The following is a 230,686-nucleotide window of genomic DNA, read 5'->3' as shown; positions in this document are numbered from 1 at the left end:
AGGCATCGTAGCAAAGCTCTCGCAGCGCCGGGCCGGACGGCACGCTCGGCGGCTGCTTGCCTGGGAAGAACTGGCGGCACTGGCCAAAGCTGGTTTGAATCCGTGCGCCAGTCGCCACGACTTGCGCTGGGCTCTGTGCCGCGCTGGACAATCCGATCTCTGTCAGGATTGGACCAATCGGAATCCGATCAAGAAGCTGCGGATTGATCGCGCAACTGGCGACGACAAACGATACAGCGAAAGATACAAAAAACGCCCGACTACGGCTACGGACGCTCTTTTTGGGCTTTGTTGGGCGGCGGCGCGACTTCTTTCTACTCATGCGGTGATTGTGCACACCATTCTGCTTGGGCTAACCTAATTCAAAGCTGGTCACGCCAAATATACGCTGCGTGGCGATGTCGGGAGAATAACGGTTATACATGCGGGCAGTACCGAACACTTCGTGCATGCCCAGACCGGTAGCCAGGCGAATCGCTTCCTTATTCACTTCAGGCACGTCCAGATAGATCGAGTCCTGATCCGGGAGCCCGTCACATAACGCCAGCAGCAGGTGCTCTGCGATGCCTGGATGATCTGCAAATAAGGGGCCGACCTTCCACCCTTCGCGGCATTGACGAATGGCTCCGTAGCCACGTATCGCTTCGTTTTCTTGCCACACTAGCGTGACTGAATCAGGCTGCTGCGTCCAGGCTTCTAGAAAATCCGGGCGCGGTACTGAAAAACACAACCGATCATAGCTTGTCAGCGTATCCATGCGGACCTGATCGACAGGAACGATGAAAGGCGTTGTTGTTGGTCCAGCAGGTACACGCTTATTCCAGACATAGCGGATATTGCTGTACGCCAGATTGAATCCGGATTTTCGATAATTGTCTTGCTGATCCTTGACGCCATCCAGACCGATATTTCGTGTGCCGAATTGTTCAAGTGCGCGATCCCACAGGGGCAGACCATAGCCGCGCCCACGGCATTCAGGGACGACGATATAGAAACCCAGAAAACCGAACCCTTTGCCGTAATGCAAGCCCGAGCCATCAAGCACGCACCAAGCCTCAAAGCCTAGCTGCGGCTTCCAAATGCCTTGGCAATCTTCTGGTCGGTCTTGTACTGACTCAGCGCATACACAGCCCAAATAGCCGCAGGCACCCAACCGATAAGCGTAATTTGCAAGATCAGACAAAAGATACCGGCGAACGGCCGTCCGATTGTGAAAAACGTAAGCCAAGGTAGCAACAGCGCAATAAGAAGTCGCATGGTGATTCCAGAAAATTTAACAAGGAAATTTTACCTTAGATGCTTTCACGGGGTGGCTGATACCGCCCCGCCAATGGCCACTCCTACCGTAATGTCGACGGTATTTTGTTTTATCTTGATCGAACCGGTTCTTGACCTCCATACCGCCATCAGCCGCTGCAGGCGGCAAGGTATGCTTCCGATTGGATTGAGCATCTGCCGCCAGGCATGATGATGTCCTGCGTTGACACTTGCTTGACACCCAAGCCGCAAACAACAAAAAAGCCACCGCATCGGGTGGCTTCAATGTCCTGATTGAACAGGGAAAATCTGGTGGCGCATCAGGGAATCAAACCCCGGACCCGCGGATTATGATTCAGCTTGATTGTGTATCATTGGCGTTGATTCATTTTTTAAATCAACTGGTTAGATTACTTATCCGTCGCTATGGATGCGCTATTTTTTGCTATACAGTTGACGCTTTTTTGACACTGAAATACTACTTTGAAGAAAGCCGAACAGTTGCCAGCGACAGAAACAGGGTCAGCGGTGAATCAGGCAAATCAATGAAGCCATGGTGTCGATAAAAGGCTGAAGCCGCATCGTCCTTGGCATCCACCGTCATGGCAAAGGCGGCAATCTCAGCGCGGGCAGCACGATCAAGCGCATCAGCCAGGAGCGCACCACCGAGTCCCTGTCCCTTGAACGCCTGATCAACGGCTAGGCGGCCCATGCGAACCGCTGGCACAGTCGGATAGCGCGGCAGTTTTTTGCCGATATTGGCGGGAATATCAGTCAGCAAAACACTTGATGAAGCCAGGGTGTAGTAGCCTGCAATGCGTTGCTCATCAGTCAATGCGACATAGCAAGCAGCAACACGGCGGCGAACATCCTGTGTGGCCTGCGTCTGCAAGTAGCGGTTTAAGGGTTCTGAATCACTATTGAATGCAGCGCGGTCGTGCGTGCTATCCAACAAGGCAAGCCGGAACGACGTACTGCTCATTCAGCACTCAGGAGTTTGCTGCGGCGAGCAAAAGCACGCTTCAAGGCGGGTGTTTGCTTAGGTGGTGACAACAGCGCCTGTGCAAAGCACTCCTGATCGGCCATCGACAAACGGATAACCCCAGCCTGCTCAATGGCGCGTTGTGCGGCGTCCTGGACGGCGGTGACCACGAAGTCAGTCATAGTACGCCCCTGAAGCTCAGCGGCGCGTTTGAGCATCGAATGCAGGTCAGTGCTGATTCGAGCTTCGAGACGGGCGGTAGAGATGGCTACAGGCATGATGATGTCCTCCATGAGAAAATGGTACGGCAATTTGCCGGATGAATCAAGTGATCTGATCGGCGGCGCCACCGTCGAGCACTGGTACCAGCCATTCGTCGCACAGCGCGTCTCCGAGCTGTCAGGAAAATCCTGCGTTGACACTTGGTTGACACCCAAGTAGCAAACAACAAAAAAGCCACCGCAGCGGGTGGCTTCAATGTCCTGATTGAACAGGGAAAATTTGGTGGCGCATCAGGGACTCGAACCCCGGACCTGCGGATTATGATTCTGAAAAAATGTTGTTTTTCGATCAATCCGCATCAACATAGAATTTTCAAAAACTATTGTTTTTCAATAGCATAGATAAATCCTACACAAATCCGTAGGTTGATCGATGTTGATCTAAATGCTAATCTAAAGTCTACATGGTGGCTACATGGGTGCCATGTAGACTTTGGAGAGGCACAACATGAGCAAGCAGCAAGATCGGGTGAATCTACGCCAGGGAACGGTCAGCAAGGCGACATGCCCTGATGGTAAGCAGCAGGTTTTTTTACGCGACAGCGAGCAGAGGGGATTCGCCCTGCGGGTGACTGCCGCCGGATCGAAAAGCTACGTCTACGAGGGCAAGCTGGCGGGGCGCAATATCCGCGTCACGCTGGGCGATCCGTCCGCCATGACGCTGGATCAGGCCCGGCGGCGCGCCAGCGAAATTAGGATCATGATTGACGATGGCCGCGATCCGCGTGTGGTGAAGGCGGAACAAATCGCCGCTGATGCTGCCAAGCGCCGCCAGACGAAGCTGGATGCCACGCCAGCCCTGGACGCATGGCAGGCGTACATCAAGGCCAGGGCGGGGCATTGGAGTGACCGGCACAAGGCCGACCACGAAACCATGAGCCGCGAAGGTGGCGAGAAGATCACGCGGGGGCGTCGGGCTGGCATGGCTGCCGAGAAAGAGCCGGGAATCCTGCGGCCTTTGCTGGAACTGCCGCTGCAAGAGATTACCCGCGACCGGGTGGCCGCATGGCTGGAAGAACATGCGCAAGCGCGACCGACCCGCGCCCGGCTGGCGGTATCGTTGCTTGGCGCGTTCCTGAACTGGTGCAGCGATCAACCGGACTGGCGCGACCGGGTACAGCCTGATGCTTGCGTGCGCATGAAGAAAGACCTGCCGAGGCCGAAAGCTAAGGATGATTGTCTACAGCGGGAGCAGTTGAAGCCGTGGTTCGCTGCCGTGCGTCGCATTCCCAATCCGGTGCAGTCCGCGTATCTGCAAGTGGCGCTGCTGACCGGGGCCAGGCGCGAGGAGGTGGCGAGCCTGCGCTGGGAGGACGTGGACTTTCAGTGGAAAAGTCTGACGATCCGCGACAAAGTGGAGGGCGAGCGCACCATTGGCCTGACCCCGTATGTGGCGGCGCTGCTGCGCGATCTACAGCGCAGGCAAGCTAAGCCCATCGTGCACCGCCTGGACGGCCAGGACAAGCCCGCCGAGCCGTCGCCCTGGGTTTTTCATAGTCCTACCAGCGCTACGGGCCGGATACAGGAACCACGCATTTCGCACAACAAGGCACTGCAAGCCGCTGGCCTGCCGCATTTGACGATCCACGGTCTGCGCCGGTCTTTCGGTACACTGGCAGAATGGGTTGAGTGTCCGGCAGGGATTACCGCGCAAATCATGGGCCACCGCCCAAGCGCGATTGCAGAAAAGCACTACCGCCGCCGCCCGCTGGATCTGCTGCGCATGTGGCACACCAAGATCGAGGGCTGGATTTTGGAGCAGGCTGGGATTGAACAGCCTGCCGTCGAGGCCCAGCAAAAGAGCATCACCGCCGCCTGACGGGTTCAGGCAAAGCGGGGCCGGTGGCAGTTACAGTGCCAGCGACCCCTGACCATCATCACTACCAAGGAGTAAACGATGGCTACCAACACTGTAAACCAGCAGGAAGCAGAAGAGCTTGACCGCTTGTATGAACAGGTCATGACGTGCGAACCGGCGATACCGAAAGATCAAGTAGACGATCTCGCTGATATGGTTTTCAACAAAGAGCTTTTCATTCGCCAATGGCGTTTGACGGCGGTTCTAGCAGGTGAAGGCGGGGCCTTCTATGCCGACCTTGCGGAAGATGAAGAAAAAGCCAGGGTTTTTGCTCCATTGACCGGTGTGCTTGATGATTTCGCAAAAAGACTGAGGGGCATGGCCGAAATAGCAGAAAGCGCATCGGCCCGAATAATGGTTGCTGGTTGCAATCACGAAAATTTCATTGCTTGGGCTGAAGAGGCCGCCTAACCCTTGCGCCAGCACCTACCGCGACGGCGGGAAAAGCCGGGTAGTCCACCGGCTTGGTGCTGACGTCAATTTTTGGACCGTATGAGGTCAGTACAATGAGCGAGAGCGAAGAGCACCAACAAAGAGGGCAGGCAGTCTTTGGCCCCGGCCAGCAACAAGAAATTGAATTGGCGCGGCAGGGGGATAAACTCGCCTTTTCGAGGCTGTACCGGCTGGCAGGCGTATTTCTGGCGGCGGGCTTATCGTTGCCTGATGAACTAGCCGCGTTCATGGCTGAGCGCATGGACGCCATTGGTAGGGCGCTGGAGCAGGCAGATACCCGCAAGGCGCTACCTGATGCTGTTGCGCCTAGGCTCAAGCGTGGCAGGCCAGCGAAGCGCGTGGATATGCTGGTCGAGGTCGCAAAGGCCGCGAATGATCTGCACCGGCCCGGCGGCCCAATGGGACTAAAAAAACAGATCGTCTATGGGCTGGCTGAGCAGTACGGATTTGATCCGGAGGCTGTCAAAACGACGACGCATGTGGTAAAGAGAAAAAGGTAATCTGACGAGTTTCATTACCCATTATTCGCTTTAAATCAATAGGTTACGCAGGGACAATAGCAACAAGCCGAAATTAAACGGCATTGATCGGTAGCTGGGCATTCATTCGGCCCGCCTTGCAACCGTGACATGCCGTAGCACCGGAGCTGTTGCTATGACCATCACCATTGCCGCGCAAGGGCTGACTACTGATCAGCTCGCCGCACAACTTCAAATCAAGCCGCAGACCTTGCGGGCCGCCCTGTGCCGTGATGGCGCATATTTCGGGGTTCGCCCGCACAAGATGCCCAATCGCCGCCTTCTGTGGCCTGTGGACGCCGCCGCCCGCCTGATGGGTAAAGGGGACGCGCAATGACCGGCCCCACAAAAGGCAACGCCCGGCGGCAACCGGGCGAGGCGACAAACCAAAACATCAAGCGAGATCATTCTACCAAGCAAGACATGATCGCAGCAATCCTGCGCGCCCGCAGCCTGAACACGTTCGAGGCTATCCGGGAAGGTGACACGTGCTTGCACTCGACTGTCAGCACACTGCGCGGCCTAGGCTACGTCATTCACGACCAATGGGAGGACGTGGAAACAAGGTTTGGGCGCACCGTCAGGGTAAAACGCTATCGCGTCCTGCGCGGCCCGGAGGTGTAGGCATGAGCGCGATTGCATATCTGCTGATTCAGGCTTGGCGCTGGCTGCGGGGGGTGCGGAAATGGATCTGATCCACGCCGAAACCTTGGACGCTGCCTTGGCCCAGGTCGGCCTGCCGTGCCCGTCAAACGTGGAGATCCGCGCCGGATCGTTCTGCCGGTTCGATGATCCCGAAGGCAAGCGGGGCAACTTGGCCGCCTGGTGTCGTCCGTTTCCTGATGGGCAGGGGGCTGTGTTTGGCAATTGGCGCACTGACCAGACCTTCACCTGGCAGAAGTCCCACAATCGAGCCATGACGAAGGTCGAGGCTCAGGCGTTCCGTCAGCAAGTCGAGACCGCCCGGGCTGACGCCCTGGCCGCCCGCGAAGCCGAGTATCAGGACGCCGCCGTCAAGGCCAGCCAGCAATGGGACGCCGCTGTCCCGGCCACCGATGCCGCATACCTGGTCAAGAAGGCTATCCAGCCGCACGGCACACGACAGCAAGGACAATCTCTGCTGGTGCCGGTCTACAACGCCCGGGGCGAGATCCAGAGCCTGCAGACTGTCCAGCCTGATGGCGCCAAACGGTTCCATCCCGGTGGCCGCATGGCTGGCGGGCGGTTCTGGATCGGCCATCCTGGGCCGGCCATCGTGATCTGCGAAGGGTTCGCCACCGGGGCAGCAATCCATGAGGCTGCGGGCTTGCCGGTCTGCGTGGCGTTCAATGCCGGCAATCTGCTGGCTGTGGCCCAGGACCTGCGCCGTCAGCACCCGGACGTACGGATCATCCTGGCAGCCGACAACGACATCAAGCCGGATGGCCCCAACGTAGGCCGCCAGAAGGCCCAGGAAGCCGCGAAAGCAGTCGGGGGTACTGTGGCCCTACCTGAACTGAACGGGGCCGCCTGCGACTGGTGGGACGTGCGCCATGAACAAGGTGATGCTGCCCTGGTGGCTGTATTCAATCCGCCGCCCAGGTTCAAGCTGCTGAACCGTGACGAACTGCGCAGCCTGCCGGATCTGGAATGGCGAATCGACAACGTGCTGCCCATGACCGGGATCGGCCTAGTTATCGGCCAGTCCGGGGCCGGTAAATCCTTCGTCACCCTGGATCTGCTGGCCCGCGTGTCACTTGGCCTGCCGTGGTTCGATCACGGCACCCGGCCTTGCAAGACGGTCTATGTCGGGCTGGAAGGCCGCGCCGGGATCAAGCGCCGCATCGAAGCATGGGAGCGCCAGAACAATGCCCAGGTGCCCGATGGGTTCGCCGTGGTGCTGGACACGCTCAAATTGACTGAACAGCAGGATGTACACGACCTGGCCCGCGCCATTCTGAATGCGGGTGGCGACGGCGGCCTGATCGTGATCGACACGCTAGCCCAGGCAAGCCCAGGAATCGACGAAAACAGCAGCGCCGATATGGGGGTACTGATCGAAGCATTGCAGCGCCTACAGGCCATTACAGGCGGTCTGGTGCTGGCGGTTCATCACATGGGCAAGGACACGACACGAGGCGCACGCGGGCACAGTTCGCTGTATGCGTCCTGTGATGTGGTGCTGGCCGTCACGACAGGCCCCCAGGGCCGCAGCGTGAACACTGAAACCGGCGACGGCGGGAAGTCGAAAGACGCTGAACCCGTCTCGCACGCTTTTGATTTGGGTCGCGTGGTGCTTCACACCTTGGCCGATGGCCACGAGATCGCCGGGGCCTGCGTGGTGCCGATGGAGGTCGCCCCCAGGGCCGCGCTGCCGAAGTCACCCAAAGGCGGTAACGCCAAGATCGTATGGGATCACCTGGGCCACCTGCTACGGGACGCTGGCGACGTGCGCCCGGCAGACGCGCCGGCCAATCTGCCCGATGGCCGCCCCTCGATCAAGCTGGAGGCCGCCATTGAACAGATAGGACCGCAACTGACCTGCGAACCGAAACGGCGCACCGAGCGAACCCGCGCTGCCATTACAAGCTTGGTCACCAGTGGACTGATCGAACATTCGGAGGGCTGGCTGTGGATCAAGTAATTTCCACAACCCAAATTGTCCCGGTCTTTCCCGTTTCCCGTCCCCCTTATAGGGGGAACGGGATGGACGGGATGGCAGACGTTCCCGAAGTTTCCCGTTTCGGGCAGAACGGGAAGAACGGGAAGGCGTCTTTTCACGGTGGCGTGGGGTAGGGCAAAACCTTGAGGCCATGCCAAACCTAGACCGGCCGCTTCCCCTTCATTTCATAAACGTCCAGAAAAAAAGCAAACCTATTTTCAGGAAAAACCGATGAACCAAAAGAAATTTAAATCTGTCCTGGCGGCCCACCTCAAGCGCGAATTCGAGCGGCACATTCGGTTCGACAAGGGTGCATCCAAGTCCGTAGCCGAACGTGCTGCGCATGAGTGCCCAATGGGGACCATCCGTGCCCGCCTGCCGTGGCGTCGCAAGCTGCGGGCCTACTGCAAAGCTTTGCGCGTGTGGTGGGCGCGATGATTTCCACCGATCTAGAACAGCGCGTTGCCTCAACGACCGAAACCTATTTGCAATGGATTGAGCAACACGGGCGGCAAATCACGCCAGACGGGCGCGTAGGCGAAGCGCTGGCCGCCGATCTTGTCGGGGCGTCAGCCAAGACCCTGAGAAGTATGCGGGGCCAGGGACTGGGGCCGACTTTTCACAAAACTGCTGGCCGCGTCACGTATCGAGTCGCAGATTTGGCGCTGTGGATCGAGCGCGGTCGACAACCCACTCTTGAAACTTTGGAGCTTTGAACATGGATGCAATCAAGCGATTTGTGGCAGCCGCTGGGCCTGCCGTTGAGGAGTTTCTGGCGGCGATGCCCGAGCAGGATAAAGCGCGTGCCGCCGGACTGCTGGCGGCTGGAAATGGGCTGTCTATTTCGATGGTGGTGCAGGCAGACGGGGCAACTACCGTTCTCTTCGAGGCGGTCCTGCCCGACGGGACACGGCAGGTTCTGGCCCACGTATGTGCCGCACAAACCACAATGCAATAGCCAGAAATGTCCCGGCTTGTCCGTGTCTGGCCCGTCTTGGCCCGAATCGTCCCTGAATGATTCGCGGGGGCGTATCCCGTGGGCCAAGATTAGGGTGTCCATTATTTTTTTAGGAACTGTCATGGCCGGAATTGATCAAGTTGAACAGATGAATAACGAAATCCGCCGATTCGGTGACGCCGTGCGGGGGTATCGTGAGGATATTGCAAGCGTGAATTCGCGCATGAATGCTATCGAGCAGGAACTGGTAGCGCAAGGCGGCGTCGCCCCGCGATCCGGTGCGCGTTCGGGCGGGATGGGGTCTGCGCTACGCGCCGCTATCTCGGATGATGCGAGCTTCGAGCACCTGGCGGCGTGGAATCAAGGCACGGCACGCCTGACGCTGGATGGCCTGTCTATCCAATCCGCACTGGTGAACGAGCCTTACGATCCTTCGCCTTCGACAAATACCGGAATGCCAAGCCAGCCCGAGCGTGGCGGTATCGTCGGGCCGGTGATCGCCCAGCCGCGTTTGCTGAATTTCCTGCGCACCCGCCCGGTGACCGCTGATTCCGTCGAGTTTGTCCAACTGAGCACGACTGATGATGTGGGTTATCAGGAGGGTGAAGGGGCCGAAAAGCTGGAATTGATTTTCGATGGCACCAAGCGACGGGCGAACATTGCAACTATCGCGGGCCATACGACCGTATCGCGTCAGGTGCTGGGCGATCATGCCGCACTGTCCGGAGTTATTGATTCCGTGCTTCGGGCCAAGTTGCTGAACAAGCTGAGCTTTGAAATTATCAACGGAAACGGCGTTACGGATGGCGTGGGCGAAGCGTTCCATATCGCTGGCCTCACCGTGCAAGGTACGGTCATGACGCTGCCCGTGTCAGCTACATTTGCCGATCGCGTCGGGGAAGCTGTGGTGCGTCAATCGAACCTTGGATTTCAGCCTGGACTGATCGTCATCAATCCGCTGACCTGGTTTGCCGAGATCGGTACAGCCAAGACCCAAACTGAAGGGATCTACCTGTTTGGTAGCCCTGCTAGCCCGATCCCGCCCGCGTTGTGGAACCTGCCTGTAGCACTCGAGCCCGGCCTGCCCCAAGACTACGCCTTGGTGCTGGATCTGAACTACATCACGGTTCTGGATCGTGAGCGGCCCAGCGTCCTGCTTTCGAACTCGCACGGGAACAATTTCACCAAAAACTTGGTGACGGTCCTGGGCGAGTTGAGGGCTGGCCTGGAACTGCTGGACGCGGGAGCCGTGTTTATCGTTGAGCCGAGTAGCGTGTAAGGGCGATTCGAGGCCGTAAGGCTTCGATCTGTACCCTGGCCGAGTGGGGCGGCAATGCCGGTAACTCGGACACGATCAGACGGCGAGTGCGTGATGACAAAACCCCGTCAGCCGGTGGCAGTGCCCATAGACGCTGCGCGACTGGCAGCCCCACCGGTTCAGGCATGGCTAGTGGGGCATTCTTTTATGAGGACGGTGCTACCCGTATAGCGCATCACACGGGCACTGACTGCGATCATGAGCGCGACGTATGGGGATGATCCAAGGTGGTCTGATGCGCCCGTCACCACGCTACAGGTGGCCGGACAACGAGCATGTAGCAGGGGGGGCACTACAAAACCGTACAGGTTCGCCGGATCTAGACCGGCCGCTTCCCTCATTCAGAGATTTTTCCCCTTTTTGGTTAATTGTTAATCAAACCAAGCAGACCAATCCCTGCGAAAGCCCCGAGAACAAAGCCCTGCGCGGCTTTGGGGCCGATGTTCATGGTTAACAGATTTGAATTCAACGAGAGCCATCGACCCAGCCAAGCGCCGGGTTTTTCACGCCCACCGGTGGTGGAAGTCAGAGTTCAGTAGAGCGGCGAGAAGGGACAGGATTCAAAATTGAATCCTGTCTGTAGATCAACAACTTATTCAGCGGGAACGGTGCGCAATCTTGGTCGGATTTCAAATCTGACCAAGCCGAACCTGAGAAAGGCGGGATTCCGCCTATCGCGGTCGATAATAACGACCGCGATACCGCGCCCCACGCGCACGCAGGGACGGGGTCTCGTTTCCATGAACGACACCATCACGGCTATCCGGCAGGACGCAGAGGGCCGCTTCTGTCTGAATGATCTTCACCGTGCGGCGAAGTCTCGCAACAAGGCCACAGTGTCGCAGCGGCCGGGGACATTTCTCAAGCGGCCCGAAACCAAGGGGCTTGTAGCCGCTCTGAAAAAGCGATGCACCACACAGTGCATCGACCCTGTTCTGACGATAAGGGGCCAATAGCCGCCTTCCGGTTAATTACGGAAATTCCCGGAGGTCCCCGCCGCTGGTGTAGATCCGGCCGCCATCGGCGGATGGAGGCTTATCCTTCGTTGCATGGGAAGGGTGTGATTTGAGATCCGATCCTTTTCCTCAATCTGAGGATATCGAGGCCGGGATTGATCGCCAAAGTCTACATGGTGGCTACACGAACGCCACAAAGCAAAACACCAACCCCGAAGGATTGGCGTAAGTGCTTGATTCTACTGGTGGCGCATCAGGGACTCGAACCCCGGACCTGCGGATTATGATTCCGTCGCTCTAACCAACTGAGCTAATGCGCCAAAGAGCGAAATTATAGCAAGTTTTTTTAATCTTGCAAGCCACCCTGCCAGCCACATGGCTCCGGCAGCCCAACTATAGTAGGCTAACCACATCACAGGCAGTCATTTCGAGTGCTATCAACACAGGAACCCGGGATGCTTATCCGGCCACGCTCACGCATCACCCTACGCCAACTGGTGCTGATTCTGTCTATCGGCAGCGTACTGATCATGCTGATTGCAGGCGCGATCGGCGTTTATCATGTGCAGCGTGAACAACTGATGGATGACACCCTGATATCCAATCAGGCCTTTGCGGAAAAACTCGCTGCATCTACCTCGAACCTGCTGGAACAGGCGCAGCAGGACTTGGCCTATACAGCCGAGCGCATCGTGCAGTCCCGTCAACAGCCAAGCCAGTGGCAAAGCGAAGTCGATCGTCTGCGCGCCCAAGGGGTGGGATTCAATACGGTCTCACTCACCGATAGCCAGGGGATTATTTCCACGGTATCGCCGCGCTCTCGAAATCTGCAAGGCAAGCGCATTGACCAGAACTCTCCAAACGCCGGGCTGCGCCACCAGACTCCCACCATCAGCAGCCCTCTCACCACCACGCTGGGTAACCTGGCCATCCAGCTGACTCACCCCTTGTATACCCAGTCCAACCAGTACCTGGGCTATCTGACCGGGACCATCTATCTGAAATCCGATGGCGCCCTGGCCCGTCAGTTGGGCGAGCACTTCTTTCGTAACGACACCTACGTGTACGTGGTGGATTCGGCCCGACGCCTGCTGTACCACCCGAAGACAGACCGCATTGGCACCACAGTGACCATCAATCCCGTGGTCGATGCCGTCTTGAATGGCCAACATGGCATGCAACGCATCACCAACAGCCAGGGGGTGGATATGTTGGCGGGCTTTGCCTACGTCCCAGAAGCAAAATGGGGCATCGTCGTCCAACGACCCACCCTGGTGACGCTATCCCAGCTCAGCAAGCTCATGCGGAACATGCTCTGGCAGTTGATGATTCCCGTGGCTTTGCTATTGGCCCTGCTATGGTATCTATCCAATCTGGTCTCGCGCCCCTTGGGCGAGTTGGCCCAAATTGTTCAAAATGGCTATGAAGACCAGATGGTGCAGCGCATCCGATCCGTGCGCTGTTGGTATTTTGAAGCCGACCACCTGCAGGGCGCCCTGCTGTCGGGCCTGGGGGCGGTCGGCCTGCAACTGGGCCAACTACAAGAGGCCGCCTACCAAGACCCCATGACCGGCCTGGGCAACCGCCGGGGACTTAGTCTGGCACTACAAGCCTGCCTGTCCATGAACCAGCCTTTTTCCGTGATCGCGCTGGACATTGATTTTTTCAAAAGCATCAACGATACCCACGGGCATGATGTGGGCGACCAGATCATCTGCCAGATAGGCGACCGCATGCGCAGCCAGGCGCGCGAGGGCGATGCGCTATTCAGGATGGGGGGCGAGGAATTCCTGGCGATTCTACCCAATACCCAGGCGGATATCGCCACTGTCATTGCCGAACGCCTGCGCTCCAACATCGAGCAAGCGACGATTCTGCCTGACCGCAACGTAACCGTGTCCATTGGGGTGGCAGGATGGCGACCAGGCCAGGACACCACCGGTGAGCACATCATCAAGACAGCCGATCAAGCGCTATACCAAGCCAAGCAAAGTGGCCGCAACCAAGTTATCTGCCATCAGAACGATATGGATTGAAGTACTGGCCCGGAAACCCTCTGGCGCGTATGCATTTGTGGATGCACAAATTTAAAGGCCCCACCTCTTGGTGGGGCCTTACTGCCACTGGGGCAGCGGCACTGCATGGGCGCAGTGCGAAGTCAACGCCTGTATGGCGATGAAGCACTACCACTTGGTAGCAGCTTCAGTATAAGCAAGCAGCCCCTAGGCCGCAAGACTGGGATTTACCCTAGCCATGCGCCAGCGCATAATCCAGCGCAGCCCGCACTGCAGCCACCTGGGCAGCATTGCATTGTTCGGCGCTGGCCAGAGGACTATCCGGGTAGACCTCTGTGGTCGTTCGATAAGGGGCGTCTGTAATCCCTGCGCACAGGCCCAAAGGCCGCAGGGCATAGCGGATGACACCCGGTGCAACCACCGTAGAGCCAATGATCTCACCCCGTTCATCCGCTGGTGCAATATGCGTGACACGCCGCACTGCCTGGATCACGGCATCTTGGAATTCGGGCTGAGGCGAGTCGGTATCGTCCACCAGATAAAAACCGTCCGGGATACCGCCGGGCGTGAAATCCAGACCGTCCCTAGCGGCCAGGGCTGGGCGAAACTCGGATTCATCCGTATCAGTGGTTTCATGCAGATCGATATGCACCCGGACCCGATCCGCAAAAGGCGCGACCCATTGCATCAAGGCAGCGGATTCGCCCGCTGGACTATTGGCACGGAACGAACGATTAGGGTCCAGTGCCGCCGGGTTCCAGCGATGGATGCGCTCGAACCCCCACGGGCTGACACAGGGCACGATCGCAATATCCAGGCGCCCTGCATAATCCCGCACATGATCAGCCGCGAATTGCAGCGCCCCAAAGACGCCGCTGGACTCATAGCCATGCACACCGCCCGTCACCAGGGCCACTGGCCGGTCTGCATGCCAATCCCGGCTGCGCAGCCCCATCAAAGGATAGGTATCGGGCGCATAATCCAACTGACCGTATTGCTCGACATCCAGATGATCGCGCAATTGCTCCACGGCGGCCAGCACCAGATCGGCATAACTGCGATGACGTGTTTGACGGGCCAGCCAAAGCGATTTTTCATTGGCCCCCCAGGCTGTGCCCGGTGTCCCGATGGGGTAGAACTGCATAGGGTTGCTCCTTGACGAATATGAGGTCACTGTAGCACGCAGCCACCCTGCTGGAATCCCTCACAATCGTCTCACTGCGCTGCAGGCCGCAAGCACACGCCTTGCTTTTACATCGGGCGAGATCGCATACTAAGGGTCTTGCTTTTTGTCGAATGGAACTCACCATGACTGACACCCTCCCCACCTTCGAGCAACGCGCCCGCGGCGCACTGATGGGCGCCTATATTGGCGACGCCCTGGCACTGGGGCCGCACTGGTACTACGATCTGGATGCCTTGCGCCACGATTATGGCAACTGGATCACGGACTACACCGATCCGCGCCCTGATCGCTACCACGGCGGCATGAAGGCTGGCCAGTCATCCCAGGCGGGCGTCATCCTGGACTTGCTGACCGATTCCCTGGTCACACAGAACGGCTACCAGGAAGACGACTTCTGCCGTCGGCTGGATCAGGATTTATTCAGCCAACTGGACGGCACCCCCATGAACGGCCCAGGCGGCTACACCAGCCAGTCCATCCGCGAAACCTGGCGCTTGCGGGTGCACGAACACCATCCCTGGGGACAAGTATCAGGCTTGGCCGACACCACTGAAGCCGCTGAACGCATCCCGGCATTGGCCATCCGCTACGCCCGCCAGCCGGATCAATTGGCTCGCCTGGCCTCAGCCAATACGGCACTGACCCAGCACGATACAACTGTCATGGCCATGACGGTGGCATATGCCTGTGTGCTGGGCAGCCTGGTGCGCGGCGAATCCCTGGATGCTCAAACATCCGACCGCTTGATGGCCATGGTGCGCGAAGGCACTCTGCCCTTTCATTCAGTCACCGGCCATGGCGAGCAGGTCCCGCCAGCAGGGCCCGAGGCCTCGCGCCGCGCCGGCCAGTTTCCATCGCCGGATGCGCTGCTGACGGCATCTTGTATCGTACGTGCCGCCCAAGATCCCGATATCCGCATCGAGCCCGCCTGGAAGGCATCCCTGGTCTATGGCATGCCCTGCGCCGTATACCATCAGTTTCCGGCAGCCTATTACCTGGCCGGGCGTTTTCAGGGGGATTTCGAATCCGCCGTGCTGCACGCGGTCAATGGCGGTGGCCAGAACATGGCGCGCGCCATGCTGACCGGCGCCTTATGCGGCGCGATTGGCGGTATCCAGGCAATTCCAGATCGTTTTCTGCAGGGGCTGGAACATGTCGACCAACGTCTGGCCTGGGCCGAACAACTGGCCCAGCAGGCTGTCTGACTCAATACTGACGAGAACGATCCACCACCCCGGTAATGGCCTCGCCACGCCCCAGGGCCTGGATCTTGTCTGCGATTTGCTGCACAGACAAGGACAACAGGCTGGCCCCCGCCACATGCGGCGTGACGTGAATGCGCCGATCATGCCAAAAAGCATGATGAGCCGGCAAGGGTTCTTGGGCAAAAACATCCAGTGCCGCACCACGCAAACGCCCAGCCTGCAGACTGGCCAATAAGTCGGATTCAACCAAGTGCGCGCCCCGCGCAATATTGATCAGATAGGCATCCGGCAAGAGCTGATCGAACAGGGCCTGCGACAAAATACCCTGGGTCTGATCCGTCAAGGGCAGCACATTGACCAGCACTCGGGTACGCGCCAAAAATTGATCCAATTGATCTGCTGCATAAACCTGGGCGCCGGGCACCGGGCGTCCGCTGCGCGACCAAACCGCAACCGGATAATCCAGGGCGGCACAGGCCTGGGCCACCCGCGCACCCATGACCCCAGCCCCCATCACGCCAACCGACCAAGCATCGCGATCAATGTCCGGCAAAGGCCGCCAACAGGCCTGTGCCTGCAGCTCTGCATAGCGGTCCAGATCCCGGGACACACGAACCAGGTAATGCAGCACATACTCGGCCATCTGCACCGCCATGCCGCCGTCTTCCATGCGCACCAGGGTAATGTCGTCGGGCATCCCCGGCAGCGGCAGCAGCGCATCCACCCCAGCCCCCAGATTGAACACATGCGTCAGACGGGGTTCATGCTGAAAGAGTGCCGTCGGCGGCGCCCAGACCACGGCCATCTGAGCCTGCCCCGAGGGTCGGCCTTCATCCCAGGCACGCACCTGATGCTCGGGCAGCGCCTGTTGCAAGGCATTGACCCACGCCTGGGGTTCAGATTCATGGCGGGAAGAAAAAACGATTTCCATGCGGCAATACCTGCTCAAAACAGCCTGTTCAAGCTGCAATTAAAGGACGTTTGGACTTTAGCACAGGGGGCTCAATACCCTTCAAGCAGCCATTCTGCGTCGCCAGAACACGTCATCACACCAGCGTGATTGCTGACGATAGTAAAAATTCCGTTGAGCCACGTACTGCTGCCAGCGCCGATCCTGGTGCGCCATATATTGGCGTATGTAAGATTGATCCTGGCCGACCGGCGCATCGGCCTGAAGCTGATAATGCACCAGGTGCCCCGCTTCGCTGCCACTATCCAAGGCCTTCCAGATGCCTTGCGACGACAATGGATCATAGGCCTGGGCCGCATCCCCCACTGCCAGCCAATCCGCCCCGCCAAAATCCTGCAGACGCTGACTTCCTGCCGAGGCCCCCCGGATAGGCATATCATCGGGCAAATAACCCTTGGATTGCAACAAAGGCCCCAAATGCGTCGAAGCCCCCAATAACGCGTCAAAGCCCGCCTTGCGAGCGGCTGTCCTGGCGGTGGGCAGGTCACTGTCCGTATGAAACACCAGCAGACGCCGCGCTGCAGCCCCAGGCAGGCGATTGCTATACCACCACCCAGCAGGCCCCGATTCAATCCGGGTATGGCAATCCCGATCTTCGATTGTGCTGTCGTACCACTGGGCATAGGCAAACAACGTATCCACCACCTGCGCAGCCACACCCAACGTCCGTCCCACCACGGCGGCGCGCCCAGAGGCATCCAGCAAAAAACGCGTCCGATGCACCGACTGTCCGGTAGACTGAGCCAAGACAACTTGCCAGCGCAATTGCCCCTCGGTCAAGCGGCTACAGCTGACAAAGCGTCCGCCCGCCATGATTTGAGCGCCTGCCACCACGGCACGATCACGCAGGGCCTGATCAAAGAGCAGCCGATCGACACACTGACCGTGCTGACTGGGGGTGTAAAAAAAAATCCGTCACCTCAGGCTGCGGTCCTGACCACACAGAGACATTGCCGGCAGTCCGAAAACAGGCCTGCGCCTGACCAGGCGTATCATCCAAAGGGCCTAAAAATTGCCGGACCAAGCCCATCGCCCCAGGGGCGATGGATTCACCAAGCTTGAAGCGCGGCGCGGTGCGCGGCTCGGCCAGCAGCACCCGCCAGCCAAAGCCAGCCAAGGTGATCGCAGCGGCGCAGCCCGCCGGCCCCGCCCCCACGATGACAACATCCCAGGTAGCACCCAAGGCGGGCGCACCAGCAGACATCAGCTGGCTTTGCCCGGTGGTGGTCGATCCAGGGCCGGATCGCGCTCTTGTTCCACGTAGACGACCTCGCCGTTATCCAGCAAGAACTGACCGTCCGGCGTCTTCAAGGGCAAGACCATACCCAATTTAGGCCAGGCGTACAGCATCTGATCATAGCCATCGGTAGATGACAGGGGTTCGCCGGCTTCGTCGTACCCCCGGAACCATTCGCGGTGGGTGCGATCCTGGGTCTTGCTGTCGTACTGGAACACGATATCCGGGCGCTGGGTAGGCCACCACGCCGTATTGCAAGACCAGAAATCCCCCTGCCAGGGGCTGGACATATAGGCGCTGAGTTCACCTGGCTCGATATCCGACGCCACCCGAAAGGCACCGGCGAATTTATCGCGGTAAATAATCAGGTACGGAAACTCGATGCCCGGGTGAAATCCGCCGCCAATGGTGGGTTCCAGAGCAGCCGCATCCAAAGCATGCGGCTGCTGGTCAACGGGCAAGCCATCCAATGCCAGCGGTGCCTGCAAGGAACCGGTCTGGAAATTGCCATCGGCCCAGTCCTTCAGATGGCGTAACTGCCAGTCCGTCAAGCTGAGAAACTGATTGGGGAAGTTATCCCCCAGTTGCTGGTTTTGCAGGGGCTTGCCACCCGAACCCCAGAGCTTGGGCATCTTGTGCTCGTCGGTCTTGTCGGCGAACTTCGGATCCTGCCAACTGGTGGGCCGCAAAGGCGGCGCCGGCAGCAGTGAATCCACCAGACGGCTACGCTGGCCGGCAGAATGCCGCATCAGATCGTAGATACGTTGGCGCAAAGGCTTGAAGTCATCACCAGGATTGGACAAAGCCGTGACATAAGCCGGACTGAGTAAATTACCCGGCTGTTTGGGCCCATGCGCCAGGTTTTTTGTGCTGGCATCCACCCCGGCAGCCTGGGCGCTGACCCAGCCATAATTCACCGCCTTGGAGAACAAGGGATAAACATCCCGATAAAAATCGGTCTGCTGGCCCGTATAGGGATAGGCCTCCGGGAAGGCCTCGTAGACTCGGTCGAGGATAGACACGACATGCATCATGTGCGGGGCGTATTTTGGAGGTGCCGTCACCACCCATGCGCCACGCAAGGGATTGCGGGTGCCTTCGTCAGCAGCGGTTTTCACGCCATCCCGCGTACTCAGCACTGTGCCGTCCGCCAGGGTGACCGTCACATCGATCTCGCCCCCGCAGGTGTCATCCCACCAGCCTGGAATATTGAAGTATGCAAACTGATTGGTCAGGGGGTCTGTGCCGTTATCCGGGCCATTGGGCGGATTGTGAAATTCGCTGGGGTTGGACAGCGCGACCTTGGGGGTAGTGACACATTCGGCCTTACCGGGCGATGCGATGAACAGCAGGCGGTCTGCCTTGTCCAGCCGCAACTGGCCCAGTTCGATGCCGTGCGCGGGGGTATAGGTGACATCGACCTCCTGGTTGATGTCGGCCGGGGTGTACCCCTCGAAGCGCAAAGCGCCGGGCAGCTTGCCCTTATCGATACCCGTAAAGACATCGCCCTTCATGACGACGGCCTGGTCCTGTCCCGAAGCAATCGTATGAACGCCTGGGTCAATGATCAGCTGATTGCGCTGGCCGGGCTTCAGGCCGGGCTGGATGCCGGCATTCCGCAGTTTATCGGGATCAAATAGGTAAGCGCCTTGAAAAGCATAATTGGCGGCTTTCATATTGCGCACATGAACGCGCCAATGCAGGGATTTGACCTGATCAGAATCAGTGGAGAGTTCACCGATGACCTGGTCATTGGCATCGTAGGCATAAACACGGTAGCGCTGTGCCTGGCGTTTCAGGCGCATATCAGCATCACGATACGTGCCGCCCTCAGGCCCAGGGCCGCCTTGCCCGCCAGGATCAGCCACCACGCCGGGGGCTTCGGGGCCGATGAAAAATTCGTCGCTGTCGCCCATGCGGGCCATCCCGATACCAGGATGAATACGAATGCTTTTAATGGCAGTAGACATAGATTTTTCCAATCAGGACTTGCCGGACACGACAGTCCAGTCAAACAGGTTATCGGACACCACCACATAACGGCTGTCGGCATGGCCGATCGTGGCCTGAATACGCCCTGACTGCCGGGACTGCCGATAGACCACAAAACCACCGCCAAACCCGGCCTTGATGGATTTTTCAATCTGAGTGGAAGTTACCTGGTCCAATGCCCCGCCAGACCTGTCTGTCGACCAGGCTGAAGCCAACCTCGGGACTAGTGATATACCTGCCGTTCCCCCACAGACCTGCATAAAGGCCCTGCGCCTGATATTCATCTTGTTCTCCTGGTGTCAGCATGCATTAAGCATCCATATTATGGGCATGGATATTATGGCAGATTGTCATGACACTACAACTCGAACAACCACACCACCAGCGGAATCAGAATCGCTGCCAATGCACTGTGCAAACCCATGCCCAGTCCGGCAAATGCGCCCGCCTGATCGTTATGTTCAAACGCGCGCGCCGTGCCAATCCCGTGTGCGGTCACCCCCAAGGCAAAGCCACCGGCGATCGGATCTTTCTTGATCAGGCGCCCCAGCAGCGGTACGCCAAAGGCAGCGCCCAGCACACCTGTAATCACGACAAACACCACGGTCAGTTCGGCGCTGCCGCCAATCTGGTCAGAGACCCCCATCGCGATCGGCGTGGTGATGAAACGCGGCAACAGCGACAGCATGATGGCGCCATCCACCCCCATCACCCAGCACAGCGCCACCGTAGACAAAATCCCGACCAACGACCCCACCAGAAGGGCCACCAACAGCGGTACCAGACTGCGTCTGAGCGTGGCCAGTTGCTGAATCAGTGGCACGGCCAATGCCACGGTGGCAGGGCCCAGCAAAAAGTGAATGAATTGCGCCCCCTCGAAATACTGATCGTAATCCGTGCCCGTTAGCAGCAGCAAGCCGACAATGGCCCCAATGGACACCAGGACCGGATTGAATAAGGAGAAATTTCCGGCGGTTGCATAAAGCTGTTTTGCCAACCAGAACACCGTGACGGTCACCGTTAACCAAAGCAGTGGCTGCCTGGCCAAATACACCCAAATCACATCAAGCGGCATGCCTTACTCCTGTTGGCCACTGAGGCGGGTACGCCCCAATAGCCAGTGCAGCGTGAATGCCGTCACGACCAAAGTAATCGCCACTCCCAGCACCAACACAATGGCAACCCGCCCTGCCTGATCGGCCATCTCATGCCAATGCGCAATAACGCCCACCCCTGCTGGCACAAACAGCAGCGACAGATTTTCCAGAATCGACTGTGTCGTGCGCAAAAGAGGTTTTGGAACCCTGCCACGCCACCATAAATAAATAAACAGCAGCAACATGCCCACGACCGGCCCCGGTAATGGAATATGCGTAAATTGCACCAGCAAAGTGCCTGCCAGCTGCATCAGCAACAGTGCAGCAATCGCGCCCACCATGATCTTTTATCCTTTACTCAGCTACGGCATCAAGCCTGTCATCCCTCAGGCGGATATGAATGAGCCCTGATAAAAAACAGATTGACAGCACCCGGCTCAATCGAGAACAGCCGCCGTGACGGAGCTTCCGGCGTTCCAGGGTCCAGCACAACCGTCGCGGCTCCGTGACGGTGCATATCTGCCTCGATCTTGAAAGTCTCGCCATCAGGCAGCACCACCCGAATATGCGATGTATCAAGCCGCTGCCCATCAGCGGTATAAAACTCAAGCGTTGTATCCGCCATTGCGCTTTCCTTTTCTCCGTCTGTTTCACGCAGAGTCTGACAGATTCAGCAGTAAGAGGGCAATATCCGAACGCCTGGCCCGCCCCATCCATATGGGGACACACTCCCAGGCCTTCAGGTCGACCCTGAAGATCTGCTGATGCAACGCTTCTGTGGGTCAGTCTTCACATACCCAAACAGATACCTAAAACGTGAGGCTTGGCTTTTTCCCCGGCCAAAAAGGTCGCGCGCACGCGCCCTGCTGCCGAAAGGTACGTTATAACAGGCTGGTTTCGTAGGAAAGCCTTTTCCTATGCGGACACTACCCCGTGCCCTACCGGAGACCCCATGAACGATGAACAGCAGCTGGTGATCTTTGAAGGTGACGCCGGGCAGGTGGAAGTGCGGCTGGAAGGGGAAACCGTCTGGCTGACCCAACGACAGATGTCCGATCTATTCGACACGACGCCTGAAAACGTGTTGATGCACTTGAAAAACATTTACGCAGCCGGCGAATTGACCGAATCGGCAACTGCTAAGGATTTCTTAGCAGTTCGAACCGAAGGCCGCCGTCAGGTACAGCGCAACCTCAAGCACTACAACCTCGACGCCATCATCTCCGTGGGCTACCGCGTGAATTCAAGCCGCGCTACGCATTTCCGCCAGTGGGCCACCCGCACCCTGCGCGAGCACCTGACGCAAGGCTACACCCTGAATCGCCAACGCTTCGAGCAAAATGCAGCCGAACTGGAAGCCGCCCTGACGCTGGTAAAGAAGGCTGCAGCCGGTGATGCCCTGACCACCGACCAGGGACGCGGTCTGGTGGACGTGATCGCTCGATATACCCACACATTCCTGTGGCTGCAGCGCTATGACGAAGGCCTGCTGACCAAACCATCTGGCAGCCCTGGCGGCACGCTACCCTCGCCTGTCGAGGCCCGTTCCGGCATTGCACGACTGAAGGCCGATCTCATGAGCCGCAGCGAGGCCACGGCCTTGTTCGGCAACGAGCGTGAGGACGACTTTGTCGCCACCTTGGGCAATCTGGACCAAACCGTATTCGGCGAACCCGCCTACCCCACGGTGGAATCCAAAGCGGCCCACCTGCTGTACTTCATCATCAAGAACCATCCGTTTTCGGATGGCAACAAACGCATCGGCTCCTATCTGTTCGTCGATTTTCTGGCCCGCAACGGTCGCCTGCAACGTGATGGCGAGCCAGTCATTAATGATGTCGGTCTTGCTGCCTTGGCTTTGTTGATTGCTGAATCCGACCCGAAGGCCAAGGATGTGATGATTCGCTTGATCGAGAATATGCTGGCGCCCAGCCAGAGCTGAACACCTGCGCGACTGGTCCTTCAAGCGCCAGCTGATGCTGGACGAATTGGCAGCATATCGCTGAGCGAGGGAGAAAACTATTAGCCGCACGCTCTTCCTGACCGACAGTGCAGAAGCGGATTTGGCGGTGGATTCCACTAACCCACCAACCGAGCACACAACATCCTGACCACTCCTCGGCCCGATTGCGGCCTGGTGAATGCAGCCCATCGCTGGAGCACTATTTCGGCATCAAGCGCTTCAACCGTCACGGCCTGGACTGGGATGCCACCGTTGCCGCCCGCCGGTCCTTTCTGGGCCAGTGTCCGGCAGCAGCTGATCCCGGCATGCCGGAGCGGGGGCCTTGGAGCAGTCCAGCATTCTGTTGCAGGACACCGGCATCAGGCCCAAAGCGGTCTATGCCGATCTGGGGTATCGGGGCGTCGATGCGGAGATCCCGGAATACGCCCTGAAGCATCGAGGGAAATTCAAACGCCTGACGCCCAAAGAGCAGCAGTTGCTCAAACGCCGCCAGGCGATTGAACCGATCATCGGGCACCTGAAAAGCGATCACGGTATGAACCGCTGTCATTTAAAGGGGCAAATTGGGGATGCCATCCATGCGGTGCTGTGCGCGGCAGGTTTCAATATGAAATGGCTGCTGCGCATGATTGCCCGAAAGGGCATCCGCCCTTTTTTTGTTCCTTATTTTTTGGCCTGGATCTGGCAGCGGATCCAGAAATTATCCCTATGGGGTGAGCTACCCCGCCAGAATTCGTGGCCTCAGATCGCCGGAAATCCGGCGTGATGGTGAGAAATGAATTCTTCAGGGACGACCAATTCACGAAACGGCGGAAATGACAATTGATGCATACGAAGCCGCACTGGAGCTGGGCAATCCGTAAACTACAGCCACCTGGCAATAGAAAGCCATACCCGTATCGGGTATACTCAAAGGAAGCTTGATGGGCTTGATTCTGAAGAGAAAAGACTTTGCTCATTGGCAGTCGGCAGAAAAACTGCCAGATTCTGCGCTATGCAAGGCCGTCGAGGAGATGGAAAGCGGTCTGATCGATGCCGATCTGGGCGGCATGCTCTACAAAAAGCGCATTGCGCGGCCAGGCGGCGGCAAAAGTGGTGGATTCCGTACCCTGCTGTCTGCCAGGATCGATGATCGGTATGTATTCCTGCATGGGTTCGCGAAAAGCGACAGGGCCAACATCACGCAGGACGAAAAAAAGGCCCTCCAATACGCTGGCAAAGTCTTCCTGGAACTGCCAGCACACGCCTTGTCCAAGGCACTGGAATCCGGGGTATTACTAGAGGTGCATTGTGAGCAAAATCATTGAATCCCTGCGCGGCGATCTGGCCACGCTTCACAAAGCCGGGGCCATCGACAAAGTGACGATGCGCGAATTCGATGCCGTCTGCCCGCCGCCCGTGCACGATCTCACACCCAGCGACATCAAAAGCCTGCGTGAAAAACTGAAATTCAGCCAGCCGGTGTTCGCGCACCACCTGCACACCACGGCATCGACCGTCCGAAAGTGGGAGCAAGGGGATACCCGCCCAACAGGCCCGGCACTGAAGCTGCTGAACGTCATCGCAAACAAGGGACTACAGGCCATCTTGTAGTCATTTCCCCGCAACCGCGCCGGCTTGGTGGAAATCCGCTGGCCTATTGGTGTGCATCAGATGTTCAGACGGTGCCCGACTGGTGTCGGCGTGGTGTATCGCCGGTGTGTCTACGGTGTTGCCAGGCGGTACCGCTGGTGTATGAATGGTGTCCCCCACCACTCTGGCTACCGTCTACGCGCCATTCGGCCACAGGCGTGGCCGCCGTTCTCCCTGACGGATCAATGGCTTGCACCATTCCAGTGCCCTATCTGTCCTACATCGCCAAAACCGGCCATCTCCTGGCAAGCCATTGACCCACAACGCCTTTCCCCTCCCCGCCAGGGGTGCGTCATGTGTGGGACGTTTAAGGCCACAAAGGAGCGCAGCGAATTTGGGGACTGAACGGCCCAGCCTGACCGGAAACCGGACAGGCAGCGTCACAACACGGGGCCCCAGGCGAAGCCTGGGAACAGGCCTGGCGTATCAAATCTCGGGCGATGGGGTACCGGACGGCAACACGACAAGATGAAGGCCTTGTCCAGATGGCAAGCTATAGGCGGCATCTCGCGGCTTCGCCTTGCGGGCTGCCAGGTCAGATAATTGTTTGGCGATTTTGGGCATGTCGGGTCTTTAATTGGGCCATCCTTGGGTATGTGAGTTTTAACATACCCAAACACATACCCAAAAACGTGGGATTGTCTGACCCGCCCTGATTCACACAGACATGAAAAAACCCGCAAGAACTTAATGTTCATGCGGGTTTCCGGTACTTTCTGGGCTGTCCTGGAACAGCCTGATTTATATCTGTGGTGCCGTCGACGAGACTCGAACTCGTACAGCTTTCGCCACTACCCCCTCAAGATAGCGTGTCTACCAATTCCACCACGACGGCTTCGCCTACTGCGAAAGACGCAGATTCTAGCATGAAGACAGATTATTTGCTGTCGCCAGGTTTTTGATCCCCGGGCACCGACGGCACGGAGGCAGCCGAATTGGCCGCTGCAGGTACGCTGGCATCAGCGGCCGGCTGACTGGATGGCACGGCAGGAACGGATGGCACCACCGAGCCCAAATTCGGAACAGCACTGCCTGTCGGCGGCACAGGGGCTTCTTCAGACGACATAAAGCCCTGCATGATGCCGGATTCCAGCGGCGCGCCACTGGGGTGGTGCGACACCCAGGCCAACCCCAAGGTGGCGGCAAAAAACAGCACGGCGGCCCATTTGGTGGCACGCGACAGGAAGTTGGCGGCACCAGCCGAACCAAACACACTGCCTGCTGAACCACTGCCAAAGGCGGCGCCCATATCGGCACCCTTGCCTTGCTGCAGCAGGACCAGCAGAATGACCAACAGAGAAGAGATAATCTGCAGTGTCAGCAGGACGGAAGAAAACAATTGCATGATGTAAGGACTCCGGGAGTCTTAAGCGACCGCAGCCGCGATATTCAGGAATTCGTCGGCGATCAGGGCCGCACCCCCCACCAGGGCGCCGTCGATATCCGGCTGGGCAAACAGCGATGCCGCATTGGCGGCCTTGACGCTGCCGCCGTAAAGAATGCGGGTATTCGCCGCCCCGTGTCGGGCCAGTGCGGCACGCACGAATGCATGGATGGCCTGGGCCTGCTCGGGCGTGGCGGTGCGCCCCGTGCCTATGGCCCAGACGGGCTCGTAGGCAATGACCAGGCGCGCCAGGGCCTCAGCCCCCAGTGCCAGCACCGGAGCCAGTTGCTCGGCGATCACGGCTTCGGCCTGGTCGGCGTCACGCTGAGCCAGGGTCTCGCCCACACAAACCACCGGCGTGATGCCTGCGGCCAGGGCAGCAACCGCCTTGTCGGCCACCTGGGCGCTGGTTTCGCCATGTAGCGCACGGCGTTCGGAGTGCCCGCACAGGGCCCAGCCAACACCAAAATCAGCCAGCATTGCGGCGGAAACCTCGCCCGTATAGGCCCCACGATCATGGGCGCTGATGTCCTGTGCACCCCAACTGATCACAGATCCGCTCAGGGCCTGGCGCACCTGGGCCAGATAAGGAAAAGGCACACAAACCGCCAATTGGGCAAGCCCTGCACGCTGCACCCCAGCCACCAGACCATCCAGCAGCGCGGCATTATCTGCCAGGCTGCCGTGCATTTTCCAGTTGCCCATGACTAGGCGCGTACGAGGTTGATCCATGGGATGCTTGCCTGTATAAAATTTAAATCAGGTAACTCTTGATTGTAGCGTGTTTGCCAAATTTATAGTGGTGCTCCCAGCCGGAATCGAACCGGCACGCCCGAAAGCGAGGGATTTTAAGTCCCTTGCGTCTACCTATTCCGCCATGGGAGCCTTGCGCAAGGCCAACATTGTACCCGTATGCGCTCAACGTCGAAGCTGCCCCGTTTATTTATTCCCCATCATCGTCCTGGGTAGCCAAGTGGCCAATTCAGGCACCAGCAACACCAGGATCAGCACCGCCACCATCAAACCGATATACGGCAAGGAGCCCCGGATAATGGGCGCTAGTGTCGACCCCGTAATCGCCTTGATGGTAAATAGATTCATGCCCACGGGGGGTGTGATCAGGGCGATTTCCAGATTGATCACCAGTAACACGCCATACCAGATCGGATCGATGCCCAGCTGATGCATGGCCGGCAAAATCACCGGCGTTGTCACCAGAATGATGGAAATAGACTCCAGGAACATCCCCAACACGACGATCAACAACATCAGGGCAATGATGAAGCTGATGGCCCCCATGTTCATGGCGGTCAGGGATTCCACAATTTCTTGCGGAATCCGCATCTTGGTCATCACGTGGCTGAATACCGCCGCCCCCGCCAGTATCATGAACAGCAGGGCCGACAGGCGGCAGGCCTCTTGGGCGCTGGCCCATATATCGCGCCATCCCACCGTCCGATAGATAAAGACGGTGACCAGCAAGGCCAACCACACCCCGGCGGCGGCGGCCTCGGTGGCAGTAAACACCCCCATGTACATGCCGCCCAGCACGAACACCGGCAAGGCGATCGACCAGACGGACTTGCGCAGGGCCTGGCGCATCTCTGCCCAGGATGCCCGCGTATCCCGCTGCACGGCATTACCGGCCGATGCGCACTGAAACATGACCCAGGCCATGAATACCAGGGCCATGATGAGCCCCGGCACAATGCCGGCAATGAACAGGCTGCCAATGGATGAGTCCGTGGTGATGCCATACAGAATCATGGGGGCCGAGGGTGGAATCAAAATCCCCAATGTTCCCCCAGCCGCCACGACGCCATAGGCGATTTTCGGGGAATAGCCATAACGCAGCATCTGCGGAATGGCGACGGCGCCGATCGTCAGCGCTGTGGCCACGCTGGATCCTGAAATCGCGGCAAACACCGTGCAGGCCATGATGGTGGCCACCGCCAGCCCTCCGGGCAGATGGCGCGTAAAGGTATAGGCGGCATCGTACAGGTCATCTACGATCTTGCCGCGGATCATGACGTGTGCCATGAAGGCAAATAAGGGAATAGCCACCAATAGATACTGGTTGAGCTCGGTAAAGATAATGCTGGCCAAAGATCCCAGGTTGCCTTGCACGGCCAGCAGCATGCCGCTGCCAAACAGCGTCAGTCCGGCAAAAATAGGAATCCCTGTGAACAGCAGGGCCAACAAGGCCAGCAGCATGAAGAAAATAGTCATGCGACACCTGTCAGCGTAGAGGGCGCAGGACGCTGAGCCGACACCGTTAAGACGCGCCACAGCAGTTCCAACGCCACCAACCCCAGCAATACCCCGCCCACGGGCAGGAACAGCTGCAAGGCCCAGATGGGGATTTCCAGTTGGCCTTCCGTCAGTTGCCCGATCATGTGGGCCAGGGCAACGGCCTTCCAGCCATTGACGATCAGCCCCCCCGCCACCAGCAGCACCGACAGGCAAGACCAGGCGGCAGCCCAGCGCGCCATGCGTGGCGACAAACAGCCCACCAGCATGTCCACCCCGATGTGTCCATTGCGCCGCAACACATCCGGGGCAGCCAGCATGACCAGGGCCGTGACGGAAAAACCGACCAATTCGTCACTGCCCAGCAAGGCCGTGGAAAATACATAACGCAGCAGCACCGCTGCACCAATCAACAGCAGGTCAATGATGATCAGCGCCGACGCCAGCCCCAGGGCCAGCCGACTGAGCCAAGCCACCACGCACGCAAAGCGGCGCAGGCCGGGGCCGTCAAGATCGAGATTGGGCAATTCGGAATCTGCACTCATGCTTATGCCTATTTACATGGCCTTGATCAGATCGATCAGTTCCTGACCCTTGCCGCGCGTGGAGTTCAGGAACGATTCCAGCACCGCAGGCTGCATGGCGCTTTTAAAGGCTGCTATTTGCTGCGGGCTCAAGGCCACGGCCTGCATCCCGGCCTGATTCAGCTGGGCCAGTTCCTCGGGATTGATGTTCTCGTCGGTAATGATGGATTCCTGGGCAGCCTTATCCGCCGCACGGGTAATGCCGCCGCGCACGTCCTCTGGCAGACCATCCCACCAGGCGGGGTTGACCACCAGATTGTCATAGACCAGCACGATGGGCGAAGCCGCACCGAATTGCTGTACTTCATAGTATTTGCGCGAATAGGCCGCCTTGGTGGCCGTCACGGCGGCATCGACAACTTTGGTCTGCAAGGCCTGGTAGACCTCTGAACCCGCCATCGCGACCGGCACTGCCCCCATGGCGATCAGGCCCGCATCAAACAAGCGGTTCAAGCCGCGCATCTTGACGCCTTCGAACTTGGATGGCTCGTCCAGCAACTGCGTGGATGACGTAAACATCAGGTCATTGGTGTCCACCATCCAGCTGATGTTGCGCACCCCTTTTTCCAGCATCTTCTGATCCAGCAGCTGTGCTGCCTTGGACCCCAGGAAAGCCTTTTGCTGGGCGGGCGCACTCATCAGATAGGGAATCTGCGTCACGGCGATTTCGGGCAAGCTGCCACCCCATTGGATGGACAGGATCAGGGCAGATTCGATCTCTCCACCTGCCACGGCGGCATGATGCTGGGCCGGACGATACAGCTGGGCAGCGCCAAACAGCTGGACTTCGACCTTGTTGCTGGTTTCCTGAGCCACATCCTTGGCGAATTGCTCCATGCGCTGTGCACTGGGGTGGGAGGGTGGAAACTGATGGCTGACACGCATGGTGTAATCAGCTGCCTGAGCCAAGCCCATGGGCAAGGCCACGGCCAAAGCCACGGATAACAGTCGGGAAGTCAATTTCATGGGATGGTCTCCAGTCAAATAAAATTCAGGCCACGCATCCACGCGCCTGGGCAATATCAGCAGCACTCAGCCCCAGGGCCGACAATACCTGATCGGTGTCCCGACCAGGCGCAGCCACGTCACCTGCGGCATCCAGCAGTCGGCCATCGACTTCAAACGGCAGGGCCGGGGCCCGAAACGAAGAACCATCGGCACAATGCGACTGCAGCAAGCCGCCGGGACGCATAACGTGAGGGTCATCATACATATCGCAGGGCCGGGCCACCGGCGCAAACGGGATACCCAAGGATTCCAGTCTGGGTCCCAGAATGCTCATGTCGATGCCGGCAATTTTTTCGGCCACCAGCGGAATCGTCCACTGGCGAGCCCGAATGCGATCCATTCGGGTCTTCAGGCGCGTATCGTGCAGGAAAACCTGCAAGTTCAGTTCCAGGCACATGGCATGCCAATGGCCTTCGGTGACGACGCCGAGAAAATACGGCTTATCGTGCACATCATTGAAAATATCGTAGATCGGCCAGGAGAATTCGCGTTCCGGCATGGGCGGCGGGTTTTCGCCCTCTAGTTCGTACTGGACCATATGCTGCGCCACCAGCAGCAGGCAGTTCTCGAACAGGCCTGTGCGCAGGGCGCGTCCCTGGCGGGTGTGCTGACGCTCCAGCAGAGCCGCCAGCACAGAAAATGCCGCGAACAATCCACCCATGATGTCATTGGCCGATGAGCCCACCCGCAGGGGGCGCCCGCGGGGGCCCGTCATGTAGGCCAGGCCAGTCATCATCTGTACTGTCTCATCCAGTGCGGTGCGCTGCTGGTAAGGGCCGGATAAAAAACCCTTGCAGGAAGCAATGATCAACTGGGGATAGCGCGTGCGCAACTGGGCCGGGTCGGCCCCCACAGACTGCAGAGAGCCATCCCGGAAATTCTCGACAAAAATATCGGCGCCCGCCAGCAGGCGATGCAAGGCATCCTGCCCGGCCTGGGACTTCAGATCCAGTTGCACACTGAGCTTGCCACGATTGCACAGTGGAAACATGGGCCGTCCCATGCCCCCCAGGTTGCGGGTCTTGTCCCCGCCGGGCGGTTCGATCTTGATGACCTCGGCACCCAGAAAGCCCAGGAACATGCCGCACGACGGCCCCATGATCATGTGACTCATTTCGATAACCCGTAGGCCGGCCAGCGGTGCAAATGTCTCGTCCATCTTTCTGATTCCATCCTCTGGCGAGGAAGGTTAGCATTGATTAATCAATCAGAAAATTATATTGTTTGGGATTCTGTATTCTATATTTTCGAATTCATGGACACGCGCCAGCTTCAGGCCTTTATTGCCATCTACGAATCGGGCGGCATTTCGCGCGCAGCCGAACAGGCCCGCACGGCACCGTCTGTACTCAGCCATCATCTGGCAAATCTGCAGGCTCAGTTTTCCAATCCCTTGTTTGTGCGCCACCCGCGCGGCCTGTTGCCCACGGAATATGGCAAACGTCTTTACCTGCATGCCACACAAATCGTGCAGGCCATGGAGCGCGCCCATGAAGACCTGGAAAACATGGCTGGCGATGTGCGCGGACGCGTGGTCATCGGCATGGCCTATACCGCCTTGACCTCGGTCGGACGGCATCTGATGCGCATCGTCCTGCAGCAACATCCGGGGATCACCCTGGTGCTGACCGAGACGCTGTCCGGCAGCACCGTCAACCAGATGATGGATGCCCAGGTAGACCTGGCCCTGGCCTATAACCCGGCACAGGATTCACGCATCCACGCGACCGCCCTGTTGGAGGAACGCATGCTGTGCATCGGCAAAAAGCAAGTAATCGGCAATACGACCAAGCCGATTACCGTCAAGGCGCTGCTGGATCTGCCCTTTGTGCTGCTGCGTCGCGGCACCCTGGGCCGCTCGGTCATGGACGACCAGAATCTGCAAAAGCAGTTCGAAAGCCAGGCCCGCCTGCAAGCTGATAGCGTCCAGGCGGTCAATCTGTTCGTCCTGGAAGGCCACGGTTGTGTAATCGGTTCGCAGTCCTATCTGCGCGACCAACTGGCCAGCGGCGAGGTGTCGTGCCGCCCCATCATCAAACCCATCATGCGCCGCACCTTGTTTTTATGCGAACACCGGGACAAGCCCGCCTCCCGGGCCGTCGAGTTGGTGCGTACCCTGGCGCTGCAATTGGTGGCCGATGAGGTGCGGGCAGGAACCTGGGACTGTGAGCGGATATTGTTTGGATCGGATCACGGAATCACGTTGCCTGCAGCCGCTGCGCAAGATGCCCCCCCAGTCGGTGCGCCAGTGCCATGATGGTCAGCGTCAGATGTTTATCAGGCAGGATGGGCACCACCCCCCCATCACAGACATAGAGATTGTCCAACCCATGCGCCTTCAGGTCGGCATCGACAACACCATCGCGTGCCGTATCCGACATGGCTGTCGTGCCGGCATAATGGATGCCCGTGCCGCTATTGTCCCGTGTGGTATGCAACAAAGTGGCCGAAGAACGGCGCAAGACCTTGTGCCCCCAGGCCATCATGGCATCCATCTGCCGATGGGCCTGTGGCGGAATCGAAAAATTGATGGCCAGTTGCGGCACACCCCACATGTCCTGGGTGTCCCCCGGCATGACACGATTATCCGCCAGGGGTTCGCCGGCACAGAACAAACCCAGTGTCATGTAACTATGAAACATGGCGCGTGCGCGGTTGTCCTTTAACCCGGCCCCCAGATGACGCATAAAGGTCAGATAATGCGGTGTCGTAGGCAGTCCATGAATGGCATGACCGATAAAAGGAAACTCAGAGCCATCGGGCAACAGCCCCCGGGACATCAAGATCAAGTGATCCCCATAGCCGATATCGTAATCGCGGCGTTTGCCCCAGAGCTTATATAAAGACGTGGACAGGACGACCTTGGGGTTGTCCTGCAGGCGCCGTCCCAGTTGGTCTTCCTGATTGGCCATCCCTTGCGGGTGATCGGGCGTGGCCGAATTGAACAAAATCCTGGGGGATTCGATGGCCCCCGCAGCCAGCACCACATACCGCGCCCGGACTCGATGGCGCTGGCCTGTTTCGGTATCCAGATACTCGACTGCAGAAACATGCTTGCCATCGGCATCCGCCACCAGGCGCAAGACCTTGGCCTGGGTACGCAATTGATAGTTGGGACGCTGCGCAATCTGCGGCAGCAAACGCACTGAAAACTTATAAACTGCGCCAACCGGGCAGCCCGACGTACATATCCCGCTGGAAATACAGCTATGCGGCGTGCCTTTAATCGTATTGATGGCCTTGCGATTGGGAATGGCATGCGAATGCGGCTCGCCCAAAGAACGCACAGCGTCGACGATCATCTGGTCTGCCGGGCGCAGGGGCTTGGGCGGAATAAAGCAGCCATCCGGCAATTCGGGGATATTTTCACAAGTGCCACACACGGTAATCAATTCTTCTACTGCACCGTAATGTGGTTCCAACACGGAGTAATCAATCGGCCAGGGTGCAAGATCCTGAGGCGAGAACCGCACGCTGACGCCATTCCAGAGATTCTGCAGACCATTGAGCGCCAGAATCTGAAAATGCTGGAACTGCCCAGATTGCCGCGCAGTAGACCCATGCTGCCCATCGGCAAACAAGGGATGGATGAACAGGCCATCATGCGGGTCACTGGGCCAGACGGTGTTCGGCCCTATGCCCAGGGCATCCCCGCCATCCGGCGGCGTGATGCGTGTGAACTGGTCATCCGGCAACGCAGCGCCTTGTTCCAAAGAGATCACGTTGACCCCGGCTTGAGCCAGGGTGTACGCCAGGATGCCGCCACCGGCCCCCGTACCCACCACGCAGACTTCACAATCGTAATCAGCCATGAAGGGCCCCCTTGGTGGCGGGGCCTTCGCCCACAGAGGTCAAAAAAACCGGCGAGGCATAGCGTATGTGCTCCAGAAACATCATCAGAACAGTTTTCTGGGCGCCCAGTGCGCGGTGGCTGCCGACTGCTGCACCCTGGCGCTGCCAGAGGGCATACAGCGCTACGCGGACCTGATGATTGTCATACGCCAGCAGCGTGATCTTATCGGCCAACGGCTGTAAATCCTGACGATAGGGGCTCAATTGAATCAGGGCATGAATCAATTGCCCAGCCTGCTCACGGGTCAGTGCCAGACTGTCCTGGACCGCCTGGGGACTGGGCGGCTGCGCCGTCAGACTGGGGCGCAACAAGCGCAGCGCCTGTCCTGACGCCAGGTGGGCTTCGATGGCCTCTAACGGAACGCCGTTGGTCTCGGGTACATAGCGCCGCGTAAAAAACAAACCGGCAAAACACACCAGCGCGTAGAACGCAAATACCCCACCCAGACCAATCGTGGACACGAGTACCGGAAACGAAAAGACCACGACAAAATTCAGGCCCCAGTTAGCCAGTGTGGCGACGCTCATGCCCAGGGCGCGAATGTGTCGGGGATAGACCTCGGACATCATGACATAGGGCAAAGGCCCCAGGCTGGCGGCAAACGCAGCAATGTAAATCACCAAACCCAGCACCGCCACGACATCCAACCAGGGGATCTCTGTCCAGGCGCCCAAGGCGATCATGCTTAAGCTGAGGGCTGCCCCTAAAAACCCGATATATAGCAGCGGCTTTCGTCCGATCCGGTCAATCAGGGCCATCCCCACCAACGTCATCAAGACATTCACGACGCCAATACCGATCGTGGCCATGATCTGGGTACCATGAGAATCAAAACCGACTTCCTGGAATACCGTGGGCGCGTAGTAGATGACGGCATTGATGCCGCTGAACTGCTGCAAGGCAAAAAGCCCCACCCCAACCACCAGCGCGGGTCGCACATGCTGGGCGAGAAGCTCACCCCAGCCCGTGGTTTGCTGTCCTTCTGCCGTTTGGTCGGATACCATGATCTGGGCCAGCTCAGCCTGAACCTGGGGGCCAGAAACCGGTAATCCACGCAAACGCGCCAAGGCATGGCCCGCCGCATCACGGCCTCGGCTGCCCGCCAGCCAACGCGGCGTATCCGTCAAAAACAGCATCCCGATGAACAAACCCAGGCCGGGAACGGCGCCCAGGAAAAACATCAAGCGCCAATTGTCATCCAAGACAAAGTTAGTGATGTAGGCCCCGAGTATGCCCAAGGTGACTGCCAACTGGTAGATCGAAACCAGCATGCCCCGCTGCTTGGCCGGTGCGCTTTCAGCGATATACAAGGGGGCCACCAGTGCCGCAACACCCACGGCAAACCCCAGCACCAAACGGGCGATACTCAGCATCCAGACGGCAGTAATCAAACTGGCGGCGACTGCCCCCAGCATGAACAACAAGGCGGCCCCCAGCAGCGAACTGCGCCGCCCAAAGCGATCGGCTGCCCGCCCGGCCACTGCGGCACCAAACAAGGCCCCCAGGGGAACAGCGGCAGTCATCAGCCCTTCATTGCCCGGAGAGATATCAAAGGTATGACGCAGGTAGCCCAGGGCACCAGCAATCACGCCTTCATCAAAACCAAACAAAATGCCGGTCAGGCCGACGACGGCAGCAACAAAATAAATCATGACAAGACCCCCGCAGCAACCTTTTTCAAGGCGGTGATCATGTCATGGATATCGGCCTCGGTGAGGCAAGATGCAATCGCCAGCAAGGCACCACGGGATTGAAAATCATCGCAGCACGGCAGCGCCCCGGCCTGATAATCGTAGCCATGGGCAAAAGCATTGGCGGGATGGGTCCAGGGGTAGCCATCCCGACTGTTGGAGCGCCGATTCAGCAAGCTGGGAATATTGGAATACCAATGCATGCCCCATTCGCGCAAGGTCAGGCAGGCCAGGCTACCGGCGGGGCCGACCATGCCCTCGGCCCGCAAAGCCGCCACAAAGCGGGTAGCTTTTGCTGCGTCGGGCAGCAACATCAGCAAAAATGGTCCGGTATCACCCTGGGGATCCACAATATGACGAAACACCAAGCCGGGAGTGCCTTCCAGGGCTGACCGAATACGCCATTTGGCCGTCCGCATGGCCGCAGTGATGTCCCCCAGTTTACGCATCTGCGCCAAGGCCATGGCACCGGACAGTTCGTTCATACGCGCCCCCATTCCCCAGAGCTGGATGTTGGGGTCGCTGGTGTCCAGTCGGCCTGCCGGTGTGCGCGGATAGCCCAGATCATGCAATGCCACGATACGGCGATACACGGTTTCGTCCTTGCAGACCAGCAGCCCTCCATCACCCGACGTCATGTTCTTATTCAGCTGGAAGCTGAAGGTGCCGATATCGCCATAACGACCAACCGGCAGGCCTTTAAAACTGCCGCCTGCCGCCTGGGCGCAGTCTTCGATCAGTGCCAGGCCACGCGTCCGGCAGATGTCGGCGATGCGATCAATATGCCCGGGCGCACCGCTCATGTGCACAACCAGCACAGCCCGCGTGTGCGAGTTGATTTTGGCTTCAAGATCATCAGGATCAAGGCAGAACGTATCATCAATATCCACCAGCCTGGGAATGGCTCCCGCGCGAACCACCGCCGACATGCAACTGACCCACATATACCCAGGCACCATGACCTCGTCACCCGGCCCGATATCCAGGGCAGACAGCGCAATCGTCAGGGCCGCCGTGGCCGAGGACACTGCCAAGGCATACGGATGGCCAAATGCCGCTTTCCATTCGGACTCCAGCGTATTCACCATCCCTTGCAGGTCTGGGCCATAAAAGCGAAAGGGGCTGCGGGCCATCACGACCCGCTCGACCAATTGGCGCTCTTCCTCGCCGATCCAGTGGGCTCCGGGCAGTTCCCAGGGCAAGGGATGCGTACGTACAGGGGTACCTCCATCAATGGCCAGCCTACCAAAATCCGGCGCCGACATGGTGGTTTCTGTGTTGCTGCTCATGGAAAGCTCCTTGGGAAACTGTCTTGCCTGACAACAGGCCGACACTTATTGATGACAGGCAGATCCGGCGACAGACATGAATCAAACATTAAGTCTGGTATTCAATTGCTGAATTCCAGGATTATGATCTTTCAAGGCTACATACATCTGATTGCCCTGCTCTATACAATAGAGCTCATGTAGTATGTGCCGATTTAATCTGCAAGGGATATAAATTTTTAAAAGGCCATATTATAAAAATCAAAATACAGCATGTCTCCTGATAATTTCTACCAGATTCTGTCATATTGCTGCATAGCAATATTATGAGAAGGCCAGGCAAAAATCCGCGTCAATAAAACAAATTTTAAGTACAATAATTTAAACATGTAAAGACTTTTTTACATGCCCATACCTCAAGCTCAGCCTTCATATCATCAGCTCCAACCGCCCAACAGGCACCCCATGATCATCTACGCGCCCCCCCCTATTTTGCGGCTTGCTTTTCTGGTCTCCTGTACCGGCGTCCTGTTTGGTTATGGCATCACATCCATCGCCGGCGTGCTGGACGTCCTGACCCCACAATTTGGCCTCAGCCTGCACCAAACCCAATTTCTGGTCTTCATCTTGGTGGCTGGTTGCTTTGTCGGCGCAATCGTGGCGGGTCCGGCCTCCACTCGCTGGGGGCGGCGGCCCGTCATGGGGCTTGCCACGCTGATATCCCTTGGGGCTTATGGCTTCATACTGACCGCGCCCTCGTGGGCCGGGCTGCTGACCGCACGCGCCCTGACCGGCGTATCCATTGGCCTATATTCCATGGTCGTTCCCATGTATGCCGCCGAAACCGTGCACACACCCCGGCGCGGCGCTATCGTGGCCCTGTTCCAGTTGGCCATTACGGCAGGCATTCTTTTATCCTACGGTCTGGCCTTGTGGCTGGACAGTCCCCAGCAGTGGTATCTTGTCTTGGCATTTGGCTTGGCGCCCAGTCTGCTGGCCGTCGCTGGGCTGGCCGCCTTGCCGGAAAGCCCACGGTGGCTGTCGTTACATGCCCATCCCCGACAGGCCAGCATGGCGGCGCACAGGCTGGGCCTGGAAGACGAATGGCAGGCCATTACCCAGGCAGAAGCCCGGATCCCCCATGCTGCCAGCAAGTCCCTGCGACAGGGCAGCGTCCTGAAGGTCATGCTGCTGTGCAGCAGCCTATTTATCCTGCAAAATCTCAGCGGCATCGATGGCATTCTGTATTACGCCCCCCAGATATTTAAAGGGCTGGGTTTTTCTGCCGGCACCGCCGCACTGGCCGCTACATTCGGCCTGGGGGCCGTCAACTTCCTGGCCACCCTGGCCAGTGTTTCCCTGGTTGATCAACTGGGCCGCCGCCGCCTATGGATAGTAGGCTCAGCCGCCATGGTGTTCGGCCTGGCCATGGTTACCATCGCGGCGGCAAACGATCATCCCTGGCTGGGATTGGTCGGCCTGTGCATTTATATCCTGGCGTTTGCCCTCAGCCTGGGCCCCCTGCCCTATGTGCTGATGTCCGAACTATTCCCCAGCGCCCTGCGTGAGCAGGGGATGGCCACTGCTTCAGCCATCAGTTGGCTGTTCAACGCCCTGGTCGCCCTGACATTCCTATCCATCGTCGAAACCCTCAGCCTGGCAGGCACCATGCTGCTGTTTCTCGGGGTCTGCATTCTTTCGCTGATACTGGGCATCAAGTATCTGCCTGAAACCCGGAATCTCGCACTGGAAACCATCGAAAGCCGGGTGCTGGAAGGCCTGCCGCTACGGCAGATAGGGGGCTGATTCTCCTGCGGGTAAAACCATTTCCACGGTCAAGCCCTGCCCTTGTGGTGAATGCGCGTGCAGGGTGCCACCGTGAATCTTCACGATTCGCTGGGCAAAGTAATACCCCAGACCACTGCCTTTTTTACCCAATGACGTGCCTGCGCGAAAATAGGGCGTCCCCAACATAGCCAATGTTTCTTGATCCAGGCCGGGACCGTAATCCTGCACCTGGATATGCAGCCCGCTTGCATCTTGCCAGGCGCGAATATCGACCTGGGCAGCAGCGGACGAGTAACGCAAGGCATTCGTCACCAGATTATCCACGGCAGCCCCCACCAGAGCCTCATCCAGCGAAAAAGCCAGGCCAGGGGGGATCACCTGCAAGCGAACGCGAGGGGCGTCCTCGGGATTTTGCTGATCGACGATGTTTTCCAGCATAGGGCTAATCGGTGCCAGGCCCCGGTGCCCGCCCTGAGAAAGCGAGGCCACGCCTTGATTGCCTTGATGCTCCAGGGCTTCGACCAATAAAAAATTATCCACAAACCGGGACAAAATCGCGACATTGGTGCGGATGCGCGTCAGGCGCTTGGCCTCGGACTGCAGCAAATCAGGCACCTTCAATTGGATCATCTGCACGGATCGATCAATGGCCGCCAGGGGATTGTGAAACTCGTGCGACAGCATCGCGACAAAGCGCCGCTGTTCTTCAGTGCGCTGGATCGCCATGGCAGCCTCTTGGCGGGCATCCGCTTTGTCACGCTGCAACTGACGCAGGCGCAAGGCCATTCCGTAGCTCATGATCAGCACATGCGCCAGCGAAGCCGCCTGATACAGATTCGTGGTGATGAGATTCTGAGACAAATAGCCCAGATTCCCCACTGTATTGACCAGGGTACCCACGGCCGGAATGATGAAGGCAATGAAATACACCATCAGTTCCGTCTGGCGGTGACGACGCCATAAAATCAGGGCAATGGTCATGCCAATGATGAAATTCAGGCTGTTCAATCCATTGGCCAATTTGACGATCACCATCAACCACGACCCGACCAGGGCAGGCATCAGGGCAAAGGGCAACAAGCCCAGGTTCAATAGCAAAGTGAACCAATACAGTCGATGAATGCGGGGATAGCGCTGGCGCAGATCCAGCAGATAATCCCACATCAACACAATCGAAACTGCCCCCCCTAACCAGCCAATACGCGGCAATATGTCGGCCAACCAATCGCCATCGCGGCTAAACAGCACTGGCAGATAGCCGTTGGTGCCCAAGTGAAAAAGCACCAGGGAAGCCACATAACCGGCATAGGCCGCCATGGGCACATCGCGCAAGCGTATTCCCAAGATGGCATACAGCACGACCGACAGCAGCATAATGCCGAAATACAGCCCGCGATAGAAATTATCCCGGGTCTGGTGAGCGCTGAATGCAGCGGGCTGCCAGAGATCCGCCTGCACATTGATGGCATTATGACTACGCACCCGGAGATACAGCTGCGTGGCCGCACCAGCATCGAAGGGCACGGCGAACAGCCGGGTTTGCAAAGGCCGATCCTCGAAAGGCCGGTAATAACCCATGGCGTACTGCACAAAATCGCCCTCTGGATTTTGCACCCAGACATCTACCTCCTCCAGTTCCGGCAGGCCAACCGCCAAAATCCAACGCAGCGGGGCACCCGGCAGGCGCTTGACCTGAACCCGGAACCACACGGCATCATCGCTATAACCCAGGCTGCGAAAATCCGGCAGGCGCTGAAATCGCTGCTGCTGCACAGCAGCCAAAGACATGGCCTGGGTAGCGTCGCGGAAATATTCCAACTGTCCCGCCAGGGAGACTCGGGCCGGTTGCGCCTGCAAGGGCACACTGGCCAAGGCCGGTGTCGCTATTGCCAGAATCCAGGCCCACAACAAGCACCCCAACCAGGCGGCAGCCCGTGGCCTCATGAGATCGCCAATCCGCAGCACCCGCTGAAGGTATACCCCCTGCCATAGCTGGGCCGCAAAGGCAGCTCGGTATCGCAGGCCGCCAGCACCTTGCGGCGCAAACGGCTGGCGGTATTATCCAGATTGCGCAGGTTGGACAGCGTGTCTTGTTTGCCCAGGCGCTGCAGCAGGTCTTCCCGCGTGACGGCCTGGCCAGGATGTTCGAACAGCACCGACAGCATGATGACTTCAGGGTGGGTCAACTGCAAGGTGCGGCCATTGGGCGCCCGCACAAGCCATTCGCGGGCATGCAGGCGCCAGATGGGTGCGTCGTCTGGCGTGGGGCGGCTGGCCGCGCCAGTGCCCAGCCGCCGCCGTACTGCATGGCAAGTGGCCTCAATGACCTCTAGGGGGCTGCGCTTGGACAGATAGACATCAGCGCCGGCCTGCAAGCCCAGAACATGATCACGGCTAGCGTCCAACGCAGTCAGCATGACTATTTCGGGTGGATTTTCCATCATCGCCCGCACGCGCTGGGCAATACCCAGCCCACTAATGCCGGGTAAAACAACATCCAGCAGCAATAGCTGAAATGGGGTGGATGGCCAAAGCGTGAAAAAAGCCTCGCCGCTGTCGAAGCCCTGCGCATCGAAACCGCGCAGATTCAGGAATTCGACCAAATCCACCAGTAGCTCCGGGCTGTCTTCCACGACGGCGATCTGAAGGGGAACAGGAGTATCCATAAGGGAGGCGACAAGCCAAGATTTTGAGGGACCCTTTAATGAACACCAATAATACGCCGAACCATAGGGCCGTGACAGAATCTGATTGTTTTTGACAGAAATCAGTCGGCGACACAAGAGCAACGGATTTTTATAATTTTCAAACGTCCTTGAGGATATTGAAAATGGCTTGCTCAAACACTTTTAAAACGAACCGATCTGCCTCAGCGCCAATATGGCGCACTGCGGGCTCACTGGCACTGACTCTCATTTTGGCAGCCTGCGACAGCGGTGGCAGCGGCTCGACGGTAGGCGATAGCGCCCTCCCTATGGTAGGAGGCCCACCGACGGCTCTAGGAACCGCCTGCAAAGACTACGAGGGCAACACTGTGATGGTATCGGCAAAAACCATCACCATCCACAATAATTCCGTGGGTACAATCTATCCGGTATTGGCCACCAGCAAAAATGCCGTCAATGAATGGATACAGGGATGTTTTCGCACCACTGAACCCTATCCGACAGAATATGCCTATAAGCTTTATATCAACGAAGGCGAAGGCATCCCGCCCAACTCGTCGGTGACCATCACGCTGCCGCTGTACAGCGAGCTATCCCCACAACGCTATATCACCTGGTGGAATGGCGGACGGGTGGTACTGGCCGACCGCAACGACAGGCTGCGCGACCCGGCGGATAATGGGATCAGCACCCCCGGCGACGTGGCATGCCAAGGGCAAAACACAGCATGCCGCCTGAGCACATACGCCAGCGATGTACAGTTTCCTGAAAATACCTATGCCCAGCTGTCCGAATACACGTTTGGGGCCTCCATTATCCCCAATGGTCAGAAGAAACGCCTGCTGAACCCGGAAAACGTGGGCTATAACATTTCTTATGTGGACCACGTCTACATGCCGGTGGCGATTGGCCCAAAAAACAATCCTTATATCGGATACAGCGGGTCGGCCCAGCCCCTGGCCACCTTCAGGAATCAATTGGCGGCCTTTCTGGCCAATCCCGCCACAGGCGAAGGCTGGCCAGTCTATAACCTGGATGTTTTGAAACTGCCTGGGGGATACAATATTTTTGCCCAACGCTCGGGCACCCTACCCCCGGATGATGTCGTGCCGGTGAAACCCACTGGCGGCTATCCCCCCGTGCTGACCGTTCTGAAATGCATCAACGGTCAATGCACCGATGCGGAAAAAGCTGCACTGCACTATGAAAAAGCCGTGCAGCGGGTACAAAACCTTTGGGGGTCTTGTGTGGATTGGTCAGGCGAAGACCTAAGCGCCTATGTCACTGCATCAGTCTCGTGTTCTCCGCAGCTGCGGGAACAACTAACCGCAGTCAAGCAATTTTTTGCACAGAACCACCAAAACTACCTGGCCATGTACGACAAAAAACAGTGCAAGGCGAGTACCCCCCTGAAGCCCACATTCAATTTCTGGGAAGCCATGATGCACATCTACGGCTGGGTGCCCTTTAATGAAGGCTGTGACGCGCACAGCAACCCCCTGGATAAAACAACGATACCGGGATGGGATCATGCCCAGATCCAAGCCATGTATATTCATCAATTGCAATATAACTACCAACAGGCCGAAGTCAGACAAAACCCTGATCTGCTGTTCAATCCCTATGTCCGGCTCATCCACGACAGCCTGGACATGAATGCCTATGGGTTTTCGGTGGATGACGCTGTGGGGTTCATGAGTGAGCTGGGCGATGGCTTGATCTTCACGGTGGGCGGACCCAAGGGGCTGGAAAATGAGCAGCAGTTCAACTATGCCGATGGTTTTACCCTGGCAATCGGGGTGCCTCCGAGTAAAGTTGAAAACATCAATGAAGCCCTGCTGAAAAAATATGGCGTCTGTGCATACCAACAAGATGCTGACGACCCTGATTGCACACTCAATAAGCAGGACGTACTGATGCCGGAAAATATCCAGATTTCCGGTTTCCGGGTGGGGACAGTTCCTTCCTATCCCATCCGGGTGCGCTTCACGGATATGGCTGACAACCAGTATTCGATCAAGGTCAATACCAAGTTTTCGCCTTGCACGGAAGACATGAATCCTTCGCAGTGCCCAGCCAATAAATCAGGCCTGGTGGATAAGACATCCTGCTTGGTCACCACGCCCAGCGGCGAAAAGCACCCGAAATCGGATGATTGGTGCAGCAATGCCAACCCCAACCAACAAAGAGAAAAGCAACTGACGAAAAACTATCTGAGCTTCCCTAAGCCAGTAGACTACATGGAATAGTCCAGAGTTTTTCTGTACCCTAGAGTCCTGTCTGCGTGACTGACAGTCACAGCAGACAGGACTCTAGCCATTTCAGCCACCAACAATTTGATGCACATGGAACAGGAACTGAGCGAAATCATCGAAAAAAACATCTGGATATTTCCGATTGTCGCCCTGTTGATCACCCTGGTGCTCAACAGGGCGCTGCACTGGTTCTTCGGGTGGCGCCTGAAAAAACTGCAGCCTGGCCAGCATGTCTGGCGGCATGCCTTGCTGGCATCGCTGGATGCCCCCTTGCGCACGGCCATCTGGCTGCTGTGCCTGGAGATCATCCGCCGAAAAATGCTGCCGATCAACAAGCAACCCTTGCTTGACCAGATCATCGCGCCCACTGTTGATATTCTCAGCGTCGTCATCCTGGCTTGGTTCGTGCTGCGCTTTGTGGAATACTCAAAGAACAACTATCTGGCCTACATCCAAAGCCAGCAACAGGAAACCGACCAGACCGCCATTGACGCACTGGCCAAGATCGCCTGGGCCTTCGTCCTGATTTTTGCCGCCATTGCCATCCTGCAGCAGCTGAATATCCCCCTGGCCAGCCTGCTGGCATTTGGCGGCGCTGCCGGGATCGCGGCGGGCTTTGCCGCCCAGACCCTGGTGGCCAATCTGCTGGGGGGGCTGACCATCTACGCCAGCCGCATCTTCAAGATCGGCGAAGACATTGTCTTTCCGGGCACCGATCTGGCCGGCACCGTGCAGACCATCGGCTGGCGGGCAACCAAGGTTCTGGGCTGGAATGGCAAACCCCTGTATGTGCCCAATGCGCTGTTCAATTCATCCAATATGGTGAATCACTCGCGCCTGAGCCATCGCACAATTAATGAAAACATCTTGTTGCGCTACGAAGACTACAACAAAGTGCGCGATATCATCAGCGAAGGCAACCGTTTCCTGGAAGCGCAGACCAATCTGAAGTATTTTGTTTTTCAGTTCGATAGCTTTGGGGACCGGGCACTGAAGCTGATGTTGTACGCCTGGGTGCAGGCCGACCCACCTGGCCAGTTCGTGCCCTTTGCGGACTTCATGAAAGCCAAGCAGACCCTGATGCTGGGCCTGGCCGACATCGCCCTGTCGCACAATTGCACGCTGATCCTGCCAACCAGCACCATCCATCTGCACGACAAGACGCCGCCGCGATTACCCGAGGCATGATCTGCCATGATTCATGTGGATGATGTCGCCGATGCGCTGCCTATGGGCTGCCGCTGACACCATAGCGGGTGATGGAGTATGACACCTGATTGATGTGAGTTTTTATCTGGTATCAATTTTTAAAATCTCTGCAATTTGTTGATTTTAAAAAGATTTTGGCGGAAGCGGTGAGATTCGAACTCACGGATAGGTCACCCCATCGCCGGTTTTCAAGACCGGTCCATTCAACCGCTCTGGCACGCTTCCACGGTGAAGGCCGTAAGTGTAGCGCATAATTCAGTTTGCTTACCACAGGAGCCCCCCATGAAAGCGATTCAGATTACCCAGCCCGGCGGCCCCGATGTTCTGTGCCTGACAGACCGCCCTACCCCGATCCCCGGCCCAGGCGAAGTTCTGATCGAAGTTGCCGCCGCCGGCGTCAATCGTCCCGACGTATTCCAGCGCCAAGGCAGCTATCCGCCACCGGCAGGGGTCTCGGATTTACCGGGACTGGAAATCGCCGGTCATATCGTAGGTGGCGATCCCCAATCCGCAGGGCTGCGACTGGGTGACGAAGTCTGCGCCCTGGTTGCGGGGGGCGGCTACGCGCAATACTGCGTGGCGCCCGCAGCACAATGCCTGCCAGTGCCCCAGGGGCTGTCCATGATCGAGGCAGCCGCCCTGCCTGAAACCTATTTCACGGTCTGGAGCAATGTCTTCGACCGAGGGCAGCTATCCCCAGGCGAAACCCTGCTGGTGCATGGCGGGGCCAGCGGCATCGGTACCACGGCCATCACCCTGGCCCACGCATTCGGACACACTGTATATGCCACGGCAGGCAGCCAGGACAGGGTCCAGGCCATCGAGGCCATTGGCTGCACCAAGGGCATTAATTACCGCACCCAGGACTTCGTCCAGGAAATCCATGGCCTGACGGACAATCGCGGGGTGGACGTCATCCTGGACATGGTGGCGGGCGACTATCTGCCGCGCAACCTGAAGGCCTTGGCCGACGATGGCCGCCTGGTGATGATTGCCCAGCTGGGCGGTGCCCACGGCAGCATGAACTGCTGGCAGGTGATGGCGCGACGCCTGACCATCACCGGGTCCACGCTGCGGTCTCGGCCCGTGGCCTTCAAGGCCGCCATTGCCCAGGCACTGCAACAGCGGGTCTGGCCATTGCTGTCGGCCGGCACCATCAAGCCACAGATCTACGCCACCTTCCCCCTGGTCGAAGCCTCCAAGGCACATGCCATGATGGACGCAGGCGAACAGATCGGCAAAATCGTGCTGACCCTGGATAACTGATACCTTCCGCCGCCATCATGCAAAACGCCCCAATCAATGGGGCGTTTTGCATACACGCAGCACCGCTGGCCCGCCTATCCTGAAAACAGGCGGATCAAACTGTGGGATTACTCGGCTGCGCCGGGAGCGGCAGGGCCGCCCTGGGCTTCGATGCCGCCAATGGCTTTGACCGACAGACGCAGACGGCCACGGTCGTCGGCTTCCAGGATCTTGACACGCACCGACTGGCCGACCTTCAGCACGTCGTTGATGTCCGCGATGCGGTAGTTGGCGATTTCGGAAATATGCAGCAGACCATCACGGCCTGGCAGCACCTGCACAATGGCGCCGAAATCCAGCAGACGCTGAACCGTACCCTGGTATTCCTGGCCGACTTCGACATCAGCGGTCAGTTCCTTGATGCGGCGCTCGGCTTCGTGGGCACGGTCCAGGTCGGCACTGGCGATGGTGATGTTGCCATCGTCGCTGATGTCGATCTGGCAACCGGTTTCCTCGGTCAGGGCACGGATGGTGGCACCACCCTTGCCGATCACATCACGGATTTTTTCCGGGTTGATCTTGATGCGCAACATGCGCGGGGCAAAATCAGACAGCTCGGTACGCGAACCATCGATGGCCTCGCGCATTTTTTCCAGGATGTGCAGACGGCCTTCGCGCGCCTGGGCCAGGGCCACCTGCATGATTTCCTTGGTGATGCCCTGGATCTTGATATCCATTTGCAAAGCGGTGATGCCCGTGACGGTGCCGGTGACCTTGAAGTCCATATCGCCCAGGTGATCTTCATCACCCAGAATATCGGTCAGCACGGCGAATTTACCGCCTTCCTTGATCAGACCCATGGCCACCCCGGCCACGTGATCCTTGACCGGCACACCTGCGTCCATCATGGACAGGCTACCGCCGCAGACCGACGCCATCGAGGATGAACCATTGGACTCCAGAATCTCGGAGACCAGGCGCAGGGTGTACTGGAAGTCTTCGGGACTGGGCAACAGCGGCAGCAAGGCGCGCTTGGCCAGACGGCCATGGCCGATTTCACGACGTTTCGGCACTCCGAAACGGCCCGTTTCACCGGTGGCAAACGGCGGCATATTGTAGTGCAGCATGAAACGATCACGGTATTCGCCCATGATGGAATCAATGATTTGTTCGTCTTGCTTGGTACCCAACGTGGTGGCCACCAGCGCCTGAGTCTCGCCCCGAGTAAACAGAGCCGAACCGTGGGCGCGCGGCAACACGCCCAGACGAATGCTGATGGGACGCACCGTGCGGGTATCGCGCCCGTCGATACGGGGCTCGCCATTCAGGACCTGGCCGCGCACGATTTCGGATTCAAGCGCGAACAGCATGTTTTCGACTTCGACGTGGTCGGGGGCAGCGTCGCCTCGGGCAGCCGCGTGTTCGGCCAGCTTGGATTTGACGTCGGCATAGACCTGGCGCAATTGAGCGGTGCGTTCTTGTTTGTTACGCACCTGATAAACAGCCGTCAGGGCATCAAAGGCGGCGCTGCGCACAGCCGTGACCAGCACTTCGTTGCGCGGGGCAGCTTGCCAATCCCACTCGGGCTTACCAGCTTCGGCGACCAGATCGTGAATGGCATTGATGCAAGCCTGCATTTGTTCGTGGCCAAACACCACAGCACCCAGCATGATGTCCTCGGGCAGTTGCTGCGCCTCGGATTCAACCATCAGAACGGCGGCCTCGGTCCCTGCCACCACCAAGTCCAGCTGGGATTGCTCACGCAGCTGGGTGGTGCTGGGGTTCAGCACATATTGACCATCGATATACCCCACACGGGCGGCGCCCACAGGCCCGCCAAAAGGAATGCCCGAAATCGCCAGCGCAGCCGACGCACCGATCAAGGCGGGGATGTCAGGGTCGATTTCCGGGTTTACTGAGACGGTGTGGATGATGACCTGGACATCGTTGTAAAAACCTTCGGGAAACAACGGACGCAGGGGGCGGTCAATCAGGCGGGAGGTCAGCGTTTCTTTTTCGGAGGGCTTGCCTTCGCGCTTGAAGAAGCCGCCCGGGATCTTGCCGGCGGCATAGGTTTTTTCGACATAATCCACGGTCAGGGGGAAGAAGTCCTGGCCGGATTTTGCGGTGCGGGCAGCCACGACAGAGGCCAGGACGACGGTATCATCCACAGTCACCAGCACGGCACCAGAGGCCTGACGGGCCATTTCGCCAGTTTCCAGCACGACAGTATGCTGGCCGTACTGGAAAGACTTGCTCACTTTATTGAACATTTTTTAATCCTATAAAAGGGCCGCCTGCGGGCACACGCCCGCCCCCACCCACCACGGATGGGGAACAATTCTGGCGATCCATGACAAAAAGCCGCGCACGCTGCGGGCAAAGCGGCAGCGTGCACGGCTCGAACTAGGGGATCGAAGTCCCCAGGCATTATTTGCGCAGACCGAGCTTTTCGATCAGGGCGCGGTAGGCATCCGGGTTACGACCCTTCAGGTAGTCCAGAAGCTTGCGGCGGCGGCTGACCATGCGCAGCAGGCCACGACGCGAGTGATGGTCTTTTTTGTGGGTTTTGAAGTGACCCGTGAGTTCGTTGATGCGGGCGGTCAGCAGAGCGACCTGGACTTCAGGAGACCCTGTATCGCCAGCAGCGCGCTGGAATTGCGCAACGATATCGGACTTGATGATTTCTGCAACAGACATGCTATTTAAAACCTCGAAGACATGCGGCAGCACCGAGGTGCGCTGCCGTGGGATGAAAACGCCACGCAAAATATGGCGTGTCGTGCATTATAGCGCGAATCATGCCATACCGCGCCAGGCCCAAGCGGCTATTTCTCAGTTGAGTGTTCTTCGGCTTCGGCCCGCATGCGCTGACCCAGGCGACGCGCCCGGCGTAGCCGCCACACCCAGACAAACCACCCAGACAGGCTGTAGAGCACAAATAGGAAAAACAGCACCACAGGTGGATCGCTGGAGACGAACACAAATACAGCCACCACCAATAGCAGCATCCAAAACGGTACGCTACGGCCGAGGGCAAAGGATTTTCCGCTAAAAAACGGCGCATTGGACACCATGGCCACCCCGGCATAAACCGTCATGGCAAAGGCGGCCCAGGGGATGACCCCATCCGACAATGAGAGTTTGTTGTCCACCGACAACCAGACAAAGCCCGCCACCAGCGCTGCCGCAGCTGGGCTGGGCAGACCCTGGAAATATTGTTTATCGACTTTCCCGATATTGGCATTGAAGCGCGCCAGGCGCAACGCCGCACCGGCCACATAAATGAATGCAGCCAGCCAGCCCCAGCGCCCCAACCCCTGCAAGGACCATTGATACATGACCAGCGCTGGTGCCATACCGAAGGACAGCATATCGGCCAGGGAGTCGTATTGCTCGCCAAAGGCGGACTGGGTGTTGGTCAAGCGCGCCACCCGCCCATCCATGCTGTCAAAGACCATGGCCAGAAAGATCGCAATGGCTGCGACTTCGAAGTGCTGGTTCATGGACTGCACCACGGCATAGAAGCCGGCGAACAGGTTGGCAGTAGTAAAGGCGTTGGGCAGCAGGTAAATGCTGCGGCGACGCTGTCTTTCGTCAGGCATAGGAGGGGTATCAGGCTGGTGATTGTTCATGGCTGTGTGCCTCGGGCAACACGGCCAGCACCGTGCTGGTGGCTTGTACCTTATCGCCAATGGCTACCCGGGGCCGTGATCCTGGGGGCAAGTATACGTCCACCCGCGAACCAAACCGGATAAAGCCGTAACGCTGGCCTGCATACAGGGTCTGCTGGACCTGCGCATGGCAGAGGATGCGCTTGGCTACCAAGCCGGCTACCTGCACCGCCGTGACAATGTGCCCCTGGGGGGTCTGTATCACCATGGCGTTGCGTTCGTTTTCCAGCGAGGCCTTGTCCAGGGCTGCATTGAAGAACTTACCGGGAAAATAGGTAATGGACTGGACCTTGCCATCCACCGGCGCGCGATTGGAATGCACATTGAATACATTCATGAAAACGCTGATCTTCAGTGTCTGTCGACCATCGGCATAAGGATCTGGCGCATCTTCGACGCACACAATACGGCCATCGGCTGGACTGAGCACCAGCAAGTCGCCATCCGGGGCCGAACGCGCCGGATCTCGGAAAAACTGTAGCGCAAACAGCGCAAACACCCAAAAAGGAATGGAGACCCAGCCGGACCAAAGAGTGACCAATAAGGCCACCACCAGGCTACCTGCCAGGATGCCCCAGCCTTCACGGGCAATACGGGGATGCGGATAAGGAGGGATTTTCATGGTAGGCGCAAGGATAACCCACAATCAAACAACCGTCATTCCCGCAATAGCAGGAATGACGGTTTAAGGCACTGAACCGGTAACAGGATCAGTTCTTCGACTGATCGACCAGCTTATTGGCTGCGATCCAAGGCATCATGGCGCGCAGCTTGCTGCCGACCTGCTCGATCTGGGACTCGGCGTTGATGCGGCGACGCGAGATGAGTTCCGGTGCGCCGGCGGCGTTTTCCAGGATGAAGTTCTTGGCATAGACACCAGACTGAATGTCGGCCAGGCACTGGCGCATCGCGGCACGGGTTTCATCGGTCACCACGCGCGGGCCGGTCACGTACTCGCCATATTCCGCGTTGTTCGAGATCGAGTAGTTCATGTTGGCGATGCCGCCTTCGTAGATCAGATCGACGATCAGCTTCAGTTCGTGCAGGCATTCGAAGTAAGCCATTTCCGGGGCATAGCCAGCATCCACCAAGGTTTCGAACCCGGCCTTGATGAGTTCGACCGTACCGCCGCACAGCACAGCCTGTTCGCCGAACAGATCGGTTTCGGTTTCTTCGCGGAAGTTGGTCTCGATGATGCCGGCACGACCGCCGCCATTGCCCATGGCATAGGACAGAGCCAGATCGCGGGCCTTGCCGGATACGTCCTGGTGCACAGCAATCAGGTGCGGCACGCCGCCACCCTGGGTGTAGGTATTGCGCACGGTATGGCCCGGAGCCTTCGGGGCAATCATGATGACGTCGATATCGGCACGCGGCACGACCTGGCCGTAATGCACGTTAAAACCATGAGCAAAAGCCAGCGCAGCGCCTGCCTTCAGATTATCGGCAACCTGGGTGCGATAGACCTGGCCGATATTTTCGTCGGGCAACAGCATCATGACCACATCGGCGGTCTTCACGGCCTCGGCGACTTCCTTGACGGTCAGGCCTGCGTTTTCGGCCTTTTTCCAGGATGCCCCGCCCTTGCGCAGGCCCACCGTGACATGCACGCCGGACTCATGCAGATTCAGCGCGTGGGCATGGCCTTGAGAGCCATAACCGATGATGGCAACCTGCTTACCTTTAATGAGGGACAGATCGCAGTCTTTGTCGTAAAAAACGTTCATGTAAAAACTCCGTTGGATTATTTAATTCTTAAGAGAGAGGGTTTTGCCACCCCCGCCAAAGGCGCAGCGTGGGGGGCATGTTTTGCCGCCGGGCCGCCCCAAGGCAAAATGCACCCCCTTGGGGGGGCAGCAAGCCAAAGGCGCAGCGTGGGGGGCATGTTTTGCCGCCGGGCCGCCCCAAGGCAAAATGCACCCCCCTTGGGGGGGCAGCAAGCCAAAGGCGCAGCGCGGGGGGCATGTTTTTGTATTACAGCTTCAGAACGCGTTCGCCGCGGCCCACCCCAGAAACGCCGGTACGGACAGTCTCCAGGATGGCGCTGCGGTCCAGCGCCCCGATAAAGGCAGCAATTTTTTCTTGCACGCCAGTCAGTTCAATGGTGTAGGTCTTGTCGGTGACATCAATGATGCGCCCGCGGAAAATTTCCGCCATGCGCTTCATCTCGTCGCGCTCTCTGCCCACGGCGCGAACCTTGATCAGCATCAGCTCGCGCTCTACGTGCGGACCTTCGGACAGATCCACGACCTTGACCACATCCACCAGGCGATTCAGGTGTTTGGTGATCTGTTCGATGATCTCGTCAGAGCCCACCGTCACAATGGTCATGCGCGACAGCGTGACGTCCTCGGTGGGCGCCACGGTCAAGGTTTCGATGTTATAGCCGCGCGCCGAAAACAAACCCACCACCCGCGACAAGGCACCGGGTTCGTTCTCCAACAATACGGAAATGACGTGTTTCATGGTTTATCCCCTCACAGATCCTCGGCGCCCAACAGCATTTCAGTCAGGCCTCGGCCTGCCTTGACCATGGGCCAGACGTTTTCGGTCTGATCCGTGATGAAATCCATGAAAACCAGGCGATCCTTGTATTTAGTGAAGGCTTCCCGAATAGCGGGCTCGACATCGGCAGGTTTTTCAATGCGCATGCCGACATGGCCATAGCTTTCGACGAGTTTGACGAAATCCGGCAAAGCATCGACATAGGATTCGGAATAACGCGAACCATATTCGATTTCTTGCCACTGGCGCACCATGCCCAGATAACGATTGTTCAGGCACAACACCTTTGGTGTCAGGCGGTACTGGCTGCAGGTGGAGAGTTCCTGGATATTCATCTGAATGGAACCCTCGCCGGTGATCACGGCCACATCACGATCCGGATTGGCCATCTGCACACCCATGGCGAAAGGCAAGCCGACCCCCATGGTGCCCAGCCCACCGGAATTGATCCAACGGCGGGGTTCCGGGAACGGGTAGTACTGCGCCGCCCACATCTGGTGCTGACCCACATCGGACGTCACAAAGGCCTGACCACGCGTAACTTCCCACAGTTTTTGCACCACATACTGAGGCTTGATGACGCTGTCGGAGTTTTCGTAATCCAGACATTTGCGAGACCGCCAGGCTTCGATTTGCTGCCACCAGGCATCCAATCGCTGCTCGTTGGCGTTTTGTTCGGCCAGGGTCTGGGCATACAGGCCGATCAGATCCTGCAGCACGTCGCGCACATCCCCCACAATGGGCACATCCACCCGCACGCGCTTGGAAATCGACGAGGGGTCGATATCTATGTGGATGATTTTGTGCGCCACTTGGGCAAAGTGTTTTGGGTTGCCAATCACGCGATCATCGAAACGTGCGCCAATCGCCAACAGCACATCGCAATTCTGCATGGACATATTGGCTTCGTAGGTGCCATGCATGCCCGGCATGCCGAGGAATTTCTCGTCGGTACCCGGCAAGGCCCCGAGCCCCATCAGCGTGGTGGTGCAAGGCGCCCCGGTCATGCGGACCAGCTTGCGCAGTTCGTCAGCCGCATTGGCCAACACCACCCCGCCCCCGGCATAAATCATGGGGCGCTCGGCTGCCAGCAGCATCTGCACGGCTTTTTTGATCTGACCCTGGTGGCCCTTGGTGACTGGCGCATAAGAGCGCAGCTGCGTAGGCCCGCGCTTCGGGCTGTATTTGCAGGTAGCGACGGACACGTCCTTCGGAATATCCACCAGGACAGGGCCGGGCCTGCCGGAGCGTGCAATATAAAAGGCACGACGCATGGTCTCGGCCAGATCCTTGACGTCACGCACCAGAAAATTATGTTTGACGCAGGGCCGTGTAATGCCCACGGTATCGCATTCCTGGAAGGCATCCTGGCCGATTGCGTGGGTAGGCACCTGACCGCTGAGGATCACCATGGGAATGGAGTCCATGTAGGCGGTGGCGATGCCGGTGATCGCATTGGTGACGCCCGGGCCGCTGGTCACCAGACAGACACCGATTTTGTCAGAGGATCGGGAATAGGCATCCGCTGCGTGAACCGCAGCCTGCTCGTGTCGCACGAGAACGTGCTGAAATTTGTCTTGCTTGTAGAGCGCGTCGTAGATATAGAGGACTGCACCACCAGGGTAGCCAAACACGTGGTCTACGCCTTCCTCGATCAGACAACGCACGACGATGTCGGCGCCATTGAGTTCCATGATAATTCCTTTCGTGACCTGTGCCGCACACCAAGCGGCCTATTGGCAGCCTGGGCCAGACCTGGAAAACCGCAACATAATCCGACGCTAGGCAGTTCACGGAACCGCTGTGCCCGGATACATTACGGGGCCAGCCTGCACCCCTTGATGTGACACACGCGCGCCATCTGGCGCATTGTGGTGGAAATGGACGTCCTGGATGGCGCTTGTGGTGCATCCCGGGACATAAAATCGAAAGGCGAAAAAAACCGGGTGTGTGACCCGGAGGTTTCGCCACATCGACGCACCGCGATGGGGTACGTCGAAGGCTTAATTTACCGCGTTGCAACATAGGCCGCAAGCGCTAAGGCCGCTTTGTGTTCCTTTATACTGCCAAGACCTCGCTGATTTCCCGGATTTTGGCTGCATGACGTCACTTACGCCACAATGGCAGCGCTTTTTTTACAGCCATTATTTTTTTGGCGGCCTACGCCAGGCTGTGGGTGTCTTGCTGCCTGCCCTGGTCTTGTCCGGCCTGCTGGGCTGGGCCGCTGACGGCTTTGTGGCGGCGGTGGGCGCAGCCTGCGTTGCCATTCTGGATCAACCCGGCGGCCCGCGGCGCTACGGCATCAACGGCATGTTCGCCGCCCTGTGCCTGGGTTCTCTCACCACTGCCATCACAGGCCTTGCCGCCAGCCACACCCTGCTGATCTGGCTGGTGGTGCCCGCCCTGTGTTTCGGGTTTTCGATGCTGACGGTCTATGGAAAGCACGGCGGGCTGCTGGGCTTTGCCTGTCTGCTGATCATGACCCTGACCCTGCGCACGCCTCTGACGCCCGCCGACGTCCTGCACCATACGACCATCTCATTTTTAGGCGGAGCCTTTTACCTGATCTACAGCGCCATTGCCCACCGGGTGCTGTGGCACCGCGAAGAACAGCAAGTCCTGTCCGTGGCCCTGTACGCCACTGCCGACTACATCGCCAGCCGCGCACGTTTCTACGATATCCATCTGGATCTGGACGACAGCTATCGCCGACTGATTCGCTGTCAGGCCGTCATGACCGACGCCCACCAATCCGCGCGGGACATGGTGCTGCGGGAACTCCCTCGCGGCACGGTCACACGAGGTGATCGGCTGCGCCAGGGATTGTTGAACCTGTTCGTGGACATGGTGAACCTGCTGGACAGCATGGTCGCCACCCACACCGACTACGCCACGCTGCGTCAGGCGCTGCCTGACAGCGACGTATTGTTGTTTGTACGCGACGCTATGCGAAAACTGTCGGACAATCTCTCCAGCCTGGCCCTGAATGTCGCCCGCAACCGTCACGCCCGGGTACGCAACAGCGTCAAGGCCGAATTACGCGCCCTCGAGTTCGAACTGCAACAACTGCGCGCAACCGGCCTGGCCAAAAACCAACCCGAAATCTACGCCCTGCTGGTGCAGGTTCTGCGGCGTCTGCGCAACATGGCCCGTCAGGTCGACCGCATGGCGGATCACTCGGTCAACCCCATGCCTCAAGATGCCACCAATCTGGATCAGGCCAACCGCACGCTGAACCGCTTTCTGACCCGCCAGAAATGGCGGCTGGGCCTGCTGACGGATAATCTGCACGCTCAGTCCGCGCTGTTTCGCTATGCCGTGCGTGTAGCGATTGCCGCCTTACTGTCCATGGTCGCAGGTACTTTGCTGACCCATATCCCCCTGGTGCGCTCTGTAGACCCGGGCATGGAAAACCACAGCTATTGGATCATCCTGACAGTACTGATCATCATGAAGCCAGGCTTCGCACTGACACGGCAGCGCAACGGCTGGCGGCTGGTCGGGACGCTGATTGGCTGCGGCGGCGCCTTACTGCTGTTTTCCCTGGCCTTGGACCCAAGACTCTATCTGCTGATCCTGATCACCTGCAGCATCCTGGGCTACGGCCTGATCCAGGTGAACTACACCCTGGCCGCCATGTTCAATACGCTGTTCGTGCTGCTGGTGTTTCATTTCCTGATGCCCGGGTCCAATACCATGGTGGGCGAGCGGCTGGCCGACACAGTGATCGGCTGCGTACTGGCACTTAGCTGCAGCTACATTCTGCCCTCTTGGGAGCGCAGCAGCTTGAATACCCTGGCACAGACATTGCTGCAGGCAAACCTGGCCTTCTTGCAGTCCGGCCTGACCCTGGTTCAGACCTGTCGACGCAGCCTTCATCTGGGACAGGATGCATTGCCCGAGCTCAACGAGGCCGACACCCAATGGCGGCTATGCCGCAAGAACGTCCACATTGCCTTCAGCAATTTTTCCAGCGCGTTCTACCGCATGATGGATGAACCCGTACGACGCCAGCGACACGTGCCGGAACTCAATCGTCTGATGATCCAGCACCACACGCTGGCGGCCCAGATCGCCGCCGTGATCCCGGTTCTGGAAAAACTGGAGACCGAGCCCGAAGGCATCCGCCAGGCCCTGCAGGCCACCCAGCATCTGCTGGCAGGCCTGCAGGCCGATATTCCCAACGTCATTGACCCCGATGGCAAGCACGCCACCCTGGCCTACCCGCTGCGCCAGATGATTAAAGCCGCCCAAAAAATCAATGAAGAAATGCAGGTGTTGGGCTCAACAGCAACCCAGGCATAACGAAACCGTCAGGCAGGACGGCGAAAAATCAGGCGCGCTGGCGTAGATTCGGCGGCTGCGTAGGCATAACCTTCCGCCGAGAAGTCCTTCAGGCCTTCGATCCGATCCAGGCGTTGGTCGATCACATAACGCGCCATCAGGCCGCGGGCCTTTTTGGCATGCACGCCGATGACCTTCCAGACACCGTTTTTCTCGCTCTGGAACACGCACTCGACCACCGGAGCACTCAGGATCTGGCGATCGACGGCTTTGAAATATTCCTGAGACGCCAGATTCAACAAGACCGGCTGGCCGCTTTGCTCTGCCAAGCGCCGGTTTAACGCCTGAGCAATCTGTGGCCCCCAGAACTGGTATAGATTCAACCCACGGGCAGTTTTTAACCGGGTGCCCATTTCCAGCCGATGCGGCTGGATCAGGTCCAGCGGATGCAGCACCCCATACAGACCGCTAAGAATGGCCAAATGCCCCTGCGCCCAGGCCAGTTGATCATCCGTCAACTGAGCCGCCTGCAAGCCCTCGTAGACATCCCCATTGAAGGCCAGCACCGCAGGGCGCGCCTGGGCAATATCCGGTTGATCCACCCAGGCGGCATAGCGCTCGGCATTCAACTGGGCCAGGGTATCGGACAGGCTCATGAGCTGGGCAAGATCGCCCGCCGACTGCGCCTGCAAAACCTTGACCAGTTCGCGCGTATCGGCCGGAAACACAGGCAAGCTGTGTTGCGTGGTGCGCACCGGCGTATCGTAATCCAGCTTTTTAGCGGGCGATAAAACCATCAACATATCAATCTCTACATCCAAGGTGATGGAATCAGTGTAGCCGGTGCAGGCATACGCGCCTGGATCAGGCAGCGGCCTGACGAGCAAGCTTGCGGCCAGCCAGCCATTTGCCCAGCAGCACCACCAGCACGGCGCCCAGCACTTCGACGGCAATTTTCACGCCAAACGCAGGCACACCGAAATATTCGACCACCACCACATCGGTAATCAGCATGCCCCCGGCAATCCACCCCAGCAAGGCGGCCCCGAAAGTCACGACCAAGGGGAAACGATCGATGAGCTTAAGCACCAGCGTACTACCCCAGATGATGATCGGCACACTGACCAGCAGGCCAAATACCACCAGGCCGATCTGGTGATCAGCGTGCGCATTTTGGGCAGCCCCTGCAATCGCAATCACATTATCCAGGCTCATGACAAAGTCAGCGACGAGAATGGTCTTGACGGCGGCCCACACCGAGCCCCCGCCCTTGATCTTGTCATGGGCATCGTCCTCGGGAATCAGCAGTTTCACCCCGATCCACAGCAACAGCAAAGCCCCGACAATCTTCAGATAAGGCACGGTCAGCAGTGTCAGGGCAAAGGCAATCAGCAGCACCCTGAGAATAATCGCCCCGGCAGTGCCCCACAAAATCCCCTGCATGCGTTGCTTGGGTTGCAGATTGCGACAAGCCAGGGCAATCACCACGGCATTGTCGCCCCCCAGCAGAATATCGATCAAGATGATCTGAAATACGGCGGCCCAACTGAGGGTCTGAAAAAATTCGATCATGGTTGTCCTTAAGAAAAATGGCCTGTAAACCCATCTACGGGCCAGGCCATTTCCGCAAAAGACGGACCCTGCCCCAGCAGCCCCACGCAATCATGGCACCCGGCAGCAAAGCAGCGCGGCGACGATTTCATGGGACACTAGATGGCAAGGTCTTGCTCGCAGCTGGTATTGAACACCTGCTGCCCGGACACCGGGCACCTGTAGAACAGGCAACCGTATTGACGACGTCGCGGCAAAGAGCTACTCCCCTTGAGCGAATGATTATACGGGAAAAAAAACAGACCGCAGGCTGTTGTTTCAGGCGGTCTCAGCGGGAATTGGCCACCGACGCGGACGGCGGCGGAATAAAGCGCCAGGCAATCAAGCCACCCACCGCCTGCACCGCCAGCAAGGTAGCCACCGTCCCGTACCAGCCATACCGGGCGTAGGCAATGCCACACAGCCAGGCACCCGTAAAACCGCCACAATAATAAATCGAGTAATACAGTCCGCTGGCCAGCGAACGCCCATACGTGATGCGCGAAGCAATAAAACCCATGGTGGCCGATTGAGTAACAAACACCCCACAAGCCGCCATGGCCAGCGCGACCACAATCACCCAGGAAGACTGGGACAAAGTCAGCATCACCCCCACCGCAGACAAAACCAGCATGGACAAAATAATGCGCCGCGCCCCAAAGCGAGGAATGATGCGGCCTGCCAGCGGCGTCATGATCACCCCCAGCAGGTAGACAATAAAAATATTGGCCAACTGGCCAGAGCTGAAATTGAATGGCTCATCGGCCAAGTGCAAATTGATGAAGGTGAACAAAGCCACCAGCATGAAAAGCACGGTAAAGCCCAGCGCACATGCCGCCTGCAGATAAGGGTTGAGCAACAACTGGCCCAGCGTCTGCAGATTCGATTTGAAACGGGTATTGGCGACAAAGCGCCGCGATGCCGGCAAGCCCCGCCAGACCACCACCGCCCCCAGCAGATTCAGCACCGCCATAATGCCAAAAGCCGAGCGCCAAGGCATGAACTCGGTCAGGTGTCCCATCAGGAAACGCCCAGCAAAGCCGCCCAGCACGCAGCCCGAGACATACAAGGTCACCATGCGGATCATGGTGGAACCACGGAATTCCTCGCCTATATAGGCGACCGCCACCACCGTCACCCCTGGCACGGCCAGCCCCTGCAAGAAACGCAAAATCAACAAGCCATGGACGGATTCCACCAATGGCATCATGGCAGTGGGAATCGCCAGTAAGAATACCGAACCGACCATCAACCATTTGCGCCCAACCGCATCGGACAGCATGCCCACAAAAGGAGAGACCAGCGCCACGGCCAGGACAGTCATGCCCACGGCATTGCCGATCTCGACCACCGACGCGTTGAGATCCAACTGCAGTTGGGGCAGGATGGACTGAATGGAATAAACCTGGATAAAGGCAAACGCCCCGACCAAGGTCATGGTCAGGCGTAACAGGCGGTCAGGATGGTCGTCATAATCGGCAGACATGAAAAAAATCCGACCTGACTAAAACTTCAGACGGCGCAGGCGCTCAGCCTGGGCCTGATTCAGACGGCGGGCCTCGAGTTCGGCATAGTCGCGCTCGCCGGGTTCGTAGGCGCCATCAAACATGCAACTGGCGGGGTTTGCACGGCATGGCCCCGCAGACGCCGAGGTATCCCCGCCCCAGGAACAGCCTGACAGCACGGCCACGATACAAAGCAGGCTGCCGCGACGGGCAAAGGAATTGACACGCACAGAAAACGTCCCTAAAAACAGGCCAGCGGTGTAGCACCGCCTGCCATTGCAATAAGTCTCTCGGCATAAATTAACATGCTATTGATGCACAACACGAAAGAACCTGATCACGACGGCATCCAGGACGAAATTCTGGCCGGTCCCATCCTGCGGCGCATGGAGCCTCAGCGCCTTGTCATCTGGCTGGCAACACGCAACCCCGTACAACTGCGCCTGCACCTGTATGCCCATGGTCCTGACGCGGTCAGCCATACCCTGCACGGGCTGGGACAAGGCGCCCGCATCCAGGCAGGCACCCACTGCCACATCCAGCTGCTGGATGTGGGTCCGGCCCCCGATCTGCCGACGGGTCAGGCCATTGCCTATGATCTGCAGTGGGCCGCCCCTGGCACCCATGATTGGCACAGCGTGACCCAATGGGGGCCGCACCTCTGTCAGACCGGCCAATCCCTGCCCCGATTCGTCCTCCAGCCGACCCTGCAGCAGGTGCTGCATGGGTCCTGTCGCAAACCCCACTATCCCGCCGAGGACGGCCTGGTCACCGCGGACGCCTGGCTGCAACAGACGGGCGAACCCGCACAGTGGCCAGGTGCCCTGTTATTGACTGGTGACCAGGTATACGTAGATGATGTGGCCGGCCCTATGCTGCACGCCATCCACCAGTTGGGCGATGCCCTGGGTCTATACCCCGAGACGCTGGAGGCGGCCTGCGTAGGAAATAGCCAGTCGTTGCGCGACCATCCGGCAGGCTTTTACCACCGCCATGATCTGCTGCCGGATACGCCACAAAACCGTACCCTGCGCAACCGATTCTTCGAGGGTGCGCGCAAGCCGGTCTTCACGACCAGCAATGCCGACAATCACCTGATTACGCTGGCGGAAATGCTGGCCATGTACTTGCTTGTCTGGTCGCCGGTGCCATGGCGCCGGCTTCAGCTGGATGCCCCCAAAAACCTGTCTGCCGTTGATCTGGCCCGCTACCAGCGTGAACTGCTCGCTATCCGGGCATTTGTCGATGGTCTGCCGCAGGTCCAGCGCCTGCTGGCGCATCTGCCGACTTTGATGATTTTTGACGACCATGACATCACAGATGACTGGAACCTGACAGCCGACTGGGAACAAACCGCCTATCAGCACCCATTTTCCCGGCGCATCATCGGCAATGCCCTGGTCGCGTATTTTCTGTGCCAGGGCTGGGGCAATAATCCCGATGTTTTTCAGGGTGCCACGCTGGACCTGACACAGCAGTGGTCGGCCAAGCGGGACAACGCAGCCCAGGACATGCTGATCGAGCACCTGCTGCAATGGCCCAGCTGGCATTACAGCCTGCCTACCTCTCCCGTCCTGATGGTGCTGGACACCCGCACCCGGCGCTGGCGCTCGGAACGCAGCCCAAATCGGCCATCGGGGCTGATGGATTGGGAATCCCTGTGCGAACTGCAAGCCGAGCTACTGGATCATCCTTCGGCCATTATTGTCTCGCCCACCCCTGTCTTTGGCGTGAAACTGATCGAAGCCGTACAAAAAGTATTCACCTGGATAGGCAGACCGCTGGTGATTGACGCCGAGAACTGGATGGCACACCCAGGCACGGCCAATACCATCCTGAATATTTTTCGCCACACCAAGACCCCCGCCCACTATGTGATTTTGTCCGGGGATGTGCATTATTCATTCATGTATGGCGTGCGCCTGCGTTCACAGCGTCACGGCGAACCGCATATTTGGCAAATCACCAGCAGCGGCATCAAAAACCAATTCCCGATCCGGCTGCTGGATATTCTGGACCGTCTGAACCGCTGGCTGTATGCCCCGAAATCCCCGCTGAACTGGCTGACCCGGCGGCGACGCATGGAAATCCAACCCTGCAAACCGGCCACTGCCGCCCGGGGCGAACGGCTGCTGAATCAGCCCGGCATCGGCCGCCTTTGTCTGGCGGCTGACGGCAAGCCGGAATTAGTCGAACAAATCTGCGCAGATCAGGCCATTGCGTTCTTGCCGGAAACAACGGACTGAGGCTAGGCCTCGATCAATCTGCTGACACCCCGAGATCAGGAGGGCTTGAGCGGGGCTTGTTCGATGGCCAGGTGGAGCGAAGCCTGCGGCAGTTGCTGCTGCAGCCAGGCCAGTGCACTGACAGCAGAGCCGAAATCCGCATAGCGCAACACCACAATACCCGTGGCGGCAAAAGACTGAACCGACACCGGCACAGGCCCTTTCCCGGCCCCTAACTGGACATCGTTTTCGGTTGCCCCCGTGATCAGGATTTCATTCTGACTGCTGAACACCACGCCCTGAGCATCCAACAGCAGGCTACGGCCCCCTGCAGCAGACTGGGGCAACAGGCGATATTGCTGTTTATCCACGGTGTAGACAGGCAACTGTCCCAGGCGCTGGATTTGCTTTGCCTGAAGGCGCTGGCCAGGCTGGTAGGCATCGGCTGCCTGGGCAGACAAGGCCAAAGCGGCCATCGCCACACCACTGAGAAGCGCATAGATGATTTTCATGAAGGGTTCCTGTCTGGGGGGCGCTTATTGGGCAATGATGCGGGCTTCTGCCAGAAAGGCGTAAGCTGCATCGGGCTGAGTACCTGGGACGCAAGGGGCTGGGCGATTTTCCACAGTCTGACCGCTGTCGTCTTTGCTTTCGAATGGCTGCGGAAGAATCTCCGGGTTGGCCGCCATCAGGAAGACCTGCCATTCACCCCGGGCTTGTTCGCCATAAAAAGACACGCTGCTCAGGCCATAAGCGACGAAGGCATCTGTCCCAAAAAAAGCATAGTGATCATTGGCCAGCTTGAGCAACGATACCGTGCCTGCCGGGGACTTGACGGCCAGACCCAATGAGCCCAGGCAGACATTTTTGCCGCTGAGGCGCAGTTGGACGGAATCGACGATCTGATCCGATGACTGCCAAGACGCCAGCAGAGAAACCTGGCGGTACGGGAAAGGCTGGCTTTGCAAGGGCACACCCGAATCGGGCGCATAACCGAGGTAATCATCCCCCAGGTGCCAAAACCCAATATTCTGGAATGCCGGAATCTTGATGTCCTGCCGCTTGCTCTGTCGAGTTCCGTTTTTGTATTCCTGTGCCAGGGCAACAGCGCGTTCCGCATCGGGCACCCCGAAACCATACCAGTTGGAATGCTCGTTGCCCGCGCCGTTGATCTGCCAACCCAGATCGATCGGCACCGCCGTAGAGCCGACACGAATGTCCTGTTTTGTGCCCAACCGGGGCTGCAGTTGATTGGTCTGCAGATTCATCAAGGCCCCATAGGGAATCTGGCCGGCCGGGTCCGGCGAACCCTGGGTGTAATCCACATCGACCTTGCGGGCGGACAGGCGCAGAATATCGCGCACATCCCGCCAGCTCAGGTCCGGATTGGCACTAAGGATCAAGGCAGCCACTCCCGCCAACGTCGGAGTGGCCGCTGAAGTGCCGTTCATGTACGAATAATCGCAATCGGGATTGTCCGGCACCCCATTGCGCTGGGATTCACCACGCAGAAAGGCGGTACGCTCGCCTGTTTTGCTGTACCCCACGCCACAGCCACGCATATCGGTGGTGAAGATCGTGGGACCGCTGTAGGGGCCTGTGGCGACTTCGCCATAGGTGCCGCCCGAACCGTATTCCCCCCCCATGCCACTGACCCAGATCACGGAGCCTACGCTGCTGTAATTGCTGGATTCGCCAAACGCATTGATGGCGGCAACCACGACGGCATTAGGTTCGCGCGAACCACTGGCGTCATTGGCAGGGTTGGAGCAGTCGTAATAAGCCACCCCGGACTGGCTGCAGTAGTCGCCATCGAAATCATTGCCAGCGGCCTTCAGGAAAATAGCGCCTTTGCCATCCCGCAATTTCTTCATCGAGCGAATGATGGGGGTCTGATAATCGCTTGGGGAATCATAGGGCAACAATCCCATCGAGTTGCCATACGAGCCGTTGAAAATATCCGCTGGACTGGACCAGGACGCCCCCCCCAGTGCAGCGGCCATATTGGCGGCACCCTGGTTTTCCAGATAGTTGACGCCGCCCAGCGTGGCCAGCGGCGCAATACCCATAACGCCCTGGCCATTCTGTGCGGCGGCAATCATGCCAGCCACATTGGTGCCGTGAGGATCGCTTCGGGGGCTGCCCGCCTGGGGGTAGGGATCGTTGGTGCCATCGACCAGATTATGGGACATCCCGAAGTCGGCATTGGGGGCCAGATCGGGATTGTGCAAATCCACCCCAGAGTCCACCACCATCACACGCACCCCTTGGCCCTTGATGCCCTGGCGATGAACGGGCTCGACATTGAGGTCCACCCCACCACCAAAGACATCCGGATAGTCCTTGAAATAGCTATCGGCGTAATTCAGCGCCCACTGAAAGGGATACAGGGGTTCTGTGGCACCTGTCTGGCAGGCGTATTCACCGCTTTCCAGGCAGGCTGCGTCCGGGTTTTTAGGCTTGTCATCCGATCCGCCAGAACTATCACAGCCGACCAAAAAAAGAGTCAACAAGGATGCCGCGCACACAAGCGTTTTTTTCATCACTATCCAGATAATTTTTGTTGGTCTGCCAGAGGAAGCGCCCAGCTTAAAGCATAAAAGATGTGCACATCATAAAGAAGCTTTCATCACTGGGGCATAGTCCTTGTCGGTTTTCATGATGTGGGTGCTGAGCCAGTTACGCAGGAAGTTCGAGAGTTCCACCGATACATTGGAGTGTCCCGCATGATAGCTGTCGCGGAATTCGACAACTTTTTTGACCAGATTATCATGAACCTTTTTATGTTGCTCGTAGCCTGTATATCCGGCATCGCGCATCATTTTTTCTTCACGGGTGAAGTGATCCTGCGTATAGAAAATCAGCTCGTCCAGGACCTTGCCGATGATTTCCTTGCTGTGGCCCTGAGTCATGGATTCGTGCAGAGAGTTGATCAGCTGGACCAGCTTTTGGTGGTCCTTGTCGATCACCCCGATGCCCACCTCGAGTTCACGGGTCCAGGGGTAGAACATGGTCCCGGTCTTTGGCGCCTGCAATAACGTGCGCGAATATGACAGGGCATCATTGCCCTCGACCATTTCAGTATCAACCTCGACGGAGCCAGACAGATGAAATGCTGATGCCAACTGCGCCAAAGCATCCGCCTGCGCCTGCAGACTGGCCGCGGCGGCAGCGGATCGTTCGACCAGGCTGGCGTTTTGTTGTGTGACGCTGTCCATCTGGTTAATGGCGGATTGGATTTCCTCGATTCCCGTTGCCTGCTCACGACTGGCAGCACTGATTTCGCTCATGATTTCGGTCACGCGGTGAATCCCATCCACAATGCCCTGCATGGTGCCACCGGCCCGCCCGGCCTGCTCGTTGCCCTTGGCAGCAGAGTTGACCGAGTCATCGATCAAGACCTTGATTTCCTTGGCGGCCCCGGCACTACGCTGGGCCAAGGCTCGGACCTCGGCGGCGACCACAGCAAAACCACGGCCTTGCTCACCTGCCCGAGCGGCCTCGACAGCCGCATTCAGTGCCAGGATATTGGTCTGGAAAGCAATGCTGTCGATCACCCCCACGATATCGGCCACTTGCTGCGCCTTGCCGTGCATCTCACCCATGGTGGTGACCAGCTCCGTCACGATGGCCCCGCCTTCGGAGGCGGTCTGGGCGGCGGTGCTGGCCAGGTCATTGGCCTGCTGGGCGTTATCGGCATTCTGACGCACGGTTGCCGTAAGCTGCTCCATGGTGGCGGCAGTCTGCGCCAGCGAACTGGCCTGAGTCTCGGTACGCGAGGATAATTCCAGGCTGCCTTCGGTGATCTGTCCAACCGCCCCGGCAATGGAACTGGAACCCAGCTGCATATCGCCCACCAGCCGCGCCAGATTGGCCCGCATGCGCTTCATGGCATACAACAGGCTGGTCTTGTCATTTTTCCGGACCTGGATGTCGACATCCAGGTTTCCCTTGGAAATGCGCTCGGCCACCAACGCGGCATGGCTGGGCTCTCCTCCTAGTTGATTTTTCAGGCTGCGGGTAATCAACCAGGCAAATAAAGGCAGCAAGATGATGGCGATCAAGGTAGCCAGCAACAGGATCGGCAGACTGGTCTGGCCATCACGCACCGAAGTCTGGCTGATTTCCTTGACCAGCGTTGCCTGTTGCTCGGCAAACGCAGAAATCTGCGCCACATAGTTATCCAGCAACTGCGGGATATCCGTCTCGTAAAGCGCATTGGCACGGATGATGTCGCCTTTGTCTTGTGCCTCGCGGGCTATATCACGCGTTTTCAGAAAGGTCTGACGGGCCGTCAGTATGTTCTGGTACAGCGCCTTATCCGAGGATTCGTAGATCAGGTCTTTGACCTGCTGCTCTACTTGGCTGATCCGCTTGCTGGTCTGGCTGACCAAGTCCTGCAGGGCCGCGATCTGGTCCCGGTTGGTCATCACCCCGATGGCACGGTCACGTTCGCGGTTCACCTGGGTCAGGCGCAGCCACTGCAGGCCGAGAGTGTGGACCTCTTGCCGGTACTGCAGCTCGGTATTGGTGTTTTCGGTGCTGACGATGCGCCAGATACCTATCCCAGCAATCAGGACAATCAGAAGCATAGCCAGGCTAAAACCCAGCAACAGTTTGGTGCCAATCTTCAAATTCCGCATATCCTCAACCCACGTGAGCCAAGCTGGCGATGATGGTCCGGCGTGGCACGAAGCCACTGCCGCCGCCTGATGAAATAATTTTCAGGAACAACAGAGTACCCAATCAGATCTGGGTGACGAATTTAGTCACCAGATAGCCATCAAAGGTCTCGCTGCCGCCTTCGCTGCCAATCCCGCTGTCTTTGACGCCCCCAAAAGGCGTTTCGGGCAATGCGCTGCCAAAGTGATTGATATTCACCATGCCGGCCTCTAGTGTTTGGGCGGCTTGATGAGCGCGGTGCAGACTGCGGGTAAACACATACGCCGACAGCCCATAAGGCAAAGAATTTGCACGCGTCAGAGCGTCCTCGTCGGCACTGAACCGGGTGATCGGCGCAATCGGCCCAAAAGGTTCTTCGGTCATCAGCAAAGCATCGTCGGGCACATCCGCCACGACGGTTGGTTCAAAGAAGAAACCTGGCCGATTCAGCCGACTGCCACCCAGCAAGACCCGGGCACCACGCGCCTGGGCGTCTTCGACGAAGCGTTCCATGGCAGGCACCCGGCGCTCATGCGCCAAAGGCCCCATGTCCGTGTCTTCAGCCAAGCCATCGCCCACGCGGATCTTGCGCATCTCGGCGACAAAAGCCTCGACAAAGGCATCGTGAATGCCGTCTTGCACATAGAAGCGGGTAGGCGAGATACAAACCTGGCCGGCATTGCGGACCTTGAAGCGGGCAAGATGGCGGGCGGCCTTGGCGACATCGGCATCATCGTACACAATCACGGGCGAATGACCGCCCAGTTCCATCGTGACACGCTTCATGTGAGCCCCAGCCAGGGCGGCCAAGTGCTTGCCGACCGCCACCGACCCAGTAAACGATACCTTGCGCACGATAGGCGAACGAATCAATGTATCGGAAATTTCTGAGGGCACCCCCCAGACCACATTCAGCACCCCCGGCGGCAAGCCTGCATCGTGGAACATCTGCGCAATCGCCATGACCGCGCTGGGTGCGTCCTCTGGGCCCTTGAGAATAATGGTGCAGCCCGCGCCGATGGCGGCACAGATCTTGCGGATTGCCTGGTTATAAGGGAAGTTCCAGGGGGTGAAAGCGGCACATACCCCGATGGGTTCGCGCAGCACCATCTGGCGAATTTCCGGTTTACGCGATGGAATGACACGCCCATAGATACGGCGGCATTCCTCGGCGTGCCAGTCGGCATGGTCGGCGCAGGACAACAGCTCGCCGCGGGACTCGGCCAATGGCTTCCCCTGGTCCAGCGTCAGACAGCGGGCAATGGCATCGACACGCTCGCGGGTCAGGGTGGCCACCTGGCGCAAAATCGCGGAACGATCCATGGGCGAGCTATGACGCCAGCTGGAAAAGGCCCGTTCAGCAGCCTGCAACGCGTGATTCAGATCAGCCGGGCTGGCATGCGGCAAGCGTCCCAGGATCTCGCCGGTAGCCGGGTTGATCACATCCTGATGCTGGCGGCCATCGCCATCCAGAAACTTACCGTCTATATATAGAGCCAACGGGGTATACATAATGCTAGTCTCCTATTTAGGCACGATGATAGCCATGAATACAGGGGCAATTCAAGACGTGATACCAAATAATTTCCAAACTCAATCATCTTGGGATGGTTTAAGCCTAGATTATCCATTCGATTAACAACTGAATAGATCAGATGAGCATCTGATTGCTTGCTGGTTTTCCCGAGTTTCTGTCTGAAATTAACGATACGCTATTGATCTGTAGCGCTAATTCCACTACTTTTAATCCGATACCAAACAACCTCGATTTTAGAGATTGTTTGTAATACAAGTAGCGACAGACTGGAAGCCACTCCCTTTTTCCGCCAGTCCCCCGTAGGAGACTTTTCGTGCAAGCAGAATTTCTGCAGTTCCTGTTTTCAGGGCTGACTGTGGGGGCTACATATGCCCTGGCAGCCCTGGGTTTCAACCTGATCTACAACGCCAGTAATGTCATCAACTTTGCCCAAGGCGAATTCATCATGCTGGGCGGCATGCTGGCGGTGTTCTTCACCCAAACCGGCATGCATTGGGCCCCCGCCTTCGCACTGGCAGTCATCCTGCCTGCCGTGGTCGGCATGCTGATGGAAAAACTGACCATCGAACCCGTTAAAAATGCGGACACCGTTACTTTGATCATCATCACCATCGGCGCCTCTTTGGTGATTCGCGGCCTGACCCAGGTGTGGCTGGGCAAGAACGCCCACAGCCTGCCCCCCTTCACGGGTCAAGAACCCCTGAACATTATGGGCGCCATTCTGCTGCCCCAAAGCCTCTGGGTATTCGGGGTCACCTCCATCGTCGTGGTGCTGCTGTGGTATTTCTTCAGCCGCACCATGTCAGGCAAAGCAATGCTGGCCACCTCCATCAATCAGATCGCGGCACAACTGGTCGGCATCAGCACAGGCTGGGTCTTGCTCATGAGCTTTGCGCTGGCCGCTGGCCTGGGAGCCCTGGGTGGCATCCTGATCACGCCCATCACGCTCACCTCTTATGACGTCGGTATTATGCTCGGCCTCAAAGGCTTTGTCGCTGCCGTAGTCGGCGGCCTGGGCAATGGGCTGGGGGCCGTCGTCGGCGGTTTGCTGGTCGGCATACTCGAAGCCATGGGCGCGGGATACATCTCGTCGGCCTATAAGGACGCCATCCCCTTCGTGCTGATCTTGCTGATTCTGTTCTTCATGCCGCGCGGCCTGTTCGGCGGTCGTTCAACCGATCGGGTGTAATCAAATGAACCGTCGTTCTGTAATCGGGCTGGCTCTGCTAGCCGTCGTGCTCTGTGCGGTGCCATTTCTGGTCCCTAACAGCTTTTATCTGGATATCGTGATCCGCATGGCCATCAATGCCATCATTGTGCTCAGTTTGAACCTGCTGGTGGGCTATGCCGGACAGATCAGCCTGGGCCATGCCGGATTCGTCGGCCTGGGTGCTTATACCAGCGCCGTATTGCCCACCCATTTTGACATGCATCCGCTGCTGGCGCTGCCGATCGGGGCAATCGGGTCCGGCGTTCTGGCACTGTTGGTGGCCCGTCCCATTCTGCGCCTGAAGGGTCATTACCTGGCCATGGCCACGCTGGGCCTGGGCATCATCATCCATATCGTCATCACCAACGAAGCCGCCTACACCGGCGGGCCGGATGGCATGCCGGTGCCATCCATGGAGGTTCTGGGCTTTTCCTTCATGCGCGACCGCCAGTGGTACTGGGTGGTGGCGGCCTTGCTGGTCCTGAGCGTCTGGGGGGCACTGAACCTGATCAATTCACCCTTTGGCCGGGCCCTGCGCGGCCTGCACGGCTCCGAGGTCGCCTCTCAGGTGGTGGGAATCGACGTGCCTCGCTATAAAACCACGATCTTCGTGCTCTCGGCGGTGGTAGCCAGCATCATGGGCAGTATTTTTGCCCACTATATCGGCTTCATCACGCCGGATGTCGCGAATTTCTTCCACTCTATCGAACTCATCACCATGGTGGTGGTAGGAGGCATGGCTTCAGTCTTCGGATCGGTGCTCGGGGCGGTACTGCTGACCGCTCTGCCCCAGTTGCTGGCTACCTTCGAAGGCTGGGAAGTCGTGATTTACGGCGCCATCCTGATTCTATGCATGATTTTCCTGCCACGCGGTATCGTGCCCACCCTGGCAGCCCGCCTGCGCCTGGAGAACTGACACCATGCCCTTGCTCGAAGTCAACAACTTATCCATACATTTCGGCAGCGTGCGCGCTGTCCAGGATGTCAGCTTCTCGGTGGACGAAGGCATTGTTTATTCCGTGATCGGCCCAAATGGCGCAGGCAAGACCACGCTATTCAACCTGATCACAGGCCTGTACAAGCCCACCTCAGGCAGTATCCGGCTGAAGGGTCAGGACATCCAGGGCCACACCCCCTGTGACCTGGCCTGGCGCGGCATGGCTCGTACCTTCCAGAACCTCCAGATCTGGATGAACATGAGCGCGATTGAAAACGTCATGGTAGGCGCCCACCAGCACCTGGACACCAGCTTGTTCAAGGCTTTGCTGCGCGTGCCATCACTGCGCCGCAACGAAGCCGAGCTCCGCAGACAAGCTGCGGAACTCATGGATTTCGTCGGACTGGACGCCTATGTGGGCTCACGCGCCGACAGCATGCCCTACGGGGCGCTCAAACGTCTGGAAATCGCCCGGGCCATGGCCATGAAGCCCCGCCTGCTGTTCCTGGACGAGCCCGCCGCAGGCCTGAATCCCAAGGAAACCCAGGAAGTCGACGCCCTGGTACGCCGAATCGCCAGCACAGGGGTCACGGTCGTGCTGGTCGAACACGACATGAAAATGGTGATGAACCTATCCGACCGCATTCTGGTTCTGGATTACGGCAAACGCCTGGCCGAAGGCACAGGGGCCGAAGTCCGGCGCAATCCGGATGTCATTGCCGCCTACCTGGGCGGTCACGCCTGATCAGGGATTACAGATGCACGCACTCGAAATTATTCAGGAAGAACACCGCAACCTCTGGCGCATCGCCCGGACCATGGACTTGGTCATCGACGAGCTACAGGCTGGCACCAACGTCGAGGCCGATTTTTTTCGGGCCCTGTTCGACTATATCCAGGAGTTCATGGATGGCTGCCACCACGCCAAGGAAGACCAGCACCTATTCAAGGCCATGCGCCTGCGCGCCCCGGATGAAGTCGCCGAAGTGCTGGACGCCCTGGAGGTCGAGCACGTCCAGGGTCCAGCACACCTGCTGACGCTACGCCAGTTGCTGGATCAAGGCCCATCATCCGCCAGCCAGCCAGAATTCATAGCAGCCCTGCGCCGCTATATAGACGGCCTGAAACAACACATCACCACCGAGGAAACCAAAGCATTCCCGCTCGCTCGGAAATTTCTGCAACCCGAAGACTGGGAAGAAATCCTGGTCGCTTTCTCGGACCATCACGATCCCTTATTTGGTGAAGATGCCCGGACCGAATACCGTGAGCTGCACCACCGCATCGTCTCGCTGGCACCGGATTCTGTAGGGCTGGGCGCCAGCCAGGCAGGGGGCTTTCGACATCTGTCGGCAACGGCACCCAGCCAAAAGCCACTATTGCAGGTCACCGACCTGGAGTCCTGTTACGGTCGCATCCAGGCACTGAAAGGCATCAACCTCGAAGTCTACAAAGGCGAACTTGTCGCTCTGGTCGGAGCCAACGGCGCCGGCAAGACAACTTTTTTGCGAACCTTATCGGGCATCCAGCCCATGAGCGCGGGGGTCATTCAGTTCGGCGGACGCGATATTTCACGCCTGCGAGCCGATCGCCGCGTCCAGGCCGGAATCTGCCACAGTCCTGAAGGCCGCCAGGTATTCGGAGCCTTATCCATCGAAGACAATCTTCTGCTGGGGGCCTATTTGCGCCCAAAGGAAAAAGTTTCTCGCGATCTGGATCGGGTCTACGAAATGTTCCCCATTCTGCACGAAAAACGCCACCTGCCTGCCGGCACTCTCTCGGGGGGACAGCAGCAGATGCTGGCGATCAGCCGGGCACTCATGGGCGGCCCCAAACTCCTGTTGCTGGACGAACCATCCATGGGCTTGGCGCCTCTGTTGGTGGACGAGGTCTTCAACGTCATCCGCACCCTGAAATCCCAGGGCATCACCATTCTGTTGGTCGAGCAGAACGCTTTTGCCGCCCTGGGCATCGCAGACCGGGCCTACGTGCTGGAAACCGGCAACATCGTCCTCACAGGCACCGGGAAAGAAATGATCAGCAATGAACAGGTTCGAGCCGCATATCTAGGCATGTAGCGGCATGATCAATACCTATCAGCACGAGAAACAAGCTTACATCCCGGCACCCGAGCTGCAATCCAATACGCTGATTCGCCACCCAGTGGTGATCGTGGGGGCCGGGCCGGTAGGTCTGGCCACCGCGATCGATCTGGCCCAGCAAGGTGTGCCTGTCGTGCTGCTGGACGAGGGCGATGCGCTGGCCGTGGGTTCGCGCGGGATATGCCTGGCCACCCGCACGCTGGAAATCCTGGATCGGCTGGGAGTCGGCGACGAATGCGTGGCGAAAGGGGTGGGCTGGGATGTCGGCCGCACGTTTTTTCGCGACAAGGAAATATATCGTTTTAACTTACAGCCCCAGCCAGATCACCACCGCGCAGGTGTGATCAATCTGCAGCAGTATTACCTGGAAGACTTTCTGCGACAACGGGCCAAGTCGCTGCCCTTGCTGGACCTTCGCCACCAGAACCGAGTCGTTGGTGTGCACGCTAGCGCCGATACTGTCACCCTGCAGGTAGACACCCCCGATGGCAGTTATGCCATGGCCGCCGACTGGCTGGTGGCCTGCGACGGCCCCCGCAGCACCGTGCGTCGATCGTTGGGTCTGGAAGCTGAAGGCACGCCATTCATGGATCGATTCCTGGTTGCCGACATCACCATCCAGACCGACTTCCCTGCCGAACGCTGGTTTTGGTTCGATCCGCCTTTTCATCCCGGCCAATCGGTGCTGCTGCACCACCAGTCCGACAATACCTGGCGAATTGATTTTCAACTAGGCTGGAACGCCGACCCTGAAACTGAAAAACAGGCCAATCGCGTCATCCCCCGGATCCGATCCTTGCTGGGCGAAGAACACGAATTTGAACTCGGATGGGTCGAGGTCTATACCTTTCAGTGCCGTCGCATGCCGCGCCTGCGCCATGGCCGGGTGCTGTTTGCCGGCGACGCAGCCCATCAAGTCTCGCCCTTTGGGGCCAGAGGCAGCAATGCCGGCATCCAGGATGCCGACAATCTAGGCTGGAAATTGCGCATGGTGGTGCAGGGCCTGGCGCCTGAGCAGCTGCTGGACAGCTATTCCGACGAACGCATACTGGCTGCCGATGAAAACCTGCAGAACTCAGCCCGATCCATGGATTTCATCACCCCAAAGACCAAGACTACCCTGGCCTTTCGCAACGCCGTGCTGGGATTGGCCCAGCACTATCCTTTTGCCCGGGCCTTGGTGAATTCCGGGCGACTGTCCGTTCCCACTGTCCTGAAGGAGTCCGCTTTGAATACCCCCGACACTACCCAATATACCGGCGACATGATTCCCGGTGCCCCCTGCGACGATTGCCCCATGCGGGCACAAGTCGATCATTTCTGGTTACTCAGCCGCCTGGGTAACGATTTCAAGCTCCTGGTTTATGCCGAAGATCCGGCCAAAGTCGAGCAAGCATCCGCCCTGCAAGGGCTGCTGGGCGGAAAACTCTCCGTGGATGTCATGCTGGTCACCCCGAAGGGCGGGCGCTCGCCGCATGGCCTGCAGGTCATCGAAGACTACACCGGACGTTTTGCCGAACGCTACGATGCCCGCCCCGGCACGGTCTGGCTGATCCGCCCCGACCAGCACATTGCTGCCCGCTGGGACCAGCTGGATGTAGCCCAGGTACGCCAGGCCATCAGCCAGGCCACTGCCCAGGCTTGATTCCATGGGGCTGAACCTGAACCTGAATCTGGGCGAGCCAGGACAACAATATCTACGTCCCTACTCGCCCGGAGACGATTTCTACGAAGCCCTGATGCAGCTGCATCATGACCTCAGCGATGAACAAAGCACCCAGGTCAATGCACGTCTGATCCTGCTGCTGGCCAACCACATTGGCGATCTGGCAATCCTGCGCGAGGCCATGGAGATCGCCCGGCGCGACATCTGAATCCTTCTGGATGCTGCATTAAAAAAACGGTACGGTCCTTGGAGGAACCGTACCGTTTTTTCAATGGTGGACCTAAGCCCACCTACCTACCGTCAGTCAATCAGGGTCCACTTGCCGTTCTTGATTTCCAGCATGCGGAAGGCGGTCAGATCCAGGCCCATATGATCGGTGGGCGAGAAATTGAATTCGCCGCCAGTGCCCATCACACCTTTGGTTTCCTCAAGGGCTGCAAGCACCTTGGCCTTGTCCGTAGTGCCAGCGCGCTTGACTGCATCCACATAGATGATGAGTGCATCATAGGCGTGGCCACCAAAGGTCGAGACATCGCTCTTCCAACGCTGCTGGAAGTCATTGGCGTAGGCCGTGACCACCGGCTTTTGCGGATCGGAATCGGGCAGGTCGTCGGCGACGATCAGTGCTGCACATGGCAGACGGGTGCCTTCAGCGGCATCGCGCGCGAGCTTGATGAACTCTTCGGAACACACGCCATGCGACTCATAGAGCGGGAGTTTGATATCCAGCTGTTTGTAGTTGCGCTGCACCAAAGCCGGCCCCTGACCCAGGCCAAAGATCAAGACAGCCTGAACATCAGGATTGTTCTTGATATTGGTGAGCTGCGGCGTCATATCGGTGTCTTTGGGACCATAGGTCTCTTGGGTCACGATATCGATGCCGTAGTGGGGTGCCACGATTTCGGATTCTTTCTTGCCGGATTGGCCGAATCCGCTGGTCTCACTGATCAGAGCGATCTTGGTGAGCCCCTGCTTCTTCATGTCTTCAAAGACCTTTTCAGCCGCCATGCGGTCGGTGTGAGGGGTCTTGAATACCCATTTCTTGACCGGATCGATGACCACGACGGCGCCAGCCAGCGAAATGAACGGGATTTCGGCTTTTTCGACCAACGGCACCATGGACATGGTAGCGCCGGTGGTGGTGCCGCCAATGATGACGTCAACCTTGTCATCATAGATCAGGCGTTTCGTGAAACTGTTGGCCTTGCTGGCATCAGTACCGTCATCATAGGAGACCAGCTCCAGCTGACGGTTCAGGACGCCACCTTCCTTGTTGATTTTCTCAACGTACATCTGCAAGGTCTTGGCCTCCGGATCGCCCAAGAAAGCGGCCGGGCCGGTGGTGGACAGGACCGAGCCGATCTTGATCGGGTCGGCAGCATGGGCAGTCAAGCCAAATGAGACCAGGGCAAGCCCGGCCATCCAGCGCCACGAGGTAGTTTTCATGTGTTGTCTCCTAGGGTGGGGGTAAGGTTTTCGATAATCATGGCAATACCCTGGCCCACACCAATACACATGGTGCACAGGGCATAACGGCCGCCAGTACGCAAAAGCTGCGAACTGGCGGTAGTAACCAGCCGGGCACCGCTCATGCCCAGTGGGTGACCAATGGCGATGGCACCGCCATTTGGGTTAACGTGAGGCGCATCATCCGGTAGCCCCAGATCGCGCAGCACCGCCAGCGACTGGGCCGCAAAGGCCTCGTTGAGTTCGATGACATCCATCTGGTCCAGCGTCAATCCTGTTTGGGCCAAGACCCTGCGCACGGCGGGCGCAGGCCCCATGCCCATGACGCGTGGGGCCACCCCGGCTGCCGCCATACCTAGAATCCGGGCACGGGGCCGCAGGCCATATTGCTGGACCGCCTGTTCGGAGGCCAGCAGCACGGCGCAAGCACCATCATTGACCCCGGAGGCATTGCCTGCCGTGACGCTGAGATCAGGCCCATTGATGGCCTTGAGCCCAGCCAATGCATCCAGTGTGGTTTCAGGACGCGGATGTTCGTCGGTATCGATCACCAGGTCCTCGCCCTTGCGGCGTGGAATACGCACCGGGATGATTTCATCGGCGAAAAAACCGGCCTCTTGAGCACGCGCCCAGCGCTGCTGGCTGCGTAGCGCAAAGGCATCCTGGTCAGCCCGCGAAATATGGTAGTCGTGCGCCACGTTATCCGCGGTTTCCGGCATGGAGTGGACACCATGGGATTTTTTCAGCAGCGGATTGATGAAACGCCAACCGATGGTGGTGTCGAACATGGCGGCCTGGCGCGACCAGGCTTTATCGGCCTTGCCCACCACAAAAGGCGCACGCGACATGGATTCGACCCCGCCGGCCAGCATCAGGTGGGCTTCGCCCGCCCGAATGGCCCGCGCCGCCGTGCCGATCGCATCCATGCCCGAGCCGCACAGGCGGTTCATGGTGGTGCCGGGCACGGCATCGGGCAGACCAGCCAGCAAGACCGCCATCCGGGCGACGTTGCGGTTGTCCTCGCCTGCCTGATTGGCGCAGCCCAGAATCACGTCATCCACTGCGGCCCAATCCAGGTTTGGATGACGCTCGGCCAGGGCCTTGAGGGGCAGTGCCGCCAGATCATCGGGTCGCATGGATGCCAGCGCACCGCCATAGCGGCCAATTGGCGTACGAACCGCATCACAGAGATAGGCATGCATGGCTTTATTCCTGACGAGGGCGGTTATCGAACACGCGCCGGGCTTTACCGGTTTGTGAACGGGGCAATTCGCCATGGCGCAGCACGGCGACCTGAGTGCTGATCCCAACGTTGGTCTTGATGTGCTGCTGCAGTTGCTTTGCACAACGGGCAACGACTTCGGGCGATGCATTACTGGCTTCGTGCTGCAGCTCGCAGCGGATTTCGATATTGTCCAGGTGGCTGGCCTTGGAGACAATAATCTGATAGTTGCAGCTGAGTAACGGATCACGCATGATCTGTTCTTCGATTTGGGTGGGGAAGACATTCACCCCCCGAATGATGAGCATATCGTCGGACCGGCCAGTGATATGACCCATGCGGCGGAAGCTGCGGGCCGTGGGCGGCAGTAGTCGGGTCAGGTCGCGCGTACGGTACCGAATGACGGGCAGGGCTTCTTTGGTCAGGGTCGTAAAGACCAGTTCGCCTTCTTCGCCATCAGCCACGGGTTCGCCGGTTTCAGGGTTGATGATTTCGGGATAGAAGTGATCTTCCCAAATGACCGGGCCGTCCTTGGTTTCGATGCACTCGGACGCCACCCCCGGGCCCATGACTTCGGACAGGCCGTAAATATCGACGGCATCCAGGCCCAGCTTATGTTCAATTTCACTGCGCATGCCCTCGCCCCAGGGCTCGGCACCGAAAATACCGACCTTGAGGGAAATGTCCTCGGGAGCAATGCCCAGGCGATCGAATTCCTCGGCGATGACCAAGGAATACGAAGGCGTGACCATGATGATGTCGGGCTTGAAGTCCATGATCAGCTGGACTTGCTTTTCGGTCTGGCCACCGGACATGGGAACCACCGTACAGCCGGCGCGTTCAGCACCGTAGTGGGCTCCCAGCCCGCCGGTAAACAGACCATAGCCATAGGCCACATGCACGATGTCGCCCGCCCGTCCGCCGGCAGCACGGATAGAACGCGCCACCAGATCGGCCCAGGTATTGATATCGTTCAGGGTATAGCCCACTACGGTGGGTTTACCAGTGGTGCCCGACGAAGCATGCAGACGCGCAATGCGCTCACGCGGCACGGCGAACATGCCCATGGGGTAATTGCGCCGCAGATCTTCCTTGGTGGTGAAGGGGAACTTGCTGATATCGGCCAGCGTCTTCAAATCGTCAGGATGCACACCCTTGGCGTCAAAGGCCTGGCGGTAATGCGGTACATTTTCATAGACATGGCGCAGCGTGTGTTGCAGACGCTGCAGTTGCAAGGCAGTGATTTCATCACGGCTGGCGGTTTCGATGGGGGCGAGATCCCCCGGTTGGACTGTTTTCACAGGCATGGTTTGTCTCCTACTTAAATTCTTGGTCTAGCTGGCTTCAGCCACAAGGGACTCAGTGACCAGGCCCTGGACACGATGGGATTTGCCCCGAAACAAGGCAACATCACGCCCGGATGTCAGGTTATGCACCGTAATGTCATAGACACCGGTGCGCCCACTGCCTGGGGTCCGGGCCTGGGCGTGCGCCTGCAGGCGATCACCCAGGCGCGAAGGAGCCAGAAAATCGATATAGGCCGCCGATGCCACCGTATTGTGGTTATCGCTGTTGCAAGCATAGGCAAAAGCCGTATCCGCCAGCGTGAACAACATGCCGCCATGACAAGTAGCATGGCCATTGAGCATATCGCCACGCACAGTCATGGACAGGCGGGCGCTACCCGGGGCGACGGAGTCCAGGTGCATATCCAAGGCATGGGCTGCGTGATCGCGCGACCACATGGCGGTCGCCACGGTTTCGGCCAGGGTTTGGGGATCTAGGGCTTCATGCGACATGGAGTGGGGTTCCTGAATAAATAGAGGATTTCAAAGCCGTGCATGGCTGATAACGAGCGCCATAGGCTGTCTGCAAGTGAGTGAGTACGGTGCCGACTTCAGCGGCCCCGATGCGGGCGCACCAGGCCAGAGGCCCCAACGGGTAATTGACGCCCAACAACATGGCTTGGTCTACGTCGGCGGCAGAACATACGCCTTGGTTCACCGTATCGGCGGCTTCGTTGACCAGCATGGCAACAGTACGCATCACCACCATGCCGGGCACATCCCGGATGGGGGCCACGGCCAGGCCCGCTGCCTGCAACAGGCCAGTGGCCGCATTGACGGCGCTTGGCGGGCACTGACGGGCAGCGGCCAGCGGCATGCAGCTGGCCGTGACGGGGTCCAGGGCCAGATCCAACAATACCGTGGCAGGCTGCTGCAAATCATGGGCCCGCTGGGTGGCCGAACGGCCATCCGTCAGGTACAACAGGGCATCATCGGCCTGGGCGATACGCCCATCACCGCGATCCGCAGACACCTGAAAAACGACACCTGCAGCCTGCAGGCGCTGACCCAGAGCCCGAGCCAAGGGGCTATCACCAAACAAGGTGATGCTGCCTGGACAAGGCTGGGCTGCTGCCAGCGTTGGCGCAGGTGCTGCAGCGCCCTCGGTATAGTCAAAAAAACCCCGGCCGGATTTGCGGCCCAGACGACCGCCATCCACCAGTTCCTGTTGCAACAGAGAAGGTTCGAAGCGGGCTGCATAATGAAAGGATGTCCAGACACTGTGGCTGACTGCCGCATTGATGTCTTGACCGATCAGATCCGTGAGTTCGCAGGGACCCATGCGAAAACCACCACAAGCCCGCAGAATGTGATCCAGCGTGGCGGCATCCAGGGCCTGTTCCTGCAACAGGCGCAGGCCTTCGCCGTAGAACGGTCGGGCCACGCGATTGACGATAAAACCCGGCGTGGAACGCGCCAGCACAGGGGTCTTGCCCCAGGCTGCGGCCGTATCGAACAGGGTACGGGCGGTTTCGTCAGTGGTATCCAGGCCGGAAATAATTTCGACCAACGGCAGGCGGGGGGCTGGATTGAAAAAATGCATGCCACCCAGGCGGCCAGGGTGTTTCAAAGCAGCCCCTATTGCCGTCACCGGAATGGACGAGGTATTGGTGGCCAGCAGACAGTCGGGCGCAACGATGGATTCCAGGGCACCAAACAGCCCGGTCTTGGCGTCCAACTGCTCGATGATGGCCTCGATCACCAAACCGCAATCCGCCAAGTCACCCAAAGAGTCCGCAGCATGAAGCGCCGCCACCGCACGCGAGGCCTGAGCGGCGTCGATTTTTTGTTTCGCCGCCAGGGCCTGCAAGGTCTTGGTCATGCCCGCAATCGCCTGAGCTGCTGCCCCCGCACGCGTGTCATATAAATAGACCGGGTGGCCCGCCATCGCAGCCACCTGGGCAATACCTGCGCCCATGGTACCTGCCCCGATAACAGCAACGGCAATACTGGGATCTAACGCAGCCATCGCTTATTCCCCCGTGAACTGGGCGGGGCGTTTCTCAAGAAAGGCGGTCACGCCCTCGGCGTAGTCATGGCACCAGCCCAGTTCGCGCATCATGCCGGCTTCCATGGAAAGCTGCTGTTCCAGCGTATGCGAAGGCGCGGCCTGCATGGCCTGGCGCGTACGCACCAAGGCGCGCGTGGGCGCCTGCGCCAGCGATTCTGCCAGGCGCGTGATCTCGTCTTGAAAGCCAGCATCCGGCACGCAGGACCAGATCAGGCCCCAGTCGGCTGCCTTTTGGGCAGGCAGTTTCTCGGCCAACAAGGCCAGGCCCATGGCACGCGCCATGCCGATCCGCGCCGGCAAGAGCCAGGTCCCCCCGGTGTCCGGAATCAGGCCAACCTTGCTGAAGGCCTGCAGGAAGTACGAGGACTCGGTCGCCACCACCAGATCGCAGGCCAGCGCCAGCGAAGCACCAGCGCCAGCCGCAATCCCATTGACCGCCGCCAGCGTGGGCACCCGCAGATTCTGCAGCGACAGAATCAGGGGTTTATAGAATTTCTCTACGGTGGCCCCCAGGTCGGGAGCTTTCCCCGAGCCGATCTGCATGCCGCGATCACCTAGGTCCTGGCCGGCGCAAAACCCCCGCCCTGCCCCGGTAATGACCAGCACCCGGGCTTCTGTGCCCTGCTGCACCTGAGCCAGTGCATCCCGCAGTTCCAGGTGCATGGCCTCGGTGAAGCTGTTGAGCTTATCGGGGCGCGACAGCGTGATGCGAGCCACTCCCTGATCAATTGAAAACTGGATATTCTGATATGTCATGTCGGGTATGCGTTAAGTTAGATGTGGCGGCGACGCTGCACAACACGGAAACGATTGGCCACAAAAGCCGAATCGGCATAGGAAGCGTTAGCTGCCGGGTTACCGCCCGTCCCGTGAAAATCCGAGAATGCGGCGGATTGATTGACGAATACCCCGCCGGTGAGATTGATGGACAACGCGACCTTTGCCCGCCATGAAGCCTGAATGGCGGCATCAATGACGCTTTCGTCCTGGCTATAAACAGCCAATGTCAGCGCCCCATGCTGGCGCGTCAGGCTCTCGACCAAATCCAGCGCGGCCGATGTGTCGGCGGCTTTCACCAGAAAGCTGATGGGACCAAATTGTTCCTGGGAGAAGTGCTCTGCGTCCGCAGCATCGCAAGCCACCAACACGGGGGTACGCGCCCGCGCCTGGGGAAATTCATCATATTGCAATGCGCGCGGCGCCAATGCCACCCGCCCCATGGCCCCTTGGCCTGCCTGCTCGATACGATCCAGCGTGGCGTCGGACTGAATAGCCCCAAGGACCGCTTGGGCGACTTCGGGTTTCGACAGGAATTTTGTGATGGCATCCGCCAGATCCTGGCAGACCTGGTCATAGGTCTTATGACCATCGTTCGTCTGGATGCCGGCGGCTGGAATCACCAGAGCCTGCGAGGTCGTGCACATCTGGCCAGAATACAGCGACAAAGTGAAGGCCAGATTGCGCAACATGCCAACATAGTCGTCAGTCGAATCGATCACGATGCTATTGACCCCGGCGAGTTCGGCATAGACCTGGGCCTGGCGGCAATGATCGACCAACCATTGGCCAAAGGTATTGCTGCCGGTGTAATCAATCGAATGCACATCGGGGTGCTTATACAGAGACTGGGCCGTCTGACGATCCTGTGTCAGGCAAAGGCTGACGAGATTCGGGTCCAGGCCGTGCTCGGACAATACGGCCCGGATCGTACGCACCGTGATGGCGGCAGGCAACACCACATTGCCGTGCGGCTTCATGATGACCGGATTACCTGTGGCCAGGGTGGCAAACAGCCCCGGATACGTATTCCATGTGGGAAAAGTGGCACATCCGATGACGACGCCCACACCACGACCAACGACTTCGTAGTTTTTCTGCATAACCAAGGCTGGGTGCTTACCTTGGGGCTTTTCCCAGGTGGACTGGGCCGGGATGAAAGACATTTCGCGCCAAGCATAGGCCACGGCCTCCAGGCCGCGATCCTGGGCATGGGGGCCACCCGCCTGGAAAGCCATCATCCAGCCCTGCCCGCTGGTCATCATGACAGCATGGGCAATTTCAAAGCTTTGGCGGTTCAGTCGCTGCAGGATTTCCAGACAAATCCCGACGCGGCCTTCGGCCCCCAAGGCCTGCCAGGCTGGCATAGCTGCCAGGGCGGCCTGCACCAGCACATCCGAATCAGAGATCGGATAGCGAATACCCAGCTCCTGCCCGTAGGGCGAGGATTCCTGATCATGCCAGCCGGTTTGACCGGGCTGGTTCAGTTCGAACGGCTTATTCAGATGGGCTTCAAAGGCGGCACGGCCAGCGGCAGGGGCGTCCTCTCCGTAAGCCTTGGGGCTAGGTGATTCGGAAAAAGCAGACCAATAGCCACGCGTGGCAATGGTGTCAAGTGCATGATCCAGCAGGGCACGGTGCTGATCCAGCAGAGGGTGAGACATGAGTCCTCCGGCGCCGGGCAAACCCGGTCTGTGGCGTCAATATACGAAAATGAACGAACTTTCATAGATTAATGTATCACTTTTCAGATCGGATTTCGGCATCCAAACTTATTTATCTGAAATGCTGATGAATCCATAAGAACAGCCTATAGCAACGTATTTACTGGCTATTTGGAAGGATATTAGATAAAAAATCACACTTTTCATTGAGGCCTAAGGAAAACCCTAAGCAATAAGCGATACAAATAAATTGACAAAGTGGCCTGCCACGTAACATGATGTCGGTACGCCCGAGATTCATCGGGTGAAAATGATTCGAATCAGCCTGACCCTCATTGCCCTACCCCACTCAAGGAGATTATTTATGTCCAGCAAGGAACGTTTCGCGGACAAGATGGAGTTCCCACCCGAGATCGAACAGCCCAACGTCTACCCCCTGTCCTGGGTGCGCAAGACCAATAAGCTGCAAGAAATCTGGGAAGCCTCCCTGCGCGAATACTGGAAACCAGAAGAACTGCCCTGGGATACTTTCGACGTCGAGAGCTACACCTGGGAAGAACGCGAAGCCATCGCCTACTGGTGGACGCTGCTGTCCGTCTTCGACGCATCGGCCCCTCCGGTGTTTGCCGCAGCGCTGATCAAGACCTACGAAGATCACGAGGAAGACCCGGTCCGCAAGTGTTTCTTCTCGGTCACCAGCGACGAACAGAACCACGAAATCATGTGCGGCTTGTCCATCACCAAGCTGCTGGATCACCCTGATCCCATCACCTACGAGCCCAAGACCGATCTGGGTCGCCGCCTGCAGAAAAACGCCAAATGGCTGTATTTCAATGGCGCGCGCTACTGGAACGGCTTCAAGACCGCCGCCCCGAAATACGACCTGGCCGTGCTGTTCAGCTCATTCCTGATGGGCGAAATCGCTGCCGCCACCATCTTCAAGCAAATGCACGAGAACACCCGTGAACCCGTCTTCAAAGAAGCCTTCAAGAACGTTGGCCGCGACGAAGGTCGTCATATGGCCATCTGTATGGCTGTGATGGAACGCGACTATCCAGGCCTGTCCGAAGAAAACCGGGCCATCGTCACGAAGCAGATCCGTGCCGGTTACCTGTTCCTGTCGGCCGTGCTGTTCGAGCCGCCCGCAGACTTCTGGGATCTGCCGCCTGACTTCATCGAAAACCAGCGCGCTGGCGAAGAAGTTGCCCGCAATGCCGGCTTTGGTATTCCTACCTACGAAGCCAAGCTCGAAAACTGGCGCAACGCCATCATCAACCTCAAAGGGGTGCTGGATCACTACAACATCCCCTTCCCCGCGATTCCCGAGGTCGGCATCACCGGCGAAGAAGTCTCGGACGTCGATATGGAAGACATCATCCCGGTCTTCTAATCAGCTGACTCACTTACGCTGAACCAAGACCCGGTCGACGTGTATAGCGCTCGGCCGGGTTTCACTTGAAATCCTGCATTAACCAACGGAAGCACTCATGGCACGCATCGTCATCCAACCCTCCGGCAAGGTCGTCGACTGGAAAGAAAGCGACACCGCCCTCATGGCCCTCGAACGCGCAGGCTACGCCCTGCCCAACAACTGCCGGGCGGGTGCCTGTGGCGAGTGCAAGGTCAAGGTCCTGGAAGGCCAATACGACCAGGGCATGGTCATGGACATGGCTCTGACCGCCGAAGAACGCCGCCAGGGCTACGGCCTGATGTGCATGTGCAAGCAGATTTCCGAAGAGATGGTGATTGAATGGGGCACCGCCGATGCGCGCCCAAAGCTCTTTCCACCTCGGGAAAACGCCATGTACGTGCTGATCGATCGCCGCGAGGTCGCTGCCCGTACCCTGGAAATCCGCCTGCGGCCGGTAGGCAAGGCCATCCGCTACTGGCCTGGCCAGTACGTGACGCTGGGTGACGAACGCAACGGCATCCCATGCCGAGCCTATTCCATCGCCAACCCCCCCCGGCCAGACGGCGAAATCACACTGCAAGTAGCACGCGCCGAAGACGGTGTCACCAGCACCTGGGTACACGAAACACTTCGGATAGGTGATAGCGTCAAGATCAACGGCGCCTACGGCACATTCATCGGAGACCCCTCTGCAGACACCCCCGTACTGTGCCTGGCTGCGGGAACCGGCCTGGCCCCCATCATGGACCTGGCCGAGGCGGCATTGCAGCGCGGTTACCGCAAGCGTGTGGATCTGCTACTCTCTGCGCGAACCGAAAATGATGTCTATGGGCAGGGTCTGATGGCCTGGTGGCGCACCAAGCATCGTAATTTCGACTATAAAATCACGCTGACCCGCGAAGAAAAAGAAGGCTTTCTGCACGGCCGCATCAATACCCTGCTGGCTGGCTTATACCCCGACCTCTCCGCTCACAGCATCTTTATTGCCGGCAGCCCCGAATTCGTCGACGACTGCCTGGCCGCTGTCAAAGCCCTGGGTGCACAGGATGAGCTGATCCACAAGGAAGGCTTCTATCCCATCCAGAATACGGCCATACAAGGCCGCTAACCTAATAATAGGGCTGCCCGCCCCCCGATAAGTTGATCCCTTCCATCCAGCACCGCATCGATAGCTTTCGTCAACAACAGCGAGTCCGGGCGGGCTCGCTCATCATGTCGGTATTTGGTGATGCCGTGCTGCCGCGCGGCGGACGAATCTGGCTGGGCAGCCTGATCCAACTGCTGCAGCCATTAGGGCTCAACGAAAGGCTGGTGCGCACATCGGTCTATCGCCTAAGCAAAGAACAATGGCTGCGGGTCGATACCCATGGCCGCAGGGCCGAGTACGTACTGACAGATTCCGGTCGGCTGCGCTTCGAAGAAGCTTCACGCCATATTTATTCATCGCATGCACCGATCTGGGATCGCCGCTGGCGGCTGATCCTGGTCGTGGGCGAACTGGACCCTCGTCAACGAGAACGTCTGCATCAAGCCCTGCAATGGCAGGGCTTCGGATCATTAGGCAACGATTGTTTTGTGCATCCATCCACCCAACTGGACGCTGCTTACGACACCCTGATGGCCGACGGCCTGGGCGATTTACTGGGTAAGCTGCTGCCGCTATTGGCGGCCGATGCCCGGATCGCCCTGACCGCATCGGATGCCGACCTGGTATCCCGCGCCTGGAACCTGGACCGCCTGGCCGAATCATATGCAAGCTTCGTATCCGATTATCTGCCTATCCTGGCCGACCTGCGGCGCGACCGCCACACCAGGCCAGAGCCAGAGGAATCTTTTTTATTGCGCACCTTGCTGATACACGATTATCGACGTCTGCTGCTGCGCGATCCGGAACTCCCGGAAGTCCTCCTGCCCGCCGACTGGCCAGGGCAATCCGCCCGCATGGTATGTCGCGAACTCTATCGCCGCCTGGCCGAACCGTCCGAATTACACCTGGATAGCAATATGCACCTGGCCGATGGCAGCATGCCCGCACGCCTGGAAAACAACACTCCCCGATTTCCAGCGGATGACCCGCTCATGGCGATTTCCTTATAGGCAAGACAGTATGCTGCTGTAACATAACCCTGGTCAGTTCACTTTATCCAAAGGAAGAAATCAATGGGAATTTTCAGCAATATCTTGTCCAAGCTCGGTTTTGGCACGGCCCAGGCCGCTGAAACAGCAACATCTGCCACTCAGGCCGCCCCAGAAACCACACCGGCACCCACCGCCATCAGCGTAGTGGATGTCACGGGCCAGCTCGAAGCCATGGCTGCCAAACACCCGGAAAAACTCAACTGGAAGACTTCCATCGTCGACCTGCTGAAGCTGCTCGGACTGGATAGCAGCTTGGCCGTTCGCAAAGAACTTGCCACTGAACTTGGCTGCCCCGCAGAAAAAATGGGCGATTCTGCCCAGATGAATATGTGGCTGCATAAAACCGTATTGAAAAAACTGGCTGATAACGGCGGAAACATCCCCGCCGACCTGCTGTAAGGCAGTCTCGCAGCATCGGGGGCACATGCCCCTTTTTTTCAATTTCCAAGGAGATCGACATGGGTTTGTTCGACGGTTTGGCCGGACAGATGATTGGCAAGATTCTGGAACAACAAGGCGGCACAGTCGGTCGGCTATTTGCCGTGGCTCAGGATTTGGTTCAGCAAAACGGCGGTTTGGCTGGCTTGCTGAAAAAATTCCAGGAAGCAGGCTTCGACGAGCAGGTCACCTCCTGGTTGGGCGACGGGGAAAACCTGCCGATCACCCAAGAACAAGTCCTGGCCACCATCGGCCAAGGCCCTATCGCCGATCTGGCCGAAAAATTCGGACTATCCAGCGAAGAAATCAGCTCGGGACTGGCCCAGTGGCTGCCCGAAGCCGTCAACCATCTCTCGGAGAACGGGAAACTCATTGACTGATCTGCTGGTTTGGGGCTGTTGGGCCTCAGTCGCCGGGCTGCCAATTCGAATATCAACCGCCAGCATCATGGCCGACGAAGTCTATTGATCCGACACCGCGCTCAAAGCCCGAAAATCGTTGCGTAGCGCTCAGGCTTGAAACCGACTTCAATACCGTGCGGCATCGCCAGCACAGGGCGCTTGATCATCGTCGGCTCTGCGACCATCAGATCAATCGCTCTGGCTTCATCCAGACCGTCGCGTACCGCTTCAGGCAAGGCACGGAATGTCTTGCTCGCCTTGTTCAGTACCTTGTCGAGCCCTGCTTCGGCAACCCATGCCGCGACTTCGGCGCGGGTGATGCCCGCGACGCGATAATCGTGGAATGTGAAATCCACGCTGTGCACGCCAAGCCACGTAAAGGCCTTCTTCATCGTGTCACAGTTCTTGATGCCGTAGATGGTAGCCGTCATGTCGGATTGCTCATTTTTGGAGTGTGGACCTTTTCTTGGACGGTTTGCGTAGACAGCAAACCTAGTGCGTGACGATACTCGATGGGATGGAAACTGGCCAGAAAAAAACCCGCTGAACCAAGGTTCATGCGGGTTTTGTGGCGTTAAGCAAAAAGTGGCACTAAATAAAGCATAAAGTGGCACTTCGTGCAAAAATAAAGCAAAAGATGGCACTCTTTATAACTCGTTGAATAATATAGCTATTTTAGGATGCGCAAGTAAGCTTGATTCACACGGTGCGCATCTGCCTGTGCCTTCTCTCGCTGTCCCTCACTGAGTTCGGCGATGAGGTCAGGGCGAGACCGTTCTACCAGCGCCCGCCGAGCTTGTTCGACGACTTCCCAAGACGACGTAGGCGCTACTTCCAGGATGCGGTACGACTCTTCAAGCGTCAACGAAATCGGCGCCCGCCGCTGCGGCCAGCTCCCTACCCACTCAGCGCCTGCATCGGGTCCGGTTGCCAGCAATGCGGCAGCTGCTCCGCGTTCAGTCGCCTGATGCGTTGACGCAGGAATCAAGACACCCGCAAGCTTGATTTCCTTGCTCGGCTCTTTCGTTACTTTCAAATTTTCGGGATGAGTGGTGCCTTCAACACGGGGAGCGACCGACTTCTCTGGAACCTCGGATGTTGTTCCTGGTTGCTCCTCAGTTGCCATCAGTGCAGCTTCGACCTTTTTAAGCAGCATGAACGCTCGCGCAAGTTTGCGGTGTTTGAGTTCAGCCCTCAATCGCCTTAAGGTGGCGTGGTCACCTTGCGACTCGGAAAACATCTTCTCCAAGTCAACGATACCTTTTTGAAGCAGCGGTCGAGCTGTCATGCCACTGACTCTTTCACAAGGGTGTCCGGCTCCTCCTCTACGCCAAAGGGGTCTACCTCTTTGGTGTGAACCCATACTGTGCTGTCCACAGATTCAGCCCCCAAGGGTTCAATGCCGAGTCGCTCAAGGTTCTGCAGTAAATCCGTAAACACCTCCTCGCGACGCCGAACAAAGCTTGAAGCGAAGCAACGCCAGAAGGTCCAGCCAGCACGCTCCAGGACGCGTTGACGAATCATGTCATCAGCCCACTGGCCAGGGCCATGGAATCGGTCACCGTCACACTCAACAGCAAGTCGCCTGCCTTCGTTGCCCTCGACCACAAAATCGATGCGATATCCTCCACATAGCACTTGTGGCTGAATACGGTATCCTCGCTTAACAAGCTCATCGAACATTTCACGTTCAAAGTCAGACTCGCACTTCTCACGTAGAGCTTGAACCTTATTGCTGTCCTGCTCAAAAGGTTTACGAAAGTGCCGAATGAGTCGAGCATTCAAGGAGTCATCTCGAAATTCAGTCTCAGTCACTGAACGGAACAAGTATGTGCGGTCGCGAGCACGAGAGAGGGCCACATTGAACCGCTGCTGCATATCAAGCTTGTTTGCGGCTGCCCGGTCCCCTGGAGCTAGAACCATAGACACCATCATGATATCGCGCTCTCTTCCTTGAAAAATTGGTGGTGGACCTACAGCAATTTGTCGCGCCAGCACATCGCTTTGAAGTATCCGACTACTGATAAGCGTCTGAATATGAGCAGCTTGCTTAGAACCTAGAAGAGTCACGACCCCAATGCTTCGCCCATTAAACTGCTCGTCTGCGAGAATAGCTTCAATCTCTGCCACGATAGCCTCAGCTTCAGGACGATTAACATCCCCCTGACGGAATCCACCTTTCACAAATACATCGACGAGAGGAGGGTCTAAGCGCTCATTTGCCTTCGGGACGCGTAGGGGCTTGATTTCCCCTTTGTAGAACTCTCGATTCGAGTACTCGATAATTGCAGGCACACATCTAAAATGCTCCCGCAGCATCACCGAGTTACCAGCAAAAACGACTCGCGCCAAGTCATAGATAGACTTATCGGGGGTCATCTGGGCGCCATGAGGCTGATTGGCTAAGTAACGATTGACCAGCTCCTTAATTTTCTCTTCCGCAGTCCCCACGGCCGAAGGCGATACCTGCTTATGGTCTCCAACTACGAGCAGCTTTTTGCCACGCAACAGTGTGGGCAGCGCCCAGATATCTGATTGTGAGGCCTCATCAATGATGACCAAATCAAATAGGCCAACCTCCGATGGAATAGTCTCCGAAACCCGCCATTGAGGAAGTACCCAGCACGGCACAGCCAAGTAGGCTCGTGTCATTGCCGCTCGTGCCGACTTGCGATGACGCACTGCTCGCACGCCTGTTCCCGCCCCCATCGCTTGTATGGCATTCAAATAGGCCTGGAGGGCCTGACGCACACTGTCCGGAGAGTTGTTAAACACGCCCAGCCAAGTCTTGTCGGCAACAAGGTCTTGATACGTACGAGCAAGCGTGTTTGTTAGGAGTTTCCTTTCTTCGAATAATTCGCGGAGAGTCTGGTGCCCATCTATGCGCTTCAAGAATATGTCGGCTTGTCGCCAATTCCAGGCTTCGCGCCACTTTGATGGCACGGTAGCATCCATGTCCTGTGTGGCTGGCTCGGTTCGAATGCGGGTTGCCCACTTTGACGCTCCCGCCTCCTCCAAAACAGAGGCAACACGTGCGACTTCATCAAGCGATGAACGCTGAGCGGATAACCGCTCGAGCTCCGTATACAAGCTGCTCCAAGTCTTATCTAAGCTAGATTCGTCCGCCGATGCGTTCCCAACTTGGTTAGCAATGAAATTCTGTAGTTGGTCTACCAAGACACCTCTGCACCCTTGGAGATGCTTTGAGAGCTCGTGGACACGCAGTCTGGCGTAACCCAAACGCCCCTTGTCAACATGAGCGTTAAGGCTAGTCGCCACTTCTAAGAGATAGCTTTCCCCTTTCTCTTCGGCTTCTTCAGAAACTTTTCGTCCAAACACCTCAGCAATATGCTCATAAAGACTTGCATTGAACTCTGATTGGAGTCGATACATGTCCTCAATAAAGACTTGAGCGCGTACTACTTCCCGAAAAGCAGCGTCAACATCCGCACCTGCCACCTCAAGGCCAAACTCCGTTGAGAGAGCATTCCAGCGTGCCAGTAGTTTACGAACATCTTGACGCCAGGTAATTAACTGTTTAATCAGAGCCCAATCATCAGCCGACGCTGGAGCGGCTCCTAGTATTCTTACAGCCTGCACGAGTTTACGTGCCTCTCCCTTACCAAAAGGCATCGCAAATGCACTTTTGCCCGCAACAAGACGTGCCAAGGCATCGTTGAAATCTTCATTCAACTCAACTCCTGCCGACAACTCTATCGCTTTTGGCAGCAACTCGCGACGAAGCTCTTCAAGCACTTTTAAATCGACACAAACCTGCTGCAGGGCCATCCATATCGGGTCTTCGGATTGCACGTTGGCCAGTCGCTCACGCAACGTATTGACCCACTCTGGAGGATTGGCCAGCTTGCGCTTAAGCGCATGCCTCTCATCAAGGAAGGATACAAGCGCTTGTGCCTTTTCGAAGGTATCGACGCGGGCATCTACCAGAGGCAGTACGCCTCCAATAAGAACACTGGCATCAATAGCTTGGGCCTTCACGAGGTCGCGATGAAGCCCGAGTAAGACTTCCCATCCGGGAAATACGGAGGGCGCTGGCAAGGTCGAATCTATATACACCAAATCATTACCGACCTTCATGCGAGCCTGGCGCATGGCACTTATATCACTATCTCCAAAAGGCAATGAGCCATCCGTAGACGCAGGAGGTTCATCGTTGAACCACTCATACTCCTGAGCTTGCTCTACAACCAGTTTTGCCATTTCCTCGGGCGTCACATCGCGGTCTTGGAAAGAATACGTCCGCATATGCTTTTCCGCATATGCAGCTACCAATTGGTCAACGCGAGAAATCTTAGCGTGGAGCTGGTTGAGCTTTTGCTCGGCGGCAGCAATTGCACTTTCAGCACGCGAGGGATTCAGAGTAGCCACGCTCGAAGCTATCGTTTGAATAGAATGCTCGAACTGCTTCATACCGTCCCGCTCGTCGGATAACAAAGCGACACTCAGCGGCCTTATCCGCTCTGGCAGCTTTTCTCGCAGGACGGCCAGAGCTGTCTCGCTCTTTGCTGTAACAAGCACGCGCTTACCTTGCGCCAAGTAGTGCGAGACTACGTTGGCGATTGTATGGGTTTTCCCGGTTCCAGGAGGGCCTTGAACAACAACCCCGTCGTTATTCGCCAGCTTTTGAACGATTGAGACTTGCTCGTCGTTGTACGGCATAGGAAAGTACAGTTCAAACGCATCTGCCGGACTATCACTCGAGGATAAGCCGCGAAACGGCTGAGATGGCCGCACTCTGATTGCGTCATCTCCATGCTGAACAAAGTGCTGAACAACACTCGGCAAGGAAGAAGCGGCCTCAACATTCTTTTTTAAACGCCGCACGTCCTCGATGAATATGTCTCCTGAACGCTTACGTCCGAAAAGCACCCACGAACTGGTCACCTTTAAATGCTCATCGGGTGTTGGTGTAGCCATATCGGGTAAACATTCTTCATAGGCACCTGAGGGGTCCAGGTGGCCAACCGCCGCTTTTAGCACTCCTTCATACGTTGAAGATTCAAAAGGATTGGGCCTACTCGCACCTGTAGCAAGAGTGCTTTTCCAGAACGCCTCAAGTGCCGAGACGCCTGGGACATCCATTTCCAAGTAGCAATCGACCTCAAGGCGAGGCTCCGCGTCGCGTGGTCGTACTTCCAACGCAAACGTTTTCGGGTTAAGAGTGACCTCACACACCTGTACAAGCAGCGGGTGGCGAAGAGGCGTTCCAAATCCCTGTTTTTTCCACGCTGCGAAACCCATACCCCACACGAGTTCAAGGGGCGTTTCAGCCCCCTCCAGCGAAATAACTTGTTGAAGGGAGAACAACTGGTTGTAGCGAGCAATTAACCGACGCCGAGGCTGTTCCGCTACGGCCCATGGCCCCCATTGGTTCTCTACGTACCAGTCGAACAGGCCCCTTATCTCAGGGTGGTCCTTCAATTCATGTCGAGCGACCTCTTGCTTACCCTCAAATTCCACATATTCCGTCTTCAGGCTAGGCGATTTTTCTGGACTCTTCGGAAGCGTGACCCACGGCTGGAGTTGTTCACTCAACGGTGGGGCTGAAATTTCCTGCAAACGCGGCAGACTCAGCCATATATCGTCGTCATCCGCTTGCAGATTAAATTCCAACTCCGGCAACCCTTGCAAATCATGCTGGTATGCAACGAAGTGGTCTGTAGGCACAGAAAACGCGGGCTTATTCTTAAGCTTCTCGACCTGCTCGATATAGTCGAGCAGGTCGATGATGTGCTTCGATGTCTCGTTCATTCCACAGCCTCTTCTCTCTGCATGCTCAGAGCCTCCGAAGGCTCCTTGAGTTCTTTCAGTCCATGCTGCTTACAATAGTCAAACAACAGCGTCTCAAGCATGTTTGTGAGGCTTCTGCGTTCCCTTGCTGCTGCAGCGTTCAGTAGTTCCTTGAAGCGTAGTGACACGCGGAAGCTCATCGCTACGTTTTTCCTGGCCGACATCACATCACCCAATGGTCAGATTTGTATAGAGGAACACTATACAAGAGACAGTCGTCAAAAGACACATTTAGAAACGTAGACGTCGTACGAAGTCGGACGGATTCCGTAGTTTAATCCCTGAAAGCCGCATCTCTCCTGGCGTTCCTACGGCACGCGTAGGTGGCCAGAAGTATTTGGCTGACAGCCGCCGGCACCAACGCACACGCAAAAAAAGGGTGCTTCTTTCGGGAAGCACCCCTTTTGCATGAAACCCAACTCTGATTTCCTACCACACTTTTGCGATAAAGCATAATGTGGCACTTCGTGAAATAAAGCATAAGCTGGCAATAGTGCCAACTTATGCTTAACTCCACAGGTTTTGAAGGTTTTTGCTTAGGTATCCTGGTGGAGCCGGGGGGAATTGAACCCCCGTCCGCAAGCCCTCTGCAAGTAGATCTACATACTTAGTTGGCCTATTTTAAGTTTTAGCCTTGGATCATGCCGGACAACAGGCCCTTCCGTAGCGATTCACACTGATTTAAGATCCGACCCAGTGACCTGGTTGAATCCGATTCCCTGAAAATGACGCTGCTGTGGCTTTTACCCCACCCAACCCAGGGACAGGTCGGTGCAGCGGCTCACCGCTTAAGCGGCTAGAGCGAAACGCTCGTCGTTGGCGTTTATAGATTTCCAGTGGATTTACGAGCGTACTGGGGCTCGGTATGCACTATCTTGTTTCGTGACCCACGTCGAAGCCATGTCGGCCCCAAGACCTTGTATTGTACTGGTATTGGACTGAAAATGAAACGGTTTTATGGAGATCAAGCATATGGACATCAATCTGACGGCCAGTGACGGCCACACATTAGCTGCCTACATCAACGGGCCGGAAGACGCGGCGGTCGGCGTGGTGGTACTGCCGGAAATATTCGGCATCAACCCCTATATCCGCAGCGTCGTAGACGGCTATGCCGAACAAGGCTATCGGGCCATCTGCCCCTCGTTATTCGATCGCGAGACCGCCCCGGCGCAAGGCCTGCAGCTGGACTACAGCCAGGAAAGCGTGCAACGCGGGCTGGCTTACAAAAAAGCCATCGCCGATGAGACCGCCCTGCTGGATATCGAGGCGGCAGCTGCTGCCCTATCCAGTCAGCCGGTCAAGCTGCTGACCGGCTACTGCTGGGGCGGATACCTGGCCTGGCGCACGGCGGGCTTGAACCATACTTTTGCTGCCGCATCCTGCTGGCACGGAGGCGGCATTGCCCGCCATTGCCACGATACGCCCCATATGCCAGTACAGATGCATTTTGGGGCGCAGGATCATTCGATCCCTTTATCCGATGTGGAACAGATCCGGGCGGCCCAGCCCCATGTGGATATCCAGGTATACGAAGGCGCCGGGCACTCGTTTGGGCGCACAGGCACGGCATCCTACCAACCCGAAGCCGCCCAGCTTGCCTGGGATCGTACCCTGGCGTTTTTCGCCCGGCATGCCAACCCCTGATCACTAAGCAGCGGCGGCCACGCGGCCTTGCAGGCGATGGGTCTGCACAGCCAGGGCGGCCAGCAGCTTATCCAGGCCTTCGCGCGACAGCAGATCGATCAACTGGCCATTCGCATCGAACTTCTCGTGGGCAGCCGAAATGAAAAGCTCGGGCTTATTCACCGGATGCACATCCAGATAGATCAGCACCTGGCGCAGATGATACTGGGCTCGTGCGCCGCCCAGCCCACCCATCGACGCGCTGGCAATGGCCACAGGCTTGCCCTGAAATGGTGCGCTGGGCACCCGCGACAGCCAGTCGATGGCGTTTTTCAAGACGCCGGGAATGGAATAGTTATATTCGGGGGTGGCAATCAAAAAAGCATCCGCCTGGCTGGCCTGATCGGCAATACGCTGAACCGAGGCCGGAAAGCCCTGGGCCTGGATATCGCCGTTATACAGGGGAACATCGGATAGATCCGCGATCTCGATACTCATGCCTTGGGGGGCTTGTTGCTGGGCCTGCTTCAACAACAAATTATTATAAGAACCCTGGCGCAGGCTGCCACCAATGGCGAGAACACGAATAGACATAGATAACTCCAAAAATAAGCCCAGGGGGCAAAATGATCAAATCACGACAAGCCGGACGTACGCCCTTTGGCGGGCTGAGGGGGAACACCCCCTAGTCCATGTCGGCTGGCCGACACAATACTGGCTGTTAAATACTGCTGGCGGCAGGCTGGGCCAACACGCCATGACGGTAATCCTGCAGGGCCTGTTCGATTTCCTGCTGGGTGTTCATGACGAACGGGCCATACTGAGCGATGGGCTCGTTCAGCGGACGTCCCGCCAGCAATAGCGCCCGCACGCCATCGGCAGCATCCAGAGACGGGGCGATCCGGATCACATCGCCCTGCGGGCCATACCAGACCGAATGTCCGGCAGGCACAGCCTGCTGTCCGCCATCCAGTTGACCTTCGAAAACATACAGCAGGGCCTGGTGCGTGGCGGGCACCGGGATGTCTACGGTCTGTCCGGCCATGACGCAGATATCCGCGATCAAGGGCTGGGTGATCGAGGCAAGCGCCCCCTGGCCCGGACCTTCCAGGGGGCAGGTGGCCCAGGGGATGGTGCCGGCGATCAGCTTAATGAAGCCGCCTTCGGCCAACGGAGCGGTGGTGATCTCGGCAGCGGGAATGTCGCGGTAATGGGCCGGCTGCATTTTCTCGGCAGCAGGCAGATTCAGCCAAATCTGGAAGCCACGCAGCAGGCCGTTTTCCTGCTGGGGCATTTCCTCGTGGATGATGCCACGCCCAGCCGTCATCCACTGCACCCCGCCGGCCTTCAGGTCACCTTCGTTGCCCAAATGATCGCGGTGACGCATGTGGCCGTCCACAATGTAGGTAATGGTCTCGAAACCACGATGCGGATGGGGTGGGAAACCTGCGATGTAATCATCCGGATCGTCCGAAGAAAAGGCGTCCAGCATCAGAAACGGGTCCATGCGAACTTGGTGCTGATAACCCAGGGCGCGCAACAACCGCACACCTGCGCCATCCTGGGTGGCCTGGGCGGGCAAAATCCGGGTGATGGAACGAACGCTCATCTGGAATTCCTGTGTCTGTGTAAGGCTCTATTATGAATCTTATAATTAGATGAACAACTTGAGTAAATAGCGTAATTTAATCTAGTATTTAGATATGAAAGAGATTATTCCCCTCCATTATTGGCAGTCTCTGATGGCAGTGGTGGACCATGGCGGCTATGCCTCGGCAGCCGAAGCCCTGGGCAAGAGCCAGTCCGCCGTCAGTTACGCCATCCAGCGCCTGGAAGATCAACTGGGCCTGCGGGTATTCCGCCAGGAAGGCCGACGCGCCGTGCTGACGCCCGCCGGACACATCTTGCTGCAGCGCGCCCGGGTGCTGGTCGAGCACGCGCAAGGGCTGGAATTCGCCGCCCGACAGATGGCCGAGGGCCAGGAGGCCGTGTTGCGTCTGGCCGTTGATGGCTTGTTTCCCGATTGGCTGCTGTTGCAGACCCTGGCAGCCTTTAGCGCCGGTTGCTCCAGCACCCGCATCGAAGTCCTGGAAACCGTCCTGAGCGGCACCGACGATGCCCTGTTACAGCGCCGGGCGGATCTGGCCATCACGCCACGCATCCCACAGGGCTTTAGCGGGGAACCCCTGATGCAGGTGCAATTCGTGGCAGTGGCTGCCCCAAACCATCCACTGCATCAGCTTAAGCGCACGCTGGAATGGGCGGATCTGCGCCAACATCGGCAACTGGTGGTAAGGGATTCGGGTTCGGGCAGGCAAAGCGCAGGCTGGCTGGACGCAGAGCAACGCTGGACGTTCAGCCATCCGGCCACGTCCATCCAGGCTGCTTGTGCCGGTCTGGGATTTGCCTGGTACCCGGCGCTGCGCATCCGCCAAGAGCTTGCCGATGGTCGTCTGACCCCCCTGCCCTTGGCCGAAGGCCGCCATCGCTACGCCATGCTGTATCGGGTGTTCGCCCGGCCTGATTTCCCCGGTCCTGCCTGCCAAAATCTGGCCCTGGGCTTAAGCCAACAAGTACGGGCCGCCGGGCTAAGCCCCGATTAAAGCCCGACGTTTTCTGTTTGCAGAACCTGTTCGGCCCGGTAGCTGGAGCGCACCAGCGCCCCCGAGACGACCTCGCGAAAGCCTTTTGACAGGCCTAGATCGCGGAAAGCGCGGAATTGTTCTGGGGTGACGAAGCGCTTGACCGGCAGGTGGTTGACGGTGGGACGCATGTACTGGCCAAATGTCAGGATATCGACATTGGCGGCGCGTATATCGTCCATGGCCTGTTCGACCTCGGCGTCGGTTTCGCCCAGACCCAGCATGATGCTGGTCTTGGTCAGGGTGTGGGGGGCATATTTTTTAGCATAGGCCAGCACATCCAGGGTCTGCTGATAGCCGGCCCGCACATCGCGCACTACATGGGTCAGGCGTTCGACGGTTTCCAGATTCTGGGCAAAGGTCGTCAGGCCGGCATCCAGAATCGTCTGGATACTGGCATGGCTGCCCTGGAAATCCGGGGTCAGGGCCTCGACGGCGGTCTCGGGCGAACGCTGGTGGATAGCCTGGATACAGGCGGCATAGTGGCCTGCGCCACCATCCAGCAGATCATCCCGGTCGACCGACGTCAGCACCACATATTTCAGCTGCATCAGCGCCACGGCATCGGCGACGCTGGTGGGTTCGTTGTGGTCCAGCCAGCCATGTGGATTGCCGGTGCTGACCGCGCAGAACTTACAGGCCCGGGTGCAGACCGATCCCATCAGCATCAGGGTGGCAGTGCCCCGCCCCCAGCACTCGGCGATGTTCGGGCATTTGGACTCGGCACATACTGTGTTGAGCTTATGGGTTTGTACGATATCGCGGACTTCTTGGTAGCGCTCGCCTGATGGCACGCGAACCCGCAACCAGGCGGGTTTGGGTGCCGAATCCGGAATCTCGGAGAGTTCGCTGGGGCGCATGCCGTCTTTGACAGCACGGGTGCCCTGCGGACTGACGAATTTAGAACCGGAACGAGCGCGAATGATGCGGACTTCAGTTGTCATGGGTAAGCCTGTGCTAAATGAAAACCGGCGCACGTCAGCCCCGGCGTACACCTGGGGCGATAGTACCATGCAGTCGAAACACAACAATAGATTCCCCCACTGTGCATATAAGGAATTAGTCTCGTTATACTGGCGCCCATGCAGCAGGCTACTCCCCCGAAAATCCCCCTATTGGCTCGTCCTCCCAGGGCAGGCTTGGTCGTGCTCTGTCTGCTGGGCATCATGGTCTTATGGACCGTATTGACAGCCTTAAGCCACAGCGCACCCGATCTGGATGGCATGGAAGAGCTGGTCTGGGCTACCAGCCTGGAACTCGGCTATACCAAGCACCCGCCACTGCCTTCCTGGTTCATGTACTTTGCGACCGCTATCTTTGGTCGGCCAATCTGGTTGCCGTTTTTGGCGGGCCAGCTGTTTTCCGCTCTGGGCTTGTGGTTCATCTGGAAACTGGGCTGCGAAATCACGACGCCGCGCCGCGCCCTGATCGCCATGCTGCTGGTCTCGGTCACGGCGTATTTTTCGATACGCGGCACCATCTACAACCACAATACCGCCCAGCTGTGGTCGATCACGGCATCAACCTGGCTGTTTTACCGCGCTGTGCGCGATCAGCGCCGCGCGGACTGGCTCTGGCTGGGGGCAGTCTGCGGCCTGGCCATGCTGACCAAATACAGTGCCGCGATTCTGTTTGCAGCCTTCTTCGTCTACCTGCTACGCAGCGGCGCCTGGCGTCAGCGCCGGACCTGGCCAGGGCTGGCGTGGGCCGCGCTGGCCTTTACGGTGACGATCAGTCCGCACTTATGGTGGCTGGCTCAACACCAATTTCAGCCCCTGTTATATGCCGACGCATCCCTGCAGGCTAGTAGCCGCCTGATCGCGCTGGGCACTGTGCTGTCTTTTTCGTTGGATCAGATCGGGCGCCTGAGCCCCATGCTGCTGGCGCTGGGCCTGTGGTGGCTGTGGCGCCGTCACGGCGGCGACCGGTCGCCAGGCTATGCAGCCAATGACGCCTGCTTTTCGGCAAGCACAGCCTCGGCGCCACGCTACTGGCTGGACATCATGCAAAAAGATCGGCAATTCCTGCTGTGGGTAGGACTGACGCCGGTTGTCTCGACGGTGCTGATCTCCATCCTATTGGGCTCGCGCCTGGAGGCATCCTGGGGCAGCACCTTCTTTGTGCTATTCGGATTTTATGGCCTGTGGTGCCTGCGCGGCGACGAAAGCGTGCAACTGCGCCGCATCCTGATTCTGGCCGCCTGCCTGCACTTGGTGATGGCGTTGGGCTATGCGGCAGGCCGGGGCCCATTGGCCCACTGGACGGGCGCAGCCGCCCGATCCACCTATCCTGGCCCGGCACTGGCCGAACTGGCGCTGCAACACTGGCAACAGCATCAGCCAGGGCGGCCACTGCGGGTGGTGGTGGCCAACACCTGGCTGGGAGGCAATATCGCCGTGCATATCGGCCCGGCCACTCAGGTCTACATTGACGCCAGCGAGGCTCAGTCCCCGTGGTTCTTTCCGGGCACTGCCCTAAGCTGTGGTGCCCTGGTGGCCTATAGCCGACAGGGTCGGGCGACCCCCGCACCAGCCGTACAGGCCTTATATGATGCTGCTCCCTGGAAGGGCATGGACCAGGTCCCCTGGTCTGGCCCCAAAGGCCCAGTCATTGATTTTCATTGGGCAGTGCTGCCAGCCACCCCCGATTGCCTGAAATCCGGCACCCAGGCCTTGCCGTAGTCACACCAGTTCTACGGCGGGCCACAAGGCACGCAGGATCGGATACAGGGGGGGGGGGAAACCTTCAGGGACGCAGGTCTGCCTGACTGCTCAGCAGGGCCTCGAAGGCAGGGGCAGCCAGCGGACGGGAAAACAAGAAGCCCTGGCCGTAATCGCAACCCGCCTGAGCCAGCAGAGCGTACTGATCGGCTGTCTCGATGCCCTCAGCCACCACTTTCAGGCCAAGCTTATGCGCCAGCAGAATAATCGCCTCGCAGAGCGCATGATCGGCGCTGCCGGAGTGCAGGTTGGCCACAAACGACTGATCGATCTTCAGGAAATCGATGTTGAATTTTCGCAGATAGGATAGCGAAGAATAGCCCGTGCCAAAATCATCCAAGGCCACCCGCACCCCAGTCTGGCGAAAGGCCTCAAGCTGCTGGCGGATGCGTTCGTCGTCGGAGTCCATCAGCAGGCCTTCAGTGATCTCGACAATGACATGCTGCGGCAACAGCCCCAGATGAGCCAGATGGCTGGCCCATGAAGGCAGGTCCAGGCCCTCGTGGCGCAACTGCGCGGGGGAGATATTGACGCTGATCTGGATGTCCTGATCGAATTGACTGCGCCATTGGGCCACCTGGCTGGTGGCCTCGTGGAAGACCCAATCACCCAAGGCACGGATAATGCCGGTTTCCTCGGCCAGGGGGATGAATTCGGCGGGCGACACCAAGCCGCGCACTGGATGGTGCCAGCGCAAAAGCGTTTCGGCCTTGGCCACACGTCCGCCGTGCAGATCGACGATGGGCTGAAAAACCAATGAAAACTGCTGCTGATCCAAGGCCAGATGCAAGTCGTTGACCAGCCGCATCCGCGTCTGGGCGCGTTCTTGCATGGACGACGTAAAGTAGTGGCTGCGATTACGGCCATCGGCCTTGGCCGAATACATGGCCTGATCCGCGTTATTGAGCAGGGTTTCCGCGTCAGTGGCATCATCCGGAAAAAACGTGACGCCGATACTGGTGGAAATGAAGACGGTCTCTACCCCTAGATTAAAGGGCTGGGACAGGGCCTTCAGGATTGCATCGGTCAGACGCTGAATATCACGGTTTTCATGGATATCATCCAGCAGCACGGTGAATTCGTCACCCCCCAGGCGCGCCACGGTGTCGCTCTGGCGTACACAGGCGCTGATGCGGCGGGCGGCTTCTTTCAGGAGATCGTCGCCCATGGCATGACCCAGGGTATCGTTGATTTCCTTGAAACGGTCAAGATCCAGGAACAGCAGGCCAATCCGCCCGCCCGCCCGACGCGCCTTGCGTATGCTTTGCTCTAGGCGATCATGGAACATCTGGCGATTTGGCAGGTCGGTCAGGCGATCGAAATTCGCCTGCTTCCAGATAATGGCCTCGGCCTGTTTTATTTCGGCGATATTGGAGAAAATCATTACCCGCCGGTGAACTTCGCCATCATCCCCAAACGAGGTATTGATACTGAGCCATTCCGGGTAGAGTTCGCCGTTGACATGCTGGCCCCAGTGTTCGCCTTGCCAGCAGCCGGTTTCCATGACGCTGCGCCACATGGTTCGGTAGAATTCGCGATCATGGCAAGGAGAATTGAGGCAGCGCACGTGGCGTCCGACCACATCGGACTGTGCCCGGCCCCGCAGGCTGACAAAGGCTGGATTGACATCCAGGATAAAGCCTTTTGAGTCCAGCACCAGCATGCCCTCGCTGGTATTGCGATACACCAGGGCAGCGATTTCCGCCTGCCGATCGGCATCCAGGGAACCCGTGCGGCGCGGACGCATGACATACAAATGACTGCGGCCGGACAAAGCCGAAATATGCGTGGCGGCCCCTGCCAGCTGCAGGGCCTGGGCCTGTCGACTGCAACCCTGGCCGCGCCACAGCAGGGTTTCCCGGCTGCTGTCTTGGTTAAGGCGGTGGTTGATATCCTGAATATCAGGCAGCAGCGCATGTACGGGCAAGCCAACGGCGCTGCCGTGTCGATAGCCAAACAAGCGCTCGGCGCTGCGATTGAGATAGACGATGGTCCCGTATGTATCCGTGGCCAGAAAAGCGTCCTGAGCAAAATCACCCAGACGCAGCAAGGCCAAGAGATGAGATCGGTCTGACGGCCCCATGGGCAATAAAGCCAGGTTTGGCAGATCGGAATCCAGGGATTCAGGAAGCAGAGGTGTCGTCAATGGAACCATCAGGCAAGACAGGGCAGGCGCGTTGGCACGATATGGAAGATATCGAAAAGCAGCAACGCTCTCCTTTTTAGCACGCCCGATCTACCGGAGACATCCGTAATATCCATGACATGACATGCCCCCAACAGCCGATGGCTCAGGGGGCCTCGCCAAAGTATTCCTTGAACTGATGACCCAGTTTACGGGCCTTGGTACGCAGGTATTGTTCGTTATAGGGATTGCGATTGACCTGCAGGGGGATATGTTCGGCAATGATGATGCCCAGATCGGCCAGGACCTTTTCCTTACGCGGGTTATTGGTCATCAAGCGCACGCTATGGATGCCAAAATGCGCCAGCATCGGGCGACACAAGTCGTAGCGCCGCATGTCGGCAGGGAAACCCAGCCGTTCATTGGCCTCGACGGTGTCGGCGCCCTGGTCCTGCAACTGATAGGCACGGATTTTGTTCAACAGCCCAATTCCACGGCCTTCCTGGCGCAGATACATCAGGATGCCGCGCCCCTCTTCGGCAATGCGCTGCAGCGCGGCCTCTAGTTGGGCGCCGCAATCGCAGCGCTGGCTAAACAGGGCATCGCCCGTCAGACATTCGGAATGGATGCGAGCCAGCACTGGCGCATCGCCCGCCACATCACCCAAGGTCAGGGCGACGTGTTCCTTGCCCGTGCCGGGTTCGACAAAGGCATGGATACTGAACACAGCCCAAGGCATGGGCAACTGGCTGGATGCCACGTATTGCAACAGGTCACTGTCCGCAACAGCAGAAGCAGTAGTCATAGGCATGGGGATCGGACAGATAAGACAAAACGGTCTATAGGTTAACACCCACGCGGGAACAAGCAAAAAAAAGAGGGTCCCGCCGAAGCGGGCCCCCAAAATCGCCCATGACAGGACTGAATGAAACTAAGCTTTGACGCCGAGATAACGCTCGATGATTTCAGCGTTTTCATTCAGGTCCTTGGGCGTGCCCTCGTACACTACATGACCGTTGTTGACGATATAGGCGCGGTCAGCCAGCGATAGTGCCGCCCGCACGTTTTGTTCCACGATGACGATGGTCTGGCCCGCATCGGCGAGCTTGCGACAAACCCCCATCAAATCCTTGACAATCAGCGGCGCCAAACCCTCGAAAGGTTCATCCAGGAGAATGATGTCCGCATTGCGGATCATCGCCCTGGCGATCGCCACCATCTGTTGTTCTCCGCCGGATAGCTGTTTGCCGCGATTGCGCTTGCGTTCGGCCAGCCGGGGAAAGGTCTCGTAAATTTCGTCCAGCGTGCGCGGGTTCTCAGCCGTCATGGCTGCCAGCTGCAGGTTTTCCTGCACCGTAATCGAGCCGAATACGCGGCGCTCTTCGGGGACCAGCTGGATGCCCAATGCAGCCCGCCCATACGGCGGCAGGTGCTGGATCTCGACCCCGCGATGGCGGATGGCACCGGCTTTGACATCCACCATCCCCATCAGGGACTTCAGCGTGGTGCTTTTGCCAGCCCCGTTACGCCCAAGCAGGGCCACAACTTCATGTTCCTCGATATTCATCGAGACATCGAACAGAATGTGGGAATCCCCGTAATAGCTGTTGATCTTGTCGACTTCAAGCAGACTCATCTTCCATCCCTCCCAGGTAGGCAGACTGCACGCTGGGATCATGGCGGATATCTTCCGCAGTCCCTTCGGCCAATTTACGGCCTTCGCACAGAACCGTGATACGTTCAGCCAGTTCGAACATGGCGTCCATGTCGTGTTCGACAATGACCATGCTGCGGCCCTGGCGGATTGATTTCAGCAAGGCCACGACCAAGACGCGTTCCTCGGGCCCAAGACCTGCCAGCGGCTCGTCAAAGAGCAGCACATTGGCGCCAGTGGCCAAGGCCAGACCGATTTCCAGGCGGCGTTTTTCGCCGTAGGACATATCGGACACCAGCGTATCGGCATGCTGACTGAGATCCACCAGAGCAATGGCGGCATTGACCTGCTCGTCGAGCTTGTTGGAATGCAGGCGTTTCAGCATATCGCCACGATATTTGCCCCGCAAACGGGCCAACACAGGAATCATGACGTTCTGACGCACGGTCAGATGCTCGAACAACTGGTTGATCTGATAGCTTTTGCTCATGCCCAGCTGGCAAACTGCGGTCACACCAATTCCGGTGATTTCCTGGCCGCGGAAGAAGACCTTGCCCGAGGTGGTGGGAAGTTCGCCGGCCAACATGGCAAAGAAGGTGGATTTGCCTGCGCCATTGGGACCGATCACGCCGTGCATCTCGCCTTCGCGCAGCGTAAAGTCGATGTCGCTATTGGCTTTCAGGCCACCGTAGTGTTTGCTGATGCCACGCGCTTCCAGCACCGGGGCGCCTTCGCGGCTGGTGGACAGCGGCGCCACGATATCCAGGGCGCGCGCGACCTTGTTGCTTGCATCCGCATCAAGCCCCGCAGGCATCTTGCGATTACGCTGCCAGAGTTGAATGACGGCACCGGCTACCCCGTGGCGGAATACAGTGACCAGGACTACGAAGACGATACCCAGGATGAGTTTCCAGTAGGGTCCCAGGCCGCCGACCTGCTGCAGGCCTTCGTACAGATAGAGCCAGATGGTCGCGCCCAGCAAAGGTCCCAGCAAGGTGCCGGCACCGCCCATGACGGTCTGGATAACAATTTCAGCTGAAGTACCCAACGCAAAGGCATCGGGGGGCATATAGGACTGGAACAACCCCAACAGACCACCGGCCAGGCCACCATAGGCGGCCGCGACCACAAACACCATCAGCTTATAAGACTGGATGGAATGGCCCAGGGCCGTGGCGCGTTTCGGGTTACCACGAATAGCCTTGAGCACGACACCGAAAGGCGAACGCACAATCCGGCGAGCGATCATATACCCGATGAAAAAGAGCAGGGCAACAAACCAATACATGGGCCAGCCGCTGCCGATTTCAAAATGGATGAAGCCCAGGTCGATCGACGGCACCGGCACACCGGCAATCCCGTTCTCGCCACCGGTGTATTCCTTGAAGACTGAGTTCTCCATAAAGAAGAACATCTCGCCAAAGGCCAGCGTACTCATGGCAAAGTAAATGCCGGTACGCCGCAAGGTGAGATAACCGATGATCAGGCCCATGGCGGCGGCGGCCACGGTGCCGATGACCAGTGCCACCAGCATATTGGGCACCACGCCATCAGTCATCAGATAGGCAGTGACAAAACCGCCTGTGCCATAAAAGGCTGCCTGCCCGAAGGACAACAGACCCGTGTAGCCAAACAGCAGGTCAAAGCCCAGCCCAAAGATGCCAAAAATTAGAATCCGTGTCAGCAGGTCGGGGCTCATACCGATCGCAGGCAAGACAAATGGCGCCACAATCAGGCATATCCCGACCCACATTTCAGGTAGCCGTCCTTGCATGATGCCACCCCCCCCAGTTTGTTTGACAGGCCGTGCCACAGCGGTATCGGCCGTAGTTGTTTGTGACGAGCTCATTCCCGACCCTCCTGACCCATCAGACCTTGCGGACGAAACACCAGCACCAGCGCCATCGCCACAAAGAGCATCACATCGGAATATTGCGGGTTCACCATGGCCGTCAGGCTAAGGATTTCACCAGCAATAATGCCGCCCACAATCGCCCCGGGGAAAGACCCGACACCACCGATCACCACCACCACAAAAGATTCCACCAAATAACGGAAACCCATATCTGGCGTCAGTGCGACGATGGGGGAATTGACCACCCCGGCAAAACCGGCAGCCATGGCACCCAGGCCAAACACCAGCAGAAAGGCGCGTTTGATGTTGATGCCCAGGGCATCGACCATCTGGGAATCCTCGATCCCCGCCCGCACCACCAAGCCCAGACTGGTGCGATATAGAATCCAGTACAGAACCAGCAGCGTGCCTGCCGAAATGGCCAGCGTCTCAAGCCGATACATGGGATAGATCAACGAGCCGATATGGGCAACCCCCTGACCCCACTCGGGCGGGGTCACCGACATGCTGACGCCGCCGTAGATGCCGCGCACGATTTCGACCAGAATAATGCTCAGGCCAAACGTGACCAGAATCTGGTCTTCGGGCGGGCGACTGTAGAATTTACGCATCAGGCCGCGTTCGATGACCAGGCCACAGACCAGGGCCACGACCGCCCCCCCCACAATGGCCAGGATGAAAGAATCCGTCAGGCCATAAACCGTATAACCTGCATAGCCCCCCACGACGAACAAAGCACCGTGGGCAAAATTGATGACACCGAGCGTGCCGTAGATAATGGTCAGGCCGGTACTGATTAGCGCCAGCAACAGGCCGGTTGTCAGCCCATTGAATAGCTGTGATAGAAACAATGACATGCTCGGGTGCCTCCTTGAAAGTCCCGGACAACGGCGATAGCCTGGAGCTGGCCAAAGGCACCAGCCCCGGCTATGCCCTTTTACTTAGATGTAACCGCCCATCTTGCAGCCCAATACACCCAGTGCCGGGACAACGTCCTTGCCCTGAACGATCTGAATCACGTCGTAGTAGTCATTGGGGTTCTGCATGTCGGCCTTTTTCTTGCCACGCATGATCGGGAAGTTGACGATGCCCTGGTGATCTTCTGCCCGGATGGAGACCGGCCCAACGGCGGTTTCCAGCACAGCACCGTCTTCCAGCGCCTTGATGACATCAGGCGGATACAGCCCGCCAGCGCGTTCGACGGCAGATGCCCAGAGCATGATGGCCAAATAACCATAAAAGGCCGAATCACGCGGTTTGCCGCTGAATTTTTTCTCGTAGGCATCGACAAAAGCCTTGGCCACCGGATTGGTTTCCTGCATGGTCCACCAGAAGCCCTGCGCCAGCACCACCCCGGCCATCAGATCGGCACCGACTTCTTCTTCGATGTAGGCCGAGCTATAAGGAATCACGACCTTCATCTTGTCGAGCAGGCCGAATTGTTTGGCTTGCTTGAGGGCGTTGGCGGCATCCGCCCCATAGGCCACCAACACCAGCACATCGGCGTCTGTGTTGGCAATATTGATCAGGTAGGCGCTGTAGTCCTTGGCACCCAGCGGATGGACCTGGTTGGTGACAGTGGTCCAGCCTTCGGCCTCGGTGAATTCCTTCATCGACTGCGTGGTCGTGTGGCCGTAGGTATAGTCTGGCGTCAGGTAGGCGGCCTTGCGGTCCTTGCCGAATTCCTTGGCTGCCACGGGGGCGATGGCCTTGCAGGCCATGTAGGCAAAATAGCAGGGGCGAAAGCCATAGCGCTGGCAGTCGACCCCAGTGGTTTCGTTGGACCCGGAAATTGCCGTGAAGTAAGGCGTGTGTTCACGATTGCAAACTTTTTCCAGAGCGATGGCAACCGAACTGCTGGTGCTGCCGGACACCATCATGGCCTTTTCATCGTGAATGAAACGCGTGGCGGCCTGCACACCCGTGTTGGGCTTGGTTTCGGCATCGGCCGCACCGAGCTTGAGGGGCTTGCCCAACACGCCCTTTTTCAGGTCGGCAGAAATCTGTTTCAGGACCGGATCACCGCTATTGATGTGCTCGGCGGCAAGTTCGTAGCCACGTTGCTGGGCGGCGCCCTGGGCCGAGTATGGACCAGTCAAGTCGACCGTCAGGCCAACGAAGATTTCCTTGGCTTCAGCACCAGCAGGCCAAGCCCCCAGCGGCTTTTTGTCTTGTGCCATCGCGACGCTGGCGGTGCCTGGCAACAGCATGCCACCGGCAATCCCCGCAGCCCCGGCCTTGAGAACGGAACGGCGCTTGACTTGTGTCTGCATGGCTTGGTCCAGCGATTTTTGATTCTTCATTGCTTTGTCTCCTGATTTTAGTGGCCTTGAGTGCCTATGGCGCCCGGCTGAAGTACTGCATTTCAGTTCATTACCCAGGTTTTTTTTATGTCTTCAACAGCTTTGTTTTTATGTCGGTACAGAGAAAGTGGAGTTCCAGATTCCTGCATGACGCTATTAAGAATTTTGAAACTTACGTAGAACTTACGTAGGGTTTCAAGGACAGAAACCCATCCAAAATCACCGCCTCGAAACAAATAAGCCATCACGCAAAATACATAATCAAGGTACTGATATATAGTGAATTTTTATCTTGCAATGGAATGCTGCGATGCACAAAATAAGGGTTTATGCTTAAGGGAAATCATCAGGGACGTATAAACCCTTAATATTGCAGCGCACAACGAAAAAGAGGCCGAATTGGCCTCTTTAATTTAAGCTGAAATCAATGCAATCACGGCAATACAAGACGGGCGGCGTACTCGCGCAATAAGGATAGGTCGGGATCTTTCCGAGGCCAGACCAGGCCCACGCCATCGCCCTCGTAGCGAGGCAACACATGGATATGGGCATGCGGCACTGTCTGCCAACCCGCTGGCCGATTAGCCTGCAGCAGCGTCAGGCCATCGGGTTGAAAAGCGGTCTGTACTGCCTGGGCCACTCGCCAGGCCAGGCGCATCAACGTGGCAGCCATGTCTTCGGGCATATCCAGCAGGGTGGCATAAGGATGGCAAGGCGCCACCAGCACATGGCCAGGATTCAACTGCCCGGCATCCATGAAGGCAAAGACCTGGGGGTCTCGGTAGACAATGGCGGCGGGGATTTCACCAGCCAGAATGCGAGTGAATACGGTATCCATCAGTCCCCCATCCCCAGGACCGCATCCAACTGCTGCATGAATTCGTCTGGGGTGACGGCAGCCTGGCCATTGACCGACACCTGGCCATCGGCATAAGTGATGTCCGTGCGTACCTGGCCGTCCTGTTCGCGCACCAGGTCGGCCTGCAGCAGTTGGCCGACATACTGATCGAAAATCATGCTGAACAGGGCGGCCCCGAAAGCGCCCTCGCTGGAGGATTGAGCCTGAGCCAGGACTGACATCAGCATGGGCTTGGAAACCCCGGCGCTGAGCTTGATCTGCTGAATACCGCGCTCGATCAAGGCCCCGGAATCCTCGGGCACCGGCTCTACAACCGGGCGAAACTGGATGCGCGCATGCAGATCGGTCTTGCCCTTGGGGGTGGACCAAGTCAGGGAATCAAGCGCCAGCACTGGCGAGGTGGCCAACACGGATAGCAACCGGGTCTTCAGCAACTGCTGGTCTGCGGCACTGAGGTCCTCGTAGTCGGGATCGTCGGGCAACTGATCCACAGCCTGCATGAAGGCCTGCAAGGCATCCACATCCAACTGCTGGCTGGAGACATTCAGCTGGATGGTGCCCACGTCCTGTTGATCAATAAAGAGCTTGCCCAGGTCGTAGTGCACCCGGGCATCGAGCAGACTGCCTGTTCTGGCCATATCGATCTGGGCAGAGGGCTGATCCAGCCGCACGGGGGGCATGTCGGGACCCTCGAGCTGCAGGCTGGCCAGATGAATTTCCTGACTGGATTGAAAATCAGCCTGGCTGCCGCTGGTGGACTGCCCCTGAAACCGGATCTCCTGCAACTGAAGCTTGGAGGCTCCGTCCTCATCTGTAATAGCCAAGGATTTCGCCTGCCCTGAGACCTGCGTCTGGCGCGTGTCTGGTGCGTGGTGAATGGCAATCGTGCCACCACTGAAATCCAATTGACCATCGTTGTTCAGGCGCACCGGCAGCACGGTGACCAAGGAGTCAATCTGGCCACCAAAACCCACCTGAGTCGTGGCAGACCAGGGGGCCTGGGCATCCGGGGTGATATCAAACCACGACTTCCAGGTGCCATCCGACACAGGCTGCAGATGGCTATACGCGGCCAATGGCTGCCAGATACCGGCCTGAATAGCCGCCAGGGGCCAAGGGCCATGCTGCAGATCATCCTGCACAGTCAGGCGTTGCGTCGCCCCGTCACTATCCTGAAACTCAAATACATACCGCACCTGAGACTTGAAAACGCCCCGCTGATAATCCGCCAAGACAAGCTGCGGCCGAGGCCCCTCTTGGTGCCAACGCAACTGGATTTCCTGGTTGGCCTGAGCGACCCAGGACTCGATGGACTGCTGAGTGAAGCGACCGGCATACCAAGAGGTAGCACCATAGGCCAGCGCGACAACAGCCACCCCCAGCGTCGCGAATTTAAGGCGTGAGCTCATCTAGTTGGATCTCCGGTGTGGATAGGTCAGGAATTGGTTGAGTGTTCAGAAATATGATCATACAGACGGATCAAGCCGGAAGCATCCCCCGCCCCCAGCCCCTTGCGGCTGGCCAGCCGCAAGCCTTGGCCCACCGTCGCCGCCACGGGCATGGCCGTGCCCTGCTGGCGCGCCAGCGCGGCCACCGTATCCATGTCTTTGAGCATGGTATCCAGGCTGGCATGCACCGGCGTGTCTGGCTGCAACATGCGCGGCACGAACAAGGGCAGCAGGGTTGAATCGGCCCAGCCGCCCGCCAGCGCCTGCGGCAGGCGCGCAGCGTCCACCCCGGCGTCCCGGGCCAACGACACGGCCTCGGCAAGGGCGGCAATGGTCGTGGTGACGATCGTCTGGTTACAAAGTTTGGTGACCTGCCCCGCCCCCACCGGCCCCATGTGCGTGACCCGCTGAGCATAGGCCATCAGCGCGGGGGTGATCGTCAGACAGGCATCAGCAGGCCCACCCACCATCACAGCCAGCGTCCCCGCCGCCGCCCCGCCCGTACCGCCAGACACCGGAGCGTCCAACCAGGTTGCCCCGTTGGCCTGCTGCAGTCGTTCAGAAAACTGGCGGGTATCCGCAGGCGGGATCGAGGAATGATCGACCAACAGGGTCAGGCCATCGGCGCTGGCCAGACCAGCAGGGCCAAAAACCACAGACTCGACTGCCGCCGCATCGAATAGGCACAGCGCCACCAGCGAACAAGACTGGCCAAGCGCCTGCGGGGTGTCGCAGACCAGCGCACCTTCTGCCGCCAGTTGCTGCGCCGGCCCCGGCGTACGGTTCCAAACGCTGACCTGATGGCCCGCCTGCAGGAGACGGCGCACCATGGGCATGCCCATGCGACCCAAGCCACAAAATCCTATTTTCATCAGGAACCCTGTTTTTTGCGAGAGAGTTCGCGCGGCAGCGGAAAGGAGACCTGTTCACGCACCCCATCCAGCGGCCGCACTGAACGCACACCGAGTTCGTGCAGACGATCCAGCACCTGCTGCACCAGCGCCTCGGGGGCCGAAGCGCCTGCGGTAACGCCAATGCGCTTGGCATTCACCAACCATTCGGGCTGGACCATATCGGGGTGGTCCAGCAAGTAAGCTGTCACCCCCTTGCGCTCGGCGACCTCGCGCAAGCGGTTCGAGTTGGAGCTGTTGGGACTACCCACCACCAGCACCAGATCACACTGCGGCGCCATGATGCGCACGGCATCCTGACGGTTTTGAGTGGCGTAGCAAATATCGCTTTTTTTGGGCTCTGCAATCCCGGGAAAACGCATGCGCAGGGCATTGGCCACCTGGGCGGCATCATCAATGGAAAGCGTCGTCTGGGTGACGAAAGCCAGATTGGCCGGATCTCGCACCTGCAGATTCTGCACATCCTGGATGGTCTCGACCAAGTACATGCCCTCGTCGGCCTGACCCAGCGTGCCTTCGACCTCGGGGTGACCCCGATGGCCGATCATGATGACCTCGCGGCCTTCCTTGCGCATGCGGGCAACCTCGACGTGAACCTTGGTGACCAACGGGCACGTGGCATCGAAAATACGTTGTTCGCGCTGCTGGGCTTCGGCACGCACGGCCCGCGAAACGCCATGGGCCGAGAAAATCACGATGGCATCAGCAGGCGCGTCTTCGAGCTCGTCGATGAAAATGGCGCCTTTGGCACGCAGGTCCTCGACCACATAGCGGTTATGGACGATCTCGTGGCGCACATAGATGGGTGCCCCATGAATTTCCAGGGCACGCTCGACAATGTCAATGGCACGATCCACGCCAGCACAGAAACCGCGCGGCTGTGCCAGCACGATTTCGGTGTCGGCCTGCGTGCCGTCAGTATCGGATACCAGCGTCAGATCATCAGCCATCAAAGCACCCCCAGAATGTGGACCTCGAGCTGCAGATCGATGCCAGCCAGGGGATGGTTGAAATCAAACAGGGCGGAATCGTCCTGGATGGTCTTCAGCACCCCCGCATAGCGCCCGCCATTGGGGGCCACGAACTCGATCATCTCGCCAGGGATGAATTCAGTATCCGGCGGGGCACTGCGCACCATCTCGTCGTGGGCGATCCAGCGCAGCAGATCCGGATTGCGGTTGCCATAGGCCTGGGCAGCGGGCACGTCGATGGTGAAATGCACGCCCTCGGGCCGATCGAGCAAGAGCGATTCGAGGCCCGGCGCCCATTGGCCCATGCCCAGTTGCAAGGTAGCCGGGCGGCCCAGGAAGGTATCCACGAAGGCGGTCCCCGCCGCAGGCCCGGTCAGGGGTTCAATACGGTAGTGCAACGTGACATAAGAGTCCGCACGAACATGTGCAACGTCATGAGTAGAGGTCAAAATGGATCACCCATCAAAAAACAGACAAACCCGCACATTTTAAGGCCTATCATGCCACAACTCAGGCAATCCCCCTGCAACGAACGTCCCCGCGAGCGCCTGCTGCGCCACGGCGCGGCGGCGCTGACCTCGGCCGAGCTGCTGGCCATCTTGTTACGCACGGGCACACGCGGACGCAATGCCGTGCGCATGGGGCACGATCTTATCGAGCATTTTGGCGGCCTGAGGCCTCTGCTGTCGGCCGAGGCCAGCGCCCTGTTGGCGTTTCCCGGCATCGGCAATGCCAAGACCTGCGAACTGCTGGCCGTGCAGGAACTGGGACGACGCGCCCTGGAGGAACCCTTGCGCAATGGCTGCACCCTGAACCAACCCGAACGGGTCAAGCAATACTGCGCCATGCGCCTGGCGCATCTGCGGGTAGAACACTGCATTGCCCTGTTTCTGGATACCCAGCTGCAGTTGATCGATTGCATGGAAATCGCCCGAGGCACACTGTCGCACGCGTCGGTCTATCCGCGCGAAGTCGTGCGGGCAGCCCTGAGTCACCATGCCGCCGCCCTGATCCTGGCGCATAACCATCCGTCGGGCCTGGCCGAACCCAGCCCTGCCGACATTGCCCTGACGCGCCAGTTGAAGCAGGCCCTGGCCCTGGTGGATGTGCGCTTGCTGGACCATCTGGTCGTGGGGGCCACCGAAGTGACCTCCTTGGCGGAGCGCGGACAGGTCTGATGCGCGACATTATGGTAGAATCACTGGCTTATCTTGGATACGTTGCTGGGATTATTGATGGGGTTGCGTTCTATGGCCGACAGGCTGGCGAACCCCGTCCATCTGGCTGGCGACCCCCTTATTATCACTACGGACTTCATCATGAAAGAAGGCATCCACCCCGAATACCGCGAGGTCGTGTTCCTGGACCTGCAGACCGGCAACAAATTCATCTCGCGCTCGTCGTTGAATTCGCGTGAAAACACCGAAATCGACGGCAAGACCTACCCGCTGTTCAAGTGCGACGTGACCTCCGAATCGCATCCGTTCTACACGGGCGCCCAGACGCGCATCGTCGAGACCGGCCGCGTCGAGAAATTCCGCGCCCGGTTTGCTCGCACGGCTGGCACGGTCAAGAAATAAACGCACCCTGCGATCATGCCTGGCGCAAGCCCGGCATATGCTGAACAAAAAGGCAGCCGACGGGCTGCCTTTTTCATTTAACATGGGTTCCATCCCCTCTCCGTTGGCCTATCCGTGAGCACTGAATCTCTGCGATCCACGCCTGCCCGGCTGACCGCCACGGCAGCGGCAAAACTTCCACGCCTGTTTTTGGTGACGGTGGGCCTAGTCTATATTCTGGCCGGACTGTTCTATCGCGACCCCTGGAAGACCGACGACGTGGTCAGCCTGGCCACCATGCTGACTGCCCTGTCCGGCCAGGATCACGCTTGGCTGCTACCGCAGGTAGGCCAACTGGCCCAGGCCCAGGATGGGCCCCTGGTCACCTGGATAGGCGCGGCCTGCATCTGGGCCTTCAGCCCTATCCTGGAATTCTTCTTCAGCCCGCTGAACGCCGCCATCATCGCCTCGCGGCTCCCGAATATTCTGTGGTTTGCCATCCTCACCAGCGCCATCTGGTATGGCACTTATCTGCTGGGACGACGCCCCGAAGCCCAGCCGCTGGCCCTGCCCTTTGGCGGCGAGCCCACAGAGCGCGACTATGGCCGCATGCTGGCCGATGCCGCCCTGCTGTTGATCGTGGCCACCGCAGGCATTATCTGGCGCATGCACGAGACCTCCGAGGTCCCTGCGGTGATTGCCTGCCAGGCCCTGGCCTTTTACGCTGTGGCCCGCATGCTGGATCATCCCATCTCCGGGGCCGTGACCCTGGGGGTGGCCCTGGGGGCGGCATTCCTGGCACGCGGCTGGCTGGGCAGCCTGCCCGTGCTACTGGCTTGCCTGTTTATTTTCCTGCGACATGGGCCACTGGCCCAGGCCCGCCAATGGCTGATTCTCAGCCTGTTGATCGGGGCCGGCCTGGCATTGCTGTGGTGGATACCTGCCCGCACCTTCGGCCCCTACTGGACGACACAGTGGCTGCGGTGGTCAGCGCATGCCTTCAGTTGGCCCAGCGCCCGTGCCTGGCTCAGTATCGTGCGCGACCTGCCCTGGTTTCTGTGGCCTACCTGGCCTTTGGCGCTGCTGGCTCTGTGGCGTTGGCGCGGCTGGTTCAACGCCCCCCATATCCGCATTCCCTTGGGGTTTGCCCTGGCCGCTTTCGCAGTGCTGCTGGCCAATAGCGACCCCTTCGAGCCCGAATACAGCATGCTGGCGATTCCCAGCGCAGTCCTGGCCGCCTTCGCATTGCCTACCCTGCGCCGTGGGGTGATCAATACACTGGATTGGTTTGCCGTCATGTGTTTTTCCCTGACAGCGGCCACCGTGTGGCTGGGCTGGATCGCCCTACAAACCGGCTGGCCCGGTCAGATCGCCGCCAATATCGCCCGCCAGACCCGTGGATTCGACGCCTATATCGTCTGGCCCGCATTGCTGATTGCTGTCTTGGGCACCATCGCCTGGATTGCCCTGGTAGTTTGGCGGCTGCGCAGCCACCCTGTCGGCCTGTGGCGCGGAACGGCACTGTCGGCCGGCGGGCTGCTGACGACCTGGCTGCTGCTGGCCACGCTGTGGATGCCGGCCCTGGACTATGTCCGCAGCTACCGTGACGTCTCCGGGGCCTTGGCCCAGGTATTGGCACAGGCACAAAAACCCGGCGAATGCATCCGCACCCAAAGTCTGGGCAGCGGCCAGCGCGCCTCATTTCTGGTCTTTGACCGGATCGAATTCAGATTCGATCCCCAGTGCCCCTTATTGTTGCAGCAACTGGACATGCACAGCCCTGAGGCCGACCGCCCATCGACACCTGACCACACGATTCTCTGGGAGGGCCGACGCGGGCCTGATCGACACGAAATGTTCCGACTGGTACGCACACAGCCCGCCTCCTGATTTTTTACCGCCTAAACCCTGACCATGCTCGCATCCATCCAGGCAGCGACTGCGCCCTGGCGCACGATTCTGCAGCAATCCTGGCCTATTCTCGTCAGTTCCTGGGCAGGGATTATCTTTGCCGTGCTGGACACCGCCATGGTGGGCCATACCGACGCCATCGACCTGCAGGCCATGGCACTGGGCGCCTCGATCTACATCACGGTGTTCGTGGGCCTGATGGGGGTGATCCATGCGCTGATTCCTATCGTTGCCCAGCATTTCGGCGCGCGCGAACTAAGCCAGGCGGGGCACGCCTGGGGCCAAGGGGTCTGGCTGGCGCTGGCGCTGTCGGTGGTGGGTGGCGCCAGCCTGCTGCTGCCGGACATCTGGCTGTCCTTATCCGGCAATATCGAACCTGCCGTGCGCGAGCGCGTGGCAGGTTATCTGATTGCCCTGGCCCTGGCCCTGCCATCGGCACTGCTGTTTCGCACAATTTACGCCACTGCGACCGCCATTTCACAGACCCGTGGCGTGATGCTGATCAACCTCGGCAGCGTCGCCTTTAAACTGCTGTTCAACGTCTGGTTTATTTTTGGTGGCCTGGGCATCCCCGCCATGGGGGCCGTGGGCGCCGGGGTCGCCACCCTGGTGGTCAACTGGATGATGCTGCTGGCCGGCTGGCTGATGGTCAGGCGCCATCCGGCCTTTCTGGCCTTGCAACCGCGCATCAGTCGGCCACGCTGGACCAACCAAAAAGAATTGCTGCGCTTGGGTCTGCCTATGGGCGGGTCCTATCTGATCGAAGTATGCGCATTCAGCTTCATGGCCTTGCTGGTGGCGCGCGATGGCCTGTACGCCAGCGGCGCCCAGCAGATCCTGGCAAATCTGATGGCCCTATGCTACATGCTGCCCATGTCGCTCAGCTTATCCACTGCCTCCTTGACTGCCCAGGCTGTCGGCGCACACCAGATGGCTCAGGCACGCCAGACCGGCCTGCACGGGATCGCTCTGGTGATGACCGGGGCCCTGCTGACCAATCTGGTCCTGGTGTTCGCGCAGCAGCCGATCGTGGCGATGTACACCAACGAGGCACAGGTGGCGATCATCGCCCTGACCCTATTGCAGATTGCTCCCTGGTTTCATTTCTGGGATGCCATGCACTGCGTCAGCGCCTATATCCTGCGCGCCTACAAAATCGCCATCGTGCCGCTGATCCTGCAGATCATCGCCCTGACCGGGCTGGGTCTGATCGGCGGCTGGTGGCTGGGCTTTGGGCCGGGAGCAGGCATGCTCGCCCCGGCGGTGGACTGGTTCATGCCAGGCGCCCCCATCGGGGCAGCCACGATGTGGATCATGGCTATGGTGGGCCTGGCATTGACCTCGATCTTGCTGTTTGCCTGGTATGCCCACGTACTGCACCGCCAGGGACTGCTACGCGGCTAGGCCCTTGTCGGCCTCGGCCGACGCAACGGATTCAGCCGCCTCGGACTCTGCCGGCACATTGGGCGTGACCAGCTCACAAACCTTGCTGCGCGACAGCATCCCGACAAATTCACCTTGTTCGTCGGTCACTGCCAGCGGCGCTGGTGTGCGCAGCAGCTGCGCCAAGACCTCGTTCAAGCCTGCGGATGCCGGCACAGAAGCCATGTCACTCAGGTAGCGGGCAATATCGCGGGCACCGTCCTGGACGGCACGCTGGGCATCCGCACGCATCAATACGCCGGCCAGCCGTTTGCCATCCAGCACGGCGGCATAGTCGTAATCCCGGGCAGCCAGACGCTCCAGCGCATGAACGGGCTTGGTACGCATGGTCAGGTTGAGTGGCCGTTCATTGACCGCATGCGAAGCATTCAAGACCTTGCCCCGATTGACATCCTGCAAGAAGGATTCGATGTAGTCGTTGGCCGGAGACAAGAGTATGTCTTCTGGAGTGCCTTCCTGGATCAGCTCACCGTCCTTCAAGATAGCGATGCGGCTCCCCAGGCGCAATGCCTCATCCAGATCATGCGTGATGAAGACGATGGTCTTATTCAGGCGCGCCTGCAAGGCCAGCAGTTGATCCTGCATTTCATGGCGGATCAGGGGGTCCAGCGCAGAAAAGGCCTCGTCCATCAGCAGGATTTCGGCATCGGTGGCCAGCGCCCGGGCCAGGCCCACCCGCTGCTGCATGCCGCCCGATAACTGATGCGGGTACTGGGCTTCGAAGCCGGACAGGCCCACTTGTTCCAGCCAGTGCATGGCGCGTTCGTTGCGCTGGGCACGTCGCACGCCCTGCACCGCCAGCCCATAGGCGGCGTTATCCAGCACGGTACGGTGCGGCAACAGGCCAAAGCGCTGAAACACCATGCTCATTTTTTGCTGGCGGAACTGCTCCAGGGCCTTGGGCTTCAGGCCCACCACATCCACCCCATCCACCAGGATCTGGCCGGCGCTGGGTTCGATCAGGCGATTGAAGTGCCGGATCAGCGTGGACTTCCCAGACCCCGACAGCCCCATGATCACATGAATATCGCCTTCCTTGATGGACAGGCTGATATCGCGCAAACCCAGTGTATGGCCACTGCGTTCGAGCAAGGCCTCTTTCGACAAGCCGTCGCGAGCGGCCTGCAGCCAGCGATCCGGGTGCGGGCCGAAAATTTTATAGATATTGCGGACTTCGATTTTGCTCATGTCAGGCCCTCCGGGCTTGTTGCCGTTGGCCAAACTGCTGGGTGATGCGATCGAAAATAATAGCCAACACGACGATCCCCATGCCCGCCAACAGGCCACGCCCCACCTGCAGGCGATTGATACCCTGCAAAACCTCGTAGCCCAGGCCGCGCACCCCAATCATGGATGCAATCACGACCATGGCCAGCGCCATCATGGTGGTCTGATTGATGCCCGCCATGATGTTGGGCAGGGCCAAGGGCAACTGCACCCCGAACAACTGGCGCGTGCGGCTGGCCCCGAATGAACGCGAGGCCTCGAGCACTTCAGAATCGACCAGGCGGATACCCAGATCGGTCAGGCGGATCACAGGCGGCACGGCGTAAATGACGGTGGCAAACAATGCCGCAAGCTTGCCCAGGTTGAACAGCATCACGACGGGAATCAGATAGACGAAGCTGGGCATGGTCTGCATGATATCCAGCACCGGCAGCATGACGGCCCGTACCCAGCGAAAACTGGCCATGGCAATGCCCATAGGAATGCCGATCGCCACGGAGAAAAGGACTGCCACCAGCATCAGCGAGAGCGTCTGCATAGAGGCTTCCCAGAGGCCGATGGCCCCCAGCAGACACAGCAAGCCACCCATGGCCAAGCTGAAGCGCCATTTGCGGCTGCCCAACCAGGCAATGCCGACCACGGCCAGCACGATGATCCACCAGGGCGAATCGCGCAGCAGGTGATCGGCCCAGATCAACAGATCCAGCAATGGCTGGGTGATGGTGCGGAGAATATCGGAATACTGCATGACCAGCCCATTGACGAAATCGTCAATGGGCCGTTGCAGTTCCCGAGCCGAAATCAGTTCAGGAAACATGCAAATTCCTTACAAAGCGGCCTTGACCCGCTCTGTTACGTCAGCCGACAGCCATTGAGTCCAGACATCCTGCTTGTTTTTCAGGAACCACTGCGCGGTGGGCTCAGGCTCTGCCTCGTTTTCTTCCATATAGGCCATGGCCTGGTTCATGTCATCCAGTGGAATCTTGACCTTGGAAAGAAACTCGGTGAGCTTCGGCGCATCCTGGGTGAATTGCGTGCTCACCGCCGTGAACACCGGGTTTTCCGGATAATCGGTGGCTTGCGGATTTTCGCAGTTTGGATCGGTCAGGCATTTTTGCTGTGCCGCATCGTAAGGCGGCAATTCGAGCTTGACCAGATCCATGGAACCCACCAGCGGTGTGGGATACCAGTAGTAGAAAACTACGTTTTCCTTGCGGTTGTAGGCAGCCGTCAGCGCGGCCTTCTGGGTGGCACCTGTGCCGGGCGAAAACAGGGTGTAGGTGTCCCCCAGGCCCAAGGCCTTGAATAGATTCGTGCTGACGACCTCGCAGCCCCAGCCAGCCGGGCAGCCATAGAACCGTCCCTTTGTGGGTTCCTCGGGGTCCTTGAAATCCTTCCAGTATTTCGGCAGATCGGCGGCCTTTTTCAGGTCAGGCAGGCGTTCGGCGGTGTATTTTGGAATGAACCAGGCTTCGCCGCCCATGTAGATATCGCCAATGCGTTTGACCTTGCCGGTGGCCTCGGCCTTGGTCCAGGGCTCTAGCGTGCTGTTCAGCCAGACCTCGCTATTGATGTCCAGATCCCCGCGCTGCAGGGCGGCCAGCGCCGGCAGGGTTTCAGTGGGCAGGACCTCGGATTCGCAGCCGTAGCCGTTCTTGATGATGAAGCGTTCGACTTCGACCAGCACCAGATTGGATTCCCAATTCATGCCGCCAAAGCGCATCGGGCGATCCAGCTCGCATTGCGGCGCATCAGCGGCCAGGGCCACCGAGGGGGCCATGAACAGACCGGATAATGCCGCAGCCAGCGCCAGGCTCAGGACCGGTTTGGTGTAACGGGGGGAAGAAGCCGCATCATGCGGTTGATGAGAAAAAACAGACATAAAGCCTCCTTTGGGTTACGGAGACGCCTGACGCAAACGCGCCGGACGCCATAGCTTAGGGGAGGGTGTGCGGAAGACAGTAAGAACCGCCAATACATACCGACACTGCAGGTGCGTGGCACCGTGGACAGTCGAAGACGAAGGGTCTGAAATCCAGAATTCGTCACGAACAGAATTGAAATACCGACGTACTAAAATACTGAAAGAAGCAATATTTTACACGCTAAATCACAGAAAATAAAGGATCTTTTAGTAAACCATGATTTAACCCCCCTGTAAACAGGCATTGACAGGGGGGCTGTGCAGGGTTCAAGTCTGCTGATAAATATAATCCCGACGCCACGGATATGTCAGATCCACCGGATAATCGAGTTCGTCGGTGCGCCCCGTGGATTGGGGCTGGGCGATAATCTGATGCAGGGCAATCCAGCCATACTCAAAGCCCATGGCACACCCCGCCAGATACATGCGATACGCCCGCAAGGATCGTTCGCCCTCGGGGGTGTTCAAGATGGCGCGGGCCTGGTCCAGCCTGGCCTCCAGGGCGTCGCTCCAGGCCCATAGTGTCCGGGCATAATGGGGTCGGATGTTTTCGACATCCAGGTCTTCCAGACCGGCCTCTGCCATGGCTTGCAACACATAGTGAATATGCGAGAGTTCACCACCGGGAAAAATGAATTTCTCGATGAAGTCCCCCATGCCGGCCCCCAAGTCCGTATTGCTGATGCCGCCTGCCGTGATGCCGTGATTCAGGATCAGACCACCTGGGCGCACCAGACGCCGCAGCTTGGAAAAATACCCCACTAGTTGTGATCGACCCACGTGCTCGAACATACCCACAGAGGATATCTTGTCGTAGGGCTGGGTCTCGTCGAGCTTGCGGTAATCCAGCAGATGCATGCGCACCCGGCCCGCGAGGCCCTTTTCCTGGATCAGCTGATTGACGTAATCATGTTGGTGATGCGACAGCGTGATGCCGGTGACATCAATATCGTAGTGTTCGGCCGCCCACAGCATCAGCCCCCCCCAGCCCCCGCCCACGTCCAGGAAACGCTCGCCGGTTTTCAAGGCGAGCTTGCGGCAGATATGATCGAGCTTGGCTTCCTGGGCCTGGGCCACGGTCATGTCGGGCTGTCGATAATAGGCGCAGGAATACACCCTGCGTGGGTCCAGCCAAAGGGCATAGAATTCGTCTGATAGGTCGTAATGGAACTCGATCTGGCGGGCGTCGCGGTCCTCTGAGTGGCGCCAGACCGATACCAGGCGCTGAATCAGGCCGGTAAACCAGCCCTGCTGCGCCGCCGCGACGGGCGAACCCGGCAAAATCCCCGCCGCCAAGCGCATCAGATCGCGCATGGTACCGCTGAATTCAAATTTTCCATCGACGTAATCTTCGCCCAGTGCGCCGACCTCGCCCGCGACAAAGTGGCCAAGGACCACGCTATCCCGAATATTAAAATGTAATCGGGCATCAGAAGGGCCTATTTTCTCGCCATCCGGCAACTGCATGGAGACCGGAATGGACAATGACCCAAGTTTGTTCTCGATGATGGATGCGATGGCAGTCAACAGAGCCTCCCTCAGTTCAAATCAGGACGTTGTTATATTAGCGCCAAATACCCTGATTTCGTTGCTTTCCCCCTATTGCCTATGCCCCGTTTCTTCCCTTCTTTAATGCCGTCCTGGCTGGTCCTGATGGGCGCGCTAGCCGCGCTGGGCCCCTTGGCCATCGACATGTACCTGCCCGCTTTTGGCGATATCGCCCAAGAGCTGCAGGTGTCCCAAGGCCTGGTCGAGCGCACGCTGGCCAGCTACCTGCTGGGCCTGGCGCTGGCCCAACTGCTATACGGCCCCCTGACGGATCGCTATGGGCGGCGCGTGCCGCTGCTGTGCGGCCTGACCCTGTTCACCGTGGCCTCATTGGCCTGTGCCGTCAGCCAGGATATCGAACACTTGATGGCCTGGCGCGCCGTACAGGCTTTCGGCGGGGCGGCAGGGATGGTGGTGCCGCGCGCTGTCGTGCGCGACTATCTGGACACACAAGAAGCCGCAAAGGCGCTATCGCTGCTGATGCTGGTGATGGGGGTCATGCCGATTGCAGCCCCTCTGCTGGGCGGACAGGCAGTCACCCTGGGCTCCTGGCGCACCGTGTTTTACCTGATGGCCTTGTTCGGTGCCGGGCTGTGGCTGACGGTACTGCTGCGCATGCGCGAATCCCTGGCGCCAGAACGCCGCACGCCTTTGGCGGTCAGCACGATCATGCGCAATTTCCGCCATCTGCTGGCGCATCGCGGCTTCATGGGCTATTCGCTGGCGGGCGGCATGGGGACGGCTGGTCTGTTTGCCTACATTTCGGGTTCTCCCCTGGTCTTCATCAACATCTACGGCATCGACCCGCGCTGGTTCGGCCTGCTGTTCGGCCTGAACGCCCTCAGCCTGATACTGGCGGCCCAGTTCAGCGCCCGCCTGCTGAACCGCCACCGGCCACAGACGCTGCTCCTGCACTCGCAATTCACGCTGGTCCTGATGACCCTGGCGGCTCTGGTCCTGACCCTGGCGGGCTGGATCAACCTGCCCCTGCTGATGGTGTGCCTGATGGGATTCATGGCCAGCCAAGGCTTTGTCGGCCCCAATGCGGCAGCCTTGGCGCTGGCCGAACAGGGCCCGCGTCTGGGCACGGCATCGGCGCTGATGGGATCTTTGCAAATGTTTTGCGGGGCAAGCGCCGGGCTGGCCGTCAGTCTGTGGCATACGAACAGCCCCTTGCCACTGACCTCCGTGCTGGCCGCATGCGCTCTGTTATCCTGGTTGTTTGGCCGCTTTGGTATGCGTCATGCCCAGCGGACTTGATAAAAACGCCTGTTTCAGTATAGAATTACAGGCTTTCCTGATATAAACACAGAGGTGAGACCATGGCACGCGTATGCCAAGTAACCGGCAAAGGCCCAATGGTGGGCAACAATGTTTCGCACGCTAACAACAAAACCAAGCGTCGTTTCCTGCCCAACCTGCAATCACGCCGGTTTTGGGTCGAATCCGAAAACCGTTGGGTACGTCTTCGCGTATCCACCAACGCCCTGCGCACCATCGACAAGAACGGCATCGACGCCGTCCTGGCCGACCTGCGTGCCCGCGGCGAACTGGCCTGATCGGCCTAGGAGCACATCATGGCAAAAGGTATCCGTGAAAAAATCAAGCTGGAATCCACAGCTGGTACTGGTCACTTCTACACGACCACAAAAAACAAGCGCAACATGCCGGAAAAAATGCTGATCAAGAAATTTGATCCGGTGGTTCGCAAGCACGTCGAATACAAGGAAACCAAGCTGAAATAAACCGGGATGCCTCTCCCGGACCGTCTCACCGGTTTCTCAAAGTCCCCGCCTTGGTGCGGGGATTTTTTTATGGGCACCAGCCCTTATAATGGTCAGCTTGGTCCATCACATTCAATCATCCTAAACAAGCCCATGCAGCAACGCTATCTTCCGAACCAGGTCGAATCCGACGCCCAGAACCATTGGCGCACCGATGACGTCTATCGCGTCACTGAATACGCCACCAACGCCGACGGCTCACCCAAACCAAAGTTCTACGCCTGCTCGATGCTGCCGTACCCCAGCGGCAAGCTGCACATGGGCCATGTGCGCAACTACACCATCAACGACATGATGACCCGGCAGTTGCGTATGCGCGGATACAACGTGCTGATGCCGATGGGTTGGGATGCCTTTGGCATGCCCGCTGAGAACGCCGCCATGAAATCCGGCGTGCCGCCCGCCAAATGGACTTACGACAATATCGCCTACATGAAAAAGCAGATGCAGGCGATGGGACTGGCCATCGACTGGTCTCGCGAAATGTGCGCTTGCGACCCGGCTTACTACAAATGGAACCAATGGCTGTTCCTGAAAATGCTGGAAAAAGGCATTGCCTACCGCAAGACCCAGGTCGTCAACTGGGACCCGGTGGATCAGACCGTGCTGGCCAATGAACAGGTCATCGACGGGCGCGGCTGGCGTTCCGGCGCACCCGTCGAAAAACGTGAAATCCCTGGCTACTACCTGCGCATCACGGACTATGCCGGCGAACTGCTGGACACCCTGGAAGACGGCCTGCCGGGCTGGCCCGAGCGCGTGCGCCTGATGCAGGAAAACTGGATCGGTCGTAGCGAAGGCGTGCGTTTTGCCTTTCGTCACGATATCCGCAACCACGACGGCCAGTTGATTCAGGACGGCCTGATGCATGTCTTCACCACCCGGGCGGACACCATCATGGGGGTGACCTTCTGCGCCGTGGCCCCCGAACATCCGCTGGCCACCCACGCTGCCCAGGACAACCCCAGCCTGGCCGCCTTCATCGAACACTGCCGCCAGGGCGGCACCACCGAAGCCGAACTTGCCACCCGAGAAAAAGAAGGCCTGCCCACAGGCCTGCATGTCACCCATCCGCTGACCGGCCAAGCCATCCCCGTCTGGGTGGGTAATTATGTGCTGATGAGCTATGGCGACGGGGCTGTCATGGGCGTACCCGCCCACGACGAGCGGGATTTCGCCTTTGCCCTGAAATACGCGCTGCCCATCCATCAGGTCATCGATGCCCAAGGCCAGACCTGGTCGGACAGCGCCTGGCAGGACTGGTACGGCGACAAGCAAATCGGCCACACCATCAATTCCGGAAAATACGACGGCCTGACCACCGCCCAGGCCATCCAGGCGATTGCCGCCGACCTGACGGCCATGGGTTTGGGCCAGCTGCGCACCACCTGGCGACTGCGCGACTGGGGGATTTCCCGCCAACGCTACTGGGGCACGCCCATCCCCATCATTCACTGCGCAGACTGCGGCCCGGTGCCTGTCCCCGAAAAAGACCTGCCCGTGGTCCTGCCCGACGATCTGGTCCCCGATGGCAGCGGCAACCCGCTGGCCAAGCACGAAGGCTTTCTGGCCTGCCATTGCCCATCGTGCGGCAAACCCGCCCGGCGCGAAACCGACACCATGGATACCTTTATCGATTCATCCTGGTATTTCATGCGCTATACCTCGCCCGGCAACGATCAGGCCATGGTAGATGCCCGCAACGATTACTGGATGCCCATGGACCAGTACATCGGCGGCATCGAACACGCGGTTCTGCACCTGCTGTATGCACGCTTCTGGACGCGCGTCATGCGCGATCTGGGCATGCTGTCGTTTTCCGAGCCCTTCACCAAGCTGCTGTGTCAGGGCATGGTCCTGAACCACATCTATTCGCGCAAAAACGAACGCGGCGGCACGGAATACTTCTGGCCGGAAGACGTTGACAACCTCACGGACGACAAGGGCGCCATCATCGGCGCACAGCTGAAGTCCGATGGCTCCGCCATTGATTACGGCGGCATCGGCACCATGTCGAAATCCAAAAACAACGGCGTGGACCCTCAGTCCCTGATCGACAGCATGGGGGCCGACACCGCCCGCCTGTTCGTCATGTTCGCCAGCCCCCCCGAACAGACCCTGGAATGGTCTGACTCCGGGGTCGATGGAGCGCACCGGTTCTTGCGCCGCCTGTGGACCTTCTGCCAGACACAGCGCGATGTGCTGCGCCAACACGCCCAATTGCCGACGGTCTGGGCCGACCTGGACGACGCCCAGGCGGATCTGCGCCGCAGCATCCATGGCCTGTTGAAGCAAGCCGACTACGACTACCAGCGCATCCAGTACAACACGGTGGTTTCCACCGCCATGAAAATGCTCAATACGCTGGAATCCGCCGCCCAGGCAGGAGTCGGCGGGGCTGCTCTGGCTGAAACCACCTCGATACTGCTGCGGGTGCTGTACCCGGTGGTGCCACATATCACCTGGCATCTGTGGCGCGATCTAGGGCTGGCCGACCACCTGGGCGACTTGCTGGACGCGCCCTGGCCAGAGGTCGACCAAACCGCCCTGCTGGCCGATACAGTCAGCCTGGTGCTGCAGGTCAACGGCAAGGTCCGTGGACAGCTCAGCGTCCCGCAGGCAGCCGACAAAGCCGCGATTGAAGCGCTCGCCCGCGACCACGAGGTCGTTGGGCGCTTCCTGGAAGGCCGCCCCCCAAAACGCGTCATCGTCGTACCCGGACGCCTGGTCAACGTCGTCGGATAAATCATGAGCCTGACTACTGCCGCTGCACGAATCTTGCGCTGGACCGGGGTGCTGCTGGGCCTGATGGCCCTGAGCGCCTGTGGCTTTCACCTGAAACAGGCCGCCCCCCTGCCCTATCACAGCATCTACACCAACATCAATCTGGATACGGTCGCCGGTGCCAACCTGCAACGCATCATTCTGGCCAACTCCCCAGAGACAAAGTTCGTGCCACAGCGTAATCAGGCCGATGTCTATCTGCACCAGATTTCCGAATCTGAAAACCTGCGCCAGCTGTCCATCGATGCCGAGGGCCGGGTCGAGGAATATGAACTCAGCCTGGAGTTCACCTTCGAACTGCTGGATCGGGCCGGCCGCATCCTGCTGCCACCCACGACCTTGCAGCGCATCCGCGAACTGCCCTACAACGAGCGCATCGTCCAGGCCAAGGAAAGCGAAATCGCCCATACTTTTGTCGACATGCGCAACAGTCTCAGCACCCAGATCCTGCGCCGCATCAGCGCACCTGATGTGCTGGCCGCCTACAACAATGCCGCCGAGCAGCCCATGGGCACCATGCCTGACGACAGTCCGGCGCAGCTTGATCGCGCCAACCGCCTGGGCTCTCCCAGCCAGTTGACGCACTAAAGCCATGAACAGCCGCGCACCAGATGCCCAGCAGCTGATCGACGGGCTGGCGACAGGGCAGGCGCTGGCGTCTTGCATGGTGTTGTCGGGCGACGAGATCCTGCTGGTGACCGAGGTCGCCGATGCCTACCGCGCAGCCGCAGTCCGCCAAGGCTGCAGCGAGCGCACCCATCTGGTCATGGATGCCCGCAGCGACTGGAGCCAGGCGCTGGCCAGCGCCCGCAATACCTCGCTGTTTGGCGATTTACGCCTGCTGGAGATCAGCCTGCCCACCGGCAAGCCCGGCAAGACCGGCTCCGACGCCCTGCAGCAGCTGGCTGCCCTGTGCAGCCAGGATCAAATGCCCGACCTCAAAGTCCTGATCAGGCTGCCGGCACTGGACCGGGCCACTCAACAAGGCAAGTGGGTCCAGGCCCTGAAAAAACAGGCGCTCTGGCAAGACATCCCTTCGATCCAGCGCACCGCGCTGCCCGACTGGATTGCCACCCGCCTGGCCAGACAACAGCAGGACACCAGCCCAGAAACCCTGGCCTGGCTCAGCGACAAAGTCGAGGGCAACCTGCTGGCCGCCCACCAGGAAATCCTGAAGCTCGCCCTGCTGCACCCCGCAGGTCATCTGACGCTGGAACAAGTCCAGGCCGCCGTACTGAACGTCGCCCGCTATAACCTGTACGACCTGCGCGACGCCATGCTGGCAGGCCAGGCCGACCGCGCCTTGACGGTCTTGAACGGCCTGCGGGCCGAAGGCGAGGCCCTGGTGCTGGTGTTGTGGGCCGTGGGCGAAGAAATCCGCATCATCAACCGCATCAGCGCCGACCCCAACCCGGATGCCGCCATGCGCAGCCAGCGGGTTTTTGGCCCGCGCGAACGCCTGATCCGCCAGGCCCTGCAGCGCGTGCCTGCACGAACCTGGCCGCTGGCCCTGCGCCATGCCCATGAAATCGACAGCCTGATCAAAGGCATTCCGGTGGTCGGCCAACTGACCGACCCCTGGGACGAACTCGCCCGCCTGACCCTGCGCATCGCCACCGCAGGCGTCCGACGCCACTGACCCCATTGCCCTCCAGATCCTCATGACTACTGCCACCTCTGCATCGATATCCCTAGAAACACTGGGCCGCCAGGCCAGACAGGCCACGCGGCGGATGCGCACTGCCTCGGGGGCAGAAAAATCCACCGCCCTGCGGGCCATGGCCCAGCAGCTGCACGAACAACGCGCCTGGCTGCAAGCCGAAAACGCCCGCGATCTGCAGACAGCCGCCGAACGCGGCCTGGAGGCTCCCTTGATGGATCGCCTGAAGCTGTCTGACAAGGCGCTGGATACGATGGCTGCCGGCCTGGAACAAATCGCCGCCATGGCCGACCCCATCGGCAGCCTGAGCGACACCAGCATCCGGCCCAATGGCATGCGGGTGGCCCGCATGCGCGTCCCGCTGGGGGTCATCGGCATTATTTACGAATCCCGCCCCAACGTCACCATCGACGCCGCCGCGTTGTGCCTGAAGACCGGCAACGCGACGATTCTGCGCGGCGGCAGCGAAGCCTTTCATTCCAACCAAGCCCTGGGCAGCATCATCCAGGCCGGCCTGAAAATCGCCGGCCTGCCGCCCCAGGCCGTGCAGGTCGTGGACACCACCGACCGAGCTGCCGTGGGCCAGATGGTGACCCTGACCGACTATATCGACGTCATCATCCCGCGCGGCGGCAAAGGCCTGATCTCCCGTCTGGCTGCAGAGGCCCGCGTGCCCCTGATCAAGCACCTGGACGGCAACTGCCACCTGTATATCGACCGCGCCGCCGACCTGGATCGCGCCCTGGATGTCGCAATCAACGGGAAGACCTATCGCTATGGCATTTGCGGTGCCACAGAGACCCTGCTGGTGCATGCCGAGATTGCCGACCAGTGGCTGCCCCTGGCGGGCCGACGCTTTGCGGATCTGGGGGTCGAACTGCGCGCCTGCCCCCGGGCAGCCGCCTTGTTGCCCGATGCCATCCCCGCCACCGAAGACGACTGGAGCAGCGAATTCCTGGCCCCCATTCTGGCGGTGCGGGTGGTCGACTCGCTGAACGACGCCATGGAACACATCGCCCGCTACAGCTCCGAACATACCGAATCCATCGTGACCGAAGACCTCAGCGCCGCCCAGCGCTTCCAGCGTGAAGTCGATTCCAGCTCAGTCTATGTCAACCTGCCCACCTGCTTTGCCGATGGCTTCGAGTATGGCCTGGGGGCTGAGATCGGCATTTCCACCAACCGCCTGCATGCCCGCGGCCCGGTGGGCCTGGAAGGCCTGACCATCCAGAAATGGGTGCTGACTGGCGAAGGCCAGCTGCGGGGTTGATGATGCTGTGGGTCAAGACTTTCCACCTGCTATTCATCGTGTCCTGGTTTGCCGGGCTGTTCTATCTGCCGCGCATCTATGTCAACCTGGCCTCTGAAACCAACCCGGAGACCCGGGCCACCCTGCTGGGGATGGCGGGACGCCTGTATCGTTTCATGACCCCTCTGGGCATACTGGCCCTGATCCTGGGGCTGGTATTGTGGCTGCATTACGGCATCGGCCAGGGCCAGGCCTGGATGCACGCAAAGCTGCTGGGCGTCCTGGCCCTGCTGGCCTTTCATCTGGCCTGCCGCCGCCACCTGCGGGCCTTCAGCAACGGCACCAATACCCACAGCCACGGCTATTTCCGCTGGTTCAATGAAATTCCGGTCCTGTTGCTATTGCTGATTTTGATCCTGGTGATCGTCAAACCTTTTTAAAGCCCATGAGCGATACTTCCCGCAAGACCCTGAGCCTGAAACCCAGGCCTAGCCGTTCCTCCTCCGAGGAAGACCAGCGCCCAAAACGCACGGGTGCCCGCGCACGCCAGGCTGCCATCCAGGAACGCGCCCAACAGGCGCGCGGCGAAACGCCCGACAATGCGCCCAGACAGCTGGCTGATGCCCGCCCACCACGCAGAGACAGAGACACCAATCCCGACAACCGCCCCTATGCCAGTGCATCGGACCGGCCTCGTGCAGACGCCCAGCGCCGCGAGGGCCGATCCGAAAATAATGCACACAGCCGACGCGACGAGCAATCAGGCCAGCGGCGGCCCTATCGCCAAACGGCGGAGCGGACCAGCGAACGCCCGGATACCCGCTACCGAAACACCGGCGCGGACGAACAGGCCCCAGCCCGTCTCCAGCACCTGCCCCGCCAGTCGCGTCAACCTCGCCAGCAGCACCTGACTGAAATCTTCCCGGTGTTCGCCCCCTGTCCGCACGGCCTGGAAGACGCCTTGACGCTGGAACTGCAGGCCCTGGGCTATGACGGCGTACGGGCAGGCAGGGCGGGCTGTCATTTTCAGGCGGACTGGATGGGGGTGATGCGGGCCAACCTGTATTCCCGTCTGGCCACGCGCATCCTGGTGCAGGTCGCCCAGGCCGATGTACAGACTGAAGACGATATTCTGGCCCTGGCCCGCGAGACCGAATGGGAACGCTGGTTCGGTGCAGAACAAACCCTGCGGGTGGATACCTCTGCCATCCACAGCCCCATGCGCAGCCTGCAATACTGCAACCTAAGGGCCAAGGACGGCATCTGCGACCGCCTGCGCGAACGCGAAGGCGAACGGCCCAGCATTGATACGGTCCGCCCGGATGCCCGCGTCCACCTGTTTTTGGATGCAAGACAAGCCACGCTTTACCTGGATGTCTCTGGCGAGTCCCTCTTCAAGCGCGGTTGGCGCCTGGACAAGGGCGAGGCCCCCCTACGTGAAAATTTGGCGGCGGGCCTGCTGGCACTGTCCGATTGGACCCCCGACGCTGCGCTATTGGACCCATTCTGTGGCAGCGGCACCATCCTGATCGAAGCCGCCTGGATCGCGCTAGGCGTGCCCCCCGGTATCTGGCGGCCTTTTGGCTTCGAGCGCCTGCGGTCGCACGATGCCCGACGCTGGCGCGACCTGAAGGATGACGCCCGCGCCCGCATTGCCCCCCGGCTGGATGTGCCCCTGGTGGGCAGCGACATCCATCCAGCCGCGATTGAATCCGCCCGCGCCAATCTCGACCGCGCCCACCTAAGCCCGGATGCCATTCGCTTTGAAGCCTGTGATGCCCGCCGGATGCAGCCACCCGCCGAGGCCGGTTGGATCGTGACCAACCCACCGTATGGGGAACGGCTGGGCGACCATGAGCAAGACTTGTGGCCCCAATGGGCCACCCAGTTGAAACAACAATACGGCGGCTGGCAAGTGAACATCATTACCAGCGACCTGGATCTGCCTGGACAATTGCGTCTGAAACCTCGGCGGCGCCATCCCTTGCACAATGGCGCGCTGGATTGCCGCCTGTTTCAGTTCGAGCTGGTATCGGCAGGCTATCGCGACCGGGCGTAGCTGATTGGAGACAGCCCATCCAAGGTATTTTCTATACGGCTTGCTTTTTATCTAGGGAAAACCCTATAATAGGGTTAACCCGAGCGAAACGCTCCTTTCTAAGCAAAGAGGCTTGCCATGAAAACCTTCCAAAACACTGATATTCGTATGACCGACGCCCTGGAGCGCCAACTGCTGGCCGAAGCCATTGAAGCCAACCAGGCTTATGCCCTGGATGCAACGTTGAAGAACATCATCAAGAAGGTTGCCAGCTTCTTCAAAACCCCCGAAGGCCGTGTGCACCACGCTGTGCGCACCGCCAACTGATCTCTGATCAGTATTGGCGGCGATAGCCGCCTTCGGTGAACTGACCCCCAAAGCCTGGATAAAAATCCGGCTTCTGGGGGTCAGTTCTCTTTAGGGCGGCTTTTTTTATCCCATGGGATAATAGCCATTTCACTGCCTTGTCCCATGAATTCCAATTCACCGGCTACCGCCGTCCCCCCGGCGCCTACCCGCTTGCGTCGCTTTGCCTGCATGATGTACGAAGGCGTGCTGCTGTTTGGCGTGGTCTTTTTAGCCGGATATCTGTTTGACACCCTGACCCAGAGCCACAACGGCCTGATGCTGCGCCACAGCCGTCAAGCTTTCCTATTCGTGGCCATTGGCGTGTATTTTCTATTTTGTTGGCGACGGGGCGGCCAGACCCTGCCCATGAAGACATGGAATATCCGCCTGACAGACCGGCAAGGCACGCCGCTGCGGGCTGGCCGCATGCTGCTGCGCTACTTGCTGCTATGGCCGATTCCCCTGCTGGCTGCCCTGCTGGTGGCAGGCTTATCACACATCACAGGCTGGGCCTCGCTGGATCTGCTGATCGTCGCCACCCCATTTTTCCATTTCATCTGGACCTGGTTCGACCCACAAGGCCAATTTCTGCATGATCGTCTGTTGGGTACCGAACTACATGATCTAGGACGCCGCACGCCATGACCGATATCCTGAAAAAATACCTGACCACCGACCACAGCACCCGCCTGCAAACCCTGCAGCTGTCCGAATCCTGGCAAACCGGCCTGGCGCATCAGCACCTGCCACCCCAGGTCGTCAGCCTGCTGGGCGAACTCTCGGCGGCGGCGGTCTTGCTGGCGGGCAATATCAAATTCGACGGTTCTATCGTGCTGCAGCTACAGGGCAATGGCCCAGTACGACTGATCATGGTGGAATGCACCTCGACTTTGGCGCTACGCGCCACCGCCCATCTGCGCGAAGACGCGGCCATCCCGAATTCCAGCAGCCTGCAAACCCTGCTAAACCCCGATGGACAGGGGCGCTTCACCGTTTTGCTGGACCATAAGGACCGCCCCGAAGGCACCCCCGCCTACCAGGGCATCGTCCCCCTGGAGGGCGATTCCGTCGCCCAGGCGCTGGAACACTATATGCGGCACTCCGAACAGCTGGAAACCCGCCTATGGCTGGCTGCCGACACCCAACACTGCACCGGGCTATTACTACAACGCATGCCGGGGGCCACGGCGCCGGATGGCCAGCCCATCATGCCCGGCGACGACACCAGTTGGTCTCATTGCGAGACCATGGCCAACACCCTGAAGCCTGCCGAGCTGCTCTCGGACAGCCCCGACACCCTGATGCATAAACTATTCTGGGAAGACGATCTGCTGGCCTTTCCCGAACAAAGCGTACGCTGGCATTGCCCCTGCACCCGCGAACGCGTCGCCAGCATGCTGCGCACGCTGGGCCAGACAGAAATCCAGTCTATCCTGGCCGAACAAAACCACGTCCATATTGACTGTAATTTCTGCGGTAAGCCCTACGAGTTCGATCCCATCGACTGCGCCTCTCTGTTTCTGGACGAATCAGACCAGCAACACGCCCCTGGGTCTGATTCCATACACTGAAAATACAAGCCCCAAGACACCGATTCATCCCAGAGGGCTTGCCACCATAGCGCCCCACCGCATGCCCGGAGATACTTGAGAACCCGTTGACCAAGCACGGGCCATCACCAGGGGCGCCGGATGAATACAAACAAATCAAGACAAGCCGGTGCCGGCATGGTGGGGCTGCTGCTGGCCCTGCCGCCCTTGCTGGCCCTCGGCATGGGGGGCGTTGAACTGGCCCACTGGATGCATCTGCGACAGGCCATCAGCCTGATCTTGACAGACGCCGCCCGGGTCGGCGCAACCCGGCAGGCCAACCCTCAGGCCATCGCCAGCGCCTTTGAATCCGGCCTGCGGCAGCTGTATATCCAACCGGACACCATCCAGCAGGCGCTGGCTGCACGGCGCCAGGCCTTGGGCACTTCGTGGATCATGCATATCGTGCAACCTAATCCGGCTGCCTTCCAGGACCATGCCGACCCGGACGTCGTGGGCACCCGCCAACCCCTTGGACAAGCCTTGATCCGCAACGACTATCAGGCCCAGCAACACGCCCAGCGCCAGGCCCAGGGTTGGCCGCAAGGACGTGGCCCGCAGTCCGGCCTGAATATCCACGAGGCGAACACGCTGGTCATCAATCTATGGTGGCCTCAGCGCCCCATGGTGCCCGGCATCGCGGCCATCCTGCAAGGACTGGCCCCCTTGAATCACGATCCCGTCGGCCAACAGATGATGACGCAAGGCTATCTACCGATACGCCGCCAAGTGCGCATGGTCATGCAATCCCACCCGGCAGACTGGCCGGCGCTGGCCGATGGCCGCATCCGCTACGCCACGGCGACAGGCGCACCTGAGGCCATAGCCTTGACGACAGGAGCGGAGCCCAGCAAAGACGCAGCAACAGACAGCACGTCCGCAAATCCGGACGTGGCTGAAGACATCAATCATATAGAAACTGGCCTGAACAGCCCTGAAGACCCGCTATTGTGCGGGCCATAGACCAGATGCGTAGCATCCGGCCAAAGCGCTTAGCGTGAGGCGGGTTGATCCGGCAGGATCTGGACCAGATATTCGCCCTCGCGAATCATATTGAGTTCTTGGCGGGCGCGTTCTTCGACCGCAGAAATCCCGGTTTTCAGATCCTGCACCTCGGCCAGCAAGGCGTTATTGCGGGCTGTCAGGGCCTGATTGTTGGCGGTCTCGACCTGCACCTGGGCCTGCAGGCTGCGCAGTCGCAGCCAGCCGCCCTTGCCCCACCACAAAGGGTATTGTGTGATCAGGGTAAGGGCCAGCAAGGCCAGGACGAGCAACCGCATCGGCGATAGGGATTAACGCAGGTTATAGAAAGCCGACACCCCAGGATAGGACGCGACCTCGGCGAGTTCTTCCTCGATGCGCAGCAACTGATTGTATTTTGCCATCCGATCCGAGCGCGACAGCGAGCCGGTCTTGATCTGCATGGCATTGGTGGCCACGGCAATATCCGCAATGGTGGAGTCTTCGGTTTCGCCGGAGCGATGTGAAATCACAGCGGTATAGCCAGCGCGCTTGGCCATTTCGATGGCCGCGAAGGTTTCGGTCAGGGTGCCGATCTGATTGATCTTGATCAGGATGGAATTGGCAATCCCCTGATCGATGCCCTTCTTCAGGATCTTGGTGTTGGTGACGAACAGATCATCCCCCACCAACTGGACTTTTTTACCCAGCTGTTCGGTCAGGATGCGCCAGCCTTCCCAATCGTCCTCGGCCATGCCGTCTTCGATGGAGACGATGGGATATTTATCGCACCAGGAAGCCAGCAGATTGGCAAAATCCTGTGAACTAAGCGCAATACCGCCCTCGCCTGCCAGGTGGTATTTGCCATCGCGATAGAATTCGGAGCTGGCGCAATCCAGGCCCAGCACCACCTGCGTTCCGGCCTCGTAGCCAGCTTCGGCAATGGCCTGCAGAATGAGTTCGATGGCGGCCTCGTGGTTGGCCACATTGGGGGCAAAGCCACCCTCGTCGCCCACCGCAGTAGACATGCCTTGATCGGCAATGATTTTTTTCAGGGCATGGAAGATTTCGGCCCCCATGCGCAGCGCTTCGCGGAAGCTGGACGCCCCGACCGGCAGAATCATGAATTCCTGCAGGTCCAGGGTGTTGTTGGCGTGCGCCCCGCCATTAATGACGTTCATCATGGGCACAGGCATTTGCATGGGGCCGCTGCCGCCAAAATAGCGATACAGAGACAGGCCGGCGTCATCTGCAGCAGCCTTGGCCACCGCCATACTGGCCGCCAAAATGGCATTGGCGCCCAGGCGGCTTTTATCGTCCGTGCCATCCAGATCGATCAAGGTGCGATCGATAAAGGTCTGTTCCTGGGCATCCAAGCCCATCAGCGCCTCGGAGATCTCGGTGTTGATGTGTTCGACGGCACGCAGCACGCCCTTGCCCAGATACCGGGATTTATCCCCGTCCCGCAGCTCGATGGCTTCCCGGGAGCCAGTAGATGCACCGGATGGTACGGCAGCACGGCCCATCGCGCCGGATTCCAGCAGGACGTCGCATTCTACAGTGGGGTTACCGCGCGAATCCAGAATTTCGCGCCCGATGATGTCTACGATTGCACTCATGCTTTGACCGTCCTGCAGGTGGATAGTGGAAAAAAATGAAACCCCACTATTGTAGCGGGGTAGTGTTTAGTCTACTTCGGAAAACCAAGCCTGTGGGGCTTGCAGTAGATACCTGAAGTATCTACTGCACAAATCACAGGGCCAGATCCAGCGCCCCGTCGCGCTTCACGCAGCGATCCAGTTCCAGCAATGTTTCCAGCAGGGCACGCATCTTGTCCAGCGGCACAGCATTAGGCCCATCAGACAATGCCTGAGCAGGATTGGGATGGGTTTCCATGAAAATACCCGCAATGCCCACCGCAACGGCGGCGCGTGCCAGGACCGGCACGAATTCCCGCTGGCCGCCAGAGCTAGTGCCCTGGCCACCAGGCAGCTGCACCGAATGCGTGGCATCGAACACCACCGGGCAGTGCGTGTTGCGCATAATGGCCAGAGAGCGCATGTCCGAGACCAGGTTGTGATAACCAAACGAAGCGCCGCGCTCGCAGACCAGAATGTTTTGCCCATCCCCACCGGCCTCGACCGCAGCGGCACGGGCCTTGGTCACGACCTGCTGCATGTCTTCGGGAGCCAGAAATTGGCCTTTTTTGATGTTGACCGGCTTCAGTGTCGCGGCACAAGCCTGGATGAAGTCAGTCTGACGGCACAAGAACGCCGGCGTCTGCAGCACATCCACCACGGCAGCGACCTCGCGGGCCTGGCCGATTTCGTGCACATCCGTTAGCACGGGCATCCCCAATTGCTGGCGCACGTCTTCCAGGATTTTAAGGCCTTCGTCCAGGCCGGGCCCACGGAAAGACACCCCCGAACTACGATTGGCCTTGTCGAAAGAGCTTTTGTAGATAAAGGGAATGCCCAGCGCCTGGGTCATTTCCTGCAGGATGCCCGCAGTTTCAAACGCGAGTTCGCGCGATTCGATCACGCACGGGCCGGCGATCAGAAACAAAGGCTGATCCAGACCCGCCTGAAAATGACATAGTTGCATCACGATTCCCCCTGGTGATCAGGATTTTTTGGGCTGGTTCTGCTGATAGGCCAGCGCCGCCTGAATATAGCTGGTGAATAGCGGGTGGCCATAACGCGGCGTCGAGGTGAACTCAGGGTGGAACTGCACCCCCATAAACCATGGATGGCTGGGGATTTCCATGATTTCAGGCAGGCTTTCGGTGGGCGTGCGCGCACTGATGACCAAGCCGGATTCCTCCAGGCGGTTTACATAAACGTTATTGACTTCGTAACGGTGGCGATGGCGTTCGTTGACCTCGGCCCCATAGATATCGAACGCCCGGGTGCCGGGCTTGACCGGGCAGCGCTGGGCGCCTTTGCGCATGGTGCCGCCCAGGTCGGACGAGGAGTCGCGCGTTTCGATCTTGCCCTCGCGGTCTTGCCATTCGGTGATCAGGGCCACCACGGGATGGGCGGCAGAAGGGTCGAATTCGGTGCTGTTGGCACCGCCCAGCCCGGCTACGTGACGGGCGAACTCGACCACGGCCAGCTGCATGCCCAGGCAGATTCCCAAGTAAGGAATACCCTGTTCACGCGCATACTGAATGGCACGGATCTTGCCCTCGGTGCCGCGCTTGCCAAAGCCGCCCGGCACCAGGATGGCATCCAGGCCAGCCAGGCAGCCAGTGCCCTGGGTTTCGATTTCTTCGGAATCGATGTATTCGATATGCACCTGGGAATGCGTATGAATGCCGGCATGCACCAAGGCTTCCGACAAGGACTTATACGATTCGGTGAGATCCACGTATTTGCCCACCATGCCGATGGTGACCGCGCATCGGGGATTTTCCAGATCATGCACCAGGCGATCCCAGACCGTCAGATCAGCAGGCGGAGGCGTGATCGCCAGGGCGTCGCACACCAGACTGTCCAGCCCCTGCTTGTGCAGCATGGCCGGAATTTTATAGATGGAATCTGAATCCCAAACAGAGATGACCGCATCCAGGGGCACGTTGGAAAACAGGGAAATCTTGGCGCGTTCGTCTTCGGGGACCGGACGGTCGGCGCGGCACAGCAAGGCATTGGGATAAATGCCGATTTCGCGCAGTTTTTGCACGGAGTGTTGAGTGGGCTTGGTTTTCAGCTCGCCTGCCGAGGCAATGAAAGGCACCAGCGTCAGGTGCACGAAGGCGCATTGATTGCGGCCCAGGCGCAGGCTCATTTGGCGCACGGCTTCCAGGAACGGCAGAGATTCGATGTCGCCGATGGTGCCGCCGATTTCGACAATGGCGATGTCGGCCTGACCGTCAAAGGCAGCCTTTGCCCCACGCGCAATGAAATCCTGGATTTCATTGGTGATGTGCGGGATCACCTGGACGGTCTTGCCCAGGTAATCACCCCGGCGTTCTTTGCGCAGCACCGATTCGTAAATCTGGCCGGTGGTGAAGTTATTGACCTTGTGCATGCGGGCGGACACGAAGCGCTCGTAGTGGCCCAGATCCAAGTCGGTCTCGGCGCCGTCCTCGGTGACGAAGACCTCGCCGTGCTGAAAGGGGCTCATGGTGCCTGGGTCTACGTTGATGTAGGGGTCCAGTTTCAGCATGGTGACCCGCAATCCGCGGGATTCCAGAATGGCAGCCAGCGATGCCGCAGCAATGCCTTTACCCAGGGAGGAGACGACTCCCCCTGTGACGAATACGTATTTGGTCATGTTGGATTACGTGTCCGGGGTGGTCGGACAGGAGCGGGAAATTGCGATTATAACCGCTATGACCGCCGACGGCGGATAGCCCGCCACTTCGGAAATCACCAGAAACGGGGTCACACCAGAAACGGGGTCAGACACGATTTCCAGGGAAAATCGTGTCTGACCCCGTTTCTGAAAATCGTGTCTGACCCCGTTTCTGCCGTTTCTGTAATCAGCCCAGTGCTTCGGTCCGCGCCAACAGCCAGTCGCGGGCAGCCCCATCCACCAGCGGCAGCAGCCGTTTGCGAACCTGCTGATGGTAGGTATTCAGCCAGGACAGTTCATCGGCAGACAATAGATCGGGCACCACGCAGCGGGTGTCGATGGGACACAAGGTTACCGTCTCGAACGCCAGAAAATCACCGAAGACGGTTTCCTGGACTGGCACGGCCAGCACCAGGTTCTCGATGCGGATGCCCCACTGGTGCTCGCGATACAGGCCGGGCTCGTTGGAGGTGAGCATGCCAGCCTGCATGCCCTGGTGCGGCCGCGCATGTGCGCGCACCGCAATGGTCTGAGGCCCTTCGTGGACATTCAGGAAATACCCCACCCCGTGACCTGTGCCATGGCCATAATCCAGGCCTTGGCGCCACAGCGGTTGGCGGGCCAGCGCATCCAGGGTGGAAGACGGCGTATCCACCGGAAACTGTGCCCGTGCCAGGGCGATATGCGCCTGCAACACGACGGTGTAGTCGGCCCGCTGGGCAGCGGATGGAGTACCAACAGGCACCACACGGGTAATGTCGGTGGTGCCGCCCAGGTACTGACCGCCGGAATCGATCAACAACAGGCCATCGCCCTGGATCGTGGCGTGAGCGGATTCCGTCGCCCGATAATGCGGCATGGCGCCATTGGCGTTAAAGCCCGCAATGGTCGAAAAACTGAGGCTGACAAAGCCAGGACGACGGGCACGCGCCGCCGATATATGCGTATCGACATCGATTTCGGTCAAGGTCTGCCCAGCCGCCAGGGCAGCCTCGAACCAGGCGAAGAACTCGCACAGGGCGGCGCCGTCCTGGGCCATGGCCTGACGGATGTTGTCGGCCTCGGCGGTGTTTTTGACGGACTTCAAGAGCTGCGACGGATTGATGGCTTCCAGCAACCGCAGTTGCGGGGCATGCACCAGAGTGCCCGCCGTGACCCGCACAGGGTCCACCAGCACGGGCGCATCGACCGGCAAGCGGGACAGATCCCCCGCCAAGGCGGTGTAATCACAAAGGTCCACCCCATCGACGGCCAAACGCGCCGCCAGATCGGCAGAGATTTTATTAGGGGCGATATACAAACGCACCCGGCTGGCATCCAATAAAGCATGCGCCAGAAAAACCGGGTTGTAATCGACATCGGCACCGCGCAGATTCAGCAGCCAGGCAATATCGTCCAGGGTGGACAACAGGTGGTAATCCGCCCCCAGATCATGCATGGCGGCACGCACTGCCGACAGATTGTCGGCCCGCGTGCGGCAGGCATGCGGCGGCAGGTGCTCGAACACCGGGGCCGTTGGCAGTGCAGGCCGATCGGCCCAGATGACCCCGACGGGATCCTGGTCCAACACCAGTTGAATATCGGCGGCGGCCAGACCGCGCTGCCAGCGCTGGGCACCGGCCCGATCCAGTACCCGGCCATCCACAGCCAGGGCAGCGCCCGGCTGCAGATGCGAGACGACCCAATCCTGCAGGTCGGGTACATCCGGGGCCCCGGCACGCATCAAGGTGATCCCGCTGCCTTGCAACTGGGTCTGAGCCTGGGACCAGTACCGGCTATCGGTCCATAGCCCCGCAAAATCCGCCGTGACCAGCAGGCTGCCGGCTGAACCATCAAAGCCTGATAGCCAGGTACGGTTCAGCCAGTGCTCGGGCGGGTATTCGGAGAGATGCGGGTCGGCAGTCGGCACCAGGCAGGCTTGCAAGCCCGCCTGAGCCAACTGGCCGCGCAAAGCGGCAATACGATCAAAAGGCGTCGCCAGGGTAGACAACAGGGTCACGGTACGTCCTTCAGGCAACAGCAGAGGTATCGAGCTTGGCAGTCGTCTTGGCGCGGATTTCGTCCACGGTGACGCCAGGCGCCAGTTCCGTCAGGCGCAGGCCGTTATCCGTGACCTGCATCACACCCAGGTCGGTGATGATGAGATTGACCACCCCCAAGCCGGTCAGCGGCAGATCGCATTCTGGCAGGAGCTTCAGGGATTCGGTGCCGTCCTTGGCTTTGGCGACGTGTTCCATCAGCACCACGACCTTGCCCACCCCGGCGACCAGGTCCATCGCACCGCCCATGCCCTTGATCATTTTTCCGGGAATCATCCAGTTTGCCAGATCACCTTTTTCGGACACCTGCATGGCCCCCAGAATGGCCAGATTGATTTTTCCGCCACGGATCATGCCGAAAGAATCAGCAGAGGAAAAAATGGACGAGCCAGGCAGGGTGGTGACGGTTTGTTTGCCCGCATTGATCAGGTCGGCGTCGACCTCGTCATCCGTAGGAAACGGTCCGATGCCCAGCAGGCCGTTTTCCGATTGCAGCCAGACTTCCATGCCTTCTGGCACGTAGTTGGCGACCTTGGTGGGCAGGCCAATACCTAGATTGACGTAAAAGCCGTCTTGCAGTTCTTGGGCAGCACGCGCTGCCATTTGTTCACGATCCCAAGCCACGATGTGCCCCCTTATTGACGAGTAGTACGTTGTTCGATGCGCTTTTCAGGCGTCGCATTGAGAACAATGCGGTGCACGAAAATGCCCGGCAGATGGACTTCATCCGGGTCGAAGGTGCCGGTGGGCACAATTTCCTCGACTTCGGCCACGGTGATCTTGCCCGCCATGGCGACATTGGGATTGAAGTTACGCGCCGTGCGGCGGAAGATGAGATTGCCGCTGCGATCGGCCTTCCAGGCCTTCACCAGGGACACATCCGGCGTCAGGGATTGTTCCATGATGTAGGTGCGACCATTGAATTCGCGGGTTTCCTTGCCTTCGGCCACCACGGTACCCACCCCGGTCGGCGTAAAAAATGCCGGGATACCGGCACCGCCAGCGCGCAGCTTTTCGGCCAACGTGCCCTGAGGGGTAAATTCGAGTTCCAGTTCTTTAGCCATGAACTGACGGGCGAATTCTTTGTTTTCACCCACATAAGAGGCAATCATTTTCTTGATCTGGCGCGTGGTCAGCAACTGGCCCAGGCCGAAATCATCCACCCCGGCGTTATTGCTGACGCAGGTAAGCCCCTGTACGCCAGAATCACGCAAGGCGGCAATCAGGGCTTCGGGGATGCCGCACAGGCCGAAACCGCCGACCGCAATCATTTGATTGTCAGCCACGATGCCCTGCAGCGCAGCGGCAGCGCTTTGATAGACTTTATCCATACGACCTTTCCTTTTTAAGGCTTAAACCGAAAAATAACGCGACAGCACCTGCCGATCGGCATCGGTCCAGGGAACAGACCGCCCGGTGGCGCCATCGGCACAGACCAATATGTTGCGGCCACGGGCATGCAGAATCTGCGTGTCCTGGGCATCAGCGATCCAGCAGTCGAATTCGATGCTGGAGCGGCCCACACGCAGTAGCTTGAAGCCCACGACGATATCAGCAGGATACAACAGCGGTTTGAGAAAATCACACGACGCATGGGCCAGCAGCCAATTGCGGTCATGCCCGGGCCCCAGGCCCAGCGCCATCACCAAACGTACGCGGGCTTCTTCAAAATATCGAAAGTACGCCGCGTTGTTCACATGGCTCAGGGCATCCATATCGCCCCAACGCACCGGCAAAACAATTTCAAACGTCCCTGAAGTCGTTTGAATATCAACAGTTTCTGAAGACATAAGGGACTCCTGATCCACAGTCGGGCATCTGACCAAACAAAAGTGCAGTATACCGATCTGCAATACAATCAAGCCCAGTCCAAGCATCATAAAACGGGGAGCCATCCACATGACTGAACGTGAATCCATGGAATACGACGTCCTTGTCGTCGGCGGGGGGCCAGCTGGTTTAGCGGCCGCCATCCGACTAAAGCAGTTGGCCGTCGAACGCGGCCAGGAGGTCAGCGTCTGCGTCCTGGAAAAAGCGGCCGAGATCGGCGCCCATATTCTGTCCGGCTGTGTGATGGACCCCCGCGCAATCACCGAGCTCATCCCCGACTGGCAGGAAAAAGGCGCACCGCTGGGCCTTGCCGTCCAAGAAGACCGGTTCCTGTTTCTGTCGGAACACGGTGCCCGCAGCACCCCCGCCTGGCTGCTGCCGGATTGCTTTAAAAACCACGGCAACTACATTGTGCGCCTGGGTCATGTCACCCGTTGGCTGGGTGAACAGGCCGAAGCCCTGGGGGTCGACGTGTTCCCCGGATTCGCCGCCGCTCATCTGCTGACGACCGAATCCGGCGCCGTGCGCGGGGTACTGACCGGTGACATGGGCGTGGCGCGCGATGGCAGCCACACCGATGCCTATCAGCCGGGCATGGAATTGCTGGCGCGCTATACGATTTTTGCCGAGGGTTCCCGTGGGCACCTGGGCCGCCAATTGATTGAAAAATACCGTCTGGATGCCGGACGCGACCCCCAAAGCTATGCCATCGGCATCAAAGAACTCTGGGAAGTCGATCCGGCCCAGGCCCGGCCCGGCATGGTGATGCATACCGCCGGTTGGCCCCTGGATTCCGATACGTATGGTGGGTCCTTTCTGTACCACCTGCAAGACAACCTGGTGGCCGTGGGCCTGGTGGTGGGCCTGGACTATGCCAACCCCTGGCTATCGCCCTTCGAGGAATTCCAGCGCTACAAGACCCACCCGGCCATCCGCACAACCTTCGAAGGCGGCAAACGCGTTGCCTACGGCGCCAGGTCGCTGACTGCAGGCGGGCTGCTGTCTCTGCCAAAAATGGTCTTTCCGGGCGGCATGCTGGTGGGCTGCGAGGCTGGCGTGCTGAACGCCTCGCGCATCAAGGGCAGCCATTCTGCCATCAAGACCGGCGCCCTGGCTGCCGAGGCAGCCTTTGACGCCCTGGTCGCTGGACGCAGCCATGACGAACTGACCGCCTACCCGGCTGCGTTCGAAGCATCCTGGCTGCACACGGAACTCAACAAATCACGCAATTTCAAGCAGTGGTTCAAAAAAGGCCGCACCGTCGGCACGGTGATGACCGGGGTGGAACAATGGCTGCTGAAGGGCAACATCCCCTGGACCATCCACCGCACCAAGCCCGACCACGCCTGTCTGCAGCCTGCCGCCCAGTGTGCGCGCATCGACTACCCGAAACCAGACGGCAAGCTGACCTTTGACCGGCTCAGTTCGGTGTTTATCTCTAACACCAACCACGAGGAAAATGAGCCCTGCCACCTGACCCTGAAGGACGAGTCCGTGCCGGTACAGGTCAACCTGGTGAAATTCGGCGGCCCCGAGGCACGCTTCTGCCCTGCCGGTGTATACGAATTCATCAAGACCGAAACCGGCGAGGATAAGCTGCAGATCAACGCACAGAACTGCATCCACTGCAAAACCTGTGACATCAAGGACCCCACCCAGAATATTGTCTGGGTGACCCCCCAAGGTGGCGAGGGGCCGGTCTACAACGGCATGTAAAATGCGGCCCGGGGCACTGCGCTGTGCAGTGCCCGATTCTTACCCCGCAAGGATGCCGGCCTTTGGCCCAGCGCTATGGATATTGCTTACGCCACCAAATTCCTGGGCGCCCTGTTCGCCATCATGAATCCCTTCATTACCCTGCCGCTATTTCTGGCGCTGACCAGCCAGAAAACAGTGGCTGAACAGCGCAACCTGGCTGTCGCGATCCTGGGCTACACCGCAGTCATGTGCCTGATCATCGCCCTGGCAGGCAGCCACATCATCAGCTTCTTTGGCGTCAGCCTGGATTCCTTTCGGGTGGCGGGCGGCGCAGTGCTGATCGGGATCGCCATGTCGATGCTGAACGGCCAGCCGATTACGTCGCACGAGCGCGCCACCCAGGAAAAAAGCGCCAATACTGCGGCGGCGGTCGCCGAGGGGACGGATGACAATCCTGCCTTTTACCCGCTGACTTTCCCCATGATTGTCGGGCCCGGCACCATTGCCACCCTGATCATTTACAGCGCCCAGGCACGGGATTCCGCCCGCATCGTCAGCTTTGGAGTGGTCCTGATCGCCGTGCTGGCGGCACTATTCGTCGTGCTGTATTTTGCGGCCTCGATTGGCCGCCTGATGTCCACCAAAATGCGCGTCATCATGGCCCGCGTCATGGGGATCATCCTGGCGGCCATTGCCGTCGAGATGCTGTTTGCGGGCATCCGCGCCCTGCTGCCCGGGCTGGCCTGACGCGCATCTCCCCGACGCTCGCTATCTTTGGCATCCTTGACACCGCTTTGTGTCAGGTTCAGTATTTCCATCAGGTCGTTCCCAATGCCTGCTACTCGATGGAAGAGGATCACAATCATGCCAACCATAGACCGACGAAGATTTTTATCAACAGCGGGGGCGTCCGTTGTTTTGGTGGCCTGCGGCGGCTGCGACAGCGGTGGGGGCACTGGAAACCAGGGTGATCCTGATATGCGGGTTGTGGACCCAGAAGCCCCGACGCTAGGGACAGGAACCCCAGGCACCTGCTCTCAGAGCGCCGTCGGCATGGATTTCCCCTTGTGTATCGACCTGACACAGTCCGATCTGCCAACGAACACACCCATCTACGCCTACATCGTGGGCTTGGTCCAAGTGGACGCAGATCACCAGTACCAATACTGGCTGGACCCCAAAGATGGCTTGCCCAAGAAAATGGCCGTCACCGATAATCAACAAAAGGCGCGGACTTTTCCGGATTCCGATCAGCTGTCCACCGCCGACCAGGCAATCATCGCCAACAACTACCCCATGGATTGGGCCGATTTCAGCATCCCCCTGTCCATGGGCTGCCAAAACTACATCGACCTGGGCACGATATCCCCCAACAACATTCCGGGCCTGGGCACGGGGATCAGCGCCTTCAGCGGGCGCATCTATTTTTCGATTGGCGTGCCCAGACTGCCGTTCGTGGTGTTGGAGAACAGCAACCCGAACGCTGCGGAACCCATCACCTACTCCGCCCCCTCGGTCAGCGGATACCCCGGCATGGCCACTTTGTTCGACTGGATCGAGTTTTCCTACGATACAGACCGACTGTTTTACGGCAACACGACCCAAGTGGACCAGTATGGATTTTCATTAATTCTGGATGGCGCCCCCGGCGGGGCAACACAGGGCAAACAATTATTTTCCCGCGCCGAAATCTTCAACAAAGTCAAAACCCTGCCTAGTAATTTTTCGCACTTCATCAAAGTCCAGGCACCTTCGGCGTTCCCCGCTGCCCTATCGGATAAAGATGGCTTTGTCATGCTGCGGGCGTTGTCACCCGTCATTTATACCGACCTGGAACAAGCCCTGCAAGAAGGCACGATCAATGACTATTTCGATGCGGAAGTCCTGACGTGGTACAAACGCTGGGAAACACAGCCCCTGCTGACTTACGAGCCATCCAGCGGCTACTACTGTGGCCGTGTCGAATCCGGCGTACTCACTTTCTACCAAGGCGAAACCCCCACCGGCACGCCTGCATTCAAGATTACCAGCGCAAACGGCCCTGACGGCCGGATTTCGTCGCATGATATCTGGGCCTGTGCCGGGGGTCTGGCCAGCGGCGACAGCAACGCAAAAAACACTCAAAAATCCATTGCGGCGGCTTTTCAGCGGGGGGTCATGTCATACACGCTGAATACGGACACCTGCGTCAACGAAGCCAGCCGTTTTTACCAGGCAGCGCCGTACAACCCCTGGGCCAAGCTGTTTCACGAAATCAGCGATAACGGGCTGTCCTATGCGTTCCCCTATGATGATTTGTGCGACCAAAGCACAACCATGGTGCTGCGTTCGGCACAGAACGTCACGATTACCCTGCCCAGGTTTTTCAGTTAAGCATCTCTCCATCGCCTGCAGCAGGTGCCCTGGTCCATGAAAATCAGCCACGCAGGGCCTGCGGATTGGTCGGTTATTTTTCCGGGCTGTTCAACCCAGCAAAAGAGGCTCGGCTGCGGGCAAAGAAAGCTGCTTTTTGCCGTGCTTGCGTAATTCGACCGCATCCGTTTCTGCATGGGTCTTGTCTTGGCTGGAAAGCCGAAACACGCGAATATTATTCTGTGCTTTTTTGGTGGAACTATTCATGTCGTCGCACAGCATCGCCAGGCCAGCCACCATTTCCGAGTTTTGCTGTGTGATCTGATCCAGTTGCTGCAGGGCTTGGCTGACTTCTTGTACGCCGCCAGCCTGCTCGGTCGAAGCCAAGTTGATTTCTTCCAGCATCTGCTTGACGCGATTGACCATGGCGACGACCTCTTCCATCTGCGTTCTGGCTTCCTTGACGCGCTGATCGCCCAGATTGACGCGGATTTGGGATTCATCGATCAGGGTTTTTATTTCTTTGGCCGCCAGAGTCGTGCGCTGCGACAAAGCACGCACTTCGGAGGCCACGACGGCAAAACCACGACCATGTTCGCCCGCGCGCGCGGCCTCGACGGACGCATTCAAGGCCAGGATATTGGTCTGAAAGGCCACCCCTTCGATGACCTGAACGAACTCACCGATATTATTGGCAGATGTGGCGATTTCCTGCATCATGTCGGCGACACCCTGAATGATCTCCTGGCTTAAACCCACTGCCACGGATGCATCCTGGGCTGTTTCCACCCCCTGTTTGGTGGTCTGCGAGGTCTGGGCCACCGTGCCGCTGATTTCTTCCATGGCGGAAGCGGTTTTCACCAGGCTTTCGGCCTGGATCTGAGTACGATTTTCGAGTCCGGTGCTGCGCGAGACGATATCGTCGGATTTTTCCAACAATGAACGCAAGTCATGGTGAACATCCGCCATCACTGTCCGGCAAGGTGCGTACAGACAGATAACCCACGACCTTGTCCCCATTGCGCATCGGGGTTGCATTGGCCCGTACCCAGTAGCTATCGCCGTTCTTGCGCCGGTTCTTGATCAGGGCGCTCCAGATCCTGTCGGACTGGATGGTGGCCCAGAAGTCCCGAAATGCTTCTTCGGGCATGTCCGGATGGCGCAAGATATTATGCGGCTGACCGATCAGTTCGGCTTCGGTATAGCCGCTGACATCAATAAAATCCTGATTGCAATAAGTGATCCGACCCTTTAGGTCGGTGCTAGTCGGCCAACTGCGGGTGGACGCCCCAAGCCGCATCAGCAGGCGTCTGATCGCTCCCGCACTACCGGATTTCCATGCGCGCCATCCTCTGCTGGAAATTTTTCTGAGCTCCAGCGATCGCCGCATCGACCTGGCCCGCGAGGGTATAGATTGCGCCCTGCGTGTAGGATCTCCGGGTTCCAACAATCTCAGTGTCAAGCCCCTGGGCAAGCTCCGCATGATCAACTGCGCCAGCCCGCACTATCTGGCACGATTCGGCACACCCAACACACCAACTGACCTGAATCACCATCAAATGGTGCGCTATCAGCCCATGGCTCCCGGCGAACCTCCCGCCCCCTGGGAATGGATGGATGATCATGATCATCACACCCTGAACCTGGATGGCCCGGTGTCAGTCAACAACGCGGAAAACTACATTGCCTGCGCGCTGGCCGGGTTGGGCCTGATCCAGGTGCCAGTCTTTGATGTTCAGGAGCATCTGGACTGTGGCGATCTGATCGAGGTTCTGGCTGCCTGGACAGCCCCTGCCATACCCATCCAACTGGTGCATTCTTATGGTCATGGCCACTATCGTCCGCGCCGCCTTCAGGCATTCAATCATTGGCTCAGTAATCTGCTGGCGCCAATCATCAAGGCATAAAACCATGAGCTCACGACGCAACAAGGGCGGGGAAATCCCCGCCCTTGACTTGGTAGCCCGGCTGCCTGGATCACAGGCAACCGAAGCGACACACTTTAACGCACTTCGGACAACTGATCCAAAATACCTGGGTTTTCCAGCGTAGAAACATCCTGGGTGATGGGTTCGCCCTTGGCCACGACGCGCAGCAGGCGGCGCATGATCTTGCCGGAGCGGGTCTTGGGCAGGTTTTCACCGAAGCGGATTTCACGCGGCTTGGCAATCGGGCCGATTTCCTTGGCCACCCAGTCGCGCAGCGTCTTGGCCATGGCATCGGCATCTGCCCCATGAGGCAGAGCACCATTGAGCACCACAAAGGCCACCACGGCTTCGCCGGTCGTGGCATCCGGGCGACCCACCACGGCGGCCTCGGCCACCAATTCGTGTGCCACCAGAGCGGATTCAACTTCCATCGTACCCAGGCGGTGGCCAGAAACATTCAGCACGTCATCGATGCGACCCATGATCCAGAAATATCCGTCTTTATCGCGCTGGGCACCATCGCCAGCCAGATAATAACCGCGCAATTCCTCGGGAAAATAGGTTTTCTTGAAACGCTCTGGATCGCCCCATACCGTCCGAATCATCGAAGGCCACGGGCGACGAACCACCAGGAATCCCCCCTTGCCGCGTTCAACTTCTTCGCCGGTCTCGTCCACAATGGCCGCATCGATCCCTGGCAATGGCAGCGTGCAGGAGCCGGGCTTCAGGGGCGTGACACCAGGCAGCGGGGTGATCATATGAGCACCGGTTTCGGTCTGCCACCAAGTGTCGATCACAGGGCAGCGCTGATTGCCCACATTGTTGTAATACCAGACCCAGGCTTCGGGGTTGATGGGTTCGCCCACCGAGCCAATGATGCGCAGGCTGCTGAGATCATAGGATTTCGGGTGGACCTTGCTGTCAGACTCGGAGGCCTTGGTCAGCGAACGGATAGCGGTAGGCGCCGTGTAGAACACCGTGACCTTGTGTTCCTGGATCATTTTCCAGAAGCGGCCCGCATCCGGATAGGTGGGCACACCTTCAAAGACCACCTGGGTGACCCCGGCCGCCAAGGGGCCATAGGTGACATAAGAGTGTCCGGTGACCCAGCCCACGTCGGCCGTGCACCAGAACACATCATCGGGCTTCGCATCGAAGGTCCATTTCATGGTCATCAGCGACCACAGCAGGTAGCCCGCGCTGGAGTGCTGCACACCTTTGGGCTTGCCGGTGGAACCGGACGTATACAAAATAAACAGCGGATGGTCGGCATCCACTGGCACAGGCGGGCAGTCGGTGGACTGGCCATTAATGGCATCGTGCCACCAGACATCGTGGGCGGCATTCCATTGAACATCGGTGCCGGCACGCTTATAAGTGATGACCTTACGGACGGCTTCGCAGCCGCCCATGGCCAGGGCTTCGTCCACGGCATTTTTCAGGGCAATGGCCTTGCCACCGCGCAATTGGGCATCTGCCGTGATGATCAGGGTAGCGCCAACGTCCACCGTGCGTTCGTGGATGCTCTTGGCCGAAAACCCGCCAAACACCACCGAATGGATAATGCCCAGGCGGGCGCAGGCCTGCATGGCCACCACGGCCTCGATGGACATGGGCAGGTAAATGACCGAGCGTTCGCCCGCCTTGAAGCCCATGGATTTCAGCGCATTGGCAAACTGCGACACGCGGGCGTGGAGTTCTTTGTAGGTGACCTTGGTGACCTTGCCATCATCGGCCTCGAAGATCAGGGCGACATGGTTTTCAACGGGCGTGCCTAAATGTTTGTCCAGACAGTTGGCCGAAATATTCAGCTGGCCGTCCGGATAAAACCGATAAAAGGGTTGATTGGATTCGTCCACCACCTGGGTAAACGGTTTTTGCCAGACCAGGTTTTCATTGGCTAAGCGAGCCCAAAATGCATCCGGGTCACGGTTGGCTTCGTCGCACAAGGCCTGATAGGCCTCCATTCCGGACACGTTGGCCTGCTTCACCAGATCGGCCGGCGGCGGAAAGACCCGGTTTTCGACCAGAATGGATTCAATCTCCGTAGGCATTTCGCTCGCTCCTTTTGTTTGATGTGCTTTACATCATGTTTGAATTGTCTCGGTGACTACCGTACTGCAGAAGTCTTACTTGGCCCTGACAAGTGAAACAAAATTGTCCAGCCTAGTTGATTACCCTGATGTTGCCGCATCCCTGGCCTGTTGACCGCGCACAAAATTCAGCCGGGCCAGCAACCACAGGCCGGCCAGGAAGAACCCGCCCGTGACCAATAAGGCCAGGCGATGATTGCCCTGGGTAAACCAGACCAGCAAACCATAGGTCAGCGGCCCCACAACCGCCGCCAACTGGACGGCGAACGTCCACAGGGCGAAGAATTCTGCTGGGCGATGCGCGGGTGCCAGCACCCCCACCATGGCCCGTCCGGCGCTTTGGCTGGTGCCCATGCACAGCCCCGCCAGGCCTGCCGCCAACCAAAACACCAGCACCGACTGCGCCGCGACAGCCAGCGCCACCATGATCAGCCAACCAATCAGCGTCAATGCCAGTGCGCGCTTATGGCCGATATGATCCTGCAGATAGCCAAAACCGAACGCCCCCACCGCCGCCATGATATTGACCAGGAATACCAGCAGCATGGTCTGGCGCATGTCAAAGCCCATCACCTGGGTGGCATACACCGCCGACAGCGTAATCACCACGGTAATCCCCGCCTGATAGCAGGCAATGCACATCAACAGGCGGCGAAAATCCGGAAAGTCACGGCGGGTTTCATTCCAGGCGCGGCGCAGCTGGACCAGCAGGGCCGGGACCGCAGCCCTTGTCGTCTGGCGAGGTTCTCGCAACCACAAAAAGGACGGCAGCGCGGCCACGGCAAACAGCCCGGCTGTCAGCAGCATGATCCAGGGTACGTAATCCGCCGCCAGCAAGCCGACGGATTCTGCCGAGCCGGCCACCCACAGAGCCAAACCCAAGGCCAGCATGCCGCCACCATAGCCAAAGCTCCAGCCCCAGCCGGATACCCGCCCCATGGCCTCGGGGCGCGCCAAGCCGGGCAAAAACGACGCCACCGTGGATTCGCCCACACAGTAAAAGGCATTGGACAACAGCAAGCAGACCAAGCCCCAGGCAATATCCCCTGGGCCGACGGTCGCCAGCAGCGCAGTGGCCAGGACGCAGCCCAGCGTGCTGGTGAATAACAGACGTCGGTGGCCCGTGCGCGCATCGGCCCGAGCCCCCAGGCCCGGCATGAGCACCATGATGATGAGATAGGACAGGGACAAGGTCGCAGTCCAGGCCAGGGTTCCCCAAGCCTGGCCTGCCGCGACCACCCCTACGAAATAAGCACTAAAAACAGTGCTCAGGACCACCGTGGTGTAGCCGGAGTTGGCGAAGTCATACATCGCCCAGGACCAGACCTCGCGCCGCCCCACCCCCGGCAGCAGCGCAGGTTGGTGTGTGTTTTCTGGAGCAGCGAAACGGGAATGGGCCATAGGCTTGAATGGGCTTTCATCAAAATAGCCCTCCATTATTCCTTAAATCATGGCGATCCGACCCAGAATTATCGCAAAGCCGCGTGGATTTGCTCTAATGCCGTCGGGTCTTCGATCGTGGTGAGATCCCCCGGATCCCGACCCTCGCATAGCGCCACAATGGCCCGCCGCAGAACCTTGCCGGATCGGGTTTTAGGCAGACTGTTGACGAACAGGATGCGCGCTGGGCGGGCGACCGCCCCATTACGCTGTTCAATCACGCGTTTGATCTCGGACTCCAGCCGGGCAGCACCACCGGCCTCGTCCAGTAAAGCAGGGTTGCGCAAGACCGCAAAGGCCATGGCTTCCTGGCCTTTGAGTGCGTCGGCCACCCCCACCACGGCCGATTCGGCGACTGCTGGATGCGTGTTGACGGATTCCTCGATTTCGCGGGTGCCCAGGCGATGGCCGGCAACATTGATGACGTCATCGGTACGCCCAAGAATGAACCAGTAACCGTCCTCATCCACTAGCCCCCAATCAGAGGTGGAATAAGTCAGCCGCCCAGCAAAAGATCGGAAATAAGTCTGGACGAAACGTTCGTCATTGCCCCAGATCGTGCTCATGGCGCCGGGGGGCAGTGGCGGCTCAATCGCCACGACGCCCTTGTGGTTGGGACCGCTATCCTGGCCGGTGGCTTCGTCCACCACGCGCACATCGAAACCAAACACCGGCACTGTGGGACTGCCAAAGCGCGGAGGGATTTCCTCGACCCCCGGCTGGGCAGACAGAATCGGCCAGCCTGTCTCGGTCTGCCAATAGTTGTCGACCACAGGCTTGTTCAGGGCTTCGGACAGCCACTGGCCAGTGAGTTCATCCAACGGCTCGCCCGCCAGGTAGATACGATCCAGACTGGAGAGATCATGGCGTTTCAGCAAGGCAGGGTCGTGTTTTTTCAGCACGCGGATGGCCGTGGGCGCGGAGAACAGGGCATTAACCCGATAAGCTTCGACGATGCGCCACAAAATAGCGGCGTCCGGACGCACGGGCGTGCCCTCGTACATGACGGTGGCCTGACCATTGAGCAAAGGCCCATAAACGACATAAGAGTGCCCCACCACCCAACCCACATCACTGCTGGAAAAATACACGTCGCCGGGCTTGCCGCCAAAAATATATTCCATGGAGGCACACAAGGCTACGGCATAGCCGCCCACGTCGCGCTGCACGCCCTTGGGGTTGCCCGTGGTGCCGGAGGTATACAGCACATAGCTGGGGCTGTTGGACTCCAGCCAGACCACGGGGACCGGCACATCCAGATGCCGCGCGCGCAAAGTGGCGTAGTCCAGATCACGGCCAGCCACCAAATCCATAGGCACCAGTCCGCGATCCACCAACACCACGTGTTCTGGTGCATGTCCGCACTGGGCAATCGCCTGGTCCAATAGCGGCTTATAGGCAATCGGCCGCCCTCCGCGCGAGCCCGCATCAGTGGACACAATCACCTTGGGCTGGGCGTCGTCGATGCGCTGCGCCAGGTTATGGGCAGCAAAGCCGCCGAACACAACAGAATGAACCGCCCCCAGGCGGGCGCAGGCCAGCATGAAAAACGCCGCCTGGGGAATCATGGGCAGATAAATCAATACGCAGTCGCCCTGCACCACGCCCTGACTCTGGAGAATCGCGGCTGCAGCATTGACCTCGCGCGCCAACTGGGCCCGGGTGTAGACGATTTCCTGATCGACTTCAGTGGAGACCCAGATCAGGGCGGGCTGATCCGCCTGCGTATCCAGCCAGCGATCCACCGCGTTGTAGCACAAGTTAGTGCGGCCCCCGACAAACCAGCGGGCAAACGGCGGATTGGAATAATCCAGTACCTGGGTAAAGGGGGTTTCCCAGTGGATACGCTGGGCCTCGTGGGCCCAGAATGCGTCGCGATCCTGGATGGACTGACGATGAAATTCGCGGATTTTCTGCATGATGCTGTCTCCTGTCATCCTGCAGTTCCGGCCTGGTGCCAGTCACCCGAAGTGCGGATGTTTCCTGAATTATTATGGTGCCAACATGCTACACCAGCAGCTAACGTACTGTGCCAGGCTGACATGAAACTGACGCCTCAGGCTTGCACGGCAGCGTCTGCCAGCCCCCGCTGCAAAGCCCAGTTGGCCGCAGCCAGCCCCATGGCCGCCGTCACCGTCACCACCGAGCCATAACCGGCGCAAGACAGACCCTGCGGGGCCAGCAACGTGGATGTATCGACGGGCTGCGTCCAGGCGGAAGGCAGCACCACGGGCTGATCGAACCACAGGCAACTGACATCCATGCGCGGCACACGGCGTTTGGGTTTGCCGCCTGCCACACCGCCCTTGGGGTAGCCGTGGCGTTGACGCAAATCCTGCCGCAAGCGTCCCAGCAAGGCATCGTGCGTGACGCCTGACAAATCACCGGCCCGCAAAGCCAGGGAATCAGTCTTGCCACCTGCCCCACCGCACACCAGCAACGGCCAGCCCTGGGCACGCGCCTGCAGCACCATGGCGACCTTCGCAGGAATCTGGTCAGTGCAATCCAGCAGCATCCCAACCGGGCCGGTGGATAGCAGTCCGGCAATATTATCCGGCCCTACAAAATCATCGATCTCCGTGACCCTGCAGGCCGGGTTGATGTCCTGAACCCGGGCAGCCATGGCGCGGATCTTCGCCATCCCCAGCGTGCTGCCCAGCGCATGGGCCTGACGATTGATATTGGATTCAGCGATGTGGTCCATGTCCACCAGAGTCAGCGCCCCCACCCCCGAGCGCGCCAGGGCCTCGACACACCAGGTGCCCACGCCGCCTATACCCGCCACCATGACATGGAGATCGCCCAATACCTGGCTGGCGCCAGTGCCGTAAAGACGATCCAGACCGCCAAAGCGGCGGGCCGGGTCAAAATCGTCGGGGAGAGATTCGGGCGACAGTTGGGGCATTATCTGACAGGCAAACGTGAAGTTCCCTGATTTTACCGCCAGCCTTGAAACACCGAAGCCGGCATGCGGACTTGACCTGTCGGCAAGTCTTCTACAATATGAGACATCTACCATCCAGTTGCCAGATTAGCCCGTGTCCACTGCTGTTCTTTGCCCCAACCATACGCCACCACTGCAAGCCTTCGCGCTGCGCGATGACGACTGGCACCGCGCCTCTATCCGACAATCCCTGCAACATTGGGATGGCCACAGCGATCTATGGATTTTTGGCTATGGCTCACTGATCTGGCGACCGGAATTCGATTTTCTAGAAGCGCGACGGGCACGCATTCACGGCTATCATCGGGCGCTGTGCCTGTGGTCGCGCATCAATCGCGGCACGCCAGAACAACCAGGCCTGGTGTTTGGCCTGGACCTGGGCGGCGCCTGCACAGGGCGGGTGTACCGGATTTCCGGCCAACATGCCCCCGATACGCTGCTGGCCCTGTGGCGCCGGGAAATGCCCAGCGCGGCCTACCACCCCCGCTGGCTGGCCTGCCGCACAGAGCAGGGCCCGGTATCCGGCCTGGTGTTCGTGATGAACCGCCAGGACTCCGGCTATGCCTCCGGCCTTAGCCTGGACCAAATCGTCGCCGCCGTGCGCCAGGGGCATGGCCGCTACGGGGCCTGCACCGATTATGTCCTGCAAACTGCCCAGGCACTGGATCAGGCCGGCATCCCGGACCGCGCACTCTTGCCTATCACCCAGGCACTACTATCCTCAGAACCCTCATTATCCTGACAGACATCATGCCCATCGCCGATATACGCCAGACCTACCAAAAATACGAACTACTGGAATCCGCTGCCGCAGCCAATCCCCATGATCAGTTTGATACTTGGTTCCAGCAGGCATTGCACAGCCAGGTGGCCGAACCCACTGCCATGACGCTGGCCACCGCCGACCTCCAAGGACGACCATCGGCACGCATCGTGCTGCTGAAAGGCGTGGATGCGGGCGGTTTTGTGTTCTACACCAACTACCAGTCCCGCAAGGGCCACGAAATCACCGCCAACCCGTACGTCAGCCTGCTGTTTTTTTGGCCTGAACTCGAACGTCAGGTACGTATCGAGGGTGCCGTGGCAGCCGTATCGGCAGCCGAGTCCGACGCTTACTACCTCAGCCGCCCCCTGGGCTCACGCATCGGCGCCTGGGCCTCTCCTCAAAGCCAAGCCATCTCGCACGAAGCACTGGCCCAACGGGCCCACGACCTGGCTGAAAAACTCGGCGACAACCCTAGCCGCCCACCGCACTGGGGGGGCTATCGGGTGCATGCCCAGCGCATCGAATTCTGGCAGGGACGCCCATCCCGCCTGCATGACAGGCTGGTCTACACCCTGGACGCAGACCAGCATTGGCAACTATCGCGCCTGGCCCCCTGATGACAGTGACGCCCACCCCCGCCGATTTTCCGTCTTTGTATTTTCGTTCCGCTCTGGGCCGGTTTCCCACGGGGGTGACCATTGTCACCGCCGAGCACCCGGATAGCGGCCAGCCGATCGGATTAACCATCAGTTCGTTCAGCTCGGTATCGCTAGAGCCCCCCATGGTGCTGTGGACCCTGACCCACGCGGCCTCGTCCCTGCCTGTCTTTATGGCGCTGGATCATTACGTGATTCATGTGCTGTCCGCCAGCCAGATCGATCTGGCGCGGCGTTTCGCCAAAGGCGCGCAGGACGAGCGCTTCGCCGATCTGGCCCTGGATCGGGCCCCTAACGGTACTCTGATGCTGGGGGACGATCGCAGCGCAGCCTGGTTCGAATGCCATAACACCCAACAGCATCAGGCGGGCGACCATACCGTGTTTATCGGCCAGGTGGAACACTGCCACCGCCAGTTACTTTCGCCGCTGATTTACCACGCCGGGGATTTCGATCTGACTCAAGGCAGCGAACCACTGTCCCGCAACTAAGCCGCCCGGCTGGCAACCCGCCTGGACAAATGGCGATTCAATCCAAGGCGGGAGTATCCAGGTCGAACAGGCTGGTAACTTCGAGTTCCAGCACCTGCTGATCGTTCTGGTTGAATAAACGCCACGTCCAACGCATGATACCCAGGTCATCGCGCGACGAGGAAATGCGCTTTGAGTCCACGGTGGCTTCCAGACGCAATTGATCGCCTGGCCGCACAGGCACCATCCAGCGCAGGCGCTCCAGCCCAGGCGAACCAAAGGATTCCGACCCGGCCAAGGCAGCTTCAGCAGCCATTCGCATGGCCAGGCCGCAGGTCATCCAACCACTGGCAATCAGGCCGCCCCAACGACCGTCTTCGGCCCGCGCAGCGTCCAGGTGAAACCACTGCGGGTCATAGGCCTTGGCAAAAGCCAGCATCTCGGCCTCATCGACGGTGATGGGGCCATGCTTGATAATCTGACCCGGTTCAAATTCCTTGAATTTCATGATGGGATCCAAAAATAGATTCCCGCCTGTGCGGGAATAATGGCAGCAGCCATGTCAAAACTAGGCGGTGGTATCGGGAAAAGCGGCAGCGGCCCGGGCGATACGATCATTGACCCCCTGCCAGACCGGGTCTACAGGAGGACGCTGCAGCACGATGCGATCATAGCCTGCTGCGTCCAGGTCGCGCAGCAAAGCGTACAGACGATGCGCATAAGCCACTGGATCGTCCGGCAGCACCACCCAATCCAGCCCGGCGGGCGCCATGCCAGGAGCAGCCCCCAGGACCACGGCAGCCAGCCGGGCCGCAGGCGGCGCGGCTGGCGCGACAGAGCCAGAGTCAAACCCAGTCTGCCGCGCCAGTCGGCTGATCAGGTGTGTCCACTCAGACATAGTTCTGGCATTGGTCAGGCTGACCGGGGTATGAGGCGCATAATGCGCCTTCAGTGATCCAGACACTCGGGGGGCGGCAGCATCGGGCTGCGCAGGCAGATCACCCAGGATCTCGGCCAACTGCAAGATACTGATATGCCCAGGGCGCAACAAGGTCGGCCCAACGCCCTGGTCCAGGCGCGAGAGATCCAGAATGGTGGACTCGATGCCCACCTGGGACTCGCCCCCTTCCAGCACCATCAAGGCCTGTTCATCCAACAAGGGGAATTCGGCCCGCACGTGATCGGCCCGAGTGGGGGAAACATGGCCGAATTGGTTGGCGGATGGCGCTGCTACCCCGCCGTAGCCGTGGGGCTTCAGGCTGGCAAATACATGCAGCATGGCCTGGGCGACAGGGTGCGCAGGGCAACGCAAGCCAATACTGGCCTGGCCGCCGCTGACCACATCGGGGATATGTGCCGCACGCGGCAAAATCAGAGTCAATGGCCCTGGCCAGAATGCCGCCATCAGCAGATGGGCCTGATGCGGCACGCTGGCCGCCCAATAGGCGGGGTCCGTATCAGGAGACAGATGCACAATGACCGGATGGTTGGCAGGGCGCTGTTTTGCTGCATAGATGCGCGCCACCGCCTGGGGGTTTTCCGCATCGGCCCCCAGGCCATAAACAGTTTCTGTCGGAAACGCCACCAAGCGCCCCTGGGCCAGGCGATGCGCTGCCTGGATGATCCTCTCTTGAGAATCATCCAGCATTGGGCAAACCCAGTACCGAGCGCACCCGGGCCACGCGCTTGAGGAGTTCGGGCGAAGTGCTGCCTACGATATTGATATGCCCCATCTTGCGTCCGGGCCGCGCCTGGGATTTCACGTATAGATGCAGACGTGTGCCCGGCACCGCCAGGACACCGGCCCAGTTGGGCTCGCACAGCTGGCCCTGGGCATCGAACCACAGATCCCCCAGAACATTGAGCATGGCCGTTGGGCACAAGGTTTCGGTCAGGCCCAAAGGCAGGCCTGCCATGACGCGCGCCTGCTGCTCGAATTGGCTGACCAGACAACCGTCCTGCGTGTAATGACCACTGTTATGCGGACGCGGGGCCATTTCATTGGCCATGACGCTGCCGTCCTGCAGAACAAAGAACTCTACGCACAAGACCCCGTGATAATCCAGGTGATCGACCACGCGCAAGGCATGCCGACGCGCCTGTTCGGCCACTGCCGCAGGGACCGAACCATCCACGACCGAGAGCGCCAAAATACCATTCTGGTGGGCATTGCGCGACGGCGGATAGCTGACGGTGCGGCCATCCAGGCCGCGCACCACCACGACGGAAATCTCGTAATCCAGCGGCTGTAAGGCCTCAAGCACGCAAGCCACGCCCCCAAGGTCGGCAAAGGCCTGGAGCGCCTGGGCGCGATTGGCCACCCGAACCTGGCCCTTGCCGTCGTAACCCAAGCGCGCAGTCTTCAGAATGCCGGGAAACAAGGCGTCAGCACAATCACGCAGATCCGCTACCTGCTGGACTGCCGCGTGGGGTGCCACAGGCACCCCAGAAGCCTGCAGATAGGCCTTTTCAGCCACCCGATCCTGGGCCACGGCCACGGCATCGCCCGCAGGCGTCGTGCGGCAGTGCAACGCCAAGCGGCGCAAGCTATCGGCCGGGACGTTTTCGAATTCAGTGGTGACCGCCACACACAGGCTGGCCAGAACATCCAACGCTTGAGGATCATCATAGGCAGCCTGCACATGGCGATCAGCCACCATCCCGGCTGGGCTGGACTCGTCTGGGTCCAGCACGGCCACGCGATACCCCAGCGCCTGAGCCGCCTGGCAGAACATGCGGCCCAACTGCCCGCCCCCCAGCACCCCCAACCAGGCCCCCGGCACGGCAGGCAGGCGGGCCTTATCAGCTGTCACGGCAGTCATCAGAGGGCCTCCGGCGGGACAGTCATGGACCGGGCCGTCTGGGTCTGATGCGCCCGATAAGCCTGCAGATGCTGCAGCAGGCCTGGATCGGTCATGGCCAGATTGGCCACCACATGCAAGGCGGCATTGGCGGCGCCGGCTTCGCCAATGGCAAATGTGCCCACTGGCACGCCGCGCGGCATCTGCACAATAGACAACAAGGAGTCTTCGCCGCGCAGATAGCGCGACGGCACAGGAACACCGAAAACCGGCACCGGCGTCAGGGCCGCCATCATGCCGGGCAAGTGGGCCGCGCCCCCTGCTCCGGCAATAATGGCACGCAAGCCACGGGCCACCGCCTGGGCACCGTAATCAACCATTTCCAGCGGCATGCGATGCGCCGATACGACACGCGTCTCGTAGGCAATGCCGAACTCATCCAGCACGCCGACTGCATGGCGCATGACTTCCCAGTCGCTGGACGATCCCATGATGATACCCACCACGGGACCATCACCGGATCGCTGTCCTATCCGTGCTGGTTCTGCCGTATTCATCAGGCGGCCCCTTGGGTCAGGCGGTCCTGGGCTTCGCGGTATTTTTCGGCAGTGCGCTCAATGACCTCGGTCGGCAGGCGCGGGGCAGGCGCAGTCTTGTCCCAATCCTGGGTTTCCAGCCAATCACGCACGAACTGTTTATCGAAAGAAGGCGGATTGATGCCCAGGGCATAGCCGTCAGCAGGCCAGAAACGTGAGGAATCCGGTGTCAGAACCTCGTCCATCAGATGCAAAGTGCCACGGGCATCCAGACCAAATTCGAACTTGGTGTCAGCGATCAGAATACCCTGGCGGCTGGCATAGGCAGCGGCCTCGGTGTAGAGCGCCAGGGTCAGACGGCGGATTTGAGCCGCCAGATCGGCACCCACCTGAGCCACGACATAATTGAAATCGACATTTTCGTCATGCTGACCAAATTCGGCCTTGGCAGCGGGAGTGAAAATCGGCTCGGGGAGTTTTTCCGCCTGGCGCAGCCCTGCCGGTAAAACCACCCCGCAGACGGACCCGCCAGCCTGGTAGTCCTTCCAGCCGGACCCGATCAGATAGCCGCGGGCAACGGCCTCGACCAACACGGGTTCCAGGCGCTTGACGACCATGGCGCGACCAGTTACCTGATGGCGTTCATCCGGTGCCACGACGTCTTCCGGGGCAATGTCGGTAACATGCGTGGGCATCAGATGGCCCAGGCGCTGCAGCCAGAATTCGGTCAATGCCGTCAGGACCTTGCCCTTACCGGGGATCGGATCATCCAGAATGACGTCAAAGGCCGAGATCCGGTCGGTGGCGACGATCAGCAGTTTGTCTTCGCCCACGGCATACATGTCGCGGACCTTGCCGCGCCCCAGCAGGGGCAACGACTGGATAGTGGATTGGAGCAAGGCCTTCATCAGGTTTATTTCACCAGTTGCTTGAGTTCGCCGGCCGCATAACGAGCAGCCATGTCAGACAAGGGGATGGCCTTGATCTTGGAGGCATTGCCCGCCGTGCCGAATTGTTCGTAGCGCGCCAGGCAGACTTTCTTAGCGGCTTCGCGGGCTGGCTTGAGGTATTCGCGCGGGTCGAATTTCGAGGGATTTTCTGCCATGAAGCGGCGAATGGCGCCCGTCATGGCCAAACGAATATCGGTATCGATGTTGACCTTGCGCACGCCGAACTTAATGGCTTCCTGAAGTTCTTCGACGGGCACGCCGTAGGTTTCCTTCATGTCGCCGCCGAATTCGCGGATTTCAGCCAGGAGCTCCTGGGGCACGCTGGAGCTGCCATGCATGACCAGGTGGGTATTGGGCAGACGTGCGTGGATGTCCTTGATGCGCTGCACCGACAGAATATCGCCCGTGGGCTTGCGGGTAAATTTGTAGGCACCGTGGCTGGTACCCACCGCAATGGCCAAGGCATCCAACTGGGTTTGTTTGACGAAGTCAGCCGCCTGTTCCGGGTCGGTCAGGAGCTGATCCAGGGTCATGGTGCCCTCGGCCCCGTGACCATCTTCTTTGTCGCCCATCATGGTTTCCAAGGAACCCAGGCAGCCCAGTTCGCCCTCGACGGTGACGCCGAGCTTATGCGCAATGGCCACGACCTGCTTGGTGACATCCAGGTTGTACTCGTAAGAGGCAATGCTCTTGCCGTCGGCCATCAGCGAACCGTCCATCATGACGCTGGAAAAGCCCAGATCGATGGCGCCCTGGCAGATCGCGGGCGATTGGCCGTGGTCTTGGTGCATGACAACGGGAATATGCGGATAGGTATCGACGGCAGCCTGGATCAGCAGCTTGAGAAAGCCTTCGCCGGCATATTTGCGTGCGCCCGCCGATGCCTGCATGATGACAGGGCTGTCGGTCTCGGCGGCGGCCTCCATGATGGCCTGGACTTGTTCCAGATTATTGACGTTGAAGGCAGGGATCCCGTAGCCGTGTTCGGCAGCGTGATCCAGGAGTTGACGCATGGAAACCAGGGCCATGGCTGGACCTCCAGAAGAAAAATGGTGGAAAAAATCGAATTCCAGCGATTTTAAGGCGGAATGGGAATTGCTGCTGGTTACCCCTTAGGAACGACGGGCGGATTTCGGCCTGAAGGACTTGACGACGGACTCGTGCGTGTCGATATAAGGCCCGCCAATCAGGTCCAGGCAATAGGGCACTGCGGCAAAAACCCCTGGCACGCGCACGCTGCCGTCTTCGCCGCGCAGGCCCTCCAGGGTTTCGCGGATGGCCTTGGGTTGACCAGGCAAATTGATGATCAGCGCGGCGTGGTCGGCAATTTCACGGATCACGGCCACCTGGCGCGATAAAATCGCCGTGGGCACAAAAGCCAGGCTGACCTGGCGCATTTGTTCGCCAAAACCCGGCATTTCCCGGGTCGCGACATCCAGCGTGGCTTCTGGGGTCACATCCCGACGGGCCGGACCAGTCCCCCCCGTGGTCAGCACCAGATCGCAACGCGCCACATCCACCAGCTCGCGCAAAGCATCGGCAATCCCCGGGCGGCTATCTGGAATCAGGCGCGACACGATCTGTGCCGGGCGGGTCAACGCCAGGCCCAGCCACTCGGCCAAGGCAGGAATCCCCTGGTCCTGATATACCCCGGATGAGGCGCGATCCGACACGGAAACAAGCCCCACCAATAGTTCGTCGGGGTGGCTGCGCTGCAAGGGAAAAGACTGATTCATAGCTGAGGTCCTGCGATAAACCAAAAAGAAAACCATTCTATTGTATCGACGACCACATACAGCCCATCCCCCGATACCCCCCTGATAACAGGGATAATGGTCTTTATTGCACACAACTTGCCCGCTGATCCCAAGCCTGCCCCAACCATCCAGGCGCCGGGCTAGCGCAAGGGCAAAGCCATATCAATAAGGCCCAAATTTATGACAGCCAGTGATTCCAGCCCAGAATTCAGCGCCACACTCAGCCTGCGCAGCGGCGATCAGGCCTGGGGGTCCGAACGGCGCATGGCCTTATTGGCCGCCATCGGCACCGAGGGATCGATCAGTGCAGCCGCCCGCAAGATCGGCTTGAGCTACAAGGCCGCCTGGGACGCAGTGGACATGATGAACAATCTGGCGGGCGACCTGCTGGTGGAACGCGTGACGGGCGGCGTCCGTGGCGGCGGCGCACAGCTGACGGATCGGGCCCGCCAACTGGTCGCCTGGTACCAAGCCGTGCAGGCCGAACACCAGCGCTTCATGGAGGTCTTGTCGCGCTTTGGGCCGGATAGTCAGCAGCACTTGGATCTCTTGCAGAGCATGGCCTTGCAAACATCGGCGCGCAATCGCTTCGAAGGCGTGATCGGGCAAATCGACAGCGGTCCGGTCAACGACCGCCTGAGCCTCGTGCTGGACGATACGCACAGCCTGACCGCGACCCTGACCCACGCCAGCACTGAACGCCTGGGCCTGGTGCCAGGTCGGCGGGCACTGGCCTTCATCAAAGCCCAGGCGGTACGCATCGAAACGATGCCGACCCAGACGGTCATAGCCAGCAGTCCCGAACACACTTGCTGGGAAGGACGCGTGCGGCATTCCGTCACGGGGGACGGACTACAGGAAATCAGCCTGTCCGTCAGTCCTCAGCGACAAGTCACCGGCATCCTGAACGCCAGCAGCCATCATCCGGCATTGGTCGCCGGGGCTAGCGCCCGTGCCTGGTTTCCCGCAGCGGATGTCCTCATCGGGACACTGGATTGATGCTTGTGTCCACGGCATGCACACGACCATGCGCAATATGAAAGACTTCGTCGGCCAGGGCCTGTACATCGGCGGGGTCATGGGTAATCAAGACGGTGGGGATGTCGATATCCTGCTGCAACTGGGCCAATTCGGCACGCATCTGGGTACGCAGACCGATATCCAGGGCCGATAGGGGTTCATCCAGCAACAACAGGCCCGGATCTGTGGACAGGGCGCGCGCCAGGGCGACCCGCTGGCGCTGTCCGCCCGACAGGGTGACGGGATAGCGATCCAGCAGCTCACCAAGATGGAAAGCCTGTACCCAGCGACGGGCCGGAGTGGGCAAGGCATCGCGTCCTTGCCCGGAGATGGCCATCTCATTGCCCAAGGCTCCTGTATCCGCCGCCTTTGCCGCCTTGCGCTGCCAGGGCCAGGCATGCCAGTTCAACCAGCCGCGCTGCAAGCCAAAGACAATGTTCTGGCGCACGGTCAAATGCGGAAACAGGGCGTAATCCTGAAATAAATAAGCCAGGCGCCGGTGACGCGGTGGAATATCCACCCCGCCCGCCGAATCGAACAGCACACGGCCGTCCACGACGATGCGCCCCTGATCGGGACGCAGCAAACCCGCAATGGCCTGCATCGTCAGTGTCTTGCCAGACCCGGACGGCCCAAACAGCGCCACCCGGCGCGCGTCTGTATGCCAGGCGGGCTGCAAGAGAAAGCCCTCCGCTCCCCCTACCCGGCAGGAAAAATCGATATCCAGACTCATGCGGACCGCCTTCGAGTATGGCGCCCACCCGGCATCAGCCAGGCCGCCAGGCACAAGACCACGACACAGGTGGCCGAGGTGACCAGCACCAGAATATTGGCGGTGTCGTCATTGCCAGCCTGCACGGCCTCGTAGATGGCAATCGACAGGGTCTGGGTCTTGCCGGGAATATTCCCGGCCACCATCAGCGTGGCACCGAATTCGCCCAGAGCGCGGGCAAATGCCAACAGCACCCCGGCCAAGATACCGCGCGCGGCCAGCGGCAGGCTGACTCGGAAAAACACCGCCGCAGGCGACACGCCCAATACCGCCGCCGCCTGTTCCAGCCGCTGATCCACATCCAGAAACGCCGCACGTGCGGCCTTCAGCACCATGGGGTAGGCCACGACCGACGCCGCCAGCACCGCCCCCTGCCAGGTAAATACCAGCTCGATACCGTGCGACTGCAGCCAGGCGCCCAACCAGCCGCGCCGCCCGAACACCACCAACAGGTAGTAGCCCGTGACCGTGGGGGGCAGCACCATGGGCAGGGTCAGAAAAGCATCAACCACATCACACCAGCGCGACGGCCAGCGCGACAGCCCATAGGCCGTGGCAATGCCCCCCACCGTCGCCAGCAGTGTGGCCCAGCCAGCGACCTTCAGCGACAAGAGCAGGGGAATCCAGAGTTCAGGCACGCGCAGTCAGATCAAGGTTTGGCAAACCCGTATTGTGCCAAGATCGCCTGGCCTGCGGGTGACACCACATAATCCAAAAATGCAGCGGCCTCCCGGGCGCGGCCATCGCGCTGCACCAAGGCAATCGGGTACACCACCGGGGTTGGGGTATCAACGGTCTGTATCAGCTTCACTTTATCCTTCATGATGGCCGCATCCGTCGCAAACACAAAACCGGCATCCACCTCGCCGCGCTCGACATAGCTCAGTACCTGGCGCACGTTCTGGCCCAAGATCTGGCGCGCCTGGACATCATCCCAGGCCCCCGCCTGCTGCAAGGCTTCCCGGGTGTAACGTCCCACCGGCACGGAATCCGGATTACCCAGCGCAATACGCTGCACCTTGGCACCCGACAGATCTTTCAGGGATTGGATATTGCCGGGGTTATCCACCGGCACCACCAGCACAACCTCATTGCGCACAAAGTCGACCCGGGAAGCCGGATCGACGGCCTTGGCAGCCACGGCCTTATCCATGGCTTTTTGGTCCGCCGAGGCAAACACATCCGCCGGGGCGCCCTCGATGATCTGGCGCAGCACGACATCGGAAGCGCCGAACGTCGTCAGCACCTGCGTATCGGGATGTGCGGCCTGGTACTGGGCGGCCAGATCCTTGAACGCATTGGTCAGGCTGGCTGCGCCAGACACCAGGATCTCGCCCGCCATGGCGGGCGCCAGGGCGCAGGACAAAGCGCAGGCAACAATCAAACGGCGAAACAGCATCTTCAAATCTCCTTGAGACGAGCCATTTTTCAGACAAGGCATAATCGTAATATATATAGGTATATTTCGATATCACAGTATCACGCCCTGACTCCGATCGTCAAAGGCTTATCCAAGGCCTCGCATGGATCAGGCCTGAATCAACAGCCCGTAGCGCGACAGGTAGAATGAGGCAGAGTTCCTGCTGATTAGCGGGGATTTGACGTGATTCTTGGAAAACATGCCCAGCCAGCCCTCAGCCTTCCCGACCGTCGATGCCTTTCTGGATGCCCTATGGCTGGAAGATGGCCTGTCGGACAACACCCTGTCCGCCTACCGGCGCGATCTGACGGCTTTCGGGCATTGGCTGGATCTGACCCACCATCTGGCGCCGGAATCCGCCCAGCAGGCACATATCCAGGGCTGGATGACCACCCAGTACCAACAAACCAAGGCCAGCACCGCCAACCGGCGCTTGGCGGCCCTGCGGCGCTATTACCTATGGGCCATACGCCGAGGCCTGTGCCACGATGATCCATGCCTGGGGCTGCACAGCGCCAAGCAACCGGCCCGCTTCCCCAAGACCCTGTCAGAATCCCAAGTGGACAAACTGCTGAACGCACCCGATGTCGACAGCACCTTGGGCCTGCGCGACCGCGCCATGCTGGAAACCTTGTACGCCACGGGCCTGCGCGTCAGCGAGCTGGTCAATCTGGGCATACAGGACGTCAGCCTGAGCGACGGCATTGTGCGCGTCGTCATGGGCAAGGGCGCCAAAGACCGCCTGGTGCCACTGGGCGACGAGGCCCTGTACTGGATCGAAGGCTATCTACGCGAAAGCCGCCCCACCCTGCTGAACGCCCGGATATCCGATGCCTTGTTTGTCACTATCCGGGCTGCCGCCATGACGCGCCAGGCATTCTGGCTGCTGATCCGAAAATACGCTGAACAAGCCGACATCCGCGTGCCGCTGTCCCCCCATGTACTGCGCCATGCCTTCGCCACCCATTTACTGAACCACGGCGCAGACTTGCGGGTGGTGCAGCTATTGTTGGGGCATGCGGATATCTCGACGACGCAGATTTATACCCATGTGGCCCGCGAACGCCTGAAAACACTGTATCAACAACATCACCCCCGAGCCTGACCATGAGCAAAACCAAACATACCTCGGAAACCCCCGCCACCCACTGGCTGCGGCAGCAGAAAATCCCGTTCGGCGAACACCCCTATGACTATGTGGACCACGGCGGCGCCCGCGAGGCAGCCCAGCAGTTGGGCGTAGCGCTGCACCAGGTCGCCAAGACCCTGATCATGGAAGACGAGCAGGGTCGCCCCCTGGTGGTGCTGATGCACGGCGACTGCGAAGTCTCCACCAAAAACCTGGCGCGCCAGACCGGGGCCAAGAAAATCACTCCCTGCACACCGGACGACGCCCAGCGCAATTCCGGCTATCAGGTAGGCGGAACATCCCCCTTTGCCACCCGCAAGCGCATGCCGGTCTGGGTGGAGCAAACCCTGCTGGACTATGAAACGGTCTACCTGAATGGCGGACGACGCGGGTATCTGATCAGCGTCGCAGCCGACGTGCTGACCGGGCCACTGGGGGCCCGGTTGGTTCAAGTGGCGCTGAAGGCCGGAGACTGATTTTTCAAGGCTTTCGGCGATGCTCAAGCCCGTCGACGTCGACGCTGCTGCCCCCACATCAACAACCCCAGCACAGCCAGGGGCGGCAACAGCATCCATTCCTTGGAAGGCCGATTGGTGGGCACCTCGATCCCGGTAATGTCATAACCCTGTTCAATGCCCAGCTTGGCCGCCGGGCTGCCAAAGCGCACCGCGATAATGCTCAAGGTATCGCCATTGGACAAGATCCGCAGGCCAGCCGACTGCAGACGGTCGCGGGCAGTATCGCCCTCGCCCAGGGCCAACAGCACACCCTTGGAAATTTCCTTGCCATATAGGTTTTCGCCATGAACCCATAAGCGCAGCGCCTGACCAGGACCAGCGGCTTCGACATGGCTCATGACCTGGTCCGCCGGTTGCAGCGCATATTCGGGCACGATCCGATCCATCCAGAATCCAGGCCGGAACAAGGAAAACGCAATCACCAGCAGCAAGACGCATTCATACCAGCGATTGCGGTCCAGAAACCAGCCCTGGGTGGCCGCCACAAATACCAGATTGGCCAGGATCGCCGCGCTGACCGTGATAAACAGGTGCAGAGGACTGCCAATGTCGATCAGCAGCAGCTGGGTATTGAAAATAAACATGAACGGCAGCACCGCCGTGCGGATGCTGTAACCAAATGCCGTTACCCCGGTCTTGATGGGGTCGGTGCGGGCAATGCCCGCCGCCGCATACGAGGCCAACCCTACCGGCGGGGTCACATCGGCCATCAAACCAAAATAGAACACGAACAGATGCACGGCGATCAGCGGCACCAACAAGCCATTCTGTGCGCCAAGCTCGACCACCACCGGCGCCATCAGCGTAGACACCACAATATAGTTGGCGGTGGTGGGTAGCCCCATGCCCAGAATCAGACAGATAACCGCCACCATGCCCAGCATGACGAACAGATTGCCGCCCGAAATCATCTCGACAAACTCTGTCATCACCAGGCCCACCCCGGTCAGGGTCACGGTGCCAACGATAATGCCGGCTGCCGCCGTCGCCAGGCCAATGGAAATCATATTGCGCGCGCCGGTCACCAGGCCATTGAGCAGATCGCACGCCCCCTGACGCCATAACCCGGCGTGCGTCTCACGCTGGCGAAACCAGGCTACCAGGGGACGCTGGGTCAACAGAATGAAAACCAGGAACATGGTGGCCCAAAAGGCCGAGGTGGCGGGCGAAAGCTGTTCTACCATCAGGTTCCAGATCAGCACCACCACAGGCAACAGGAAATACAGTCCGGACTTCAGGGTCGGGCCGATATCCGGCAAGGTTTCCAGCGGCGTGCTGGGATCATCTGTTTTCAGGGCCGGATAGCGGGTGCCGAACTTCAGCAGCCCCAGGTACACCAGTACCAGCAGGCCGCCGGCCACATAGAACGAAGCATCCCCCGTCACGGTCTTGATCCAGCCAAAGCCGTAATACACGACCGCCGCCAGGATGATCACCCCGCTGACCGTCATCCCTGTGGAAATCAGACGATATTTCCAAGGCATAGCGTGTTCGCGCGAGATGCCGCGAATATCCGACTTCACGGCCTCCAGATGCACAATGTAAAACAACGCGATATAAGAAATCAGGGCAGGCAAGATCGCATGGGTGACCACCTGGGAATAGGGTATCCCCACATATTCAACCATCAGGAAAGCCGCCGCCCCCATCACGGGCGGCATGATCTGGCCATCCACCGACGCCGCCGCCTCGACGGCTGCAGCCTTGTCGGGGCGGTAACCCACCCGTTTCATCAAGGGAATCGTGAACGTGCCTGTCGTGACGACATTGGCAATGGACGAACCTGAAATCACTCCGGTCGCCGCCGAGGCCAGCACGGCGGCCTTGGCCGGGCCGCCACGCAGCCCCCCCAGCAAGGAAATTGCGGACTGGATGAAATAATTGCCGGCCCCGGCAGTTTCCAGCAGAGCGCCAAACAACACGAACAAGAAGATGAAGCTGGCCGACACCCCCAGCGCCACGCCATAGACGCCTTCGGTGGTGAGCCACAAATGCGACATGCCCTTACTGAGCGACACGGCCTTGTGGGCAATCATGTCGGGCATGTAAGGGCCCAAAAAAATATAGCCGATGAATACCACGGCCAAGGCCACCAACGGCATGCCCAGGGCACGGCGAGTCGCCTCCAGCAACATGGCCAGACCGACGACGGCCACCACCAGATCTTGAGTGGTTGGCAGACCAGGGCGATGGGACAACTGATCGTAGAACAGGTACAGATAAGCCGCGCAAAAAGCGCCCACTACGGCAAACACCCAATCCAGCAATGGAACATACGCGCGCGGGGATCGCTTGAAAGCGGGAAACAACACAAAGCCCAGGAACACGGCAAACGCCAGATGGATGGCTCGGGACTCGGTGGTATTGAGCACGAACACCCCAAGCTCGAACGGCAGGGGGGAAGCAATCCACAACTGGAACAGGGACCACGCCAAGGCGGTCAGCATGATCAGGCGGGCAACCAGCCCCTGAGGCGCCCGCCCGCCGGTATCGGAATCCGCGACTAATTGTTTAAGTTGTTCGTCAGTGAGATGAAAATCGGTGCCGGGTGACTTCTTCGCGCTCAAGGGCAAGCTCCTGTGTGCAAAATAAAAAATGCGGCGGTGTACCGCCGCCGCACCATGAACGGCCAACCCTCTGGTCAGCCCCATGGTTCAAACAGGCTTACATCCAGCCCTTTTCCTTATAGTATTTGACTGCGCCCTCGTGCATGGGGGCGGTCAGACCATCCTTGACCATCAGCTGCGGGTCCAGGTTGGCAAAGGCCGGGTGTAATTTCTTGAACTCATCGAAGTTTTCGAAGACGGACTTGACCAGTTGGTAGACGACCTCCGGCGAGGTCTTTTCAGACGCCACCATGGTCGCCAGCACGCCATAGGTGGCCGTGTCGTCCGGATTGTTGGCGTACATGCCGCCAGGGATGGTGACACTGGCATAGTACGGATTGGCCGCGATCAACTGATCGACTTCCGGGCCTCGGACATTGACCAACTGGGCCGCGCAGGTGGTGGTCACATCCTGCAGGTTGGCAGAGGGATTGCCCACCACATAGGCGAAGCCATCGACCTTGTTGTCGCACAGGGCTGCACCGTGTTCGTCAGCCTTGAGTTCGGAGGCCAAGGAAAAATCGGCTTTGCTCATGCCCAGAGCAGGCAGCAGCATATCGACCGTGGCCCGCTGGCCCGAGCCTGGATTGCCGATATTGAAGCGTTTGCCCTTGAAATCCTGGAATTCCTTGATTTTGGCTTCAGGGCGCGCGGCCACCATCAGCGGTTCAGGGTGAATCGAGAACACCGCCCGCAGATCCGTCACCGCGCCGGGTTCCTTGAACTGGTTTTCGCCCTTGGTGGCGTTATATTGCACGTCCGACTGCACTACGCCAAAATCAAGCTCGCCGCCCTTGATGGTGTTGACGTTATAGACGGAACCACCCGTACTCTCGACTGAGCAGCGGATGCCGGTCTCGGCGCGGTCCTTGTTCATCAGGCGGCACACAGCCCCGCCAACGGCGTAGTACACGCCAGTCACGCCACCGGTGCCGATGGTGACAAACTGGGTTTGGGCTTGGGAAGGCGTGGCGGAAAAAGCCAGCCCTGCGGTCAGGATGGCAGCCAGTGCTTTCAATTTCATCGTCAAGGTCGTCTCCGATACAATCGTTACAAGACCGGGCAGTGTACGCAACACTTGGCGAATTGATCAATAGGGGGTGTCCCTGACGTAAAGCTGAATTGGCTGCATACGCCCCGGAACACGGCTTGCAGCCGCCTGGCCAACAAGTCGCAATGACTGGCGTCTCCTGCAGGAATCGAACCTGCAATCTTCCCTTAGGAGGGGAAAGTTATATCCATTTAACTAAGGAGACTGGGGGCCGCGCGAAAATGTGCAAAGACAGGCAATCTAGTAGTATAAAGCAGTCACATTGCTCCTGCTGATCCCCCTCCCCCATGCTCAACCTCCTCTGGCTAGGCTTCTTTCTGATCGCAGCGGTATCGGCCATTTTTCAGTGGCTGGTACTGGACAGGCCGGATATCTTTGCGCAATTGATCGCCAGCCTGTTCGACATGGCCGATCTATCGGTGCAGCTGATGCTGCTGCTGTTTGGTACGCTGACGCTGTGGATGGGCTTTCTACGCATTGCCGAAGCCGCCGGCTTGGTTCAGGGGCTGGCTCGCCTGCTGGGGCCACTATTCAGACGCTTGATGCCCGGGGTGCCTGTCGGCCACCCGGCCCTGGGCCTGATCACGCTGAACTTCGCCGCCAATGCCTTGGGGCTGGATAACGCTGCGACCCCTATTGGCCTGCGCGCCATGCACGAACTGCAATCACTCAATACCAGCACCCCCCAGACCGCCAGCAATGCGCAAATCCTGTTTCTGGTGCTGAACTCATCGTCGCTGACCTTGTTGCCGGTCACGATTTTCATGTATCGCGCCCAGCAGGGTGCGCCAGACCCGACGCTGGTGTTCCTGCCGATTCTGCTGGCGACTTCCGTCTCGACCCTGGTGGGCCTGCTGTCCGTGGCCTACATGCAAAGACTGAAGCTCTATGACCCTGTGGTGCTGGCCTGGCTGGGTACTGGAGCATTGGCGCTGGGGAGCTTCATGGCCCTGTTGGCCGGCTTGAGCGCCACGGCAGTTGCAGCGCTCTCATCTCTGATGGGCAATCTGGCGCTATTTGGCGTGATTATTGCCTTTTTGCTCGTCGGAGCCTACAAGCGCATACCGGTGTATGACAGCTTCATCGAGGGCGCACGCGACGGTTTCGACGTCTGCAAAAACCTGCTGCCCTATCTGGTGGCCATGCTATGCGCCGTGGGCGTGCTGCGGGCCTCCGGCGCACTCGATCTGCTGCTGGACGGCATCCGCTGGGCAGTACAACTGGCGGGGCTGGACGGGCGTTTCGTGGATGCGCTGCCCACCGCGCTGGTCAAGCCTTTTTCAGGCAGCGCGGCACGCGCTTTGCTGATCGAAACCATGCAGCACAGCGGGCCGGACAGCTTTGCATCGCTGCTGGCCGCCACGGTACAAGGCAGCACAGAAACCACCTTCTATGTACTGGCCGTATATTTTGGCGCCGTCGGCATCCAACGCGCACGTCACGCCGTTGGCTGCGCCCTCTTGGCCGACCTGGCCGGAGTATTGGCCTCCATCGCCGTATGCTATTGGTTTTTTGGCTGAACTTTCCCCGAACAAGACAGCCTAAAATTGTAGAGCCACCCGCTACACCCGCCTTGGCGGGCACCTGCGGCACAGACAGCAGCAAGCCTGCGGATACATACACCATGAGCACACGAACCGTCCCGATCTCCATATTGCCCTCACTGGGCGTCCTCCTGCTGCTGACGGGCTGCGCCAATATCGCGGCTACCCCGCCCGGCACACCATTGCCGCAAGTCATCGCGCAATTCGGGACGCCTACGCTGCAATGTATTAACCGCCACGGCCAAGATCGCGTGATCTGGTCGCGCCAACCTTATGGACAATACGCCTGGGGGGCCAACCTGGATACCCAGGGGCGCGTAGAATCAGTTGTGCCAATCCTGACCGACGAGCATTTCCAGATTCTGAAGCAAGGCACGTGGTCTGCCGAGCAGGTTCGTTGCGAATTTGGGCCGCCCGCCGAGATCGAGCCAGTGGGCCTGCCCAGCGTACGCCAACTGGTCTGGAGCTACCGCTACAAGCAGGACCATGTCTGGAATTCGCTGATGTATGTCTTCATGGGCCGGGACGGCCAGCAGGTCACGAAACTTCATCCCGGCCCCGACCCCATGTATGACCAGGAGCAGATGGCCCCCCGGTTTTAAACCAGGACATCGACTACGAACGAGCGCGTCGTCATGATTTTCTCCATGACCCGCTTCTTATGCTAGAATTCCGTCTTTGCTGGAGACGTGGCCGAGTGGTTGAAGGTACTCCCCTGCTAAGGGAGCATGCGGCTTATACCCGCATCGAGGGTTCGAATCCCTCCGTCTCCGCCAGCTGACCCCTTGAAATTCAAGGGGTTTTTCTTTTTTCGGTATTTGCAATCAGGTCTTATGCGACTGATTAGCTCTCAAATCGAAGCCTGTAAAAACGCCAACTGCACGCCCGCCAAAATGGGCGCCGCCATTCACGGGCAATCCCCGGCAGATTCACGGTATCATCAGCACGACAACCTCATACCTATTTACCAGCAGGAGATTCTGATCATGGGCAAATCTGCATTGTTTGCGGTCCTCTTAGCCACCGGGGCCTTGGCCGCCTGCCAGGCCCCCGGCACCAATCGGTATGGCAGCAACAACACATCCGAATTCGACTGCATTGCCGCCACTGTGGGCGGGGCTGTCATCGGTGGGCTGGTGGGCAGCACCATCGGCGGTGGCTCTGGCAAAACCCTGGCCACGGCAGCAGGCATAGGCGGCGGTGGCTACGTCGGTAATCGGATGGGATGCCGTTAAGGCTTTACATGGACAACATCATGAAAAAAAACGTGCTTCTTCTGTCCCTTTTGTTTGCCGCCGCCCCTGTGCTGGCCCAGCCAGCCTCAGCCTGGTCCACTGCTCACTTCGAGCAACTGGATACCAATAAGGATGGCAAGATCAGCCTGACCGAATACGAAATCTTCATGCACAGCGCCTTCACGCGCCTGGACAAGAACGGCAATGGCGCAATCACGATTGACGAGGCAGCCGGCGTGCTGACCCCTGAACAATTCAAGAAGCTCGATGCCAATGGCGACGGAAAAATCGATCTGGACGAATTCATGCAGGCCGTCATGGCCGACTTTGAACAGCAGGATCTCGACGGCGACAAGCACCTGACACGCTAAGCGTCAATACCAGTACAGTGGCCTGCCCCTCACAAGGGACAGGCAACTGACGCATCAGGCATCGACGCGGACAGGTTCCTGATCCAGTTCGAAGGCCTTATGCAAGGCGCGCACGGCCAATTCCATGTACTTGTCGTTGATCAATACCGAGGTCTTGATCTCGGAGGTGCTGATCATCTGGATATTGATGCCTTCCTCGGCCAAGGTACGGAACATCAGACTGGCCACCCCAACGTGGCTGCGCATGCCGATCCCCACGATAGAGACCTTGGCCACCTTGTCGTCGGATACAGTCTCGCCTGCCCCGACTGCCGGGCCAATCTGGTTTTTCAGCAGATCCAAGGTACGGGTGAAATCATTGCGGTTCACCGTGAAAGAAAAATCGGTCATGCCTTGCTGCGAGATATTCTGCAGAATCATGTCGACATCAATATTGGCGGCCGCCACAGGCCCCAGGATAGAGTAAGCAACGCCCGGAGTATCGGGCACATTACGCAGGGTGACCTTAGCCTCGTCGCGGCTAAAGGCAATACCGGAGACAACGGCGGATTCCATTTTCTGATCTTCCTCGAAAGTAATAAGCGTACCTGAATGCATTTCCTCGTCGACCGGAATCAAGGGATCGGTGAGCGAGGACAGCACCCGCATGGGCACCTGGTATTTACCGGCGAATTCCACCGCGCGGATTTGCAGGACTTTAGAACCCAAGGACGCCATTTCCAGCATTTCCTCGAAGGAAATGACATTCATGCGGCGGGCTTCGGGCACAACCCGCGGGTCGGTGGTGTAAACACCATCCACATCCGTGAAAATCAGGCATTCGTCGGCCTTCATGGCGGCAGCCACCGCCACGGCGGAGGTATCCGAGCCGCCCCGACCCAGGGTCGTGATATGACCATCGTCATCGATCCCCTGAAAGCCGGTGATGATGACCACCCGACCGGCATCCAGATCCGCGCGCACGCGGGCATCGTCGATGGATTTGATGCGGGCCTTGGTGTAGCTGCTGTCGGTACGCACAGGCACCTGCCAGCCGGCATAGCTGCGGGCGGCCACCCCCTGGCGCATCAAGGCGATGGCCAACAAGGCGCTGCTGGCCTGTTCGCCGGTCGCAGCCAACATATCGAGTTCGCGGGGGTCGGGCTGGGGGGAAATATCCCTGGCCAAACCCAGCAGACGATTGGTTTCACCGGACATGGCCGAGGGCACAACCACGACCTGATGGCCTGCGGCATGCCATTTGGCCACACGGCGCGCGACATTTTGAATGCGTTCGACAGACCCCATCGAGGTGCCGCCGTATTTCTGGACAATGAGCATGATGGTAGGCAAAAAACGCTGCTGGCCAACATGGCCAGGCAGGCTGGAAATTAAGCCAACTATTCTAATGGGTTTTGAAAACTCGTGCGCTGCAGCAATTACTCGCCGGGCGAACTCAAAGTATTGGCATCCGAAACCGCCGACAGCAAACACACACGGCCTTTTTGCACCACAATCCAATGATGGTCGTGGCGTAGCTGCACCTGGCGGTCATGCCCCAGGGCATGCACGCCGCGCAGCTGAAGCAGCCAGGCATTCAAGCGCGCTTCGGTGGGCATGCGCAGACCCCTACCCTGCAGCCAGAAGCGCAAGACAGGGGCCTGACGCACAGCGGGCAGGCGGCGCCAGGCCACCAATGAAAAATTACGATCTTCATCCTGGGGGTCCAACTGCAGCCAATCATCCAAGGCACTGGCCTGAGTCCAGCACACCAAGTCCTGGGCCTGACGCGCATGACGCGCCAGCGTCTGACGCCAGGCAGGCCAGTGGGCGTCCAGCACCGGGGCCAGTTCTGCGCGCAAGGCCCCTCGCGCATACCGGCAATCCCGGTTGCTGGGGTCCTGCACGGGCTGCCAAGCACTCAGATCGGCAAAACGGTCCGCTGCCTGCAAGATCCGTGCTCTGGCGTGATTTAACCAGGGACGGTGATAGGTGATGCTGGCAGCCAGGTCTGCGGCCCCGGCCATCGGCGATAGCCCATCAGCACCATACTGGATGATCTCGGCCTGGTCGCGCTGCATACTGGGCGCCATGGCAGCCAGGCCTGTAGGCCCCGCACCGCGCAACAGACGCAGCAAAACAGTCTCGGCCTGATCGTCCTGATGATGCGCCAGCAGCATATGCTGGATCGCCACGGCGCGGGCCATCTCCGATAGAGCCTGATAGCGTGCCGCACGCGCGGCGGCCTCCATGCCATGCCCTTGCAGGGTCAGCTGTACCCGACGGGTGTGACAAGGCAAGCCCAGCAGATCCGCCAATCGCTGTGCGTGGTCCAGCCAATCATCTGCCGCTGTCTGCAGCCCATGGTGGATATGAAAACAATGCACCGGGCGACCGGCATCCGCCGCTGCCACCGCCGTATGCAAAGCCAGCATGGCGGAATCCGCCCCCGCGCTCAGGGCCACCCCCACCGCCATATCGACCGGCCAGGCCTGCAGGGTGGACCGCAATGCCGCCAGCAGACGCGCATCGCATGCCGCCCGCCAAGGCGATGAGGTCACCGGCATGCCCATCAATGTCCCGATCAGACCGAAGGCCGCGTATCAGCCTTAACGGGTCTCTTGGAAGCGTCCATAGGCGGTCAAGCGTTCCAGGCGGCGGCGCAGGAGTTCGTCGGTATCCAGGCTGGAGAGTTCGCGCAGGGCATCCGCCAGGGCGCGGTGCAACTGGCGAGCCATGGTGTCCGGGTCGCGGTGGGCGCCACCGACGGGTTCGTTGACCACGCGGTCGATCAGGCCCAGGTCTTTCAGGCGCGGTGCCGTAATGGCCAGGGCTTCGGCAGCGGTAGAGGCCTTATCGGCGCTGCGCCACAGGATGGACGCGCAGCCTTCAGGGGAAATCACGGAATACGTGGCATATTGCAGCATCATGACCGTATCGCCCACGGCAATGGCCAAGGCACCGCCCGAGCCGCCTTCGCCGATGATGGTGACGATGATGGGGGTTTTCAGCCCGGACATGGCGAACAAATTATGGCCGATGGCCTCGGATTGGCCGCGCTCTTCGGCGCCCACGCCGGGGTATGCCCCCGGGGTATCGACAAACGTGAAGATCGGCAGGCGGAATTTCTCGGCCAGGCGCATCAGGCGCAGAGCCTTGCGGTAGCCTTCCGGCAAAGGCATGCCGAAATTGCGCATGGCGCGTTCTTTGGTGTCACGACCTTTTTGGTGACCGATCACCATGCAAGGGGTGCCATTGAAACGCGCCAGCCCACCCACGATGGACTGGTCATCGGCATACATGCGGTCGCCGTGCAACTCGTGAAAATCCGTGAACAGCGCCTGGACATAGTCCATGGTGTAGGGACGCTGGGGATGGCGTGCCACCAGTGCCGTCTGCCAAGGCGTGAGCTTGGCGTAGATGCTCTTGGCCAGGGACTGGCTTTTTTGCTGCAGGCGCCCGACTTCTTCGGAGATGTCCACGGCAGAATCCGTCTGCACGTAGCGCAGTTCTTCGATTTTCTGATCGAGCTCGGCCAGGGGTTGTTCAAATTCGAGGAATGTATTTCGCATGAGGACGGGATTTCCGGAAGGAAAAAATCAATATTCGACAGCAGCGGCATCCATGCTGCGCCACAAGTACCAGCTGGCTACCGTGCGCCACGGTGCCCAGGCCTGGGAGACCTCGCGGGCCTCGAAGCGGGAGACAGGCTCGCCACTGAAGTAATGATGGGAAATAGCCTTAAGCAAGGCAGTATCGTCGAGCGGCAGAACATCAGGCCGCCCGAGAAAGAAAATCAGGAACATCTCGGCCGACCAGCGGCCCACCCCGCGAATATCGCAAAGTTGCGCCACGATGGCGGCATTATCCTGCGGTTGCCACCAATCGGGGTCCATGTGCTCAGGCTGCTGAAAAAACAGGGCGGCATCGCGCACATACTGAGCCTTGCGCAAGGACAGCCCCAGCGACTTCAACTGGGCTTCGGAGTGCTGCAAAATGCAATCGGGCTGCAGGTCCGGGCCACAGGCCTGGATCAGCTGCTGCCAGAGCTTGCGCCCCAAAGCCAGTGAAATCTGCTGGCCCACAATAATGCGGATCAGGGTCTGGTAAGGCCCCTGACGCGTCTGTATCGATTCCCGGCCATAGACCGGGATGAGCTTGCGCAAAATACGATCACGCTGGATCAGGTCCTGACAGGCCTGTGCCCAATAGGCGGGACTTTGCACCTGGGGTTCGGGCTGACGCATGTCCATGTTTATACCCGCCGCCATTGGGTGGCCCCCCCCGCCACATCGGCGAGTTCGACCCCCTGGTCGCGCAGTTGGGTACGGATTTGGTCGGCGCGGGCAAAATCACGGGCGGCCTTGGCCTGGCTGCGCTGATCGATCAGGGCCTCGATGGCCTGGGTCGACAGGGCGGCTGCTTCGGACTGCAGCGCAGTCGACAAAAAGCGCGTCGTTGACTGCAGGTAGGCCTGCGGGTCGGTCTGCAGCAGGCCCAGGATCGCCCCCAGGGCGCGCAGCAGGCCGCTGGCCTGGGCGCTGGTGTCGCGATTTGCCTGGCTGGCCAGATCGAACAGCACGGCCACCGCGCCGGCCGTATTGAAATCATCATCCATGGCCGCCCGAAAGGCCTGGGGCGCAGGTGCCTGCCAATCGATTTCAACCACAGCGGGCGGGACATTGAGCAGGGCCTGATACAGACGATCCAGAGCATGCTGGGCATCCAGGAGATTATCGGGCGTGTAGTTCTGGACGCTGCGATAGTGGCTGCGCACCAAAAAGAAACGCAGCATCTCGGATTCGCGGGGATTGGCGGTGTAATCCGCCTGGGTCTCGGTGGGGCGATCCGCCACCGTGTCGCGGATACGCCGGAAATTGCCCAGGGATTTGGACATTTTTTCGGTGTCCACCATCATCGGGCCACAATGCATCCAGGTGGTCGCCAACGTGCCGCCAAAGGCGCCTTCGCTTTGGGCGATTTCGTTCTCGTGGTGGGGAAATTTCAGGTCAGGCCCCCCGCCATGAATATCCAGCGGCATGCCCAGCAGCGTATGGCTCATGGCCGAGCATTCGATGTGCCAGCCTGGACGCCCCGGACCATAGGGAGAATCCCAGCGGCTATCCGCCGGTTCGTCGGGCTTGGCGGATTTCCACAGCACGAAATCCAAGGGGTCTTGTTTGCCCGAGGACACGGCCACGCGTTCGCCCGCCCGCAGATCGTCCAGGGATTTGCCGGAGAGCTTGCCGTAGCCAGGGAATTTTCGCACTGAAAAATTGACGTCACCATCGCTGCCGCAATAGGCCAGGCCGCGCTGTTCCAGGACGCTGATGATATCGAGCATGCCCGCGACGTGTTCGGTGGCACGCGGCTCGGCATCCGGCGCCTGCACGCCCAAGGCCTTTTCGTCGGCCCGCATGGCAGCGATAAAGAATTCAGTCAACGTGCTGATCGGCACGTCGCGCTCGACAGCGCGGCGGATGATCTTGTCGTCGATATCGGTAATATTGCGCACGTAGCGCACCTGATAGCCCGTGGCGCGCAGCCAGCGCTGCACGACGTCGAAGCTGACCAGCATACGGGCATGGCCCAAATGGCAGAAGTCATAGACCGTCATGCCGCAGACGTACATCCGCACCACCCCCGGCTCTGCTGTCTGCAGCGGGGTTTTCTGGCGCGAAAGGGTGTTATAAATGTGCAGCATGTCTAGTAAATTGAAGTCAAGCAATCCCTGCACGCCAGACGATGTAGCGACACAAGGGGATGTAAAATGAACTGCCAAGTATACCGTCTGCGGGCCTTGTCCCCGAAACCCTTTATTAAAACTTTCATTGGGCGTTGTGTGCTGTGACCCGTGTTTTTTTGACTACCCTGACCCTATGTGCCGGACTGGCAGCCTGGCCTGCGCACAGCGCACCCCCTGATACTACCGCGTCCAACGCTGCAGTCCAAGGCCTGATGTTTGATCCTGCCACCGGCCAGTTTACCGATGCCCAGGCCCCTGATGGCGGCTGGCAAGCCTTTGCCGCCATCCTGGAAAAGGCAGCCCCGTCCACCAATACCGCCATTCCGCTGACGCCATCCCAGTTGACCAACCGCATTGCCCGGCTGATCGATACAGGTCACGCCCTGGATGCACTGACCCTGATCCAGCAACGCGAACAGGCACTGGCGGCCTCCAACCCACTGGGCGATGACGTCCAGCTGCTATACCAAAAAGGCCGCGCACTCAGCGCCTTGGGTCGGCACGATCAGGCCATTGCCCTGTGGCAATCCATGACCGAAAGCTTCCCCGAACTACCCGAACCCTGGAACGCCCTGGCGGTCGAATACGTTGGCCAGGGACGTCTGCAGCTTGCGCTCAATGCCCTGAACATGGCGCTGGCATCCGATCCGGGCTTCGCACCGGCCCTGGAAAACGTGGGCCATGTTCAAATGGCACTGGCCCAGGAAGCCTTCGCCCGGGCGCAGGCCGCCCAGGCCACCCACTAATTTTTTCTCGATAAAACCTCATGCACGCTAGCTCCTTATCACGACGCATCCTGTCCTGGATGCGGGTTTTCAGCCTAGGCTGCACCCTGGTCATGGCCCCCGGCCTGGTCGGCGCCGCCACCCCTTCCAACTCTACCCAAGGCCAATCCATGAGCACACACCCGCAGGTCAAACTCCACACCAACAAGGGCGACATGCTGATCGAACTGGACGCCGAAAAGGCCCCAAAAACGGTCGAAAACTTCCTGAACTACGTCAAGGAAGGCTTCTATAACGGCACCATCTTCCATCGCGTGATCAATAATTTCATGGTCCAGGGCGGTGGTTTCGACGCCGACATGAAACAAAAACAAACCAACGCCACCGTCGAAAACGAAGCCAATAACGGCCTGAAGAACGACCGCTACACCCTGGCCATGGCCCGTACATCAGACCCTCACTCGGCCACCGCCCAGTTCTTCATCAATGTCGCCGACAACGACTTCCTCAACTTCACCTCGCCCACGCCTAATGGCTGGGGCTACGCCGTGTTTGGCCGCGTCATCGAAGGCACCGACGTCGTCGACGAAATGAAAAAGGTCAAGACCGGCAATAAAGGCTTCCACCAAGACGTGCCCGTGGATGATCTCATCATCGAATCCGCCACGATTGTTGAATAAGACGGCTTGTCCGGGTGCCCCTGGTGGCACCCTCTCTTTGGCGGCAAACCACACCCTCTGGCTTGCCTCCGATATACACCTAGGCGCAGGCGTCCCCCGGACGAACCGCGCTTTTTATGATTTTCTGGCCCTGGCTCGCCAACAAGCCCAAGGACTGATTCTATGCGGCGATATCTTCGACGCCTGGATCGGCGACGACCATGCGCTGAAGCAGCCGCCTGTCTGGCTGGCGGAAGCCCTGGACGAACTGAGGCTCACGGCCCAAGCCATTCCGCTATGGTTGATGCACGGCAACCGCGATTTTTTGCTGGGACAAAAGCTGGCCCAGGCACTGGGCGCGCGCCTGCTTGCCGCGCCATGCCGCCTGGATACCTGCATGGGGCCGATCTTGCTGGCCCACGGCGATGAATACTGCACAGACGATGTCAGCTACCAAAGATTTCGACGGGTCGTGCGCACCCGCTGGGTGCAACGCGTTTTTCTAGCGCTGCCCCTGGTGTGGCGCCGCGTTATCGCCCACCGGGCGCGGGCACGCAGCCGCCTGGCGCACAACCACAAGCCCATGCAGATCATGGACGTGAGTCCCGACACGATTATCCAGGCCTTGCGGATGACCCACTGCACGACACTGATCCACGGGCACACCCACCGGCCAGCGGTGCATGCCCTGGAAATCGACGGACAGGTCGGCCAGCGCCATGTGCTGCCCGACTGGGAATTCGACCATGTCCAGCTCCCCCGCGGGGGCTGGATTTCCATCAGCGCAGCAGGCATACAGGCACACGCCTGGCCGCCTAAGGCCGCCCCTAAAGACCGCTAGCCCAGTTGCTCGGCCTCCGGGTCGATACTGGCAGGCAGCAAGCGCTCGATCTGGACCGCCGCGATACGACGGCCTTCCAGGGCCGCAATGGTGAAGCGGAAGGCATCGTAATCGTGCACCAGTTCGCATTGGTCGCCCACGTCCGGCAAACGCCCGAATCGCCGCAGCAAATAACCCGCCAGCGTGGAATATTCCTCGTCCTCGTCCACCAGACCATCGGTATGCAGCAGTTGTTCAAGATGGTGCAAATCGGCTGCGCCATCCACCCGCCAGCGGCCATTGCCCTGATCGATGATGTCGGGCGCTTCGTCCTCATCGGGAAATTCGCCCGCGATGGCCTCGAAGATATCGATGGGCGTGACCACCCCCACAATCGACCCGAACTCATCGGCCACCAGCACCAACAGGCCATGGGACCGCTTGAGGGTCTCCATCAAGGACAGAATCTGGATAGTTTCGTGCACGATAATGGGCTCGCGCAGCCGGGGCTCACGGATACCGCCATGCTCGATCAAGTCCAGCAGCAGTTCCTTGGCGCGCCCCACCCCGACGACTTCGTCCAGCGTGCCACGACAGACAGGGAAAAAACTATGCGGCTCGCGAATCAATTGTTCACGCAGTTCTTCGACTGGGGACTCCAGGTTGATCCAGGAGACATCGGTGCGCGGCGTCATGACCGAGTGCACATTGCGATCACTGAGCGTCAGCACCCCGCTGACCATATTGCGCTCTTCGTCGCCAAACGCCTGGATGGGCCGCGACTCCAGATCATCCGCATCGGGTTCGGGCGGACCTGCCAGGGGGCGGCGCCCCAACATCAACAGCACGGTTTCCGCTGTGCGCTCACGCAGGGGTCGGCGCATTTCCGCACGACGCACATTGCGCTTGGCCCATTGATTCAGGGCCTCGATCAGCACCGAAAAGACAATGGCAGCGTATAGATAGCCTTTTGGCACCGGAAATTTGAAGCCATCGGCCACCAGCGAAAACCCGATCGTCAGCAAAAAGCACAGGCACAGAATGACGACAGTCTGGTGTGCATTGACAAACGTGGTCAGCGGCTTGGACGCCACCAGCATGACCGCCATGGCAATGATGACAGCCGCCATCATGATGGCCAGATGGTCCACCATCCCCACTGCCGTAATAACAGAGTCAATCGAGAACACGGCATCCAGAATCACGATCTGGGTGACGATGACGGCAAACCCGGCATGGATGCGTGACCCGGTGGCATGCTGGGTCCGGCCCTCGATGCGGTCGTGCAGTTCGAAGGTGCCCTTGAACAACAGAAAGAAGCCACCCACAATCAAGATAATGTCGCGCCCCGAAAACCCCATTTCGCCCACATGGAACAACGGCGTGGTCAGACGGATCAGATGCGACATCACCGTCAGCAGCAGCAGGCGCATCAACAGGGCCAGACCCAGGCCCAGCACCCGGGCGCGGTCGCGCTGCTTGGGTGGGAGCTTATCGACCAGAATGGCGATAAACACCAGGTTATCAATGCCCAGGACGATTTCCAGGACAATCAGGGTGAACAGGCCCACCCAAGCGGATGGGTCCTGCAGTAGTTCTACCATGGATTCCATATCAGGCGGGCAGATGCGCCATCATCTGAGCAAAGGTCTTCGGGCCAGCGGCCAGCACATTGCCGGACGTCAGCCAATCCTGTTCGCCATGAAAATCGGCGATCAAACCACCGGCCTCCAGGATGAGCAGGCTACCGGCAGCCATGTCCCAGGGTTTCAAGCCCATCCCGCAAAAACCATCCAGGCGCCCACAAGCCACCCAGGAGAGATCCAGCACGGTGGAACCCGTGCGCCGGGCAGCGGCGCAAGCGGACAGCAAAGGCACAAAGGGCGAACCGGCGGGCAAGGCCGTGGACTGCGGAATATGCGATGCCAACAGGGCATCATGGTAGCGCAGGCAGGACGACACCCGCACCCGACGATCATTCAAAAAGGCGCCGCTACCCCGGCTGGCCGTGAACATTTCATTACGGGTAGGGTCATAAACCACGGCATGGTGCGCCACCCCACGATGCATCAAAGCGATGGACACCGCATAATGCTGGAAACCGTGGATGAAGTTCGTGGTGCCATCCAAAGGATCGATGATCCACTGGAATTCGGGCTCCTCGGTGCCGCTCAGGGCTTTCAATACCCCGGATTCTTCGCCCAGAAAGCCATGCTCTGGATAGGCTGTGCGTAAAATGTCGATGATGGACTCTTCGGACGCACGATCGACCTCGGTGACATAGTCTTTTGGGCCCTTGCGGGCCACATTCAGGCGTTCGAGATCCAGGCTGGCGCGATTAATGATGGCGCCTGCGCGGCGTGCCGCCTTGATGGCGGTGTTAAGCATCGGGTGCATAAGTTTCCAAAGATCACAGGTAATAAGCTGCTATTTTAAATGACTCTACCAGTTTCCTCCGATTCTCCCCAATCCGGGACGGATCTCTTTGCGCGAGTGCGCTTCGTCATGGTCAGCCCCAGCCACCCCGGCAACGTCGGTTCGGCAGCGCGAGCCATCAAAACCATGGGCTTCCAGGCCCTGCATCTGGTCACGCCAGGCACCCCGGATGTGCAGCAGCACCCCGACGCCCTGGCCCTGGCCAGCGGCGCTACCGACGTGCTCGCACAGGCCTGTATCCACAATAGTTTAGCGGACGCCCTGGCCCCCACCACCCTGGCCTTTGCCCTGACAGCACGGGCGCGTGCCCTGGGGGCTGCCCCATGCGATATCCGCGAGGCCGCCGTACAGTCCGCGGCGGCGCTGACCCACCCCGACGCACAGATCGCGATTGTGCTGGGCACCGAACGCTCGGGCCTGTCCAACGACGAAATCCTGCTGTGCCAACAGATCTGCCACATCCCGGCGAACCCCGCCTATAGCTCCTTGAATGTCTCCCAGGCGCTGCAGCTGGCTGCCTGGGAAATGCGCTATGCGCTGTTGCCAGCCAGCCGACAGGCCCGGCTGCCCGATACGCACGGACGCCATGACCCCGGCAGCGATCCGGCCAGCAGCAGCCGGGTACAGGCAATGCTGGATCATCTGGAACAAGCGCTCGTGGCCGTCGAATTCCTGGACCCTAAACATCCCAAAAAACTGGTGCCCCGCATGCGCCAGATGTTGACACGCAATGATCTCAGCGCCGACGAAGTCGACATGCTTCGCGGCCTATGCACAGCCATGCTCCGCACCGCACGCCTGGCCCATCCCCAGCAACCAGACTGAATCCACTATGTTTGAACAACTACGCGAAGACATTGCCTGCATCCATGAACGTGACCCAGCCGCCCGTAGTCGCATCGAAATCCTGACCTGTTATCCGGGCCTGCATGCCATCCTCATTCACCGGACGGCCCACGCCCTGTGGCGGCGGGGCTGGTATTGGGCGGGACGTTTCATCTCGCATCTGGGGCGCATGCTGACCGGCATCGAAATCCATCCGGGTGCAGTCATCGGTCGACGGGTATTCATCGACCACGGCTTTGGCGTGGTCATCGGCGAGACCGCTGAAATCGGCGACGACTGCACGATTTACCAAGGCGTCACACTGGGCGGCACCCGCCTGTATAAAGGCGAAAAGCGCCACCCCACGCTGGAAGCCGGGGTGGTCGTGGGCGCGGGGGCCCAGATCCTGGGGGGCTTTACCGTGGGCGCCCATGCCCGGGTGGGCTCCAACGCGGTGGTCATCAAGCCAGTACCCGCCGGGGCCACGGCTGTCGGCAATCCTGCCCGCATCATCCTGGCCGAGGACCATGCCGACGACACCGAAACACACGCACCCGAGCAGGCCGCAGACGCATCAGACCTAGATGCCCACATCGCCCCCCAGGCAAGTCCTGCGGGCAACACAGCCAACACACCGGACGCAGCTCACCACGCCGCCGCCCCCGCAGACGGCCTGCCCTGTCAGTCCGACTGGACCGCCCGCCCCTTGCAGGAATTATTGCAACGCGGTCGCCCTGAGACATCGGGGGCCGCCGATGCGCAGGACAATAACGATTTTGCCCCCTATGGTCTTAGCCGCTCAGACGACGACCCCTTGGTCAAGGTGCTGCACGAACTGATCAACCACACCGCCCAGCAAGACGCCCGCATCCATCGCCTGTGCCAAGCCATGGAAGACCTGGGCCAGCGGGTGGAAAACGGTCAGCGCCCGCTGGATGTCGAGCGCCTGAACCGCATGGTGGACTAGGCCGCATGTTCTTTTGAAAGCGTCCGCACTTCGCGCAATGGAATGGGGCTGCGCAGACCTGCCTGGCGCAGAGCCTGCGGGGCCTGGCGCTGCAGATCGAACAGCACGTCCCAATACGCATCGGCATTGGCCCAGGCGCGGATATTGAGCATGACGGTGCTATCACGGTATTCCATCACCATCACCTGCGGCACCGGGTCCGACAGCAGGCCCTGGTGCTGGGCAGTCAAGTTCTGCAAGGCAGCCAGCGCAGCGTCCAGATCATCGTCGTAGCGCACCGCCACCATCACATCCAGACGACGGGTTTTATTGCGGCTGTAGTTAACGATGGGATTGCCCCACACCAAAGAATTGGGCAGCAGCAGGTGGATGCCATCGGTCTGAACCAAGCGGGTCATGAACAGGCCTATTTCATCGACCGTGCCCATGCCTTTGCCCTCGACTGAGACAAATTCGCCCGCCCGCACAGGACGCAGCACCAACAACATGATGCCAGCGGCAAAATTCTGCAAAGTCCCCTGCAGGGCCAAACCAATCGCCAGGGCGGAAGCCCCCAACATCGCCACCAGGCTGGCGGTCTGCACCCCCAGGCGCGCCAATACAGCCAGCAGGACCACCGTACGAACAGTCCATACCGTGACACTGCGCACAATCGGAATGACGGTCGGATCAACCCGTGCGGAATGATTCGTCAATCGGCTGACCCAACGCCCCAGAAGATTGGAGACCATCCAGCCGATGATCAAAATAACCAGCGTCACGGCCAAATGCACGGCCATGCTGCTGAGATCGGGCATGCTTGCCCAAAATGCTTGAAGACTTTCCATCATATGAACCGCCAAGAGGACTGAGACAGAAGAATTTTACCGTGTCATATTTATCCACGCAGATTGTGGACAATGTCATGGACAAGTATGGGACTGATCAGTTTTATCAATATAAATCAACAAGATAAAATCACTGATAAGAATTTGACCAAGCCTTTGTGAACGGCTACCTGCCCGACTTATCCACTCGGATTGTGGATAAGCCCATGGATAAAACAAGGGTTATCCCTGATTCATGACTGAGATCAACGACTTAGGCACAGCGCGCAAAAAACAGCCCCTGCCTGGGACTTGTCCCCCGGATCTGTGGACAAAACATGGGATAAGCTGCGGGTATCTTGTCAGTGTTCTATAAGATCAAAGACTTAAGCGGCAGGGGCTATCAATGACCACCTGGGGACCTTCTTGATGATGCGGCGGTGGTTACATAAATGACTGACTGAATTTTTCAGCGCAACCTAAAATTGTCTTCACACCTCTTTATGCGTGCAGGGCTTTTCGGCCTCTGCTGTCAGCCATCGGCCCATTGCACAAGCACACCATGTCCATACCACGCCTGCGCATCCTATCCATCATGATTGCCTTGGTCAGCCTAAGCGCATGCAATGATGGCTCCTCTGTAGCCGACACCACCATCCCGGCTGAAAATGTCACTCGGGCAGTGGCTCAACTGGACGGGCTGGCCGCAGAAATCATGCACAGATCCGGCATCCCGGGCATGGCAGTCGCTGTCGTGCACCAAGGAAAAACCGTTTACGCCAAAGGCTTTGGCGTGCGCCAAGCAGGCACCGATGCTGCCATTGATCCGAATACCGTATTCCAGTTGGCGTCCATTTCAAAATCCGTCGGGGCCACGGTGGTGGCCAGCCAGGTAGGCAAGGGTCTGATCACCTGGGACACCCCCATCACCAGTCAGCTCCCCTGGTTCGTCCTGGAAAACTCGGACGCCCCCCAGGCAGTCACCATCGGCGACCTGTATGCCCATCGTTCCGGGCTGCCAGAACACGCGGGCGACGACCTCGAAGATCTAGGGTTCCAACGCCGCCAGGTACTGGAGAGACTTGGGCACCTGCCCACCAAGCCACTACGCAGCAGCTATGCATACACGAATTTCGGGCTGACCGCAGCAGCGGAAGCCGTTGCACACGCAGCCGCCACCGACTGGGAAAGCCTGTCCCAGCGCGAGATCTATCAACCCCTGGGCATGCATTCCACCAGTTCCCGATACCTGGACTTTATGGCACACGAAAACCGGGCCAGGCCACATATCCAGATCGACGGGGCCTTTGTCCTGAACCCTCAACAACGACAGCCGGACGCCCAATCGCCTGCCGGCGGGGTCAGTTCCAGTGTGCTGGACATGGCCCGCTGGATGACCATGGTCTTGCACCAAGGCAAGGTCAATGGGCAGCCACTGCTTCCAGCGGACGCCCTGGCACCCGCCCTAAGCCCCCAATATCTGACCTCACCAGCCACCGAAGAAAACCCCAGCACAGGCTATTACGGCTACGGCTTCAACATCACAGTTCCCACCGCAGGACACATACGGTACGGCCATTCCGGTGGATTCAACATGGGGGCGGCCACCAACTTCAGTCTGCTACCCGATGCCGACACCGGCATTATTGTCCTGACCAACGCCCTGCCAGTCGGCGCGGCAGAGGCGCTGGGCATGATGTACATGGACCTGGTCCAGTATGGCAAAATCACCCGTGACTGGTTGACAGGCTATCAGGCCATTTTCGCCCAGGAACTAGCCCCATTCGGACAACTCGCGGGCCAGAATTTCCCCGCAGCCCCTACCCTCCCACTATCTTTCAACGCCTATGTCGGCACCTACGCCAACGACTACTATGGCCAGGCAACAATCACTGAAAAAGCAGGGCAGCTCATCATGTCCATGGGCCCTATCGGCACAGAAAAAAACATACCCCTGCAACACTGGAGCGGCAATGTTTTTGTCTTTGATGTGGGTGACGAAATGGCCTCTGCCGGATCAAGATCGGCAGTCAGCTTTGCCATCAGCCCCAGCGGCATCAGCAACAGCCTGAGCATTGAGCTCTATGAAAAAAATGGGCGCGGCACGCTGATGCGGCAGTAAACAGTCGCCCATATTTTTCCTGGCTACGCCTTGCGGCTATTTTCCTGCAACAGGCCAGGCCTGCAAGAACGCCAGCAGCACATGGGCGGCGTTATCCGCCGCAATCTGCAGAAACACATGCATCTCGTTTTCGCCGGACCCGCCGCCCGCCAGATCGCTAAGCGAGCGAAACGCGATAAATGGGATGCCATTGGCGTCGGCCACCATGGCGCAGGCCGCACTTTCCATATCCAGCACATTGGCCTGGAACGTATCGTACGCATAGCGACGATAAGCCGCGTTATCCACAAAAGCCTGGCCGGATACCCCATTGCCCCCGACCACCAAGCGCGGCGCCTGACGGACACACTGCCCCTGGGCGTCGCAAGACTTCAAAGGCACATGCTGAATACTGCGTGCGACTTCCAGCATCCGAGGATCGGCCTCAAACCAGAATTTTTCCTGGAATTCTGGCTGGCCCGCCCGACGCACCCGCACATCGCGAGGCTGCATCATCCCGTAAGGCGCAAACTGAAATTTTCCCTTTGAGGCAGGTGCCTGATACTGGCCGGGCGCAGTCTCGCGCATCATCACGACTTCCAGATACTGCCCCCAACGCTGCGGCACACTGACATCGCCCAAGTGCAGGCTGGGATTGACCCCACCCGCAATCCCGCTGAACACCAGATGCGTCACCTGAAACCGATCAAACAGCAGTTGGGTATTCATGGACGCATTGACCATGCTGATGCCGCTAAGCAGCAAGACCACCGGGTGGGATTCCAACACGCCCGTGGTGAATTCCACACCATTCACCATATAGCTCTGTGGATTCTGCAAACGCTGACGCAGCAAGGCAAGCTCTGGCGCAAAGGCCGACATAACGGCGATTCTTGGGGTGTCATCCAGCAGACCAAAGGCGGGGCTATCCTGAGTGCCCGAAGCCGTCGCAGACACTGCTTCGGCCCCCAACGGCAAAGTGCCACCCGGCATCTGAGCGCAGGCCGCCAAGCCGGCGACCAACAGGCCAATCAAAACACAGCGGCACCGCCGCACCCAGGAAAATAATTGCATGATGGTGGCCTTTGTGATTGTCGATTCAAGAATCATACAGGCTGTGCGCGGTGGGCTTTGTACGGGCGGCTGGAACGGTCTTTGGGTGGGCAATAGAAAAAGCCCAGACGCTGCCACACCTGAGCCATCCCGGAGGTAGGGGTGGAGGCTGTGGCAGCAGCTGCTCCCCCGATGGAGGGTTTATTTTAAGCTGATTCAGCGTCGAGGCTTACAGTAAAGAAGTGAGGGGCTGCTTATGCGGACAAAGAGTCAAGGGGTTGCACTGTTTCCAGTGCAGTTTGCAATTGAGGGTTCAGTTCTGCCGTGCGCAGTTCAAACGCTGTCTGAAGATTTAGCCAGGACCGCGCGTCACCGCCGAAATAGCGGCTGAACCGCAAGGCTGTATCAGCCGTGATGCCGCGCCGTTCCAGCACGATGTCATTGATGCGGGATGGGGGAACAAGCAGATAGCGAGCCAAGGCATTGGCGCTCATGTGCAAGGGCTTCAAGTAGTCCTCGCGCAGGATTTCACCTGGGTGTATAGGCCGCATGCCGTTTTTGATCATGGTGTACTCCGTGGGCTCAGATGCCATGGTATGAAGTGGCCCCCTTTCTAAGCTGCCTGTGCGGCAGCCAACGGATCGTCGACGCGGCCCTTGGCGTATGTGACTTTCTAAGCTGCCTGTGCGGCAGCCAACCTGATATTCGGCCCCATCAGCCCGTTGCTCCGTTTCTAAGCTGCCTGTGCGGCAGCCAACTCGGGCAGCGAATTGGCGGCTTCGATCAGCAATTTCTAAGCTGCCTGTGCGGCAGCCAACGGCTCAAGTGTGACGAATGCCACGCCGTGTTCTTTCTAAGCTGCCTGTGCGGCAGCCAACTGTACGTACGCGCCCGTGCCGCACTGTCTCAGTTTCTAAGCTGCCTGTGCGGCAGCCAACGTGATTTTGTTGATTTCTGCTGGGCTAGTGTGTTTCTAAGCTGCCTGTGCGGCAGCCAACCCCAGGGCGGCAAGGGCCGCGCCATCCTCAAGTTTCTAAGCTGCCTGTGCGGCAGCCAACACCAGCGGTCCCGCGTGGTGATAGTGCCGATATTTCTAAGCTGCCTGTGCGGCAGCCAACTTGGCCATTGACCTGCAGATGACCATGTTGCATTTCTAAGCTGCCTGTGCGGCAGCCAACACATCGGCGCCAATGCCCACCCAATCATGTTCTTTCTAAGCTGCCTGTGCGGCAGCCAACGAGTCAGTGCAACAGGCTTTGTCTAAGGCTATTTTCTAAGCTGCCTGTGCGGCAGCCAACTTCAGAGTCCCCGGTGCGCAAATCTTCGCGCATTTCTAAGCTGCCTGTGCGGCAGCCAACCTATCAGGGGACGCTGAAATTGTACGGGTCAATTTCTAAGCTGCCTGTGCGGCAGCCAACCAGATCAGCCGTGTGATCGTGGGCCTGGTGCTTTTCTAAGCTGCCTGTGCGGCAGCCAACTGTTAATGGGCCGAGTGCGGGGCGGTGATACATTTCTAAGCTGCCTGTGCGGCAGCCAACTTCAGAGCGCCAAACAAGCGGCTGCGATCATCTTTCTAAGCTGCCTGTGCGGCAGCCAACGTCTCGAATTGATTTTTGTTTAGCTGCTCCATTTTCTAAGCTGCCTGTGCGGCAGCCAATAATCTTGGTCAGGCGAAGGCGCTGGCCGAGCATTTCTAAGCTGCCTGTGCGGCAGCCAACGGCATGATTCGCGGCTGCGGCAATGGCGGCAGTTTCTAAGCTGCCTGTGCGGCAGCCAACAAACAGGGCGTCCGTGAGGGACTGGCCGACTTTTTCTAAGCTGCCTGTGCGGCAGCCAACCATGAGTACGACCCAGCGGCTGAATGCCCCACTTTCTAAGCTGCCTGTGCGGCAGCCAACGACACACGGGGCTTATTGGCACGACTGGATCTTTTCTAAGCTGCCTGTGCGGCAGCCAACATTTTCTCTGGCTGTCACGGCCCTATAAGAATTTTCTAAGCTGCCTGTGCGGCAGCCAACGACGTCATTTCGTACGTCGTCGATTTGCCGTGTTTCTAAGCTGCCTGTGCGGCAGCCAACCTGGCCAAGCGCCGGATGCGGAAAGGATGGATTTTCTAAGCTGCCTGTGCGGCAGCCAACGCATTGCAGCGACGATCTCAGATTTGCGCCCATTTCTAAGCTGCCTGTGCGGCAGCCAACCTTGGAACTGGCCGGGGTCGAGCCGCCCAAACTTTCTAAGCTGCCTGTGCGGCAGCCAACCAGATCCAGTCGATCGGCAATGCCTTGAGTTCTTTCTAAGCTGCCTGTGCGGCAGCCAACGTTGGGCGTAGATGCGCAGCTGAGCAACCTGTTTTCTAAGCTGCCTGTGCGGCAGCCAACTCAAGAAAAGTGATGATTTGGCAATTTCTCGCTTTCTAAGCTGCCTGTGCGGCAGCCAACCAATCGGATGAACTCCATCGGGCGACCTGTAATTTCTAAGCTGCCTGTGCGGCAGCCAACGAAAAGGCGGGCGGTTCGTTCAACATCGGCAATTTCTAAGCTGCCTGTGCGGCAGCCAACAATCTCGCCCTGATTCATCGTGATTTCAACTTTTTCTAAGCTGCCTGTGCGGCAGCCAACGTGGCGGGCGGCCGATGACTGATTGGATTGATTTTCTAAGCTGCCTGTGCGGTAGCCAACATCGACCTCGGGCTTTGCCCCGTACATCAGCGCTTTCTAAGCTGCCTGTGCGGCAGCCAACTGCCTTGCTTCAGATCGCCCGACAGCCGGTCCTTTCTAAGCTGCCTGTGCGGCAGCCAACGCGGCGCACGCGCTTGCGCACCTCCTCGGCTGTTTCTAAGCTGCCTGTGCGGCAGCCAACGTCAGTGGCAAGTCATTGCGAATCACGTTGATTTTCTAAGCTGCCTGTGCGGCAGCCAACTCCTGGGCGCTGGGCTGCGCCTGGGCGGCAACTTTCTAAGCTGCCTGTGCGGCAGCCAACGACATGAGCACATTCATCGACATCCGCGAATTTTTCTAAGCTGCCTGTGCGGCAGCCAACCGAGCAGGCCACTGGGGGCGAAACGCCCACATTTTCTAAGCTGCCTGTGCGGCAGCCAACGACTGGATCTGGAGCGCTTGCTTTTCCGCGTCTTTCTAAGCTGCCTGTGCGGCAGCCAACGGTTTGGCGGTAACGGCGGCCTGGGCCTGGGTTTTCTAAGCTGCCTGTAAAGTGGACCCCGGAATCGAGACAGCGGTTTAAGCTGCAATCCGAGGAGGAAAGCAGCGTGACAGAGGTTAAGAAACGCAAGGTTCACAGCGCAGAATTCAAGGCGAAGGTGGGCATGGAAGCGATCCGCGGGGAGAAGACGCTCAACGAAATAGGACAACAGTACGGTGTGCATCCCGTGGTGGTCAGCCAGTGGAAGAAGGCAATCCAGGAACAGGCAGCCACGCTGTTTGCCAGCAAGCGTGGCCCAAAGCCTGCAGAGCACGCCGACGAGGACCGCTTGTACAGCGAGATCGGGCGCCTGAAGATGGAATTGGATTGGCTCAAAAAAAAAGTCCGGACTATGAACGCAGACGTACGGATGAACTGGGTCATGCAGGACACGTCCCTGCCGATTACTCGCCAGTGCGAGCTCGCGCAGGTGCCCCGGGCAACTTTCTATGGCCGCAGGCCCGCCAATCTGGCCAGTGATGAAGACTTGCTGTACATGCGGCTGATCGACGAGGAGTACACCCGCCACCCGTTCTACGGCAGCCGCCGCATGGTGGTATTTCTGCAGCGTGGGGGCCACGAAGTGAACCGCAAACGGGTGCAGCGTCTGATGCGCGTCATGGGCCTGGCAGGTATGGCGCCGGGTCCGGCAACCAGTCATCCACACCCCCAGCACAAGATCTATCCGTACCTGCTGCGAGGTTTGCAGATCGTGCGGCCCAATCAGGTCTGGAGCACTGATATCACCTATATCCGGCTGGCGCGTGGGTTTGTCTACCTGGTGGCTGTCATCGACTGGTACTCTCGACGGGTACTGGCCTGGCGCATCTCCAACAGCATGGACACGGCGTTCTGCGTGGACTGTCTACAGGAAGCATTGGATCAGCATGGACGGGCGTGGGCGTGCGCTGGACAACATCTTTGTGGAACGGCTCTGGCGTAGCCTCAAGCACGAGGACATCTACCTGAAGGGCTACAGTACGGTGGCTGAGCTCACGCTCGGACTGGTCGAATACTTCGCGTTCTACAACGGCGAGCGGCCCCATCAGGTACTGGGAAACCGCACTCCTGACGAGGTCTATGCCGATGGTATTGGCGGCGGCGCCAGGATTGCTAATCACTTTGACCGGGACGGAAATCCTTCCAGCCCGGTCGCATCGGGGCAGCGCCGTTCGGCTGCAGTAGAAGCAATGGATTTAGCTTAAACCCGGATGAAATCTGTCTTGACAGATGGGTCCACTTTACTGTGCGGCAGCCAACCTACGCATTGAGCGGGCCAGCGCTCCATCCCATTTCTAAGCTGCCTGTGCGGCAGCCAACCTGGTCGTCTTTCATCCTGCTGCTCATTCTTCTTTCTAAGCTGCCTGTGCGGCAGCCAACCTGGCATCCGATTGTCGTTCGCGGCTGGCCCTTTTCTAAGCTGCCTGTGCGGCAGCCAACGAGCTGCATAATGAAGCGTGGTGGGATTTCCATTTCTAAGCTGCCTGTGCGGCAGCCAACGCCCAGGAAACCCTGCCCGCTGTCTTTGGCCATTTCTAAGCTGCCTGTGCGGCAGCCAACCGCTGGGCTTCCAAGCGCATGGCCCTGTCGGCTTTCTAAGCTGCCTGTGCGGCAGCCAACATGTCGCTGCGTCGATGGGTCAGGACGCCATTTTTCTAAGCTGCCTGTGCGGCAGCCAACAACGCTCTGCGTAGACGAAAAGAACGCTACCGATTTCTAAGCTGCCTGTGCGGCAGCCAACGGTCAACGTAACAACGTCCGTCCGATACTGATTTTCTAAGCTGCCTGTGCGGCAGCCAACGATCACATGAACGACGCCCAAGGCTATTTTTTTTTTTCTAAGCTGCCTGTGCGGCAGCCAACTTGCCGTGGACAGCCGGGCCTTGTAGCTCTCATTTCTAAGCTGCCTGTGCGGCAGCCAACACCTAATTAAGACTCTCCGAGTTCGCATGGAGTTTCTAAGCTGCCTGTGCGGCAGCCAACTGGTATCAGTGGGACTTGATCTGGCGTCCCGTTTTCTAAGCTGCCTGTGCGGCAGCCAACTTTGGCTGTCGGTGTGCTACGCGGGCAGGAGTTTTCTAAGCTGCCTGTGCGGCAGCCAACGCGGCGACTGATAACGTCGCGCATGTGGAATCTTTCTAAGCTGCCTGTGCGGCAGCCAACGGCTGTTCGATCCATGCTGCTACCGGGCTTATTTTCTAAGCTGCCTGTGCGGCAGCCAACGGGGGCCGTCATCATCCCCGGCTGGTTCGGTTTTTCTAAGCTGCCTGTGCGGCAGCCAACGCGGACGAGGCCGCGCTGTTCCAGCACATCATTTTCTAAGCTGCCTGTGCGGCAGCCAACGGGATCTCTGAATCCACGCTGAAGCTGGAACATTTCTAAGCTGCCTGTGCGGCAGCCAACGGGTTTCCATCGCCACATGCTGGGGGCAGTGATTTCTAAGCTGCCTGTGCGGCAGCCAACATAATCCTGATGATCCGCCAGTAACTCGGTCTTTTTCTAAGCTGCCTGTGCGGCAGCCAACAACAACAGCGGCGGTGATGCCAAGACTGTCACTTTCTAAGCTGCCTGTGCGGCAGCCAACATGCCAGATTATGTCCTGATCCTCACCAAAAATTTCTAAGCTGCCTGTGCGGCAGCCAACTCGTGAGCTACGAAGATCCGCGCACTGAAGCTTTTCTAAGCTGCCTGTGCGGCAGCCAACGGTTGGCTGGTCATGCGCATCAGCCCTGTTAGTTTCTAAGCTGCCTGTGCGGCAGCCAACATGGTGATGATTTCTTGTGCGGTCTTTTTCATTTTCTAAGCTGCCTGTGCGGCAGCCAACCATGTGTGCCGTGAAACATGTGTGCCGCTTCATTTCTAAGCTGCCTGTGCGGCAGCCAACGCGGCAACAAAACCGCATCTGACCTGGTAATCTTTCTAAGCTGCCTGTGCGGCAGCCAACAAATGCCGCGACACATTCCAAGCGGCGGTCAATTTCTAAGCTGCCTGTGCGGCAGCCAACAAATGCCGCGACACATTCCAAGCGGCGGTCAATTTCTAAGCTGCCTGTGCGGCAGCCAACGCGGCGATGACCCGCGAAGAATGGCTAAACGATTTCTAAGCTGCCTGTGCGGCAGCCAACGGGCAACGCAATGGGACGTAGGGCTAAGAATCTTTCTAAGCTGCCTGTGCGGCAGCCAACTACGCTGGCCCTGGCCCCTGAATGGTTCGACTTTTCTAAGCTGCCTGTGCGGCAGCCAACGATCATCCAGGGCATCATCAGGTCCGGCGCGTTTTCTAAGCTGCCTGTGCGGCAGCCAACGCAGTGTTGGCTCAAGTGAAAGATGCTGTCATTTTCTAAGCTGCCTGTGCGGCAGCCAACGCCATGCGATTTGTCGGCCCAAAGCGCAGCCATTTCTAAGCTGCCTGTGCGGCAGCCAACTCAACACGGTAAATTCGATTTCGACGGGCTCTTTTCTAAGCTGCCTGTGCGGCAGCCAACGGGCGATCCATGCCGCGCTACGCGGTTCCTGGTTTCTAAGCTGCCTGTGCGGCAGCCAACTCGGCTCATCTGCGCTCGACGCATTCGGTGCGTTTCTAAGCTGCCTGTGCGGCAGCCAACTCAGCCGCAACCGGGACCTGGCCGCGACTTTCTTTCTAAGCTGCCTGTGCGGCAGCCAACAACCACTACATCATGGGTTACATGGCGGGTAGTTTCTAAGCTGCCTGTGCGGCAGCCAACTTGGATGCGCTCACCAACCCGCAATCGACGCATTTCTAAGCTGCCTGTGCGGCAGCCAACCGACGCGCCGCCGCCGCGTGATGCAGCGCCAGTTTCTAAGCTGCCTGTGCGGCAGCCAACGCCGTGCCGTGCTGGAAATCCTGGGCCAGATCTTTCTAAGCTGCCTGTGCGGCAGCCAACATTCTTCTGGGCTACTTTCCACACCCCGGATTTTTCTAAGCTGCCTGTGCGGCAGCCAACCTGCGTATGCCGACGCTTGGCGAGATCGAGTGTTTCTAAGCTGCCTGTGCGGCAGCCAACCATGCCGAAAGCAGCATCCAGCGCACCGATGATTTCTAAGCTGCCTGTGCGGCAGCCAACGAGGGTGGATGGGAAACCTGGATGGAAGACAGTTTCTAAGCTGCCTGTGCGGCAGCCAACTGGGCACGATGTTGGTGACGGCGACCGGGGACTTTCTAAGCTGCCTGTGCGGCAGCCAACTTGCCGACAGCGGTAATCAATAGCCTGGGCGATTTCTAAGCTGCCTGTGCGGCAGCCAACCTTAGCCTTGTGGCATTCGACGCACCTGATGCTTTCTAAGCTGCCTGTGCGGCAGCCAACTGCGCCTGACGGAGCCTGCCGAGGTCGGGGATTTTCTAAGCTGCCTGTGCGGCAGCCAACGCTCTCCAAAGATGCGTATACCCGCGAATTGATTTCTAAGCTGCCTGTGCGGCAGCCAACTATGGGAAGACAACTTTGGGCCTATTCCAAAATTTCTAAGCTGCCTGTGCGGCAGCCAACTGCTCGCCCACGCCACCGGCCCTGGCGGCTTTTTTCTAAGCTGCCTGTGCGGCAGCCAACAGTCGCGAAGTTGGGCGAAGGGTACGAAGTTGTTTCTAAGCTGCCTGTGCGGCAGCCAACGTCTGCCTGGACATCAGCTACATGGGCTTGATTTTCTAAGCTGCCTGTGCGGCAGCCAACCCCTGACAGACAGATTTCCATTTCAGCAGCCCTTTCTAAGCTGCCTGTGCGGCAGCCAACTTGGTATGGAACACCGGGCCGGCATTCAGTGCTTTCTAAGCTGCCTGTGCGGCAGCCAACGCCCTTATAGCTACATGGGAAGGCCGGTCGCTTTTCTAAGCTGCCTGTGCGGCAGCCAACGCCGGCAGGTAGCGATTGACTTCATCCTCAAATTTCTAAGCTGCCTGTGCGGCAGCCAACGTCCATCTTTTTCCTGGCGACCGATGCAGTATTTTCTAAGCTGCCTGTGCGGCAGCCAACGTCGTGGTGGCAGGCACCTGGCCGTCCATGCTTTTCTAAGCTGCCTGTGCGGCAGCCAACGTCTACGCCGCCGCGATGGCAAGGCCATTTCATTTCTAAGCTGCCTGTGCGGCAGCCAACATACGACCGCGACCACAAGCCCATCGGCCATTCTTTCTAAGCTGCCTGTGCGGCAGCCAACGTACGTCGTGGACTTGCCGTGGCGGGTCTTCGTTTCTAAGCTGCCTGTGCGGCAGCCAACCGCCCACAATCTCGCCGCGCCCTTTCGCGAACTTTCTAAGCTGCCTGTGCGGCAGCCAACCAGCAGGACGCTGCTGTGCGGGGCGCTGTGAGTTTCTAAGCTGCCTGTGCGGCAGCCAACTCTGCCGCAGGGCGAGGGCGCACGATGCCTGATTTCTAAGCTGCCTGTGCGGCAGCCAACTTTAGCCGGTCTTTGATCTGCGTAATAACCCCTTTCTAAGCTGCCTGTGCGGCAGCCAACGTGGCGGGCAATAATGTCGATGAAATCCTCACTTTCTAAGCTGCCTGTGCGGCAGCCAACATTTGGAGAAACGCGCGGAGCGGTTCGGGACAGTTTCTAAGCTGCCTGTGCGGCAGCCAACTCATGGCCGTGAAGCTCTTGCACGAAATGACATTTCTAAGCTGCCTGTGCGGCAGCCAACGGGTCTCCGGCAACGCCCGGGTCTACGGTCGATTTCTAAGCTGCCTGTGCGGCAGCCAACTTGCCGAGGGGCATGTATCCCGTACCGTCATCTTTCTAAGCTGCCTGTGCGGCAGCCAACGGGTTTCCATCGCCCCATGCTGGGGGCAGTGATTTCTAAGCTGCCTGTGCGGCAGCCAACTGGGTCATCTGCTCAATTGACGAGTAGAACTGTTTCTAAGCTGCCTGTGCGGCAGCCAACTGTGGCGCTGATGCCAAGCGCGATCATTTCCATTTCTAAGCTGCCTGTGCGGCAGCCAACTGCGAGTGCAAACGAATGTTGCCGAGCTGATTTTTCTAAGCTGCCTGTGCGGCAGCCAACCGATGTGTTTAAACGATACGCGATTGCTCGGCTTTCTAAGCTGCCTGTGCGGCAGCCAACGCAAGGCCGCCCCCTATAGCACCAGCGCCGGTTTTCTAAGCTGCCTGTGCGGCAGCCAACGTACCGGGCGATTCGCGCTTGGCCAGCGTCATTTTCTAAGCTGCCTGTGCGGCAGCCAACGGTGCGGTGGTAGTACGCCGCAGCCTGAACGCTTTCTAAGCTGCCTGTGCGGCAGCCAACAATTCCTTGAAATCGTCGGCGTGGCCGGGACGTTTCTAAGCTGCCTGTGCGGCAGCCAACATGTTGCCCTGGTGGCTGTAGCCACCGGCATGATTTCTAAGCTGCCTGTGCGGCAGCCAACATGAAGGGTTTGAAACGTGGTCAATGCGCCGTTTTCTAAGCTGCCTGTGCGGCAGCCAACTTTCATCGACCCGGTGAAATTGCGTCAGTTCTTTTCTAAGCTGCCTGTGCGGCAGCCAACCTACGGGTCTGCCATTTACTCTGCGATCAATGTTTCTAAGCTGCCTGTGCGGCAGCCAACTACGCAGCGACCCAAGGCCAATATGGCACTGCTTTCTAAGCTGCCTGTGCGGCAGCCAACGCTTTGCCGCTTACGGCCCCGCATTGCGGGCATTTCTAAGCTGCCTGTGCGGCAGCCAACGTTGCCGATGCGCAACGGCGTCCTGCACCTTGTTTCTAAGCTGCCTGTGCGGCAGCCAACTTGTGGCCGTGACCGTGACGCCGGACATGGTATTTCTAAGCTGCCTGTGCGGCAGCCAACATGGCGGCTCGTACTTGTTCTTCGGTGTAATATTTCTAAGCTGCCTGTGCGGCAGCCAACACGGCGGTATGGCCTGACAATACCTGCGCTGGTTTCTAAGCTGCCTGTGCGGCAGCCAACTAGATAAAAAACCTCTCAACTCATTGATTTTTAAAGATCAACAAAGAACCAGGCACTGAACACCCAAATTTCTTCAGTGTACGTAACCCATTGATTTAAAAAGGCGCTAAAAAACTCATCAAAAAAGGGTTAAAACCACGGAACCGTCGCTTCCTGGCTTAATCCATAAGCATTGAAAACTCCACCAGATGCCTGCTTCTCTGGTTCACTCAAGTCCAGAAACAGACAAAACACACGCCCTGTACTAGAACTACGCATCTGCACATAGGGCAGTCTTGGCTGCTGCTCCACGCTATCGGGGATGGCCTGGGCTGCTTGCTGATAGGTTTCTCCCTTCCGCTGCATCCGCCGTCGACGCAATCGGTCAGCATTTGTTTTGAACTGACGACGCAACAGTCTACGATGCTCGATACCAGAGGGCACGACAGACACTGCCCCTAGCGCCACATGATCACGCATCCCACGCAACCAATCCGTACCTAGCAAAACATTCAGCTCTGCCAGGCTGCCATGCAGCCGCATGATTTGACCCAAGGAGCGCGGCTGCATGCTGTAGTTTGGAAAGCTGACCCCAACTCCTTGCGCACTCAAGGTGGCCAACGCACGATGCAGCTTGGAATACAGCGCGCTCAACAAGTGCGTCTGGCTAAATTCTGGATCGGGCAACAGCTCAATATCGACATAGTGAGTGCTCATACCTCACTTCCCCGCATCGCCAAAGACACCACCTCGAATCAGGATCGCCATGACGAAGTGCTGCTGAACCAAGTCCGGCACCTTGTCCTTCAAAACCCAGTCATCAAACAAATTATAGAAATCAAGGCTGGGCTTGACCTTAGGCTGACGATAGGCTGTGCCCCGTGTAGTAACAGAACCATAGGGTTCGGCCGCAATCGGACCCAACTCATCAGCCCCGATATACCAATCATCAATCGTGCGAATTGCATTACCCAGCTTCTGGGAATGGATTGCTGCCACACCATCGACCGCATAAAGGGTCTTGCTCTTGTCGCCCTTGCCGCGTTCCATCACCAACTCTTGGGAAGGAAAAACTTCTTGTCCGGCGCCAGTCCGCACAAAGGCGGTCACCTGCAGCAGGACATGGCGTTGGCCTGCCAAGCCTTCAGCAATGAGGGCAGCAACGGCATCACGATCCGCTTTTGCCTCTCCTGCATCAAAGTTTCTCAGCCCCAATGACAGCGCATCAAACGTCCAGCTTTGTGCTGCCTTTCCCTGTTCTACCAAAGAGATGATCACCTGAACCTGCTCGGCACCGATCCGATTCCGCCACAAAAAACGGCCATTCGCCAGATTATGGGCATATCGGCGCGCCAGCTCATCAAAGCCATTAGCCGCGATATAGCCATCCACCACCTGACTTAGTTTGGTTTCATAGTCAGCACTATTACATGCGGAAGGCCGACCCGTTCCTGGCAGCACGCGCAAGGTGAAATCCACCTTCAGCGTATCCATATCCGCCGGCAAAGCAGCAACATCCACCGTCTGAAGGTTGGGGTTTTCGATGGCAGCATCCAATTTGGCGGGATCTTGTTCTGCGGTCTTTAGGCGATTGGAAATCGTGCCGCGCACGGACTTCTCTCGGATTGCCAACGCAACCCAACGTGCAGCATTGTCTTGATCATCCCATTGACCAGCAAAAAACAAGGCATCAGACGGATCAAGCTTGCGTTCAAAAGCAAGGACAGAAGCAGTTTTCAAGGACATGGCAAATTCCCTTTTCTCAAGAAAAATAGATTGGCATTCAAACAGCTTCCGCCTCCATCGGCGGATCGCTTAACAATTCCTGGGACTCCCCATCCATAGGCAAAGGAGGGACATAAGCATTGCAACAACGATACACGCCCCCTTCCTGGCATTCCCCCCACCACAATAGTTCCCGTACGTTCTGCAGGCGATGCGGACTGATCCACTGACCCATCGAATACACGCTTTCAACAAAACGAAATGGGGTATTTGAGTCACGCGCATGAGCTACCTGTCCGCCTTCATGCAGATCAGATAGCGCACCATAGCCAACCGGAATCGGCACAATCCAGCCTGCCCCAGCAGGCCGGTCATGCGCCCAGATAATCTGGTCTTTTCCGCCTTTTGATTCTTTCCGACTACGGTAATTGAATCGAGATAGATCCAGCCAGGCATCCAATGTCGTCGCCTGAGGGTCCTGTTGTTGCAGTTGCCTCAAGCGCTGTTTCAATAGATCATCCCGGCTGACTAAAGCAAACCCCGGCAGCCAGCCACGCCGTAGCCGTCGGAAAGTTCTGCTTCGGCCATCAGCATCATCCGGCCAGGCAAGCAGCTCAGGTGCTACGCGAATCCCAGGGGCAGGCTTAGGCGGCAATACCGCTCCGCCAGCAATACGCATCAAGCCCACTAAATCTCGAATATCCCAGGCCATCCTTCCCAAGGGCGCCTGATCACTTTGGAAAAGAACATGGCCCTCATCCGGCTGCATGATCGCACTAACCTGAAGCACCAGTGTCACTTCCAGATGAATGCGACCTTCTTCGACAATGGCAGCAGTGCTGCCATCCTTGCCAAGCGGATTTCGAGTCAGATGGAAGGTCTTGACATAGCCATCGGCAACTTGTTCCTGGTGCCGATGACAAATGACGCCAATTTTTTCTGGCTTCAATGGGATCCCAGCTGCTGCCAGCTTGCGACCCAAAGCCCACATGAAACCTAGAAAAGCTGTCATGGACGGAAAACCATGCGTCAAAGGGCTGGAAATGGCATTGGCATTCTGAATGCGTAGACGTGGCAGAATCAGCAGCCCATCGGGATCAATATTTTTCTGGCTCATTCCTTCCCCCGTCTTGTCGGTATATATCGGGGCGCATCCAGATCGCCTCGCAATTCATGCAACGCAGCCGCCCAACCAGACTCATCCACCAACAATTCTTTTTTCCAGTAGCGATGCTCAACATCGCCGACGCTGGGAAAGTGCTCGTGCAAACGCCCATTCAGCCAGTTAGCAAACCGATGGCCGATTTGCGCAGGCCAATCCATGAATAGCCATTCACTACGAAAGTCACCGTTTTCCTTAGCCCGCCCTGGGTCCAGCCAAAGCTGTTCTTCACGAGCCAGCACACAGCGCGCATCTGCTGTCCACCCTGCGGGCAGGCGTCGCTGGCATTCCCCCGCCATCGACACCAGATCATCGATCAGATCGCCCACATAAGCATCTACCCGACTGCGGGTTTGCACATTAGATGGGGGATCTTTCTTCAAGAATTCCAGCAAGGCGCGCACACTGATTCTGGTACTGCCGTACCGCATCAAGACAGGGCCAAAAACTGATGTGACGCCCCAGAGCTGCCGGGGCAGATTGTCGTTCCAAACGGGGGGTAGAGAGCCCAGCAGATAGCTAATGCCGCCTCTTTCGCTGGTCAGCTGCGAGATATTTTGAGGTTTCGTGCCGCCCAGTTTACGAACCGCCAATGCAGGATATTCCCGCAATACCCCTTCGTGTTCCTGGCCAGCACGACGCGCTGCACGCGCTGCCTTGGTTGCTTCGCCGAATCTATCTTCTTGTACCGTGTCGTGCACTGCCTGTACGAAAGATGTAGGATACAGAGGCGCCAATAAATGATACTGAGCATCGTCGGCCAAGTCCTCGCCCGTCAACCAATACATCTGCTTGGCCAATGCATGGCTTGCGACCTCATCGTCACGCGCCTGGGTCAGGCTGATAAACGCAGACTGCCATTCGTGCGCTTTGGATTCATCGCTGCTGAGTGCCTGCATGGCTGCTGGATCGTCAGCCAGCAGCCAATCCAATAGGGTACGGCCATCCACTTCCAGTTTCAGGAATTTATAGACATCCAAGGCAGCAGCATTGCCCACTACATCACTGGAAAAGCCCACACCCAGCACATGGCTGCCGACTTCCTGCCGCGTCGGCATGTCTGCAGGGTCAACGTACAGATTGGTTCCCCGCGCATCTGGATGGATGGCTTTCAGGGAATGCGTCACTGCCTGAATTTGCCGAACCCGCCTGGCCGCGTCTTCAAGCCAGGCTTCTGGCTGATATTGCGCAATCAGATCATCGCGCTTTGGGTCATCTTCAGGAAGTTTCTCCAGCTTGGGTTGCAAGCGCTCCCGAAGAAAAACATCAATCACCTCTCGACATCGTCGCCCGCGATCTTTATTAATGACTTGAGCCATCTATCTCCCCTAATACCTATTGGTCTTCACCTGGTATTACTCTAAAATCCCCCAAGCAGCACAAGAATGCTACCTGGAGGACCTGATTTAGGGCATCAAAGCCCTAATAAGCAGGTAATAAGGGCCGATGCATGCTGGCCATCACTTGTCCCTCCTTATGTCCACGTAACCTGTGGTCGGTAAGCTGTTCGCTTGTGATGTAAGGCCTGATGCATGAGGGCAGAAAACCAATACATCAGGCCTCTTTTAAGAGCTCTTGGAATATTTTCATCCAATTAACCTTAAGGCGTACTACAGTACCTATGATAAACCTGTACTCTATAATAGCAGAGATTCCTTTTGTCGCCCAGAGATCGCAGAAAAACCCTCGCTTTGCTCAAAAGAAATTACCGCTGGCAGCCGCATAGGCAGCTTAGGAAAATTATCCTTAAGGCGTCCCACGGACCTTATCTGCTGAATAAGCAGCCTCACTTCACTACCGCAAACCCCAGCGCCGGGTGCCAACGCCAGCCTGCTTGGTTGACTGGCACGCGGGTACGGGTAAATTTCTGTGCAAATTGATCCAGCGGCATCCCCTGGGCTTCGGCTTGCTCGATCATGCATTGGCTCAGATCGCTGTCCCCCCAATGGCTCACGCCATCGCCCCTGACGGCTTCATCGGGGATGTCATAGCGTTGGCTAGTGTCGATCGGCACGTGTAGTTTTTCGAATTTCCGCTCACCGTCTTCCAAGCGATACAGGCACGGGCGCTCATCCTCATCCAACTGCCACATCAACTCTACATCTGCCTGGGGGTCCGCTCTGAACGGCTGTGTCTGCTGCAAAAACCCGGTCAACCACGCATGATTCCGCATCCAAAAGCTGGTGGCATTCAACAAATGAGGGCGGATGGGCGCCAGCATCTGGTGCTCCATCCGCGCATGCTCCAAGTCGACCAGATTGCTGCCGATCTGACGATCTGCTTCAGAACGCGCCTGAACTCTTAATCGTGCATCAATTGGCATGCTCTGGTTTTGATCCAACCAAGGTGCCAGCAAGGTGGTCAAATCATGGGGCCGCAAGGGAAAGTCGGTGTTCTCGAAACCTGGCTGACAATAGGCCGGTTGATTGGCCCGATCAAAATGCTTCAAGTTATGGTTAAAAACCAGCAGATTGGGCGATGCAGGACTTTTTTGACGCCGATGGCGCCATACCCGCCCGGCCAACTGAATCAGGGATCGCATCGAAGACGGCTCGACGACAGCCCAGTCGTAGTCATGATCCCGGCCAACCTCTGTCACGGGTGACCCCAAAACCATGAAAAGCTGATTCTGGGCAGCCTGCGCATCGATCGCCTGCCTGACCTCAGGCAGATCAAACACGGCTGCTTCCTGCCGACGATCCAGCGTCCTATCCAAGCGATATTCAATGCGGGAACGCAGGAATAAAGGGAACCGCGCATGGTACACACACAGATGAATATGAACACCCTGCGGCGCCCCCAGGCGAAACAAGGCCAGTGCCACATCAATCAACGGATCGATATTGGCCATGCGGACCAGACCGAAGCTGATTCGCTTGCCGCTGCGCGGGTCAACATTGGCATGCTCGGCGTGCAAGCACAATGCAGCGTCTCGCACAAGGCTGGCAAATGCCTCGCGACGGCCCCCTTTATCCTCCGTCCTGAACTGATCGGGCAGCGGTAATAATGCTGCACGTCGCCGCTCGACCTGATCCTCCAAGCGGCGCACGCGCTTGTCAGCAAAGACCTGATGCTGCTCTGCAAAGAACTCAGGATCAGGACAATCCGCATGGGCTTGTGCAAACTCATCGATCCAGAGGCAACAAACCGACGGCGTTTCCGATGGCCGCACGCCGCGGTGTTTCTGAAATGCCTGCCTGCCCTCCAGGTAAGCTGTAAACAAACCCTGCACCAAAGCAGGCGGCAGCGTCGCTGACGACAGCAGTACTCTGGTTCCCAGCAGGCCTGCCCAATGCACCAGACGGGCCAGCGCAGGCAGGTCGGATAGATCAAAATCATCCGGCTCATCAAGCACTAGGTCTCCGGTCAGCAAACGCAGCATGGGCGCAATCTGGCGCCCACCGCGCAGACCCTCGGTGGCTGGCGTCAGATGGTCGACGGTGCACACCAGCAGGGGGGCCGCCAACAGACGGCGAGCAGCGGGGTCACGACCCAGATGATCCAGAATCGGATGCTGATCATTGCCCTCGTAGACAATGTGCGTGGTTTCGTCGAGTAGCGCCTGTCGGGACGCCGAACCGCTATCTTCAGCCAGTTGCGCGTAGTATTCAAACATCGCGCGATGCGCAGCCCCGCCCACCTGAATCGCCAGTTCCTCATCCTCCAGCCCCAAATCACGCTGGAAACTACGGCCCGTCTGCAAGGTCAACGCGCGTAGGCCAATGGCAAATGCACAACGCAAGCCTTGCACAGGATCTGCCAGCGCATTCATGATCCGGGCATTGCCCAGCGTCTTGCCGCAGCCAGTCGAAGCCATATTGACGATAAAGGCCCCCTGCTCTGCGGCCCTTTGGCGAACCCCCGCCGCCAGATCAGCGGCCTTGTCCTGCCACCGGAAAGCAGGATTTGCGCTGCGTTTTTTCAATCCGCGATGGCCAATCAAACGCGGCAGGTCCCGTGTCAAGGACGGCAGTGAATGCACAATACGACCGGCATGCAGTTCGACACCCAATAAATGCTCGTCAAGTCGCTGCAACGGCTTGCCCGTCGCTCGATTGGTATTGGCAAACAGGGGAAAATCATCTTCCCCCTTGACTCTTTCTTCCTTGGCCTCCAGGCCGGAATAGTGATGATCCCCCAGCATCAGCGCCAGCCGCGATACATGCATCAGAAAAGGGTCCCGCAGACAATCGCTGATTGTTGGTAAGTCCTGCAACAGATCCTTGGCGATACGCGCCGCCCGCTTTCGCCATGCAGCGGTCCGCACCGGCAGCCCATCATTGAAAGTCCAATACGCAACTACTTTTTTATCTTTCGCTGATACCGGTTGCTTGGGCCACGGTTCGTTCCAGTCCGCATCAATCTGACCCAGTACAGCATTCAAGGCCTGACCATTCACGCTCAGAGGGGAACGGCCATGCCATAGATTGATCGACTCGGACTCGGAATTTGTGCGTGGTACCGCAGGCAAACGGTGGTGGGTAAAGACCAGCCAGGCCACCGCCTGCGCCAAGGGCGGCAAGCCTTTTCCGGCACTGGCAAAAGGCTTGCTGCTCTGCGCTTCAGGGTCCTTGCCATCACGCAGCAGGCGACCGTTCTTCCAATCCAGCCAGGGCTTCTCGAAGCGACGACCATCCGCAGCATCGCTGCCCGCATCAATCAAACGCTGCAACCACCCAGCATCATCATCCGAGCCGACAAATGCCTGGAACAGCCGCACAGAGACCCATTCATGGCGATAGCGGTTCTTTTCCCTGAACGACTTTGCTTGCAACCTATCCTGAAACGACTGACTGGCCTTGCCCAAGTCATGCAGCAACGCCGCCAAGGCCGCCATACGGCGGATCATCCGCAAGCTATGCCAGTCATTTTCGTCATCGCGCCGCAAAATATTGCGCTTGGTCATATTCGTCGGCACAGCGCCTTCAACATTGAACTGCCGCGTATCGCCGACGATCCATAGCAATTCGCTATGATCCCTGCCACGAATCCAATGACAAGCCACCGCCGTATTCTTGCGCGCTGTCTGGCGCAACAGTTTTCTTAAGGTTGCCAAGCCCGCCTGCGTAATGGCGGTCTGCCATGTCCTATCCCCTCGCCTCTCGGCGAATTGATCCAGTATCCGGCGCGTTTCCGTCAACGCCCGTTTACTGCACTGAGACACCAGCAGCACGTTCACGTGCTTTCCTTGCCGTCCGGCATGACAGAAGACACACGACCTGCGGTACTCATGGCAATGTCTTTGATCGTATCAATCATGAAATCCAAAGATTCGCTGCGGGTCAAGGCCTCGACGCAATTGCGACGAAACTGCTGCTCATCGTCTCCCCGCATGGCGGATAGGAAAGCTTGCGGCAGGATGCAGGCATCCTTGACCAAGTCAGCCGCATCAAATACCAGACCACCACGACGCGTTTTCCCATGCAAGACAGCCAGGCCATGCGGCAAGCCCAATACCCAACACGCCGTCGCCCCCAATCCATAGGCAAGATAATTACCATGATCCAAAAAACGGTTGGCAGGATCTGTGCCGGAACCCCGTTTGGCACGTGTGAAATCCCCATAGCCGACCGTATCGACAGCTGTCTTGAACAAGGCCTTGGTCAGGCGAGCCTCCTCGGTCAATAGATCAACCGTGTTCCCAGCTAGGTCGATCCGCAACAAACTCTGTTCCAACAACGCATCGAGCCGTGCGGCATCAAGCTGGAAACCAGCATCCCTGAGCGCAGCATGCCGCCATTCCTGACCCAAACGCTGGATACGGGCTCGCTGCAATGCCCTGGCCGCTGCCAAGCGCAAATCGTCGACGAACCAGAACTTCACCCATGCCTGCAGATATTCCGTCGAACGATACTCGCTTTGAGGGTTGAACCAGGCGACTTCCACATCCACCTCGTTGGCGGAAAACAAGGGGGTTCCCCCGCCGCCGCAAAAACCCACCAACACACCTGCTTTCGCCAATTCGCGCATAGCTGCCTGAGTGATCGAAGTCCCAGTACCCAGCAGGATGCTGGTGGTGTTTGCAATGGGAATATTCCAATACAACGAGCGTTTGCCCGCATCAGTGACATATTCCACCCGCCCACCGTTAACCAGCACTCGGCAATGTTCCAAATAATAAATATTGGCCCGTTTGGAATGCAGGATCGTCTTGAGATCCGAAGCAGCGATATCGTTCATATGTATTTTTGTAACATAAGCCGACTAAAAGTATAAGTCTTCTTGGGCACAAATCTGTGCGCCAAGAATGTCCCCACACACCCACTCCCCCCATGAACGATAATACGGTCTGCCTCTCCCACCCTACATAGACAGCCCCTGCGCATGACCACCCAAGATCTCTCCGGCCACACCCCCATGGTGGATCAAGAGCAGCTATTCTCAGGGACAAAAATACAAAATATCACTTTAGAATCAAATAATTAAAGAAAGCTACGCCCCACCCCTCCCTGACTTGTTATGGGCATGAATTGGCGTGTTTTGGCGACTAAATTGTCCCAAATTTGTCCCAAGAATTTGACCGTCAACTTATGGCATATCCTGGCGTATGCAGGCATATTGTGCTGGACCATGCTCTCGTTCCTCGGAGTACGATATAGCTCTCACATGCAGTACGCTCAAACGCGCTACAACGTCTTGTCCGATACGAGTTAGCGCGGCACTGTCGCGGCACATGATGCGAAAGGATTTCGCTAGTGCCATTCACACCTTACAATTTTTACTCCGACAGACTATGTCTTCCCAAGTTCCGCAGGCGACAGTTGCCCCGTCGTTTTCTTGACCTTGAGTGGTATACGCAGAAATCGGGCGCCATTTTCGTCCGCGTCAGGCAAGCGCCCCGCGCAGATGTTTACCTGTATGGACGGCAACAACAGCTTCGGCACTAAAAGCGTCGCATCACGCGCCTGCCGCATTGCTACAAATTCCTCTTCGGTGATACGGTCGTTCACATGGATGTTGGCTTGACGCTGCTCGCGCACCGTCGTCTCCCAGCGATGCTCCTCTCGGTCCGGCCCCGTGTAATCATGACAAAGAAGCAGCCGCGTGCCGCCGGGCAGGTCAAGCAGACGACGAATCGATCGATAGAGCGCGCGCGCATCGCCTCCCGGAAAGTCTGTGCGCGCCGTCCCGTAATCTGGCATGAACAAAGTATCGCCGACAAACGCTGTGTTGCCGATTCGATAGGTCATATCGGCGGGGGTATGACCTGGCGTATGCAGCACCTGTATTTCCAGCGCCCCCAGTTCGATCCGATCACCCTCGGCAAGAAGCTGGTCGAAATCGGACCCGTCTGCCTCCAGATGATAAAGCGCAAAAACAGGACGAAAAATCTTCTGCACCTCTTGGATGTGCTCGCCAATGGCAACCCGTGCGCCTGTCTTCTCTTTGATGTAGGAAGCAGCCGACAAGTGGTCGGCATGGGCGTGCGTTTCGAGCACCATGGTGATGCGCCACCCCTTTGCCTTTGCCAGCGCGAGAATATGATCTGCGGACGTGGTGTCAACCTCGCCGCTGGGCATGTCAAAGCCTAAAACCGGGTCGATGACAGCGGCGACACATGCGACGGGCTCCACGACCAGATAGCTGATCGTATGGGTATGTTTGTCAAAGAACGCTTCGATGATGGGTTCGGCAACCACGGCAATCTCCATAAATGCTTGCTAATTATATTAGCACATGCTAAATTAGAATTATCTAATTAAAAAGGTCTTTTAATGTTCGAAGTCACCATGGATCTCGCAACGTTCGAACAAAAGGCGGGTACTGTCGCACAAACCTTGAAAGCGCTCAGCAACACTCGCCGCTTGATGGTGCTGTGCAAACTGATCGAACACAAAGAACGAACAGTCGGGGATCTCGCCCTGGACGTGAACCTTTCGCAGTCGGCGCTCTCGCAGCATCTTGCCAAAATGCGTGAGCAAGGACTCGTGGACTTTCACCGTAAAAGCCAAACATTGTGGTATCGGGTGGCCGACCCCCAGATTGAGACACTGCTGGCAACACTCTATCAACTTTATTGTAAGGATTGACCCGATGACCATGATCCCCATCCCCCCGGCCGAGGCGCGGCGCCTGATCGACACAGGGGCCAAACTCATCGACATTCGCGACCGTGACGAATATATGCGCGAACACATAGCCGAAGCAGTCAATGTCCCCATGACCGAGATCGATGGCCTCGAAACCGACAATCGCCCGGTCATCTTCCACTGTCGTTCCGGCGCACGCACTCAGGCCAATTCGTCCCGTCTGGTCGGCGCGACCAGCGCACCGTGCTACATCATTGAAGGTGGGCTTGATGCGTGGCGCCGCGCCGGACTGAAAGTCGAGCGCGATCAAGGTCAACCGCTGGAACTGATGCGACAAGTACAGCTTTGCGCCGGAGGCTTGACGTTGCTGGGGGTAGTCTTCGGGTTCCTCGTCGATCCGCGCTTCTTCGTTCTACCCGCGATTGTCGGAACGGGAATGATGATTGCCGGAGCAACGGGCTGGTGCGGGATGGCGCGGTTGCTGCGGCGCATGCCGTGGAATCGCCGTATGGCGATCTGACCCGAAGCGCGGATAGCGGAGATACACCTCACGCTCGCCACAGACAGCCTGATCGGGATTGTACTGGGCTTTGCCGGCAATCCTCGCTGTGTCGCTACCCGTCAACGCGGTGGACCGACTCTATCCAGGTAGCGACCAGCTTCGCTGCAGTGGTGGTGTGTGGCAGCCTTTGCTGTGGCCGGCGTCATCGATGCGGCTTTGCGCGCACAACTTGGCAAGATCGTCGATGGTTCGCGTTTGCTGATGATCAACATAGGCCTGTCAATGCTGCGTCAGCGCGGCCACAGAGTAAACACCCGATGCGGCTTACGCGTGAAACTGTCGAGTGCGGAAATTTGGATGATCCTTGACATCTATTACTTGGACAATAAATAACTGGCTGCGATAACCACACCTTTATGACAATTTTGTCACCAGAATGCCATGTTGTCGACAGAACGTGAACCCTAAGATGCAAGGCACGACACGCATTTGACTCAGATCAACGCGTCGCGCGCAATCATTTTCAGGAGCCACGATGATAGTAAACAATCACCAGCAAGCCACAGCTACTCGCTTTCGCCGGTCCGCGTATCGCCTCGCCCTGGCCTTCGCGCTCTCTACAGGCATTTCGGGTGTACAAGCCGCAACATCCGCCGACCCGTTTCCGCAGCCCGTTTACATCACTCTAACCAAAGCCAACGCTGTGCAAGAGATGGCAACATCCAACAGCCTGGATGGGTTGCCTACGGCCCATTACGATGCCATTTCAGCCGACGGCAAACTACTGATGGTGAGCAGCAAGGATCAGCCAGAGGCCTATCTGCTGGACGCACAGACCGGCCAAAAGCTGGCAACCTACAAAATCGGCAAAGTGCCCCAAGGCGTCGCCATCAGCCCTGATGAACGCTGGGGCATGGCTGTGGCGGCCGGTGAAGATACCGTATCGGTCATTGACCTGAAGACCAGAAAATTAGTCAAGACGATTACCGTTGGTAAAACGCCCCACAACATTCGATTCACGCGCGACAGCAAAATGGCGTACGTCACCCTGCAAGGGGGCACGGGCGTAGCGGTGCTGGACATGTCGTTGCTCAAGAAGGTGGACGAAATCCCCGTTCCTGGCATAAAGGGCCCGCACAATCTTGACCTCTCGCCTGATGAGAAGACGCTCTGGGTGCGAGACTTTGTCGGTAAAGTCGCCGCAGTGGACATTGCATCGCACAAGGTGAAAGCGGTCATCCCGGTCGGCCTGGGCCACGGCGGCATTGATGTCACACCGGGCGGCAAGTACGTGGTCACCGGCGCGATCGCGGATCATCTCGTCGATGTCATCGATCCAAAAACCATGCAGGTCGTCAAACGTGTGGATGTCGGCCAGGGGCCGCACGGCGTGCGGGCCAGCGCCGATGGGCACTGGATATACGCATCCATCACTGGAACCAATCAGATCGCCGTCATAGACGCCAACACACTGGACGTCGTCAAGCAAGTCCCCACCAAGGGCGACGTGCCTTTCTGGATCTCCGTCGTGGGAAACGACTAATCATCCCGGATCGGCAAGGTGGTGCCGCGCACCGCCACCTGACTGTTGAAACACAGGAAACCCTTCATGAAAAATACGCATCCGCGCGTCATTCCACGACGCCAGGCCTTACGCAAGCTCGCCCTGACCGCCGGCACGGTAGCAGCGCTCCCGCTTGCGGGGCTGCTGGGCGTCTCCCCTTCCTTTGCGGCGCAGCCTCCGGGCAAAGCCAGCAAAGCCGCAGTGAAATACCAGGATCACCCTGACGGCACATCCTTCTGCGCCAACTGCGCCAACTTCACGCCGGGATCAATTTCCGGCGCACCCGGCGCCTGTCTTGTCGTGGCGGGCGAAATCAGTCCCATGGGATGGTGCCTCGCCTACGCCGCCGACTGAGGGCCAGATTCAGAGTTGATAAGATAATCCCTTTTACGATAGAGGCTTGCACATGGCCATCCTCGTCATTGAAGACGACATAAAAACGGGAAACTATCTTCAGAAAGGTCTGTCCGAGGCGGGCCACCACGTGGATCTAGCACGCAACGGCATCGACGGCCTGCATCTTGCCCGGGAACAGCGCTATGAGCTACTGATCCTGGATGTGATGCTACCTGGAAAGAATGGCTGGCAGGTCATGGCGGAAATACGGCGGCTCTCGGACGTGCCGGTTATTTTTCTCACTGCGCGGGACCAGGTCGAAGACCGCATCCATGGCCTACGACTCGGTGCGGACGACTATCTGGTCAAGCCATTTTCCTTTACCGAGCTGGTTCTACGGGTGCAGACGCTGCTGCGGCGGGGCGTCACGCATGAGCCTACGACGCTACGGCTTGCAGACTTGGCGCTGGACCCCATTCGGCGCAAAGTCTCACGGGGCAGCGTCACGGTCACGCTGACAAACAAGGAATTCATGCTTTTGCACTTGCTCTTGCAGCGGCAGGGGGAAGCATTGCCGCGCTCCGTCATCGCCTCGCAGGTCTGGGACATGAACTTTGACAGCGACACCAACGTGGTGGATGTCGCGATCAAGCGCCTGCGTGCAAAGGTCGATACCCCTTTCGATCAAAAGCTGATTCACACAGTACGCAGTATCGGCTACATGCTGGCGGAGCAGCCGTGAAGCATCCATTGCTGCAGTCACTCACGGCACGCACCGCCATTCTTTTCGCCATCGTCTCCTGCATGGTGGTCTCCGGCTTGGGACTTTATCTGTACGCCGAGGCAAAGCAGGCACTCGAAACCCGTGCAGACTACACACTCGTGGGCCGTGTGGAGCGCTTTCGCACCTTGCTCCAGGATCTCTACAACATCCGACAGATGGAAAAACGCCCCGACCTGTTCGAAAGCATGCTGGGCAACGAGCAGGACGTACGCATCTTCCAGCGCGTGGGGGAAAAGCCATTCATCGATGTGAACCCGGGACACATGACGATCCCTTCTTTGACGGCCGTTCCAGTGGATCAGGACGTCGGCATCGACGCGCTGCGCGCCGGAACTCGCGCCGACGGCGTCGGTGTGCGCTGGGTTTCGGCACTGGCCAAAGTAGGAGGTCAAGACGGTACGGTCAAGATCACGGCCGCCTACGTCATGACGCAAGAGTCGCAAATGCTCAAGGCCTATTGGCTACGCGTCATGGGCGCGATCGCACTAGCCGCGCTACTGAGCTCGATACTGGGCTTTTTATTCCTGAAGCGCGGCCTGGGTCCGTTGGAAGTGATGGGAAAACGCGCCCGGCAGGTGTCATCCACCAACCTCGCGGTGCGCTTGCCGGAAGAAGACATGCCCTCTGAACTGCGCCAGCTCGCCCGTTCGTGCAACGCCATGCTGGACCGCATTCAATCGGGCTATGAACACCTGTCCCAATTCTCGTCTGATCTCGCCCACGAGATACGCACCCCGGTCAATGTCCTGATGGGGCAAACCCAGGTGGCGCTGGCGCAGCCACGAAGCGCCGCCGACTACGAAGCGCTGCTCGCCTCCAATCTTGAAGAGTTGACGCGCATCACACACATTGTGGAAAACATCCTCTTCCTGTCGCGTGCCGACCACAATGCAATCGCGCTGGAACGCCAGCCCATCGCGCTTGCGCAGGAATTGGAAAAAATAGCGGAATATTTTGAAGGCCTGGCCGACGAACGCGGCATGTCGTTCGCCGTCGAAGCAGATGGCACCGGTTACGCAAACATTGTCATGTGCCGGCGTGCTGTCAACAACCTGGTCATCAACGCGATCCGCTACGGAGACGCAGACACTCGGATACGCCTGGCGGCATACGCCGATCGGCAGGGATTTACAGTCGCCGTCGAAAACCACTGCCCTCCCGTGACACAGGAGGAAGCCGGACGCATGTTCAGACGCTTCTATCGCGGAGACGCCTCGCGCAGCCTCCCCACCGAATCCAATGGCCTGGGCCTCGCCATCGTTGCCGCTATCATGGACATCCACGGCGGCGGTGCTCGGGTTGAAACTTGCAATGACGGGCGGATTCTGTTCTGCCTGGATTTTCCGGTCGAACGAATGGAATCAACCCTAAGCGGCCTGGGACACGCGGACCACCACGCTTCCCGCCGCCGAATTCGCACAGGTCCGATGTCACGTTCCCAACACACAGGAGAACCATCATGCGCCATCCCTGGAAAACGGACATCGTGCCGTCCGAAATCACCCCCGAAGCCGTCTGGCAAGGACGGCGGCGGCTCCTGAAGAGCGCCGCGCTTGCACCACTCGCTTTGGGAACATCTCAGGCAGCGTCGGCAGTATCAGACACTGGCCCCACAGGCCCGGTGCTCCCCGCCTCGCGCAACGCCGAATGGTCCACCGACGAACTTGCCAACAGCTGGCAGGACATCACGACCTACAACAATTTCTATGAATTCGGCACCGGAAAGGGCGACCCCGCGAAATATGCCGGCAAAATGCAGTTGACCCCGTGGGCGGTGCAGATTGACGGCGCAGTGCGCCGGCCGATGACCCTGGACATTGATGACTTGCGTAAACTCGCGCCGCTCGAAGAGCGCATCTACCGGTTGCGCTGTGTCGAAGCGTGGTCTCTGGTGATCCCCTGGATCGGCTATTCGCTTTCGCATCTGCTCAAGCACATCGAACCGACGGAGGCGGCGAAATATGTAGTCTTCACCACGGTCGTACAGCCCAAAGCCATGCCGGGCGTGCGACAAGGCATCCTCGACTGGCCCTACGTCGAAGGGCTGCGAATGGACGAAGCCATGCATCCGCTCACATTGCTCACATTCGGGCTTTACGGCCACGAACTGCCCGCGCAGAATGGTGCGCCAATGCGCATTGTCGTCCCCTGGAAGTACGGGTTCAAATCAGGTAAATCACTCGTACGGATTCACCTGCAATCCACGCAACCAACCACGAGCTGGATGCGGGCGGCCCCGCGGGAATACGGCTTTTATGCCAACGTGAACCCCAGTGTCCCCCACCCGCGCTGGGGCCAGGCCACCGAGCGGCGCATCGGCTCGGGCTTGTTCGCTGCCCGCATTCCGACGCAGCCCTTCAATGGGTACGGGAAAGACGTGGCCGCGCTGTACCAGGGCATGGACCTGCGGCAGAATTTCTAAGGTACCTTATGTCACATCACGACATACGATCCGAACGAGCCCGGTCAAATGTCCACAGGCCCGCCGCAGCCCAAACAACACCGCCCAGGCGAAAAGGCGGCAGCTTCACGCTCGGCCTGAGCATTCACCTATTCGGACTATTCCCTATTCTGCGCTGGGTGGTGCTCGGGTACCTGGGCAGCCTGAGCGCGAACCCGCAGGAATTCCTGACGCGATCCAGTGGCATCTGGGCCTTGGCACTGCTCTGGGCGACCCTCTGTGTAACCCCTATCCGGTGGATCACGAAATGGAATGGTCTGGCGCGCCACCGCCGAAAGCTTGGCCTATACGCATTCTTCTACACTATCCTGCACGTCATCGCCTGGGCACTCTGGGACCGGGGAGCAGCACCGCTGGCCATGTGGGTCGACCTGTGGCAACGCAGCGTCATCGGCATAGGCGCCCTTGCCGTCCTCTGCCTGATACCCCTTGCCGTCACCTCGACCCACGGCTGGATTCGCCGACTGGGCGGGTGGTGGATGCGCCTGCATTGGCTGGTCTATCCTGCCGCCATCCTGTCTGTTTGGCATTTTATCTGGATGCGGGCCGGAAAAAACGACTTCTTTGAGCCACAACTGTACGCCTGGACGCTGTTCGCACTACTGTCCGTGCGTATAGCACGGTGGGTCAGACCTAAAACCACGCATGCGAGTTGAAACCATCTCAATTTCGTAGATGGCTCCATGACCACCACCATACCCATTCACACACACGGTTAGCATTGAGTTTTTATCGATATTTCGTTGAAAGTACTGACCAATCAGCTCGCCTCCTCAACTCCGATACCACCCGACACCAGCCTCTCGGGTGTAGTTGCCCGGCGCGCGGCGGGATCTCCTTAATCAACACCGTATCTCGGACCGGGCGTGCCTCGCGGGGCCATCGCAGCAGGTATGCGGTCGGATCAGCCGCGCTGCCATGACCGAGAGCGCTGTGTCGAGAAGCGATTACAGCCAACCCGGCTGGTTGCTCCAATCTGCCGGGAAACCAATCTCAGCCAAGTTCACCTCCGGATACCTGGTAAATAACTCTTTCAACTGATCCGGCCACGCCTGCGGCAGACCTGTCTGGCGCCATAGATAATTGATGACCGTCGCCACGGCATAGAACGATTTTGAATCGGAAAAGCGAATGCCTGCCTTGCGATAATCCTTGGGTGCAACTCCGAGTGTCACGCGAAGAAGTTGCCCACTGTGGGCCACCATATTACGTACAACCGTCAAGGTGTGAATCCACGATTCAAATACCTCGGTCGCGTCAATATTGAAGCGTCGGCTAATTGCTTTGCGATCATTCGGATTCTTCAGCAACTGGTAGGTTCTAGACCAAAGCCCAAATGTCACGCACTCACACACCAACCAACTGGGCGGAAGACGTGGCGTACTGTACCGTAGGAAATAATGCTTCACGAACGTCTTGTCGCGGGCCCGCTCCACCTCGGCCTCGATCTTCACTACAAGTTCGGCCGCGCCTTGGCGGCGTCCTTGTCTGAACAAACTGGCATCCAGGAACCAATGTGGCGAGTGCTTGAGGCTCAGGTAGTTTGCCATCACAACCCGCACCGCAATTTCCAAGCGCTCGATGGCTGCCATGGTGAGGGCTCGCAACTCTCTATCGAACTCGCAGCGACTGACGATTTGTTCAAACCGATGGCCAGCCGGAAAGGCCTTGGTGACCGGATCGACCAGATGATACCAGTATCCTTTGAGACGATATCCGCCCACGAAACGCATATAACTGAGCGCCCACTCACGCCTAGCGTCATCCACCACCAATCCTTGCCGCTCCAACTTCTGGAGAAGCTGCTCCGGCGAAGATGCTGGTTTATTGAATGGAACGCAATTTATTGCCATGGTATAGATGCAAAAAACCCGCCTTTTGCACGTCTGCATAGAGCAGAACCCTACCCGAAGATAGGACGTGTGGCGGGTGTGTTAAGTCAATTCTAACCCAACTACCTCGTCACACACAAGCCGAAAGACCAACAGCCGAAAGACCAACAGCCGAAAGACCAAGAAAAGCTGGTGTCAAGCCGTTCGTGACAACATCTCCGTTGATGGCGCTGCCTTGCGCACGCCGCCCTTTTTGAACCCGCGATCTCCCGCCATGAATGCTTCCAGCATGTGTGGAATCAACGTCGCGGCATCAACGGTTTCTCCATACGTCTGCGCATGCAGCGATGCATAACGCTCCAGCTCGGCTTTCAGGCTGGCCGGGCATGCAAAGGTCAGTTTGATGGTTTCGATCTTGGGCAACGGCCCGAGCCGCAGTTTTCGGGTGGTGGTCATTGTGATGCTCCCTTGTTGAAGAAGAATGGCTGGTATGGCCGCAGCACCAGATCGCGGTTGACGATGATGCGCACCGGCAGGCCGGGTCGGCTGGTCAAGGTGGGCTGGATGTTCATGTTGCGCCGGGCCATTTCCTGGCCGACTTGGTTGATGCTGTCCTGGGCGCTGTCGCGTCCGGCGATAATAATGCGCTCGCCGTCCTGGCGATTTTCCGGCGCGGCCAGTTCGGCGCCGACGCCTAAAAGCGTTGTCAGCACGGCACCGCCTATGATGCGATCCCAGTGCCAGTCCACATCATCTTCCAGGCCGGCGTAGCCCGCCGGGTCGGTGCCAACCAGGTTATCCAGGGTGAGCGAAGACGTATCGGGCAGGATGATCCGGTGCCACACGACCTGAACCCGGCTTTGGCCGTAGCTGACCTGGCTGTTGTAGCGGCCCAGGATACGCGATCCTTGCGGAATCAACAGGTACTTGCCGGTCGCAGAGTCATAAACAGGTTCGGTGACGGTGCCGATCACGTCACCCGGAAGATCGGACTTGATGCCTGTTACCAGCGCGGCGGCGATGACCGTACCGGCCATGACCTGATACGGCGAGGCGGGCAATTGCAGATTGCCAGAGTTACGGGTTTGCGTAGAGCTGGATTGCAGGAACGCCTCTTTCTCGTCTTGCCGGCTCTGTGCGGCAGTGGGATCGGTGGATTGCGCCGCTGTCGAGGCTGGCCCCGCGGCCAACGGGTCGAAGGCGGCCAAGGTACTATCCGTCCCCGACGCCACCGGCATGGCCTGCGCAGCCGCCGCCGAAGGTTGGCCAGACTGCCCCTGACCGGTACGGAAAAAGACCGGCGAGGCGGCGGCCGCTTCGGCCTCCTTGCGCCGCGCTTCGCGTTCGGCGGCTTGAGCGTCAACGCCCGGTGGCGCATAGGTGGCAACCGCTGGCTGCTGGCTGTTCACGATGGCTGGTCCCAGGTCGCCCGGCAGCGGCGGCCCGAGTTCCGGCACATCGGGCGGCAATTCTTGTGTAGGTAGCATGGAATAATCCGCAGGCAAGGCATCAAGCTCTTCCGATTTTGACACCCTGTCTACGTTGTAAAGCTCGGTCTGTGCGCCTGCGCCGCGCCGCTGGGGTTGCAGCGACCAGATAGTGGCACCCAGCACCACCACCGATAGCCCGCCTACCAGCAAAGCCAGTGTGCGGCGGTTCAGCCGCGTGACGGGTCGTGGCTGGGCGCGCAGCGCCACGGTTTCAGGGGCCACCTTATCCGCCGCCTGGGGTGAGGCTTTATCGGGTGTATGTTCCTCGCTCATGCTCAGTTCCTCCGAGCCACGCCATCGGTGCGCTCAATGCGCACCACGTCGCCCCGATCACCGCCCAGGCGCAGCTCGGCCGCACCAAACAGCCGATCCACGATATAGTACGGCGAACGGAAACGGTAGTTGACTAGTTGGCCGTCGCCTGCAGCGTCGATCACAAAGAGCGGCGGCAGCTCCCCATGAGCGATGCCAACCGGAAACTGGATATAGACCTTCTGCCCATCATCAAAGGCGCGCAGCGGCTTCCAGGGCGGATTGCTGCCACTGACCGTGTAGCGGAAATGCAGCTTTTCCAGCGCCAGCCCGGTATCCACCGGCGCAGTAGCTTGTGCGGCCTGATTCTGACGCTGCAGGGCCAGCATCCGATCCTTCGGATACTCCCAGGACACCGACGCCATCCACGTCTTTTCGGTGGAAGTTAGCTCAAGCAGATAAGTGCGGCGGTTGGTGGTGATGACCAAATTCGTCTTCAAGCCTGAGCGGATAGGTTTGACCAGGACGTTCACGCGCAGGTCTGCGCCGCTGCCGCTGGACGTATCGCCTACAATCCAGCGCACCGTGTCGCCGGCAGCCACCGTCACCAGCTCCTCGCCGGGCTGCAGCGCAATCACCGTCACGCGGCCCACGCCGGTATAGAGCTGATAAAGCGCCCCGTCGCTGTAGGGCCAGACCTGAATGGCATTAACGTAACCCTCGCGGGTGGGCGCGACACGGGCTTCGGCATTGGCGCGGGACACCCGTACAGTTTCATCGGCTGGTTCCGGCGTAGGCTGGCCCGCATCCGTTCCCGGCAAGGGTTTCAGTTGCGCTGGCAGCGCCAGAGGCTCAGGCACGGCAATCACTTCGACCGGGCTAGGCGGTTCCGGCAATAGTTCGGCCTGCACTGGTTCATCAAGCGAGATGGCAGGCGGTGGCTTACCCTGGGTCGCGCAGCCCGCCAGGGCAATCAAGGTCAACGGAAAAACGTAAAAGCGTAAAGACGGCATCATCGCTGGGCTCCTTCAGACGAATCGAGTTCACGGCTCCACGACAGGCCATTGACGTAAAGCCCCAGGGGGTTTTTGCGCAAACGCGCTTCGGTGCGCGGCGGCTGATGCACGATAGACACCACCGCCGTCCAACGCTCCAGACCGGCGGACGTACCATTGACGAAACGGCGCTGCGTCCAGCGCACGTTGAAGGACGTGTCGCTGGCGCGCACGACGCTGCTAATCTGCACCGTCACCGATTCTTTGCCGATACGGGTAAAGGGGTCGTTCACCCGTGCGTAGTCATTCAGCACAGCGGCCCCCTTGTCCGTGGTGTAGTCATAGGCATCCAGCCAGTTCTGGCGCACCACGATGGGGTCGATGGATAGCGAGCGCACCAGTGTGATGAAACGCGCAATATGGTGAGCGATCTGTGCATCGTTGGGCCGGTACGGCGTGGCGGCTTCCCCCACGGCGCGCACCTGGCCCGCGTTATCCACCTCCACGACATAAGGCGTGACGATGGACTGCATCGAGCGCCACACGAGGCCACCGGCCATGAGCAGCGCCAACAGCAGGCAACCGAAGGCCATCAGCCGCCAGTTCCTGGCTTGCACCCGCGCCGAACCGATACGGTCATCCCAGACCTGGGCGGCAGATTGGTAAGGTGTGGCCGGTTGCGGTGATTCGGCATAACGCACCAGCGGTCGTTTGAAACGCATGAGGGTTCCCCTTATGAATCGGAATCACGCAGACTCGGGCCTTGGCCTGCACCGCCGCTGTCGCCACCGCGCAACGCGTGGGCAGCAGTCGTAGCGGCTTGCGTCAGTTGTTGTCTGCGATGCAGACGTTTAGCCCAGGCCGGTTGTGCGGCAGGGCTAGCTGTCTCGGATGATGCCGCAGCGGACGCGCCAGGCCCGGCGCCGGACGCAAAAGCCGACCCCGCTGCCCCTTTGAGACCACCCCCCGCCCCAGCACTCGTCTGGAAGGCCGATTGGATGCCGCCCGCGCTTGCACCGATGGAGCGGGCCGCGCCCGAAGCCATGCGAGCGGCGCCCGGAACCATGCGCGCGCCTGCCGCCACCGCACCGCCGACGCCCGTGGCGGCCGCACCGATGGCGACGGCCGTCCCCACCGCGCCCACGGCGGCACCGGCCATGGAACCCGCACCCAACTGTGGCCCGCCGGAGACCAGCCCCGTAGCGATGCCCGGCCCGAAGATGCCGAGTGCCAGCAAGGAGAGCGACGCCAGCATGATGACCAGCGCATAATCAATCGACGGTTCATCGGGATGCACCTGGAACTCGGCGAACAAGCCACTGCCAATCCCAACGATCACGGCCAGCACCAGCACCTTCACACCCGACGACACCACATTGCCCAGCACCTTTTCGGCAAGAAATGAGGTCTTATTCCAAAGCGCAAACGGCACCAACACGAAGCCAGCAAGCGTGGTCAGCTTGAACTCGATCAGCGTCACAAAAAGCTGAATCGCCAGCACGAAGAAACTGAGCACCACCACCATCCAGGCCAGGAACAGCACCACGATGGGGTCGATGTTGGCGAACACCTCGGGAAAGCCCGCCATGTCGCCGATCTGCTCCAGAATGGGCGCTGCGGCATCAATGCCGGTCTTGGCCAGTCGCCCGGGCTGCAGAAAGTTACCCATGCTCAACGACGAGCCCGAGGCCATCAGCCCCAGCCCCGCGAACGAGCGGAACAGGATGCTGGCCAGCGCGTTGAAATTGCCGATGATGTAAGCGAAGGCGCCGACATAAAGCACCTTGCGTAGCAGCTTGGCGATTACGTCGTCGCCCTGGCCGCTGGCATGCCCCAGCGACCAATACAGTCCGGCGAGCGTCATGTCGATGACAATGAGCGTCGCGGTCAGAAACGCCACTTCGCCTTGCAGCAGGCCGAATCCCGAGTCGATGTAGCGCGCGAAGGTATCGAGAAATCGATCAATGACGGCAACGTCGTTCATGGCGCAAATGCTCCGTTCTTCAGTGACCGTAGAAGTTCACGGCTTGCGGCGTGTACGGCGTACCAGTGCCCTGGAAGCGCCGCCGCACTTCGCGGGCGCGCTCGGCCACGACGGCTTGCTGGACTAGCTCCAAAGAAGCGGCGCGGTCTTGGGTGATCTGAAGCTGTTGCGCCTGGATGGTCTGCTTAGCCTGCAAGGCCAGAAGCTGATTGGTCGCCTGCATGGCCTGCAATGCGCCTTGCGCGGACTGGCTTTGGCTCACCAGATCAATCAGTGCGCTTTCATCGTCGCGCAGATTCTGCGAGGCTTGCGCCTGCACACGCATGGCGGTGTGCAGACCATTAAGCGTGTTCTGCCAGCGCGCACGCGCATCCTGGGCCATGCTGTCGCCGCTTACAGTCGCGGCATACTGGTCGGGATACAGGCGGGCAAACTCCTGGTCCATGTTTGTCACCTCGTAACTGAGCCCTTGCGCCTCGTCGATCAGACGCTCGGTAGCGGTCAGCGTGGTGCGCAAGCGGTTCACGACGTCGAAATCCAGGCTCGCCAGATTGCGAGCCTGATTCATCAGCATCTGCGTCTCGTTCTGAAGCTGGTTGATCTGGTTGTTGATTTGCTGCAGCGTGCGAACGGCGGTCAGCGTGTTCTGCGTATAGTTGGATGGGTCAAAAACCGTTTTCCACGCCCAGGCGGGCGACGTCGCGAGTAACGACACCGAAAGCACAGCGGCGATTGATACAGATAGCGTGCGGGTTTTCATGGCAGGGTCTCCTGTAGATGAGAAGAAACGGCAGTGACTGAGGGCACAAAGCCGGAGAAATTAGGCAACAGGTCAGCGGCCCAATCCAGGCCACGATGGCGCAGCCAGGCACCCGTGAAGCCGGATACGCCGGCTTCCAGCAGAATGCGGTCGATGTCGCGCTGATCTTGCGGGGTCGAAGCCCCTGCAAAGGCAAGCGTCGCGGGCCCGAGATCAAGGTCGAACAGGCGATTTCCCAGGCGGGATTGGTAGTAGTAATCGCGCTTGGGCTGGGCAGTCGCGACAATCTCGATCTGTCGGCTGTTCAGCCCGAAACCTTCGTAGATCGTGCGAATCTGCGGTTCAGTCGCCTGCGGGTTGGGCAGGAAAATGCGGCTCGCGCAGCTTTCGATGATGGCCGACGCAATGCTCGAATCCTTGATGTCAGCCAGCGATTGCGTGGCAAAAATCACCGACACATTCTTCTTGCGCAGGGTCTTCAACCACTGCCGGATGCGAGCGGCAAAGGACGGTTCATCCAGAAACAACCATGCCTCATCCAGAATCAAGAGCGTGGGCGCACCATCGAAACGCTCATCGAAGCGGGCGAAGAGATAGCGCAGCACCGCCTGCACGGCGGCGGGACTGTGCATCAGCTCTTCCATTTCGAAGCCCTGCACATCGGCCATGCCCAGCCGGTCATGGTCGGCGTCTAGCAACTTGCCATGCGCACCGCTCAGTACATAGGGCGCAAGCGCTTGACGCAACGTGTTCGATTGCAGCAGCACGGAAAAGCCCGTCAGTGTGCGCTGTTCCACCGGCGCACCCGCGAGACTTCCCAGCGCCGACCAGATGGCAGCCTTGTCGTCAGGGCTGACGGCCATGCCTTCATGCTGCAAGCGACCTTCGATCCACTCCGCTGCCCAGGTGCGGTAGCCTTCGCGGTTAATGCGGGCCAACGGCTGGAAAGCGATGCCGCCATCGGCACCCAGGTCGTAGTGCTCCCCGCCCAAGCCCAGGATGGTAGCGCGCATTGAGCGGCCCATATCGAAGGCAAAGATGCGTGAGCCGTGATAGCGGCGAAACTGCTGAACCAAGACGGCCAGCAACACTGACTTGCCCATACCGGTCGGTCCCGCGACCAGGGTGTGGCCTACGTCACCGATATGCGTCACCAGCCGAAACGGCGTCGCACCCTCGGTACGCGTGACAATCAGTGGCGGGCCATCCAGGTGATCATTCTTCTGCGGCCCGGCCCACACCGCCGACACCGGCATCATGTGCGCCAGGTTCAATGTAGACACAATAGGCTGCCGTACATTGGCATAGGCGTTGCCGGGGATGGACGACAGCCAGGCATCCACCGCGTTCAGTGTCTCGGGGATGGTCACAAAGCCCCGGCCCTGGATGACGCGCTCAACCATACGCAGTTTTTCATCGGCCACGGCGGGATCGGCATCCAACACTGTTACGGTAGTGGTCACATAGCCGAAGGCGACCTGATCGCTTCCCAACTCCTGCAAGGCGGCATCCGCATCGGCGGCCTTGTTGCTGGCATCGGTATCGACCAGCGGCGACTCCTGCTGGAAAATCGTTTCCCGCAGCAGCGCCACGACATTCTTGCGTTTGGCGAACCATTGACGACGCAGGCGGCGCAGTTCCTTTTCCGCCTCAGCTTTGTCCATGCACAGAAAGCGCGTGCTCCAACGATAAGCAAAGCCAAGTCGGTTCAGGTCATCCAAAATTCCCGGCCAGGTGGAGGTCGGAAAGCCGCGCACCGACACCACACGCAAATGGGTATCGCCCAACGTCGGCGCCAGCCCTCCGGCCAGTGCGGAATCGGCCAGCAGCGCATCCAGATGGAACGGCACCTCCGGCACGCCAACGCGGTAACGCCGCGTCGAGATGGTGGAATGCAGGTATGTGAGCGTCCGACTGTCGTCCAGCCACGCAATTTCCGGCATGACGCCATCAAGCAGATCAAAGACACGATCCGTTTCCGCTACGAACGCGGCCAGGCGCTCGCGCCAGTCCACACCGTCGGAAGGACGGTTTTCGTAGAGTATCCCCGCCGCACGGGCGCGGGATTCTTCGGGTGGCAGGAACGCAAGCGTCAGGTGGTAGCTGCTCTCGAAGTGATTGCTCGTCTCTTCAAACGCGGCACGGCGCTCTTGATCGATCAGCCAGGACAAGGCTTCAGGAAAGTCTGAATGGGGATAGTCTGCCGCCGGGCGGCGCTCAGCTTCGACGAACAGCGCCCAGCCGGATCCAAGGCGGCGTAGCGCATTATTCAAGCGGGCCGAAGTGGCGATCAGCTCGCCTTGGGTGGCGCTATCCAGATCCGGCCCGCGAAAGCGCGCCGTGCGCTGAAACGATCCATCCTTGTTCAGCACCACGCCGGGTGCAATCAACCCGGCCCAAGGCAGCCAGTCGGCCAACAAGGCGGGACGCTGGCGATATTCCGCAAGGTTCAGCATAGTGTCATCCCCCTCACACGTCCAGCAGCGTCTTGTGCTTGATATGGCGTGCGAAAACCTGCATGAATTGCGGATCAACACGCGCGCCCCATACGGCAAGCGAATGGCCGACGATCCACAGCACCACGCCCGGAATCCACAGTTGCAGGCCCAGCCCCACGGCAGCAGCCAGCGTGCCGTTGGCAATCGCTACGGTGCGCGGTGCGCCGCCCATCAGAATCGGCTCGGTAAGCGAACGATGCAGAGGAATCTCAAAGCCTGGGGCGAAGCTGGGCGCGCCTTCGTTGTCCGCATTCATACGACGGCCCCACCGGAGAAACTGAAGAACGACAGGAAGAAGGAGGACGCAGCGAATGCGATGGACAGGCCAAAAACAATCTGAATCAACTTGCGAAAACCACCGCTGGTGTCGCCAAAGGCGAGCGCCAGGCCGGTGGCAATAATGATGATGACCGCGACGATGCGCGCCACCGGCCCCTGAATGGATTCGAGAATGGATTGCAGCGGCCCCTCCCAGGGCATGGAGGAACCGGCGGCCTGCGCCGCGCTCGCCACCAGCATCAACAGCATGGTCAGCAGCAGCCCTAGCAGCGCTGGGTGGGCAAGACGGCGTAGGCACTTCATAATGGAAAGCGGAACGACGGAAATACGGAAGGCATCAACAAGCGTCATGACAAGTCTCCATACAGATCAGCGGCTGGGAAGGAAGGCGATGGCTCAGCAAATTCCGGCTCCAGCGCATCGGCCAGTTGGTAACCCACGCCATCAAAGCCGACGACACGGGCAATGTTTTCGATGCGGCGCTTGCGGCCGCGACCGGCGATGTAGATTACGACATTGACCGCCTCGGCAATCAATGCACGCGGCGGGTTCACCGCCACTTCCTGAATCAGTTGTTCCAGACGCAGCAGCGCACCCACCGCGGAGCCGGCGTGGATGGTGGCAATACCGCCCGGGTGGCCCGTGCCCCAGACCTTGATGAGATCCAGCGCTTCGCCGCCGCGCACTTCACCGACCACCACACGGTCAGGACGCAGGCGCATCGTGGCGCGCACCAGTTCTTGCATCGTCACGACCCCCATACGGGTGCGCAGCGGCACATGGTCGTTCGCGGCACATTGCAGCTCCACCGTGTCTTCGAGCACCAGCACGCGGTCGCCCGTGGCGGCGATTTCAGCCAGCAAAGCATTGGCGAGCGTGGTCTTGCCCGTGCTAGTGCCCCCAGCAATGAGGATGTTCTGCCGTGCGTGTACCGCTCGCACCAAAAAACCTGACTGGACGGCGCTCATCATGCCGTCTGCTACGTAGCGTGTAAGCGGAATCACGCCCACCGCCCGCTTACGCAGCGCAAAGGCCGGGCCGGGTGCGGCGGGCGGCAAGATGCCTTCGAAGCGTTCGCCGGTTTCGGGCAGTTCCGCGCTCAGTAGCGGCTGGCCGCGATGCACTTCCGCGCCAACGTGTGCCGCCACCAGGCGGATGATGCGCTCCCCATCCGCTTCGGACAGCTCCAGGCCCAGCGGCGCGCGCCCGCTGGAGAGACGATCCACCCATAGCGAGCGGTCGGGGTTCAACATGATCTCCACCACGTCCGGGTTGTCCAGTGCGGCGGCGATCACTGGCCCCATGGCGGTACGCAGCATCTGGATGCGGCGATCCAGGGCGACGGCGGCAGAAGATTTGTGCACGGCACTCATGAGACACGCTCCATCGCCTCAGCCCGAGTCGCCATTTCATCCATGCTCACGGGCTCGGGGTGCAGCTCCTCCACCACGTCGCGTACCAGACTGCGACCGCGCAGCAGGTGGCGGCCAAGCTGTTCGACGAATTGCTCGAAACGCGCCTTACCCTGCGCGCGGGCGACGTCCTGATGGGCTTCGGGAATCGGCGTGCTGACCGTCAGGTAGTAGCGTACGAAGAGCGCCAGCGTCTCGATCTGAATGTTCTGGTCGCGCTCCAGGCGCTCGAACTGGCGCGAGAGCCGGTCCAACCGCCTGGCCATCGCCGCTTCGCGCTGGTCGCCGGCATCGGGCGATAGCCAGGACGCCAGCGCCGCCGCTACGATGGACGATTTGGAGACACCTTTCTTGGTGGCCAGTTCATCCAGGCGCTTGGCGTGCTCAGGATGAATAAAAAGATTCAGGCGATAGCGGCTCATAGCTGGATTCCGTCATCAAGGTCGAGGGAGGTCATGCGCGCCACGCGCTGCAAGGCGGGGTCAAGCTGGCGGGGTAGCATGGGCGGCGGATCGTCGTCATCCAGCAGCGACAGGTCACTGGCCGGGTAGACGGATTTGGGGACATAGGAGACGCTTTCCGCAAGTTCCGGCTGGCGACGCGGGCCGCCATCATCAGCCGTGCCAACTGTGTCATAGTTCTCCATCGCGTCGGCAGCAGCTGGAACAGCCGGAATCGCCAGCGCGCTCCAGTCGTCAGGACGGGCTGGTGGCGCATCCGCATAGCGCTCGGTGGCAAGCGCGGGCGGCGGCAACACCCGCTGCGAAAAATTGGCATCCGCGTAATAGCGCAGTTTCTTGGCCTTGATCGGCGGACTACTTCCCACCATTACCACGGCCTCATCCGGCGGAAGCTGCATGACCTCGCCGGGGGTCAGAAGCGGCCGCGCCGTTTCCTGGCGCGACACCATCAGGTGGCCCAGCCAGGGCGCGAGTCGGTGGCCGGCATAATTGCGCTGCGCCCGCAGTTCGGTGGCGGTACCCAGGGTTTCGGAAATCCGCTTGGCCGTGCGTTCGTCGTTGGTGGCAAACGTCACGCGAACATGGCAGTTATCCAGAATCGAATGGTTCTGGCCATAGGCTTTGTCGATTTGGTTGAGCGACTGCGAGATCAGAAAGCTGCGGATACCGTAGCCAGCCATAAAGGCCAACGCCGTCTCAAAAAAGTCGAGGCGGCCCAGCGCCGGGAACTCATCGAGCATCAGCAGCAGTTTGTGACGGCGCTCGATGCCGTCGGAACCGTCCAGCGATTCGGTGAGCCGCCTGCCAATCTGGTTGAGAATCAAGCGGATCAGCGGTTTCGTCCGTGAAATGTCCGAGGGCGGCACGACCAAGTACAGCGATACCGGATGGTCGGATGCGATCAGGTCAGCGATACGCCAATCGCAGCGCGACGTGACTTCGGCCACCGTGGGGTCGCGGTACAGACCCAGGAACGACATGGCGGTGGACAGCACGCCCGAGCGCTCATTGTCCGACTTGTTCAGTACTTCACGAGCGGCAGAGGCCACTACGGGATGCGGCCTGCCACTTTCCCCACCTGTGCCCAGGTGTGCGGTCGTCATCATGCGATGCAGCGTTAATTCAAACGGACACGCCGGGTCGGACAAAAAGTTCGCCACACCGCGCAGCGTCTTGTCTTCACCCGCATAGAGTACATGCAGGATGGCCCCGACCAGCAGCGCGTGACTGGTCTTTTCCCAGTGATTGCGCTTCTCCAGCGCACCTTCTGGGTCAACCAGAATATCGGCGATGTTCTGCACATCGCGCACTTCATGCTCACCCCGACGCACCTCCAGCAGCGGGTTATAACCGGCCGAACGACTATCTGTGGGGTTGAATAGCAGGCAGTGCGAGAAGCGCGCCCGCCACCCGGCGGTGATCTGCCAGTTTTCGCCCTTGATGTCGTGGATGACGGCAGAGGCCGGCCAGGACAGCAAGGTGGGCACCACCAAGCCCACACCCTTGCCCGAGCGCGTGGGTGCGAAGGCCAGGACGTGTTCCGGCCCTTCGTGACGCAGGTACTGTTTTTCGTATAGACCAAGGAAGACGCCTGTGGGCTCAGTCAGCCACGCCTTGCGGATATCGCTACTGTCGGCCCAGCGTGCCGAGCCGTAGGTGGTGACCAGCCGCACCTGGCGCGAACGCCAGATCGACATGCCAATGGCAACTCCCACGGCAATCAGGCCGCTGCCTCCAGCCATCATGCCCCCCGCGTTGAACACCTCTGGGGCATAGGCATCGAAAAAAAACCACCACTCGAACAGTCGCCAAGGGTGGTAAATCGGTGTGTCGAGAAAATCAAACCAAGGCGTCCCCAGGCGTGGCTGGTAGCCCAAGGCGGCGGCCACCCATTGTGTAGCGCCCCACACGCCCACTATTACGGTGCCGAGTACGACGGCGATCTGCCCGAACAGCACGTTCGTCCCTTGCATGGTCTGGTCTCCGATGACTCCTGCGCTGATTCCCCGTGGAAAGACGGCACGTAGGTGTGCCCGCAATACGAGGATCGGTGCCGGGTCTGTGCCGGTCAAAGACTATTATCGGGACAATGCTGACGAAAATAGCATCAGTGCATGTGGAGACGAGCACGACGAAAGCGTCGCAGGCGCGGGCGTGCTGCGACGTATCAGGCGAAAAAATGGAAGATTTGTGGCGGACTCGCTACAATCAGAACGCCGGAGGTGTCTCCGACGGCGTGTAGGGCACTTTACCGTCGCCGTAGAACCGCTTTCGTGTGGCGTCGGCAACCCGCT

209 protein-coding genes, 6 tRNA genes, 1 other RNA gene, 3 pseudogenes and 2 CRISPR repeat arrays (1 of these 221 cut by a window edge) are annotated in these 230,686 nt (G+C 59.0%); of the genes and pseudogenes, 88 read left to right on the top strand and 131 right to left on the bottom strand.

Features of this window, described 5'->3' with window-relative positions; genetic code table 11:
* The 5 genes from VDP81_RS12720 to VDP81_RS12700 all read right to left on the bottom strand — a co-directional run.
* Positions 1 to 322 carry the 5' portion of a DNA/RNA non-specific endonuclease gene (locus VDP81_RS12720; RefSeq protein ID WP_416233269.1) on the bottom strand. 560 nt of this gene lie to the left of the window's left edge, so the window shows 322 of its 882 coding nt (coding positions 1-322); the start codon lies at positions 320 to 322; its stop codon lies beyond the left edge, outside the window.
* Positions 323 to 352: 30 nt separating this feature from the next.
* Positions 353 to 1,045, bottom strand: coding sequence for a GNAT family N-acetyltransferase (locus VDP81_RS12715; RefSeq protein ID WP_323012531.1), 693 nt, complete (start codon positions 1,043 to 1,045; stop codon positions 353 to 355).
* A gap of 17 nt (positions 1,046 to 1,062) precedes the next feature.
* On the bottom strand, positions 1,063 to 1,257 hold the full coding sequence (locus VDP81_RS12710) for a YqaE/Pmp3 family membrane protein (protein ID WP_322997207.1): 195 nt from the start codon (positions 1,255 to 1,257) through the stop codon (positions 1,063 to 1,065).
* 478 nt (positions 1,258 to 1,735) lie between these two features.
* Positions 1,736 to 2,239 carry a GNAT family N-acetyltransferase gene (locus VDP81_RS12705; RefSeq protein ID WP_323012530.1) on the bottom strand — a complete coding sequence of 168 codons (504 nt, stop codon included), beginning with the start codon at positions 2,237 to 2,239 and terminating at the stop codon, positions 1,736 to 1,738.
* Positions 2,236 to 2,517, bottom strand: a complete 282-nt coding sequence (locus tag VDP81_RS12700) for a DUF1778 domain-containing protein (protein WP_322997205.1) — start codon at positions 2,515 to 2,517, stop codon at positions 2,236 to 2,238. Before VDP81_RS12700 ends, VDP81_RS12705 begins: the two co-directional genes overlap by 4 nt.
* Here VDP81_RS12700 and VDP81_RS12695 point away from each other — a divergent pair.
* The 11 genes from VDP81_RS12695 (at position 2,516) to VDP81_RS12645 (ending at position 10,227) form a co-directional block, all read left to right on the top strand.
* Positions 2,516 to 2,680 carry a hypothetical protein gene (locus tag VDP81_RS12695; RefSeq protein ID WP_322997204.1) on the top strand — a complete coding sequence of 55 codons (165 nt, stop codon included), beginning with the start codon at positions 2,516 to 2,518 and terminating at the stop codon, positions 2,678 to 2,680. The two genes, VDP81_RS12700 and VDP81_RS12695, sit on opposite strands and share 2 nt — an antisense overlap.
* Before the next feature lie 288 nt (positions 2,681 to 2,968).
* Positions 2,969 to 4,339, top strand: coding sequence for an integrase family protein (locus tag VDP81_RS12690; RefSeq protein ID WP_323012529.1), 1,371 nt, complete (start codon positions 2,969 to 2,971; stop codon positions 4,337 to 4,339).
* Between the two features lie 78 nt (positions 4,340 to 4,417).
* Positions 4,418 to 4,789, top strand: a complete 372-nt coding sequence (locus VDP81_RS12685; protein WP_323012528.1) for a hypothetical protein — start codon at positions 4,418 to 4,420, stop codon at positions 4,787 to 4,789.
* A 95-nt stretch (positions 4,790 to 4,884) separates the two neighbouring features.
* Positions 4,885 to 5,331, top strand: a complete 447-nt coding sequence (locus tag VDP81_RS12680; RefSeq protein WP_323012527.1) for a hypothetical protein — start codon at positions 4,885 to 4,887, stop codon at positions 5,329 to 5,331.
* Positions 5,332 to 5,485: 154 nt separating this feature from the next.
* The gene (locus VDP81_RS12675; RefSeq protein WP_323012526.1) at positions 5,486 to 5,686 is read left to right on the top strand and encodes a hypothetical protein; all 201 of its coding nucleotides are present in this window, start codon (positions 5,486 to 5,488) and stop codon (positions 5,684 to 5,686) included.
* The gene (locus VDP81_RS12670; RefSeq protein ID WP_323012525.1) at positions 5,683 to 5,973 is read left to right on the top strand and encodes a helix-turn-helix domain-containing protein; all 291 of its coding nucleotides are present in this window, start codon (positions 5,683 to 5,685) and stop codon (positions 5,971 to 5,973) included. The genes VDP81_RS12675 and VDP81_RS12670 overlap by 4 nt, the downstream gene beginning before the upstream one ends.
* A gap of 61 nt (positions 5,974 to 6,034) precedes the next feature.
* The gene (locus tag VDP81_RS12665; RefSeq protein ID WP_323012524.1) at positions 6,035 to 7,972 is read left to right on the top strand and encodes an AAA family ATPase; all 1,938 of its coding nucleotides are present in this window, start codon (positions 6,035 to 6,037) and stop codon (positions 7,970 to 7,972) included.
* A 249-nt stretch (positions 7,973 to 8,221) separates the two neighbouring features.
* Positions 8,222 to 8,428 (top strand): hypothetical protein, encoded by a 207-nt coding sequence (locus VDP81_RS12660; protein WP_323012523.1) that lies wholly within the window; start codon positions 8,222 to 8,224, stop codon positions 8,426 to 8,428.
* Positions 8,425 to 8,706 (top strand): hypothetical protein, encoded by a 282-nt coding sequence (locus tag VDP81_RS12655; protein ID WP_323012522.1) that lies wholly within the window; start codon positions 8,425 to 8,427, stop codon positions 8,704 to 8,706. Before VDP81_RS12660 ends, VDP81_RS12655 begins: the two co-directional genes overlap by 4 nt.
* A 2-nt stretch (positions 8,707 to 8,708) precedes the next feature.
* Positions 8,709 to 8,948 (top strand): hypothetical protein, encoded by a 240-nt coding sequence (locus VDP81_RS12650; protein WP_323012521.1) that lies wholly within the window; start codon positions 8,709 to 8,711, stop codon positions 8,946 to 8,948.
* Between the two features lie 121 nt (positions 8,949 to 9,069).
* Positions 9,070 to 10,227 (top strand): phage major capsid protein, encoded by a 1,158-nt coding sequence (locus VDP81_RS12645; protein ID WP_323012520.1) that lies wholly within the window; start codon positions 9,070 to 9,072, stop codon positions 10,225 to 10,227.
* A gap of 1,238 nt (positions 10,228 to 11,465) precedes the next feature.
* Here the strand turns inward: VDP81_RS12645 and VDP81_RS12640 are convergent.
* Positions 11,466 to 11,542: transfer RNA gene (locus VDP81_RS12640), tRNA-Met, on the bottom strand.
* A 135-nt stretch (positions 11,543 to 11,677) separates the two neighbouring features.
* On the opposite strand from VDP81_RS12640, the gene VDP81_RS12635 reads away from it, so the two are divergent.
* On the top strand, positions 11,678 to 13,258 hold the full coding sequence (locus VDP81_RS12635; protein ID WP_323012519.1) for a sensor domain-containing diguanylate cyclase: 1,581 nt from the start codon (positions 11,678 to 11,680) through the stop codon (positions 13,256 to 13,258).
* 211 nt (positions 13,259 to 13,469) lie between these two features.
* Here VDP81_RS12635 and VDP81_RS12630 read toward each other — a convergent pair whose 3' ends face one another.
* Positions 13,470 to 14,381, bottom strand: a complete 912-nt coding sequence (locus tag VDP81_RS12630) for a M14 family metallocarboxypeptidase (protein WP_322997182.1) — start codon at positions 14,379 to 14,381, stop codon at positions 13,470 to 13,472.
* A gap of 164 nt (positions 14,382 to 14,545) precedes the next feature.
* Here VDP81_RS12630 and VDP81_RS12625 point away from each other — a divergent pair, with 164 nt between their 5' ends.
* Entirely contained in the window at positions 14,546 to 15,628 is a 1,083-nt protein-coding gene (locus VDP81_RS12625) for an ADP-ribosylglycohydrolase family protein (protein ID WP_323012518.1), read from the top strand.
* A 1-nt stretch (position 15,629) separates the two neighbouring features.
* On the opposite strand, the gene VDP81_RS12620 is transcribed toward VDP81_RS12625, so the two are convergent.
* The 8 genes from VDP81_RS12620 to VDP81_RS12585 all read right to left on the bottom strand — a co-directional run bounded on the left by VDP81_RS12620 (position 15,630) and on the right by VDP81_RS12585 (position 21,549).
* On the bottom strand, positions 15,630 to 16,559 hold the full coding sequence (locus tag VDP81_RS12620) for a glyoxylate/hydroxypyruvate reductase A (protein ID WP_323012517.1): 930 nt from the start codon (positions 16,557 to 16,559) through the stop codon (positions 15,630 to 15,632).
* A gap of 81 nt (positions 16,560 to 16,640) precedes the next feature.
* The gene (locus VDP81_RS12615) at positions 16,641 to 17,345 is read right to left on the bottom strand and encodes a hypothetical protein (protein ID WP_323012516.1); all 705 of its coding nucleotides are present in this window, start codon (positions 17,343 to 17,345) and stop codon (positions 16,641 to 16,643) included.
* Between the two features lie 109 nt (positions 17,346 to 17,454).
* Positions 17,455 to 17,802, bottom strand: coding sequence for an FAD-dependent oxidoreductase (locus tag VDP81_RS12610; protein ID WP_323012515.1), 348 nt, complete (start codon positions 17,800 to 17,802; stop codon positions 17,455 to 17,457).
* Positions 17,802 to 19,805, bottom strand: coding sequence for a LodA/GoxA family CTQ-dependent oxidase (locus tag VDP81_RS12605; protein WP_322997178.1), 2,004 nt, complete (start codon positions 19,803 to 19,805; stop codon positions 17,802 to 17,804). Before VDP81_RS12605 ends, VDP81_RS12610 begins: the two co-directional genes overlap by 1 nt.
* A gap of 12 nt (positions 19,806 to 19,817) precedes the next feature.
* Positions 19,818 to 20,003, bottom strand: coding sequence for a hypothetical protein (locus tag VDP81_RS12600; protein ID WP_322997177.1), 186 nt, complete (start codon positions 20,001 to 20,003; stop codon positions 19,818 to 19,820).
* A 182-nt stretch (positions 20,004 to 20,185) separates the two neighbouring features.
* A complete protein-coding gene (locus VDP81_RS12595) occupies positions 20,186 to 20,902 on the bottom strand; it encodes an LrgB family protein (protein ID WP_323012514.1) in 717 nt (238 codons plus the stop codon).
* A 3-nt stretch (positions 20,903 to 20,905) separates the two neighbouring features.
* On the bottom strand, positions 20,906 to 21,265 hold the full coding sequence (locus VDP81_RS12590) for a CidA/LrgA family protein (protein ID WP_322997175.1): 360 nt from the start codon (positions 21,263 to 21,265) through the stop codon (positions 20,906 to 20,908).
* Between the two features lie 38 nt (positions 21,266 to 21,303).
* On the bottom strand, positions 21,304 to 21,549 hold the full coding sequence (locus VDP81_RS12585) for a hypothetical protein (RefSeq protein WP_323012513.1): 246 nt from the start codon (positions 21,547 to 21,549) through the stop codon (positions 21,304 to 21,306).
* Positions 21,550 to 21,876: 327 nt separating this feature from the next.
* Between VDP81_RS12585 and VDP81_RS12580 the strand changes: the two genes are divergently transcribed.
* The 5 genes from VDP81_RS12580 (at position 21,877) to VDP81_RS12560 (ending at position 24,480) form a co-directional block, all read left to right on the top strand.
* Entirely contained in the window at positions 21,877 to 22,866 is a 990-nt protein-coding gene (locus VDP81_RS12580) for a virulence protein RhuM/Fic/DOC family protein (RefSeq protein ID WP_323012512.1), read from the top strand.
* Positions 22,867 to 22,973: 107 nt separating this feature from the next.
* Entirely contained in the window at positions 22,974 to 23,318 is a 345-nt protein-coding gene (locus tag VDP81_RS12575) for a TrbM/KikA/MpfK family conjugal transfer protein (protein WP_322997172.1), read from the top strand.
* On the top strand, positions 23,210 to 23,653 hold the full coding sequence (locus VDP81_RS12570; RefSeq protein ID WP_322997171.1) for a transposase: 444 nt from the start codon (positions 23,210 to 23,212) through the stop codon (positions 23,651 to 23,653). The genes VDP81_RS12575 and VDP81_RS12570 overlap by 109 nt, the downstream gene beginning before the upstream one ends.
* A gap of 157 nt (positions 23,654 to 23,810) precedes the next feature.
* On the top strand, positions 23,811 to 24,194 hold the full coding sequence (locus tag VDP81_RS12565) for a type II toxin-antitoxin system RelE/ParE family toxin (RefSeq protein ID WP_322997170.1): 384 nt from the start codon (positions 23,811 to 23,813) through the stop codon (positions 24,192 to 24,194).
* Positions 24,178 to 24,480: a DNA-binding transcriptional regulator gene (locus tag VDP81_RS12560; RefSeq protein ID WP_322997169.1), complete on the top strand. Its 303-nt coding sequence runs from the start codon at positions 24,178 to 24,180 to the stop codon at positions 24,478 to 24,480. Before VDP81_RS12565 ends, VDP81_RS12560 begins: the two co-directional genes overlap by 17 nt.
* A 789-nt stretch (positions 24,481 to 25,269) precedes the next feature.
* On the opposite strand, the gene VDP81_RS12555 is transcribed toward VDP81_RS12560, so the two are convergent.
* The 8 genes from VDP81_RS12555 to VDP81_RS12520 form a co-directional block, all read right to left on the bottom strand.
* A tRNA-Leu gene (locus VDP81_RS12555) sits at positions 25,270 to 25,354 on the bottom strand.
* Positions 25,355 to 25,396: 42 nt separating this feature from the next.
* Positions 25,397 to 25,864 carry a preprotein translocase subunit SecG gene (gene secG / locus VDP81_RS12550; protein WP_323012511.1) on the bottom strand — a complete coding sequence of 156 codons (468 nt, stop codon included), beginning with the start codon at positions 25,862 to 25,864 and terminating at the stop codon, positions 25,397 to 25,399.
* Positions 25,865 to 25,885: 21 nt separating this feature from the next.
* Entirely contained in the window at positions 25,886 to 26,635 is a 750-nt protein-coding gene (tpiA, locus tag VDP81_RS12545; protein WP_322997153.1) for a triose-phosphate isomerase, read from the bottom strand.
* Between the two features lie 68 nt (positions 26,636 to 26,703).
* Positions 26,704 to 26,788: transfer RNA gene (locus VDP81_RS12540), tRNA-Leu, on the bottom strand.
* A gap of 54 nt (positions 26,789 to 26,842) precedes the next feature.
* Positions 26,843 to 28,132, bottom strand: a complete 1,290-nt coding sequence (locus VDP81_RS12535) for a TRAP transporter large permease (protein ID WP_322997152.1) — start codon at positions 28,130 to 28,132, stop codon at positions 26,843 to 26,845.
* On the bottom strand, positions 28,129 to 28,698 hold the full coding sequence (locus tag VDP81_RS12530; protein WP_322997151.1) for a TRAP transporter small permease: 570 nt from the start codon (positions 28,696 to 28,698) through the stop codon (positions 28,129 to 28,131). The genes VDP81_RS12535 and VDP81_RS12530 overlap by 4 nt, the downstream gene beginning before the upstream one ends.
* A gap of 12 nt (positions 28,699 to 28,710) precedes the next feature.
* A complete protein-coding gene (dctP, locus tag VDP81_RS12525; protein WP_322997150.1) occupies positions 28,711 to 29,703 on the bottom strand; it encodes a TRAP transporter substrate-binding protein DctP in 993 nt (330 codons plus the stop codon).
* A gap of 25 nt (positions 29,704 to 29,728) precedes the next feature.
* A complete protein-coding gene (locus VDP81_RS12520; protein ID WP_323012510.1) occupies positions 29,729 to 30,904 on the bottom strand; it encodes a CoA transferase in 1,176 nt (391 codons plus the stop codon).
* 96 nt (positions 30,905 to 31,000) lie between these two features.
* On the opposite strand from VDP81_RS12520, the gene VDP81_RS12515 reads away from it, so the two are divergent.
* Positions 31,001 to 32,002 carry a LysR family transcriptional regulator gene (locus tag VDP81_RS12515; RefSeq protein ID WP_322997148.1) on the top strand — a complete coding sequence of 334 codons (1,002 nt, stop codon included), beginning with the start codon at positions 31,001 to 31,003 and terminating at the stop codon, positions 32,000 to 32,002.
* Here VDP81_RS12515 and VDP81_RS12510 read toward each other — a convergent pair.
* The 3 genes from VDP81_RS12510 to VDP81_RS12500 are packed head-to-tail and all read right to left on the bottom strand — an operon-like array spanning position 31,944 to position 36,578.
* The gene (locus tag VDP81_RS12510; RefSeq protein WP_323012509.1) at positions 31,944 to 33,557 is read right to left on the bottom strand and encodes a GMC family oxidoreductase; all 1,614 of its coding nucleotides are present in this window, start codon (positions 33,555 to 33,557) and stop codon (positions 31,944 to 31,946) included. The genes VDP81_RS12515 and VDP81_RS12510 overlap by 59 nt on opposite strands.
* Entirely contained in the window at positions 33,550 to 35,250 is a 1,701-nt protein-coding gene (locus VDP81_RS12505; RefSeq protein WP_322997146.1) for a sugar porter family MFS transporter, read from the bottom strand. The genes VDP81_RS12510 and VDP81_RS12505 overlap by 8 nt, the downstream gene beginning before the upstream one ends.
* Positions 35,247 to 36,578, bottom strand: a complete 1,332-nt coding sequence (locus tag VDP81_RS12500) for a DegT/DnrJ/EryC1/StrS family aminotransferase (protein WP_322997145.1) — start codon at positions 36,576 to 36,578, stop codon at positions 35,247 to 35,249. The genes VDP81_RS12505 and VDP81_RS12500 overlap by 4 nt, the downstream gene beginning before the upstream one ends.
* Before the next feature lie 444 nt (positions 36,579 to 37,022).
* Here VDP81_RS12500 and VDP81_RS12495 point away from each other — a divergent pair, with 444 nt between their 5' ends.
* A complete protein-coding gene (locus VDP81_RS12495; RefSeq protein WP_323012508.1) occupies positions 37,023 to 38,363 on the top strand; it encodes a sugar porter family MFS transporter in 1,341 nt (446 codons plus the stop codon).
* Here the strand turns inward: VDP81_RS12495 and VDP81_RS12490 are convergent.
* Together VDP81_RS12490 and VDP81_RS12485 are read right to left on the bottom strand one after the other, a co-directional pair.
* The gene (locus VDP81_RS12490) at positions 38,343 to 40,289 is read right to left on the bottom strand and encodes a sensor histidine kinase (RefSeq protein ID WP_323012507.1); all 1,947 of its coding nucleotides are present in this window, start codon (positions 40,287 to 40,289) and stop codon (positions 38,343 to 38,345) included. The two genes, VDP81_RS12495 and VDP81_RS12490, sit on opposite strands and share 21 nt — an antisense overlap.
* Positions 40,286 to 41,011: a response regulator transcription factor gene (locus VDP81_RS12485; RefSeq protein WP_323012506.1), complete on the bottom strand. Its 726-nt coding sequence runs from the start codon at positions 41,009 to 41,011 to the stop codon at positions 40,286 to 40,288. Before VDP81_RS12485 ends, VDP81_RS12490 begins: the two co-directional genes overlap by 4 nt.
* Positions 41,012 to 41,382: 371 nt before the next feature.
* On the opposite strand from VDP81_RS12485, the gene VDP81_RS12480 reads away from it, so the two are divergent.
* Positions 41,383 to 43,260 (top strand): hypothetical protein, encoded by a 1,878-nt coding sequence (locus tag VDP81_RS12480; protein ID WP_322997141.1) that lies wholly within the window; start codon positions 41,383 to 41,385, stop codon positions 43,258 to 43,260.
* A gap of 96 nt (positions 43,261 to 43,356) precedes the next feature.
* Positions 43,357 to 44,454 carry a mechanosensitive ion channel family protein gene (locus VDP81_RS12475; protein WP_323012505.1) on the top strand — a complete coding sequence of 366 codons (1,098 nt, stop codon included), beginning with the start codon at positions 43,357 to 43,359 and terminating at the stop codon, positions 44,452 to 44,454.
* Positions 44,455 to 44,610: 156 nt separating this feature from the next.
* On the opposite strand, the gene VDP81_RS12470 is transcribed toward VDP81_RS12475, so the two are convergent.
* Positions 44,611 to 44,700: transfer RNA gene (locus tag VDP81_RS12470), tRNA-Ser, on the bottom strand.
* A 57-nt stretch (positions 44,701 to 44,757) separates the two neighbouring features.
* On the opposite strand from VDP81_RS12470, the gene VDP81_RS12465 reads away from it, so the two are divergent.
* Positions 44,758 to 45,741: an NAD(P)H-quinone oxidoreductase gene (locus VDP81_RS12465; protein ID WP_323012504.1), complete on the top strand. Its 984-nt coding sequence runs from the start codon at positions 44,758 to 44,760 to the stop codon at positions 45,739 to 45,741.
* A 107-nt stretch (positions 45,742 to 45,848) separates the two neighbouring features.
* Here the strand turns inward: VDP81_RS12465 and pnp are convergent, their stop codons facing one another.
* The 7 genes from pnp to VDP81_RS12430 form a co-directional block, all read right to left on the bottom strand.
* Entirely contained in the window at positions 45,849 to 47,993 is a 2,145-nt protein-coding gene (gene pnp / locus VDP81_RS12460; protein ID WP_322997138.1) for a polyribonucleotide nucleotidyltransferase, read from the bottom strand.
* A 157-nt stretch (positions 47,994 to 48,150) separates the two neighbouring features.
* Positions 48,151 to 48,420 (bottom strand): 30S ribosomal protein S15, encoded by a 270-nt coding sequence (rpsO, locus tag VDP81_RS12455; RefSeq protein ID WP_322997137.1) that lies wholly within the window; start codon positions 48,418 to 48,420, stop codon positions 48,151 to 48,153.
* A 128-nt stretch (positions 48,421 to 48,548) separates the two neighbouring features.
* Positions 48,549 to 49,325 carry a CDP-diacylglycerol--serine O-phosphatidyltransferase gene (pssA, locus tag VDP81_RS12450; protein ID WP_323012503.1) on the bottom strand — a complete coding sequence of 259 codons (777 nt, stop codon included), beginning with the start codon at positions 49,323 to 49,325 and terminating at the stop codon, positions 48,549 to 48,551.
* A 10-nt stretch (positions 49,326 to 49,335) separates the two neighbouring features.
* Positions 49,336 to 50,016, bottom strand: a complete 681-nt coding sequence (locus tag VDP81_RS12445; protein ID WP_322997135.1) for a phosphatidylserine decarboxylase — start codon at positions 50,014 to 50,016, stop codon at positions 49,336 to 49,338.
* Positions 50,017 to 50,104: 88 nt separating this feature from the next.
* Entirely contained in the window at positions 50,105 to 51,121 is a 1,017-nt protein-coding gene (gene ilvC, locus VDP81_RS12440) for a ketol-acid reductoisomerase (RefSeq protein WP_322997134.1), read from the bottom strand.
* Positions 51,122 to 51,368: 247 nt separating this feature from the next.
* Positions 51,369 to 51,860, bottom strand: coding sequence for an acetolactate synthase small subunit (ilvN, locus tag VDP81_RS12435; RefSeq protein ID WP_323012502.1), 492 nt, complete (start codon positions 51,858 to 51,860; stop codon positions 51,369 to 51,371).
* A gap of 11 nt (positions 51,861 to 51,871) precedes the next feature.
* On the bottom strand, positions 51,872 to 53,596 hold the full coding sequence (locus tag VDP81_RS12430) for an acetolactate synthase 3 catalytic subunit (RefSeq protein ID WP_322997392.1): 1,725 nt from the start codon (positions 53,594 to 53,596) through the stop codon (positions 51,872 to 51,874).
* A 403-nt stretch (positions 53,597 to 53,999) separates the two neighbouring features.
* Here VDP81_RS12430 and VDP81_RS12425 point away from each other — a divergent pair, with 403 nt between their 5' ends.
* Entirely contained in the window at positions 54,000 to 56,204 is a 2,205-nt protein-coding gene (locus tag VDP81_RS12425) for an FUSC family protein (RefSeq protein ID WP_322997132.1), read from the top strand.
* Between the two features lie 8 nt (positions 56,205 to 56,212).
* On the opposite strand, the gene yaaA is transcribed toward VDP81_RS12425, so the two are convergent.
* From yaaA to VDP81_RS12405, 4 genes are all read right to left on the bottom strand, one after another.
* A complete protein-coding gene (gene yaaA / locus VDP81_RS12420) occupies positions 56,213 to 56,986 on the bottom strand; it encodes a peroxide stress protein YaaA (protein ID WP_323012758.1) in 774 nt (257 codons plus the stop codon).
* Between the two features lie 61 nt (positions 56,987 to 57,047).
* Positions 57,048 to 57,755: a TerC family protein gene (locus VDP81_RS12415; RefSeq protein ID WP_322997131.1), complete on the bottom strand. Its 708-nt coding sequence runs from the start codon at positions 57,753 to 57,755 to the stop codon at positions 57,048 to 57,050.
* Between the two features lie 307 nt (positions 57,756 to 58,062).
* Positions 58,063 to 59,259 carry an MFS transporter gene (locus VDP81_RS12410; RefSeq protein WP_322997130.1) on the bottom strand — a complete coding sequence of 399 codons (1,197 nt, stop codon included), beginning with the start codon at positions 59,257 to 59,259 and terminating at the stop codon, positions 58,063 to 58,065.
* Between the two features lie 18 nt (positions 59,260 to 59,277).
* Positions 59,278 to 59,508 (bottom strand): hypothetical protein, encoded by a 231-nt coding sequence (locus tag VDP81_RS12405; protein WP_323012501.1) that lies wholly within the window; start codon positions 59,506 to 59,508, stop codon positions 59,278 to 59,280.
* Between the two features lie 75 nt (positions 59,509 to 59,583).
* On the opposite strand from VDP81_RS12405, the gene VDP81_RS12400 reads away from it, so the two are divergent.
* Positions 59,584 to 61,524 (top strand): alkaline phosphatase family protein, encoded by a 1,941-nt coding sequence (locus tag VDP81_RS12400; RefSeq protein ID WP_323012500.1) that lies wholly within the window; start codon positions 59,584 to 59,586, stop codon positions 61,522 to 61,524.
* A gap of 35 nt (positions 61,525 to 61,559) precedes the next feature.
* Here VDP81_RS12400 and VDP81_RS12395 read toward each other — a convergent pair whose 3' ends face one another.
* The 4 genes from VDP81_RS12395 to VDP81_RS12380 all read right to left on the bottom strand — a co-directional run bounded on the left by VDP81_RS12395 (position 61,560) and on the right by VDP81_RS12380 (position 67,677).
* Positions 61,560 to 62,015, bottom strand: coding sequence for a hypothetical protein (locus tag VDP81_RS12395; protein ID WP_322997126.1), 456 nt, complete (start codon positions 62,013 to 62,015; stop codon positions 61,560 to 61,562).
* A 24-nt stretch (positions 62,016 to 62,039) separates the two neighbouring features.
* Positions 62,040 to 64,046, bottom strand: coding sequence for a S8 family serine peptidase (locus tag VDP81_RS12390; protein WP_323012499.1), 2,007 nt, complete (start codon positions 64,044 to 64,046; stop codon positions 62,040 to 62,042).
* Between the two features lie 69 nt (positions 64,047 to 64,115).
* On the bottom strand, positions 64,116 to 66,146 hold the full coding sequence (locus tag VDP81_RS12385) for a bacteriohemerythrin (protein WP_323012498.1): 2,031 nt from the start codon (positions 66,144 to 66,146) through the stop codon (positions 64,116 to 64,118).
* A 103-nt stretch (positions 66,147 to 66,249) separates the two neighbouring features.
* Positions 66,250 to 67,677: an NAD-dependent succinate-semialdehyde dehydrogenase gene (locus VDP81_RS12380; protein WP_322997123.1), complete on the bottom strand. Its 1,428-nt coding sequence runs from the start codon at positions 67,675 to 67,677 to the stop codon at positions 66,250 to 66,252.
* 338 nt (positions 67,678 to 68,015) lie between these two features.
* Here VDP81_RS12380 and VDP81_RS12375 point away from each other — a divergent pair, with 338 nt between their 5' ends.
* The 7 genes and pseudogenes from VDP81_RS12375 (at position 68,016) to VDP81_RS12345 (ending at position 73,825) form a co-directional block, all read left to right on the top strand.
* A complete protein-coding gene (locus tag VDP81_RS12375; protein WP_322997122.1) occupies positions 68,016 to 68,891 on the top strand; it encodes a branched-chain amino acid ABC transporter permease in 876 nt (291 codons plus the stop codon).
* A 4-nt stretch (positions 68,892 to 68,895) separates the two neighbouring features.
* On the top strand, positions 68,896 to 69,828 hold the full coding sequence (locus tag VDP81_RS12370) for a branched-chain amino acid ABC transporter permease (RefSeq protein WP_322997121.1): 933 nt from the start codon (positions 68,896 to 68,898) through the stop codon (positions 69,826 to 69,828).
* A gap of 4 nt (positions 69,829 to 69,832) precedes the next feature.
* Positions 69,833 to 70,594 (top strand): ABC transporter ATP-binding protein, encoded by a 762-nt coding sequence (locus tag VDP81_RS12365; protein ID WP_322997120.1) that lies wholly within the window; start codon positions 69,833 to 69,835, stop codon positions 70,592 to 70,594.
* Positions 70,560 to 71,006, top strand: a pseudogene (locus VDP81_RS12360) (hemerythrin domain-containing protein); the annotation flags it as partial. The gene VDP81_RS12365 and the pseudogene VDP81_RS12360, both read left to right, overlap by 35 nt.
* 189 nt (positions 71,007 to 71,195) lie before the next feature.
* Positions 71,196 to 71,927 carry an ABC transporter ATP-binding protein gene (locus VDP81_RS12355; protein ID WP_322997390.1) on the top strand — a complete coding sequence of 244 codons (732 nt, stop codon included), beginning with the start codon at positions 71,196 to 71,198 and terminating at the stop codon, positions 71,925 to 71,927.
* A gap of 4 nt (positions 71,928 to 71,931) precedes the next feature.
* Positions 71,932 to 73,596 carry an FAD-dependent oxidoreductase gene (locus VDP81_RS12350; RefSeq protein WP_323012497.1) on the top strand — a complete coding sequence of 555 codons (1,665 nt, stop codon included), beginning with the start codon at positions 71,932 to 71,934 and terminating at the stop codon, positions 73,594 to 73,596.
* A gap of 4 nt (positions 73,597 to 73,600) precedes the next feature.
* Positions 73,601 to 73,825 carry a DUF2783 domain-containing protein gene (locus VDP81_RS12345; RefSeq protein ID WP_323012496.1) on the top strand — a complete coding sequence of 75 codons (225 nt, stop codon included), beginning with the start codon at positions 73,601 to 73,603 and terminating at the stop codon, positions 73,823 to 73,825.
* A gap of 92 nt (positions 73,826 to 73,917) precedes the next feature.
* On the opposite strand, the gene VDP81_RS12340 is transcribed toward VDP81_RS12345, so the two are convergent.
* From VDP81_RS12340 to paaN, 7 genes are read right to left on the bottom strand one after another with little or no spacing between them, the layout of a single operon-like run.
* Complete coding sequence (locus tag VDP81_RS12340) at positions 73,918 to 75,063, bottom strand: ABC transporter substrate-binding protein (RefSeq protein WP_322997117.1); 1,146 nt, start codon at positions 75,061 to 75,063, stop codon at positions 73,918 to 73,920.
* Positions 75,060 to 76,286: a 3-oxoadipyl-CoA thiolase gene (pcaF, locus tag VDP81_RS12335; RefSeq protein WP_322997116.1), complete on the bottom strand. Its 1,227-nt coding sequence runs from the start codon at positions 76,284 to 76,286 to the stop codon at positions 75,060 to 75,062. Before pcaF ends, VDP81_RS12340 begins: the two co-directional genes overlap by 4 nt.
* A 4-nt stretch (positions 76,287 to 76,290) precedes the next feature.
* Entirely contained in the window at positions 76,291 to 77,613 is a 1,323-nt protein-coding gene (gene paaK / locus VDP81_RS12330) for a phenylacetate--CoA ligase PaaK (protein ID WP_323012495.1), read from the bottom strand.
* A gap of 27 nt (positions 77,614 to 77,640) precedes the next feature.
* Positions 77,641 to 78,105 carry a hydroxyphenylacetyl-CoA thioesterase PaaI gene (gene paaI / locus VDP81_RS12325; protein WP_322997114.1) on the bottom strand — a complete coding sequence of 155 codons (465 nt, stop codon included), beginning with the start codon at positions 78,103 to 78,105 and terminating at the stop codon, positions 77,641 to 77,643.
* Positions 78,095 to 79,621 carry a 3-hydroxyacyl-CoA dehydrogenase gene (locus tag VDP81_RS12320; protein WP_323012494.1) on the bottom strand — a complete coding sequence of 509 codons (1,527 nt, stop codon included), beginning with the start codon at positions 79,619 to 79,621 and terminating at the stop codon, positions 78,095 to 78,097. The genes paaI and VDP81_RS12320 overlap by 11 nt, the downstream gene beginning before the upstream one ends.
* Positions 79,622 to 79,624: 3 nt before the next feature.
* Positions 79,625 to 80,419: a 2-(1,2-epoxy-1,2-dihydrophenyl)acetyl-CoA isomerase PaaG gene (gene paaG, locus VDP81_RS12315; RefSeq protein ID WP_322997112.1), complete on the bottom strand. Its 795-nt coding sequence runs from the start codon at positions 80,417 to 80,419 to the stop codon at positions 79,625 to 79,627.
* A gap of 17 nt (positions 80,420 to 80,436) precedes the next feature.
* Positions 80,437 to 82,104, bottom strand: a complete 1,668-nt coding sequence (paaN, locus tag VDP81_RS12310) for a phenylacetic acid degradation protein PaaN (protein WP_322997111.1) — start codon at positions 82,102 to 82,104, stop codon at positions 80,437 to 80,439.
* A 364-nt stretch (positions 82,105 to 82,468) separates the two neighbouring features.
* On the opposite strand from paaN, the gene VDP81_RS12305 reads away from it, so the two are divergent.
* The 5 genes from VDP81_RS12305 (at position 82,469) to VDP81_RS12285 (ending at position 86,472) form a co-directional block, all read left to right on the top strand.
* Positions 82,469 to 83,494 (top strand): hypothetical protein, encoded by a 1,026-nt coding sequence (locus VDP81_RS12305; RefSeq protein ID WP_322997110.1) that lies wholly within the window; start codon positions 82,469 to 82,471, stop codon positions 83,492 to 83,494.
* Between the two features lie 97 nt (positions 83,495 to 83,591).
* Positions 83,592 to 84,623 (top strand): 2Fe-2S iron-sulfur cluster-binding protein, encoded by a 1,032-nt coding sequence (locus tag VDP81_RS12300; RefSeq protein WP_323012493.1) that lies wholly within the window; start codon positions 83,592 to 83,594, stop codon positions 84,621 to 84,623.
* Positions 84,624 to 84,655: 32 nt separating this feature from the next.
* Positions 84,656 to 85,612: a phenylacetic acid degradation operon negative regulatory protein PaaX gene (gene paaX, locus VDP81_RS12295; protein WP_322997108.1), complete on the top strand. Its 957-nt coding sequence runs from the start codon at positions 84,656 to 84,658 to the stop codon at positions 85,610 to 85,612.
* Between the two features lie 63 nt (positions 85,613 to 85,675).
* A complete protein-coding gene (locus VDP81_RS12290) occupies positions 85,676 to 86,053 on the top strand; it encodes a DUF3597 domain-containing protein (protein ID WP_322997107.1) in 378 nt (125 codons plus the stop codon).
* A 59-nt stretch (positions 86,054 to 86,112) separates the two neighbouring features.
* Positions 86,113 to 86,472, top strand: a complete 360-nt coding sequence (locus tag VDP81_RS12285; RefSeq protein ID WP_322997106.1) for a YidB family protein — start codon at positions 86,113 to 86,115, stop codon at positions 86,470 to 86,472.
* A gap of 101 nt (positions 86,473 to 86,573) precedes the next feature.
* On the opposite strand, the gene VDP81_RS12280 is transcribed toward VDP81_RS12285, so the two are convergent.
* The 4 genes from VDP81_RS12280 to ssrA all read right to left on the bottom strand — a co-directional run bounded on the left by VDP81_RS12280 (position 86,574) and on the right by ssrA (position 93,215).
* Entirely contained in the window at positions 86,574 to 86,924 is a 351-nt protein-coding gene (locus VDP81_RS12280) for a Spx/MgsR family RNA polymerase-binding regulatory protein (protein WP_323012492.1), read from the bottom strand.
* 239 nt (positions 86,925 to 87,163) lie between these two features.
* Positions 87,164 to 87,781: a hypothetical protein gene (locus tag VDP81_RS12275; protein ID WP_323012491.1), complete on the bottom strand. Its 618-nt coding sequence runs from the start codon at positions 87,779 to 87,781 to the stop codon at positions 87,164 to 87,166.
* Positions 87,778 to 92,265: an AAA domain-containing protein gene (locus VDP81_RS12270; protein WP_323012490.1), complete on the bottom strand. Its 4,488-nt coding sequence runs from the start codon at positions 92,263 to 92,265 to the stop codon at positions 87,778 to 87,780. Before VDP81_RS12270 ends, VDP81_RS12275 begins: the two co-directional genes overlap by 4 nt.
* Before the next feature lie 585 nt (positions 92,266 to 92,850).
* Positions 92,851 to 93,215, bottom strand: a transfer-messenger RNA (tmRNA) gene (ssrA, locus tag VDP81_RS12265).
* Between the two features lie 61 nt (positions 93,216 to 93,276).
* On the opposite strand from ssrA, the gene VDP81_RS12260 reads away from it, so the two are divergent.
* Positions 93,277 to 93,951, top strand: coding sequence for a dienelactone hydrolase family protein (locus VDP81_RS12260; RefSeq protein ID WP_323012489.1), 675 nt, complete (start codon positions 93,277 to 93,279; stop codon positions 93,949 to 93,951).
* A 3-nt stretch (positions 93,952 to 93,954) separates the two neighbouring features.
* Here the strand turns inward: VDP81_RS12260 and VDP81_RS12255 are convergent, their stop codons facing one another.
* Together VDP81_RS12255 and VDP81_RS12250 are read right to left on the bottom strand one after the other, a co-directional pair.
* A complete protein-coding gene (locus VDP81_RS12255) occupies positions 93,955 to 94,524 on the bottom strand; it encodes an NADPH-dependent FMN reductase (protein WP_322997088.1) in 570 nt (189 codons plus the stop codon).
* A 127-nt stretch (positions 94,525 to 94,651) separates the two neighbouring features.
* Positions 94,652 to 95,539, bottom strand: coding sequence for a pirin family protein (locus VDP81_RS12250; protein ID WP_322997087.1), 888 nt, complete (start codon positions 95,537 to 95,539; stop codon positions 94,652 to 94,654).
* Positions 95,540 to 95,633: 94 nt separating this feature from the next.
* Here VDP81_RS12250 and VDP81_RS12245 point away from each other — a divergent pair, with 94 nt between their 5' ends.
* Positions 95,634 to 96,533 carry a LysR family transcriptional regulator gene (locus VDP81_RS12245; RefSeq protein WP_322997086.1) on the top strand — a complete coding sequence of 300 codons (900 nt, stop codon included), beginning with the start codon at positions 95,634 to 95,636 and terminating at the stop codon, positions 96,531 to 96,533.
* Here the strand turns inward: VDP81_RS12245 and lipA are convergent.
* The gene (gene lipA / locus VDP81_RS12240; protein WP_323012488.1) at positions 96,530 to 97,516 is read right to left on the bottom strand and encodes a lipoyl synthase; all 987 of its coding nucleotides are present in this window, start codon (positions 97,514 to 97,516) and stop codon (positions 96,530 to 96,532) included. The genes VDP81_RS12245 and lipA overlap by 4 nt on opposite strands.
* 138 nt (positions 97,517 to 97,654) lie before the next feature.
* Between lipA and VDP81_RS12235 the strand changes: the two genes are divergently transcribed.
* Entirely contained in the window at positions 97,655 to 99,253 is a 1,599-nt protein-coding gene (locus tag VDP81_RS12235) for a glycosyltransferase family 39 protein (RefSeq protein ID WP_323012487.1), read from the top strand.
* 64 nt (positions 99,254 to 99,317) lie between these two features.
* On the opposite strand, the gene VDP81_RS12230 is transcribed toward VDP81_RS12235, so the two are convergent.
* From VDP81_RS12230 to VDP81_RS12180, 11 genes are all read right to left on the bottom strand, one after another.
* Positions 99,318 to 101,438 carry a putative bifunctional diguanylate cyclase/phosphodiesterase gene (locus VDP81_RS12230; RefSeq protein ID WP_323012486.1) on the bottom strand — a complete coding sequence of 707 codons (2,121 nt, stop codon included), beginning with the start codon at positions 101,436 to 101,438 and terminating at the stop codon, positions 99,318 to 99,320.
* A 145-nt stretch (positions 101,439 to 101,583) separates the two neighbouring features.
* Positions 101,584 to 102,222 (bottom strand): GTP cyclohydrolase II, encoded by a 639-nt coding sequence (gene ribA, locus VDP81_RS12225; protein ID WP_416233268.1) that lies wholly within the window; start codon positions 102,220 to 102,222, stop codon positions 101,584 to 101,586.
* A gap of 126 nt (positions 102,223 to 102,348) precedes the next feature.
* Positions 102,349 to 103,053: an ABC transporter ATP-binding protein gene (locus VDP81_RS12220; RefSeq protein WP_322997081.1), complete on the bottom strand. Its 705-nt coding sequence runs from the start codon at positions 103,051 to 103,053 to the stop codon at positions 102,349 to 102,351.
* Positions 103,040 to 104,770 carry a branched-chain amino acid ABC transporter ATP-binding protein/permease gene (locus VDP81_RS12215; RefSeq protein WP_323012485.1) on the bottom strand — a complete coding sequence of 577 codons (1,731 nt, stop codon included), beginning with the start codon at positions 104,768 to 104,770 and terminating at the stop codon, positions 103,040 to 103,042. Before VDP81_RS12215 ends, VDP81_RS12220 begins: the two co-directional genes overlap by 14 nt.
* Positions 104,771 to 104,916: 146 nt before the next feature.
* On the bottom strand, positions 104,917 to 105,783 hold the full coding sequence (locus VDP81_RS12210) for a branched-chain amino acid ABC transporter permease (RefSeq protein WP_322997079.1): 867 nt from the start codon (positions 105,781 to 105,783) through the stop codon (positions 104,917 to 104,919).
* A gap of 84 nt (positions 105,784 to 105,867) precedes the next feature.
* Positions 105,868 to 107,229, bottom strand: a complete 1,362-nt coding sequence (locus tag VDP81_RS12205; protein WP_322997078.1) for a substrate-binding protein — start codon at positions 107,227 to 107,229, stop codon at positions 105,868 to 105,870.
* Positions 107,230 to 107,662: 433 nt separating this feature from the next.
* On the bottom strand, positions 107,663 to 108,067 hold the full coding sequence (locus tag VDP81_RS12200; protein WP_322997077.1) for an HIT family protein: 405 nt from the start codon (positions 108,065 to 108,067) through the stop codon (positions 107,663 to 107,665).
* On the bottom strand, positions 108,067 to 109,497 hold the full coding sequence (locus tag VDP81_RS12195; protein ID WP_322997076.1) for a YdgA family protein: 1,431 nt from the start codon (positions 109,495 to 109,497) through the stop codon (positions 108,067 to 108,069). The genes VDP81_RS12200 and VDP81_RS12195 overlap by 1 nt, the downstream gene beginning before the upstream one ends.
* A gap of 26 nt (positions 109,498 to 109,523) precedes the next feature.
* The gene (locus VDP81_RS12190; RefSeq protein WP_322997075.1) at positions 109,524 to 110,408 is read right to left on the bottom strand and encodes an NAD(P)-dependent oxidoreductase; all 885 of its coding nucleotides are present in this window, start codon (positions 110,406 to 110,408) and stop codon (positions 109,524 to 109,526) included.
* Positions 110,408 to 111,397: a 4-hydroxy-3-methylbut-2-enyl diphosphate reductase gene (gene ispH, locus VDP81_RS12185; RefSeq protein ID WP_322997074.1), complete on the bottom strand. Its 990-nt coding sequence runs from the start codon at positions 111,395 to 111,397 to the stop codon at positions 110,408 to 110,410. Before ispH ends, VDP81_RS12190 begins: the two co-directional genes overlap by 1 nt.
* Positions 111,397 to 111,870: an FKBP-type peptidyl-prolyl cis-trans isomerase gene (locus VDP81_RS12180; RefSeq protein WP_322997387.1), complete on the bottom strand. Its 474-nt coding sequence runs from the start codon at positions 111,868 to 111,870 to the stop codon at positions 111,397 to 111,399. Before VDP81_RS12180 ends, ispH begins: the two co-directional genes overlap by 1 nt.
* 48 nt (positions 111,871 to 111,918) lie before the next feature.
* Between VDP81_RS12180 and radC the strand changes: the two genes are divergently transcribed.
* The 4 genes from radC (at position 111,919) to VDP81_RS12160 (ending at position 116,292) form a co-directional block, all read left to right on the top strand.
* On the top strand, positions 111,919 to 112,596 hold the full coding sequence (gene radC / locus VDP81_RS12175) for a RadC family protein (RefSeq protein ID WP_323012484.1): 678 nt from the start codon (positions 111,919 to 111,921) through the stop codon (positions 112,594 to 112,596).
* A gap of 141 nt (positions 112,597 to 112,737) precedes the next feature.
* Positions 112,738 to 112,998, top strand: a complete 261-nt coding sequence (locus VDP81_RS12170; protein WP_322997386.1) for a type B 50S ribosomal protein L31 — start codon at positions 112,738 to 112,740, stop codon at positions 112,996 to 112,998.
* Between the two features lie 114 nt (positions 112,999 to 113,112).
* Positions 113,113 to 114,867, top strand: a complete 1,755-nt coding sequence (locus VDP81_RS12165; protein ID WP_323012483.1) for a glycosyltransferase — start codon at positions 113,113 to 113,115, stop codon at positions 114,865 to 114,867.
* Between the two features lie 24 nt (positions 114,868 to 114,891).
* Complete coding sequence (locus tag VDP81_RS12160) at positions 114,892 to 116,292, top strand: MATE family efflux transporter (protein WP_322997071.1); 1,401 nt, start codon at positions 114,892 to 114,894, stop codon at positions 116,290 to 116,292.
* Here the strand turns inward: VDP81_RS12160 and VDP81_RS12155 are convergent.
* From VDP81_RS12155 to VDP81_RS12140, 4 genes are all read right to left on the bottom strand, one after another.
* Positions 116,281 to 117,519 (bottom strand): glycine betaine/L-proline ABC transporter ATP-binding protein, encoded by a 1,239-nt coding sequence (locus tag VDP81_RS12155; protein WP_323012482.1) that lies wholly within the window; start codon positions 117,517 to 117,519, stop codon positions 116,281 to 116,283. The two genes, VDP81_RS12160 and VDP81_RS12155, sit on opposite strands and share 12 nt — an antisense overlap.
* A 1-nt stretch (position 117,520) precedes the next feature.
* Positions 117,521 to 118,375, bottom strand: a complete 855-nt coding sequence (locus VDP81_RS12150) for a proline/glycine betaine ABC transporter permease (protein ID WP_322997069.1) — start codon at positions 118,373 to 118,375, stop codon at positions 117,521 to 117,523.
* Between the two features lie 9 nt (positions 118,376 to 118,384).
* Positions 118,385 to 119,440, bottom strand: a complete 1,056-nt coding sequence (locus VDP81_RS12145) for an ABC transporter substrate-binding protein (RefSeq protein ID WP_323012481.1) — start codon at positions 119,438 to 119,440, stop codon at positions 118,385 to 118,387.
* Positions 119,441 to 119,749: 309 nt separating this feature from the next.
* Entirely contained in the window at positions 119,750 to 121,009 is a 1,260-nt protein-coding gene (locus tag VDP81_RS12140) for a class I SAM-dependent methyltransferase (protein WP_322997067.1), read from the bottom strand.
* Between the two features lie 126 nt (positions 121,010 to 121,135).
* On the opposite strand from VDP81_RS12140, the gene VDP81_RS12135 reads away from it, so the two are divergent.
* The 13 genes from VDP81_RS12135 to VDP81_RS12075 all read left to right on the top strand — a co-directional run bounded on the left by VDP81_RS12135 (position 121,136) and on the right by VDP81_RS12075 (position 133,445).
* Positions 121,136 to 122,290 carry a Bcr/CflA family multidrug efflux MFS transporter gene (locus VDP81_RS12135; protein WP_323012480.1) on the top strand — a complete coding sequence of 385 codons (1,155 nt, stop codon included), beginning with the start codon at positions 121,136 to 121,138 and terminating at the stop codon, positions 122,288 to 122,290.
* 62 nt (positions 122,291 to 122,352) lie between these two features.
* A complete protein-coding gene (gene rpmB / locus VDP81_RS12130; protein ID WP_322997065.1) occupies positions 122,353 to 122,589 on the top strand; it encodes a 50S ribosomal protein L28 in 237 nt (78 codons plus the stop codon).
* An 18-nt stretch (positions 122,590 to 122,607) separates the two neighbouring features.
* Entirely contained in the window at positions 122,608 to 122,775 is a 168-nt protein-coding gene (gene rpmG, locus VDP81_RS12125) for a 50S ribosomal protein L33 (protein WP_200235501.1), read from the top strand.
* Between the two features lie 132 nt (positions 122,776 to 122,907).
* On the top strand, positions 122,908 to 125,559 hold the full coding sequence (gene leuS, locus VDP81_RS12120; protein WP_323012479.1) for a leucine--tRNA ligase: 2,652 nt from the start codon (positions 122,908 to 122,910) through the stop codon (positions 125,557 to 125,559).
* 3 nt (positions 125,560 to 125,562) lie between these two features.
* Positions 125,563 to 126,186, top strand: coding sequence for an LPS assembly lipoprotein LptE (gene lptE / locus VDP81_RS12115; RefSeq protein WP_322997063.1), 624 nt, complete (start codon positions 125,563 to 125,565; stop codon positions 126,184 to 126,186).
* Positions 126,187 to 126,190: 4 nt separating this feature from the next.
* Positions 126,191 to 127,237, top strand: a complete 1,047-nt coding sequence (gene holA / locus VDP81_RS12110) for a DNA polymerase III subunit delta (protein ID WP_322997062.1) — start codon at positions 126,191 to 126,193, stop codon at positions 127,235 to 127,237.
* Positions 127,238 to 127,259: 22 nt separating this feature from the next.
* Entirely contained in the window at positions 127,260 to 128,528 is a 1,269-nt protein-coding gene (locus VDP81_RS12105) for a glutamate-5-semialdehyde dehydrogenase (protein WP_323012478.1), read from the top strand.
* A 2-nt stretch (positions 128,529 to 128,530) separates the two neighbouring features.
* The gene (locus VDP81_RS12100) at positions 128,531 to 128,947 is read left to right on the top strand and encodes a CopD family protein (RefSeq protein WP_322997385.1); all 417 of its coding nucleotides are present in this window, start codon (positions 128,531 to 128,533) and stop codon (positions 128,945 to 128,947) included.
* A 5-nt stretch (positions 128,948 to 128,952) separates the two neighbouring features.
* The gene (locus tag VDP81_RS12095) at positions 128,953 to 130,566 is read left to right on the top strand and encodes a THUMP domain-containing protein (protein ID WP_323012477.1); all 1,614 of its coding nucleotides are present in this window, start codon (positions 128,953 to 128,955) and stop codon (positions 130,564 to 130,566) included.
* 117 nt (positions 130,567 to 130,683) lie between these two features.
* The gene (locus VDP81_RS12090; protein WP_322997059.1) at positions 130,684 to 130,872 is read left to right on the top strand and encodes a hypothetical protein; all 189 of its coding nucleotides are present in this window, start codon (positions 130,684 to 130,686) and stop codon (positions 130,870 to 130,872) included.
* 144 nt (positions 130,873 to 131,016) lie between these two features.
* On the top strand, positions 131,017 to 131,538 hold the full coding sequence (locus tag VDP81_RS12085) for an RDD family protein (protein ID WP_322997058.1): 522 nt from the start codon (positions 131,017 to 131,019) through the stop codon (positions 131,536 to 131,538).
* Positions 131,535 to 132,464 (top strand): Hsp33 family molecular chaperone HslO, encoded by a 930-nt coding sequence (locus VDP81_RS12080; RefSeq protein ID WP_323012476.1) that lies wholly within the window; start codon positions 131,535 to 131,537, stop codon positions 132,462 to 132,464. Before VDP81_RS12085 ends, VDP81_RS12080 begins: the two co-directional genes overlap by 4 nt.
* Positions 132,465 to 132,584: 120 nt before the next feature.
* The gene (locus VDP81_RS12075) at positions 132,585 to 133,445 is read left to right on the top strand and encodes a hypothetical protein (RefSeq protein ID WP_323012475.1); all 861 of its coding nucleotides are present in this window, start codon (positions 132,585 to 132,587) and stop codon (positions 133,443 to 133,445) included.
* A 29-nt stretch (positions 133,446 to 133,474) separates the two neighbouring features.
* Here the strand turns inward: VDP81_RS12075 and ftsB are convergent, their stop codons facing one another.
* The 8 genes from ftsB to VDP81_RS12035 form a co-directional block, all read right to left on the bottom strand.
* Positions 133,475 to 133,762, bottom strand: a complete 288-nt coding sequence (gene ftsB / locus VDP81_RS12070) for a cell division protein FtsB (protein ID WP_322997055.1) — start codon at positions 133,760 to 133,762, stop codon at positions 133,475 to 133,477.
* Between the two features lie 12 nt (positions 133,763 to 133,774).
* The gene (eno, locus tag VDP81_RS12065; protein ID WP_322997054.1) at positions 133,775 to 135,061 is read right to left on the bottom strand and encodes a phosphopyruvate hydratase; all 1,287 of its coding nucleotides are present in this window, start codon (positions 135,059 to 135,061) and stop codon (positions 133,775 to 133,777) included.
* 133 nt (positions 135,062 to 135,194) lie between these two features.
* Positions 135,195 to 136,046, bottom strand: a complete 852-nt coding sequence (gene kdsA / locus VDP81_RS12060; RefSeq protein ID WP_323012474.1) for a 3-deoxy-8-phosphooctulonate synthase — start codon at positions 136,044 to 136,046, stop codon at positions 135,195 to 135,197.
* A gap of 18 nt (positions 136,047 to 136,064) precedes the next feature.
* Positions 136,065 to 137,717: a CTP synthase gene (locus VDP81_RS12055; protein WP_322997052.1), complete on the bottom strand. Its 1,653-nt coding sequence runs from the start codon at positions 137,715 to 137,717 to the stop codon at positions 136,065 to 136,067.
* Positions 137,718 to 137,925: 208 nt separating this feature from the next.
* Positions 137,926 to 139,719: an aminopeptidase P family protein gene (locus tag VDP81_RS12050; protein ID WP_323012757.1), complete on the bottom strand. Its 1,794-nt coding sequence runs from the start codon at positions 139,717 to 139,719 to the stop codon at positions 137,926 to 137,928.
* A gap of 28 nt (positions 139,720 to 139,747) precedes the next feature.
* Entirely contained in the window at positions 139,748 to 140,401 is a 654-nt protein-coding gene (locus VDP81_RS12045; protein ID WP_322997051.1) for a CoA transferase subunit B, read from the bottom strand.
* Positions 140,402 to 140,412: 11 nt separating this feature from the next.
* Positions 140,413 to 141,108, bottom strand: coding sequence for a CoA transferase subunit A (locus VDP81_RS12040; RefSeq protein ID WP_322997050.1), 696 nt, complete (start codon positions 141,106 to 141,108; stop codon positions 140,413 to 140,415).
* 21 nt (positions 141,109 to 141,129) lie between these two features.
* Complete coding sequence (locus VDP81_RS12035; RefSeq protein ID WP_322997049.1) at positions 141,130 to 141,567, bottom strand: thioesterase family protein; 438 nt, start codon at positions 141,565 to 141,567, stop codon at positions 141,130 to 141,132.
* Between the two features lie 109 nt (positions 141,568 to 141,676).
* Between VDP81_RS12035 and VDP81_RS12030 the strand changes: the two genes are divergently transcribed.
* The 3 genes from VDP81_RS12030 to VDP81_RS12020 all read left to right on the top strand — a co-directional run bounded on the left by VDP81_RS12030 (position 141,677) and on the right by VDP81_RS12020 (position 145,678).
* Positions 141,677 to 143,323: an electron transfer flavoprotein-ubiquinone oxidoreductase gene (locus VDP81_RS12030; protein WP_323012473.1), complete on the top strand. Its 1,647-nt coding sequence runs from the start codon at positions 141,677 to 141,679 to the stop codon at positions 143,321 to 143,323.
* Between the two features lie 75 nt (positions 143,324 to 143,398).
* The gene (locus tag VDP81_RS12025) at positions 143,399 to 144,052 is read left to right on the top strand and encodes a MarC family protein (protein WP_323012472.1); all 654 of its coding nucleotides are present in this window, start codon (positions 143,399 to 143,401) and stop codon (positions 144,050 to 144,052) included.
* 117 nt (positions 144,053 to 144,169) lie between these two features.
* The gene (locus VDP81_RS12020; RefSeq protein ID WP_323012471.1) at positions 144,170 to 145,678 is read left to right on the top strand and encodes a beta-1,3-glucanase family protein; all 1,509 of its coding nucleotides are present in this window, start codon (positions 144,170 to 144,172) and stop codon (positions 145,676 to 145,678) included.
* A 90-nt stretch (positions 145,679 to 145,768) separates the two neighbouring features.
* Here the strand turns inward: VDP81_RS12020 and VDP81_RS12015 are convergent, their stop codons facing one another.
* Positions 145,769 to 146,626, bottom strand: a complete 858-nt coding sequence (locus tag VDP81_RS12015) for a methyl-accepting chemotaxis protein (protein ID WP_322997045.1) — start codon at positions 146,624 to 146,626, stop codon at positions 145,769 to 145,771.
* Complete coding sequence (locus VDP81_RS12010) at positions 146,607 to 146,957, bottom strand: PAS domain-containing protein (protein ID WP_322997044.1); 351 nt, start codon at positions 146,955 to 146,957, stop codon at positions 146,607 to 146,609. Before VDP81_RS12010 ends, VDP81_RS12015 begins: the two co-directional genes overlap by 20 nt.
* Between VDP81_RS12010 and VDP81_RS12005 the strand changes: the two genes are divergently transcribed.
* Complete coding sequence (locus VDP81_RS12005; protein ID WP_322997043.1) at positions 146,938 to 147,564, top strand: LysR substrate-binding domain-containing protein; 627 nt, start codon at positions 146,938 to 146,940, stop codon at positions 147,562 to 147,564. The two genes, VDP81_RS12010 and VDP81_RS12005, sit on opposite strands and share 20 nt — an antisense overlap.
* A gap of 95 nt (positions 147,565 to 147,659) precedes the next feature.
* Here VDP81_RS12005 and acs read toward each other — a convergent pair whose 3' ends face one another.
* The 4 genes from acs to VDP81_RS11985 all read right to left on the bottom strand — a co-directional run bounded on the left by acs (position 147,660) and on the right by VDP81_RS11985 (position 154,023).
* Positions 147,660 to 149,639, bottom strand: coding sequence for an acetate--CoA ligase (gene acs / locus VDP81_RS12000; RefSeq protein WP_323012470.1), 1,980 nt, complete (start codon positions 149,637 to 149,639; stop codon positions 147,660 to 147,662).
* 120 nt (positions 149,640 to 149,759) lie between these two features.
* On the bottom strand, positions 149,760 to 151,079 hold the full coding sequence (locus VDP81_RS11995) for an MFS transporter (RefSeq protein ID WP_323012469.1): 1,320 nt from the start codon (positions 151,077 to 151,079) through the stop codon (positions 149,760 to 149,762).
* Positions 151,080 to 151,147: 68 nt separating this feature from the next.
* Positions 151,148 to 153,037, bottom strand: coding sequence for a propionate--CoA ligase (locus tag VDP81_RS11990; RefSeq protein ID WP_323012468.1), 1,890 nt, complete (start codon positions 153,035 to 153,037; stop codon positions 151,148 to 151,150).
* 137 nt (positions 153,038 to 153,174) lie between these two features.
* A complete protein-coding gene (locus VDP81_RS11985) occupies positions 153,175 to 154,023 on the bottom strand; it encodes a tRNA threonylcarbamoyladenosine dehydratase (protein WP_323012467.1) in 849 nt (282 codons plus the stop codon).
* Between the two features lie 133 nt (positions 154,024 to 154,156).
* Between VDP81_RS11985 and VDP81_RS11980 the strand changes: the two genes are divergently transcribed.
* Genes VDP81_RS11980 through VDP81_RS11970 form a run of 3 tightly spaced genes read left to right on the top strand, consistent with a single transcriptional unit; the run spans position 154,157 to position 155,975 of the window.
* Positions 154,157 to 154,804 carry a gamma-glutamylcyclotransferase gene (locus VDP81_RS11980; protein WP_322997038.1) on the top strand — a complete coding sequence of 216 codons (648 nt, stop codon included), beginning with the start codon at positions 154,157 to 154,159 and terminating at the stop codon, positions 154,802 to 154,804.
* A gap of 8 nt (positions 154,805 to 154,812) precedes the next feature.
* The gene (gene pdxH, locus VDP81_RS11975; protein ID WP_322997037.1) at positions 154,813 to 155,445 is read left to right on the top strand and encodes a pyridoxamine 5'-phosphate oxidase; all 633 of its coding nucleotides are present in this window, start codon (positions 154,813 to 154,815) and stop codon (positions 155,443 to 155,445) included.
* Positions 155,445 to 155,975 carry a flavin reductase family protein gene (locus tag VDP81_RS11970; protein WP_322997036.1) on the top strand — a complete coding sequence of 177 codons (531 nt, stop codon included), beginning with the start codon at positions 155,445 to 155,447 and terminating at the stop codon, positions 155,973 to 155,975. Before pdxH ends, VDP81_RS11970 begins: the two co-directional genes overlap by 1 nt.
* 37 nt (positions 155,976 to 156,012) lie before the next feature.
* Here VDP81_RS11970 and VDP81_RS11965 read toward each other — a convergent pair whose 3' ends face one another.
* From VDP81_RS11965 to mog, 7 genes are all read right to left on the bottom strand, one after another.
* Positions 156,013 to 156,462: a MaoC family dehydratase gene (locus tag VDP81_RS11965; protein ID WP_322997035.1), complete on the bottom strand. Its 450-nt coding sequence runs from the start codon at positions 156,460 to 156,462 to the stop codon at positions 156,013 to 156,015.
* A gap of 60 nt (positions 156,463 to 156,522) precedes the next feature.
* Positions 156,523 to 157,602, bottom strand: a complete 1,080-nt coding sequence (locus VDP81_RS11960) for an L-threonylcarbamoyladenylate synthase (protein ID WP_323012466.1) — start codon at positions 157,600 to 157,602, stop codon at positions 156,523 to 156,525.
* Entirely contained in the window at positions 157,592 to 158,776 is a 1,185-nt protein-coding gene (locus tag VDP81_RS11955; protein ID WP_322997033.1) for a 5-(carboxyamino)imidazole ribonucleotide synthase, read from the bottom strand. Before VDP81_RS11955 ends, VDP81_RS11960 begins: the two co-directional genes overlap by 11 nt.
* On the bottom strand, positions 158,776 to 159,312 hold the full coding sequence (gene purE / locus VDP81_RS11950; RefSeq protein WP_322997032.1) for a 5-(carboxyamino)imidazole ribonucleotide mutase: 537 nt from the start codon (positions 159,310 to 159,312) through the stop codon (positions 158,776 to 158,778). Before purE ends, VDP81_RS11955 begins: the two co-directional genes overlap by 1 nt.
* Positions 159,312 to 160,199 carry a phosphoribosylaminoimidazolesuccinocarboxamide synthase gene (locus VDP81_RS11945; RefSeq protein ID WP_416233252.1) on the bottom strand — a complete coding sequence of 296 codons (888 nt, stop codon included), beginning with the start codon at positions 160,197 to 160,199 and terminating at the stop codon, positions 159,312 to 159,314. Before VDP81_RS11945 ends, purE begins: the two co-directional genes overlap by 1 nt.
* A gap of 5 nt (positions 160,200 to 160,204) precedes the next feature.
* Positions 160,205 to 161,269: a class II fructose-bisphosphate aldolase gene (fba, locus tag VDP81_RS11940; RefSeq protein WP_322997031.1), complete on the bottom strand. Its 1,065-nt coding sequence runs from the start codon at positions 161,267 to 161,269 to the stop codon at positions 160,205 to 160,207.
* Positions 161,270 to 161,353: 84 nt separating this feature from the next.
* Entirely contained in the window at positions 161,354 to 161,977 is a 624-nt protein-coding gene (gene mog / locus VDP81_RS11935) for a molybdopterin adenylyltransferase (protein WP_322997030.1), read from the bottom strand.
* Between the two features lie 201 nt (positions 161,978 to 162,178).
* On the opposite strand from mog, the gene VDP81_RS11930 reads away from it, so the two are divergent.
* Positions 162,179 to 162,997: a TOBE domain-containing protein gene (locus VDP81_RS11930; RefSeq protein ID WP_322997029.1), complete on the top strand. Its 819-nt coding sequence runs from the start codon at positions 162,179 to 162,181 to the stop codon at positions 162,995 to 162,997.
* Here the strand turns inward: VDP81_RS11930 and VDP81_RS11925 are convergent.
* From VDP81_RS11925 to modA, 3 genes are read right to left on the bottom strand one after another with little or no spacing between them, the layout of a single operon-like run.
* The gene (locus VDP81_RS11925) at positions 162,978 to 163,751 is read right to left on the bottom strand and encodes an ABC transporter ATP-binding protein (protein WP_322997028.1); all 774 of its coding nucleotides are present in this window, start codon (positions 163,749 to 163,751) and stop codon (positions 162,978 to 162,980) included. The genes VDP81_RS11930 and VDP81_RS11925 overlap by 20 nt on opposite strands.
* A complete protein-coding gene (modB, locus tag VDP81_RS11920; protein WP_322997027.1) occupies positions 163,748 to 164,428 on the bottom strand; it encodes a molybdate ABC transporter permease subunit in 681 nt (226 codons plus the stop codon). Before modB ends, VDP81_RS11925 begins: the two co-directional genes overlap by 4 nt.
* 11 nt (positions 164,429 to 164,439) lie before the next feature.
* Positions 164,440 to 165,189, bottom strand: a complete 750-nt coding sequence (modA, locus tag VDP81_RS11915; protein WP_323012465.1) for a molybdate ABC transporter substrate-binding protein — start codon at positions 165,187 to 165,189, stop codon at positions 164,440 to 164,442.
* 220 nt (positions 165,190 to 165,409) lie between these two features.
* On the opposite strand from modA, the gene xerD reads away from it, so the two are divergent.
* Together xerD and VDP81_RS11905 are read left to right on the top strand one after the other, a co-directional pair.
* On the top strand, positions 165,410 to 166,315 hold the full coding sequence (xerD, locus tag VDP81_RS11910; protein WP_322997025.1) for a site-specific tyrosine recombinase XerD: 906 nt from the start codon (positions 165,410 to 165,412) through the stop codon (positions 166,313 to 166,315).
* A 2-nt stretch (positions 166,316 to 166,317) separates the two neighbouring features.
* Entirely contained in the window at positions 166,318 to 166,815 is a 498-nt protein-coding gene (locus VDP81_RS11905) for an aminoacyl-tRNA deacylase (protein WP_323012464.1), read from the top strand.
* 23 nt (positions 166,816 to 166,838) lie between these two features.
* Here the strand turns inward: VDP81_RS11905 and VDP81_RS11900 are convergent, their stop codons facing one another.
* The 3 genes from VDP81_RS11900 to VDP81_RS11890 form a co-directional block, all read right to left on the bottom strand.
* Positions 166,839 to 169,424, bottom strand: a complete 2,586-nt coding sequence (locus VDP81_RS11900) for a TRAP transporter permease (RefSeq protein WP_322997023.1) — start codon at positions 169,422 to 169,424, stop codon at positions 166,839 to 166,841.
* 97 nt (positions 169,425 to 169,521) lie between these two features.
* Positions 169,522 to 170,487 (bottom strand): TAXI family TRAP transporter solute-binding subunit, encoded by a 966-nt coding sequence (locus VDP81_RS11895; RefSeq protein WP_322997022.1) that lies wholly within the window; start codon positions 170,485 to 170,487, stop codon positions 169,522 to 169,524.
* A gap of 157 nt (positions 170,488 to 170,644) precedes the next feature.
* A tRNA-Arg gene (locus tag VDP81_RS11890) sits at positions 170,645 to 170,719 on the bottom strand.
* An 82-nt stretch (positions 170,720 to 170,801) separates the two neighbouring features.
* Here VDP81_RS11890 and VDP81_RS11885 point away from each other — a divergent pair.
* The 5 genes from VDP81_RS11885 to VDP81_RS11865 all read left to right on the top strand — a co-directional run bounded on the left by VDP81_RS11885 (position 170,802) and on the right by VDP81_RS11865 (position 173,664).
* Positions 170,802 to 172,034 (top strand): nucleoside recognition domain-containing protein, encoded by a 1,233-nt coding sequence (locus VDP81_RS11885; protein ID WP_322997021.1) that lies wholly within the window; start codon positions 170,802 to 170,804, stop codon positions 172,032 to 172,034.
* 104 nt (positions 172,035 to 172,138) lie between these two features.
* Positions 172,139 to 172,660 (top strand): hypothetical protein, encoded by a 522-nt coding sequence (locus VDP81_RS11880; RefSeq protein ID WP_322997020.1) that lies wholly within the window; start codon positions 172,139 to 172,141, stop codon positions 172,658 to 172,660.
* Positions 172,661 to 172,741: 81 nt separating this feature from the next.
* Positions 172,742 to 172,834 (top strand) — tRNA-Ser (locus VDP81_RS11875).
* A gap of 210 nt (positions 172,835 to 173,044) precedes the next feature.
* A complete protein-coding gene (locus VDP81_RS11870) occupies positions 173,045 to 173,293 on the top strand; it encodes a hypothetical protein (protein ID WP_322997019.1) in 249 nt (82 codons plus the stop codon).
* Positions 173,294 to 173,313: 20 nt separating this feature from the next.
* Positions 173,314 to 173,664, top strand: coding sequence for an EF-hand domain-containing protein (locus VDP81_RS11865; protein WP_323012463.1), 351 nt, complete (start codon positions 173,314 to 173,316; stop codon positions 173,662 to 173,664).
* 54 nt (positions 173,665 to 173,718) lie between these two features.
* On the opposite strand, the gene VDP81_RS11860 is transcribed toward VDP81_RS11865, so the two are convergent.
* The 5 genes from VDP81_RS11860 to cysS form a co-directional block, all read right to left on the bottom strand.
* A complete protein-coding gene (locus tag VDP81_RS11860) occupies positions 173,719 to 174,987 on the bottom strand; it encodes an aspartate kinase (protein WP_322997382.1) in 1,269 nt (422 codons plus the stop codon).
* 95 nt (positions 174,988 to 175,082) lie between these two features.
* Entirely contained in the window at positions 175,083 to 176,210 is a 1,128-nt protein-coding gene (tilS, locus tag VDP81_RS11855) for a tRNA lysidine(34) synthetase TilS (protein ID WP_322997017.1), read from the bottom strand.
* Between the two features lie 42 nt (positions 176,211 to 176,252).
* Positions 176,253 to 177,215 (bottom strand): acetyl-CoA carboxylase carboxyltransferase subunit alpha, encoded by a 963-nt coding sequence (locus tag VDP81_RS11850; RefSeq protein WP_322997016.1) that lies wholly within the window; start codon positions 177,213 to 177,215, stop codon positions 176,253 to 176,255.
* Between the two features lie 27 nt (positions 177,216 to 177,242).
* Positions 177,243 to 177,890 (bottom strand): DNA-3-methyladenine glycosylase 2 family protein, encoded by a 648-nt coding sequence (locus tag VDP81_RS11845; RefSeq protein ID WP_322997381.1) that lies wholly within the window; start codon positions 177,888 to 177,890, stop codon positions 177,243 to 177,245.
* 8 nt (positions 177,891 to 177,898) lie between these two features.
* Complete coding sequence (cysS, locus tag VDP81_RS11840; RefSeq protein ID WP_322997015.1) at positions 177,899 to 179,347, bottom strand: cysteine--tRNA ligase; 1,449 nt, start codon at positions 179,345 to 179,347, stop codon at positions 177,899 to 177,901.
* A gap of 143 nt (positions 179,348 to 179,490) precedes the next feature.
* Here cysS and VDP81_RS11835 point away from each other — a divergent pair, with 143 nt between their 5' ends.
* The 3 genes from VDP81_RS11835 to VDP81_RS11825 all read left to right on the top strand — a co-directional run bounded on the left by VDP81_RS11835 (position 179,491) and on the right by VDP81_RS11825 (position 181,614).
* A complete protein-coding gene (locus VDP81_RS11835) occupies positions 179,491 to 180,135 on the top strand; it encodes a tetratricopeptide repeat protein (RefSeq protein WP_323012462.1) in 645 nt (214 codons plus the stop codon).
* A gap of 149 nt (positions 180,136 to 180,284) precedes the next feature.
* Positions 180,285 to 180,794 (top strand): peptidylprolyl isomerase, encoded by a 510-nt coding sequence (locus VDP81_RS11830; protein ID WP_416233267.1) that lies wholly within the window; start codon positions 180,285 to 180,287, stop codon positions 180,792 to 180,794.
* On the top strand, positions 180,787 to 181,614 hold the full coding sequence (locus VDP81_RS11825) for a UDP-2,3-diacylglucosamine diphosphatase (protein ID WP_323012461.1): 828 nt from the start codon (positions 180,787 to 180,789) through the stop codon (positions 181,612 to 181,614). The genes VDP81_RS11830 and VDP81_RS11825 overlap by 8 nt, the downstream gene beginning before the upstream one ends.
* Here VDP81_RS11825 and VDP81_RS11820 read toward each other — a convergent pair.
* Complete coding sequence (locus VDP81_RS11820) at positions 181,611 to 183,197, bottom strand: TerC family protein (RefSeq protein ID WP_322997012.1); 1,587 nt, start codon at positions 183,195 to 183,197, stop codon at positions 181,611 to 181,613. The two genes, VDP81_RS11825 and VDP81_RS11820, sit on opposite strands and share 4 nt — an antisense overlap.
* Positions 183,198 to 183,207: 10 nt before the next feature.
* On the bottom strand, positions 183,208 to 183,990 hold the full coding sequence (locus VDP81_RS11815; RefSeq protein ID WP_322997011.1) for an inositol monophosphatase family protein: 783 nt from the start codon (positions 183,988 to 183,990) through the stop codon (positions 183,208 to 183,210).
* 39 nt (positions 183,991 to 184,029) lie between these two features.
* On the opposite strand from VDP81_RS11815, the gene VDP81_RS11810 reads away from it, so the two are divergent.
* Positions 184,030 to 184,854 carry an RNA methyltransferase gene (locus tag VDP81_RS11810; protein ID WP_322997010.1) on the top strand — a complete coding sequence of 275 codons (825 nt, stop codon included), beginning with the start codon at positions 184,030 to 184,032 and terminating at the stop codon, positions 184,852 to 184,854.
* A gap of 7 nt (positions 184,855 to 184,861) precedes the next feature.
* Positions 184,862 to 185,821: a serine O-acetyltransferase gene (gene cysE, locus VDP81_RS11805; RefSeq protein ID WP_323012460.1), complete on the top strand. Its 960-nt coding sequence runs from the start codon at positions 184,862 to 184,864 to the stop codon at positions 185,819 to 185,821.
* Here cysE and VDP81_RS11800 read toward each other — a convergent pair.
* Positions 185,818 to 186,651, bottom strand: a complete 834-nt coding sequence (locus tag VDP81_RS11800; protein ID WP_323012459.1) for a mechanosensitive ion channel family protein — start codon at positions 186,649 to 186,651, stop codon at positions 185,818 to 185,820. The genes cysE and VDP81_RS11800 overlap by 4 nt on opposite strands.
* Before the next feature lie 538 nt (positions 186,652 to 187,189).
* Between VDP81_RS11800 and VDP81_RS11795 the strand changes: the two genes are divergently transcribed.
* A complete protein-coding gene (locus VDP81_RS11795; RefSeq protein WP_323012458.1) occupies positions 187,190 to 188,749 on the top strand; it encodes a serine hydrolase in 1,560 nt (519 codons plus the stop codon).
* 36 nt (positions 188,750 to 188,785) lie between these two features.
* Here the strand turns inward: VDP81_RS11795 and VDP81_RS11790 are convergent, their stop codons facing one another.
* Entirely contained in the window at positions 188,786 to 189,802 is a 1,017-nt protein-coding gene (locus VDP81_RS11790; protein ID WP_323012457.1) for a 5'-methylthioadenosine/S-adenosylhomocysteine nucleosidase, read from the bottom strand.
* A gap of 233 nt (positions 189,803 to 190,035) precedes the next feature.
* Complete coding sequence (locus VDP81_RS11785) at positions 190,036 to 190,347, bottom strand: HigA family addiction module antitoxin (RefSeq protein WP_323012456.1); 312 nt, start codon at positions 190,345 to 190,347, stop codon at positions 190,036 to 190,038.
* A gap of 44 nt (positions 190,348 to 190,391) precedes the next feature.
* Positions 190,392 to 192,940: direct repeats of the CRISPR family, unit length 28 nt; unit sequence TTTCTAAGCTGCCTGTGCGGCAGCCAAC.
* A gap of 163 nt (positions 192,941 to 193,103) precedes the next feature.
* On the opposite strand from VDP81_RS11785, the pseudogene VDP81_RS11780 reads away from it, so the two are divergent.
* Positions 193,104 to 194,184: pseudogene (locus VDP81_RS11780) on the top strand (IS3 family transposase).
* Positions 194,185 to 194,270: 86 nt separating this feature from the next.
* Positions 194,271 to 199,886: a CRISPR direct-repeat array (repeat unit 28 nt; unit sequence TTTCTAAGCTGCCTGTGCGGCAGCCAAC).
* A gap of 129 nt (positions 199,887 to 200,015) precedes the next feature.
* On the opposite strand, the gene cas6f reads toward VDP81_RS11780, so the two are convergent.
* From cas6f to VDP81_RS11745, 7 genes are all read right to left on the bottom strand, one after another.
* Positions 200,016 to 200,582, bottom strand: coding sequence for a type I-F CRISPR-associated endoribonuclease Cas6/Csy4 (cas6f, locus tag VDP81_RS11775; protein WP_323012455.1), 567 nt, complete (start codon positions 200,580 to 200,582; stop codon positions 200,016 to 200,018).
* Positions 200,583 to 200,585: 3 nt separating this feature from the next.
* The gene (csy3, locus tag VDP81_RS11770; RefSeq protein ID WP_323012454.1) at positions 200,586 to 201,611 is read right to left on the bottom strand and encodes a type I-F CRISPR-associated protein Csy3; all 1,026 of its coding nucleotides are present in this window, start codon (positions 201,609 to 201,611) and stop codon (positions 200,586 to 200,588) included.
* Between the two features lie 37 nt (positions 201,612 to 201,648).
* Entirely contained in the window at positions 201,649 to 202,707 is a 1,059-nt protein-coding gene (csy2, locus tag VDP81_RS11765) for a type I-F CRISPR-associated protein Csy2 (RefSeq protein ID WP_323012453.1), read from the bottom strand.
* Positions 202,704 to 204,071, bottom strand: coding sequence for a type I-F CRISPR-associated protein Csy1 (csy1, locus tag VDP81_RS11760; protein ID WP_323012452.1), 1,368 nt, complete (start codon positions 204,069 to 204,071; stop codon positions 202,704 to 202,706). Before csy1 ends, csy2 begins: the two co-directional genes overlap by 4 nt.
* Positions 204,072 to 204,538: 467 nt before the next feature.
* Complete coding sequence (gene cas3f, locus VDP81_RS11755; protein ID WP_323012451.1) at positions 204,539 to 207,931, bottom strand: type I-F CRISPR-associated helicase Cas3f; 3,393 nt, start codon at positions 207,929 to 207,931, stop codon at positions 204,539 to 204,541.
* Positions 207,928 to 208,932: a type I-F CRISPR-associated endonuclease Cas1f gene (gene cas1f, locus VDP81_RS11750; protein ID WP_323012450.1), complete on the bottom strand. Its 1,005-nt coding sequence runs from the start codon at positions 208,930 to 208,932 to the stop codon at positions 207,928 to 207,930. Before cas1f ends, cas3f begins: the two co-directional genes overlap by 4 nt.
* A gap of 551 nt (positions 208,933 to 209,483) precedes the next feature.
* Positions 209,484 to 210,404: an MBL fold metallo-hydrolase gene (locus VDP81_RS11745; protein WP_323012449.1), complete on the bottom strand. Its 921-nt coding sequence runs from the start codon at positions 210,402 to 210,404 to the stop codon at positions 209,484 to 209,486.
* Positions 210,405 to 210,467: 63 nt separating this feature from the next.
* On the opposite strand from VDP81_RS11745, the gene VDP81_RS11740 reads away from it, so the two are divergent.
* The 9 genes from VDP81_RS11740 (at position 210,468) to VDP81_RS11700 (ending at position 217,085) form a co-directional block, all read left to right on the top strand.
* Positions 210,468 to 210,782, top strand: coding sequence for a metalloregulator ArsR/SmtB family transcription factor (locus tag VDP81_RS11740; RefSeq protein WP_323012448.1), 315 nt, complete (start codon positions 210,468 to 210,470; stop codon positions 210,780 to 210,782).
* A gap of 4 nt (positions 210,783 to 210,786) precedes the next feature.
* Positions 210,787 to 211,302 (top strand): rhodanese family protein, encoded by a 516-nt coding sequence (locus VDP81_RS11735; protein ID WP_323012447.1) that lies wholly within the window; start codon positions 210,787 to 210,789, stop codon positions 211,300 to 211,302.
* A gap of 159 nt (positions 211,303 to 211,461) precedes the next feature.
* Positions 211,462 to 211,677 carry a hypothetical protein gene (locus VDP81_RS11730; protein ID WP_323012446.1) on the top strand — a complete coding sequence of 72 codons (216 nt, stop codon included), beginning with the start codon at positions 211,462 to 211,464 and terminating at the stop codon, positions 211,675 to 211,677.
* Between the two features lie 142 nt (positions 211,678 to 211,819).
* Positions 211,820 to 212,827, top strand: coding sequence for a YncE family protein (locus tag VDP81_RS11725; protein WP_323012445.1), 1,008 nt, complete (start codon positions 211,820 to 211,822; stop codon positions 212,825 to 212,827).
* 66 nt (positions 212,828 to 212,893) lie between these two features.
* A complete protein-coding gene (locus VDP81_RS11720; RefSeq protein ID WP_323012444.1) occupies positions 212,894 to 213,202 on the top strand; it encodes a high-potential iron-sulfur protein in 309 nt (102 codons plus the stop codon).
* 52 nt (positions 213,203 to 213,254) lie between these two features.
* Positions 213,255 to 213,926 (top strand): heavy metal response regulator transcription factor, encoded by a 672-nt coding sequence (locus tag VDP81_RS11715; RefSeq protein WP_323012443.1) that lies wholly within the window; start codon positions 213,255 to 213,257, stop codon positions 213,924 to 213,926.
* Complete coding sequence (locus VDP81_RS11710; RefSeq protein ID WP_323012442.1) at positions 213,923 to 215,509, top strand: heavy metal sensor histidine kinase; 1,587 nt, start codon at positions 213,923 to 213,925, stop codon at positions 215,507 to 215,509. Before VDP81_RS11715 ends, VDP81_RS11710 begins: the two co-directional genes overlap by 4 nt.
* Positions 215,428 to 216,390 carry a protein-methionine-sulfoxide reductase catalytic subunit MsrP gene (gene msrP / locus VDP81_RS11705; RefSeq protein WP_323012441.1) on the top strand — a complete coding sequence of 321 codons (963 nt, stop codon included), beginning with the start codon at positions 215,428 to 215,430 and terminating at the stop codon, positions 216,388 to 216,390. Before VDP81_RS11710 ends, msrP begins: the two co-directional genes overlap by 82 nt.
* Before the next feature lie 8 nt (positions 216,391 to 216,398).
* Positions 216,399 to 217,085, top strand: a complete 687-nt coding sequence (locus VDP81_RS11700; RefSeq protein WP_323012440.1) for a protein-methionine-sulfoxide reductase heme-binding subunit MsrQ — start codon at positions 216,399 to 216,401, stop codon at positions 217,083 to 217,085.
* 291 nt (positions 217,086 to 217,376) lie between these two features.
* On the opposite strand, the gene VDP81_RS11695 is transcribed toward VDP81_RS11700, so the two are convergent.
* The 14 genes and pseudogenes from VDP81_RS11695 to VDP81_RS11630 all read right to left on the bottom strand — a co-directional run.
* Entirely contained in the window at positions 217,377 to 218,282 is a 906-nt protein-coding gene (locus VDP81_RS11695) for an Abi family protein (RefSeq protein WP_323012439.1), read from the bottom strand.
* Positions 218,283 to 218,456: 174 nt separating this feature from the next.
* Positions 218,457 to 218,717 (bottom strand): DUF2274 domain-containing protein, encoded by a 261-nt coding sequence (locus VDP81_RS11690; protein ID WP_323012438.1) that lies wholly within the window; start codon positions 218,715 to 218,717, stop codon positions 218,457 to 218,459.
* Positions 218,714 to 220,024, bottom strand: coding sequence for a TrbI/VirB10 family protein (locus VDP81_RS11685; RefSeq protein ID WP_323012437.1), 1,311 nt, complete (start codon positions 220,022 to 220,024; stop codon positions 218,714 to 218,716). Before VDP81_RS11685 ends, VDP81_RS11690 begins: the two co-directional genes overlap by 4 nt.
* Positions 220,025 to 220,026: 2 nt before the next feature.
* Entirely contained in the window at positions 220,027 to 221,019 is a 993-nt protein-coding gene (gene trbG / locus VDP81_RS11680) for a P-type conjugative transfer protein TrbG (protein ID WP_323012436.1), read from the bottom strand.
* Positions 221,016 to 221,720 carry a conjugal transfer protein TrbF gene (gene trbF / locus VDP81_RS11675; RefSeq protein ID WP_323012435.1) on the bottom strand — a complete coding sequence of 235 codons (705 nt, stop codon included), beginning with the start codon at positions 221,718 to 221,720 and terminating at the stop codon, positions 221,016 to 221,018. The genes trbG and trbF overlap by 4 nt, the downstream gene beginning before the upstream one ends.
* An 11-nt stretch (positions 221,721 to 221,731) precedes the next feature.
* Positions 221,732 to 222,982: a P-type conjugative transfer protein TrbL gene (gene trbL, locus VDP81_RS11670; protein WP_323012434.1), complete on the bottom strand. Its 1,251-nt coding sequence runs from the start codon at positions 222,980 to 222,982 to the stop codon at positions 221,732 to 221,734.
* Between the two features lie 19 nt (positions 222,983 to 223,001).
* Complete coding sequence (trbJ, locus tag VDP81_RS11665; protein ID WP_323012433.1) at positions 223,002 to 223,742, bottom strand: P-type conjugative transfer protein TrbJ; 741 nt, start codon at positions 223,740 to 223,742, stop codon at positions 223,002 to 223,004.
* Positions 223,739 to 226,198: a conjugal transfer protein TrbE gene (trbE, locus tag VDP81_RS11660; protein WP_323012432.1), complete on the bottom strand. Its 2,460-nt coding sequence runs from the start codon at positions 226,196 to 226,198 to the stop codon at positions 223,739 to 223,741. The genes trbJ and trbE overlap by 4 nt, the downstream gene beginning before the upstream one ends.
* 13 nt (positions 226,199 to 226,211) lie before the next feature.
* Positions 226,212 to 226,496, bottom strand: a complete 285-nt coding sequence (locus tag VDP81_RS11655) for a VirB3 family type IV secretion system protein (RefSeq protein WP_323012431.1) — start codon at positions 226,494 to 226,496, stop codon at positions 226,212 to 226,214.
* The gene (locus VDP81_RS11650) at positions 226,493 to 226,870 is read right to left on the bottom strand and encodes a TrbC/VirB2 family protein (protein WP_323012430.1); all 378 of its coding nucleotides are present in this window, start codon (positions 226,868 to 226,870) and stop codon (positions 226,493 to 226,495) included. Before VDP81_RS11650 ends, VDP81_RS11655 begins: the two co-directional genes overlap by 4 nt.
* A complete protein-coding gene (trbB, locus tag VDP81_RS11645; RefSeq protein WP_323012429.1) occupies positions 226,867 to 227,892 on the bottom strand; it encodes a P-type conjugative transfer ATPase TrbB in 1,026 nt (341 codons plus the stop codon). The genes VDP81_RS11650 and trbB overlap by 4 nt, the downstream gene beginning before the upstream one ends.
* Positions 227,889 to 228,353: a CopG family transcriptional regulator gene (locus VDP81_RS11640; RefSeq protein WP_323012428.1), complete on the bottom strand. Its 465-nt coding sequence runs from the start codon at positions 228,351 to 228,353 to the stop codon at positions 227,889 to 227,891. Before VDP81_RS11640 ends, trbB begins: the two co-directional genes overlap by 4 nt.
* Positions 228,350 to 230,365 (bottom strand): conjugal transfer protein TraG, encoded by a 2,016-nt coding sequence (locus VDP81_RS11635; RefSeq protein WP_323012427.1) that lies wholly within the window; start codon positions 230,363 to 230,365, stop codon positions 228,350 to 228,352. Before VDP81_RS11635 ends, VDP81_RS11640 begins: the two co-directional genes overlap by 4 nt.
* Before the next feature lie 235 nt (positions 230,366 to 230,600).
* Positions 230,601 to 230,686: pseudogene (locus tag VDP81_RS11630) on the bottom strand (entry exclusion lipoprotein TrbK); the annotation flags it as partial.

The organism is Castellaniella sp., from assembly GCF_034675845.1.
In the GTDB taxonomy this organism is placed as follows: Bacteria; Pseudomonadota; Gammaproteobacteria; order Burkholderiales; family Burkholderiaceae_B; genus Castellaniella.
Note: the sequence above shows the minus strand (reverse complement) of the source record. Positions and strands in the feature narration are given on the sequence as shown.

Coding starts and splice junctions, on each gene's coding strand:
- VDP81_RS12710 (WP_322997207.1), bottom strand. CDS start 1,257: ATGCGACTTCTTATTGCGCTGTTGCTACCTTGGCTTACGTTTTTCACA.
- VDP81_RS12705 (WP_323012530.1), bottom strand. CDS start 2,239: ATGAGCAGTACGTCGTTCCGGCTTGCCTTGTTGGATAGCACGCACGAC.
- VDP81_RS12695 (WP_322997204.1), top strand. CDS start 2,516: ATGATGATGTCCTCCATGAGAAAATGGTACGGCAATTTGCCGGATGAA.
- VDP81_RS12700 (WP_322997205.1), bottom strand. CDS start 2,517: ATGCCTGTAGCCATCTCTACCGCCCGTCTCGAAGCTCGAATCAGCACT.
- VDP81_RS12690 (WP_323012529.1), top strand. CDS start 2,969: ATGAGCAAGCAGCAAGATCGGGTGAATCTACGCCAGGGAACGGTCAGC.
- VDP81_RS12685 (WP_323012528.1), top strand. CDS start 4,418: ATGGCTACCAACACTGTAAACCAGCAGGAAGCAGAAGAGCTTGACCGC.
- VDP81_RS12680 (WP_323012527.1), top strand. CDS start 4,885: ATGAGCGAGAGCGAAGAGCACCAACAAAGAGGGCAGGCAGTCTTTGGC.
- VDP81_RS12675 (WP_323012526.1), top strand. CDS start 5,486: ATGACCATCACCATTGCCGCGCAAGGGCTGACTACTGATCAGCTCGCC.
- VDP81_RS12670 (WP_323012525.1), top strand. CDS start 5,683: ATGACCGGCCCCACAAAAGGCAACGCCCGGCGGCAACCGGGCGAGGCG.
- VDP81_RS12665 (WP_323012524.1), top strand. CDS start 6,035: ATGGATCTGATCCACGCCGAAACCTTGGACGCTGCCTTGGCCCAGGTC.
- VDP81_RS12660 (WP_323012523.1), top strand. CDS start 8,222: ATGAACCAAAAGAAATTTAAATCTGTCCTGGCGGCCCACCTCAAGCGC.
- VDP81_RS12655 (WP_323012522.1), top strand. CDS start 8,425: ATGATTTCCACCGATCTAGAACAGCGCGTTGCCTCAACGACCGAAACC.
- VDP81_RS12650 (WP_323012521.1), top strand. CDS start 8,709: ATGGATGCAATCAAGCGATTTGTGGCAGCCGCTGGGCCTGCCGTTGAG.
- VDP81_RS12645 (WP_323012520.1), top strand. CDS start 9,070: ATGGCCGGAATTGATCAAGTTGAACAGATGAATAACGAAATCCGCCGA.
- VDP81_RS12635 (WP_323012519.1), top strand. CDS start 11,678: ATGCTTATCCGGCCACGCTCACGCATCACCCTACGCCAACTGGTGCTG.
- VDP81_RS12630 (WP_322997182.1), bottom strand. CDS start 14,381: ATGCAGTTCTACCCCATCGGGACACCGGGCACAGCCTGGGGGGCCAAT.
- VDP81_RS12625 (WP_323012518.1), top strand. CDS start 14,546: ATGACTGACACCCTCCCCACCTTCGAGCAACGCGCCCGCGGCGCACTG.
- VDP81_RS12620 (WP_323012517.1), bottom strand. CDS start 16,559: ATGGAAATCGTTTTTTCTTCCCGCCATGAATCTGAACCCCAGGCGTGG.
- VDP81_RS12610 (WP_323012515.1), bottom strand. CDS start 17,802: ATGTCTGCTGGTGCGCCCGCCTTGGGTGCTACCTGGGATGTTGTCATC.
- VDP81_RS12605 (WP_322997178.1), bottom strand. CDS start 19,805: ATGTCTACTGCCATTAAAAGCATTCGTATTCATCCTGGTATCGGGATG.
- VDP81_RS12595 (WP_323012514.1), bottom strand. CDS start 20,902: ATGCCGCTTGATGTGATTTGGGTGTATTTGGCCAGGCAGCCACTGCTT.
- VDP81_RS12590 (WP_322997175.1), bottom strand. CDS start 21,265: ATGGTGGGCGCGATTGCTGCACTGTTGCTGATGCAGCTGGCAGGCACT.
- VDP81_RS12585 (WP_323012513.1), bottom strand. CDS start 21,549: ATGGCGGATACAACGCTTGAGTTTTATACCGCTGATGGGCAGCGGCTT.
- VDP81_RS12580 (WP_323012512.1), top strand. CDS start 21,877: ATGAACGATGAACAGCAGCTGGTGATCTTTGAAGGTGACGCCGGGCAG.
- VDP81_RS12565 (WP_322997170.1), top strand. CDS start 23,811: ATGGGCTTGATTCTGAAGAGAAAAGACTTTGCTCATTGGCAGTCGGCA.
- secG (WP_323012511.1), bottom strand. CDS start 25,864: ATGCAATTGTTTTCTTCCGTCCTGCTGACACTGCAGATTATCTCTTCT.
- tpiA (WP_322997153.1), bottom strand. CDS start 26,635: ATGGATCAACCTCGTACGCGCCTAGTCATGGGCAACTGGAAAATGCAC.
- VDP81_RS12535 (WP_322997152.1), bottom strand. CDS start 28,132: ATGACTATTTTCTTCATGCTGCTGGCCTTGTTGGCCCTGCTGTTCACA.
- VDP81_RS12530 (WP_322997151.1), bottom strand. CDS start 28,698: ATGAGTGCAGATTCCGAATTGCCCAATCTCGATCTTGACGGCCCCGGC.
- dctP (WP_322997150.1), bottom strand. CDS start 29,703: ATGAAATTGACTTCCCGACTGTTATCCGTGGCTTTGGCCGTGGCCTTG.
- VDP81_RS12520 (WP_323012510.1), bottom strand. CDS start 30,904: ATGGACGAGACATTTGCACCGCTGGCCGGCCTACGGGTTATCGAAATG.
- VDP81_RS12515 (WP_322997148.1), top strand. CDS start 31,001: ATGGACACGCGCCAGCTTCAGGCCTTTATTGCCATCTACGAATCGGGC.
- VDP81_RS12510 (WP_323012509.1), bottom strand. CDS start 33,557: ATGGCTGATTACGATTGTGAAGTCTGCGTGGTGGGTACGGGGGCCGGT.
- VDP81_RS12505 (WP_322997146.1), bottom strand. CDS start 35,250: ATGATTTATTTTGTTGCTGCCGTCGTCGGCCTGACCGGCATTTTGTTT.
- VDP81_RS12500 (WP_322997145.1), bottom strand. CDS start 36,578: ATGAGCAGCAACACAGAAACCACCATGTCGGCGCCGGATTTTGGTAGG.
- VDP81_RS12495 (WP_323012508.1), top strand. CDS start 37,023: ATGATCATCTACGCGCCCCCCCCTATTTTGCGGCTTGCTTTTCTGGTC.
- VDP81_RS12490 (WP_323012507.1), bottom strand. CDS start 40,289: ATGAGGCCACGGGCTGCCGCCTGGTTGGGGTGCTTGTTGTGGGCCTGG.
- VDP81_RS12485 (WP_323012506.1), bottom strand. CDS start 41,011: ATGGATACTCCTGTTCCCCTTCAGATCGCCGTCGTGGAAGACAGCCCG.
- VDP81_RS12480 (WP_322997141.1), top strand. CDS start 41,383: ATGGTATCGGCAAAAACCATCACCATCCACAATAATTCCGTGGGTACA.
- VDP81_RS12475 (WP_323012505.1), top strand. CDS start 43,357: ATGGAACAGGAACTGAGCGAAATCATCGAAAAAAACATCTGGATATTT.
- VDP81_RS12465 (WP_323012504.1), top strand. CDS start 44,758: ATGAAAGCGATTCAGATTACCCAGCCCGGCGGCCCCGATGTTCTGTGC.
- pnp (WP_322997138.1), bottom strand. CDS start 47,993: ATGTTCAATAAAGTGAGCAAGTCTTTCCAGTACGGCCAGCATACTGTC.
- rpsO (WP_322997137.1), bottom strand. CDS start 48,420: ATGTCTGTTGCAGAAATCATCAAGTCCGATATCGTTGCGCAATTCCAG.
- pssA (WP_323012503.1), bottom strand. CDS start 49,325: ATGCCTGACGAAAGACAGCGTCGCCGCAGCATTTACCTGCTGCCCAAC.
- VDP81_RS12445 (WP_322997135.1), bottom strand. CDS start 50,016: ATGAAAATCCCTCCTTATCCGCATCCCCGTATTGCCCGTGAAGGCTGG.
- ilvC (WP_322997134.1), bottom strand. CDS start 51,121: ATGAACGTTTTTTACGACAAAGACTGCGATCTGTCCCTCATTAAAGGT.
- ilvN (WP_323012502.1), bottom strand. CDS start 51,860: ATGAAACACGTCATTTCCGTATTGTTGGAGAACGAACCCGGTGCCTTG.
- VDP81_RS12425 (WP_322997132.1), top strand. CDS start 54,000: ATGACGTCACTTACGCCACAATGGCAGCGCTTTTTTTACAGCCATTAT.
- yaaA (WP_323012758.1), bottom strand. CDS start 56,986: ATGTTGATGGTTTTATCGCCCGCTAAAAAGCTGGATTACGATACGCCG.
- VDP81_RS12415 (WP_322997131.1), bottom strand. CDS start 57,755: ATGATCGAATTTTTTCAGACCCTCAGTTGGGCCGCCGTATTTCAGATC.
- VDP81_RS12410 (WP_322997130.1), bottom strand. CDS start 59,259: ATGTCTGCCGATTATGACGACCATCCTGACCGCCTGTTACGCCTGACC.
- VDP81_RS12400 (WP_323012500.1), top strand. CDS start 59,584: ATGCTATTGATGCACAACACGAAAGAACCTGATCACGACGGCATCCAG.
- VDP81_RS12395 (WP_322997126.1), bottom strand. CDS start 62,015: ATGAAAATCATCTATGCGCTTCTCAGTGGTGTGGCGATGGCCGCTTTG.
- VDP81_RS12390 (WP_323012499.1), bottom strand. CDS start 64,046: ATGAAAAAAACGCTTGTGTGCGCGGCATCCTTGTTGACTCTTTTTTTG.
- VDP81_RS12385 (WP_323012498.1), bottom strand. CDS start 66,146: ATGCGGAATTTGAAGATTGGCACCAAACTGTTGCTGGGTTTTAGCCTG.
- VDP81_RS12380 (WP_322997123.1), bottom strand. CDS start 67,677: ATGTATACCCCGTTGGCTCTATATATAGACGGTAAGTTTCTGGATGGC.
- VDP81_RS12370 (WP_322997121.1), top strand. CDS start 68,896: ATGAACCGTCGTTCTGTAATCGGGCTGGCTCTGCTAGCCGTCGTGCTC.
- VDP81_RS12365 (WP_322997120.1), top strand. CDS start 69,833: ATGCCCTTGCTCGAAGTCAACAACTTATCCATACATTTCGGCAGCGTG.
- VDP81_RS12350 (WP_323012497.1), top strand. CDS start 71,932: ATGATCAATACCTATCAGCACGAGAAACAAGCTTACATCCCGGCACCC.
- VDP81_RS12345 (WP_323012496.1), top strand. CDS start 73,601: ATGGGGCTGAACCTGAACCTGAATCTGGGCGAGCCAGGACAACAATAT.
- VDP81_RS12340 (WP_322997117.1), bottom strand. CDS start 75,063: ATGAAAACTACCTCGTGGCGCTGGATGGCCGGGCTTGCCCTGGTCTCA.
- pcaF (WP_322997116.1), bottom strand. CDS start 76,286: ATGCATGCCTATCTCTGTGATGCGGTTCGTACGCCAATTGGCCGCTAT.
- paaK (WP_323012495.1), bottom strand. CDS start 77,613: ATGCCTGTGAAAACAGTCCAACCGGGGGATCTCGCCCCCATCGAAACC.
- paaI (WP_322997114.1), bottom strand. CDS start 78,105: ATGTCGCATGAAGCCCTAGATCCCCAAACCCTGGCCGAAACCGTGGCG.
- VDP81_RS12320 (WP_323012494.1), bottom strand. CDS start 79,621: ATGGCTGCGTTAGATCCCAGTATTGCCGTTGCTGTTATCGGGGCAGGT.
- paaG (WP_322997112.1), bottom strand. CDS start 80,419: ATGACATATCAGAATATCCAGTTTTCAATTGATCAGGGAGTGGCTCGC.
- paaN (WP_322997111.1), bottom strand. CDS start 82,104: ATGTCTCACCCTCTGCTGGATCAGCACCGTGCCCTGCTGGATCATGCA.
- VDP81_RS12305 (WP_322997110.1), top strand. CDS start 82,469: ATGTCCAGCAAGGAACGTTTCGCGGACAAGATGGAGTTCCCACCCGAG.
- VDP81_RS12300 (WP_323012493.1), top strand. CDS start 83,592: ATGGCACGCATCGTCATCCAACCCTCCGGCAAGGTCGTCGACTGGAAA.
- VDP81_RS12290 (WP_322997107.1), top strand. CDS start 85,676: ATGGGAATTTTCAGCAATATCTTGTCCAAGCTCGGTTTTGGCACGGCC.
- VDP81_RS12285 (WP_322997106.1), top strand. CDS start 86,113: ATGGGTTTGTTCGACGGTTTGGCCGGACAGATGATTGGCAAGATTCTG.
- VDP81_RS12280 (WP_323012492.1), bottom strand. CDS start 86,924: ATGACGGCTACCATCTACGGCATCAAGAACTGTGACACGATGAAGAAG.
- VDP81_RS12275 (WP_323012491.1), bottom strand. CDS start 87,781: ATGACAGCTCGACCGCTGCTTCAAAAAGGTATCGTTGACTTGGAGAAG.
- VDP81_RS12270 (WP_323012490.1), bottom strand. CDS start 92,265: ATGAACGAGACATCGAAGCACATCATCGACCTGCTCGACTATATCGAG.
- VDP81_RS12260 (WP_323012489.1), top strand. CDS start 93,277: ATGGACATCAATCTGACGGCCAGTGACGGCCACACATTAGCTGCCTAC.
- VDP81_RS12255 (WP_322997088.1), bottom strand. CDS start 94,524: ATGTCTATTCGTGTTCTCGCCATTGGTGGCAGCCTGCGCCAGGGTTCT.
- VDP81_RS12250 (WP_322997087.1), bottom strand. CDS start 95,539: ATGAGCGTTCGTTCCATCACCCGGATTTTGCCCGCCCAGGCCACCCAG.
- VDP81_RS12245 (WP_322997086.1), top strand. CDS start 95,634: ATGAAAGAGATTATTCCCCTCCATTATTGGCAGTCTCTGATGGCAGTG.
- lipA (WP_323012488.1), bottom strand. CDS start 97,516: ATGACAACTGAAGTCCGCATCATTCGCGCTCGTTCCGGTTCTAAATTC.
- VDP81_RS12235 (WP_323012487.1), top strand. CDS start 97,655: ATGCAGCAGGCTACTCCCCCGAAAATCCCCCTATTGGCTCGTCCTCCC.
- ribA (WP_416233268.1), bottom strand. CDS start 102,222: ATGACTACTGCTTCTGCTGTTGCGGACAGTGACCTGTTGCAATACGTG.
- VDP81_RS12220 (WP_322997081.1), bottom strand. CDS start 103,053: ATGAGTCTGCTTGAAGTCGACAAGATCAACAGCTATTACGGGGATTCC.
- VDP81_RS12215 (WP_323012485.1), bottom strand. CDS start 104,770: ATGAGCCCCGACCTGCTGACACGGATTCTAATTTTTGGCATCTTTGGG.
- VDP81_RS12210 (WP_322997079.1), bottom strand. CDS start 105,783: ATGTCATTGTTTCTATCACAGCTATTCAATGGGCTGACAACCGGCCTG.
- VDP81_RS12205 (WP_322997078.1), bottom strand. CDS start 107,229: ATGAAGAATCAAAAATCGCTGGACCAAGCCATGCAGACACAAGTCAAG.
- VDP81_RS12200 (WP_322997077.1), bottom strand. CDS start 108,067: ATGGATACCGTATTCACTCGCATTCTGGCTGGTGAAATCCCCGCCGCC.
- VDP81_RS12195 (WP_322997076.1), bottom strand. CDS start 109,497: ATGAGCTCACGCCTTAAATTCGCGACGCTGGGGGTGGCTGTTGTCGCG.
- VDP81_RS12190 (WP_322997075.1), bottom strand. CDS start 110,408: ATGAAAATAGGATTTTGTGGCTTGGGTCGCATGGGCATGCCCATGGTG.
- ispH (WP_322997074.1), bottom strand. CDS start 111,397: ATGGCTGATGATCTGACGCTGGTATCCGATACTGACGGCACGCAGGCC.
- radC (WP_323012484.1), top strand. CDS start 111,919: ATGCCACAACTCAGGCAATCCCCCTGCAACGAACGTCCCCGCGAGCGC.
- VDP81_RS12170 (WP_322997386.1), top strand. CDS start 112,738: ATGAAAGAAGGCATCCACCCCGAATACCGCGAGGTCGTGTTCCTGGAC.
- VDP81_RS12160 (WP_322997071.1), top strand. CDS start 114,892: ATGCTCGCATCCATCCAGGCAGCGACTGCGCCCTGGCGCACGATTCTG.
- VDP81_RS12155 (WP_323012482.1), bottom strand. CDS start 117,519: ATGAGCAAAATCGAAGTCCGCAATATCTATAAAATTTTCGGCCCGCAC.
- VDP81_RS12150 (WP_322997069.1), bottom strand. CDS start 118,375: ATGTTTCCTGAACTGATTTCGGCTCGGGAACTGCAACGGCCCATTGAC.
- VDP81_RS12145 (WP_323012481.1), bottom strand. CDS start 119,440: ATGTCTGTTTTTTCTCATCAACCGCATGATGCGGCTTCTTCCCCCCGT.
- VDP81_RS12135 (WP_323012480.1), top strand. CDS start 121,136: ATGGGCGCGCTAGCCGCGCTGGGCCCCTTGGCCATCGACATGTACCTG.
- rpmB (WP_322997065.1), top strand. CDS start 122,353: ATGGCACGCGTATGCCAAGTAACCGGCAAAGGCCCAATGGTGGGCAAC.
- rpmG (WP_200235501.1), top strand. CDS start 122,608: ATGGCAAAAGGTATCCGTGAAAAAATCAAGCTGGAATCCACAGCTGGT.
- leuS (WP_323012479.1), top strand. CDS start 122,908: ATGCAGCAACGCTATCTTCCGAACCAGGTCGAATCCGACGCCCAGAAC.
- lptE (WP_322997063.1), top strand. CDS start 125,563: ATGAGCCTGACTACTGCCGCTGCACGAATCTTGCGCTGGACCGGGGTG.
- holA (WP_322997062.1), top strand. CDS start 126,191: ATGAACAGCCGCGCACCAGATGCCCAGCAGCTGATCGACGGGCTGGCG.
- VDP81_RS12105 (WP_323012478.1), top strand. CDS start 127,260: ATGACTACTGCCACCTCTGCATCGATATCCCTAGAAACACTGGGCCGC.
- VDP81_RS12100 (WP_322997385.1), top strand. CDS start 128,531: ATGCTGTGGGTCAAGACTTTCCACCTGCTATTCATCGTGTCCTGGTTT.
- VDP81_RS12095 (WP_323012477.1), top strand. CDS start 128,953: ATGAGCGATACTTCCCGCAAGACCCTGAGCCTGAAACCCAGGCCTAGC.
- VDP81_RS12090 (WP_322997059.1), top strand. CDS start 130,684: ATGAAAACCTTCCAAAACACTGATATTCGTATGACCGACGCCCTGGAG.
- VDP81_RS12085 (WP_322997058.1), top strand. CDS start 131,017: ATGAATTCCAATTCACCGGCTACCGCCGTCCCCCCGGCGCCTACCCGC.
- VDP81_RS12080 (WP_323012476.1), top strand. CDS start 131,535: ATGACCGATATCCTGAAAAAATACCTGACCACCGACCACAGCACCCGC.
- VDP81_RS12075 (WP_323012475.1), top strand. CDS start 132,585: ATGAATACAAACAAATCAAGACAAGCCGGTGCCGGCATGGTGGGGCTG.
- ftsB (WP_322997055.1), bottom strand. CDS start 133,762: ATGCGGTTGCTCGTCCTGGCCTTGCTGGCCCTTACCCTGATCACACAA.
- eno (WP_322997054.1), bottom strand. CDS start 135,061: ATGAGTGCAATCGTAGACATCATCGGGCGCGAAATTCTGGATTCGCGC.
- kdsA (WP_323012474.1), bottom strand. CDS start 136,046: ATGCAACTATGTCATTTTCAGGCGGGTCTGGATCAGCCTTTGTTTCTG.
- VDP81_RS12055 (WP_322997052.1), bottom strand. CDS start 137,717: ATGACCAAATACGTATTCGTCACAGGGGGAGTCGTCTCCTCCCTGGGT.
- VDP81_RS12040 (WP_322997050.1), bottom strand. CDS start 141,108: ATGGATAAAGTCTATCAAAGCGCTGCCGCTGCGCTGCAGGGCATCGTG.
- VDP81_RS12035 (WP_322997049.1), bottom strand. CDS start 141,567: ATGTCTTCAGAAACTGTTGATATTCAAACGACTTCAGGGACGTTTGAA.
- VDP81_RS12030 (WP_323012473.1), top strand. CDS start 141,677: ATGACTGAACGTGAATCCATGGAATACGACGTCCTTGTCGTCGGCGGG.
- VDP81_RS12025 (WP_323012472.1), top strand. CDS start 143,399: ATGGATATTGCTTACGCCACCAAATTCCTGGGCGCCCTGTTCGCCATC.
- VDP81_RS12020 (WP_323012471.1), top strand. CDS start 144,170: ATGCCAACCATAGACCGACGAAGATTTTTATCAACAGCGGGGGCGTCC.
- VDP81_RS12015 (WP_322997045.1), bottom strand. CDS start 146,626: ATGGCGGATGTTCACCATGACTTGCGTTCATTGTTGGAAAAATCCGAC.
- VDP81_RS12010 (WP_322997044.1), bottom strand. CDS start 146,957: ATGCGGCTTGGGGCGTCCACCCGCAGTTGGCCGACTAGCACCGACCTA.
- acs (WP_323012470.1), bottom strand. CDS start 149,639: ATGCCTACGGAGATTGAATCCATTCTGGTCGAAAACCGGGTCTTTCCG.
- VDP81_RS11995 (WP_323012469.1), bottom strand. CDS start 151,079: ATGGCCCATTCCCGTTTCGCTGCTCCAGAAAACACACACCAACCTGCG.
- VDP81_RS11990 (WP_323012468.1), bottom strand. CDS start 153,037: ATGCAGAAAATCCGCGAATTTCATCGTCAGTCCATCCAGGATCGCGAC.
- VDP81_RS11985 (WP_323012467.1), bottom strand. CDS start 154,023: ATGCCCCAACTGTCGCCCGAATCTCTCCCCGACGATTTTGACCCGGCC.
- pdxH (WP_322997037.1), top strand. CDS start 154,813: ATGCCCATCGCCGATATACGCCAGACCTACCAAAAATACGAACTACTG.
- VDP81_RS11970 (WP_322997036.1), top strand. CDS start 155,445: ATGACAGTGACGCCCACCCCCGCCGATTTTCCGTCTTTGTATTTTCGT.
- VDP81_RS11965 (WP_322997035.1), bottom strand. CDS start 156,462: ATGAAATTCAAGGAATTTGAACCGGGTCAGATTATCAAGCATGGCCCC.
- VDP81_RS11960 (WP_323012466.1), bottom strand. CDS start 157,602: ATGCTGGATGATTCTCAAGAGAGGATCATCCAGGCAGCGCATCGCCTG.
- VDP81_RS11955 (WP_322997033.1), bottom strand. CDS start 158,776: ATGACTGCCGTGACAGCTGATAAGGCCCGCCTGCCTGCCGTGCCGGGG.
- purE (WP_322997032.1), bottom strand. CDS start 159,312: ATGAATACGGCAGAACCAGCACGGATAGGACAGCGATCCGGTGATGGT.
- VDP81_RS11945 (WP_416233252.1), bottom strand. CDS start 160,199: ATGAAGGCCTTGCTCCAATCCACTATCCAGTCGTTGCCCCTGCTGGGG.
- fba (WP_322997031.1), bottom strand. CDS start 161,269: ATGGCCCTGGTTTCCATGCGTCAACTCCTGGATCACGCTGCCGAACAC.
- mog (WP_322997030.1), bottom strand. CDS start 161,977: ATGAATCAGTCTTTTCCCTTGCAGCGCAGCCACCCCGACGAACTATTG.
- VDP81_RS11930 (WP_322997029.1), top strand. CDS start 162,179: ATGACAGCCAGTGATTCCAGCCCAGAATTCAGCGCCACACTCAGCCTG.
- VDP81_RS11925 (WP_322997028.1), bottom strand. CDS start 163,751: ATGAGTCTGGATATCGATTTTTCCTGCCGGGTAGGGGGAGCGGAGGGC.
- modA (WP_323012465.1), bottom strand. CDS start 165,189: ATGCTGTTTCGCCGTTTGATTGTTGCCTGCGCTTTGTCCTGCGCCCTG.
- xerD (WP_322997025.1), top strand. CDS start 165,410: ATGCCCAGCCAGCCCTCAGCCTTCCCGACCGTCGATGCCTTTCTGGAT.
- VDP81_RS11905 (WP_323012464.1), top strand. CDS start 166,318: ATGAGCAAAACCAAACATACCTCGGAAACCCCCGCCACCCACTGGCTG.
- VDP81_RS11895 (WP_322997022.1), bottom strand. CDS start 170,487: ATGAAATTGAAAGCACTGGCTGCCATCCTGACCGCAGGGCTGGCTTTT.
- VDP81_RS11885 (WP_322997021.1), top strand. CDS start 170,802: ATGCTCAACCTCCTCTGGCTAGGCTTCTTTCTGATCGCAGCGGTATCG.
- VDP81_RS11880 (WP_322997020.1), top strand. CDS start 172,139: ATGAGCACACGAACCGTCCCGATCTCCATATTGCCCTCACTGGGCGTC.
- VDP81_RS11870 (WP_322997019.1), top strand. CDS start 173,045: ATGGGCAAATCTGCATTGTTTGCGGTCCTCTTAGCCACCGGGGCCTTG.
- VDP81_RS11865 (WP_323012463.1), top strand. CDS start 173,314: ATGAAAAAAAACGTGCTTCTTCTGTCCCTTTTGTTTGCCGCCGCCCCT.
- tilS (WP_322997017.1), bottom strand. CDS start 176,210: ATGCCGGTGACCTCATCGCCTTGGCGGGCGGCATGCGATGCGCGTCTG.
- VDP81_RS11850 (WP_322997016.1), bottom strand. CDS start 177,215: ATGCGAAATACATTCCTCGAATTTGAACAACCCCTGGCCGAGCTCGAT.
- VDP81_RS11845 (WP_322997381.1), bottom strand. CDS start 177,890: ATGCGTCAGCCCGAACCCCAGGTGCAAAGTCCCGCCTATTGGGCACAG.
- cysS (WP_322997015.1), bottom strand. CDS start 179,347: ATGCTGCACATTTATAACACCCTTTCGCGCCAGAAAACCCCGCTGCAG.
- VDP81_RS11830 (WP_416233267.1), top strand. CDS start 180,285: ATGAGCACACACCCGCAGGTCAAACTCCACACCAACAAGGGCGACATG.
- VDP81_RS11820 (WP_322997012.1), bottom strand. CDS start 183,197: ATGGTAGAACTACTGCAGGACCCATCCGCTTGGGTGGGCCTGTTCACC.
- VDP81_RS11815 (WP_322997011.1), bottom strand. CDS start 183,990: ATGCACCCGATGCTTAACACCGCCATCAAGGCGGCACGCCGCGCAGGC.
- VDP81_RS11810 (WP_322997010.1), top strand. CDS start 184,030: ATGACTCTACCAGTTTCCTCCGATTCTCCCCAATCCGGGACGGATCTC.
- cysE (WP_323012460.1), top strand. CDS start 184,862: ATGTTTGAACAACTACGCGAAGACATTGCCTGCATCCATGAACGTGAC.
- VDP81_RS11800 (WP_323012459.1), bottom strand. CDS start 186,651: ATGATGGAAAGTCTTCAAGCATTTTGGGCAAGCATGCCCGATCTCAGC.
- VDP81_RS11795 (WP_323012458.1), top strand. CDS start 187,190: ATGTCCATACCACGCCTGCGCATCCTATCCATCATGATTGCCTTGGTC.
- VDP81_RS11790 (WP_323012457.1), bottom strand. CDS start 189,802: ATGCAATTATTTTCCTGGGTGCGGCGGTGCCGCTGTGTTTTGATTGGC.
- VDP81_RS11785 (WP_323012456.1), bottom strand. CDS start 190,347: ATGATCAAAAACGGCATGCGGCCTATACACCCAGGTGAAATCCTGCGC.
- cas6f (WP_323012455.1), bottom strand. CDS start 200,582: ATGAGCACTCACTATGTCGATATTGAGCTGTTGCCCGATCCAGAATTT.
- csy3 (WP_323012454.1), bottom strand. CDS start 201,611: ATGTCCTTGAAAACTGCTTCTGTCCTTGCTTTTGAACGCAAGCTTGAT.
- csy2 (WP_323012453.1), bottom strand. CDS start 202,707: ATGAGCCAGAAAAATATTGATCCCGATGGGCTGCTGATTCTGCCACGT.
- csy1 (WP_323012452.1), bottom strand. CDS start 204,071: ATGGCTCAAGTCATTAATAAAGATCGCGGGCGACGATGTCGAGAGGTG.
- cas1f (WP_323012450.1), bottom strand. CDS start 208,932: ATGAACGATATCGCTGCTTCGGATCTCAAGACGATCCTGCATTCCAAA.
- VDP81_RS11745 (WP_323012449.1), bottom strand. CDS start 210,404: ATGGAGATTGCCGTGGTTGCCGAACCCATCATCGAAGCGTTCTTTGAC.
- VDP81_RS11740 (WP_323012448.1), top strand. CDS start 210,468: ATGTTCGAAGTCACCATGGATCTCGCAACGTTCGAACAAAAGGCGGGT.
- VDP81_RS11735 (WP_323012447.1), top strand. CDS start 210,787: ATGACCATGATCCCCATCCCCCCGGCCGAGGCGCGGCGCCTGATCGAC.
- VDP81_RS11725 (WP_323012445.1), top strand. CDS start 211,820: ATGATAGTAAACAATCACCAGCAAGCCACAGCTACTCGCTTTCGCCGG.
- VDP81_RS11720 (WP_323012444.1), top strand. CDS start 212,894: ATGAAAAATACGCATCCGCGCGTCATTCCACGACGCCAGGCCTTACGC.
- VDP81_RS11715 (WP_323012443.1), top strand. CDS start 213,255: ATGGCCATCCTCGTCATTGAAGACGACATAAAAACGGGAAACTATCTT.
- msrP (WP_323012441.1), top strand. CDS start 215,428: ATGCGCCATCCCTGGAAAACGGACATCGTGCCGTCCGAAATCACCCCC.
- VDP81_RS11700 (WP_323012440.1), top strand. CDS start 216,399: ATGTCACATCACGACATACGATCCGAACGAGCCCGGTCAAATGTCCAC.
- VDP81_RS11695 (WP_323012439.1), bottom strand. CDS start 218,282: ATGGCAATAAATTGCGTTCCATTCAATAAACCAGCATCTTCGCCGGAG.
- VDP81_RS11690 (WP_323012438.1), bottom strand. CDS start 218,717: ATGACCACCACCCGAAAACTGCGGCTCGGGCCGTTGCCCAAGATCGAA.
- VDP81_RS11685 (WP_323012437.1), bottom strand. CDS start 220,024: ATGAGCGAGGAACATACACCCGATAAAGCCTCACCCCAGGCGGCGGAT.
- trbG (WP_323012436.1), bottom strand. CDS start 221,019: ATGATGCCGTCTTTACGCTTTTACGTTTTTCCGTTGACCTTGATTGCC.
- trbF (WP_323012435.1), bottom strand. CDS start 221,720: ATGCGTTTCAAACGACCGCTGGTGCGTTATGCCGAATCACCGCAACCG.
- trbL (WP_323012434.1), bottom strand. CDS start 222,982: ATGAACGACGTTGCCGTCATTGATCGATTTCTCGATACCTTCGCGCGC.
- trbJ (WP_323012433.1), bottom strand. CDS start 223,742: ATGAAAACCCGCACGCTATCTGTATCAATCGCCGCTGTGCTTTCGGTG.
- trbE (WP_323012432.1), bottom strand. CDS start 226,198: ATGCTGAACCTTGCGGAATATCGCCAGCGTCCCGCCTTGTTGGCCGAC.
- VDP81_RS11655 (WP_323012431.1), bottom strand. CDS start 226,496: ATGAATGCGGACAACGAAGGCGCGCCCAGCTTCGCCCCAGGCTTTGAG.
- VDP81_RS11650 (WP_323012430.1), bottom strand. CDS start 226,870: ATGACGCTTGTTGATGCCTTCCGTATTTCCGTCGTTCCGCTTTCCATT.
- trbB (WP_323012429.1), bottom strand. CDS start 227,892: ATGAGTGCCGTGCACAAATCTTCTGCCGCCGTCGCCCTGGATCGCCGC.
- VDP81_RS11640 (WP_323012428.1), bottom strand. CDS start 228,353: ATGAGCCGCTATCGCCTGAATCTTTTTATTCATCCTGAGCACGCCAAG.
- VDP81_RS11635 (WP_323012427.1), bottom strand. CDS start 230,365: ATGCAAGGGACGAACGTGCTGTTCGGGCAGATCGCCGTCGTACTCGGC.